Raw genomic sequence first — 230148 nt, 5'->3', positions numbered from 1 at the left:
CCAGATACTTCGGGTAATTGAATATCCATAAGAATAAGGTCTGGTCTATGCTTACGCGCAAGCTCAAGTGCTTCCATACCATTGCGTGTCTGTATGGTCGTGTAACCGGATGCCTCGATCAGATCACGAAAGAGCTTCATGTTTAGCTCGTTGTCTTCAACTATCATGACCTGCTTGGGCATGGCGGCAGTCCTTGTTACGCTTTGAAACCGTCCAGCTGACATATAAGGTGCCGAAGAACCGATTCCATTATCCCCTGCCGAGGGAGGCTAAAGCGATTTGGTTGAAAAATAGGTAACTTCCGGCAATAAATGCGGCGTGAGATGAAATACAGCAAACCCATCGTCAAAGACCCCGAAGAAACCGTTGCCGCCATTCTTGGATGGTTGGCAAACGAGCCGGATATTCTCGCCCGTTTTCTCGCGCTCTCCGGACTGCAGCCCAACATGCTGCGTGCGGCAATACAGGACCCCGGCTTTCTGGCAGGGTTGACGGATTTCGTCATGAACCACGAGCCGGACCTCATGGCGTTTTGTGAAGCCTCCGGGTTCAAGCCGGAAGATGTGCAAGCGGCCTGGCACAAATATTCCGGTCCTGGTCTCGATTCCGGCGTCTACTGAGATGTGGAGCGCCAAGGCGCGCTCTTGAGCAACGTCTGATTCACGACTATGGTCGAGGCCGTTCTCTTTTTGTTTCTTGGCCAAGGCTTCGATGTCGAACGACCATCCCGGTTTCTGTCGTGATTGTCTGGCTGGCCAGCCGGAGGGATTGAAACGTTGCCGTCAATGCGGCAGCCCCCGCCTCCTCTACCATGATGAACTCTACGATCTCAGCATCGCCCATATCGATTGCGATGCCTTTTACGCCTCGGTGGAAAAGCGCGACAATCCGGACCTGATCGACAAGCCGCTGATTATCGGCGGCGGGAAACGCGGGGTCGTCTCGACGGCATGCTACATAGCCCGCATCCATGGCGTTCGCTCCGCCATGCCGATGTTCAAGGCGCTCGAAGCCTGTCCTGACGCCGTGATCATCAAGCCGAATATGGAGAAGTACAGCCAAGTCGGGCGGCAGGTTCGAGCCATGATGCAGGATCTGACGCCATTGGTGCAGCCGATTTCGATCGATGAGGCCTTCCTTGATCTCTCCGGTACCGAGCGACTGCATCACGATCCGCCAGCGCGTGTGCTTGCACAATTCGCTCGTCGGGTGGAAAAGGAAATCGGGATCACTGTGTCTGTCGGGCTCTCCTATTGCAAGTTTCTGGCAAAGGTCGCATCCGACCTGCAAAAGCCGCGGGGCTTCTCTGTAATCGGCGAAAAGGAGGCTACCGGTTTTCTTGCGACGCGTTCTGTCACCACCATCTGGGGTGTCGGCAAGGCCTTTGCGGCCACGCTGGAGGCCGACGGCATCCGCATGATTTCCCAGTTGCAGGAGATGGAGGAAACGGACCTCATGCGCCGTTATGGCACGATGGGGCAGCGTCTCTATCGGCTCGCACGCGGCATTGATGACCGTGAGGTTCACACCAACGATCCGGCAAAAAGCGTTTCCGCCGAGACGACCTTCTTAAACGACATCTCGCACTATGACGAACTCGTGCCGATCTTGCGCTCCCTTTCCGAGAAGGTCGCCTGGAGGCTGAAGAAGAATGCGACCGCGGGGCAGACCGTCGTGCTGAAGATGAAAAGTGCGGATTTCAAGTCGCGCACCCGCAACAAGCGGCTGGAAGATCCAACGCAACTGGCCGACCGAATTTTCAGGACAGGACTTTCGCTTCTGGAGCGAGAAACGGATGGCACGAAATTCCGCCTGATCGGGATTGGCGTCACCGATCTATGCGATCCAGCCCAGGCCGACCCTCCCGATCTTGTGGACAAGACAGCGGGCAGACGAGCTGCGGCGGAAGCTGCCATGGACAAGCTGAGAGAAAAGTTCGGCAAGGGTACGGTGGAAACCGGCTACACATTCGGCGCGAAAAAATGAGCGAGCACACTGCTTCGTGACCGCATTTAAAAACTTCCTTAAATAGCCAAGCCTATGCTTGGCTCTCTGACTGGCGCGGTTTCAAGCGCCGTAAGTCTCCCTTGCCGGATCTTCGGAGGCGGCATGTTGTGTATCGCGTTGGAGCAAACATGATGTTGCGTAGCTTTGTGGGAGCCTGTCTCCTGTCCACCTCCGTTCTTGTGCAAGCGGCAATCGCCGGTGATGCGCGCAGCCTGCAGGTCGTCGTCTCGAAGAACGACCAGTCGCTGTCCCTTTACGAGGACGGAGAGGTCGTCGCCACATCGAGAGTCTCCACCGGCAAGACCGGTCATGAGACGCCAAGCGGCATCTTCTCGATCTTGGATAAGCGCAAATATCATGAGTCCAACATCTATTCTGCGGCTCCTATGCCGTTCATGCAGCGGCTGACATGGTCTGGCATCGCCCTGCATGAGGGCAATGTCCCGAACTACCCTGCCTCGCATGGCTGCATTCGCCTGCCCTCTAAATTTGCAAAGTCGCTCTACGGCATGACCAGCCGTGGCGTTCACGTCATCATCTCCAGTGCGGATGTCTCTCTGCAACGCATCGACCACCCTACTCTTCTCCAGCCGAAGGCAGCCGATAAAGGCCGCCTGCTTTCCGATGTCGAAATGCGGCCCGCCAGCTTCGATGCATCGCTGAAGCTGGTTGAAGTCGCGATCAATGAGAAGACCAGTTCCGTTCCCGCCAAAGCCACATCCAGGGCAACGGGAGCGCCATTGCGAATTCTGATCACGCGGCGTGGCGAACGGGAAAAAATCATGGACGCACAGCGCCTCCTGACCAGCATCGGATTCGATGCAGGTGTCGCCGATGGCTATGCGGGGCAGATGACCATCAACGCCGTGAACGGCTACAAGCGCTGGAAGGGTCTCAAGACCACCGGCCCCCTCATGACCGACGCGTTCCTGGACGCGCTCTATGCATCGACAGGCGCAGACGCGCCGCCCAATGGCCAGCTTATGGTGCGACAGAATTTCAAACCGCTCTTGGAAGCACCGATCCATATCAAAGACCCGCAGGTGGCGCTCGGTACACACTTCTTCGAAGTCATCGACATCGAAGGCGAGAAAGCGGAATGGAATGGCCTGACACTGGAAAACCACCTCCCAGCTGCGGCACGGAAGCGTCTCGGTATCGATGTGGCGGATGCCCCAGGTGGCTACGATCAGTTGCGTGCGGTGCTTGATCGTATCGACATTCCGGCAGAGGTTCGTGGACGACTTGAGGAGCAGCTCGCCGTCGGAAGTTCGATCACGGTCTCCGATCTGAGCCATGGCTTGGAGACCGGTCAAGGTACCGACTTTGTCACCATCACCCGCGACTGAGACTTCGATCTCTCATATCCATGCATCGCGCTTTTCGAAAACCGGTACCGGCTTCAGCCGGTGGTGCCGGAGCAGCCGCACAAGGAACAAGTGCCGCCGCGGTGACGTTTAGAGGTTCATCAAGTTTGTTTGGGGAGCCTGTCTATGAACGTCAAGTATCTTGGAGCCGCCGTCATTGCACTTGCCTGTGTGTCTGCTGCTGAAGCACCGAAAAACTACAGTGTCTATGGCGGCCCGGCCGTCGAGAGCGACCCCGTCATCCTGAACGTGTTCGATCACGCACTTGCAAGATGCAGCGTCGAGGCCAGTGTGCCACCCCGCGGCACCACCTTCACCAGTTCCTATTACTACAACGCTGCTGTGCGCGCGTGCCTCTCACGCCACGGTTTCATTGACAACGGCGCTTACGCTTATCCGGCTAATAGCCTGTTCTGACTGTAGCCCTCACGGCATTCACGCGGGTATTTAAGGCTTGGCTGAGGGGTCGTGATTTGAGCACCCAATCTATTTTCGGGTGAATCGGACTCTCAAATATCCCTTATGATACCCTCGAACGAACAGAGTCGAGAAGCTTTGCCTACACCAGTTCAACATCGATGACACCAGGAGCGGTCCGAAGGGCCGCTGCGATCTCCGGCGAGATGCGATACTTCTCCGTGAGTTCCACTTCAATCTCACGCTGGCCTTCGTCCTTGATAACGACGAAATAGACCGAGCCATCGCCCTTGGCATTCAGGTGTCGCGCAACTGTTTTCAGAGGACCGGAATCGCGGACATAGACGCGCAGCGCCTTCTGCATTTGAACGGATTTCTCCTCGAGCGACTGGGCTGTCTGGATGCGCAGACCAATGCCTTCAGGCCGCTCTTCCGCTTGGACCGTAATCACCAGTGACTTGCCGACTTCCAGTAAGTCGCGATATTGGCCGAGCCCTTCCGAAAACAGCACAGCCTCATACTGACCCGACGCATCCGAGAAGGTCACGATCCCCATCTTGTTACCGGTGCGGGTTTTGCGCTCCTGCTTGCCGGTGACGGTGCCAGCGAGACGCCCAACGGTCGCTCCCTGTTTCACCGCTGCGGAGAAATCAGCAATGTTCTGAACGCGGAGCTTGTCGAGCACGGCGCGATAGGTATCGAGCGGATGGGCGGTGAGATAGAAGCCCAGCACCTGATATTCTCTCAGCAACTTTTCTGAGGCGAGCCAAGGCTGATAGGTGGGCAACACGAGCTTCTCCGGGCCAGTCGCTGCACCCGAACCGAACATGTCGTGCTGGCCGGTGACGCGGCTTTCCTGCGCACGCTGGGAATATCCGATAATGCGGTCGAGGCCGCCGATCAGCTCGGCGCGGTCCCTGCCGAAGCAATCGAAGGCACCGGCATTGATCAGGCTCTCGAGAACGCGGCGGTTGATCTGCTTCGGATCGATCCGCTGGCAGAAATCCTCAAGGCTTGCGAAAGGTTTATCGCCGCGAACCTCAACGATGTGATCGACCGCGCCTTCGCCGACGCCCTTGAGGGCGGCTAGCGAATAATAGATGCGGTTTTCGCCGGTTTCGAAACGGCGGAAGGATGTCTGAACAGAAGGCGCGACGATCTCGATACCGAGGCGTGCCGCATCCTGGCGGAAGTCGTTGACCTTTTCGGTGTTCGCCATATCGAGCGTCATCGACGCGGCGAGGAATTCCACCGGGTAATGCGCCTTCATATAGGCGGTCTGGTAGGAGACGATGGCATAAGCCGCGGCGTGAGACTTGTTGAAGCCGTAATTGGCGAACTTGGCCAGAAGATCGAAGATCGTGTCGGCCTGCGCCTTGGACACGCTGTTGCGGATCGCGCCTTCCACGAAACGCTCGCGCTGCTTGTCCATTTCCTCTTTGATCTTCTTACCCATGGCGCGGCGCAGAAGATCGGCTTCGCCGAGCGAATAGCCGGAGAGGACCTGGGCGATCTGCATCACCTGTTCCTGATAGACGATAACGCCCTGCGTCTCCTTCAGGAGATGGTCGATCGTCGGATGGATCGACTCGATTTCCTCCTCGCCATGCTTTCTGGCGTTATAGACCGGGATGTTCTCCATCGGACCGGGGCGATACAGCGCCACCAGCGCGATAATGTCCTCGATGCAGTCGGGACGCATGCCGATCAGCGCCTTGCGCATGCCGGCACTTTCCACCTGGAAGACGCCGATGGTTTCGCCACGCGATAGCATCTCGTAGGTCTTTTGATCGTCCAGCGGAATGGCCGCAAGATCGACATGGATTCCGCGCTTGGCAACGAAGTCGACAGCGACCTTCAGCACTGTCAGAGTTTTGAGGCCCAGGAAGTCGAACTTGACCAGACCCGCGCTTTCCACCCACTTCATGTTGAACTGGGTCACCGGCATGTCGGAGCGCGGATCGCGATACATCGGGACCAGCTTCGATAGAGGACGGTCGCCGATGACGATGCCGGCGGCGTGTGTCGAGGCGTGGCGGTAAAGACCTTCGATCTTCTGGGCGATATCCAGGAGCCGCGCGACGACAGGCTCCTTATCCGCCTCTTCCTGAAGACGTGGCTCTTCTTCGATCGCCTTGGAGAGCGGCGTCGGATTGGCCGGATTGTTCGGCACCAGCTTACAGATGCGGTCCACCTGGCCGTAGGGCATTTCCAGCACACGACCGACATCGCGCAAGGCGGCACGTGCCTGGAGCGAACCGAAGGTGATGATCTGTGCCACCTGCTCGCGCCCGTACTTGCGCTGCACATAGCGGATCACCTCTTCGCGGCGATCCTGGCAGAAGTCGATATCGAAGTCCGGCATCGACACGCGTTCGGGATTGAGGAAGCGTTCGAAGAGCAACGAGAAGCGAAGCGGATCGACGTCGGTAATGGTGAGCGCATAGGCGACCAGTGATCCTGCACCCGAACCGCGACCGGGGCCGACCGGAATATCATGCTGCTTTGCCCATTTGATGAAGTCGGCAACAATCAGGAAGTAGCCGGGAAACTTCATGCGCTCGATAACGCTGAGTTCGAAGTCCAGCCGATCGCGGTACTCCTGCTCGGTGTAGCCCGGGGCCATCCCGAGAGCGGCAAGGCGCATATCCAAACCTTCGACCGCCTGGCGGCGAAGCTCCAGCGACTCGGCGCGTTCGGCCTCTTCCGGATCGTCGCTGGCACCGGTAAAGCGCGGGAGGATGGGTCCGCGTTTCTTCAAGACGTAAGAGCAGCGCTGGGCGATCTCGACGGTATTCTCAATCGCTTCGGGGATATCCTTGAAGAGCGCCACCATCTCATCCCGGCTCTTCAGATAATGGTCCGGCGTTAAACGGAAGCGGCTGTCATCCGAAACGATGGCGTTATGGGCCACGGCCATCAAAGCGTCATGCGCCTCATAATCCGCCTTCGAAGGGAAGAAGGCTTCGTTGGTAGCGACCAGCGGAATGTCATGCTCGTAAGCAAGCGCAATCATCCGGCGTTCATGCGCACGGTCGTAATTGCCCTGACGTTGCAATTCGATATAGAGCCGGTCGCCAAAAATGTCTTTCAGCGCAAGAAGCCGACTCTTCGCCTGAGCCGCATGTCCCTCTTTTAGCGCCATATCGACAGGGCCACCAGACGCACCGGTCAATGCGATCAATCCCGCATTGCTGGCCTCTTCCAGCCACGACTTGGCAATATTGACCGCGTGACCACTGCCTTCGCCATCGAGATAGGCGCGGCTGATCAGATCGACGAGGCGCTCATAGCCTTCCGCATCTGCGGCAAGCAGAACGATGGACGGAAGCTTGGAAAGGTTGTTGCCGCCTCGCCTGTCTTCGACGGCATCCTGCATGTCGATGGAAAGCTGGCATCCAATAATCGGCTGCAGTCCCTCGTCCCGCGCCTTCTCCGAAAACTCAAGCGCAACGAAGAGATTGTTGGTGTCGGTGATGGCGATGGCAGGCTGTGCATCGCCGACAGCCTTCGCCATGATCTTTTTGAGAGGAAGCGCCCCTTCGAGAAGGGAATAGGCGGAATGAACACGCAAGTGCACAAAGCCGGGAGATTTCAAGAGCACGCCTGAAAGGTTTCGCTCTTCAATATGATCGCCCATCGTGCTGCATTCCCGTCATTCTGAATCGGGCTGATTTTGATCCCTTCGAGCAGCAAAGTCCACTGGCAAAGGGTGACTGTGCACCGCTATCGCCGGGAGACCGAAGGGCCTAAAGTCACATGGATGTGAGGATCACAGAGAAGCTGGCAACGAAGACAGCGATGGAGGTGAAGGCGGCAAGGTCACGGATGAAATCGGTCATTTGTCTCTCCTTACTTGTTATGTTCCAACTTTGTTCTCATTTTGTTTCCATGTCAACAGCTTTTTTGGGCTGGCCTATTGCCAACGTGACACGACTCAATCCGGTTCCTTAGTTTCGCCCCGCTCTCATCAGCGCATAAACAAAAAACCCGCCTGGCGAGCCAGACGGGGTTGATGAGGTAGCGGTACTCAAGCGCAGTGCGTCCTATTGGACGCACAAAGGACGCTTCGCACTTTTGAATCTTCGCATTATGCTTTCCGAAAATCGAGTTCGATTGTCGGGCCGATGCTGTAGACGATCGATCAGAACTCGACGATCTTGCCTTCGGAAAGCGTCACGCGACGATCCATGCGTGCCGCCAGATCATGATTATGGGTCGCGATCAGGGCTGCGAGGCCAGACTGGCGCACCAGCGCTTCCAAGGCATCGAAAACGTAGGATGCGGTCTCGGGGTCGAGATTGCCGGTGGGTTCATCTGCCAGAAGCAGAAGCGGCGCGTTGGCAACGGCTCTTGCAATTGCTACGCGCTGCTGTTCACCGCCGGACAGTTCCGCCGGACGATGATCGCCTCGGTGGCCGATGCGCATATAATCCAGCAACGCCTTGGCACGCACCTGTGCCTCCTTGGGTGCGAGACCGGCGATCATCTGCGGCATCATGATATTCTCAAGCGCCGAGAACTCCGGAAGCAGATGGTGGAACTGATAAACGAAGCCGATATCGCTGCGACGGATCGAGGTGCGCTCCTCATCGGAGAGCGTGCCGCAGGGCTTGCCATTGACAAAGACCTCGCCCGCATCCGGATGTTCCAGAAGACCGGCCAGATGCAGCAGTGTCGATTTGCCCGTGCCGGAGGGTGCGACCAGTGCGACGATCTCACCGCTTCGCAATTCGAAATTCGCGTCCTTCAGAATGGAGAGGCTCGTTTCGCCCTGACCATAGGTCCGTTCCACGCCGGTAAGCTGTAAAGCCATTTTCTTTGCCATGGTGTGAAGCGGGTCCTATTCGTATCTCAGGGCCTGGACGGGATCGAGCTTCGACGCGCGCCAGGCGGGGAAGATCGTCGCCAAGAAGGACAGGGTCAGCGCCATGACGATGACGGTGATGGTTTCGCTCAGATCCATCTCCGCCGGAAGCTGGCTGAGGAAATAGAGCTGCGGATCAAAGAGAACGGTCCCGGTGATCCAGGAGAAGAACTGGCGGATCGACTCCACATTCAGACAGACGAGAACGCCCAGCGCCACGCCTGCGAATGTACCGACGATACCGATCGCAGCTCCCGTCATGAAGAAGATGCGCATGACGGCGCCAGAGGTGGCACCCATGGTGCGCAGAATAGCGATATCGCTGCCCTTGTCCTTCACCAGCATGATGAGGCCGGAAATGATGTTGAGCGCCGCGACCAGAACGATCAGCGTCAGGATCATGAACATGACGTTGCGCTCGACCTGAAGCGCAGAGAAGAAGGTCTGGTTCCGTTGTCGCCAGTCGGTGATATAGACCTGCCTGCCTGCAGCGGTCTCCACCAGCGGGCGAATGCCATCGACATTGTCCGGATGGCTGACGAAGAGCTCGATGGATTGGACGATGCCCTCGGAATTGAAATAAAGCTGCGCTTCCGAAAGAGGCATGTAGATCATCGACGCATCATATTCCGACATGCCGATCTCGAAGACGCCCGAAATCGGGTAGGACTTCACGCGCGGATTGACCCCCATGGGCGTCACGTCACCCTCCGGTGAAATGAGGGTGATCTGGTCTCCCACCGTCACGCCGAGCTGTGCGGCCAGCCTTGAGCCGACAAGAACGCCCTGCCCCGACATGAAGCCAAGGAGATCGCCAGCTTTGACGTTGGTCGATATTTCCTTGATCTTTTCGAGGTCTTCAGGACGCACGCCCCGGACCAGCGCACCACTGCCCGCGCCATTGCGTCCGGATGCGAGCGTCTGACCCTCCACAAGCGGCAAGGCCATCGTCACGCCGGGAATGGCGCCAAACTTCTTGGCCAACTCGTCGTAATTGTTGAAGGGCTGGTCGATCGGCTGAACGATCATGTGACCGTTGATGCCCAGAATGCGGGAGATCAGTTCCGTACGAAACCCGTTCATCACCGCCATAACGATGATGAGCGTCGCCACACCCAGCATGATGCCGACGAATGAGAAGCCTGCAATGACCGATATGAAGGCTTCCTTGCGGCGCGAACGCAGGTAGCGCCAGGCCACCATACGTTCGAAAGCCGAAAATGGCCGCGCCGCCCCATCCTTCACGGATGCAACCGCACCGTTGTCAGCCTCGGCTTTTGCCATGTCTACTCCTTGTCGGCCTTTCAGCCGAGAACCCTGTTCATTGCGGCTTCGACCGTGACGTTCTCACGTACGCCGGTCTTGCGGTCCTTCACCTCGACTTCACCGGCAGCAATGCTGCGCGGGCCGACGATGATCTGCATAGGCACGCCGATCAGATCAGCGGTTGCGAACTTCTGACCTGCGCGGTCATCCGTATCGTCATAGAGAACATCCTTGCCGGCGTTGGACAGCGAGTAATAGAGCTTCTCGCATGCCGCGTCGCAGGCCGCATCGCCAGCCTTCATGTTGATGATGACGACATCGAAAGGAGCAACCGACGCAGGCCAGATGATTCCGTTCTCGTCATGCGAGGCTTCAATGATGGCGGGAACAAGGCGTGTCGGACCGATGCCATAGGATCCCATGTGGACAGGATGTTCCTTACCGTCCGGTCCCTGCACCTTTGCGCCCATCGGCTCGGAATATTTGGTGCCGAAGTAGAAGATGTGGCCGACTTCGATGCCGCGCGCAGAAAGGCGGTCGCCCTCAGGAATCGCGTTGAAGGCCGCTTCATCATGCATTTCAGACGTCGCGGCATAGTCCGCAGTCCATGTATCGAAAATGCCCTGCAGAGCGGCAACGTCGTCGAAATTGGTGTCGTCGCCCGGAATACCCTGCTCCAGGAAGCTCTTGTGGCAGAAGACCTCCGATTCGCCCGTATCGGCCAGAATGATGAATTCATGGCTGTGATTGCCGCCGATCGGGCCGGTATCGGCACGCATCGGAATGGCGCGAAGGCCAAGGCGAGAGAATGTGCGCAGATAGGCGGCGAACATTTTGTTATAGGAATGGATCGCGGCTTCCTTCGTCAGGTCGAAAGAATAGGCATCCTTCATCAGGAACTCGCGCGAGCGCATCGTGCCGAAGCGCGGACGAACCTCATCGCGGAACTTCAGCTGAATGTGATAGAGGTTCAGCGGCAGGTTTTTGTAGGACTTCACGTAGGAGCGGAAGATGTCGGTGATCATCTCCTCATTCGTCGGGCCGTACAGCATCTGACGGTCCTGGCGGTCCTTGATGCGCAGCATCTCCTTGCCGTAATCGTCATAACGGCCGCTTTCCTGCCAAAGCTCGGCCGATTGCAGCGTCGGCATCAGAAGCTCGATTGCGCCGGAACGGTCCTGCTCTTCGCGGATGATGCGGTTCACCTTGTCCATCACGCGCTTGCCAAGCGGCAGCCAGGAGTAGATGCCCTGGCTCTGCTGACGGATCATACCGGCACGCAGCATGAGGCGGTGAGAGACGATTTCAGCCTCCTTGGGATTTTCCTTCAGGATGGGCAAAAAATATCGGCTGAGACGCATGACGACTTCCTGAGTGCGACGACTCCACATCTACCGGGAATCGCCAGAATTAAAGGATATTTTGCCGGTACATAACCGTTTCTCTAACAGAAGGAAACCCGCAGCATCGGCTCTTCCAAAACCCCATTCACGTCCGCGTGAGAATAGGACATGCGTGACTGATCGGTTTCAGTAGAAATAATTTTGCGATGTGCCTGCGACATAATGTTCATGAGAAAATTTTTTGCTGACTGTAACAAAAATGCAAAAAACGTGGTGACAAAGTGGAATCTTTGGGCTAGTTTTAGCTCACAAAAGAGGCAGGAAGTTTAAATTTCTGCCGTCTTCGCGGTCAGTCTTGGGAGGATGAGATCTTAGGCGCGCTCTGTCGCAGCCCCGGAAACGGAAACGGATCACGCGAAACTGAAAAACAAGGCCTAACCGCCTTGTTTTTTTTTGCCCTGAAATTGGTTTTCTTTCAGTGAGTTGGCCGCTGACGCCTGACCAGATCTTTCCCATTCTATTGCTTAGGCGTGAATCGCGACGCACTGAAATGCAACATTCATGTGACAGAAGATGATGTCTTGCTTCGCTTTACGCGGCCCTTCCGCCAGATGAATTCAGTCGTAAACCGGTATGATACGGGGCAGATCGTCGAGGCTGACACCAAAGTACCAAGTGACCCCGTACCAGATTGCGCAGAGCAATATCGAGATCAGCGTGGTGACAATGAGGATTTTCACCCCGTGGAAACGAGCAGGCGCGCTCGCCACGGTTCCCAGCGCAACATCATCGTCATCCATCTGGGTTCTGAGCCCGATCGGCAGGACAACAAAAAGAACCGTCCACCAGACGATGAAAAAAACGGCAACAACCGATAGCCATTGCATGTGGAACCTCCCCGTATAGAACCGGCATTTCCTGCGTTCTGATAATAAGCGCAAAAGAAGATGGACCAGCCAGCCAGCAAGTCCTAAGCGAACATGCGGTCTTTAGAAAGACGGCTTGCGATCAAATCTCTTCCAACTCAACCAGCGTGCCGCAGAAATCCTTCGGATGGAGGAAGAGCACAGGCTTTCCATGGGCACCGATTTTCGGCTCGCCATCGCCCAGAATGCGTGCCCCGGCGGCTTTCAAACTGTCCCGGGCGGAGATGATGTCCTCTACCTCGTAGCAGATATGATGCATGCCGCCGGACGGGTTCTTGTCCAGAAAAGCCGCGATGGGCGAGTCGCTATCCAATGGCTCGAGCAGTTCGACTTTGCTGTTAGGCAAATTGACGAAAACCACCCTCACCCCGTGGTCTGGCAGAGACTGCACTTGCGAGACCGCAGCGCCTAGTACGTCTCTGTACGTAGCAGTGGCCGCTGCAAGGTCAGGCACAGCAATCGCAATGTGATTGATCCGTCCGAGCATGGTCATCCTCCCAAGTTCCTAGCCGAACTCATGCATGCGTCCCTAAAGCATGTCGCGCAAAAGTGTGCAGCGGTTTTGCGATAACGACATGCGACAACAAGGACCTAAAGCGTATGAGCGAATCTGAAAGATCGCAACACGCTTTAGGACAATGCGCCGATGACGCATGTTCGGTGTCGCGCACCGGTTATGATGCGCAACACCGAATCTATCGTCAAATCTTCGTCACGAACACTGTGACGATTGGCTTTTTGCCCCAGGTCTGGTTGGCGGCGGCACGCACGGCGCGGCGCACCGCTTCACGCAGCAGGTCCAGATCCTTGCGGCGCGCCCGCGGAATACTCTCGATGGCACCGAGAACGGCATCATAGAGCGTGTCCTCCATCGCCTCGCCCTCGTCGTCGAATTCCGGCAGGCCGAAAGGCACGACATCCGGATCTCCGTGGAAATCGTAACGGCTGTCCAGCACGACATTGACGGACACGTGACCGGCAAAGGAGAGCTTGCGGCGATCGCCAATGCCCATTTCTTCGAAATCGCCGACCAGACGTCCATCCTTGAAGACGCGACCATGCGGCGCATCGTCGATGACTTCGGCAGGGCCAGGTGCCAGACGCAGGACGTTGCCGTTGCGAACCTTGGGCACTTGCTTGATACCGGCCTGCTCGGCCAGTTCCTTCTGTGCCACGAGATGGGCCGCCTCGCCGTGCACCGGCACGAGAATTTGCGGCTTGGTCCATTCATACATGCGCAGAAGCTCGTTGCGGCGCGGGTGGCCGGAGACGTGAACCAGGGCTTCATTATCGGTGATGATGTGGATACCCTGTTCGATCAGGCCGTTCTTGATATCGAGAATGGCCTTTTCGTTTCCAGGAATGGCGCGCGAGGAAAAGACCACCGTGTCGCCCTTGGCGAGCGCCACATTGCGCATTTCATCGCGTGACAGTTTTGCAAGTGCGGCACGCGGCTCACCCTGCGAGCCGGTGAGGATGACGACCACCTTGTCACGGGGAATGTAGCCATATTCGTCTTCGGCAAGGAATGGCTTGATGCCTTCCATGATGCCGAGATCCTGCGAGACGTTGACGACACGCTTCAGCGACGAGCCGAGCAGCAGCACTTCGCGACCCGCGCGCTCCGCAGCCTGGGCGATGGAGCGGATACGGCCGACATTGGAGGAGAAGGTGGTGATCGCCACACGCCCTTCGGCATTTTCGATGATCTGGCGCAGCCCCTCGGAAACCTGTTCCTCCGACGGAGAAACACCGTCCCTCACGGCATTGGTGCTGTCGCACAGAAGCGCAAGAACGCCTTCTTCGCCAACTGCGCGGAAGCGTGCCTCATCTGTGAGCGGCCCTAAGGACGGCGCGTCATCAATCTTCCAGTCGCCGGTGTGGACGACATTGCCCAGTGGGGTGCGGATGACAAGCGACATGGGCTCGGGGATCGAGTGGTTGACGCCGATGGCTTCGATCTCGAAAGGGCCGAGATTGATACGATCACCCGCCTTGAACGGCGAAATCGGGATCTCGGCACGCGTGCCTTCGTAATTGCGCTTGGCTTCCAGCATGCCGGCGGTGAAACCGGAGGCATAGACCGGGACGTTAAGGCCAGGCCAAAGATCGTTCAGCGCGCCATAATGGTCCTCATGGGCATGGGTGATGATGATGCCTTTGAGGTTCTGCCGCTGGGCTTCGATGAAGCGGATATCGGGCAGCACCAGATCGACACCAGGAAGATCGAGGCCTGCGAAGGTGACGCCGCAATCCACCATGATCCACTGTCGCTTGGCGGCAGGACCATAACCATAAAGCGCCAAATTCATGCCGATTTCGCCGACGCCGCCAAGCGGCAGGAAGACCAGTTCGTCTTGTTGAGACATGTCATTATCCAATCTGCAACAGGCAATGGTCGCGCGCTTGCGCCACGCTCCACCGTTGCCTTCAACCGCGCCGGACTTGATGAAACGCCGAGATGCCGGGCCGACGCGGACCGGATGGACGCCCTGATTCTACGAGCAGCAGGGATGCTCCAAACTCAAAAGCCGACGTCGCGCAGGTGACCCGCGCAAAAACCTTCAGCCGAAGAAAACGTCACCGGCGGCAATCGCCCGTCTCGCGCCATCATCCTCATCCAGCAACAGAAAACCTTGATCGTCTATACCGGCAAAGCGTCCACCGATGGAGCGATCCGGAAAGTTGACGGTGATATGCTCACCGATACCGCAGGCGGATGCACGCCAGTCCCTCATGACCTCGCTAACGCCCCTGCCCTCATTCCAGACAGAGAGGACTTCGGCTGTCTCACGATAAAGATGAGCAAAGAGCTCGTCCGGTCCGCAGGACGCACCGTGCTCTGACAGCATTGTGACGGGATAGAGCGGATTGTCAGGCTTATGAGCGATGTTGATGCCGATGCCAATAACGATCGCGCGGCGCCCATCGGCAAGTTGCTCCGCTTCCATCAGAATGCCGCAGGTCTTCATTCTGCCGATGAGAATGTCATTGGGCCACTTAATTTCCAGCGGAGCTCCGCCGAAAGGCAGGACAGCGCGAATCGCACGGTGGACGGCAAGCGCAAAAGCGAGCGGCAAAGAACCAATGAGGTCCGCTGGAGCAGGATCGATCAGCAAAAGAGAAGCATAGAGATTGCCGGGCTCGGAGACCCACGGTCTGCCGCGGCGGCCCTTGCCGCCAGTCTGGCGGAGTGCGGTCACCCAGAGATTGCCGCTATCGCCCGAGCGCGCCCGGGCGAGGCATTCGACATTGGTGGAGGATGTCTCCCCCAATGCCTCGTGCCGGAAGTCATCGAGAGACATCCGGCGCTTTTTCATGGCGTGTCCGCTCAAAAGAACGTCTTTGCCGCAGCTGTCACGGCGTTGCCGAGCATGCCACCAAAGAAGATGAAGGCAATGACGAAGAGACCGGAGAGTGCGTAAACGATCCGCAACTCGCCAGCGGCCTTTTCAAAGCCATCCTTGGCCTCATCGAACCACATGACCTTGACGATGCGCAGGTAGTAGTAGGCACCAACAACCGATGCGATCACGCCGATAATGGCCAGCGCATAGAGCTTGGCTTCGATGGCTGCCAGGAAGACATAATACTTGGCGAAGAAGCCTGCGAGCGGCGGGATGCCTGCCAGCGAGAACATCAGAGCGGTCAGCACCAGCGCCATGAAGGGATTGGTAGAGGACAGGCCCGCCAGATCGTCGACATTTTCGACATTACCGACTTCCTTGCGACGCATCGCGAGAATGCAGGCAAAGGTGCCGAGCGTCATGCCCATGTAAACGGCCATGTAAATCAGCACGCCAGCCACACCCGCTTCGTTTCCGGCGGCGAGACCGACAAGGGCATAACCCATGTGACCGATCGAGGAATAGGCCATCAGGCGCTTGATGTTCTTCTGTCCGATTGCGGCAAAGGAGCCGAGCAGCATGGATGCGATCGATATGAAAACGACAATCTGCTGCCAGTCGGTGAAGACAGGCTGGAAGGCATCGACGACGATTCGAACGAAGATCGCCATGGCACCAATTTTCGGTGCTGCTGCAAGGAAGGCGGTGACTGGGGTCGGCGCGCCTTCATAGACGTCCGGCGTCCACATGTGGAACGGAACCGCGGAAATCTTGAACGCCAGACCGGCCAGCACGAAGACCAGACCAAAGACGACGCCAAGCGAACGGGTTTCAGCGGACAGCACGGCCGCGATTTCGTGGAAGCCGGTGTTGCCGGTGAAGCCGTAGACCAGCGACATGCCATAGAGCAGCATGCCGGAAGACAGTGCGCCGAGGACGAAATACTTCAGACCGGCTTCGGTCGAACGCAGACTTTCACGGTTGATCGCGCAGATCACATAGAGCGCCAGCGACTGAAGCTCGAGCGCCATGTAAAGCGAGATCAGATTGTTGGCGGAGATCATCAGCAGAATGCCGAGCGTCGCCAGAACAAGAAGCACCGGATATTCGAAACGACCGATCGGCTCGACGCGGCTGTGGCCAACCGCGAGGATCATGGCGACGATGGAACCGATCAGCGCCAGGATCTTCATGAAGTTGCCGAAGGCGTCGGCGACGTAAACGCCACCGAATGCTTCTCCGCTTGCAGGAGCGAAGATGATCCACAGACCGACGACGACCAAAAGCGCGACGGCAAGACCCGTCACGGTGTTGGTCGACTTGTCGCCGGAGAAGACGCCGATCATGAGCAGCGCCAGCGCACCGACCGCAAGGATCAGCTCGGGCGTCGCGATGCGCAGACTGGCAAAAAGAAGTTCAGCGGTCATATCCAACGGGTCCTGTCGTCAGTTCAGCGAGAGCGCAACATTCTGCGCTGCCTGCAATGCGGCTGTATAATTATTGATAACGAGATCCACCGATGCCGCCGTCGCATCGAAGACCGGTGCCGGGTAGACGCCGAAGAAGATCGTCAGCACAACCAGCGGATAAAGGATGACCTTTTCACGGGTGTTGAGATCGAGCATCGACTTGAGGCTTTCCTTCTCAAGCGCACCGAAGATCACGCGGCGGTAAAGCCACAGCGCGTAAGATGCCGAGAGAATGACGCCCGTTGCGGCGAAGAGTGCCACCCAGGTGTTGGCGCGGAACACGCCAATGATGGTCAGGAATTCGCCGACGAAGCCCGAGGTGCCCGGCAAGCCGACATTCGCCATGGTGAAGACCATGAAGGCGACGGCATATTTCGGCATGTTGTTGACCAGACCACCATAGGCCGCGATCTCGCGGGTATGGAGGCGGTCGTAAACGACGCCAACGCAAAGGAAGAGCGCGCTGGACACGATGCCATGCGACAACATCTGGAAGATCGCGCCCTGCAGACCCTGCACGTTGGCCGCAAAGATACCCATCGTCACGTAACCCATATGGGCAACGGAGGAGTAAGCAATCAGCTTCTTGATGTCTTCCTGCATCATCGCCACCAGCGAGGTGTAGATGATGGCAAGCACCGACAGCGTGAAGACGAAGGGAGCGAAATGCTCGGACGCCAGGGGGAACATCGACAGCGAGAAGCGGATAAAACCATATCCACCGAGCTTCAGCATGACGCCGGCCAGGATGACCGACCCCGCGGTCGGTGCCTGAACGTGCGCATCCGGAAGCCAGGTATGAACCGGCCACATCGGCATCTTTACGGCAAAGGCCGCGAAGCAGGCCAGCCAGAGCCAAGTCTGCATGCCAGCCGGGAAGCCGTGCTTCAAAAGCTCCGTCATATCCGTCGTGCCAGCCTGCCAGTACATCGCCATGATGGCGAGCATCGTCAGAACCGAGCCGAGAAGCGTGTAGAGGAAGAACTTGTAGGATGCGTAGACGCGATCCTTGCCGCCCCAGACGCCGATGATGATGAACATCGGGATCAGCGTCGCTTCGAAGAAGACGTAGAAGAGGACGGTGTCAAGCGCGACGAACACGCCGATCATGACGACTTCCAGAAGAAGGAAGGCGATCATGTATTCCTTCAGACGCTTCTGGACGGAATCCCAGCTTGCGAGAACGCAGAAGGGCATGAGGAACGTCGTCAGGATGACGAAGAGCATGGAGATGCCATCGACGCCCATATGATAGGCGGCGATGTTGCCGAACCAGTTGTGCTTCTCGATCATCTGGAAGCCCGGGTTCGAATTGTCGAAGCCGATCCAGATGAAAAGCGAGACGATGAAGGTGAATACCGTCGTCAGAAGAGAGACATTGAGAATGTTGCGGCGCCCGAAGGGGCCGTTCTCATTCGTCAAAAGCAGGAGCACCACGCCGACGAGCGGCAGGAAGGTGACCGTTGAAAGAATGGGCCAATCGGTCATCAGAGGGCACTCCCAAGCATCATCCAGGTGACTAGTGCTGCGATGCCGATCAGCATCGCGAAAGCATAGTGATAAAGGTAACCGGACTGCAGACGGACGACACGGTTGGTCACATCAACCACGCGCGCTGCAATACCGTTGGGGCCATAGGCGTCGATGACAGCCACGTCGCCTTTCTTCCACAGGAAGCGACCGAGCGCCTTCGCGGAACGAACGAAGAGGAAGTCGTAGAGTTCATCGAAGTACCACTTGTTCAAGAGGAACTGGTAGAGGCTGCGATGGGTCGCTGCCAGGCGCTTCGGCGTTTCCGGCGACTTGATGTAGAAGTACCAGGCGGTGACGAAACCCAGAACCATGGCAATGAAGGGGCTCCACTTTACCCAAAGCGGCACATGGTGGAACTCTTCGAGGATTTCGTTGGAGGGAAGCGTAAAGAGAGCGCCCTTCCAGAATTCCGCATATTCATGGCCGAAGAAGTAGCCTTCGAACACGACACCGGCAAAGATCGCACCGATCGACAGAACGAAGAGCGGGATCAGCATCACCATCGGCGATTCATGAACGTGGTGCATGACATCGGCGGAAGCGCGCGGCTTGCCGAAGAAGGTCATGAAGGCCAGACGCCATGAATAGAAGCTGGTGAAGAGCGCTGCGACGACCAGCATGGTGAAAGCAAACCCTGCAAGCGGGCTGTGCGAGGCATAGGATGACTCGATGATCACATCCTTGGAGAAGAAGCCGGCAAAACCAAACATGGTGCCTGGAATACCCACACCCGTCAGCGCCAGATTGCCGATCGTCATCGTCCAGAAAGTGATCGGGATATGCTTGCGCAGACCACCCATGTGACGCATGTCCTGCTCACCATCCACTGCGTGGATAACGGAGCCTGCGGCAAGGAACAGCAGGGCCTTGAAGAAGGCGTGCGTGAAGAGGTGGAATACAGCCGCGCCATAAGCACCGACGCCGAGCGCTGCGAACATGTAACCGAGCTGCGAGCAGGTCGAATAGGCGATAACGCGCTTGATGTCGTTCTGGACCAGACCGACGGTCGCCGCAAAGAAGGCGGTGATGGAACCGATCAGCGTGACGAACATCAAAGCGTTCGGCGACAGTTCGAAGATCGGCGACATGCGCGCGACCAGGAACACGCCAGCCGTCACCATGGTCGCGGCATGGATCAGCGCCGAAACGGGCGTTGGACCTTCCATGGCGTCCGGCAGCCAGGTGTGCAGCAGGAACTGAGCAGACTTACCCATCGAACCCATGAACAGCAGCAGGCAGACCGCCGTCACCGCATGGGCCTTATCAAGCTGCATGCCGAAGAGGTTGATGACCGTCTCGGTAGAAGCAGCGCCATCTGCAGGCAGGTAGGAACCAGCGGCTGCGAAGATCGTTTCGAAATTGATCGAGCCGAACAGCACGAAAAGACCGGCGATGCCAAGGATGAAGCCGAAGTCGCCGACGCGGTTGACAATGAAGGCCTTCATGGCGGCCGCCGATGCGGAGGGCTTCTTGAACCAGAAGCCGATCAGCAGGTAGGATGCCAGACCAACGCCTTCCCAGCCGAAGAACATCTGCAGCAGGTTGTCGGAGGTCACCAGCATCAGCATGGCGAAGGTGAAGAGCGAGAGATAGGCGAAGAAGCGCGGACGATGCGGATCGTGATGCATGTACCCGATGGAGTACATATGCACGAGACAGGACACCGTGTTGACCACGACGAACATGACGGCCGTCAGCGTATCAATGCGGAACGCCCATTCGACGTCGATGCCGCCGGACTGGATCCAGCGCAGCACCGGCACCTTGATGACCTCACCGGCCTCATGGGTCAGAAGCGCGACATCGAAGAACACGATCCACGAGAGGATCGCCACGACGGCCATCAGGCCGGTGGTGACAAATTCCGAGGCCTTGGCACCGATAGATCGGCCAAAGAGACCAGCGATCAGGAAGCCGATCAGTGGAAGAAAGACGATAGCCTTATAGATCATAGCCTTATCAGCCCTTCATCATATTGACGTCTTCCACGGCGATCGATCCGCGGTTGCGGTAGAAGACTACGAGTATTGCAAGACCGATGGCCGCTTCAGCAGCAGCAACCGTCAGAATGAACAGGGCGAAGACCTGACCAACCATGTCGTTCAGCACCCAGGAGAAGGCCACGAGGTTGAGGTTCACCGCCAGAAGGATGAGTTCGATCGACATGAGGATGACGATGACGTTCTTGCGGTTGAGGAAGATACCGAAGATGCCGATCGTGAAGAGGATCGCGCTGACCGTCAGGTAATGGGAAAGACCGATTTCCATATTCTATGTTCCTTGGATCCGTTCGCGCCTCAGAGGCCCTGACCCGGCTTGACCTTGACCGTCGTAACGGCGGTCTTCGGATCGCGGGCGACCTGGGTTGAAATGTCCTGACGCTTGATATCCGTGCGGTGACGCAGCGTCAGCACGATAGCGCCGATCATGGCCACCAGCAGCACGAGACCTGCCAGCTGGAAGAAGTAGACGTAGTTCGTATAAAGCACGTCACCCAAAGCTGCGGTGTTGGTGCGCTCAAGCGGATTGGGGATCGGCATGGTGATCGACTTTGCCGCCTGTGGGTTCAGGACGCTGCCGCCGACAACGATGATCAGCTCTGCCGCCAGGATCACACCGATCAAGGCACCGATCGGCGCATATTGCAGCACGCCGGAACGCAGCTCAGCAAAATCGACGTCCAGCATCATGACGACGAAGAGGAACAACACCGCCACAGCACCGACATAAACGACCAGCAAGATCATGCCGAGGAACTCAGCGCCCGTCAGAAGGAAGAGCGCCGCCGCGTTGAAGAAGGTCAGGATCAGGAACAGGACCGAGTGAACGGGGTTCTTGGATGCAATGACCAGAAACGCAGACGCCACGGCGACGAAAGCGAATATGTAGAAGAATACAGCGTGCAGACCCATGTTGGTGCCTTTTTGTCCTCACCGGACAAAAGCGGCCTTTAGACCGCCCTGCCCGTTTCATTCCCGTCAGCGATCGCCGACGAGCATTTCATCTTTTGCCATCCCCGGAGAGAAGCTCCGAAGACATGGAGTGAGCCTTAACGATAAGGCGCATCCAGAGCGAGGTTCCGCGCGATTTCACGCTCCCAGCGATCGCCATTGTCGAGAAGCTTCTGCTTGTCGAAATAGAGCTCTTCGCGGGTTTCCGTCGCAAACTCGAAATTCGGACCTTCGACAATCGCATCCACCGGGCAGGCTTCCTGGCAGAAGCCGCAATAGATGCACTTCACCATGTCGATGTCGTAACGAACCGTCCGGCGTGTCCCATCGTTGCGGCGCGGGCCGGCTTCAATGGTGATCGCCTGAGCGGGACAGATCGCTTCGCACAGCTTGCAGGCGATGCAGCGTTCTTCACCATTCGGATAGCGACGCAGAGCGTGCTCGCCACGGAAGCGCGGGCTGACCGGACCCTTTTCAAAGGGATAATTGACCGTTGCCTTCTGTTTGAAGAAGTGGCGCATCGTCAAAAAGATCGCGCCAACGAATTCCTTGAGGAACAGCGAATTGACGGCTTGGGAAAGACTGGCCATCTCAACCTCCAAATCTGCAAGCGAGGAGTTCGGACATTATTATGCCCCTGCCGTCAGCTTGAGTACGAATGCAACAATCACGACCATGGCAAGCGACAGCGGAAGGAAGACCTTCCAGCCAAGACGCATCAGCTGGTCATAGCGGTAACGCGGGACGAATGCCTTCACCAGACCGAACATGAAGAACACCATGACGCCCTTCAGTGCGAACCAGACAATGCCCGGCACCCAGTTCAGGAACCACACATCGACTATCGGCAGCCAGCCGCCAAGGAAGAGAATGGTCGTCAGGCAGCACATCAGAACGATGGCGGCATATTCGCCCAGCATGAACATCATGTACGGAGTGGAGCCATACTCCACCATGTGACCGGCCACAAGTTCCGATTCCGCTTCCGGCAAATCGAAGGGTGGACGGTTTGTTTCCGCCAGCGACGAAATGAAGAAGACGATGAACATCGGGAAGAGCGGCAACCAATGCCAGTCCAGGAACGAGGCCGGCAGACCAAGCGATGTACCGATACCGGAATGCTGGGCATTGACGATATCCGTCAGGTTCAGAGAGCCGACGCAAAGCAGAACGGTGACGATGACGAGACCGATCGAGACTTCGTAGGAGACCATCTGCGCTGCGGAACGAAGCGCACCGAGGAACGGATACTTCGAGTTGGACGCCCAGCCACCCATGATGATGCCATACACTTCAAGCGAGGAAATCGCGAAGATGTAGAGAATGCCGACATTGATATTGGCAACCACCCAGCCCTGATTGAACGGGATGACCGCATAGGTGGCAAGAGCCAGCGTCACCGCAACAAGCGGCGCAAGCAGGAAGACACCCTTGTTGGCGCCGGACGGAATGACCGGCTCCTTGAGGATGAACTTCAAAAGATCGGCGAAGGACTGGAAGAGACCGAAAGGACCGACGACGTTCGGGCCACGGCGCAGCTGCACGGCAGCCCAGATCTTGCGGTCAGCCAGAAGCAGGAACGCGATCGCGACCAGAAGTATAACGAGAAGCAGCAGAGACTGGCCGACAATAATCAGCGCTGGCCAGACATAGCTCCAGAAAAACGAGTCCATAATCCCCTACCCTTACTCTGCCGCAGCCTTGAAGTTGTTGCGGGCCAATGCGGAGCATTCGGCCATCACGGCGGACGCTCTCGCAATCGGGTTCGTCAAATAGAAATCCTTAACCGGCGTCGCGAAAGCCGCCTTGTTAAGAGTGCCGGTCTTGCCGGACAGTGCCGTCAGGTCGTGGACGTTGCCCGCAGCAATCTCATCGGTATCGGCAAAATGCGGATGGGCGATGTAGAGCTGTGCGCGCAAACCAGACAGACTGTCGAATGGCAGCTTCTTGCCGAGAACATCGGACAGCGCGCGCAGGATCGCCCAGTCTTCACGCGCTTCGCCAGGAGCAAAGCCCGCGCGGTTGCCGAGCTGAACGCGGCCCTCGGTGTTGACCCATATACCGGACTTTTCGGTATAGGCAGCACCCGGCAAAATAACGTCGGCATTCATCGCGCCATTGTCGCCATGTGATCCGATATAGACGGTAAGCTTTGCCGCCTTGGCCGAAAGATCGATCTCATCCGCGCCGAGCAGAAACAGCACGTCGGAAGAGGCAACGATGGAAGCGGCGTTTGCGGACTTGTCCGCCGGAACGAAGCCAAGATCGAGACCGCCCACGCGCGATGCTGCCGTGTGCAGAACAGAGAAGCCGTTCCAGGCTTCGGAGACCGCACCGATGTTTCCGGCAAGCTTTGCCGCATCGGCCAGAATTGCTGCGCCGTCTTCGCGCGTCAGAGCGCCTTGGCCGACGATGATCATCGGGTTCTTGGCCAATTTCAGCTTCTCGATGAAGCTTCCCGATCCGTTGACCAGATCGGTCAGCGTATCGGTGCCAGCACCGAGATATTCGTATTCGTAACGCATTTCGCCTGCTTCGCCGATCACGCCGATCGGGAAGCCACCACGGCGCCAGCGCTTGCGGATGCGAGCGTTGAGAACCGCCGCTTCAAAGCGGGGGTTGGAGCCGATGATCAGCAGCGCATCAGCCTTTTCGATGCCCTGGATCGTCGTATTGAAGATGTAGCTTGCGCGTCCATGCGAGGGATGAAGCGCTGTGCCATCCTGACGGCAATCGACATTGGTCGAACCGAGCGACGCGAGAAGCGACTTCAGCGCAAACATTTCTTCGACAGACGCGAGATCGCCGGCGATGGCACCGATTTTCTCGCCAGAGGTCGCCGAAACTGCAGCCTTGATCGCACCGAAGGCTTCGCCCCAGGTGGCAGGCTGCAGACGTCCATCCTTGCGGACATAAGGACGATCGAGACGCTGTGTCTTCAAGCCGTCCCAGATGAAGCGGCTCTTGTCGGAAATCCACTCTTCGTTGATGGCTTCGTTGACGCGTGGCATGATGCGCATGACTTCGCGGCCACGCGTGTCCACACGGATTGCCGAACCCAGAGCATCCATCACATCGATGGTTTCGGTCTTCCCGAGTTCCCACGGACGGGCGGTGAAGGCGAAGGGCTTGGACGTGAGGGCACCAACCGGGCAGAGATCAACGACGTTGCCCTGCAGCTCGGAGGTCATAGCCTGCTCGAGATAGGTGGTGATCTCGGCATCCTCGCCGCGACCGATCAGGCCGAGTTCGGAAATGCCGGCAACTTCAGTGGTGAAACGAACGCAGCGCGTGCAGTGAATGCAGCGGTTCATCACCGTCTTGACGAGCGGGCCGATATATTTGTCTTCAACCGCACGCTTGTTTTCGGAGTAGCGCGAACCGGCGATACCGAAGGCCATCGCCTGGTCCTGCAGATCGCATTCGCCGCCCTGGTCGCAGATCGGGCAATCCAGCGGGTGGTTGATGAGGAGAAACTCCATCACGCCTTCGCGGGCCTTCTTGACCATCGGCGTGTTGGTGAACACTTCCGGCAGTTCGCCATTCGGGCCGCCGCGAATATCGCGCACACCCATGGCGCAGGAGGCTGCGGGCTTCGGCGGTCCGCCCTTCACCTCGATCAGACACATGCGGCAGTTACCGGCTACCGACAAACGCTCGTGAAAACAAAAGCGCGGAACTTCGGCGCCAGCCTCCTCACACGCCTGAAGAAGCGTGAAATGATCCGGAACCTCGATCTCTTTACCGTCAACCTTGAGCTTTGTCATGGTTCTACTTACGTCCTGTTGCCTGTCCGTCCCGCCAAACCGCGGTCCACGACAAATCCCGATCGCATCCTGCCGTATCGTCGAGATTCGACCGGATGCTTAAATGATTTTCGGGATCGGTGAAACCCGGTCCCTTGCCTTGTCACGCGCGTTAAGCGTTACTCGGCAGCTTCCAGTACAGCGCCGTCATCCATGGCTCTGTAGGTATATTGATCGATGCGCTTTTCGATTTCCGGACGGAAATTGCGGATCAGCGCCTGAACAGGCCACGCAGCCGCATCGCCAAGCGCGCAGATGGTGTGGCCTTCGATCTGCTTCGTCACTTCGAACAGCATATCGATTTCGCGCTTCTGCGCGTTACCCTTGACCATGCGTTCGAGAACGCGCCACATCCAGCCCGTGCCTTCACGACAAGGGGTGCACTGGCCGCAGCTCTCATGCTTGAAGAAAGCCGCGATGCGGGCAATGGCCTTGATGACGTCGGTGGACTTGTCCATGACGATCATGCCGCCGGTGCCGAAGGACGATTTCACTTCGCGCATGCCGTCGAAGTCCATGATGGCATCCTTCATGTCCTCACCACGAACGATGGGGCACGACGCGCCGCCTGGAATGACGCCGAGAAGATTGTCCCAGCCGCCGCGAATGCCGCCACAGTGATGCTCGATCAGCTCCTTGAAGGAAAGACCCAGCGCATCTTCGAAGGTGCATGGACGTTCGACGTGGCCGGACACCATGAACAGCTTGGTGCCGACATTGTTCGGACGGCCGATCGACGAGAACCATGAGGCACCGCGACGCAGGATGGTCGGCGCAACGGCAATCGATTCGACATTGTTGACCGTGGTCGGGCAGCCATAAAGACCCATATTGGCCGGGAATGGCGGCTTCAGGCGCGGCTGGCCCTTCTTGCCTTCGAGGCTTTCGAGCAGAGCGGTTTCCTCGCCGCAGATATAGGCACCTGCGCCATGGTGAACATAGATGTCGAAATCCCAGCCATTCTTGTTGTTTGCGCCGAGCAGACCAGCGTCATAGCATTCGTCGATGGCAGCCTGAAGCGCTTCGCGCTCACGCATATATTCGCCGCGCACATAGATGTAGGCCGTGTGGGCGCCCATGGCGAAGCCGGCAATCACGCAGCCTTCGATCAGCGTATGCGGATCGTGGCGCAGGATTTCACGGTCCTTACAGGTGCCGGGCTCGGACTCGTCAGCATTGACGACGAGGTAATGCGGACGGCCATCGTTTTCCTTCGGCATGAAGGACCACTTCAGGCCCGTCGGGAAGCCTGCACCGCCGCGCCCGCGAAGGCCGGACGCCTTCATCTCGTTGATGATCCAGTCACGGCCCTTTTCGATGATCTGCTTGGTGCCGTCCCAGTGGCCGCGCGCCAGGTTGCCCTTGAGCGACTTGTCCTTGAGGCCGTAGAGATTGGTAAAGATGCGATCTTGATCTTTCAGCATGGTTCAACCTCTCACTGCGACTTCTTGGCATCGCTGTTGGTGTCGGCAGCCTTGGCATTTTCCGCTGCAGCCTTCGGCTCCGTCGCCGGCGTCTTCAGCTTCGGATCTGTTTCCGGCGCATCCGTCTTTGGCTTTGCGGCGTTGGAAGGCGGCGTCTGCGCAGCGTCTGGCGCGGGCTCCTCCTTCTTGTCGAGGTTGGAGCGATCAGGCTTGGTCTCTTCCGTCAACGTCGTCAGCGGACCGACAGGTGCGGACAGATGGCGATCGATCTGCGGACCTGGCTTGATGCTGTCGCCCTTGCCTGCTTCGAAAGCGTCGATGATCTCTTCCAGGCGCTCAGGCGTCAAATCCTCGTAAGCATCCTTGAAGATGATGACCATCGGCGCGTTGACGCAGGCGCCCTGACATTCCACCTCTTCCCATGACAGCGTGCCGCTCTCATTGGTGTGCAGCGGATCGTGGTGAATCTTGTGGCGGCACACATCCATCAGCGCTTCAGAGCCGCGCAGCATGCAAGGCGTCGTGCCGCATACCTGAATGTGGGCCTTGGTGCCCACCGGCTTGATCTGGAACTGCGTATAGAAGGTCGCCACTTCGAGAACGCGGATATAGGCCATATCCAGCATCTCGGCGATCTTCTCGATGGCGGCGCGGGTCACCCAGCCGTCCTGCTCCTGGGCGCGCATCAGCAGCGGGATGACCGCAGACTGTTGGCGTCCTTCCGGATATTTCTTGATCGTCTTTTCCGCCCACGCCGTATTGTCCGCATTGAATGCGAAGCTTGCGGGCTGGAACTGATCTTCGGCTAGTCGACGAACGGACATACTTCCTCACGCCTCATCAATTTAACGATTCACACCGCGATCTCGCCACCGTGACGAACTCGCAAGCGTAAGCCGCTTTGTCTTTTTGCATAAACACAATGAATTTGCTGCCGTTGGGGAGCGAGGACTTGATCTCGTATCCCAGATCCAGCAGCTGCTTGATGGTGGAACTGCCGCCGCTTGCGCCTGACGAAACCTCATTCGTCGCCGTTTGGGCGAAGAGCGGTCCCGCGGCGGCAAGCAAAGCCGATATGGCGAGCGGCAGACGCACCATCAGCGATCGACCTCCCCGAACACGATGTCGAGCGAGCCAAGAACGGCGGTCACGTCAGCGAGCTGGTGGCCCTTGCAGAGGAAGTCCATCGCCTGCAGGTGGGCATAGCCCGGAGCGCGGATCTTGCAGCGATACGGCTTGTTGGTGCCATCGGCCACAACGTAAACGCCGAACTCACCCTTAGGCGCTTCGACGGCCGCATACACTTCACCAGCCGGAACGTGATAGCCTTCGGTGTAGAGCTTGAAGTGATGGATCAGCGCTTCCATGGACCGCTTCATCTCACCGCGCTTCGGCGGCACGACCTTACCATCGAGCGACGAGACCGCACCGATGCGATGCTTGCCCGACAGAAGCTCGACGCACTGCTTCATGATCTTCACCGATTCGCGCATTTCCTGCATGCGGATCAGATAGCGGTCGTAGCAGTCGCCATTCTTGCCGACCGGAATATCGAAGTCGAGATCGGAGTAGCACTCATAGGGCTGCGCACGGCGCAGATCCCAGGCAGCACCCGAACCACGGACCATGACACCGGTAAAGCCCCAGGCAAAAGCATCTTCCAGCGACACCACGCCGATATCGACGTTACGCTGCTTGTAGATACGGTTGTCGGTGAGCAGACCCTCGATGTTATCGAGAACGGTGATGAAGGGATCGCACCACTTGCCGATGTCATCCACCAGTTCCTGCGGAATGTCCTGATGGACACCGCCGGGGCGGAAATAGGCAGCGTGCATGCGCGCACCGGACGCACGCTCGTAGAACACCATCAGCTTTTCGCGCTCTTCGAAGCCCCAAACCGGCGGCGTCATGGCACCGACGTCCATCGCCTGTGTCGTGACGTTCATGATATGCGAAAGGATGCGGCCGATTTCGGAATAAAGAACACGGATCAACTGCCCGCGCATCGGGATTTCAAGCCCGAGCAGCCGCTCGACGGCAAGCGCAAAGGCGTGTTCCTGGTTCATCGGCGCGACGTAGTCGAGACGGTCGAAATAAGGAACGGCCTGAAGATAGGTCTTGGCTTCGATCAGCTTTTCCGTGCCGCGATGCAGCAGACCGATATGCGGATCGACGCGTTCAACGATTTCGCCATCGAGTTCCAGAACAAGACGCAGCACGCCGTGCGCGGACGGATGTTCCGGACCGAAGTTGATCGTAAAATTGCGAACATTATGTTCAGTCATCAGTGTTGCTCCGCCGACGTGATCATGGCGATAAATTCGGGGCCGGTCATTTTCTTGGTGGCCTCGGCGAACGAATAGCTTGTCGGCTTTTCGTCAATGAAGATCTCGGATGCCAGCGTGAAGCTGGATGGATCGTTGAAGAGCTGAGCGGAAACGGCAAAGTGCGCACCATCCTTGGAGCGCCACATCACCGTGCTGCCACATGTTTTGCAGAAGCAGCGCTCACCCCATTCGGAGGACGAATAGACACCCAGCGCGTCCGCGTTCTCCACTGAAACGGAATCGCATTCGACAGCGAGGAAAACACCGCCGGACCACCGACGGCACATGGAGCAATGGCATGCGCCCATTTCCCGGGCGCCGATCGTCGCGTCAACGCGAACGGCGCCGCAAAGACATTGTCCCTGCTCTGTGGAAATCGCTTCGCTCATTGCTTGGCCTTTTCATCACCCGGGAGAACGTAATCCGTTCCTTCCCAAGGCGAGAGGAAATCGAAGCTGCGGAATTCCTGCTTCAACTCCACGGGCTCGTAAAGAACGCGCTTCTGAACGTCATCGTAGCGCACTTCGACGAAACCGGTGAGCGGAAAATCCTTGCGCAGCGGGTGACCTTCAAAGCCGTAATCGGTGAGGATACGGCGAAGGTCCGAATGGCCTTCAAACGGAATGCCATACATGTCCCAGGCTTCGCGCTCGAACCACTCCGCACCGTAGAAAACGGAGGTCGCAGACGGCACGCCCTCGTCTTCCGCCACCTGAAGCTTGACGCGAACACGCAGGTTCTGGCGCGGCGACAGCAGATGATAGACGACATCGAAACGCTTTTCGCGCTGAGGCCAGTCAACGCCGCAAATATCGATGATGTTGACGAAACCGCACTGCACATCGTCCCGCAGGAAGGTCAGAAGTGCGATGATGTTTTCGGGCGTCGTGTTCAGCGTCAACTCGCCATAGGCAATGGCGTGCGACTCAAGCAGGGCGCCGCGCGCTTCCTGCACATAGGCCGCGAGATCGTTAAGAGCTTCGCTCATTCTTCAGTCCTCTGCCCTTAACGCTCGATCGTGCCGGTGCGGCGGATTTTCTTCTGCAGCAGAAGCACGCCGTAGAGCAGCGCCTCCGCCGTGGGGGGACAGCCCGGCACGTAAATGTCGACTGGCACGACGCGATCACAGCCGCGAACGACGGCGTAGGAATAATGATAGTAGCCACCACCATTGGCACAGGAGCCCATGGAGATGACGTAACGCGGTTCCGGCATCTGGTCATAGACCTTGCGCAGTGCTGGCGCCATCTTGTTGGTCAGCGTACCGGCAACAATCATGACGTCCGACTGGCGCGGCGAAGCGCGCGGGGCAACGCCGAAGCGCTCCATGTCGTAACGCGGGCCGGAAGCCTGCATCAGCCCCTCGACGGCGCAGCAGGCCAGACCGAACTGCATCCACATCAGCGAGCCGGTGCGCGCCCATGTGATGAGCTCGTCGGTCGAGGTAACAAGAAAGCCCTTGTCGGCCAACTCATCATTGATTTCGCTGAAATAGGCGTCATCGCTACCCACCGGCTTACCGGTGGATGGATCGATAATGCCCTTGGGCTTTTGCGCGATAAGCGTCGAGTCGTTTTGAACTACGCCCATTCCAGCGCTCCCTTCTTCCATTCATAAATGAAGCCGATGGTCAGAACGGCCAGAAACACCATCATGGACCAGAAGCCAAACCAGCCGAGTTCACCGAAGGACACAGCCCAGGGGAACAGGAATGCGACTTCCAGGTCGAAGATGATGAAAAGGATCGAAACGAGATAGAATCGAATGTCGAACTTCATGCGAGCGTCGTCAAACGCGTTGAAGCCGCACTCGAATGCGGAAAGCTTCTCAGGATCGGGATTCTTGTAAGCAACCGCGAAAGGCGCGATCAACAGCGCCAGGCCGATGACGAGTGCGATACCGATGAAGATTGCGATCGGAATATAGGAACTGAGGAGTTCAGTCATTGTCTTTTCCCTGCCCGACCGAGCGTCGGACACCCTTTTAGAACTGACGTTCCGCAGGGCCGAATTGTGTTGCAACGCCGCAGTGGTTAGCGCAGCCGCGCCATCTCTGCAAGGGTTTAAGCACCTTTTCGCGCCAATCCCGCCACGGATTAGACACCATAACGTCAAACAGCTGGTGCATAGCCCATTCGACATATAGCTAAATACTTAAAAAATATCGACAAAAATCGCGTAATCCGTTGCTGTAGAAAGTCACATGATTTTGCATCGCCCGGTAACGTTTTATGACACCGCGAAGGCAACAAAACTGGACTTTTCGGAGGAACAATCCGACCGGCGCAAAGAGGCAGAGTCGGCTCTATGCCGCGGTGCAAACCGCACTGAGAAGATCCGACTTGGTTTATTGGAGGTAAAAGAAAATGGCGCGAGTGACGGGGCTCGAACCCGCGACCTCCGGCGTGACAGGCCGGCACTCTAACCGACTGAGCTACACCCGCGCATGACGAACGCGTAGCGTTCGTAGAATTCCGAGGGACAGGATGGCGCGAGTGACGGGGCTCGAACCCGCGACCTCCGGCGTGACAGGCCGGCACTCTAACCGACTGAGCTACACCCGCGCATGACGAACGCTTAGCGTTCGTAGAGTTCCGAGGGACAGGATGGCGCGAGTGACGGGGCTCGAACCCGCGACCTCCGGCGTGACAGGCCGGCACTCTAACCGACTGAGCTACACCCGCATCTCCTGACAGGAGGCTTTCACCTCGCTGTACGAACCGCCTCGGCTGTTCGTTGAGCGGCTAACTAAGGCGTTCGTGTGGGGGTGTCAAGCAGCTTTCACGACAAAAGAATAAGCTTGTGCATTTTGCCTTAGAACCAAGATCGAAAAGCCCGGCTTTCCGGGCAATCGATGATGCATACCAGAATTGGCTTCGCAAACATCTTATCCACAGACCGTGCATTCCCTTTCTCAGCACATCGTTGAGTCGCGCTAGAAGTGCGACGCGTAAGGGGAGTCTCTCCCCTTCCCTTTGGAACGGGCCATTCCCCAATGATGGGGCGCGTCCATTGTCTCCAGACCTGAACCATTGTTCCGTGGAGGAAGGAGAGATGCCCGCACGAAAAGGCCGGGGTTGGCAGTAGCAAGGCGGGCTCACGATGTCATAGCGCCTTCGTGTTCAGATTAATCAAACGCGACTGGTTTGCCGCGTAGGCGGTAACCATCTGAAGCACAAACGGAATTTGAGACGGTGCCTGAACCTTTCTCTCTGTTCCTCGCCATAAAAAATCGGAAAAAACAAAAAAACTTCACAAAGGCTCTTGCGGTTTCCATCCGATCCGAATAGATCACGGCCACCGACGCGGCAGACACGATCTGCAAGACGCGAAGGGCGATTAGCTCAGTTGGTAGAGCGCCTCGTTTACACCGAGGATGTCGGGAGTTCGAGTCTCTCATCGCCCACCATTTCATGTTATTGAAATAATTCAACTATCTGGATTTATTGACGTTTGCGCCACAATCTTGGTACACAAGGGTGGTTCACACACATGGGTCTGTCGATGCCTACTCCGATCAGGATTGGCCCCAACTACTATCTCCGAGTTCGCGTACCTTCCGATCTCAAAGACCGCCTCAAAGGCGTGAAGGTGACCGTCCCGGTAAACAGTAGCCCCCGTGAAGTCCGCATAGGTGAGTTCGTGAAGGTTTCGCTAGAGACCGCGAAATCGGCCACGGCCAAGGCCCGTTTCGCTGAAACCTACGACTTTCTCCAACGCTATTGGGCGATGCAGCGGAAGCCCGTCGAGCGACTCACTCACAAGCAGTTGGTCGCCCTCGCAGGTGCGATCAGGAACGTCTTCGTTGCTGCCCTCGAAGACGAACCAGGAAGCCCTGCCCTGTGGATGAATGTGCTGGACATGAACGCATCCGCGAGGGTCGGAAAGGTGAATCCTCTGGCCATCGGTGGTGAGGCGCAAAAAGCCGCAGGGCTCAGCAAGCGTTTCGGTCCTATGATGGACGCTTTCCTCGCTCACCAATGCGTCCAATTGCGTCCCGAACAGCGGACGCGGCTCCTCGAACTAGTTGTGAATAGTCTCGACGATGCTGCCATGGTCACCCTCAGGCGAGCGGAAGGGGACTACTCACCAGACACCGGGGCGACAAAGTACCCGCCCTTGGAAATCGCTAGGCCAAAAACCAGCAGCCCAGCCGGTGACCAGTCGGCAGATCGACTTACCTTTGACTGCGTCATTGATGCTCAGGTGGCGAACAAGGCCGCAGGGAGAGACGCCGCACCGATGAGGGATGCGACGGTGAGGAAGTTCCGCCTCGCCGCTGCGGAGTTCGTCGCCTTCCGTGGCAGCGATCTGGTCAGCACCGTGACGGCCCACGAAGCCGACCGATGGAAAAGGGAGATGCTGGCTAAGGGAAAGCTGACAAACAACACGATTCGGCAGCGCATCCAGAACCTAAAAACCGTCATCCAGTGGGCACGAGAACAGACCCTTGGTGCGCTCTTCCCGGATGGTCATCCGTTGCAACTCGTCACAACACCTGATGCCGCCCCTGTCGCCAGTGATGACCGGACATTCACTCTGGAGGAAGCCCGCACTACGCTTATCGCAGCAAGGAAAGAGAAAAAGCCGGAACTGCGGTGGCTTCCGTGGATGTGTGCTTATTCAGGTGCACGCATCAATGAGGTTGCCCAACTTCGGCGCGAAGACTTCTTCCAAGTCGGAGACGACTGGTTCTTTCAGGTGACTACCAAAGGCGGGAAGTCGCTGAAGAACAATAACAGCATCCGCAAGGTACCTGTTCATCCGGCGCTGCTCGATGAGGGGCTCATAGACTTCGTCAAATCCTGCCCCGCGAATCACCGAATCTTTCCTTCGCGCTCGCAATCGAACATATCTGAGTGGTTCCGCGGCAAGGTCGGTATCAAACGCGCGGAACTGGCTCCCAACCACGGATGGCGCCACCTCTTTGAAGATCGCTGTGTGGCAGGAGGCGTCCTAGATAAGGCTCGTCTTTATATAACGGGTCGTAGCAGGGGCGGCTCGGATGAAGGCTACGGTCGAAGTCAGGCGCTATTGCCAGGGCTAGTGAGGGAAATGGCGAAAGTGCCAAGGATCGACTTGGGGGGCTGAGCTTCATTACTAGTCTGCGTATTTCTTAGCCGTAGCTCTCAAGCGTTCGGCGAAGTCATAGATCTGGTCGAGACTGTCCACGATCACCCGTTCTTCATTCTCTCCATCGAAGAGACCGATGTATTTGACCGAACGGTTAAACCAAAGGCGAGCGAGAGGCTTTCGATTGTTGTTGTCTACGAGAACGCCACAATACGATTTTTGATCCCGCATTACGACCCGTTTCGGGGCGATGGTGTCCCGAACAATAGCTTTGACAATCATGTAGCCCTCGCGCTCTTCGTCAGTCGTGATGACATCTGGCTCTTCTTCCACGTGGACATCAATCTTCTCGATGACTTCCTCGGTATCAGCCAAGGCGCTGGAGAGACGGCTTTTCACGGTATCCATTATCACCTCGCGAAACGCTGCCCGAACTACGCCGGTGAACATCTCTCTCACCTGCGCAGTCATTCGGCCCTCATATACGCTAGCCGAGACGAGGCGGACGAATTCCTCGGTGGGCTCTTCCACGAGCTTTGAGATGACTTGTTTTACGCCTGAGGTGTATTTGAGCCGCTCGGCTGTCGCCAAGATAGCAGTGACGTCGAACGCAGCCTTTTCAAACTTCTTCAGCTCGCTGAGGATGCCCGTGTTGAAGTCGGCTACGTCGAAGATGAAGAACGGTCGCGCGTCGAGTTTGTTTGGCGCGTCGAGGTCGGTGTAGAAATTGAAGGTGCGCCCGTTGGTCAGTATAGCAAACTTAGCGTTCGTGACACTGAAATAGCGGTAGAGCTGATCGAGGTGCTTCTTCTCCAGCGTCACCGAGATAGGTTTGCACTCGATCAGGATGCGAATCTCACCGTCGATTTTGATCGCGTAGTCGACCTTTTCGCCTTTTTTACCGACAGCGTCCGCTGTGAATTCCGGGACGACTTCTGAAGGGTCGAAAACGTCATATCCGAGCGAGCGCAGAAAAGGGAGCACGACCGCTGTTTTCACGGCCTCTTCCGTAGCCATCGTGCTGGAGTGTGACTTTACTCGTTCCGAAATGGCGCGAAGGTTTTCTTCTAGCGTGCTCATGCATTCCCCCTCTGGATCACAGTAGGTTACCTATGGCTGCAATAAGGTCAACCGTCTCAACCTTCTTCTGGCATCTAGCGCCCCGCAGGTGAGAACTTATTTGCATGTGCAGACCAACCCTGCGGCGCTGGATTTTCGTCAGGTAGACCAGAAGGGCAGCAAAGACGGCAGCGTTCTGAGATGTGAAAGATGAGCCCTGCCGTGCTTCTCATTGCCCATGCAATGGGGATCGGCGAAGGAGAAAGCAAATTTGCTTGCTACTACACCGCCACCGACGGGAAGTTTATACATCGAAAGATGGGTACGGCACTCTCCCTCAAATTTGAGGAAAAGGTCGAGCGCTCTTTCAATGGACGGTCTAGCTGCGACCGAATTTTCAGCCAATGCATTCTTTATGGAACCAAGGAATTCCACCCCCTCCGTCCTCACCATGGCCAGCCGCGAAATCGCAGAGCTGACCGGCAAGCGCCACGACCATGTCACGCGGGACATCAAGGTGATTCTGACTGAACTCTACGGCGAAGAAGATCTCTCCAAATTTGGAAACATCTACCTAGACGCTTACGGTCGCCAACAGAAAGGGTTAAGCTCCCCAAGCGCGAGACCATGATCCTCGTCTCCGGTTACTCGGTCGCCCTCCGCGCTCGTATCGTGGACCGCTGGATGGAACTAGAGGTAGCAGCAGAGAACGCACGGCTCTCTCCATCGAACGATAGTCGTAAGCAGTGGTTGAATTATCGCCACCATGGCGAAAAAGTCCGGCGCAACGCCGCACCTACAATGAGGAAACATGCGGCTCCGGTCCGTGATCTGACCGCCCGTCGATTACCCACCCCCTAAGGTAGAAGATCTGCCGCCCCCTCGGCAATTACCCCTTCTGTCTGGATACGCCCATCGGCCATCCGTCCCCGACATCTGGAAGATGGGTATCTTAACCTTGTTCCTGACAGCCTAGTCCTCGGTCGGTCCTCATCGCTCCAGTTTGCTGGCGCGCGTGGACTGCCGGGGAGTTCTTTATGTTCGTCCAATTTTGGACTGACAATATCCATTACAGCCCGTCAGTGACCGGCAGCGCCCCAAAGCCGCTCTCTCACGACTCGCCCTTCTCGTTCCCTCCAGTCCCTGTCCATCGCTACACCGCCCGCGCCTTCCGTGTTCGTGAAGGTCCGTGGTGGTCGCTGGCGTGTGCGCGTGTGTCCCCTTCACAGGCCCCGGCAGCGGACGGGAGGGGCGGGTTCTGAGAGCGCAGGACGCTCTGCAACGCAACCGATCACGAGACCTTCACATGCATAATCCGATTGAAACCAAACGCCCCATCCGCTTCTCCAAAGACGGCCTGACGGTCTACGTGACCCTCAGCTGCGGTTCCTCGGTCACAATTGACCGGGATGATTTCGACCGCCTCGTAACGGAGGGCTTGTCGATGAACTGGTTCTTGAGCGGCAACGGCAACGGGCGCTACTACGTCTCCGTGCGCCACCCGCACTTCGGAAACACCGTCCCTGTTGCTCGACATATTATGAGCGCAGGAAGAGGACAGGTCGTCCAGTATCGCAGCGGTGACCGCCTCGACCTTCGTAAGTCCAACCTGACGCGCTCCAAGGGCGCGGCCAGGAGGTCGCTCCGTGGCTGACTTCGTAGCGTGGATCGCTGCCCAGCGAGAAGCCGCGATTGCCCGTGGAGGGAAGCCTTTGACCTTCGTCCCCAGCGATGATGGTCGTGGCTTCCCGTACGCAGCCAGACGCAAGCGCGGTGAGATTATCAATCCCCTCACCGGAGAGATCGTTACAGGATGTCTGACCATCTCGAAACTTTCCGACCAACTCGGTCTATCGTCCCAGAAGGTGACCGATGCGCTGGAGAAGATTGAAGCCGTGGTCCGTGTACTGACAGCCAAGGAAGTCCCGATGATCTGCGCCCCTGAGGTGACTAAGCCCCGGTATGAGCGCGTTCCTCAGGCGACCAGTGAGGGGGTGGAGGGTGGCCTTGTCATCCCCATCACCTTCGACCACGGCGGCAAGAAGACCCAATGCGTCCTCATCACACCGGAAGGACAGGCTGCTGTCCGCACTGCCCTGACGGAGCAAATGAAGACCAAGGGTCCGAAGCTCAAGAAGGTTGAAACGAAGACGCAGGTCATCCGTGAACTTCTGGCTGCTGGTCATTCCCAAGCCTCTGTCGTGAGGCAGACGGGATGGCCGAAGCAGACAGTCTCACGGCTGGTGAGGACGATGGAGCCGAGGGCGGGAGGATGACTGTCCCATTTTCTCGTCCATACCCATAGTTAAGATAGCAAACGAGACCTAGAGCCAGACAGAAGGCAGACTTCGAGTAAGGTATGAGGATCGACCATCCATGTTCATTCCCTCCTCAGTCCATCGTCACCTCCAGTCTCTGAGTTCTCTGGTCTTACAACCATCGAACATTCCGACCAGAGCGTTAGGCGTGACAGTAAGCCGAAAAGTCGGCCCAGTGGTCTTCGTCATCATCGGTGGAGGCCACAGTCATCATCACTCAGACGACAGGTGAGAAGACCGGTCATGGTGATGACGTTCATCTGGGCTTCCATCCACCGATGGGCGGCTGAGGCTTCCTGATGGCGGTAGAGAACGTGAAGACCAGAGACCATTGATCGATCCATGGTCTTCCACACGGTGACCATCATGGTCCTCATGATCCTCACGATCTTCATCATCAGCCCGCGTGATGACGGTCCTCACCGGCAATATCAGAGCCTCGGGGTGCATTCCTTAAACCGTGCAAAATGCATACCCATACCCAGAATGTTTGTCGGAAAAATCTGAGACCCCAAGATGATATAAAAGGACTGGCAAGTCCCCCCGTCCCCCCTACCGTCCTGCATATTTGGAAGGGCATGTGGTCTTCCGAACAAACATCATGTGCTCCAGTCCTGCCGCTGCATAGCGCTAGCCTCACAACCGACCGGCTACCCAGTAACGCCCCACGTCATCCCTGACATTGGCCTTCCTTGTTGGTCAAACCTTCGCGGCGACTGAGGCGATTGGTCCAGCAGTCGCAACTGGCTGAAATCTGAGTCGGTCAGTCCATCTTAGGAAGACATCGGGCTGAGAGATTAGCTAAGTGAGCTTGCCACATGAGAACGGGCATCAAGTACCACTAGACCTAGCTTCTGTGGCACCTCGCCAGCAATAGCAGGAAGAGTCTCACAAGAATGGGTATTGATTTTTGGCACACACAGTCTCACAATATCTAAGATTTCATTGGAACTTATGGAGTTCAGACTTATGACTTCGGCACTTGTCGGCTACGCCCGTACCTCTACACTCGAACAGACTGCAGGATTGGAAAGCCAACTCCGGGATCTCACTGTGGCGGGCTGCACAAAGATTTTTCAAGAGCAGGTTTCGTCAGTGGACACAAAGCGCCCGGAACTGGAGCGTGTCCTAGACTACGTTCGCGAAGGCGACACTGTGGTAGTAACCAAGCTCGACCGTCTGGCAAGGTCCATGGGCAATCTGATAGAGATCATGGGCAAGCTGAGATCAAAGGGCGTGGAGTTGAAGATCTTGGCTCTGAACCTCGACACCTCGACCCCCACCGGAAAACTGATGCTGAACATGCTCGGGTCCATCGCGGAATTCGAGCGCGAACTGATGCTAGAACGTCAGCGAGAAGGCATCGCCAAAGCCAAGGCAGAGGGCAAGTATCGAGGCCGCGCACCGACTGCCCGTAACAAGGCTGAGAAAGTTCGCGAGATGCGCTCTCAGGGCAAGACCATCGAAGCAATCATTGGGGAACTGGGAGTGAGTCGTTCCAGTATCTTCCGAGCGCTGAAGGAAGGAAAGGCAGCGGCTTAGTTTCTCTCGGGGAGATAATGTCATTTGGTCGCCCTGCCTTGCTCACGTGAGACCGCGCACAGATGACCGCTTAGCGATAATTACGGATTGCTGCGGGGTCCAAGTCGGCAGCGGGAACGAGTTTGTAATGACGCTCTTCCACGACCTTCACGGCATTATCTTCCACCGTAAGCTCGAACAAGGCGACCTTCTCGCTGCCAATGAACTGTGCAGAGATCGCGCGGGCTCTCATGCCTGGGAAGACCTGAGCGCACCATGCCAGATCCTGTTTTGTCTGCACCACCGAGATCTGATCGGTCCCGCCCTTGGCTTGCACAGGTATTGCATAGTGGCAGCCGTAACGGTCCATTCCCACGTACAACTCATCAATCTCGATCTGCCCGACGCCCTTCACCGTGGTTCGGAGATGGTTCTGGAGGGAGTACGTGGTAAGCCCTAAGAAAATGTCGATAAGTCTGTTGTATCGCACGATTGCCAACAGAGCCTGTTCGTCATCGAGGGCATAGGCGCGGATCATTTCGGGCGTACCGTCAGGCACACCGATGGTGACGAGATCGGTCCGAGGCAGGATGCGGTTCAAAGGAACCAAGACGAAACGATATCTCGCCCTTCCGGCCCCCTCTATAATCCACTCCATCCCTGTGGGCTGTGTATCTAAGATTGCCTGGGGAAACCCCGTTCGATAACGAAGCGAATAAATTACGTCGCCAAGGTTCTTAGGCAGAGCGACACCGAGGACCGCAGCAGTCCTTTCGAGGTCCGACCGCTCAAACTCGAAATTATCCACGCCGCGAGCGTAGCGGTCCTCGAATATCCGCTGGATGATCTCCTGATAGACATTCCCACGAGCGGGATTAGGCATCCGTGGCCGCTCCAAGCGCAGCAAGACGCGCGGCTTCAGTTTCGTGTTGCTTCCGTTTTTTGATGTTGCTGTTTCTATCCCTTTTCGTCTTGGGAGCAGCGACACCTAGCAAGTTCGCAGCCTCGCTGACCGTCGCATATAGAAGCGTCTCGTCCCCAAGCTTCACGACTTCTGTCGGTCTCGTCGGCTCAATACCGAGCGCAGCTATGATCCTCGATGCAACAGCTCTTGCCAGCGGCGGCGGCACAGAGTTTCCGATCTGCCGAGCACCGTGCCACTTGGTGGAGTGCAAGCGGAACCAATCTGGGAAGCCATGCAGCCGTGCCATCTCGCGGACGGTCACGCAGCGAGGGTGCTTGTAGTGAATAGGACGTGGACTTGTGAACGCGCCGCGAGCGCCATCGGTGCCCGCACGGAGGGTGTTTGATACGCCCTGAGCATCGAGCTTGTAAAAGCGGCTTATTGGCTCATTCTGTCCTGAGGGCGTCTCAGCAAAACGGCGCTTAGAGATATCGGTGTGTTCGGTGCGCCAAGATGAGGTGAGAACTGATGGATCCCATTCTCTCCGATATCCGTAGTGCCACGCATCGTTAGTCAGGGCGCGCATTTCGGCAGCGTAGAGGCTTGGAGAGCCAAACTTGACGTCTGGAACTTTGTCAGTCTCAGCAAGTGCCGCAAAAAAATCGGCATCGGGAAGATCGCCGATAGCGTCGGAGACGGTAGGGCCGTGAGGAAGATCCGACGCTCGAGCCTTCGCACCTCTGGTCGTCGGTTCAGGGAAGCTCGGGAGTTGCAGTCCCTTCTTGCATCCCATTAGGACTAAGCGCTCGCGCAGCTGCGGCACACCGAATTCACTTGCATTGAACACCTTCCAAGGAAGACGAACCTCATAACCGGCATTGTGAAACGCCTCGACGATCTCCTCTAAGAACTTCTTCTGTCGCCCGACAGTCAGGCCCTTCACGTTCTCGAAAACGAAGTACTTTGCGTCCAGTTCGGTGACCAGTCTGACGAAATCATAGACAAGCCTATTTCGCGGGTCATCGAGCGACCTCTGGCCGATCATCGAGAAGCCTTGGCAAGGTGGCCCGCCGAACACAACATCGATCTGGGTATCACTCGGAAGGCCAGCAGCCCTTCTGATGTCCGCTCCGCTGAGGACGGAAACGCTTCGAGGGAGTACGGCGCAATCAGGGAAATTGAACTTATGAACTGCGCAGTGGACCGGATCAATTTCCACGGCTGCCCGCACGTCGAAACCAGCTTGCTCGAAGCCCAAGCTCAGCCCGCCCGCTCCAGCAAACAAATCGATACCGACCGGTCTTGTCATTTCAATCCGCACTCCCTTGGTGGCCCGGAGGGCCTAAGAACCGTTCTATGCTGTCGATGGCCTCATCTAGTCGGGCGATTTCGCATTGCCAAAGCACCAACGACTCCCAGCCCGCCTTCTTTAACTCGTTTACGTTCCGTTCGTCTCTAGTTTTGTTGGCCTCTATCTTCGGTTTCCAGTACTCCAGTCGTGACTTGGGCAGTGCGCCCTTGCGGCACTCGTGACCGTGCCAGAAGCACCCATGCACGAATATCACCTTCTTACGCGACGGAAAGACCAGATCTGGACCGCCCCGGTAATGTGCGTACGTGTAGCCGGAAACGATAGCCGAGCGAATGAAGCTTTTTGCGAACGGTAATCTCTGGTCCTGTATCCTTCTGTTTCACCGACTGCATGATGCGGCGGCGCTGGTCGGTGCTCCGTGTATCGGTCATGTCACTTTCCAAAGATACCTGCGACTTTTGGGTTCAAAGTGTATCCGACCATCCTTGTGATCAGGAGTGGCAACTCGTGCGTCCGATCCTGTCTCAGAGCTTCACGCCCCTCTTCTACAGCGATCCGCTCCATTTCGAACATCGCGATCACTGGCGAGGAGCGCACAGTCGCTATGTTCGCTGCTACCGGTATGATGAAGTCGATATCACCAAGGCCGTCGGTGCTTTGGCAACGTCTCGCCATAGCTGCCGCCTGAGCTTTTATCTGATCTGGCAGTATCGGAGCAGTTCGCGCAGCCTCGAACGTAACCAGCGCCTTCTGCAACCTTTCACCTGCATTAAATGTCAGGAGGAAAAGCGCGTCGAGGGAAGGGGTTCCTTTCAACGAACTTTGAAGATGATGGAAATCGACCACTTGTAGCTCAGAGTGGACAGCGAAGTGGGTGTGTAGGATACGCTGCTGAACGCAGATCTGCATTAGCCAAGGATCATCAGGGCGACCGACTTTTCTGGCAACGGCGGGCATCGAGAGCGTCTCGACGGCGTGGACCACTGGTTCTGCGGGGAGCGCGAAATCATCTGGGAATGGAACTGTTTGCCCAGGCTGATATGGAACGAAATCGAAAACACGCCCTTCTCCATACGCTTGGCGGGCTGTGTAGCGGGCATCAGCAATTGGCTCAGGCCATTGCGCATTTCTGTTGATGCCCCGAAGAAAGTCTTTCATGAAGTTTGCAGGATTCCCAGTCGAAAGCGTGTTGCCTTCATCACGCAGCTGACCGATTGCATCTTGGATTTCCTCTTGCGTGACGGTCAGAGGAGTGAACGTCCGGCGGCCCCAGTCGTACCTACGGTCAAAGAGATACTGAAATACCGGGGGCTTCTCGCTTTCTTTAGCCATTTATCACCTTCTCGACTCATCCGAGCCGATTGTGACCGACTTCAACCCAAAGGGAAGTGGGAAACACACGAAAAGCAATCGGCACTAACCTTGACGCAGGAGCACTACGCTGGTACACAATCCGAGAATACGGCGCAGAAAACGTAAGTAAATTCAATATGAAGCGTGAGCCATTGGAGACTTCGAGTCTCTCATCGCCCACCATTTTCTTCCCATGTATTATTTTGGCATAAGCAGATAGTGTCTTGAGGCATCGATGTTCGGCCGTCCTCTTACAGCCGAGTTTGCGATACGGTGTGCCGTTCATTGATCGTTCGCGCGATGTGAGATTCTCGAGCGAGTTCAGTTCGACGACGCTCATATTGTCACATTACCTGTCCCAGAATCGCACGTTCACTCGTGCCTCGATTCAAGAATTATAAATATGTTTCGGATCATAAATATGGTGCCGTCCTCATGATGAAGACGCGACTAATGGGATGAGCCATGTCACTACACACCCTCGCCACTTTGGCACTTATTGCCTTGCCTATTTACTTCTTCTTCCGATGGGTTCAGTACGATTCGGAGAATCAGGACAAGCAGCGATAGAAGCCTCGGCACTCTCTTTCTCAACTTTCCTATAGACGCCCCATCTAGCCGTCATTTGCACCGGTCCGAAGGGCAATGCAGGTTTCCCGTTGATGGGTAAATCCCACAATGAGCAATGCCTGCATCCGCGCCGTTGGATCGCGCGTCTGATGCGTCCCTACCCTCCACTGGCCAACCAAGTTGAAAGAAACCGCAATGGGTATTGATGCATCACGCAGGTGATTGACATTAAGACCGGGCGCGATGCGCCCGGCTTCTTTCTCTGACGCCGTCAAGAGGCGACTGTCGCTTCTCTGCCTGCCTCACGCAGCATCAAGAAAAGCGAGGCGCAGAGGATAAGAAAGGCTCCGAGCCAGAGATAGCGCGCTTGGCGCATAGCCGAAGACGATCCAGCCTGCGAAGACGTTCAGCGGCAGCTTCAGGTCGTCGAACGGCTGGACATAGGCGGCATCGGCCGCGTTGTAGGCAAGTGTCAGTAGATATTGCCCGAGCGCCGTCAGCAGCCCGGCACCAAGTAACAGCCAGAGAGCAAGACCTTCCGGGACCGCGAAGCCCGAGGCTGCGGCCAAGCCCGCATTGACCGGCGTCAGCAGGACGAGCAACCAGACCGTGACCGTTTCCGGTGGCTCGTGATGCGTGAGGTTCTTCATGATCAGCGACGATCCACCCCACAGCAAAGCAGACAGAATAGGCAACAGCGCGGCCATGGTGAAGCTGTCTGACCATGGCTGGAGGATAATCATAGCACCGATGAATCCCGTCAGCGTCGCCAGCCATCTATCGCGGCCGACGGTTTCCCCGAGGAATAGCCGTGCGCCGATGATGATAAAGAAGGGCGAGGTCATCACCAGCGCAATGGCCTGCCAGATCGGCACTGTCACAAGTCCCATCACCCACGCCTGAACGCCGAAAGCGGCAAGAAGGACGCGGAAGATGTGGCGGAAGGGATAGGCGGTTTTCATCGCGCGCAGACCGAGCCGAACAAGCAAAGGCAGCGAGAGGATGAGCGCGAAGCCATATTGCCAGAAGGCTGTGGACGCTGGCGGAAACCCCAGCGTCATGGCGAGCTCCTGGGTGACGACATTCAGTGCGGCAAAGGCGATACCCGCCAGAACCATGAAGCCAGCACCGAGAACTGCCCGGGAACGTAAGAGCGAAACAGCGCTCTGATTCATGTCATGCTTCCTTTTCCAAAGGACCAACACAAATCAGGACAGATGAGGACGACGAAACCGCATCCCGAAAGAAACGGTAAAACGCGCACTGCCCCTCCCCGCCATTAAAGCGCATCGCGATCCTAAGATTCGCACTCAGCGCTTCAATCATCGCATGTGATAGCGCAAAACCGCTTTAGGCATTTACGCCACATGCTTCGGCAGACGAGAACGCAGCCTGACCTCATTCTCTTTCATCCGGACTATCACCGTCGGCTCCGGAGTCACACCGGATCTGCTGACCCTGCTTCTCCTTTGAAAAACAGGCGCTCGCGGGCTTGAGATTTCCCTCTTACCGCCGGTGGGGAGTTACACCCCGCCCTGAGAACGAATGCCGGAAGAACCGACACGACAGAAATATGGCACGTCACGCTCGAGCGCAAGATGGTCAAAAGAAAGCCCGGCGCTAAGGCCGGGCTTACAGAATATCGAATTGTCATCGGCCTCGTGCGAGACGAGGCTCCAGCACCGGCAGGAAAATCGGAATCGATTTTCGGAAAGCAAGATGCATAGACTTGAGGAAGATAGAGCGTCCCTTTTTGCGTCCACACGGATGCACGGCGCTCTAGGACGGATCAGCTGTTGACCGCATCCTTCAGGCCCTTGCCTGCGGAGAACTTCGGGACGTTGCGAGCAGGAATATCGACCTCTTCGCGGGTCGCCGGGTTGCGGCCCTTGGTTGCCTTGCGATGGCTGACGCTGAAGCTACCGAAGCCAGCGAGACGGATGTCGCCACCAGCCTTCAGTTCGTTCTGTACGGTTTCAAATACGGCGTCAACGGCAGAAGCGGCATCAGCCTTAGACAGGCCAGCCTTCTCGGCAACTGCGGTAACGAGCTCGTTCTTGTTCATGTTTCCATCCCTTTCAGTGGTATGAAACGACTCAAAATCAGGTCCGCGCAGAATAGAGTTCTATTCGCGCACCGCCACCCAAAAGCGATGGAATCGCCTGAAAAACAAGAGGTCTCGTTATCTTTTCACAAAAAAGGCCGGCATTTCCGCCGGCCTTCCAGAAGTTCTGTGCTAATTTAGCACCAGACGACTCTCAAGTTTTTAGTGAGCAATGGTCTGGTTGCCGTCATCGACACCTTCGACAGTCGCAATGACCGGCGTTTCGATGCTGCCGTCCCACTCGATCGGCTCGGGTTTGCGGGTCAGAGCATGCTCAAGAACCTCACCCATGCGGGACACTGGGATGATCTCCATGCCGTTCTTCACGTTGTCCGGAATGTCAGCCAAATCCTTGGCGTTCTCTTCCGGGATCAGCACCTTCTTGATGCCACCGCGAAGCGCTGCAAGCAGCTTTTCCTTCAATCCGCCGATCGGCAGGACGCGACCACGAAGGGTGATCTCACCCGTCATCGCCACATCCTTCGAGACTGGAATGCCCGTCATGATGGAGACGATCGCCGTTGCCATGGCGACACCTGCGGACGGACCGTCCTTCGGCGTTGCGCCTTCCGGCACGTGCACGTGGATGTCGCTCTTGTCGAAGCGTGGAGGCTCGATGCCGAAATCGACCGCACGCGAACGGACATAGGACGCCGCCGCAGAGATGGATTCCTTCATCACTTCCTTCAAGTTACCGGTCACGGTCATGCGACCCTTGCCCGGCATCATCACGCCTTCGATGGTGAGCAGCTCGCCACCCACTTCGGTCCAGGCTAGACCCGTTACGACGCCCACCTGATCCTCACGCTCGGCCTCGCCGTGACGGAAGCGCGGCACACCCAGATAGTCGTGGATGTTTTCTGCCGTGACTTCGACCGACTTGGTCTTACCCTTGATGATCTCGGTGACGGCCTTACGGGCAAGCTTCATCAGCTCACGCTCAAAGTTACGAACACCGGCTTCGCGTGTGTACTGCTGGATCACGGCCATCAGGGCACCATCGGTCACGGAAAACTCTTCCGGACGCAGAGCATGTTCCTTGATTGCCTTCGGCAGCAGGTGCCGCTTGGCGATCTCGCGCTTCTCGTCTTCCGTGTAACCGGCAATACGGATCACTTCCATGCGGTCCATCAAGGGGCCTGGAATGTTGAGCGTGTTGGCGGTGGTCACAAACATGACGTCGGACAGGTCGTATTCCACTTCCAGGTAGTGATCCATGAAGGTGGAGTTCTGTTCCGGATCAAGCACCTCGAGCAGAGCCGACGATGGATCGCCACGGAAATCCATGCCCATCTTGTCGATTTCATCGAGCAGGAAGAGCGGGTTCGCCTTCTTGGCCTTCTTCATCGACTGGACGATCTTGCCCGGCATGGAACCGATATAGGTCCGGCGGTGACCGCGGATTTCGGCCTCATCACGAACGCCACCAAGTGCCATGCGAACATACTCGCGACCCGTTGCCTTGGCGATGGACTTCGCAAGCGATGTTTTACCAACACCTGGAGGGCCGACAAGGCACAGGATCGGGCCACGGATCTTCGTCGCACGGGCCTGTACCGCCAGATATTCGACGATACGCTCTTTGACCTTATCCAGACCGAAGTGGTCGAGATCAAGAACCTGTTCGGCAGCATTGAGATCGACCTTGACCTTGGACTTCTTGCCCCATGGCAGACCCAGCAGCCAATCCAGATAGTTCCGCACGACGGTGGCTTCCGCCGACATCGGGCTCATCTGGCGAAGCTTCTTCATCTCCGCTTCGGCCTTTTCCTTGGCTTCCTTGGAGAGCTTGGTCTTGGCGACGCGCTCTTCCAGTTCGGCCATCTCGTCACGGCCATCCTCGCCGTCGCCAAGCTCCTTCTGGATCGCTTTCATCTGTTCGTTCAGGTAGTATTCGCGCTGGGTCTTCTCCATCTGGCGCTTAACGCGCGAGCGAATGCGCTTCTCCACCTGAAGAACGGAGATCTCACCTTCCATGAAGCCGAGAGCTTTTTCCAAGCGCTGCTTCACGCTTACCGTCTCAAGCATTTCCTGCTTTTCGGTAATCTTGATGGAAAGGTGCGAGGCGACAGTATCGGCGAGCTTGGAGTAATCGTCGATTTGCCCAGCGGCACCAACCACTTCGGGAGAAATCTTCTTATTCAGCTTTACGTAGCTTTCGAACTCGGACACGACCGAGCGCGACAGAGCTTCGATTTCGACCGGATCTTCAACCGGCTCATGCAGGATCGTTGCGGTCGCTTCGTAAAAGTCTTCGCGGCCGGTGTAATCTTCGATCTGCGCACGGCCCTTGCCTTCAACAAGAACCTTGACGGTGCCGTCGGGCAGCTTCAGCAACTGAAGAACGTTTGCGACAGTGCCAACTTTATGAATGGCCGATGGATCCGGATCGTCGTCGCTCGCGTTGATCTGCGTGACAAGCATGATCTGCCTATCGGAGCCCATGACCTCCTCGAGTGCACGAATGGACTTTTCTCGTCCGACGAACAGCGGGACGATCATATGCGGGAAAACGACAATGTCGCGCAGAGGAAGTACGGGATAGGTACCGCCAGATGCAGCAGACGTGATGTTCGTCATATCATTTCCTTTCCATGGTCCCTGTAAGGGACGCTTGCCGGACGTCTTGGGAAGTTTCCGGCATATTCTTATTCGTGACTGAAAGTGGAGTTTCGCACTGTCATTTTCAAGTCACGGAAACCAGCAACCCGCTGTCTATCATAGGGCTGCATATCCTTTAAAAAACCGATGGGCTTGAATACGCCTCTACTATCCACCCCTCCCGAGCCCCACGAAGGTGGATTCGATAAGCGACCGTCATAAACGTCACGCCATCACACAAATCACTCGTAAAACTCTATCAGCAAAGCATAATCCTCTCCAACTCAAAATCGGAAGCCGGTCGGGTTATCCGCTCTTTATGGAGCATAGAACAGAAAAAAGGCCCGCCAACGGCGAGCCTTTTCAACTTGATGCGATCAGCGTTGGCGATCACGCCGACACATTCGCCTTTTCGTCCTGACGATCTGCATAGATGTAGAGCGGGCGAGCGAGACCGCTGACGACTTCGTCCGAAATCACCACCTCGCGCACGCCTTCCAGCGTCGGCAGATCGAACATCGTATCGAGCAGGATCTTTTCCATGATCGAACGCAGACCGCGAGCACCCGTCTTACGAGTGATGGCCTTGCGCGCGATTTCACGCAACGCATCCTCGTGGAATGTCAACTCCACATCTTCCATCTCGAACAGGCGTTGATACTGCTTGACCAGAGCGTTCTTCGGCTCGGACAGGATCTGGATCAGCGCATCCTCATCGAGATCCTCAAGCGTTGCCAGAACCGGCAGACGACCGATGAATTCAGGGATGAGACCGAACTTGACCAGGTCTTCCGGCTCAAGTTCACGCAGCACCTCGCCAACGCGGCGGTCGTCTTCTGCCTTAACCGTCGCGCCGAAGCCAATGGATGTCTTCTCGCCACGGGCAGAGATGATCTTGTCTAGACCCGCAAATGCGCCGCCGCAGATGAACAGAATGTTGGTCGTATCCACCTGCAGGAATTCCTGCTGCGGATGCTTGCGACCACCCTGCGGAGGAACGGAGGCGACCGTGCCTTCCATAATCTTCAGCAGCGCCTGCTGAACACCCTCGCCCGATACGTCACGCGTAATGGACGGATTGTCCGACTTGCGGGAAATCTTGTCCACTTCGTCGATGTAGACGATACCGCGCTGGGCGCGCTCGACATTGTAGTCGGCAGCCTGGAGCAGCTTCAGAATGATGTTTTCGACATCTTCACCGACATAACCGGCTTCAGTCAGCGTCGTCGCATCCGCCATGGTGAAGGGAACATCGATAATGCGCGCCAGCGTCTGGGCAAGATAAGTCTTGCCGCAACCGGTCGGGCCAACCAGCATGATGTTCGATTTCGCCAATTCAACGTCGCCGTTCTTGGAGGCGTGCGCGAGGCGCTTGTAATGGTTATGAACGGCAACAGACAGGATTTTCTTCGCCTGCTTCTGGCCGATGACGTATTCGTCGAGGATCTTGATGATGTCCTGAGGGGTGGGAACACCCTCACGCGACTTCACCATCGAGCTCTTGTTCTCCTCGCGGATGATGTCCATGCACAATTCGACGCATTCATCGCAGATGAACACTGTCGGCCCGGCAATCAGTTTCCGGACTTCGTGCTGGCTCTTGCCGCAGAATGAACAATAGAGTGTATTTTTTGAGTCGCCGCCGTTGCTGCCGCTGACTTTGCTCATATCTCTTTCCTTCCAGCACGCCGCAGGTCCGCAAAGCGGAGCGCGGTCAACTTACCGCCTGCAAATGCGACCGCCATGCCTGACCTTCGCATCCGCTTCGTTCCCGGGGTACTAGCCGTATCAGATACATGAACTGACGCACGGCGGCAACGAATTCCCCTTAAAACCCCGGAACACGCGTGCTCCGGTATGTCTTCCGACGCTCTCCCTTAAAGCTTTACGTTGCTCGGGAGAGCTTGGTTCAGACTACGTCATAAAAATTCAACATAGCCTTAATATGTACTATTAGCGCTTTCTCTGCCGGTTTAAAGCCCAGAATTACATCTGCGCCGATAAACCGGCATCAACACGCACTCACCTTAGCTCGCGGAAACGCCTTCGATTTCCTGGCGAGAGGTGAGGATCTTGTCGATCACGCCCCAGTCTTTCGCCTCTTCGGCATCCATAAAATGGTCGCGATCGAGGGTCTTTTCAACGTCTTCCAACGTACGGCCCGTATGCTTTACGTAGACTTCATTGAGGCGACGCTTCATCTTGATGATGTCGCGAGCGTGGCGCTCGATGTCGGAGGCCTGGCCCTGGAAGCCGCCGGACGGCTGGTGAACCATGATGCGGGCGTTCGGAGTTGCAAAGCGCATGCCCTTCTCGCCGGCTGCCAGCAGCAGCGAGCCCATCGAGGCGGCTTGACCAACGCAAAGCGTGGAGACGGCAGGACGGATGAACTGCATCGTGTCATAGATCGCCATGCCGGCGGTCACGACACCGCCTGGAGAATTGATGTAGAGTGCGATTTCCTTCTTCGGGTTTTCCGCCTCGAGGAACAGAAGCTGGGCGCAGACAAGCGAAGCCATGTGGTCTTCGACAGGCCCTGTAAGGAAGATGATGCGCTCTTTGAGAAGACGGGAGTAGATGTCATAGGAGCGCTCACCGCGATTGGTTTGCTCCACGACCATCGGCACCAGAGCCATGGCGGTATCAACTGGATTTGTCATGTCCGTCCTTTATCCAATTCTAGCCCGGAAGCTCCGAGCGCCCGGAATCATTATTCGTCAACTCACTACATAGAGTGTCCTTGGTCGGCACTTCAAGACTGAGGCAGCGGATATCCTTAATAGCGAGGACAATTCTTGCGCTGCATTAAAGATGAAATCCCTTGCAGGCCAGTCTTCCTCGCGCTGCGCCATGCACTCATCAACGACGAACACCGGGACTGGTCAACAAGGGGTTAAGCGGAGCGAGGGGTGACGAATTCTTTACGTTACGTAAGGAAGATACATTGCGTGAGAGTTTTTCGTTGAAAGTCGCCTATCAGGGGAATACACGTCGACGGCGCGTTTTCGGCCCCATTCCTCGATCACACTCGACGATCAGACGAAGCGACCCATTGAAATTCAAGTAGGATTGCGCAGTGTTCGAGGCCCAAACAGGAATGCTTCTCTGGTCGTTGGAAACATCGACCCTTGCTGCATTGCTGGCCGTGCTTTGGCTTCATGCGCCTTCTAAGAAACACCACCTGTTTTTTGCCTGCGGTTTTGCCGCTGTGGGTATCGGTTCTGCGCTGGTGTCACAACGGGGCTATCTCGCCGATTTCTGGACGATCATCGTCGGCAACACGCTTGCGCTTTCGGCCTTCGGCTTTTGGCTGGCCGGCCTGCTTCGCCTCGAGCGGCGGAAAATCGAGGGCTGGATATTCATTCCTCCGCTTTTGTGGCTGGCCTTCATGTTTCTGCCGCCGGTGCGCGACAGCATGCTGGCACGCGTTCTTGTCTATCATCTGTGCGCTGCCATCGGTTACTGCACGATCGCCGGCGTGGTGCTGACCTCCAAAGAGCCGCTCTCGACGACGCGTAAAATCTTCGCCGCGGCCCTCGTGGTCCATGCGCTGATCGGTCCTCTTACCGCCGCCCTGATCATTCCCTACAACATGCTTGTAGGCCAGAGACTGCCGCTGACGGCACCGGTTGCCTATTCAGCCGCGTTCAGTTTCGTGGTGTTGATGATGATCGCCGTAAAGATGTTCATGGAGGACAATGAGCGACGGCTTCACCGCCTGTCCGTCACCGACCATCTCACAGGTGTCCTCAACAGGAGGGGCCTGATGGAAGCCTTTCCGCGGATCAAGAAGGCGCCGGAACATCGCTCATCACAACTCATGCTTGCGCTGTTCGATATAGATCATTTCAAGAAGATCAACGACCGTCACGGTCACCAATGTGGTGACGATGTGCTGGTTCAGTTCTGTGCTCTCGTTGACCGTATCGTCGGGGTTAAGGGTACCTTCGTGCGCATGGGCGGTGAAGAATTCGCTTATCTGCTGACCCATATCGATCTCAACGCTGCGCTCAGGATTGTCGATGGCGTGCGTGTCTACTTCGCGCGGCTGTCCACCGAGGGGATCGGGGGGAGCTTCTCTTCAACGGTCAGTATCGGCATCTACTCCGCACCGGTCGTGGAGGCGGACTTGGATCTGATGTTGAAAATGGCAGACCGGGCGCTCTACGCGGCGAAGTCCGCGGGCCGTAATCGTACGGTCTTCAACGACGGCGTTGCCAACGTCGTCCTGCCGGCAGATGACCGCGGTGAAGATCCGCACGACAATAATGCCGACCGTCAGGTCGCAGCACTCAACCGCATCGCGGCCATCGGCAGCGCTTAAGTCTTTTTCTCAGCCCTGCCTCCCTTCCCCGCCGGCCATGTTTTCGCTAGACATTCGGGCATGAACACCATGCTCGACTTTCTCCACATCGATGCGCAAGAGCGCTCCGTCTCCCTCGACGCCCGTAACCCGGCGTTTTATGGCAATCCCAACGCCACATACGCTCTTCTTCACGCCCATTGTCCAACCTTCTACTGGAAGGAACAGAAGCAGTGGTTCTTCACCGGCTATGATCATGTGAACGCGCTGTTGCGAGACCGTCGCTTCGGGCGGCAGATCCTGCACATCGCCACGCGCGAAGAACTTGGCCTGCCCGAGCCGCTCGAACACACTCAACATTTCGATGCCGCGGAGCGTCACTCTCTGCTGGAAATCGAGCCGCCGGAACACACAAGGCTGCGCACGCTCGTGAACCGCGCCTTCGTCTCCCGCCACGTGGAGAAGATGAAGCCGGAGATCGAGACGCTGGCCCACGGCCTGATCGACCGATTCGAGAAGGACGGTCAAACGGAGCTGCTCTCCTCTTTCGCCGATATCATTCCCGTGACGATGATTGCCAGGATGATCGGGATTCCCGAGAACATGGGACCGCAGCTCCTCAAATGGTCGCATGCGTATGTCGGCATGTATATGTTCAAGCGCAGCCGCGAAGACGAGCTTGCCGCAGATCGCGCTGCCAAGGAATTCGCCGATTATGTGCGCAGCGTGATTGCCGAACGCCGAGCGGAGCCGAAGGATGATCTGCTTAGCCATATGATCCACACGGAACATAAGGGCCAGTTTCTGACCGATGATGAGCTGATTTCCACAACAATCGTGCTTCTCAACGCCGGCCATGAGGCGACCGTCCACCAGATCGGCAATTCGGTGCGCGTCATTCTGGAGAGCGGCCTCGACGTTCAATCACTGTTCAGCGACGAGAAGACGACTGAACGGACTGTCGAAGAGACGCTTCGCATCGGTGCACCCGTTCATATTTTCCAGCGCTGGGCTCTGGAGCCGGTGGAGATCGACGGCGTAAAATTCGAGCGGGGTGACAAGGTCAGCCTCATCCTCGCCGCCGCCAATCTCGATCCGGTGAAATTTAGCGACCCCCTCACCTTCAAGCCGGATCGTGCCGAGGCCCCGAACCTTTCCTTCGGTGCAGGCATCCATTTCTGCATCGGCGCTCCGCTGGCGCGGCTGGAACTGAATATCGTTCTGCCGCTTCTCTTCCAGCGCTTGCCGCACCTCAAGCTGGCAAGCCAACCGAAGGTGAAGGACGTCTATCATTTCCACGGCCTCGAACGGCTCGACCTCACGTGGTGACGTCGTCTGCTCCCTGCGCGTAGCGGCTCATTAGCGTTTCGATCGCGTGACGCATGGACCTTCGCAATTCCGGCGGGTCGATGACCTCGACCTCTGGCCCCAGTTTCAACATTTCATGAACCGCCATGCGCGTCTGCGCTACGGGCAGCCGCACTGTTTGCCACCCGGCCTCGTCGGCCTCCCCTACGAAACTGAAATTGGCGCGGACGTAAGGTGGCGCGGTATGCTCCAGTTCTTTCAATCCATAAGGTGAAATTTTTATCGTCGCCCAGTGCGGATAAAGATCGAGCTCGAGCCTTCTCGTGTTCTCGTTCCAGTAGGCGGCCAGGTCGAAGCCTCTCGGCCAGTCAAAACCTTCGTCGGTAACGATGAGGTCGAGGACGCGAGATATACGATACGTGCGGTTCGTGTTGTCAACACGCGCGACCACGTACCAGGCGCCGCCCTTCATGACGATGCCGAGCGGTTCTGCAACCCGGGTCTTTTCACCTGTCCATGATCGATAACGGATGCGGATGCGTTTGGAATTCCACACCGCACCGGCGATGGCTTGCAAGTAATGCGGCTGCTCTCCTTCGGCGAGCCAAGTCGGCGCGTCCAGATAAAATTTCGTCTGCAAGCGTCGTGCACTTTCGCGCAGATCCTCCGGCAAGGCGGCGGTGAGTTTCTTCTGTGCTCCAGCCATGAGCGCTCCCAAGCCGAGATCAGCGGCAGCGCTCGGAATACCCGACAGAAACATGGCCTCCGCCTCGGAAGGTGTCAGCCCATTGAGGCGCACGCGGTAACCGTCAAGAAGACGATATCCGCCATCCGAGCCTCGTTCGCTGTAGACCGGCACGCCTGAGAGCGAAAGCGCGTCTACATCCCGGTAGATCGTTCTTACAGAGACGCCGTTCTCCCCCGCCAACACCTCAGCCGTTACCAGCCCCTTCGCCTGAAGAGTGGTGAGGATGTTGATCAGCCGGCTCGCACGCATCGAAGAAATTCCTGTTTCTCGATCTATTGCTAAACCAACCTGACATGATCTGACAGGTATGGAAGCGCAATCTCTCGTCATCGCGAAATCGCGAGATTGATCAGCACGGGAGACGACAGATGACGACGAACCACGAAATCACACTCTTCTATTCACCGCAGACACGTGCCACCGGCGCCCGCATCTTGCTGGAAGAGTTGAACGTGCCTTATGAGCTGCACGTCCTGAACATGAAGGCAGGCGAACAAAGACGGCCGGAATATTTGACCATCAACCCGCTCGGCAAGGTGCCGGCGGTGCGCGCCGGCGATACGCTGATCACCGAACAGGGTGCGATTTATCTCTACCTCGCCGACCTTTTCCCGCAGGCCGGTCTTGCCCCGGCCCTGACTGACCCGGATCGTGGCGCCTACGTCCGTTGGCTGTTCATCTATGGTAGCTGCTTTGAGCCAGCCATCTATGACCGCTACATGAAACATGCACCGGGCTCCCTGAATGAAACACCCTATGCCAGTTACGAAGCGCTGATCGACGTGCTGGAAGCGCCGCTCGAGAACGGACCCTACCTGCTTGGCGAACGATTCACGGCTGCTGATCTTCTGTGGGGGATAGCGCTTACCTGGACGACGATGTTTGGCCTTGTGGAAGCCCGCCCAGCTTTTCAGCGCTATATGGATCGCATCGGCGCTCGTCGGAGCGTGCAGACAGTAAACGCGGAGGACGCCACCATGGTCGCAGAGCATGAAGCCGCCGCCGCCGCGCTCAGCAAGTCGATCTTGCAATGAGCAAGGGAGACGACGCTTGTGGCCGTGGCTAATCTATAGCCGGACCACATAATCTTTTCGCGTCGTCTCCACGACTTCCCAAGTGCCTTTGAAGCCAGGACGGATAATCTGCCGATCGCCCGCTTTCAGGTGAATAGGTTGTCCTCCGTCTTCCGTCAGAATGGAGTGACCCTCGAGAATATTGAAGTACTCCCATTCGTCATATTCCACCCGCCACTTGCCGGGTGTCGCCTGCCAGATGCCTGCATAGATGCCACCCTCGGCCTCCTCCAGGTTCCAGCTGGTGAATTTCGGATCACCCGCAATCAGCCGGTCTGGCGCCGGAGCACCCGGCTCCGGCTGAATGGTGGAAAGATCGCCGTCCGGCTGGAAATTGACTATGAGGGCCATCGGCGATCTCATCCTTTCAGATTGTTGCTTCTCAGCTACTTTGACTCGTCAGATTTTTGCCAGCGACTGTTCCAGGTCGGCGATGATGTCCTTCACATCCTCGATGCCGATGGAGAGACGCACCACGTCTGGACCGGCACCTGCGGCAACCTGCTGGTCGGGCGTCAGCTGAGCATGCGTGGTGGATGCAGGATGGATGACGAGAGAGCGGGTGTCGCCGATATTGGCAAGATGCGAGAAGAGCTGCAATCCTTCCACCAGCGATTTGCCCGCTTGGTAGCCACCTTTCACGCCGAAGGTGAAGACGGACCCAGCCCCTCTTGGCGAGTAGCGTTGTTGCAAAGCGTGATTATCGCTCTCTTCCAGCCCGGCATAATGCACCCAACCGATCTTCGAATGTGCCTTCAGCCATTTGGCAACCGCAAGCGCATTGTCCGAATGGCGCTGGACGCGCAGCGGCAGCGTTTCGATGCCGGTGAGGATCAAAAAGGCATTGAAGGGAGAAATCGAAGGGCCAAGATCGCGAAGGCCAAGAACGCGTGTGGCAATGGCAAAGGCGAAGTTGCCGAAGGTCTGGTGCAGAACGACGCCCGAATATTCCGGACGTGGCTGCGACAGGGCCGGAAACTTGTCCGACGCGGACCAGTCGAACGTGCCACCATCGACGATGATGCCACCCATGGAGTTACCATGGCCGCCGAGAAACTTCGTCAGCGAATGAACGACGATATCGGCACCGTGTTCGATCGGCCGGATGAGGTACGGACTCGCCATCGTATTGTCGACGATCAGCGGTAAGCCATGCTTATGCGCTACCTCTGCAATGGCAGCGATATCGACAAACGTGCCGCCCGGATTGGCGAGGCTTTCGATGAAGATTGCCTTCGTCCGCTCGTCGATCTGGGCTTCGAAGTTCGCAGGATCGGCGGCATCCGCCCAGCGCACCTGCCAGCCGAAGTTCTGGAAGGAGTGGCCGAACTGGTTGATCGAGCCGCCATAAAGCTGGCGGGCGGCCACGAAGTTATCCCCGGATTGCAGCAGCGTGTGAAAGACCAGCAACTGTGCTGCGTGACCCGACGCCACGGCGAGCGCCGCGGTTCCGCCCTCAAGGGCGGCAACGCGCTCCTCCAGAACCGCCTGTGTCGGGTTCATGATGCGTGTATAGATGTTGCCGAATTCCTTCAGCCCGAAAAGCGCTGCCGCATGGTCGGAATCACGGAACGCGTAAGCGGTCGTCTGGTAGATCGGCGTGGCGCGCGCACCAGTGGTCGGGTCTGGCTGCGCACCGGCGTGAATAGCAAGGGTGGAAAAGCCCGGCGTATGGTCTGACATGGTGTCCCTCCGACTGTTTTCTTAAACAAGCACAGAGGATCATATCGCTTCGAGGGCGAATGATAAGTGCGACTTATCCTAACTATCGTCCGATATTGAGACGAGGATGCTCAATGGCCGGGCAGCGATCCATGATCACTTCCACGCCGTAATGCTCCCCCTTTGCCGCCGCGTCATGATCTCTCACGCCCAGTTGCGCCCAGACAACCTTCGGGCGCGGCGACATGTGGATCACCTCTTCCATGACGCTGGACAGATATTCCGATGCGCGGAAAACATCGACCATGTCCACCGGCTCAGGAATATCGGCAAGCTTGGCATAGACCTTTTGCCCAAGGATGTCCTTACCCTCCTGGCCCGGATTGACCGGGAAAACCTTGTAACCCTTCGAAAGAAGAAACGACATGACGCCATGGCTGGGGCGTGCGGAATTCGGCGAAGCGCCGACCAGCGCGATGGTTTTCGTATCAGTCAAGATACGACGGATGTCGTCATCGGCGTAATTGTCATAATCCATGATCGTCGTCCTCCTTTTGGTGGCTGATCCAGCCACAACTCGCATGGTAATGGATAAAAGCGTCAATTCCTGGCCGCAAAAAAGGATGCGTAAATTTGCATCACCCAATGCCCTTTTAAGCGGCAACAACGTAAATGCCTGATCGTACCGCCTTTGTTCGAACTTCGTTCACCATCACTTTAGTAACTACTTATAGTTACATTGGCAATTTACGTCGTGTTTATAACAAATCTTAATCTGAAACGTTTGCGCTTCAACAAAAGTAGGATTTTTAGGGGAATCAGCATTTTCTCACGAGGACACCGAGCGCGATAAACATCCACAGATTGCAATTATTGAGGTCTCCTACGCCGGCGGAAAGTGATCAAAATCAGATCACCGCAATTCGTATCGCGCAATACATAAGGACGATGGGGTAGTCCGTCTTTCCCCGCACTTGGCTTCAATCGGCACCACCGGTGCGTGATGATCATAGCGCTATGGACGATACAGCAAGCTGTCCTCCTGACGCATGTCCTGGCCGCCCCCCCTCGACACTTTTGCGTGACATGCCCTTTCCATTCGCATGTCATGATCGCAAAACCGCTGCACACTTTTGCGTGACATGCTTTAGACTTGCATTTTATCCAGCCGCTTTGTGAGTCGCTCGTGTCCCTTAATGTCCTGCTGCTCGTTCTTCTGGGCGCCCTGCTGCATGCCTCGTGGAACGCCCTTGTCAAATCCGGATCGGATAAAGCGCTGGATGCGTCGTTGATTGCTGCGGGTGCAGCCATCTGTTGTGTTCCCTTCCTGCCGTTCCTACCCCTTCCCGGGCTTGTCGCCCTGCCCTTTCTTTTCGCGTCAGCCTTCCTGCAGTTCGCCTATTTCCGGCTGGTCGCAGCAGCCTACACTGTCGGCGATATTGGCCTCGTCTACCCCGTCATGCGCGGCGTTGCACCGTTGATCGTGGCCGCGAGCAGCAGCCTGTTTCTCGATGAAAGGCTGAGTACCGCGGCCTTCGCAGGTATCGCTGTCATTTCAGGGGGAATCCTGACCCTCGCATTCGAAGCACGCCGTGGCGGTCGACAGGCCATCCTGCTGGCGCTCGCCAATGCCGTGGTCATCGCAGGCTATACTTTTGTGGATGGTGTTGGTGCGCGCACGTCTGGCAACGCCATTTCCTATACACTGTGGATGTCCCTCCTCCCGCCCGTCCTCCTCTTCTCCTATGCCTTCTATCAACGCGGTTATCTTCCGGTCGTACAGCATGTGAAGCGCCATTGGTGGCGGGGGCTTGCCGGTGGCGGCGGTTCGATCTTGTCCTACGGCCTTGCGCTGTGGGCCATGACACAGGCGCCGGTGGCGGTCGTCGCTGCACTGCGTGAAACCTCCATTCTCTTTGCCATCCTGATCTCGGTTTTCCTGCTGAAAGAGAAGGCCAGCATCTGGCGCTACGTCGCCGGCGGCATCATCGCAGCGGGCGTTCTCATCATGCGGTTAGGCTGAGACCGGCATGATTTTATGTGGTATTATAAAACCACATTGCTAACTATATGATTTTCTTGTTTTATTTTTGGGGCTTGCGTTTTCGCGCCTGTTGACGGTTTGGAGCGCACCGCTTATAAGCGCGCCAGACTGAATTCTCATGGAATACATGTCGTCCGGCACGCGCAAATGCGGCCAAAATCAAGCAACAAGAAACGCCCGCATCTGATCTGGCAACAGCCGGATGACGGGTCCAAAAGAAAGTGAAAAGAATGTCTACTTTCGTTCAGAAGCCCGCTGAGGTGGAGAAGAAGTGGGTCATCATCGACGCCGAAGGCCTCGTTGTTGGTCGTCTCGCCACCCTCGTTGCTACCCGCCTGCGCGGCAAGCACAAGGCAACCTACACCCCCCACGTCGATGACGGCGACAACGTCATCATCATCAATGCGGAAAAGGTTGTCTTCACCGGCAAGAAGTATTCCGACAAGAAGTACTACTGGCACACCGGTTACCCGGGTGGCATCAAGGAGCGTACGGCTCGCCAGATCATCGAAGGTCGCTTCCCGGAGCGCGTCGTTGAAAAGGCTGTCGAGCGCATGATCCCGCGTGGTCCGCTCGGTCGTCGCCAGATGAAGAACCTTCGCGTTTACGCTGGTTCGAACCACCCGCACGAAGCACAGCAGCCTGTCGCTCTCGACGTTGCATCGCTGAACAAGAAGAACGTAAGGAGCGCCTGATAATGGCCGATCTTTCCTCCCTGAAAGACCTCGCCCCGGCATCGGAAGCTTCGGCTCCCGTACACGTCCGCAAGGTTGACACTCTCGGTCGCTCCTACGCGACCGGCAAGCGCAAGAACGCCGTAGCCCGCGTATGGGTCAAGGCTGGTTCCGGCAAGATCATCATCAACGGCCGTGACTTCACTGCCTATTTCGCACGTCCGGTTCTGCAGATGATCCTGCAGCAGCCGATCGTTGCAGCAGCACGCACGGGTCAGTTCGACATCATTGCAACTGTTGCCGGTGGTGGTCTCTCCGGTCAGGCCGGTGCCGTTCGTCACGGCCTGTCCAAGGCTCTCACCTACTTCGAACCGGGCCTGCGCTCCGTTCTGAAGAAGGGTGGCTTCCTGACCCGCGACAGCCGCGTTGTTGAACGTAAGAAGTACGGTAAGGCCAAGGCTCGCCGTAGCTTCCAGTTCTCCAAGCGCTAATCGCTTCTGGAATACACAATATCGAAAAGGCGGGGCCTCGGCTCCGCCTTTTTCTATTGGGATTGATCCCTCAGCAGTGATGAGACTGCTAACCGAAGTGTCGTATCGCAAAAACGCTCCACAGTTGGCCAGACATGCTCAGTTGAGCGGCAAGGGTATGGATCCCGTTATTCCGTCAGCACCGAAAAGCTCATCCGCAACCGCGGCGGCAATTCGTTCGGCCCCGGCCCGGGTATAGTGCCCGCGATCGGCAATATAGGCAACGCCCTCCAAGCCGAAGTAGCATCCTCCCTTTGAGGTAGGATCGCAGAAAAGTTGCTCCGGCAGCACCTTGCTGACGTCCTCAGGCAGACCTGAATTCAGGACCCGATAGGCGCGACTGGTATTCACCTCAAGATCTGCTTTCGAAAGCTCAAAGCTCGGCGCAGGATCGCCTTGCAGCATACGCAGGGCCATTACGTCCACCAGCGGCTTTTCGAAGCGCGGGCCCGGATAAATGATCACGACTTGTTTGCCGGTCGCCTCCAGCCGCTGAACCGTCTCACGAAGATTGTCCGAAACGGCTTGAAGCGGGATCGCCTCATTTGGGTATTCTACGCCGTCGATCTGCATGTAAGGCGCAGCCAGGAAACTGCTCCAGGAGGCCGACAGAATAACAGTTTCGACATTGCTGGCAGCAAGATAATCCAATGCGCGCCTGTTGAATTCCTCGCAATTGGCAGCACCCTCGTCTCTTGCGACAGAGACCCCAAGGATCGGTGCGCAGAAGCCATGGGTGAGTTGTACCAGACCGATGTTCCGGCGCTTGAATTCCTCCTGCAAGGCCGGAGAAATCGACGCTCCGATGGAATCGCCCCAGACCGCAATCGTCCGGCCGCTGCTAATATTGAACATGCATTCCATACTGGGAAGCGCCGGAAGCCCGTCTTCCTTCTGGAAGAGACAGTTGTCGTTCCATGTGGTGCGCCCGACAAACTCCCTTACATTGCTCGGAAGCCTGGATGGCAGCCCCTCTTTCACGTCGCCCCAAGCGCCAAAACCAACCAGCCCTACAGCAAGTGCGCAAGCCGTCCAAGCAATTTTGGCAAAGCGAACGCGGTGCCCGCGACATGGCTGTTCGACGAAGTACCAGCTCAAAGCCGAGAGCAGCAGAACGAGACCGATTAATCCGCACATGACGATCGTCGATGGCGGTTCGGGGCTGCGAATGCGCCAGAACGCAAAGACGAGTTGATGCCAGAGATAGGCACTGAAACTGATCCTGCCGAGCCACACCAAAGGAGACAGGGCGAGGATGCGCCCGATGATGCTGGTCTGCGAGGCAAACAGCAAAATCAGAGCTGTGCCTCCCGTGGGGAGCAGAGCCACCAGCGAGGGAATATTGAGCGAAGGATCGAACAGAAAGATCGACAGAATGACGAGGGACAGGCCCGCTGCCGCCAGAACATCGCTTATGCGCCGGTCTTTGCCAAAGACCTGGAATGCACAGATCGAGCCGAGAAGAATCTCCCAGACCCGGGTCGGCAACAGGTAGTAATTGGCGACGGGAAAAAAGCGCGAGCCGGCTTCGCTCAAGAGCAGGCTGCTCAAGGCAAGGGCAAGCACAATGGAGAAGATCGTCCTGATCTTCAGCCGGAACAGAAAGAGCAGCGGAAAAAGCAGGTAGAACTGCTCCTCAAGACCGAGGCTCCATGTATGGATCAGCGGGACTTCTGCCGTCTGTGGGGAAAAGTAGCTGGTATTTCGCAGGAAGTAGATGTTGGAAAGTGAAAGCGTTGCCGCCATCAGGCTCTTGGAAAACTGCTCATAGGCGTCCGGCAGCAGCCACATCCAGGCAAAGGGTATAGTACAGAGCAGGACGAAGAAGAGTGCTGGAAGAATGCGGCGCACCCGGCGCGCATAGAAACGACCTATCGAAAAACGCCCTTTCGCATATTCGTGCAGGATTACCTTGGTGATCAGATAGCCGCTGATGACGAAGAAGATATCAACACCGATATAGCCGCCGTCAAAGGCGGCAAATCCGGCATGGGCAAAAATGACGGCCAGTAATCCCAGGGCGCGCAAACCGTCAATTTCGGGTCGATAGTTCATAAAAACCACATGTAACGTTGCTTATAGCTAGGCTTCCAAACCCGGCTGCCACAGAGCCATGTGCAGTTCCGATCATCCCCGGCGCGCCGGGATGATCGGCCAATATGCATGGCTGTACTGGAAATGCCGGAGACGGAAGGACCCGAACACCACGGCCAAGCTGCCAGATATACTTTCCGATTTATTCTTTACGAGGTGTTTACCACGAGGCCACCTTATCCCGAACAGTTTAATGCGATATTGACTATTCTTGAGATTTTCACGGAAAGATGAGCAATGGCTAAAAAGACGATCGATCACGCCTTCACTGCACCGTCTCTTACCTCGGCGGCCAGCGATCCGACACATGCGGGCGTGCTCTCCTTCATGCGTCGTCGATATAGCAAGAACCTGGAAGGCGCTTCGACCGTGGTCTGGGGCATTCCCTTTGATGCGGCCACATCCAATCGCCCTGGCGCTCGTTTCGGGCCGCAGGCGATCCGTCGCGCCTCGGCCATTTTCGACAACGATCCACAGTATCCGTTTGGCCGCGATCTTTTCGAGACTATGCCGACGATCGACTACGGCGATTGCTTGCTCGACTACGGCAATCATTGGCAGACGCCGGAGACCATCGAACAGGAAGCGCGCAAGATCATCGCCGACAGCGACTATCTCCTGACGCTCGGTGGCGATCACTTCATCACTTGGCCGCTTCTGAAAGCGCATGTGGCGAAACACGGTCCTTTGGCGCTGATTCAGTTCGACGCACACCAGGATACCTGGTTCGATGACGGTAAGCGCATCGATCATGGCTCTTTCGTCGTCCGGGCCATGCGTGATGGGCTGATCGATCCGGATCGTTCGATCCAGATCGGCATTCGCACGCATGCGCCGGAAGATTGCGGCATCAAGATCCTGTATGGCTACGAGGTCGAGGAGATGCGCGCTAGCGACATCGCCTCACTGATCGTCAAGCATACGGGCGGTCTCCCGGCCTATCTGACTTTTGACATCGATTGCCTCGATCCGGCCTTTGCGCCCGGTACCGGCACACCGGTTGCGGGTGGACCATCGAGCGCGAAAATTCTTTCTGTCCTGCGCGGCCTTGGCGAGCTCGACATTCGCGGTTCCGATGTGGTGGAGGTGGCGCCCGCCTATGACCACGCGGACATCACCGCCATTGCCGGGGCAACGGTTGCGATGTATATGCTGGGGCTGCGCGCCGAGCGGCTTGCGATATCAACCTGATATGCATCCCGCGGGCTAACAAATCGAGTCTGAAAACTCCGACAACATATTGTAAATGTAAGGTTAAGGACATGGCAGCGAAAATCTTCATCGATGGCGAACACGGCACGACGGGCTTGCAGATCCGCACGCGCTTGGCCGACCGCCGCGATATCGAGCTGCTGTCCATTCCCGAAGCCGAGCGCCGTAACGCGTCTATGCGCGAGGATATGCTCAACAGCGCCGATATCTCGATCCTCTGCCTGCCGGATGATGCGTCCAAGGAAGCTGTTTCCATGGTTTCCGGCAACAAAAAGGTTCGGATCATCGATACCTCGACCGCTTTCCGTATCCACCCGGACTGGGCCTATGGCTTTGCCGAAATGGATAGGGATCAGGCTGAGAAGGTGCGCTCTGCCCGCTTCGTTGCCAATCCCGGCTGCTACCCTACCGGCGCCATCGGCCTCATCCGTCCCTTGCGTGCCGCAGGCATCCTGCCGGACGGCTATCCCGTCAGCGTCAACGCTGTTTCGGGCTATACCGGCGGCGGCAAGCAGATGATCGCGCAGATGGAAGATCAAAGCCGGGAGGATGCGATCAGCGCCAACAACTTCCTCTACGGGCTGACCCTGAAGCACAAGCACGTGCCGGAAATGAAGAACCACGGGCTTCTGGATCGCGCTCCGCTCTTTTCGCCATCGGTCGGTCGCTTCCCGCAGGGCATGATCGTTCAGGTTCCGCTGTTTGCCGCCCAACTCAAGGATGGTACGACTGTGGAAACGGTTCACGCCGCCCTTACCCAGCATTATGCCGGGCAGGACATCGTCAAGGTCGTGCCTCTGCAAGAGAACAAGTCGATCGCGCGTATCGATGCAGAAGAACTCGCCAATCAGGATATTATGAAGCTCTACGTCTTCGGCAATGCAGAGCACATCAACCTCGTCGCGGTTCTCGATAATCTCGGCAAGGGCGCTTCGGGTGCGGCCGTTCAGAACATGGAACTGATGCTGTCTGCATGAGCGAGAGCATCGTCACGTCCGACATTCCGGATGAGATCAAAAGGCGGTGGAGCATTTCCTCCGTCTTTTTTCTTGCCGATACAGCGAGCAGCATTGTCCACCGTGTGACGTTGACGGATGGGTCGTCAGCGATCTTGAAGCGATTGAAGCCGCAGGGAATGGGCGAGCGTCCCGGCATGACCTTCCTGGAGTGGCGGCAGGGCCAAGGTGCTGTGCGCCTCTTGCAGAAGAACGATACGGAATGCCTGCTGGAGGATGCGGGTGATCTGACACTTCGCACTTACCGTCTTGAGCATGGAGAGGACGCCACGAATGCGATCATCCGCAAGGTTCTCCAGAAGCTCCACGCGCCGACGGCAGGATCTCCCGGTGGGCTCACAACGTTGGACCAGCATTTCCGCTCTCTCTTTGCCCGCGCCGAGACGGAAAGCCATGAACGCCTGCGCGAGCCTCTGCGGTATAGTGCCAAAGTAATTCGGGAACTGCTCGCTCGTCAGGAGACTGTAAAACCGCTTCATGGAGACCTGCATCACGACAACATCGTGACGGGCGGACCCCGCGGTTGGCTGGCAATCGATCCCCAGGGGCTTCTCGGTGATCCCGCCTACGAGGTCGCGAATATCTTCGGCAATCCGCTGAATGCGCTACCGGACATCCTCGATCCGCAACGGATAAAAAGGCTCTGTGAGGTTTTTTCAGAAACGCTCAACTGCTCGAAAGAAAAAATCCTGCGCTACGCCATTGCCCATGCGGGAGTATCGATCTGCTGGTCCCTTGAGGATGGTGATGTGCTGGATGAGAATGAGAACGCTTTGGAGCGCCTCGCCTTCCTCACCGTTGCGCGCGGCTTACTGAGCAGCGATCTCAGTCCCTGACTTCTATCGTCACCGGCGTAGGATACTCCCCGATGAAGCCACGCCAGTGGGCGATGGCGAAACCAAGGACGATCAGCGCCATGCCCTGATGGGCGAGCGCCACATGGATATCCACATGGGTGAGAAGCGTGGTGATGCCGAGGCTCGCCTGCACACAGACCAGGACAAAGAACAGCACGGAACGCCTCGCATGTGGTGTGTTCGGCAGCCTGCGGCAGAGGCTCAGCATGTGCCAGAGCGTGGCGGCAAAGAGCGTGTAGGCACCCATTCGGTGGACGAATTGCACCGTCTTCGGGTTCTCAAAGAGGTTGATCCACCAGGGCTGCTGGATGAAAAGATCGCCCGGAATCAGAGAGCCGTCCATCAGCGGCCAGGTGTTGTAGGAGAGGCCGGCATTGAGGCCGGCGACCAGCGCGCCGAGATAGATCTGGAAAAGACAGAGTACCGCCAGGAGGGCAGCAAATCCCCTGCCCTCGCGCTCGTGCGACGCTTCTGGAGAATGAAAGGAAAGGCCGCGCAATATCCACATGCAGCCCGCGAAGATCAGGCAGGCAATCGTCAAGTGGGTCGCGAGCCGGTATTGAGACACATCGGTACGATTGACGAGACCGGATGAGACCATCCACCAACCGACGAAGCCCTGAAAACCGCCGAGCGCAAGAAGACCGACAAGCGGCAGACGCAATCGCTTCTCGATCCGTCCGGTCAGCCAGAAATAGGCAAGCGGCAGGGCAAAAATCAGTCCGATGGTCCGCGCCAACAGACGATGCGCCCATTCCCACCAGAAGATGGTCTTGAACTCGTCCAGCGACATGCCGCGATTGATCTCTTGATATTGCGGGATGCGCTTGTAAAGCTGGAATTCCTCTTCCCACTCGGCGACGGTCAAGGGCGGGATGACGCCGTGGATCGGCTTCCATTCCGTGATCGACAGACCCGATTCGGTCAGACGGGTGGCCCCCCCCACGAGTACCAGACAGAACAGCGTGAAGAGCACGACACGCAGCCAGTTCCGCAAGAGCTTTCGGTTGCTTTCCTGCGCCTGCAAAGCGGTTTTCACCCGTTTTTCGACAGAGGCATCCGCCCTCGCCACCGTATCGGATCGCATTCTTGACACTCCACAATTCCTAACATTGGTTTGCCTTAACCGGATGGGCAAAACAAGGGGTTGGCCTTTGCGGCATCGGGTCGCGGTCATGCAGCTCGTGAAAACGATTCCGTTTTCAAGTAGCGCTGTTATACAGGGGTCTTACGAGTCAGCGACGGACGAGACATCCAGCCATGCATCCCCGCCTCAGATCATTCATCGGCACCATCGTCATCATTATGCTGGTCGTGACATACGCAGTTGTTGCGACGGCCTTCGCTTCCGCAACGCTTGCCAATTCTCCCTGGTGGATTCACCTCGGCTACTTTGTGCTGTCCGGCCTGCTGTGGGTTTTGCCGGCAATGTTGATCATCAAATGGATGGCTGGCCCGAAACGGCAGAAATAGGCGCTTGCGCTGACGAGCAGATCTTTCAGGCCTAAGCTGTGCGACCCGAGACGCTTCTCGCTGCCAATACCATCGGAATGATCTGGCTGTGACCGCTTGCGCGGAACGATGTCTCCGCTTCGCGGAGGACAACCGGGTCACCATCCGGAACAGAAAGAACGATATCCGCATCGATATATTTGAGGATGCGGGAAATCTCGGTTGGATCGGCTGCGCCGAACTCAAGCAGCACGGTGTCGTAACTTCCCGACAATGCCCCAAGCACCATCAAAAGCCGGTCGCGGACACCGCTGACGCGGTGTCCTGAGCCCACGCCCTGCGGGACGATATGCGCGGTAGAGAGCCGGTCGCGATGGATGGTCTCGCCGAAGGCTGCATCGCCCGTTAACAGGTCCATAATACCCGGCAGCGTTTCGTCCGTTACCATCAGCCGCGACGGCGCACCTGTCGCCGTCATGTCCACAAGCACCACGGATCGCGCCAATTCGGCGATCGCTCTTGCCAGCATAACGGTGGCCGTCGATCCATCGGTCCCACTGGGGGACGCGACAACGGCAACGGGCTTGGCACCTGGCATGACGAGAAGGTCAGCGACGTAAGCTATCGGAAGACCCGCCTCGGCAGATGGAGGATTAAGATCATCCTGGGGTTCGGTCACATTGTCGCTCGCGCTCATGGCGTCTTCTTTTCCTCATCGCTGGCAGCTTCAGCAGCGCCGCCACCATTCTTCCTTTCTAACCTTTCTGCGGTAACACAAGCGTTAACCTTAAGCAGCACGCGGGCATCATGATGCGCTTAAGCGAAATTCCTCCAAAGAAAGTTTTCTTTACCGGGAATTAACCATGACGAACGGATAACTGGGGTCAAGAAATGTCCCGGAGCCTGATTGCGAATGAATTTCGCCATCCCACGTTTGATATCGGCTTTTGCCCTTGCTGCCACAATGACGCTTGGTGGTTGCGCTGCGTATCAACCGGCGCCCTCGGCCATCAATGCAGCCGCCTTGCAGCCCTATCGCCTGGATAGCGGCGACAGGTTGCGCGTCACCGTTTTCGACCAAACCGGCCTCACAAACACCTATACTGTCGACCAAGCTGGTTACATCGCCTTTCCTCTCGTTGGACAAATACCCGCACGCGGCAGAACAGCCAAACAAGTCGAAGCAGCGCTCGCAGCGCAGCTTCGCAAAGGCTATCTCCGCAATCCAGACGTCAGCATCGAGGTCGATCGCTATCGCCCGGTCTTCGTCATGGGTGAAGTGGGCAGACCCGGACAGTACTCCTACGTACCGGGCATGACGATACAAAACGCCATAGCCGTTGCGGGTGGCTTCACGTCACGCGCAAATCAGCGCGATGTCGATGTGACGCGCAAGCTCAATGCCGATGTCAAAACCGGACGCGTGCTGATCTCAGCACCCGTCCTGGCCGGCGACACCATCTATGTGCGGGAACGTTTCTTTTGACGACATTGCGTCACAGCGCTCTCTGGCTTCATCATAGCTAAAGCCAGAATTTCAAGTTCAGCGGCAAAAGCAGCGGGCGCCGATCGGGCAGCCTTAAGCTTCTGTCTATAGTTGCGGGTAAACTGGTATTGCGTATCCCGCCCCCATTACTGCTGCAGCAGCCTGACAATTCTTTTGGGCGCTACAGTCAAACCGAGTGCGCAAAGCGATTTTCATATGGAAATCGTCAACGCTTCTTTTAGTATCTGTAGCTTATCCATATCTCATAATGATGGTGGGATAAGTCCATGGGCGATCAAGAAAGAGACGGACGCAACTCCGATCTCGATGTCGTGCGGTTGCAGCTCTCTCAAAAAGCAGCAGGAAACGGTGACGGCGGTAAACCAACCCTCAATCCCTTCGCCCGACAGATCGCCAATCAACTTCGCGATACCAGCCACTCACCGAATATGGTCATCGGTCAGTTGCGGGTCTTCGAGTTCGTCGGCCTTTCGATCATCTCGATTGCTCTCAATGGCATGGAGATCTCCGGCAGCTGGAGCGCTCATTTGGCGCTCGTCGTCGCCTGTCTCTTCAACGCGGGTCTCACCGCCCTTCTGCTTCAGATCACCGATACCTACCAGCTTCCCTCGCTACGTCGCCCTTTGGCGATGGCGGCGCGCATCGTGGGTTCGTTTCTCACCGCATGTGGCGTGACAGCCGGTGCGATGCATATGCTGTTAAACGAGGATGGATACTCCTGGGCTGGCTTTGCTTGGTGGGTTGCGGCGGGGTCAGCCTTTCTTCTTCTGGAAAGATCGATCGTCGGTCTCGTCATTCGTCACTGGGGCCGCAACGGTGTGATGGAGCGCCGAGCGGTCATCGTTGGCGGCGGCCAGGCGGCAAGAGACTTGATACGCTCTCTGGAGCAGCACGATAACGACATCCGGATATGCGGCATCTTCGACGATCGCACAGGTGCCCGCTCACCAGAGATCGTCGCTGGCTATCCGAAGCTTGGCACCTTTGCCGAACTGGTCGAGTTTGCCCGCATGACGAAGCTCGACATGCTGATCATCGCGCTTCCCACTAGCGCGGAAGCGCGCATCATGGAACTTCTTCGAACGCTCTGGGTGCTGCCTGTCGATATCCGCATCGCGGCCCATGCCAACAAATTGCGTTTCCGGCCCCGCTCCTATTCGCGCGACGGCAGCGTGCCGATGCTCGACGTGGTGGACAAGCCCATCCGGGATTGGGACGGCGTGGCGAAACGGGTGTTCGATATCCTGTTCAGTGTCATCGCCCTTCTCCTGCTCTGGCCCGTGATGATCGGAGCCGCTATCGCCGTCAAAGCGACCTCCAAAGGTCCGGTGTTCTTCAAGCAGAAACGCCACGGCTTCAACAACGAGACGATTAATGTCTGGAAGTTTCGCTCGATGTATACGGAGATGAGCGACCCCAGTGCTGTTAAAGCGGTAACCAAGAATGATCCGCGCGTCACGCCGGTCGGCCGTTTCCTACGCAAATCCTCGCTGGACGAACTGCCTCAGCTCTTCAACGTGCTGGCAGGAGATCTGTCTCTCGTCGGTCCCAGACCCCACGCCGTTCATGCCCAGACCGGCGACTTGAAATATACCGAAGTCGTGGAACACTACTTCGCCCGCCACAAGGTTAAGCCGGGCGTTACCGGATGGGCGCAGATCAACGGTTGGCGCGGCGAGATCGACAACAGCGACAAGATCAAGCAACGCACCGCGTTTGATCTCTACTATATTGAAAACTGGTCTCTTTGGCTCGACCTCAAGATTCTCTTCCTGACACCGATCCGTTTGCTAAAATCGGAAAACGCCTATTGATGGACCTGTAGCCGATTACCACCTCCCCGGTGGAACCAGGCAGGATTTTCCGCGTTGACCCGCCGTAAATCTTCATTTTCAGGGGAAATCCGAATGACGCGGTCTAACAATCTCTACTTCATCATTGGCGCGCTGGTCGTACTCGTCGCCGCTCTTGGTATCTATGTGTGGCACGAAGAGTCGAAGCCTAAGGGTATCGAAATGAACATCGGACCAAACGGCGTGTCCGTGCAGGAAAACTGATCGTCTTCGGGAGGGGCGCAGCACACTGTCCTGCTGCGCTACCTCGCGCATATCGGCGCCTCCTCCGCAACGCCATTTTCCGTTTTTGTCCTGCGGACTTTATTTTTAGGGTTGCGTGCGAGACGCCTTCTATATAAACGCGTCTCTTGTGTCGGAGCGTAGCGCAGCCCGGTAGCGCACTTGACTGGGGGTCAAGGGGTCGCAGGTTCAAGTCCTGTCGCTCCGACCATTTTTGAGGTTCTCCCCAAGCCTCGATCATTCTAGAGAAAAGCATTGGCATCAGCCATTTGACCGTCTTCGCATGGAGACATGTTTGGCTCTTTCTCTTCACGCATCCTTCCACTGAAATGCTCATTTTTGGATTTTCTAATGGAACGCTCATGCAGGGCGACGTGTTAGTCCATCGTAACGAGATGAGGCATCGCTGGGGTGCTTTGGAAGAGATGGAGAGAGAGATGAACAGCATTATCTATATAGTCGGTCTAGTCGTTGTCGTTGGCATGATCCTGTCTTTCGTCGGCTTGGCCTGATAGGACAGGCGTCTAATGTACGAGGGGCTGGCGCTTCAGTTTGTTGAAGGGAAATCCAGCCAGCGTCCCGCGCAACCCGGCGGCAATGCTTTGTCGGGTGTTGCCGAAGCTGATGTTTCAGGCGGCGCGCTGACGGGTGGCGCAGGTGTGATGCCGCCCGGACCAACAGATAGGGTGGCGTTCTCGATCTGCCAGCTTACGTTCGGATCGAAACGCACACCGTCAAACGTCACTGAGATCGGATGGGCGGCGTCATAGCCGCGGAGGACCAGCGTCCCTGTCTCGCCCGTTACACTTCGCAGCAGAATGTCACGGTAAACCGGGATGTCAGAGCCATGGGCCTGTTTGTCGTAACGGGTATCAAAGTCGATCGGGTTACGATTTCCGCGCAGGCACACATTCTCATATTGGATGGCGCTGACGAGCCCGCCCCGACTGATATCGCTTTTGATACGCAATCCGGACGTCGCCCCGTCGATGGTGACGTTTTGGACGAGTATGTCGCTCACACCCGATTCGGTCTCACTGCCGATCGAAAGGCCATGACCCCAATAGAGGTGACTGTCGAGAATCGAGACGTAACGGGTCGGAGCGCTTCCGCCCTTGATGGCGATGTTGTCGTCCCCGCCACGGATGAAGCTGTGAGCGATGGTCACGTCCTGCGAACCGGCAGGATCGATACCGTCCGTGTTGCGCGCGTCCGCAGGTGTGTCGATCCGCACGCCCCAGAGTGTGGCGCCCTTCACACCGTTCAGCATGATGTGGAAGTTTGGCGCGTTCCGTAGCGTCACGCGGTAGAAAACGATGTCAGCGCCGTCATCAACCTGGATTAGCCGAGGATTGTTCTGTTTGCCTCCTTGGCTTTGGGCGCGGCGCGCAAGTTGCCACCAAGTCTCGTTGCTGCCGGCCATAAGCGCGCCACCCTGACCGTCGATAAGGCCATCACCGACCAAAGCTGCGCCTTGCGTTTTTTCAAACAGAATGAAGGGGCGACAGCCCTGCCCTTTCGTATCGATCGTTCCGCACGTCCCTTTGCCTCGGTCATAGGCGTGAGGATCAGCGACTGCGGCCAGCACCACGCCTCGGTCGAGCCAGAGGGTGACGCCGGAACGAATGGTCAGCGGGCCGCTGACGAAGCGACCGCCAGCGGTGCCAGCCGACAGCTTGACCACCTGACCTGCGGGGCATGCATCGATTGCCGCCTGAAGCCGCTGCGTGTCCCACGCCTGTTGCGCGGATGCGCTTTGCGCGGCTGGCTGAGGTGAGAGCGTGGCGCAGAGCTGGGTGGGTAAGGTAGGTTCCGATACCGTGCGGCGATCGCCGCTCACCGCCGCATAAGCCGGCGAGGTCACTACAAGGGCCAGCCCAACAGCAAGGCAATAGGCAGTGAAACACAAGGCGGGCATCTGATACTTGGTCATAGGCGAATCCTGTTTGGCAAGCACCCCGGGTTGAGGATCGTTGCGTCACAACACGTCGCATATTTTTATGATCGGATGTCAAACCTGCAAGTCTAACCCGGCATTCCGAGAGGGATTATTTGGTAGAATAGTCCCTCTCGGCTGACATAAGTGCTTCGGCGAAATGCGGGCGCATATCAGCGGCCGAGGCGCCAGATGAAGGCCGATACGGGCTAGAGCGTTTCCTTGTTAAATAGAAACGTTCTGCCGGAGCAGGTTTTCGTCAGGGCAAAGGCGATTGGCGAAGGGCATACCCAAAGGTACGGTCGAGCCGATCGCCTTTGAGCCTGACGGAAAGATGTCCGGCCCTTCGGGTTGGTTGAAACGGGCCACCTGCTTGCCCGGACGGCTTGGCCGTATGCTTTGGCTACGGCACGCGCCCTCCGGACAATCAGTCGATCCCGTTTGAACCAACAGAACTGTTTCTATTTAACAAGGAAACGCTCTAACACCTCTCCAGAACAAAGACGTGAGGTCCCGACCTGAAAATGCGGGAAAGCTGAAAGTGAAAGTTACGTCAGTGACCAGGCGCAGCAACGACACTATTGATTGCCGTGCCTACATCCGCGCTAAACTGTTTTCGATCCGCTCCCAGCTCTCATCCATGGGATAGGCTGCGGAGACAACCGGCACACTCAGGTGACCATAGCGGATGGACAACTGCTTCTCTGCAGTCTCAGGATCGACCCCTGCAATCTTGCCCAGATAGAGGGCGGAGGCGAGGCCTGTACGGTCGGATCCGGATCGACAGTGAATGAGGATCGGTTTTGGTGACGAACGCATGATCTCGACCAGGGCTTCCGCCTTGTCCATCGAGAGCGCTTCACGCGCCGACATGGCGAAATCAATGTGATGGACGCCGAGGGCCTTGGACTCCGAGACCTCATCCTTGTACCAGGTGGATCCATCGTTCTCGCCGCGCAGATTGATGACGGTCTTGATGCTGTGTTGCTTCACATAAAGTGCCAACTGCTCGGCACTCGGCTGGTTCGATCGATAAAGTTCGCCGGCCAGCACCTCATGGAAGTTTCCGGAGAGTTGGAGGAAGCCCAGATAGCCGAAGAAGCTTAGCAGTAGTACCGCCACGGCGCCTATCAGGGTGATCAGTTTTTTGCGCATGATATCCATCTTCCGACTTCTATTGGCGGGAGGGATAGATGCTGAGGCTGACATCAAGATGAACGTTTCTCACCCGACAAACGGGCAAGTCGGCATCATGTCACCGAACGAAGATATAGACGGCATAAAGGGCAATCAAAGCGCTGGCGATGAGTGCCGCGATCATGCCGAGGCGCTTTTCGATGAAGTGCCGGATGCGTTCGCCGTAGCGCTGCAACAGACCCGCGAGGATGAAGAAGCGAGCGCCGCGCGTCACGACCGCCGTGATGATGAAGAGGCCGAGGCTGATATTCGCAGCACCGGATAGGATCGTCACCACCTTGATGGGTGGAAGGTGCGCGAGGCCTGACGTGATCAGCAAAAGCACGATTGTTTCATAATCAACCGAGGCCTTCAGCTGCTCGAACGCATCCAGCTTGCCGTAAAACTCCAGCAGCGGACGGGCAACACTTTCAAAGGCGTAATGGCCAAGATACCATCCGGCAATTCCGCCAAGCACCGATGCGGCGGTCGCAACCGTTGCGTAAAACATCGCTTTGCGGGGCTTTGCCAGAACCATGGGCAGAAACAGGACATCCGCCGGAAGGAAAAAGATCGAGCTTTCGACAAAGGCAATGATCGCTAGCCACCAGACGGCGGTTTTGCGTGCTGCAAGGTTCATCGCCCAGGCATAAAGACCCTTCAGCATTTTTCGTCTCCGTTCAATCCCGCGAGTTTGGTACTGATCAGGCGCAGCCACGTCCCACTCTGACGCATCGGCTGGTTTTCGAAGCCGCCACTTGTGACCTGCCAATACCGACCAAATGCGTGGATGGCAAATGATGCGGCGCAACATTATGACGCTCGATATACAAAAATGCTGCGGCGCGAAAGGTAAAATATCGGCATTTCATGAATACGCGCGCGGCGTTTTGCTGCAACGCAGTCTGAATTGCTTTTATTCTGGCGTTTCAATTGATTCGGCGTAGAATGAAGGCGCGAGGACATACTGAGGAGGAGACAGTTATGGACTACGTTAATTTCTTTACTTCGCTGAACCCGTTTATTCTCGGCATCTTGATGTTTGTTCTTTTATTGGGTGCCTACAGCAAGTGGGTTTCGCACTGACGATTTCGATAGCCCACGCCGTATCCATGCCAGTCACCGCACCTGCTTTGAGCATTTGCGGATAGTCACTTCTGGCCATGAATGATATCACTCCCGGAGTTCTAATTGATTTCGGGAGAAGGCATGACGCAGGACTTCGCGTTCAAGGATACGTCTGAAAATCTCAGTTCCGTTTTGCAAAAACTGATCAATCAGCTTGGCGGAAAGACGATCACTTTACGGGAATTGATGGAGGCTATCGGCGAACAGGGCCTCCTCCTGATGTGCGCCATTGCCTCCCTGCCCTTCCTCATTCCCGTTTCCATTCCAGGCGTCAGCACGGTATTTGGGGCCGCCATCATCATGATCAGCCTCGCCATCATTCTGAACCGGCTGCCGTGGTTGCCCAAACGCATTCTTGATCGGCAGATGGAGACGGCGCGCCTTGTGCCAGCGCTGCAAAAGGGCATCCACATCGTGTCGTGGCTGGACAGGTATATTCGCCCACGCCTACTTTCCCTGACAACCGGTGCGATCATGAACCGGGTGAACGGAATTGCCATTATGGTGTCCGGCCTGTTGCTGATGATGCCACTCGGCTTCATTCCCTTCTCGAATACCCTGCCGGGGATCGCAATCCTTTTATTCTCTGCAGGGATGATCCAGCGCGATGGAGCCACAGTGCTGGGTGGCTATCTGTTTCTTGCGCTCACGACGATTTACTTCGCAGCGTTGGCCTATGCGGCCATGTGGGCGGGCCAGGGCCTCAGCAACTCGCTTACGGGCGCCTGAGGTCCTTTTCTCCTTCGCGGCGCGCCTGACGGGCGCGCTTGCGATATTCCCACCAGATGGCCAGCTGACGCCGTTTGCGGCGAACGATGCGTAAATCCTGAGATAGTACCAAAAGGCCGAGTGGGACCATCCAGAAGCCGAGGATCGGCAAGAAGCCGAGAAAGCCGCCAATAATGAGCAACGTACCGATGACGATGCGCCCAACACGCGAGCGCGGCATCGCTACGCTCCATTTGCCCATGTGAAGCCGCCCCGTTTTGGGGTGAATACCGAAATTCACGCCAGATCACCTCGGCTCAAGAGGGTTGGGGAAACTTTTTTCAACATCGTCATGCCCGGAAACGTGGGGCCTTCAGTGGATAAAACAAGAGGAATGCATTTTTTTTGAAAAAAGCGCTTGGCAAATCGTCAAAGCGTTTGTATTACCCCGCTCACGCCACGCCAAGCGGCGCACGTTCCCTGGTAGCTCAGCGGTAGAGCATTCGACTGTTAATCGACAGGTCGCCGGTTCGAATCCGGCCCGGGGAGCCATTTTTACAATCGACCGCATTGTAAGCAAATATCTCTCCCAACATACCGCTGAAAAATCTCTGACTATCCAACGTCTTGAGCCTACACATCGTTGCGACGAGATCGCATATTCGGTACGACGAATAAGGATCAAGGCAGACGCTTCGGTCACTTGTCGTCATGGAGGCTGCGGATATGTCGATCACCGCTTCGCAATGCAGAGCCGCACGCGCCCTGCTCGACTGGGCACCGGAAAAGCTTGTCGAAGCAGCCGGTGTTGATCATGCTGCTTTAACGTCTTTTGAAAGTCGGGAAAGCGGCTCCGATCCTCAATTGGGCGACAGGTTCCGAGCCGCTTTGGAAAAGGCTGGGATTTCCTTCATCGACGACAATCAGACCTCTGCAGCCGGCGGTCCAGGTTTACGACTTTTGAAGTCACCCGGCGAATTCGATACCGATCAGTCTGAGACCGTCCAATATAAAGAACATCTGGCGCCCGATGCGCCGACCGGAGCTGGAGGCTGATATGGCCAAGAAAGACAAGCTGGAACATTCCGAGTTTTCAGGAGAGTTCGAAGACGACGGCATCACTGTGCTTGTGGATATCTTCCGACCTGCTGGAACGCAGCAGGACTGGCAATTGGAAGTCATCTCCGAAGAGGATGACGTGACGACATGGGACAAGCCCTTCGCCACAGACAAGGACGCCTGGGAGGAGTTTCTTGCTACGTGTGAGCGAGATGGCATCAGGAGCTTTCTTGGCGATGAGGAGCCAGCTGTCCACTAAGCCCCCCTTACCGGCGGGTATCTCATCGCACATGAAAAAGGCGACCGCTGTAGCGATCGCCTTGAACTCTTCTCATATCCGGCTTGTGGAAAAAAACGCTGGGTTTCAACGCTTGCCAGCGCGGCCGGAAACCGCTGTCGATGTAGCGGACACTGGGTCGCTTGCCGGGAAGGTGTCTTCCAGGCCTTCTTCAAGCTCGTCATTGGCCTGACCTTTGTCTTGCGACTGCTCGCGGTTGAGCGAGATCACGGCAGGCGATTCACCGGCGGCAGCCTCATCCTCGACGCCCAGCACAGACGTGTTGCGGGTCGCATCAATTTCCAATTCAGCTTCCTGCCAGTGGCGCTCATGGTCGCCATCACGCCGACCTTCGCTTTCCCACTTTTCATAGGCCTTGTTGCGTATTTCGGATTCGCGATCGACTTCCATGGTGCTTCTCCCGTTTTAGATAGCGGGAAAACAATCGGCACTCTTATTGGTTCCTGCGCTCTTACTCCGATGTTTTGCCTGAGCGGTGACAAAAGGAACGAAGCTGCACCCTGCCCGTTTCCCTATCACGAAACCAAAATAGATGGAGCTTACCATGGCCGACGACAAATCGACGATTCACAAGAACAATCATCTCGACATCAAGGACGAAGACGTCGCGCGCTTCGAGACTGAAGGCGATCTGACCCAGCATCAGCAGGAATTGGATCCCGACGAACTGACAAGCCTCAGAGCGCGCAGACAGGCGGCACGTCAGCACGAGGATGCCTTCATCGTTGCAACGGACTTGGAAGATGACGACCAGCGCGATGCCGCTCCAGGCACCCGCGAACAGCCATAGTCGCCGCACCCGAAGAGAACTTCACGGTGATATCTATCTCGCCCTGGCTTCTCTCTTTAGGCTGTCGTCCTGCTATGGACAGAATGTGTTGACGTGCATTGACTCATTCTGACTGGAAGCTCGGTCAACGACGAACCGAGACGATGGACTTGCGGCTGAAGTTGGAGACCTGTACGCGGCCGGACTGATTACCGCCCAGGATTTGGGCGGTGGCGCCACTCATGCTTTTCAAGATACCTGCATGGTAGTGCTTGCCGCTTCGAACGACCACAACGTCACCGGGTTTGGCAGCGCCGACCGGAACGGCATAACCGAATGATTTCCAGGATTTGGCAAAGCCGGAGGACTTTGGAGGGGTGCGACCCGATTTTTCTGCAACAACGCTGAGGAAGTGGCCGCACCACGGGGTTTTACGAGGATTGACGCCCAAAATTGCTTTCAGCGTCTTGTTGTTCTTGCCTTCATGAAGACCGGCATATTGCTCGGCTTGGTTCAACATTCCCGCCGAAGCGGGGGTCATGGCCACGGCGCAAAGCCCGACAGCCAAAAGAAACGCAGATACTCTCACACTCTTGCCCTTTAAAAGCACAGGACACCTGGCTCCAGCCCGCGCCGAAGTGTCCTTGCGCACATTCAAAGTAGGGCAGCCTGGGAGCGAAGTGGCTCGCTCACGGCGGCTGCTGTTGAGCCGTCTATGCTTCGAATTTAGCGAGAATTTGACCAGACATGGGCGATTATGGGTATGTTATGCCCCGAAATCGCCTTTGGCGTTATCAAAATAGCGAAGCCTGTTCGAGTTTAGGCGTGTTTTTGAAAAGACCTTCCAACTCTAACATTCGCTGCTTTGTCTTCACGCCGCCTTCGGCAGAAAAGCCGCCCAGTTTACCGCCAGCGGCGAGAACCCGATGGCACGGAATAAGAAGCGGTAGGGGATTTTTTGCCATCGCCTGTCCAACGATTTGAGCGGCCTGCGGCGGAGTGTTCAATTCCTTGGCGATTTCTCCGTAGGTTTTTCGATGTTCCCCACGGCATAGCCCTTACGACTTCGTAAACGTTTGAAAAGAAATCACTTTGGGTACCGATATCGAGCTTCGTATCATGAAACTCGACGCGCTGACCGGTGAAGTACGCTCTCACTTTTTCCAGCAGATGTTTTGCTTCCACACCCGGTTCGCAATGTTCGGCGTTGGGCATGCGTCGTAATAGATGCGCCTTGGCGTCATCTTCTAGATCAACGGGCAACTGGAAACGACAGATGCCGCCGTCATGCCATGCGAAGGCGCAAAAACCCATTGCAGTGGAAACGGTGGAGTAGCGGATTTTGCGCACGATCAACCTGCCCCATTTCAGTCCCATTCGCCCAAACGATTGTCGGCGTTAACGTTTCAGCAACCATTTTTTTGAGGTCAAGTCGAGGCCCGGCCCGGATTTTTCGGCAAGAGTGTGTCCTCGGGCGTCCGCCTCAACCCGCCACCGAAGCGATAGAGGCCAGCAAAAAGCCACCCGGCGGGAACGCGACGGGTGGCTGAAAAGGTATTCTTCGCTTGAAGATCAAACGGATCGCTTACGATGCGAGCTTAGGCATCTCCACAAGGCGGTTTGCATCGCGGCTCGCCTCAACGAAAGCGGTCCGGGCAATCTCGCCCGAAACACTACCCAGAAGCGATGCTCTGCAGAGGCGCAACGCCTGCTCATACGCCTTGCCATGACGGCTGGGCCACTCGTGTTGGAGAAAATCAAAGGCTTCATAAGCGCCGTTGAAGGTGCGAGGCGCGCCGTTCTCCAGGGAGATCACGACAGGCGCATCCCATTTTACTTCATTCAGCATCATTGGTGGGTCTTCCATACTCAATTCACGTGCCTCCAACGTCACGTCCAGCATATGGTTCCACCCGTTTTGATTAAAACCTGACAAAATTTACCCTTCAAAAACCATAGGTACCGCGCAACCGTATTACTGTCGTTGCAGGGGAGCGAAACACCCTTATGCGCGTTACAGATGAAAGCGGAAGGAACGCCTATGACGATGCAGGAAAGCCCCATTATTCTTTGGTTTCGCAAGGACTTGCGCCTTTCTGACAATCGCGCCCTTGCAGCCGCGCGGGAGCATGGTGGAGCAATCGTCCCGCTGTATATTCGCGAGGATCGGCAGGGCTCGAACGGCCCCTTGGGCGGCGCGCAGGAGTGGTGGCTGCATCACTCGCTGAAAGCCCTCTCCGACCAGTTGGAGAAGCTTGGAAGTCGCCTGATCCTACGCAGTGGAGACCCCGCTAAAGTCCTCAAGTCACTGATCAGTGATATTGGCGCGAGCACGATCTTTTGGAACCGTCGGTACGACCCCGATGGCATGGAGATCGATAGCCACCTCAAGAAGCAGCTTCGCGATGATGGATGTGAGGTCGAGAGTTTCTCAGGTCACCTTCTGCACGAACCATCCAAGGTAACGACAAAGAGTGGTGGACCCTATCGCGTCTACACGCCTTTCTGGCGTGCCATCGAAGGCGGTGACGAGCCGCCGGAGCCGACGGCGAAGCCGCGCCAGATACCAACGCCATCCAGCTGGCCGAAGTCTGAAAAGCTGGACAGCTGGAAGCTCCTGCCGACAAAACCGGATTGGGCCAAAGATTTCTCGGAGATCTGGACGCCAGGGGAAGCGGGAGCAAAAGAGCGGCTAGACGATTTCATCGATAGCGCGCTGAAGGGGTATGAGAAGGGTCGTGACTTCCCGGCACAGCCTGCAACCTCGATGCTCTCGCCGCATCTCGCCCACGGGGAAATCACACCCGCCCAGCTTTGGCATGCCACCAGAGGCCTTTCGTCCCATATATCCTCGAACGACATCAGCCGTTTTCGCAAGGAAATCGTCTGGCGCGAATTCTGCTACCACCTTCTCTTCCACTTTCCAAAGCTCAACGAGAAGAACTGGAATGAGAGCTTCGATGCGTTCGAATGGAAAACGAACACAGCCAACTTCAACGCCTGGAAGAAGGGGATGACGGGCTATCCGATCGTTGATGCTGGAATGCGACAGCTGTGGAAGCACGGCGTCATGCACAATCGCGTGCGGATGATCACCGCATCCTTCATGATCAAGCATCTCCTCATAGACTGGCGTAAGGGAGAGACGTGGTTTCGCGATACGCTTGTGGATGCCGACCCGGCCTCGAATGCGGGCAACTGGCAGTGGGTGGCGGGATCGGGTGCGGATGCCTCGCCGTTTTTCCGCATCTTCAATCCCATCATTCAGGGAGAAAAATTCGACCCTGACGGCGACTATGTAAAAACCTTCGTGCCGGAGCTTTCGAAGCTCGATGCCAAGTACATTCACAAGCCGTTCGATGCTCCAAAGCAGGTGCTGGAAAAAGCCGGAATCGAATTGGGCAAGACCTATCCGAAGCCAGTCGTCGATCATAATGAGGCACGCCAGCGTGCGCTTAACGCCTACTCTCAGATCAAGAAGAGTGAATAACCGCGGTATCGGTAATATTTTGCGCTGGAACTCTCTTCGTCAGAAGATAATTTCTTGTCACAAGGCTGTTAGATAACGACATAACGGCTTTGAATCGCTGACTGGACAGAAGGCCTGATCATGACCATCCATTCTTCCGTGCTGACCGCAATTGGCAACACGCCGCTCATCCGCCTCAAGGCAGCATCCGAGGCCACGGGCTGCGAAATTCTGGGCAAGGCCGAGTTCATGAATCCGGGCCAGTCGGTCAAGGATCGTGCTGCGCTGTTCATCATTCGCGATGCGGAACGCCGTGGCCTCTTACGTCCCGGCGGCACCATCGTCGAGGGTACAGCTGGCAATACCGGCATTGGGCTTGCGCTGGTTGCCAACGCGCTTGGCTACAAGACGGTCATCGTCATCCCTGAGACCCAAAGCCAGGAGAAGAAGGACGCGCTGAAGCTTCTTGGCGCGCAGCTCGTCGAAGTGCCGGCAGCGCCCTACTCCAACCCCAATAACTACGTGAAAGTCTCCGGGCGTCTGGCAAAGCAGATTGCGGCGACCGATCCGAACGGAGCGATCTGGGCAAACCAGTTCGACAATATTGCCAACCGTCAGGCGCATATCGAAACGACGGCACCGGAAATCTGGGACCAGACGGATGGCAAGGTGGATGGTTTCATCTGCGCCGTCGGCTCCGGTGGAACGCTCGCGGGCGTCGCGGACGGTCTTCGCGATTTCAACCCGGACATCAAGATCGGTCTTGCCGATCCGGAGGGGGCCGCCCTTTACGAGTTCTACAAGAACGGCGTTCTGAAGTCTGAAGGATCCTCCATCACTGAAGGCATCGGCCAGGGTCGCATCACGGCCAATCTCGAAGGCTTTACACCGGATTTTGCCTATCAGATCCCGGATTCCGAGGCCCTGCCGATCATCTTCGAACTGATCACGAAGGACGGCCTGTGCCTTGGCGGTTCCTCCGGCATTAACATTGCCGGTGCAATTCGGCTTGCCCGCGACCTCGGACCGGGGCATACAATCGTCACCATACTTTGTGACTACGGTAACCGTTACCAGTCCAAGCTCTTCAACCCGGACTTCCTGCGATCCAAGGGGCTTCCCCTTCCCGCCTGGCTGACGGAAAAGAAAGAGATTTCGGTTCCGTACGAAACCGTCTGAGGTGAATGCAGCATGCCCGTGAATGCCCTGTTTCGTGATGATTTTTATCTTTCAACTTGCGAAGCGGTGGTCACGGCAGTGCATGACGATGGTGGCATAGAGCTGGATCAGACCTGCTTCTATGCCACATCCGGCGGGCAACCTGGCGATACGGGCTTTCTCGAGCGCGCCGATGGTTCGAAGATCGAACTCGGCGTGACCCGCCACGGCGCAGACAAGAGCGTCATCATCCATGTTCCCCTGGAAGGACAACCCTCTCCAGAGATCGGGGAAAAGCTGACCCTCCACATCGACTGGCAGCGCCGCTACAAGCTGATGCGCATGCACACCGCTTGCCACCTTCTCTCCGTCGTCTGCTCATGGCCGATCACCGGTGCGGCCGTTGGCGAGGAGGAGTCGCGCGTCGATTTCGATATGTCGGAGACCATCGACAAGGATGATGTCACCGCCAAGCTGATGGAACTCGTGGAGCAGAACCACCCCATTTACCTGCAGTGGATCACCGACGAGGAACTGGCCGCCAGTCCGGGCATCGTCAAATCCAAGCATGTTCGTCCGCCCGTCGGGCTTGGCCGTGTCAGCCTTGTCTGTATCGGCGAGAATTCTTCGGTTGACAGCCAGCCCTGCGGCGGCACTCATGTGTCGGAAACGCAGGAAGTCGGCGAGATTTACATCGCCAAGATCGAAAAGAAGGGCAAGGAAAACCGCCGTTTCCGTATCCGCTTCGGCAACCCCGCCGACGCCGCCTGATTTCTGGGAGAAATATCGTGAGCACCGATAAAAGCCGTTTCGTCGTTTCGGCGGATTGGGTCGAGCAGCAGCTCGGAACGCCACATTTCCGCATCGTCGATGCCTCATGGTATCTGCCCGCGCATAAGCGCGACGGGAAGCAGGAGTATGCCAGCGGCCACATTCCGGGCGCCGTCTTCTTCGATCAGGATGCGATTGCCGATCATGACACGGGTCTTCCACATTCGCTGCCCTCGCCGGAGTTCTTCGCAGAGGAAGTCGGCAAGCTCGGCATCTCCGAGATGGACACCATCGTCGTCTATGATGGCCCAGGCTTCTTCTCCGCGCCACGCGTGTGGTGGATGCTGCGCGTTATGGGTGCCGAAAAGGTCTATGTGCTGGATGGTGGCCTCGATGGCTGGAAGGCTGCCGGCAAACCGCTTGAGACCGGAGCCCCGCAGATTGAGACGACAGAGTTTCACGCCGAGTTCAAGGCGAACCGTGTCACCTCATTCTCAGATATGCGCGCTGTCGTCGATAAGGGCGAAAAGCAGGTGGCGGACGCCAGAGGCGCAGGCCGCTTCACCGGCGACGAGGCCGAGCCTCGCGCCGGCATGCGTTCCGGCCATATGCCCGGTGCCCGCAGTCTGCCTGCCACCGCCTTTTCGGAAAACGGCCACTTCAAGGATCTGCCGACGATCCGCAAGATGATTGCCGAAGCTGGCATCGATCTTTCCAAGCCAGTCGTTACCAGCTGTGGCTCGGGCGTCACCGCCGCCGTTGTGACACTGGCATTGGAATCGCTCGGTCATTCGGACAACTCGCTTTATGACGGGTCATGGTCGGAATGGGGATCGAAGCAGGATACGCCGGTCGTTACAGGCCCTGCAGAGCCTCTGCCCACTGTCACCTACGGTCCGCTGAAGGCCCATGTCACACAGTTGGAGATGACATCCGCACCGAAGGTCAGCCTTCCCGTGCCGGTCAATATCCAGACGGCGATCATGCGCACGCACAACATCCCGCTGCATTTCTATCGCTACCTCTACTGGCGGGTCGGCAAGCGCTGGCACTGGCAGAAGCGCATGCGCATGAGCGATGCCGAACTTTCCGCTGTGCTGCATGACCCTAAGAACTGCGTCACGGTTCTCTATCTCAACGGTTCGCCTGCTGGCTTCTTCGAGTTCAACAGAACCAGTGACGAGGTGACCGAACTTTCATACTTCGGTCTCATGGAAGAAGCGATCGGCGCCGGCGTCGGCAAATGGTTCCTGCTCCAGGCGCTCTATTCAATCTGGCAGGATAATCCGAAGAAGGTCACCGTCTCCACCAATACGCTGGACCATCCACGGGCGTTGCAGCTCTATCAGATGATGGGCTTCTCACCTGTCAGTACCTATGAGGCTTGGGTAGAGCCACTGACCGACAGCGAGTATCTGGAGATTTCGCGGCGCGGCTGAGCGCCCGGCTGGCATCCCCCCCTCCTGTATCGAGAGTGGATCCATCCAGCCTGCGATTATCACGTCACTGTAGGCGGTTGAGTGACAGTGCTTAAAGTTCCTGACCGAGTTTGACAGCGGTCGGGATTTCCTTCGCAGGTGCGTCACCGCGATTGCCGTTCGTCGCGAGAAGATGGGCTGCGATCAGCTCGCCGTGGAATTTGGCAAGTTCGTAGCAATAGGTGATTTCGCGGCGTTCTTCAGACCAATAGGCATCGGGCCGGCCGCAGCTTCTGGCTGTCAATTTCACCTCGCCCTTCAGCTTGTAGGCGCTGAAACCGTGGGCGATCAGGTCCAGCACTTTCGACTCCTTCACCATCGTTGCATAGATGTCGAGAAAGGGGTCGCGTGCGGGCTCATAGTTGATCACGAATTTCGTCGTGCCCGGCGGCTTTACATATGGCTTAAGCAAGTCGTTCCAGCGCGCCACGGTCTGCGGATAGGCCACTTCGCAGGCCTTCCACTTATCCTTTGGCAGCCCCATCATTTCCGCGAGATCGCCATAGCCTTCGTTATCCTTGCCAACCATAAGGCACGCCATCTGGTGGTCGCGGGCGACGTTCGGGACGATAATCGTATAGAGCGGCGCATCGTGCTCGGGAAGCTCCCCGGCACCGCGCGCGAGGTACCAGCTATCGGTCGCATTGACGATGGCCGTGTCCAGCCACTCCTGATTGCCTTCCAACATGATGGTCGCGGCAAGCTCGTCGGCGGTGTTCTTACCTTCCCCCGCATCGGGAAGGCCGAAATCGGAGATCAGCATCTTGGCCGCTTCATGATAGAGGCCAAACACCGCGTTGCCGATGACGAAATTGACCGTCTGCTGCAGCTGGTCGTCGGAAAGATCGTCAAGCGTAGGTGCAACCTGCGCCTGTGCAGCCGGCATGGCAGAACATAAAAGAGCGACCGAAAGAACGGTTCGAAACCTGCGCAGCATTGACGTCAACTTTCCAGAACGAGGACGCAGCATAGATCGCTAAAGAGAACGGTCCACGCAATGGGTTGGTTTCGCTTAACGACAAGAAACGGGTGGATAGACGATTGTTTGGCAGCCATAGCGACAAAGAAGCAACTCAGCGAGGATCCGCCATGACCACCATCATATTCACCGCATTGCCCCAGCAGCATGTCGAGGCCATCAGGCTTGGCAAACCGGATTCGAACGGCCAAGTGCCTGAACGGATGATCGCCACCGGAGACCTGCCCTGCCGCGCCTGTCTGGGGCAGATCAGGGAGGGTGATTCGGCTCTGCTTGTCTCCTACCGGCCCTTTCGCCATGTGCAACCTTACGCCGAGACCGGACCGATTTTCATTCATGCCGAGGCGTGTGGGACTTATGATGGCGCGCAGGTTCCGCCGGCAATGCTGTATAGCGCAGACTACATCGTCCGGGGTTACGATGCGGGCGACCGCATCGTTTATGGCACGGGTGCGGTGACGCCGACGGCTGAGATCGCCGCTCGTGCACAGGAACTGCTTGCAAGGCCGGACATCGCCTATGTGCACGTTCGCTCGGCACGCAACAATTGCTTTCAGTGCCGCATCGACAGAGGTGATGACGGCCAAGGCCTTGGTGCAAAAGATTAAATTTTGCTCATTCAGCCATGAGGGTGGCGTGCGTCATACACCTGTCATTTTGCTGGTAGACTCCTCAGCAATTCGTTTTACCTTGTCCCGGCTTAGACAGGTCATCGTATTTTGAGATCAGGAGTTTCCATGTCATCCCTTATCGGCCTTCACCCTATCACGCGCCGTTCTCTCTTAAGCGGCATCGCGGCGTCGTCCGCATTCGTCATGCTGCATCCTTTTGCGGCGCGTGCTGAGGGCAACCAGGCGCATCTGCGCATCATGGAAACCACCGATATCCACGTTCACGTTTTTCCTTATGACTATTACGCCGATAAGCCGAACGACACGTTGGGTCTGGCACGCACGGCATCCTTGATCGATGCCATACGCGCCGAAGCCGGCAACTCGATGCTGGTCGATAACGGCGACTTCCTCCAGGGCAACCCGCTTGGCGATTACATCGCCTATGAGCGGGGCATGAAGGCGGGCGACAAACACCCTGTCATCAATGCCATGAATGTGCTCGGGTATGATTGCGGCACGCTCGGCAATCACGAGTTCAATTACGGCCTCGATTTCATGTTCAACACGTTGGGCGGGGCGAAATTCCCTTATGTCTGCGCCAACTTGACCAAGGGCCAGCTCGCGTCCGATCCGAAGCAGGATGAACTTTACTTCAAGCCCTACGTGATACTGGAAAAGCAGATCCGCGATGGGTCTGGCGCCACAAGCCCGATCAAGGTCGGCATCATCGGCTTCGTTCCGCCGCAGATCATGATGTGGGATGCGAAGAACCTCGAAGGCAAGGCGCAGACGCGCGACATCATCGATGCCGCCAAGGCCTGGGTGCCGGTGATGAAGGAACAGGGCGCGGATATCGTGATTGCGCTCTCCCACTCCGGTATCGATGGCAAGGGCCAAAGCGAGCGCATGGAAAACGCCTCTCTTTATCTCGCAGGCGTTCAAGGGATCGATGCGGTCTTCACTGGTCACCAGCATCTGGTCTTCCCGGGCCCCAAGACCTGGGATGGCATCGAAGGCGCCGATCCCGTCAAGGGCACGCTGATGGGCAAGCCTGCCGTGATGGCGGGCTTCTGGGGCTCGCATATGGGCCTCATCGACCTGCTACTGGAAAAGGACGGCAAAAGCTGGAAGATCGTCGACTTTACCTCCGAGGCTCGGCCGATCTACCACCGCGACGACAACCGCAAGATCGTTGCCGATGTGAAGGACAAGCCGGAAATCATCGAGGCGGTCAAGACCGATCACGAGGGAGCGCTTGCCTATGTGCGCCGCCCGGTCGGCAAGACCTCTGCCCCGCTCTACTCCTACTTCGCGCTGGTGGCCGACGATCCATCCGTGCAGATCGTCTCCAATGCACAGACCTGGTATATCAAGGATATGCTGAAGGAAGGCCAATACAAGGACTTGCCGGTGCTTTCCGCAGCCGCGCCCTTCAAGTCCGGTGGTCGTGGCGGCGCCGACTATTACACGGATGTCCCCGCCGGTGACATTGCAATCAAGAATGTCGCCGACCTCTATCTCTATCCAAACACCGTGCAGGCCGTCCTCATCAACGGCGCGCAGGTCAAGGACTGGCTGGAAATGTCGGCCGGCATGTTCAACACCGTCAAGGCCGGCTCCAAAGACGCGCCTCTGCTGAGCAGCGACTTCCCATCCTACAATTTCGATGTCATCGACGGTGTCACCTATCAGATCGATGTGTCGAAACCCGCGAAGTTCGACAAGGACGGCAAGGCGGTCAATCCGGACAGCAGCCGCATCATCAATCTGCAGTTCCAGGGCAAGCCGATTGACCCGGAACAGAAATTCGTTGTTGCCACGAACAATTACCGCGCCAGCGGTGGCGGCAAGTTCCCGGCAATCGGCAGCGACAAGATCATCTTCGTCGCCCCCGATACCAACCGCGATGTGATCGTGCGCTACATCATGAATCAGGGCACGATCAATCCATCGGCCGATGACAACTGGTCTTTTGCAAAGGTGGCTGACACGACAGCGATCTTCGAGACCGGCCCGAAAGGCCGTCAATATGCCAAGGATGTGAAGGGCGCCAAGATCGAAGACGCCGGCGATGGCGCCGAAGGCTTTGCCAAGTTCCGTCTGATGCTCGGTTAATGGTTGTGGCGGCGGCATTTTTGTCGCCGCCACTTTTCAGCTCTGCTGATGTTCGGTTCCCTGTTGAACGGGGAGAAACCTTTACTCGGCGGCATCTTTCAAGGGCATCGGGCGCACAGCGCTCAGGAAGCTCTTATTGTCCGGGCATTTCGATAGGCGTTTTTCAAAGCCATCGATCAGCCACTGGCTTGCCGGACCGGCAGGCGTATCGGCCTTTCGCAAAGAATACAGCGGATACTCGCCGAGTTCGTAGGCATCGAGGTCGAGCACCTTCAGACTGCCATTCATGATATCGGTCCTGACCAGCGATGCGGGCAGCCCACCCCAACCAAGACCACCCTTGATCAGCTGATATTTCGTCGCAATGTCGCTAACCCGCCATGTCTTGTAGGACAGGACATTGAAGTCGCGACCGTTGGTCAGCCCCGACATGTCCATGACCACCATCTGCACCTCTTCACGGACATCGGCGAGTGTCACCGGGCGGTGCAATCTTGCCAAGGCGTGGTCACTGGCGACAACCGGCACCATGAAGGAGTGACCGATCTTTTCGAGGACCAGACCGTCATCCTGCTGCGAGACTGCCCCGCCAATACCGATCAGCGCCTTTCGGCTTCTGACCATATCCATAACCATACCCAACTCGCCGACATTGAGGGTGAGCGACACGGTTGGGAATTCCTTGCGGAACTCACGCAGAACCTCGACCACCGCTTCCGCAGGCACCATGGTGCTGAGAACGAGCGAGACTTCCGCCTCCAAGCCCTGTTTCAGCCCCTTGGCGCGTGATCGCATTTCCTGCAATCCGGCAACAATCCTTCGCGCATCTTCCAGCATGGCGCGGCCCTCGTCGGTGAGCTTCGACTGGCGGCCACTGCGCTCGAAAAGGCTGACCTCAAGCTGCGCCTCAAGATTGGCGATTGTGTAGCTGACGACCGACTGGGCGCGGTTGAGCACGCGCGAAGCGGCTGAGAAGCTTCCGGTTTCGGCGACGGTCAGGAAAACCTGTAACTGGTCAAGGGTCGGGTTTGCGTCCATGTCCCATCCATTTTATCGATAGCTTAATTTCAGATTATCACAGTTTTCTTGATGGCAAAACTGGCGAATATATCACGCAACAAAGCGGGTTTGTCCCGTTTAACCCTCCCAAGACTGACAATGAGGCGCCAATGTCGAAGATCCTGCTCGTCACCTCCAGCCCACGCGGCGATGAATCGCTTTCCAACAAATTCGCATCCGACCTTGCCAACAAGATCCAGGCGCAGTCGAACGGCTCGATCACACATCTCGATCTGGGTCAGAACCCGATCCCGCATCTCGATTCCGTCACCACGTCGGCCATTCGCAAGCCTGCAGAAGAGCGCACGTCGGAAGAGGCCTCTGCTGCCGACTACTCCGACAAGCGCGTGGCAGAATTGATGGACGCCGACACCGTCATCATCGGCACCGGTCTCATCAACTTCTCGATCTACTCTGGTCTGAAGTCCTGGATCGACAACATCGCGCGCGCGGGCATGACCTTCAAGTACACCGAGTCCGGTCCGATCGGCCTTGCAACCGGCAAGAAGGTCTACATCGTTCTGTCCGCTGCTGGCGTCTACTCCGAAGGTCCAGCTGCGTCGCTTGAGCATGCTGTGCCCTACCTGAAGACGGTTCTCGGCTTCATGGGTATGACCGATGTCGAAGTCATCCGCATCGAAGGTCTGGCGTTCGGTCCGGAAGCTGCCGAAAAGGCTATTGCTGCTGCCAATGCCAAGGTCGAAGAACTGGCCAAGGCCGCATAAAAAAGCGGCCCATCCGGCCGCTTCTTCCGAACCGCTGCACGTTTTTACGCAGCATGCTTGAACGGTCGCGCTTGTCGCGGCCGTTATTTTTTGTCAGCAAACAGATGCGGTCCGTTCTGGTCAATGATCAGTTTGGCCTTGCGTACCGTGCACTCCACCGCATCATCCATGCTGGTGAACACGTCGGCACGAACGAACTCATGCACGAGTACCTCGTCGCCAGCCGTCTTTTCAATACGGCCTGCCAGGCGGTACTGCGCCCCTTCCTTCATCGGCGTCGCATAAATGGTATACTCGCCGTGCTGGTGCGGTTCAGATGTCTCCGCCTTCTTCGGCGCGTCCGACTGCGCGGCACCGAAGCCGGAAAAGAGTTTCGAGAAGAACGAGGCCATGCTTTACCCTTCCTGTTGTCTCTGTGCAGAGCGCGCTTTAGCCCGCCCCACCTGATGATGCATCCGATCAGATAATGAGGTTCGCGAGGATTTCGTTCTCGGTTATATCCTCATAGCCGAGCCCTGCCGCCTCGAAACGCTCGAACAGAGTGGTAAAATTCTCGCGAGAGGTGGTTTCGATACCAATCAGGATCGAACCGAAGTTGCGTGCTGATTTCTTCAGATACTCGAAGCGCGCAACGTCATCATCCGGACCGAGCATATTGAGGAAGTCGCGAAGCGCGCCTGGACGCTGCGGAAGACGCAGGATGAAGTACTTCTTCACCCCCGTGAAACGCATGGCGCGTTCCTTCACATCCGGCAGACGCTCGAAATCGAAATTGCCGCCGGAGACGACGCAGATGACGCGCTTGCCCTCCAGCCTCTCGCGTCCGAGCTTTTCCAATGCTGCAATCGACAATGCGCCCGCGGGCTCCAGCACCACACCTTCGAGATTGAGCATATCGATGATCGTGACGCAGATGGCATTTTCCGGGATCAGTTCGACCTGTTCGGACGGGAAATCCTTAAGCGCCTGGAAGTTGAGATCGCCAATACGGGCGACGGCTGCACCATCGACGAAGTTATCCACCTTGTTCAGCGTGACGGCTTCGCCCGCCTCGAGACTCTTCTTCAGACTCGGCGCACCTTCCGGTTCGCAGAAGACGAAATTGCCCCGGGCGACAATCCCGGCAAAATAGCCGGTGAGACCTGCCGCAAGACCGCCACCGCCAACCGGCATGACCACCAGATCGGGCTTCGCACCATCCGGAAGCTGATCCATCACTTCAGCGGCAACGGTAGCCTGCCCTTCGATGATATCCTGATGGTCGAAGGGTGGAACCATGTAGCCATCATTCTCTTCGACATAGGCACGGGCTGCCGCGTAGCATTGGTCGAAGATATCGCCGATCAGCTTGATGGTGATAAACTCCGCGCCGAAAATGCGGGTCTTGTCGATCTTCTGCTGCGGTGTGGTGACCGGCATGAAGATCACGCCCTTCACGCCGAAATGACGGCAGGCAAAAGCAAAGCCCTGGGCATGATTGCCGGCGGACGCACAGACGAAGATCTTCTCTTTGCCGGCACCGGCAACGGCCTTGCGCAGGAAATTGAACGCGCCTCTAATCTTGTAGGAACGAACCGGCGTGAGGTCTTCACGCTTCAGCCAAATCTCGGCTCCATACCGGCGGCTGAGATGTTCATTCAACTGCAACGGCGTCTCGGGAAAGATTTCCCGAACTTCTCGCCGTGCGGCTTCTACAAGCAGTTTGTCCACGATTTTCAATCCATTGAAATTCACGATGGCACCCGCTATGCCATAGGAACAGGCCCGACACAAAGACTCTTTGCGCCACTTCGGTACGCGGTACTCGATCAAGGTTTGATTTTTTTGAACGCCAATCTCCTGCGCGCAGTCGTCTATATTACGTCGATCTTCGGCCTCTACATGGCAACTTCGATGTTCGTGCCGGCCATGACGGACCTCTATTACGGCAATAATGACTGGATCGTCTTTGCCGCCTCCGGCTTCATGTGCGGCGGCTTTGCGCTGGCATGCGCGCTCGCCACACGCGGACCGATGCCGACCTTCAACAAGCGCTTCGGCTTTCTCCTGGTCAATCTCTTATGGGTGGTCTTCTCGCTCGTCGGCGCTGTGCCTCTTTATCTATCGGAATTGGACCTCACATTCGGCCAAGCCCTGTTCGAGTCCGTGTCGGCCATCACCACCACCGGCGCTACAGCCATTTCCGGTCTCGACCATGCGCCGCAGGGTCTGTTGATCTGGCGATCACTTCTCTGCTGGCTTGGCGGTATCGGTATCGTGGCGCTCGGTCTCTTCATCCTGCCGCTGCTGCGCGTGGGCGGCATGACCTTCTTTCGGATGGAGTCGTCCGACACAGCCAGCGACCGGCCTTTTGCACGGCTGGCGAGCTTTACCAGGGCTTTCGTCGGCATCTATGTGGTCATGACGATTGCCTGCGCGGTCGCCTTCGACTTTGCCGGCATGACCCATTTCGATGCGGTGAATCACGCCATGTCAGCGGTTGCGACGGGCGGCTTCTCCACCCATGACGCCTCCTTCGGATATTTCGGTGACAATGTCGCACTGCTGTGGATCGCGACGTTCTTCCTGATCCTCGGTAGCCTACCCTTTTCCGTGATGATCCTGCTCGCGGTTCGCCGGAGGATGGATATCCTCTACGACCCGCAGATCCGCGTGTTCATCGGCTACCTCTGTGCCATATCGCTTGCGGTCGGCATCTATCACCATATCAACAATGGGGTGGCGCTTCCCATCGCGCTCAGCCATTCTTTTTTCAACATGACGTCGATCCTTTCGACCGGCGGTTTCGCCAGCGATGATTATACGCTCTGGGGTCCATTCGTCGTGGTCGTCGCCTTCTTCGCCACCTTCATGGGCGGCTGCTCCGGCTCAACGGCTGGCGGCATCAAGGCCTACCGCTTCGTCATCGTCTATAATGTGGTGAAAACCGGCTTGCGGAAGCTGATTTATCCGGATGCGGTTTATCCGGTGCGCTATGGCGCGCAGGTCGTCGATGCCGAAACCATCCGCAACGTCTTCCTGTTCCTCGGCTGTTTTATCGCTCTGTGGATCGCCGGCAGCCTGGCGATGAGCGCCATGGGCTATGACTTCCTGACTGCAACATCTGGCGTGGCGACATCGCTCGCCAATGTCGGCCCCGGTGTCGGTCCGATCATTGGACCCGCCGGCAACTTCTCCACTATCAGCGATCCCGCACTTTACCTGCTCTCGCTGATGATGCTGCTCGGCCGTCTGGAAATCCTGACCGTGCTGGTGTTGCTGATGCCGCTATTCTGGAGAAGCTGAAGATTTGGTACGGGCGGCGGGACTCGAACCCGCACGCTTTCGCTCCGGATTTTAAGTCCGGTATGTCTACCATTCCATCACGCCCGCTTGCATTTCCATCTACACAGCGTCACCACATGCGGTCAACTGCATCTCTTCCGGGAATTTAATTAACCGCACCATGATGGGCTTGCGGATCCGGCCCTGCGCGCCAGCCCTTCTCTCACAAGCTGGTCTGCGAAGGACATGCCGGATTTGGAAAGAGCCTTCACCTCGGCGCCTTGCCCTCCAGCTGCGACCTGGAAACTGCCGGAATTGAGCATATCGCGCAGCCGCACCTTGGCGGTGAAGCCGCGGGCGCGTTCTTCCATGCATCGGGCCTGATCCGTCTGTGGCACCTCGATACCAGCAAGCTTCATCTTCACACCCTTCATCCAGAAGGTGTTGCCGTCCATGACGCAATTGTTGAGGCCGGAGCGTCCACAAAAGGCGAATGTGCCGGGCTTTGCGCCAAGCGAGACATTTTCCACCTGCGGCTTTGGCGAAGGCAGCGTTGCGGTCGGCAGCTGACCGGCGCGTGTCGACGAATCCACCACCGCGATCGAGCGTGGTGGAACGGGCGCGCCAGACGCTGGCAAGGCAACGGTTTGCGTCGGCTTCTGCACGAATGCCGGCTTGGCAGCAACCGTGTCACGCGCTGCAGGCGCGCTGGGCTTCGAAGCCGATGCCACGACGCTCTTCATCTTCGGCAACAAGGTGTCGCGATGCTCATAGGCTTGAATCCCGCCGACAGCGACGCCAAACAGGATCAACCAGGACCAGACGCTTCCACCCTTGGATCTGGATGAGGCGCGGCGGCTTGAAGGTTTTCTCTTGCTCACAGGACAACTCCTTTTCAGGCGGGCATTATCCGCTGAAGGAGTTTCCGAAAGGTTGGCATTTGAGATAAATTCGATATGCGATCGCGAGCGATGGCGTTATCCACAACTCTCTCATCGGCTATAGCGTGGGGTGTCTGCAGCAGAGAACCTCGTTCGCAGCGAGGCCTCTCGTCGTTTAACGGACCTGATCGAGCAGGCGCTTGCATTCCAGAAGGTCGAAGAGCGCCTCCTGCAGCAAAGCGCGGTCGTCTTTGCTGATGCTGGATTTGCCGATGGAAATTTCCGGCGTGTCGTCGGATGCTCCACCGCCGAAACCAAAGAAGCGACCGCTGGGCCTCGCCTTTGGGCGTCCGACGACCTCGTCGTCGTCCGATGGCGCCACACGGGGTTCGGCCGTCTGCTTCTCGCCGCTGGCAGCCATGATGGCTTCCATTGTCGCCATGTCGCCCGAAGCGATGGCCGCAACGAAGCGGTTGCCATTGGTCTTGAGGAGCTTCTGCACGCCCTTGATCGTGTATCCATGATCGTAAAGCAGATGCCGGATGCCTTTCAGGAGATCGACATCGTCAGGGCGGTAATAGCGTCGACCGCCACCGCGCTTCATCGGCTTGATCTGGGGAAAGCGGGTTTCCCAGAAACGCAGCACGTGCTGCGGCAGATCGAGATCGTCCGCAACTTCACTGATCGTTCTAAAGGCGTCCGGACTCTTATCCACGCTTAACTCCCACCCGGCGGAATGACAGGTTTGCAAAACACACGACAAGGTATGATGCGAATCGTCTTTATTTCAACGGCTTGACGGTTGAAATTCAAGTATGTTCACAGGAAGAAAAACAGTGAGGTATCAGAATAGGCGTCGATAGCGCCGAAAGAAGCCTCTTAGGGGGCAGGCTTCTGGGTCTTCTGCTTCGCCTTACGCGATGCGTGTGCCTTGAGGATACGCTGTTTCAGAACGTTGGAGGCTTTGAAGGTCATCACCCGGCGCGGAGAAATCGGAACCTCTTCACCCGTCTTGGGATTGCGACCGATACGCTCGTTCTTTTCTCGGATCTGGAAGGTTGCGAAAGAGGAGAGTTTCACCACCTCGCCACGAGTGATGGCATTGCAAATCTCGTCAATGACGGTTTCGACCAGCTCGGCGGACTCAGTTCGGGACAATCCCACCTTGCGAAACACAGACTCGGCCAAATCCGCACGTGTCACAGTTTTACCGGCCATTTTTCCCCGCGCTTTTCTCTGTTGTCTTCTGGAAACCGCCTGAGACTATTGCCGTTGACGGCAGCGGTCAAGGAATGTTTCCAGAATCGTTTAGGGATTTACGGCAATGATGGCAAGGGCTTACGTTAAAGCGCCGTGCGTCCTGTTGGACGCACAAAAGACACTTTACCCTTTTGAATTTACATATCGTGCTTTTCCGAAAATCGAGTCCGATTTTCGGGAAGATGCTTTAAATCGTCACCGACACGTTACCAGCGCAGAAGCACCGAACCCCAGGTGAAGCCGCCGCCCATCGCTTCCAGCATGACGAGATCGCCCTGCTTGATGCGCCCATCGGCTGCAGCGGTTGCGAGCGCCAAGGGGATGGAGGCCGCGGAGGTGTTTCCGTGCAGATCCACGGTGACAACCACCTTCTCAAGCGGAATGCCGAGCTTCTTTGCAGAGCCATCGATGATGCGACGATTCGCCTGATGCGGAACGAGCCAATCCAGATCGTCTGCCGTCGTGCCGGTTGCCTCGAAAGCTGCCTCGATGACGTCGGTAATCATGCCGACGGCATGCTTGAAGACCTCACGGCCCTCCATGCGCAGATGGCCTACGGTACCAGTCGTCGACGGGCCACCATCGACGTAAAGCTTTTCCTTGTGCGAGCCATCCGAACGCAGATTGGAGGTCAGCACGCCGCGGTCGGACGTCTTGCCCTCACCTTCGCCTGCTTCCAGAATAACCGCACCGGCACCATCGCCGAAGAGAACGCAGGTGGTGCGATCCTTCCAGTCGAGAATGCGCGAGAAGGTTTCCGCACCGATGACGAGCACGCGTTTTGCCATACCGCCACGAATGTAGAGATCGGCGGTTGCCATCGCATAGACGAAGCCGGAGCAAACGGCCTGAACGTCAAAAGCAAACCCGCCAGTGATGCCAAGGCGGTTCTGGATGTTCACCGCTGTCGCGGGAAATGTATTGTCGGGTGTCGATGTGGCAACGATGATGAGGTCGATGTCTTCAGGCTTCAGCCCGCCATTTTCCAATGCCGCGCGCGCCGCAGCCTCGCCGAGCGATGCGGATGTCTCGCCCTCGCCTGCAATGTAGCGCTGCTTGATGCCGGTGCGTTGAACGATCCATTCGTCCGAGGTCTCGACGATGCCTTCGATTTCCTGGTTCGTCACAACCCGCTTCGGGAGCGCCGCTCCGAAGCCGCGTACAATAGAGCGGATCATTGGTTATTCCTCATCAACCACGAGAGCTTCTGGCGCCGGAGGCGGAAGTCTTCTTGCGTGGTATGCTTTCAAATCATTTTCGATCTTGGCGGTCAGGCCATTATGCACCATGTCGTAGCCCACATCGATGGCCGATGCGAAGCCGAGTGCATCCGTGCCGCCATGGCTCTTGATGACGATGCCGTTAAGTCCCAGGAACACGCCGCCATTGACCTTGCGGGGGTCCATCTTCTCCCGCAGCACATCGAATGCGCTCTTGGCGAGAAGATAACCGATCTTCGCAATAAAGCTGCGGGAGATCGCTTCGCGCAGCAGCGTGGTGATCTGTCGCGCGGTGCCTTCTGCAGCCTTCAGCGCGATATTGCCGGTAAAGCCTTCGGTGACGACCACATCGACCGTGCCCTTGCCGATATCGTCACCTTCGACGAAGCCGCGGTAATCGATGGTGGCAAGATCGGCCTCACGGATCAGGCGACCGGCTTCGCGCACCTCTTCCTGACCCTTGACCTCTTCGACACCGACATTGAGAAGGCCCACCGTCGGGCGATCGACGTCAAACAGCGCGCGCGCCATGGCGCCGCCCATCAGGGCAAAATCCAAGAGCTGCTGCGAATCCGCACCAATCGTCGCACCGATATCGAGGACGATGCTTTCGCCGCGCAGGGTGGGCCAGATGCCGGCAATCGCCGGACGCTCGATCCGCGCCATGGTGCGCAAACAGAATTTCGCCATGGCCATCAACGCGCCGGTGTTGCCAGCCGAAACGGCCACATCAGCCTCGCCCACCTTAACCGCTTCGATGGCACGCCACATGCTGGACACGTAACGACCGCGGCGAAGCGCCTGGCTCGGCTTTTCATCCATGGCGACCGACACTTCGCAATCGAAGAATTCGGACTTCTCCATCAGACGGGGATATTGCGCCAGAATAGGATCGCACTTGCTCTTCTGCCCGTAGAGCAGGAATGTCACGTCGTTGTGCCGCTCGAGTGCCTTTGCCGCACCGGGTATGACAACATCAGGGCCGTGGTCCCCGCCCATGACGTCAATTGCTATTCTGATCACTCGTCCCTGATCCTTCTGACCGCCGTGCGGTGTTTTTCGGGCGAAAATACCGTTTCCGCCCAGCCTTACAACCGAATTGTTCGCTTCTTACGAAGGCATTCAGTCTTTTTTCCAATCTTTCAACACCGCAAAGGGCGAAGGTTTTTTGTCTTCTGCCGGCGTCTCATCGCCATATCCGTCAAAGTCGATACCGGCTTTTCGCGGATAGGGATCAATCGCAAGCGCCGCGAATTCCGCAACAACCACACCGACGTCGATCGTATCACCGACAAATTGATCGGGAATATCCGGACCGTCCGGATCGAGCACGATCTCACCGTCTTCATTCGTCGTCAGGCGCGCGAGTTTCGAGCCTTCAGGCACGAAAATCTGCTCGACCTTCTCATCGATCACGCTCGGCACGGGCTCAAGCGTGACCACACAAGCCTGCGTGATACCGGCCTGCATCTGACCCTTGATCCTGATCCCGTCCCTTTTCCAACGGGTGACCTGCAATTCGCTCTTGAGATAATCCACCGACAGGACATCCCAGAATTTTGCCAGCGCCTTCAGCTCTTCCGGGCTGGCCTCGAGACCAATCCTGACCGGATTGGCAGAAATATGACCTACCTTGACGGGATAGGAAAAGGGCGCGTCATCATTGGCGACATGGGGCGACTTCATTGAAAACCTCACAAATCCGGTGAAGGCAGCGTGACCGTTCCCGTCGCCACAGCGTCCTCCGGCTGCGCAGACAGCATCTCAGACGCCGACATCATCCATTTCGCAAGAGCGCGCATATCCGGCGCGGTCTCATCTGCCTGGGGATATATATTGCGACGGAGTGCTGCTGCAAGTGCATCGGCATCCGCGCCATCGATTGCGGCGACATAAGATTCCAGCCTGCCATAAAACATGCCTGCAAATTTCTTCATCCGCTTCGGCACACCCTGGTCGCCGATCCCCAGCTCCCGCATCGAATGATCGAGATCCTGGAAGAAGGCGTCGACGATCTCCTGGGCAATTTCCTGACCGCGTGACCGATGCGCTTTTGGTGCGGCGGAAATACAGAATCATGACGACCGCCAGCATTTCGAAACGGCCCATGACCGTGTCCGGAATGCCCATATGCAGATAGAAGCCCGGCTGGCGAGCGGCCTGGGTCAATATCAAATATTGACGGTCAACGATGGCGCGATTGTTGTTTTTCTTTCTGAAAAGCCCAAAAACCATCGAAAAATCCGGATATCGACCGACGAAATCACCTCTCGTCCATCGCACTTGTTGCATGATCGTCAAAGCTGGTTTACCGAAGCATCCGAGAATTGCAATGCCGTGTCAGTCACGTTCATCATCGTGCTGAAACAGTCAAGGAGAGGCGCCAGGAGGCGGTGCCGATTTCTGAAACATGTTGCATTCCATGGTGAAACGGGGAATTTCTGTCCCCGGATTGACATAATCGTGTGTACAGAAGCGGTACGACACGCAATGCCGGAAGGTGCCATTCATGATCGCAGTCGGGGAAACGCAGGTGAACAAGCAGAAGTCGGCGGGCAAGACCAAGTTTCTGAGCAAAGCCGCTATCGCCGTTGTTGTTGCCTCGAGCCTGCTGACAGCCTGCTCCAGCACCACGGATGTCTTCCACAACGGCTATGTGCTGGACGAGCAGTCGCTGCAACTGATCCCTGTCGGCTCCAGCCGCGAACAGGTGCTGCTGACCATGGGCACACCATCGACTACGGCGACCTTCGGCAATGAGGTGTTCTACTACATCTCGCAGAAGCGCGTTCGCAAAGCGGCCTTCATGAAGCCGCAGCTCGTCGAGCAGAACATCCTGGCCATCTACTTCGACAAGAACGGTATCGTTGCGCAGAAGGCAAACTACACGCTTCAGGACGGTAAGGTGTTCGACACAATCTCACGCACGACCCCTACGGGCGGCAGGGACCTCACCTTCCTTCAACAGCTGCTATCGGGTGGCCCCGCCGGTGCCGGTATCGCCAAGAGCATGCTCGGCGGCAACAACAGCGTCTTCTAAGACGGCCAACTGTTTCCAGATCAAAAACCGGGTGCATGGCGCCCGGTTTTTTTATGCCCGCTTTACGGTGCGGGCGCCGCCTGCGTAAGCACAATAAAAAACGGGGCCGTTGCCGACCCCGCTTTTCAATTCATTCAGCGTTGCAGCCGATTAATCAGCCAACGATTTCGGTTTCAGCGAACCAGTAGGCGATTTCCTGGGCAGCGGTTTCCGGAGCGTCGGAACCGTGAACCGAGTTCTCGCCGATGGAGAGAGCGAAGGTCTTGCGGATCGTGCCTTCTGCTGCCTGTGCAGGGTTGGTCGCGCCCATGATTTCGCGGTTCTTGAGGATGGCGTTTTCGCCTTCCAGAACCTGAACGATGGTCGGGCCAGAGGTCATGCCTTCAACCAGTTCGCCGAAGAAAGGGCGTTCCTTGTGAACGGCGTAGAAGCCTTCTGCTTCGCGCTTGCTCATCCAGACGCGCTTGGATGCGATGACGCGCAGGCCGTTTTCTTCAAAAACCTTGGTGATGGCACCAGTGAGGTTACGCTTGGTTGCGTCCGGCTTGATCATCGAGAATGTGCGTTCAATCGCCATTATTGCGGTTCCTTGTCATAGAAAGAAAGTGGGCGGTGTTTACCCGCCCAAAGGCCCGAAAACAAGGGGGCTTTCCGTAATTGGCATGCGCCGAGCGACATTTCACGCCGCTGTCACACTGCGCCCCTTTGCGCCATGCAGATCGAGGCAGCGCTCGAACCAGTCGCGCACCGGATCCTTCGCGCCAAAGAGATCGACGCCGCTGGCGACCCTAGACCACTGAAGCGCACCGAAGACGATATAGTCGGCAAAGAGCGGGCTCTCGCCTCCGAGGAACGGCTGACGGCCGAGCATCTTACGGATCGGCTCCAGACGTGCGGGAAAAGCTGCAATCTCTGCATCACGCTCCGCGATCACCTCTTCCAATGCGGCACCCAGCGCTTTTGTCCGGCTCTCGCGGAAATAGGCCTGATCCTGATCATCCAGCATGTCATGAATATCGAGAAGCGCGATCCTGACGATAGCCGGATGGAGTTGCGTCTGCGACCAGCTTTCGACGAAGCGGGAAAGCGCTTTGCCGCCCTCCCCGTTGAAGAGCGATGGCTGATCAGGATAGGCCTCATCGAGATAAACCGCGATGTCGAAGCTGTCCTTTACCAGCCTGTCGCCATCGCGCAGAACCGGTACGGTTTTCGAAAAGCCGTTTTCGATGCCGGGAATGGCGGTGAAGGCGAGCGGACGCTCCTCGAAATCCAGCCCCTTGTGCGCCAGCGACAGAACCGTCTTCCAGCAATGGGGCGAAAACGGACGGCTGATGTCACGGCCGCAAAGCGTGTAAAGCGTAATCGACATGGTCACTCCTGTTTTTCTCACACCATTGAACAGGCTGATGCGGCGAAAATCAAACCACCAGACTTCATATCTGCCATCACAGAGTTTGAAGTGAGAACTCCGTCGTGGAGACGCGGTTAGAAGCGATACAGAAACAGCTTCGTTTGGCGGGCGTCATCAACCTTCAGGATGTCAAGCGGGGCGACGCCCGGGACCTCGAAACTGTTCGAGACGAGGATCGTTCCAGAACGCATCTCCGACTTCGCTTTTTCATACAGGCCGGGCATCGGCACCGGGGACAGGAAGCAGTAGACGACATCATATTGAGAGAGGTCTGCATCCCACAGGCTTTTGTAACGGATTGCCGCATTGGGCCGCCGGATCAGCGCGACCCAGAGCTTGGAGACCAATGTGAGGAGCGGCGCCGTCTCATAACCATCCACCTGAACGGTGGGATGGTGCTTTGCAAGGAAGGTGACGATGCCGCCGGTACCACTGCCCAGATCGGCCACGCGGCGAGCATTTTGCCGCGCCACAAGATCGCCGATCGCCTTCCAAGTCTGGCGATTGGTCATGTAGAATGGCACCTGCTCCTTCGCACCATTCCAGAAGACCAGCACGCAGGCGATAAAGGCAACGCCATAGGCCCAGGCTGGCACGGCGTCATTGTAAACGACGGCAAAGGGCAGCAGAATTTGCACCGGCACCCAGAACCACCAAAGGCCAATAAGCCGGCCGATCAGCGCCGAGAGCACACCCTGAATCAGCAGGATTTCGAAAAGACCGAGTGGCGGCCGCCAGCCCATGCGCTGCACAAGGACGAAACCACAAAGCACGATCGCCTGAGAAAGGACGAGCCTGACAAGGTTCAAGATGGGTTGGAGAATTCGGCTCATGAATGGGTTCTTCGTGACGGCATGGCAACCTCCTCCATTTAGAAGGCCATGATGGCGCGGGGCTTGCCTCTGTCCCATCTTGCAAGCTCCGGGAAACTCGGCCAAAAGGCTGGCATGATTACGATTACCGACCTTTCCGCCCGTATCGCAGGCCGCCTGCTTCTCGACAATGCCAGTGTCTCACTGCCCGATGGCGTGAAGGCTGGTCTCGTAGGGCGCAATGGCGCGGGAAAATCGACGCTCTTTCGCGTCATCACCGGCGATCTCGGCTCTGAAAGCGGCAGCGTCACCATTCCAAAGCATGCGCGCATCGGCCAGGTGGCGCAGGAGGCGCCAGGCACAGAGGATTCGTTGATCTCCATCGTGCTTGCTGCCGACAAGGAACGGGCTGCGCTGTTGCGGGAAGCGGAAACCGCAACCGATCCGAACAGGATCGCCGAAATCCAGATGCGGCTTGTCGACATCGACGCGCATTCGGCGGAAGCGCGCGCATCGGCCATTCTCGCCGGTCTCGGCTTCGATCAGGAGGCGCAGTTGCGCCCCGCCTCCTCCTTTTCCGGTGGCTGGCGCATGCGTGTGGCGCTCGCCTCGGTTCTCTTCGCCGAGCCAGATCTGCTGCTGCTCGACGAACCGACCAACTATCTCGATCTGGAAGGCACGCTCTGGCTGGAAGACTATATCCGCCGCTATCCGCACACCGTCATCATCATCAGCCATGACCGCGATCTTCTGAACAACGCGGTCAACTCGATCATTCATCTCGATCAGAAGAAGCTGACCTTCTATCGCGGCGGCTATGATTCCTTCGAACGGCAGAAGGCGGAAGCCGACGAGTTGCAGATGAAGGCAAAGGCCAAGAGCGATGCGGCGCGCAAGCATCTGCAGAGCTATATCGACCGCTTCCGCTATAAGGCCTCCAAGGCCAAGCAGGCGCAGAGCCGCATCAAGGCGCTGGAGCGGATGGGAACCGTCGCCGCCGTTATCGAAGATCATGTCCAGCCGATTACCTTTCCGGAACCGGAAAAGCAGCCCGCCTCGCCCATCGTCGCCATTCAGGGCGGTGTCGTCGGTTACGAACCGGGCAAGCCGATTCTCAAAGGTCTGAATCTCCGCATCGACAATGACGATCGCATTGCGCTGCTCGGCTCCAACGGCAACGGCAAGTCCACATTCGCCAAATTCATTTCCGGCCGCCTGCCCGCACAGGCAGGCGATCTGCGTGTCGCGCCGGGCCTCAAGATCGGCTTCTTTGCTCAGCACCAGCTGGATGATCTGGTGCCCAACGAAACGCCGGTGGAGCATGTGCGCAAGCTGATGCCGCAGGCGGCGGAAGCACAGGTGCGTTCACGTGTGGCGCAGATGGGCCTTGCGACGGAAAAGATGTCGACCGCTGCCAAGGATCTGTCCGGTGGAGAAAAGGCGCGTCTGCTGATGGGCCTTGCCGCCTTCCACGCGCCGAACCTGCTAATCCTCGATGAACCGACCAACCATCTGGACATCGACAGCCGTCGCGCGCTGATCGAGGCCCTGAACGATTACGACGGCGCCGTCATCCTGATTTCGCACGACCGGCATCTCATCGAAGCAACCGTTGACCGTCTCTGGCTGGTGAACAATGGCACGGTGACGAGCTTCGAAGGCGATATGGAAGAGTATCGCGACATCGTCATCGCGTCCGGCAAGAAGAAGGACGAGAAGGTGGATGCCGCGAGCGATCAGGCATCCAAGGCCGATCAGCGCAAAGCCAATGCCGAAAAGCGCGCCCAGCTTGCACCGCTGAAGAAAAAGATCAACGAAATCGAATCCTTGACGGCAAAGCTTGAGAAGCAGATTCAAGCGCTCGATACGGAGCTCGCCGATCCGACGCTTTATGAAAAGGCCCCTGCCAAGGCAGCGGAGAAGGTAAAGCAGCGCGGTGAAGCCGCAGCGAAACTGTCTGCCGCGGAAGAGCAGTGGCTCTTGCTGTCCAGTGAATATGAAGACGCCATGGCTGGATAAATGAAACGTTACTTTCCAGGACGCGAAGTAACGCGCCGTTAACCATAATCAGAGAAAGCTCGGCAACAACGTCACCCCTGATTTGCCGAGCTTTTCATGCGCCTCTCCTCACTCTTCGTGTCCGCAGCCCTTGCGCTGTGCCTTTCCAGTTGCGCAGGCAAGCCGCAGGCGGAAGGGTCGCTGAAAAGCTCCTTTGCCGCGACGATGCCGGAGAAGCCAGCGGCAGGCCCACATGATCCGATTGCGCTGTCGCCAGCGGCATGGATGCGTCCACGCAACCCGATGGGGCTTGCTGGCCGGGACATAGAAGTATCGTCGCTGAAAGACATCGCGCTTGCCAATAAGGAAGTCGTGTTGAGCTTCGACGATGGCCCGGTGCCGGGCAAGACAGAGCGGATTCTCGCAACGTTGGACGAGTTCGGCGTGAAGGCCACCTTCCTCATGGTTGGCGAAATGGCACAGACCTATCCAGACATCGCCAAGAAAGTCGTTGCGGAAGGGCATACAATCGGCAGCCACACCTTCAGCCATCCGAACCTGCGCAACCTGACCTTCGACCGGGCGCTGGCGGAAGTGGCAAAGGGTGAAAAGGCCGTCGCTAAGGCAACGGAGACGGATGCGATGTTCTTCCGCTTCCCTTACCTGTCGGACAATCGCAACCTCCGGCACATGGTGTCCGAGCGCGGTCTCGTCATCATGGACGTCCAGGTCGATTCCAAGGATTATTTCTCCGATACACCTGCCGTCGTCGCGTCCCGCACGATTGCCGCCCTCCGACATCGTGGCAGCGGTATCATCCTGATGCATGACATCCACAAGCGAACAGCAACCATGCTACCCGCTCTGCTGACCCAGTTGAAAGCCGAAGGCTACAAGGTGGTGCATCTTGTCTACAAGAAGCCAGCCCACAAGCCGCTGCTCGTCGCATCCACAAGCTGATTTTGCGGTGACGGCACCGAGCAACGGCTTGCCCGCCCGTCTGTTTCTGATACAAGGCATAAAGTATTATTTTTAGAGCATCACACGGGTCTTAAAAGCATGTCAGCCATCAAGCTTGCCATCGTCGGCGTCGGCAAAATCGTTCGCGACCAGCATCTTCCAGCCATTGCCGCCAATGCGGATTTCGAGCTTATCGCGACGGCCAGCCGCCATGGTACCGTCGAAGGCGTCCCGTCCTATCACACGATCGAGGAACTGATCGGAGCCGTGCCGGACGTCACCGCCGTGTCGCTCTGCATGCCGCCGCAATATCGCTACGAGGCTGCCTATACGGCGCTCAACGCTGGTAAGCATGTGTTCCTTGAAAAGCCGCCCGGTGCGACCCTTTCGGAAGTGCAGGATCTCGTTCGCCTGGCGGACTCAAAGGGTCTTTCGCTGTTTGCAAGCTGGCATTCGCGCTACGCTCCGGCTGTCGAAGCAGCAAAGAGCTTTCTGGCATCCACCAAGATCAACAGCGTTCATGTCATCTGGAAGGAAGATGTGCGCCACTGGCACCCGAACCAGGAATGGATCTGGCAGGCTGGCGGTCTCGGTGTCTTCGACCCCGGCATCAATGCGCTGTCGATCATCACCCATATCCTGCCGCGCGCGCTATTTATCACCAAGGCCACGCTGGAATTCCCGGAAAATCGCGACGCACCGATTGCCGCCGATATCCACTTCTCCGACGTGACGAAGATGCCGGTGCATGCCGAGTTCGACTGGCGCCAGACGGGCAAGCAGAGCTGGGATATCGTCGCCGAGACAGAAGCCGGTCAGATGGTTCTGTCCGAAGGCGGCGCGAAGCTTTCGATCAATGGCGAACTGACATTTGCAGAGCCGGAGCGCGAATACCCTGCCCTGTACGAGCGCTTCGCCGAGATCATCAAGGCCAAGACGTCCGATGTCGATCTCGCACCGCTGACCCACGTCGCAGACGCATTCCTGCTCGGTCGCCACAAGTTCGTGGATTCCTTCTACGACTGATAGCGGTCGATGAAGAGTTTACACCGATAAACAAATGGCCGGACAACCCGGCCATTTTCTACTGAGCGCCCTTGCTTAGGGCTTTGCCCAAGCGTCAGCGACCATTCTCCTTTCGCCATGCGGCGAAGGCGGTCTGGTGCTCATCCTTCGTGCAAGGATAAAGGCCGATGATCGTTTCGCCAGCCTTGACCCGTTCCACCACGAAATCTTCGTAAGCCGTCATTTCTACGGCTTCGTTTGCCACTTCGTCGGCAATCCCGGCGGGGATGACGATAACGCAGTCGGCATCGCCGACAATGATGTCGCCCGGGAAGACCGGCGCATCGCCGCAGCCGATCGGACCGTTGATCTCGATCGCTTCGTGCTTGGTGAGGTTCGTGGGGCTCGACGGACGGGTGTGGTAGGCCGGGATATCCAGCTCGGCAATGGTCGCCGCATCGCGGAAGCCGCCATCGGTGACAATGCCGGCACCGCCGCGCACCATCAGGCGGGTGACGAGAATATCGCCAGCAGAGGCAGCACTTGCATCCTTGCGGCTATCCATGACAAGCACGTGACCCGGAGGGCAGGTTTCGATGGCCACGCGCTGCGGATGGGCAGGATTGCGGAATTCGACGAGTTGGTTTCGATCCTCGCGTGCTGGCATGTAGCGCAGCGTGAAAGCCGGACCCACCATGTTCTTGCCCTTGTGGCCAAGCGGCCGCACGCCCTGAATGACCTGATTGCGCAGGCCGCGCTTGTAAAGCGCCGTTGCCAAGGTCGCGACGGAAATCGTCGATAATTTTTCGCGGGTTTCGCTGTTCATTTTATTCTCCTCGTCGTGACGGATGAAGGCTTTTCAAGCCTTGTGAATGGGTTCGTCGATGAAGACGCCGCCCTGATATTTTGCGATGGCCGCATCCGGATCGGGGCGTGGCACAGTCCGTTCGATCTCCTCACGATAGCGCGCAGCATTGTCGCGGCGCTGCCAGCCGAGAAAATCGACATGAGAGTTGTCCCACCAGGCATCGTCATTGGCAGACACGCCCCAGATGACCGGGCAGCCAAGCTCCGGCACTCGGAAGACGGCCTCGATCAGCGAGACGAAATCATCATGGCTGAGCCAGGTGGAGAGCATGCGCCAGTCCATCGGCTTTTCGGTGCAGGAGCCGATCCGGACGATCGCCGTCTCCTGGCCGAACTTGGAGTGGTAAAGGCTCGCCATCGCCTCCCCGAAAATCTTCGACACGCCGTAAAGACCATCCGGCAGGAAGGGCATATCCGGCGTAAGCTTGGTCCCTTGGGGATAGTAGCCGATCGTGTGGTTGGTCGAAGCGAAGAGAATGCGTGGCTTTCCGTTTGCCCGCGCCGCCTCATAGAGATTGTAGACCCCGCGCAGATTGGCGTCCTCAATCGGGTCATATGCTTTCTCGACCGAAATACCGCCCAGATGAACGATGCCATCGCAATCCTTCACCAGATCGTTGACGGCCTCAGCATCCTCCAGCGCGCAGCGAATTACTTCCTCATGCGGTCCGGCGGGCGCGGCAATCTCCACCAGATCCGACAGGCGGACGATTTCGGCGATATGGCCGAGCCGCCCGCGCAGCATTCTGCCCAGTTGGCCGCCAGCACCTGTGATCAGCAAACGCTTCATCATCTGCCCAACCCTTTAGAAGATGTCCGGCTCGCCAGCGCTGCGGCCGAAATCCGTCTGGAGGAAGTCGAAGTCGCAACCCTCATTCGCCTGGGTCACGTGCTTGGAGAAGAGATAGCCATAGCCACGCTCATAACGCGGCGCTGGTGGCTGCCAGGCGGCGCGGCGGCTTTCGATCTCCTCTTCGCTCACCAACATGTCGAGGCGACGTGCGGGCAGATCGAGGCGGACGATATCACCCGTCTTCAGAAGCGCGAGCGGGCCGCCAACAAAGCTTTCCGGCGCGACATGCAGCACGCAGGCGCCGTAGGAGGTGCCAGACATACGGGCGTCAGAAATGCGTACCATATCGCGGTGACCCTTCTTGATCAGCGCTTTGGGGATCGGCAGCATGCCCCATTCGGGAAAGCCCGGGCCGCCCAATGGGCCTGCATTGCGCAGCACCAGAACATGATCGGGGGTGACGTCAAGATTTTCATCATCGATGGCCGCCTTCATTTCGGGATAGCTGTCGAAGACGAGTGCGGGACCTTCATGCACATGAAATTTGGGATCACTGGCCGCAGGCTTGATCACGGCGCCGTCCGGGCAGAGATTGCCGCGCAGCACGGCAAGAGAACCCTCGGCATAGACAGGATTGTCGAGCGAGCGAATGACATCGTCATTATAGACCTTTGCGCCTTCCAGGTTTTCGCCCATGCTCCGGCCCGTCACCGTCAGTACCGAACAATCGAGACGGCTTTCGATCTGCTTCATCAGTGCGCGCAGACCTCCGGCAAAGTAGAAGTCGTCCATCAGATAGTCCTTGCCCGAGGGGCGGACATTGGCAATCAGTGGTGTCACACGACCGAGCGCATCCAGCTCGTCCAGCGTCATCGGCACGCCTGCGCGCCTGGCCATGGCGATCAGATGCACGACGGCGTTGGTGGAGCAGCCGGTGGCCATGGCAACGATCGCCGCATTGCGGAACGCGGCCGCGCTCAAAATCTTGTTCGGCGTCAGGTCCTCGCTCACCATTTCCACGATGCGACGCCCGCAGGCCGCGGACATGCGCAGATGAGCTGAGTCCACGGCAGGGATCGAAGATGCGCCCGGCAGCGTCAGACCCAGCGCATCGGCAATCGCGGTCATGGTGGAAGCCGTGCCCATGGTCATGCAGACACCGGCAGAGCGTGCGATGCCGCCCTGGACGCCGCGCCACTCCTCATCGGTTACGTTCCCTGCACGACGCTCATCCCAATACTTCCAGGCGTCGGAACCTGAGCCGAGCGTCTTGCCGGCATAGTTGCCGCTCAACATCGGGCCAGCGGGCAGATAGATCATCGGCACGCCAGCGGAGATCGCTCCCATGACGAGACCGGGTGTGGTCTTGTCACAACCGCCCATCAGCACTACGCCATCGAGCGGGTGGGATCGGATCATCTCCTCCGTCTCCATCGCCAGCATGTTGCGGTAGAGCATGGAGGTTGGCTTGGTGAAGCTTTCGTCGACGGAGAGCGACGGCATTTCGACCGGAAAGCCGCCTGCCTGAAGCACGCCGCGCTTCACGTCCTTCACGCGTTCGGGAAAATGCGAGTGACAGGTGTTTAGCTCCGACCACGTATTGAGAATGCCGATCACCGGCTTGCCGGCAAAATCCTCTTCGGAATAGCCGAGCTGCATCATGCGGGAGCGGTGGCCAAAGCTGCGGAGATCGTCTGGAGCGAACCAGCGGGCGGAGCGGAGCTTTTTCTCGGTCATGTCAAACGTCCTGCTTGAGCGTCACGCCGCTCGTCGTATCGAAAAGATGAATGTGCTCGAGCGGCGCGGACATGCGGATCACCTCGCCGGCAGCGGTCGACGTCTGCCCGGACAGATGCAGCGTCACCGGGATACCATTGCCCAGATTGCCGTAGAGGTAGGACTCGCCACCCAGCTGTTCTGCCGTGCGCACCGACATGGTGAGCGGTCCCTCACTGCCATGCTTCACATGATTGGGACGAATGCCGAGCGTCACCTTCTGGCCGGGCGCATAGGTGAAGCCGGTCTGCGGCAGCGGTATGAGCTCTCCCGTCGCGATCTTCAGCAGAGGCGTCGGTCCGGAAATCACCTCCCCGGCAAAGAAGTTCATCTTCGGCGAACCGATAAAGCCTGCTACGAAGATGTTGGCCGGGCGATTGTAGAGATCGAGCGGGACGCCGAACTGCTCCAGCTTACCCGCGCGCAACACGGCGATCTTGTCGGCCATGGTCATGGCCTCCACCTGATCGTGGGTCACGTAGATCATCGTGTTGCCGAGCCGCTTGTGCAGAGCGGAGATTTCGCCGCGCATATCGACGCGAAGCTCCGCGTCGAGGTTGGACAGTGGCTCATCGAAGAGGAAGACGCGCGGTTCACGCACGACGGCGCGACCGATTGCGACGCGCTGACGCTGCCCGCCCGACAGGTCCTTCGGACGACGCTCCAGAAGCTGATCGATCTGCAGCATTTTGGAGACCTGGGCGATCTTCTCGGCGATCTCCTTTTTCGGCGTGCCGATATTTTCAAGACCGAAGGAAAGGTTCTCGCGCACGGTCATATGCGGATAAAGGGCATAAGACTGGAACACCATGGCAAGACCGCGGTCTGCTGCCGGCACGGTGTTGACGACATCGCCGCCGATGACGATATCGCCGCCGCTCAAGGCCTCCAGGCCGGAAATCATACGCAGAAGCGTCGACTTGCCACAGCCGGACGGTCCGACGAACACGCAGAATTCGCCATGCTTGATATCGAGATCGATACCCTTGATCACATCGAGGGCGCCATATGTCTTTTTGACCTGACGAAGCTCAATACTTGCCATTGTCGTGTCTCCTCCCGAAGGATTATTTGCCGCCCGTCGAAGCGATGCCGGTGGCGATGTATTTTTGCAGGAACATGAAGACCAGCGCGATGGGCGCGAGCGTCAGCACGGTCATGGCAAGCAGGTTGCTCCACTCCGTCGACATCTCTCCCTGGAAGGAATTCAGTGCCAGTTGCAGGGTGAAATTGTCGTTGCGGGTCAGAACGATCAGCGGCCAGAGGAAGTCGTTCCAGCGCCACATGACCGCAAGGATCGCCAGCACGGCCAGTGCCGGTGCGGAGAGCGGCAGGATGATGCGCCAATAGATCTTCCACTCGCTGGCCTTATCCATGCGTGCCGCGTCGAGGATCTCATCGGGAATCGTCAGCATATATTGACGCAGCAGGAATACGCCGGTCGGTGTGGCGGCACCGGGAATGATCACACCCCAGAGACTGTTGATCATGCCAAGCTGGCTGGTGATGAGAAAGAGCGGCACCAGCACGACCGTCTGCGGGATCATCAAGGTGCCGACGACCATGGCCAGAACCGCACCCCTGCCCTTGAACTGGTATTTCGACAGGGCAAAGGCCGCCATGGAATTGACGATCAGCATGATGACGGTGGACGTCACCGTGATGAAGACCGAGTTCCAGAAGTAAAGCGGGAAGTTGAAGCGCTGGAAAAGCTCTGTGTAGTTTTCTGTCGCCAGCGACACGCGCTCTGCGGGCTTCAACTCGTTGAACGGCATCTTCTGGATTTCGGTCGGCTTGGCGGGATCGATGACCTGCGCGACAAGGCCGATGCGACGAACCATGCCGACCGTCTGGCCGTCCTTGGTGGTATAGGCGGGAAGCGGTGCTTGCTGTCCATCCACCACGACAGTCTCCTGCGAATAGGGCAAGAAACGCGGGGGAAAGCGCTGCAGGTCGGCTTCGGTCTTGAAGGACGATAGCACGAGCCAGACGACCGGCCCGAACATCATCACGACGGCCAAGCCAAGATAGGCATAGGACAGCCAGTCGGTCCAATGCAGCTTGCCATTGCGGCCGCGCGTGCGGGTCAGAAATGCACCGATCCTAGCCATCGACCTTGCTCCTGTTTGCCCGGAATTGCAGAGCGGTCAGCACCACGAGAACGGCGGCGAGAAGCAGCGAGGCTGCGGCCGCGAGGCCGAAATTGCGGGGCGTTCCGGCAAAACCGGTCTGATAGATGTATTGAATGATAAAGGTCGTCGCCGAGCCTGGACCGCCGCCGGTGAAGGCAAAAATTTCATCGAAGGTCTGAACGCCCTTGATCAGCGACAGGACCAGCACGACGAGCATGGTCGGCGCCAGGAGCGGCATGGTGATGCGGCGGAAGATGCGCCAAGGGTTCGCCTTATCGAGTTCGGCGGCCTCGTAGACATCACGCGGGATCGCCTGCAGACCGGCAAGCAGGATGAGCGTGTAGAAGCCCATATGCGCCCAAACCGACAGAAAGACCGACCAACCGAAGGCCAGGTTTGCTTCCAGCATCCAATCGACAGAGCTCAAGCCCATACCTTCCATCGCGGCATTGAGAACGCCGAAGCGCTGCAAGATCCACTTCCAGATCAGCGCCACGACGACGGGTGACAGCAACACCGGGAAGAAGAACACGGCGCGGAAGAAACCACGGGCGCGGATATCGCGATTGAGGATGATGGCGGTGATCAGCGAGAAGCCAACCATGAAGCCCACCTGAAGCACGACGAAGAGGAGCGTGTTCCACACCGAGCGCCAGAAGAGGTCCTGCTGACAGGAATTCGGATCGAGATAATTGCCGCAGGACATCAGGGCCTGAAAATTCCCGCCGCCGACGAAGGGGCGATCGGCAAGCATGATCTGCTCGGTGCCCGTCACCGAATAGGCAACGTTCAGCAGGATCGGCAGAAATGCGAAGACAGCAAAGAGAATGAGGTTTGGGGTGAGAAACACCCAGGCAATCCGTCGATGCCCGAGAACCTTCTGCAGGAAGGCGAATGGCAGTTCGACGATGCCCATCACTGGCGCAATCAATTTATACATGGGGCTCCTCCTTCGATCCGGCGCGGCACGGGATGCGTCGCGCCGGAAGGCGATGGATCATTTCGCCTGCTTCAACATTTCCTCAACGTCCGTCTTGGCGCGTGCCATCGCTTCATCGACTGTCAATTCGCCGACGATGGCCTGGGTGATGCGCTGAACAGAGATGTTGAACATGGCGCGATTGTTCTTGTAGCCCTGGTAGGCGTAAGCAATCGGGCTAATGCCGGGGATCTGGTCGAGCCAGGCATTCATGGCCTTCTGCGTCGCAGGGGTCGCACCGGTATAGGTCACGCCTTTTTCCGCGACCGACTTCTTGGCCGGAACGTTGCGGGTGCGGACCGTGAAGTCGAGATAGTTCTCGTCTTCGGCAAGGAAGTTCAGGATATCGGCCACGATCTTCGGGTTCTTGGTCTGCTTGAAGCCGACAATGCCGGTACCACCCGGCATGCCGGTGCAGGCAGCACCGCCGCAAGGCTGCGGCACGACTTCCCAGTCGAAGGCATCGCCTACCTGGCTATCGAAGCGCGCCGTCTGCCAGCTACCGGAATAGTAGTAAGCGAGTTGGCCGTTGATGAATTCCTGCGCGGCGTCACGATAGGTATTACCGCCCTGCCCGGCCCAGACGTCACGCGCCATGGTGCCGTCCTTGTTCCACTCGACGAACTTCTTCACGAAGGTCGTGAAACCTTCATCGACCAGGATCGGCTTACCTTCCGCGTCGAAAATCTTGGCGCCATAGGAGATGGCGGGGCCGGCAATACGGTGACCTGAACGGTCGATTGCCATCGGATAAGGTGTTCCGGTTGCCTTCGCGACGGCGGTCGCCGCTTTTGCCCAATCGTCCATCGTCGCGTCCTTGCCGGGTACGGCGACATTGGCCTGATCGAACAGCGTGCGATTGATGAAGGCGCCGGTGATGGTCAGCTGCGTATGCATGCCGTAAATGCCCTTGTCGTCAGGGCCGCTGCGGTACCATTTCAGCACGTTGGAGAAATTGTCTTCCCAGTTCTTCGCATCCACATAGGGCGTGAGATCGAGGTAATAACGGTTAAGGCCGCCAAGATCGGTGACGGTGGCGAAATCCGGACCGCTGCCGCCCGCGAGCTGAACGGGCAGACCTTCCAACAGCGCCTTATAAGGCACCACGTCGGTAACGATCTTCACATCCGGATGCTGCTTTTCATAGCGTGCGAGAATGTCCTTCAGGATTTCGCAGCCATTGCCGTCATAGGCGCAGGTGAAGCGAACTTCCTGGGCAGCCTGAGCGCCACCGGCGAAAGACGCCGCGCCCAAAGCGAGCGCCAATGCCATGCTGTATTGTCTGATCATCTGGTTTCCTCCCATTCGATGATTATGCTTTGGCGATGATTATGCTCTAGAGCGCCGTGCGTCCTTTCGGACGCACAAAGGACGCTCTAACTCTTCCAAATCACGCATCGTGCCTCTCTGAAAATCGATCCCGATCTTCAGGCCGATGCTGCGGTGGGTGCAGGCTGCGGAGCCCAACCCTTGATCCACTGACCTTCCGCCGCCTCTGCCAGCCGTACCGGCTTGCCTTCCCGCGCCGAGCGATAGATGGCCGTGACGAGCTCGATCGATTGCAGACCGTCCGTTACCGTGACCTCCTTGCCGCCGCGCCCCTCCATGGCGTCGGCAATCGCCTCGACAAAACCGGTGAAGCCGTTCTCGCCTTCGCCAACCGTTGCAAGAACCGCATCGATCTGAGCTTGCGTCGTCGGTGCTCGCGCAATGAAGCGCCACTTGTCTTCCGCCGGGCGATAGGGCAGCGAGCCGCTCTCGGCGGTGAAACCTTCGAAGCAGAAGCGCAGACGCGATGTGTCTTCGGCCGCTCCGAGCGTGACCGAGCTTGTCGCCAGCGCGCCGTTCTTCATGCGGAAGCTGAGTGCCGCGCAGTCTTCGGTTTCGATCGCGTTGACGCGGGTATCGGCCATGGTGAAGACTTCTTCGACCGGGCCGAGCACGTAGCAGATCAGATCATGTGCATGGATCGCATGGCCGAGGATCGCGCCACCGCACTCGCCTTTCCAGGTTCCGCGCCAGGGAATGTCGTAATAGCCCTTGCCGCGATTCCAATGGACTTCCGAGCTTGCAACATAGGCCTTGCCGGCAAGCCCGGCATCGATCAGCGCGCGAAGCTGGCGCATGGCCGGACCAAAGCGATACTGGAAGACGGGGAAGATGCTGCGGCCCGTCGTCTTGACGGATTCGAGAAGCGCATTCGCCTCTTCCAGCGAACGCACGAGCGGCTTTTCGCAGACCACATCCTTGCCAGCAGCGTGCGCCTTCAGCGTGATTGGGAAATGTAAGTGCGGCGGCAGGCAGACGTCGATGAGCTGGATGCTCGGATCCGCCAGAACCTCATCCAGATCGGCGGTAACATGGATGGACGTGCCATTGGCAACGCCACGCGCACGCTCCACGTCGAGATCGCATATCGCCTTAACGGAGAAGCGTTCCGGCAGAGCGAGATAACCCTTCAGATGCTCGGCACCGATACCGGCGCCAACGATGGCGACTCCGATCATGCCTTTGCTCCTTCGGCCTTGGCCTGCGCCTGAAGCGACAGTTCGCAAACCTTGAACACATGCTCATGCGTCATTGCCGTTTCGGTGCGGTTGCGAATGTCGTCGCATACGCGTCCGAAGTACGGGAGGCCGGCATCGGAGGCATCGATATATTCGCAGCGATCGCCATTCACGAGGATCAGGCGGTCAGTGCCTTCGCTGTTGCCGACATCGACATATTTGCGCAGCTCGATGTAGCCTTCGGTACCGAGAATGGTCAGACGACCGTCGCCCCAGGTGGGCAGCGCATCCGGCGTGTACCAATCGACGCGGATATAGCCATGGCCCTTGTCGCCACGCAGAAGCACTTCACCGAAATCCTGCAGGCCCGGATCGCCTGGGTTGGCGTAATTGGCAACCGTCGCGGACACGATTTCCACGTCGGTGGAGCCGGTGAAGAACATGAACTGGTCGATCTGGTGGCTGGCAATATCGGTGATGATGCCGCCATAGGCTTCACGCTCGAAGAACCACTTCGGGCGGATCTGGCGGTTCAGACGATGCGGGCCCATACCGATCGTCTGCACGACGCGGCCGATGGCGCCCGCGGCGACCAACTCGGCAGCCTTGGTGACGCTCGGCACCTCAAAGCGCTCGGAGAAATCGATGGTCCAAATGCGGTTGGTCTTCTTGACCGTCTGGCGAATACGCTCAAGCTGTTCGAGTGTGGTGCAGCCTGGCTTGTCGGTCATGACATCCTTGCCGGCTTCCATCGAAGCGACTGCGAGGTCGGCGCGCTTGGACGGAATATCGGCAATGACGACGAGATCAATGCTGTCATCTGCAAGAAGCGCTTCCTTGGTGGCCGAGCGCGGCACGTCGGGAAAACGCTTGACGAAACCTTCGACCACATCGGGCTCGCCTTCCGTCCACCAGCCGACGAATTCCGCACCGACGTCCATCAGGTTCTGTGCCATGCCAAAAATGTGGCGGTGCTCTATGCCCAGAGCGACGAACTTAATTGCTTTAGTCATTTTTGCAGTTCCACTTCCTTGCCGGTTTCGGCCGAGTTAATGATCGCGTCGATCAATCTGTGAGACAAAAGAGCCGCTTCACCCGTGACAACCGGCGGGCGTTCTGCGGTGATGCTGTCTGCGAAATCCTCGAAGACGCCCTGATGCCATTCATGGGTAAAGGCCATCGGATCGGCACCGCCACCGGTGCCGGAGGCTGCCCCACCGAAGACCTCCTGGCGTCCGTCGCGCCAATCGACATGCAGCAGACCGGAAGCGAGCCGGAGGCTAGCTTTGTCGAAATGCAGGAGGATCGATTCCGCCGAGCCTGGAAAACTTGCCGTGCTGGCAACCAGCGAACCGACCGCGCCGCTTGCAAAGCGCAGGCCTGCGGCAACGTAATCCTCCGTTTCCATGCGGTGGAAACGGGTTGTTGCCGCCATGGCTTGAACGCGAGACACGGGGCCTGTGAGGCTCAGGGCAAGATCGATGGTGTGAATGGCCTGGGAAATCAGAACGCCGCCGCCGTCACGCGCCAAAGTGCCACGACCGGGCTCGTCGTAATAGGATTGAGCACGCCACCACGGCACGGAAATCTCGCAGAGACCCAGTTCTCCAAGCGTTCCACCGTCAACAAGCTCGCGCGCCTTTTGTGAAGCTGCGCGCATGCGATGCTGGAAGATGATACCGAGCGTGACGCCAGCGTCCCGACACAGAGTAACCAGACGCTCGGCCTCATCGGTATTCCGGGCAACCGGCTTTTCCATGAGAATGTGCTTGCCGGCACGGGCGAAGGCTTCGACGATATCGAGGCGGGCGTTCGGCGGCGTGGCGATAATGGCGAAATCAACATCCTTGTCCTGCGCCGCCTCAGCCACCGAGGAATAAACTGTCACGTCATATCCCGCGTGCTTCGACGCTTCCTCGGCCAATGCCTTGGCGCGACCGGAACCGCTGTCAACGATACCCTTCAGCCGAGTTTTGTCAGGACTTGCTGCACAGGCGAGCACATGGGTCTTCGCCACCATTCCAGCGCCAATGATGACGCAGGTTTTGATCTTCTGCATTTAGGGAGCCTCCCTTCCCAATGCGGCGTAATTTGCATACCGGTATGCCGGTTGTCAACTGACTTGTGTTCCGGTATACCGGTTAAAAATCGCTGGAGTGAAAATGCCCAAAATCCCGATGACAGGCGGCTCTGTCCCGACCATGGAGAGGCTGGACCTGAACCGTCCCGTGGTGGATCAGATTTACTCGGCGCTAAAGTCCGCCATTCTGTCGCGGGAGCTTTTTCCCGGGCAGGCGGTATCCGAAAATGAGATCGGGCTATCATTCAATTCCAGTCGTACGCCGGTGCGGGAGGCATTGAGCCGTTTACGAGACGACGGCTTGATCGTAACCCTTCCCAGCCGCGGCACATACGTCTCCAAGCTTTCTGAAAAGAGTATCCGCAGTTCGCAATTCATCCGTGAAGCGCTTGAGGTCGCAGCGGTCGAGAAGCTATGCGAGATCGGCCTGTCGGCGGAAGCGGAGCAGGAAATCGAGCATGCGCTGAACGGTCAGCGCAAGGCGATGCAGCGCGGGGACCGCAAGGCCTTCCGGATGCATGACGACCAGTTTCACAGCGCCCTTGCGGCGGCCACCGGCATGGACAGGCTGGAAACGCTGCTTATCCGCGAAAAGGCAGGCCTTGACCGCCTGCGGGCACTCGCCATTACCGATGAGGCGCATATGGCTGGGCTGCTTGCCGAACACGAGGCGGTCTATGCCGCGATAAAGGACGGCAACGAGACGCTTGCGGCGGACGAGTTGCGCAAGCACCTAAGGCGGGTCTTGGGCATTCTGGCGCAGGTCTTTGCCAACCATCAGGACTATTTCGAGTAAATCTGCGGTACCATCGACAACGGATCCCACCATGACCACTGCACACTACGGGCTGCTGCCTGCCGAAACGCTCGGCATGTCAGAGGCAACACTCCTCTGCGACACAATCAGCACGCTGGCGGAATCACCCGTTTGGGACGAAAAGCGCCAAGTGCTGTTCTGGTGCGATATTCTCGGCAAGACGGTGCGCTCTGCTGCTCTCACGCCCGGTCAGTATCGTGAATGGTCTTTCCCAAGCACAGTGTCCAGCCTTGGACTTTGTGACAGTGGCGACCTCATCGTCGCCTGTGGCATGGATATCGTTGTCCTCGATCCGGAGAGTGGCGCCACCCACACGCTCTGCAGCATTCCTGCGCCAGAGGGTGGTCCTTTCCGGCTGAATGATGGACGCATCGGGCCCGATGGTGCCTTCTGGGTCGGCACGATGCATAACGTTCCATTGCCGCAGATGGAACCGCGCGGCGAGCTGTGGCGCGTCACGGCGAGTGGCGCCGAACGGATGCAGACCGGCCTCACCTGCCCCAATGGGCTTGCCTTCTCGCAAGATGGTTCGGTCATGTGGCAGAGCGATTCCGTCCAAAGATGGATCCGTCGCCGCACCTTCGACAAGAGTCGCGGGGCCTTCGATGAAGGCATTCTGGTTGCGCAGATGACAGAGGAAACGGGCAGGCCCGATGGCGGCTGCGTCGATCGTTCCGGCGTTTATTGGAGCGCTGGCGTTTCGGCCGGACTGATCAACGCGTTTTCGCCCGACGGCAAGCATCTCGGCGCGGTCGCAGCACCTGTCCCGCACCCCACCATGGGCTGCTTCGGTGGGCCTGACTTCAGCACGCTTTTCCTGACGTCCCACCGTCACAACATGTCGGAGGAGCGGTTACATAAGGCGCCATTATCGGGCGGTGTTTGGGCGATCCCGACGAAAACGACCGGTTTTCCAGGTTTTCGCTTCCGTCGTTGATGCGCTTAAGGGATCACGCCTTTTTCTGCCAGCGGCCTTCAGGCGATTGCTGCCAATAGGTAAGCGCATGGCCCTCGCCTTTCAGCTTCTTCCACTGGGCCCGCGCCGCCTCCAATTGCCCGGCGTCATAGCCATCGAACATGAAGACGATACGCTCGTATGGCTCAAGAGCCGGCGGTTCGGCGCCATCGACCAGAAAGCGCACCGTCGCCTGATTGGCATTGCCATCGCCAGAGGTGAGCAGCACAGGCTGTTCGGCAGAACTTGCGACGGCGTCGGTGGCGTGCGGCAGAAAGCTGTCGTCGCGGAACGTCCAGAGAAGCACGTCGAGCGCATCGCGTTTCTCATCACTTCCTGTCTGGACCGCGACCTTCCAGCCGCGCTCCAGCGATTTCTCCAAAAGCGGCGGTAAGGCATCCTCCAGCTTGGATTCCGTTAGATGATAAAACAGGACTTCCGTCATCGGGAGATTGCCGCCTTCTTGCTTCTACCTCAATCCTCGTAGTGCGCGCGAACCAGTTCGTCCAGAAGGCGAACGCCATAGCCGGAGCCCCAGGACTGGTTGATCTCGGTCAGCGGCGAACCCATGGCCGTGCCTGCAATATCCAAATGCGCCCATGGCGTCTCACCGACGAAGCGCTTAAGGAACTGGGCCGCTGTGACCGAGCCCGCCAAGCGGCCAGCGCTGTTCTTCATGTCGGCAAACTTCGAATCAATGATCTTGTCGTAATCCTTGCCGAGCGGCATGCGCCACAGCTTCTCCTGTGTCGTGTGGCCCGCCGCGATCAACTGCCCGGCCAGCTCATCGTCATTGCAGAAGAGGCCCGCCTGAAGATTGCCGAGCGCCACGGTGATGGCACCGGTCAAGGTGGCGAGATTGATCATGAATTTCGGCTTGAAGCGATCGTTCGTGTACCAGAGCGCGTCCGCCAGAACGAGGCGGCCTTCGGCATCGGTATTGATGATCTCGATGGTCTGGCCGGACATGGAGGTAACGATATCGCCGGGGCGCTGCGCATTGCCGTCCGGCATGTTTTCGACAAGCCCGATAACGCCGATGACATTGGCCTTTGCCTTGCGGGCGGCAAGCGCGTGCATAAGGCCGGTCACGGCAGCAGCGCCGCCCATGTCGCCCTTCATGTCTTCCATGCCGGCACCTGGCTTCAGAGAAATACCGCCGGTGTCGAACACCACGCCCTTGCCGATGAAGGCGATCGGCTCGTCTTTCTTGGAGCCGCCATTCCATTGCATGATGGCAAGCCGTGGCGGGCGAACAGAGCCTTGGGCCACGCCGAGAAGTGCGCCCATGCCGAGCTTCTTCATTTCCTTTTCGCCAAGGATTTCAACCTCAACGCCGAGTTTCTTCAAGCCTTCGGCCTTTTCGGCGAACTCGACAGGACCAAGCACGTTCGGTGGCAGGTTGACGAGGTCGCGCGCCAGGATGACGCCATCGGCGACGGCTTGGGCAGCATCAAACGCTCTCTTTGCTTCTTCATGGGCAACCGTCACGATCGTCACATCGACGTGCTTCGGTTTCTTCTCCTCGTCGGACGGTTTCTTGGTCTTGTAAGCATCGAAGCTATAGGCGCGCAGCAGAAGTCCGAGGGCGAAATCGGCAGCATTCTTGCCATTCACATCGACACCTGGGACATCGAGATAGATGACGACCTTTTCCGCTTTCTTGAAATTGGCAGCAGCGGTACCGCCCGCTCTCAGCCAATCATGCGCGGTCAGCTTCGTCGCCTTGCCAAGGCCGATGACCGTGATGCGATCTGCCTCGGAGCCTTGGGGCGCCAGAACATCGAGAACGCTCATCGACTTTGCCGAAAAGCCTGCGACCTTGGCGGCCTTTTCCAGCACGCCAGCCGGATCGACATGCGCCTGCCCCGCCGCACCGTCATCTCCGGAAGCGCGCAGAAGAATGGCTGTGGCATTCACACATGAGGCGGAGGCGGCAAAGGAAATATCGAAACTAGCGGACATCTTGATGCTCATCTTGCTGTTTTTTTAAGGGTGTGCGGATCATGGGCCTTTCCGCCCACGACGCAACCCCGGCATGGCGACTTGCGGTGTCAAATTTGTGGATGGTGCGCCGCAACGTCTCAAGCAGCGGAAAGTTTTTTCTTCACCTCTCCACAAAAAGCCACAGCCGCAGGAAAAATGACTGCGCGAAAGAAATTTGTGGCCCGTCGAGAGTCGCCAAGCGGGAGCGATGCGATTACATAGGGCCGGTTCCCTGCACGGGGAAAAAACAATGAAAAACGTTATCAGGGACTAAATGGCGCTTCTCGAACGGTACATATTGCGACGCACGACGCAGATGGTTCTCGTCGCGCTGATGCCCGTGCTGGCAATCATCTGGACGATCCAGGTTCTGCAAAGAATCAACCTCGTCACGGATAGCGGCCAGTCCATGGGCTCGTTCATGACGCTCGCGACCATGCTGTTGCCGACGCTCATTCCCGTCGTTCTTCCCTTCGCGCTTGTTATCGGCGTGACGCAGACATTGACGGCGATGAACACCGACTCGGAGTTGGCGATCATCGATGCGTCGGGCGCGCGTCGCACGATCATCTACAAGCCAGTCCTCATTCTCGGCGCGGTGCTGAGCCTTGTCTCCTTCGGCATCACCAATTTTGCCGAGCCGCCAGCACGTGCCGCTGCGCGCCAGATGGTTGCTGCGGCCTATGCCGATCTGCTCTCTTCCGTCATTGAGGAGAAGACCTTCCGCACCATTCAGGATGGGCTTTACGTGCAGATCGCCCAGCGCCAAGGCCGAATCCTGCGCGGTCTATTCGTAGCCGACCGTCGCGATCCGAATTACGACCTTATCTATTATGCCAAGGAAGGGATGATCGACGAAGGTGGCACCTCGCTCACCATGCGTGACGGTGAGGTTCAGCAGAAGACGCCAGACGGCAAGGTCTCAGTCGTCAAGTTCCTGTCCTACGCCTTCGATCTCTCGACCATGTCGGAGAAGTCCGACAATGAACCGTCACTGTCCGCCAGCGATGCGAGCCTCGCCTTCCTGCTCTCTCCTGACGAGGACCTGGATAGCTACAAGAAAAACCCTGGCAGCTTCCGTTCGGAACTGAACCGGCGCCTGGTCGACTGGATGTTCCCGTTCGTCTTTGCCTTGATCTCGCTGGTCGTTGCAGGTGATGCACGCTCCCATCGAGAGGCACGGCTTCATCCCATGGTGGTTGCGCTGGTCACGGCCTTCATGCTGCGCTGGCTGGGCTTCTATTTCACCAATCAGGTGAAGCAGAGCGCTGCCTTCATTCCCTTCGTCTACGCCGTTCCGGTGGTCAGCGGCCTCATTGCCGCCTATCTGCTGGCGACAGGCCGCAAGCTGCATATGCCGTCTTTTATACAACACGCGGCGCAGGCGCTTCAGCGCCGTTTCAGCCCACCAAAGGCTAATGGCAATGGAGGACAGAGCGCATGATGTTCGGCACACTCGCCCGTTATTTCCTTCGCCGTTACGCCATGACTACGTTCTGGTTTCTGCTGGGCGTGTCTTCCATTATCTTTCTGGCCGATTTTAGTGAAACCGCGCGGCGCATGTCCGGCCTTCCAGGCTATTCCGTGCCAGCCGCGCTCGGCCTGACAGCGCTTCGGCTGCCGCTCATCCTGCAGCAGACCGTTCCTTTCGTCGCCCTCTTCGTCGGCATGACGACGTTGATTTCGCTCAACCGCCGCTACGAGCTGGTGGTGACGCGTGCTGCGGGCATTTCCGTATGGCAGTTCATGCTGCCCTTCATCACCGGCGCGATCCTTCTTGGCATCCTCTGCGTCACCGCGCTTAATCCACTCGCCGCCTGGGGCGAAAGCAAGTCGCTTTCCGTCGAAGCGGGATGGCGCAATGACGGCAGCGGTCCTCGCCAGCAACAGGTGATTCCGTGGCTGCGTCAGAGCAGCGGTGGAGAGGACACGATCATCGGAGCCAAGAGCTTCGAGGACAATGGCGCGCTGCTGAAAGACGTGGTGCTGATTCACCTCGACAAGAACGGCAACATCCTTTTCCGACAGGACGCCGCGTCGGCGAAGTTGGAAGATGGTTACTGGCTTCTTAACAACGTTTCAGAGATTCGACCGGGTCACGTCCCCACCCATCAGGCGACGGCAAGAATCAGTACCAATTTGAGACAGGAATTTGTTCAGGAGCGTCTGACTCAGCCGGAAACCGTTGCTTTCTTTGATCTTTCTCGAAAGATAGAGGTGGCGAGATCCTTCGGCCTGTCATCCAAGGCGCTCGAAACGCAGTATCACTTCCTACTGTCGATGCCGTTTCTGCTGGTGGCGATGACGTTCATTGCAGCGACTGTTTCTCTAAAGTTCAGCCGTTTTGCACAGTCCCGTTCAGTGATTCTGGGTGGAATCCTTTCCGGCTTCGTGCTTTATGTGGTAACCGTGCTCGTAAGGGCATTCGGGAGTAGCGGCGTTGTTCCGCCCTTCGTTGCGGTCTGGATTCCAGTCGTCGTAGCGTTGGCATTGGGGGCAACCATTCTGCTTCATCAGGAGGACGGCTAGTGGCGGTATTTGACCGCGGGAATATCAGACGGCTTGCGGCAGCCCTTCTGACAGGGGCTTCTGTGTGCGCATACATGGCGACCGCATCCAGCGCTTTTGCTGATGACGGCGTGATTGTGGGCGACGCTCAAGACCAATCAAAACTCCTGCTTACAGCAAATGAACTCACCTATAATCGTGACGCTGAACAAGTGATCGCGACGGGTGGCGTGCGCATGAAATATTCGGGCTACCGTATGGTGGCCCAGCGTGTGGAATATAATCAAGGCACGGGCCGCGTTATCGCCCGTGGAAACATTGAACTCATCGAGCCTTCCGGCAGTCGTATCTACGCCGATGAGCTGGACGTAACCGACAATTTCTCGCAGGGCTTCGTCAACTCGTTGCGTGTGGAAACAACCGACAACACACGCATTGCCGGCGAAAGTGCTGAACGCGTCAATGAGGATGTTATGATCCTCAACAACGGCGTTTATACGGCCTGCCTTCCCTGCGCCGAGCGCCCGGACAAGCCGCCGCTTTGGCAGGTCAAGGCTGAGCGTGTTATCCAGGACGGCAAGAGCCAGACCGTTAGATTGGAGAAGGCTCGCTTCGAGCTGTTCGGCAAGCCGATCGCCTATCTTCCGTTCATCACCGTTCCCGACAACCGGGTAAAGCGTAAATCCGGCTTTTTGTTCCCGCAGATGAGCATGACCGACAAGCTCGGTTTCGGTATCGGCGTGCCCTATTATCAGGTGCTCGGCGATAGCGCGGATCTGACGGTTACGCCGACCTTCTACACGGCCCAGGGTCTTCTGCTTCAGGGCGAGCTGCGCAACCGTTTCGAGATGGGAACGCATACGCTGACATTTGCCGGCATCGACCAGCGCGACCCGGAACGTTTCGACCCCGGCACCAGCGACGCAATGAACGACCGTCGCGGCATGGTTGCCAGCCGCGGCGAATTCAAGATCAATCCCCGCTGGTCATTCGGCTGGGACGTCATGGTGCAGTCGGACAACAACTTCGCCCGCACCTATGACCTCAAGGGTTATAAGAGCGAAACGCAGACCAACAAGCTTTACCTCTCTGGCCTCGGTGATCGGAACAGCTTCGATGCCAACGCCTACTACTTCAACGTCCAGGACAAGGACGACTTTGAGCTGGAAGAGCGCAGACAGGCGATTGTCCATCCAGCCGTCGACTACCGCTACTTCCTTCCCGATCCCGTCTATGGCGGCGAGCTTTCGCTGACGACGAACCTGACGAGCCTGACGCGCCGCAACCAGGACGCCTATGCGCTTGGAACGTCCAACCGCTTCCCGGGTCTCGAGGGCACCTATACCCGCCTGACGACAGAGGCCGAGTGGAAGAGAACCTACACTTTCGATAGCGGCGTTCAGTTGACACCGCTCGGCGCACTTCGTGGAGACATCTTCTCCACCGATATGGCAACGCAGGGTCTGACCTATAATAGCTCGATCGATGATGACGCGGCGTTCCGCGGTATGGCGACCTTCGGTCTCGAAGCGCGCTACCCGATTTTGTTCACGGCACAAAACAGCAACCACGTGATCGAACCGATCGCTCAGTTGTTCGTGCGTCCGGACGAGCAATTTGCAGGCCGTCTTCCGAACGAAGATTCGCAGGCCTTCGTCTTCGATGCCACCAACCTCTTCGAACGGGACAAGTTCAGTGGTTTCGACCGTATCGAAGGCGGCACGCGTGCCAATCTCGGTTTCCGCTATAACGGTACCTTCGACAATGGCTATGGTGTCCGTGCCATCGCAGGACAGTCCTTCCATCTTGCTGGCGAAAATTCTTTCGCGTCGCCGGATCTCGTCAATGCCGGTGCCGATTCCGGCCTGGAATCGGACCGCTCCGACTACGTGACGATGGCGGCGATCGATGCGCCGATCGGTTTGTCCTTCTCAAACAGCTTGCGTCTCGACAAGGATAACTTCGAGATCAACCGTATGGAGAACAGCGTCCACTACACGGATAACCGCTTCACCGGTAAGGTCAGCTATACGCAGGTCAAGGCACAGCCGAATTACGGCTATGATCGTGACCGCGATATCATCCAGACCTCCGGCAAGCTGCGTCTCGACGACAACTGGGCGCTATTCGGTGCGATCAACTACGACCTGAACAACAAGTTCTCCAGCGAGCGCCGTATCGGCATTCTCTATCAGGACGAGTGCACCATCTTTACTGTCAGCTACTCGGATGAGGGTAACCTCAGCACCGTGCGTGAAGCGGCGAATGACTGGTCGATCAACGCCCGCCTCGCCTTCCGTACACTTGGTGACATCAGTGTCGGTTCGGCTGCGGAAGACTGGGATAAGGCCGATATCGGCTGGCAGCCGAATAACTATTGATAGCCTCTATCTCTTGGAACGACGGCGGGATCTTCCCGCCGTTTTCATGTCAAGCGACACCTGCAGTGCCTATGACGTTCGACATCATGTGATCGACCCACCACTGTAAAGGTCACGTTTTTGCCGCAGATATCGACGATCTGGTTGTGGCGGACGATTGCGGTGGTAATCATTCCAGTGATATACACGGGCGCGTTCATATTTAGGATCGCTGCAGAGGGCTAAGTATCACCGTGAGGTGAGCACGTAAGCTTCGTGCCGCGAGAGTTTCAAAAGCAATGCTGTGGCACCGGTCCACTGGCTTGCCGAGAGGGAGAGACCAGGATGAACTTCGGAAAGAAGGCGATGCGCAGCGTCGCGTTTGCCTTTGCGATCTTCGCAGTTCCCATGATCGTTGCGCCGCAGGCGAATGTCGCTTTTGCCGACAGCGCGGTGAAGATCGTCGTCAACAAGACCCCGATTACCTCCGATGATATTGCACGCCGGGTGGCCTTCCTGAAGCTGCAGCGCCAGTCTGGCAATCTCAACGAGAAAGCCCGCGAGCAGTTGATCGAAGAGGCCTTGAAGCGCGAGGAAATCGCCCGCGTCAAGGCGTCGGTCAGCACTGCAGATGTGGATGCCGCTTTTGGCCGCTTTGCTGCCAGCAACAAATTGACGAAAGAACAGCTGACCAAGGTTCTGACGCAGGCTGGCGTGGGTGCAGACCATTTCAAATCCTTTATCGCCGTGCAGATGAGCTGGCCACGTCTGGTCAATGCGCGCTATGGCGGCAAGAACCGCATGTCGACACAGGACTTCATCACGCGTCTCAAGGAGCGTGGCCAGAAGCCGGTGACATCGGAATATTTCCTGCAGCAGATCATTTTCGTTGTACCGGAGTCGAAGAAGGCCACGCTCGGCAAGCGCAAGAGCGAAGCCGAGGCGTCTCGCAAACGCTATCCCGGCTGTGAGCAGGCAAAGACCTTTGCAGCGACGATGCTGGATGTTTCGATCAAGGACCTCGGCCGAATTCTTGAGCCGGAACTGCCCCCAGAGTGGAAAGATCTGGTTACCAAGACACCTGAAGGCGGCACCACCGGTACGCGCGTCACAGAAAAGGGTGTCGAATATCTCGCTGTCTGCAAGAAGCAGCAGGTCTCCGATGATTACGCAGCGGAAGTTGTGTTCCGCGCCGAAGATCTGAACAAGGCCGAGAAGGGTGAAAACCCGAACGAGAAGAAGTATCTGGACGAGCTTCGCAGCAAGGCGCAGATCACCCAGACCTGATGCGCAGTGCGGCACCGTATCACGGTGCCGCGATGGTCTTGATAACATAGCAGAACGCCGTTGATCGGAGGGTCTTCCCTTTCGAGACTGGCGCAACAGGTGAAAGCTCCGAACGCCGTGACGCCGCTTCAATTGCCACTCGCTTTGACACAGGGCGATCCAGCCGGGATCGGTCCCGATATCGCACTTGCGGCCTGGGCAAGGCGTGATGAGCTGGGCGTCCCACCATTTCTCTTCATCGGTGATCCAGACGTCCTGACGAGCCGTGCAAATATTCTCGGCATGGCGGTCAATGTCGTCACCTGCGAGGCTGAAGAGGCCCTCTCTGCCTTCGCCTCTGCGCTACCTGTCCTGCCCATCCCTGTCGGCTTCGAGGTACAGGCGGGCCAACCCCATGTGGGTGCTGCCCATTCCACCATTAAGGCCATTGAAACCGCTGTCTCGTTGACGGTGGCGAGGAAGGCAGCTGCCGTCGTCACCAATCCGATTGCAAAGTCCGTGCTCTACGAAGCAGGCTTCGGCTTTCCGGGCCATACGGAGTTTCTCGCGGACCTCGCGCTCAAGCACACAGGCCAGGCAGCGCGACCAGTGATGATGATCGCCGGGCCGAAGCTGCGTGTCGTGCCTGTGACGATCCACATTCCCATCAAGGATGTGGCATCTGCTCTAACCGAAGAGCTTATCATCGATACCTGCCGGATCGTTGCCAACGACCTGAAGAGCAAGTTCGGCATGGATGCGCCAAGACTGGCAGTCGCTGGGCTAAACCCCCATGCGGGCGAAGACGGCGCCATCGGTGCGGAAGATCGGGATATCATCCATCCAGCGACCATGCAGCTGCGAAAAGATGGTATTGATGCATTTGGGCCGTTGCCGGCCGACACCATGTTCCATGATGCCGCACGCCAGCGCTACGACGTTGCGATCTGCATGTATCACGACCAGGGCCTGATCCCGGCGAAGGCACTCGGCTTCGATGACTCGGTCAATGTGACGCTCGGCCTACCCTTCATCCGGACGTCGCCCGATCATGGCACCGCCTTCGGCATCGCCGGACAGGACATTGCCAACCCTTCGAGCCTTGTTGCGGCATTGAAGATGGCAGCCGACATCGCTGTCCGGCAGGTCTCCTGATGGCCGCAATCGATGGTCTTCCGCCACTGCGCGACGTCATCCAGCGCCATGGCCTGGATGCGAAGAAGTCGCTTGGTCAAAACTTCCTCTTCGACCTCAATCTGACGCAGAAGATTGCGCGTACCGCCGGTCCTCTGGATGGTGTTACGGTCTTCGAGGTCGGGCCTGGTCCAGGCGGTTTGACCCGCGCCATTCTCTCGCTCGGCGCAAAGAAGGTGATCGCCGTAGAGCGCGACAGCCGTTGCCTTCCTGCCCTTGCGGAAATTGCCGATCATTATCCCGGACGGCTTGAGGTGATCGAAGGCGACGCGCTGAAGACCGATTTCGAAGCGCTGGTTCCCAAGGGCGAGCCAGTACGCATCATCGCCAACCTCCCCTATAATGTCGGAACCCAGCTTCTGGTGAACTGGCTTCTGCCGAAGCAATGGCCGCCATTCTGGCTTTCCATGACACTGATGTTCCAGAAAGAAGTCGGCCAGCGGATCGTCGCCGAGGAAGGCGATAATCACTATGGTCGCCTTGGCGTGCTTGCCGGATGGCGCACGGTGCCGGAGATGGCTTTCGACGTGCCGCCGCAAGCTTTCAGCCCGCCACCGAAAGTCACCTCGACAGTCGTGCATCTCCTGCCAAAAGGAAAAGCCACTGCCCTGCGATGTGGACAAGCTTGAGAAGGTCACGGAAGCCGCCTTCGGCCAGCGCCGCAAGATGCTGCGCCAGAGCGTGAAGAGCATCGGCGGAGAAGCCCTGCTGGAGAAGGCCGGCATTGATCCGACGAGACGAGCGGAAACGCTTTCGGTCGAAGAATTCGTACGGTTAGCGAACAGCTTATAATTCTGGCTGCAGGCGTGACCAAGCCGACATTGATCTCGGACTGAGCCGATAGGGATACGATGAACGAGGCCGGTTTCGAATACAGGCTTGAGCGCCCATCAGGAGCAGCAGACTGCGTTGTGGTGCTTCTCCATGGGTCAGGACGGGATGAGCACGACCTTCTCGGCTTCGGCCGTGCCGTGTTCCCCAACGCCCTTCTTTATGCCCTGCGCGGCGCCATCCCATGGTAAAGTGGTTTTGCATTTTTCCGCAGGAAGCCCGATCGGCAACTCGACGTGGATGATCTGAAAGCGCAGGCTGCGCGGCTCTGCACGTTCATGGATTTTGTCACGCAGCAGACAGGCCAAACGCCATTCCTCGTCGGCTATTCAAACGGTGCGATCATGGCGGCTGAGATGATTTGTCAGGATTGCAGCCGGGCGCAGGGAGCGATCCTGTTGCGTCCGCTCTCACCCAGAAGAAATGAAGAGCTTCCAAGCCTATCCGGCTTTCCTGTCCTGCTGCTTGCTGCCAGCCATGACGAACGACGCGAGCCGAATGATGCGCAGGATCTGGCCGCCCAACTCGTTACCGCCGGCGCGGATGTTCGTCTCGAAGTGCTGGATGGGGGGCACGGCTGGGCAGAGGACGCGGCAGATGAAAAACTCTCGCGTCAGTGGCTGGCGACCAAAAAACCGGGCTGATTAAAGCTGCGGCTCTTCCTCCAACAATCCTCTGATGAAATCAAACATTCCGTGGCGACGGTCGCGGCGCACACGTTCAGCCTTGACGATAGCTTCGACGGCCGAAAATGCGGCCTGAAGGTCGTCATTGAGGATCACATAGTCATAGTCGCGCCAGTGCTCGATCTCAGCGCGGGAATTGGCAAGGCGTGTGCGAATAACCTCTTCGGTGTCTTCGGCGCGGCGATGCAGGCGCGACTGCAGTTCGGTCATCGTTGGCGGTAGAATGAAGATCGACACGACATCAGCCTTCATCTTGTCCTGAAGCTGCTCTGCGCCCTGCCAGTCGATATCGAACAGCATGTCGCGGCCCTCAGCCATGGCCTGCTCGACGGGCGCGCGCGGCGTTCCGTAGAAATTCCCGTGAACCTCCGCCCATTCCAACAACTGATCGCTGTCGCGCATCACCTCGAATTCACGCTTGGTGATGAAGTGGTAATGGATGCCCTCGATCTCGCTCTGCCGGCGCTGACGCGTCGTGACACTAACCGAGAGACTGATGTTCTTGTCCCGGTCCAGCAGGTTTCTGGCAATGGTCGACTTACCCGCACCGGATGGCGAGGACATGACCAGCATAAGCCCTCTGCGGGCAATATGAACGGGAGAGCTATTTGCTGCTACCATGGAGCCTACTCCAGATTTTGAACCTGTTCGCGGAATTGGTCGATCACGACTTTCAATTCTATACCAGCAGCGGTTACAGCACTGGCATTGGATTTGGAACAGATCGTATTCGACTCCCGGTTAAATTCCTGTGCAAGAAAATCGAGCTTGCGCCCGACAGGACCGCCGACAGCGAGAAGCTCGCGCGCGGCGGAGACATGCGAGGTCAACCGGTCAATCTCTTCCCGCAGATCCGCCTTGGTGGCGAGAAGCGCAGCCTCGGCATAGAGGCGCTCGCGATCGAGGCTTCCATTGCCATCACCGATCAAGGCGATCTGAGCTTCCAGCCGTGCCCGGATTTGCTCCGGCTGGCGAGAAGGATCTGCTTCGATGACAGATGTCAGTTGCTCGATACGATCGATATGGGTCGAAAGCAGCGTGTAGAGCGACGCGCCTTCCCTCTCGCGCATGGACTTCAACGAAGCGACGGCAAGGGAAAAGCCCTCGACGATATCGGTGTTGCGCGCGCTCTGCGCATCTTCCGTCTCTTCCGGCTCGCGAAACTCCACGAGACCACGCACGGACAGCAAGGTATCGAAGCTGAGCGGTGCGTCGCTTACCGCGTTGCCGAGTTCCTTCTTCAAGGCAAGCACTGCGTCCAAGGCATCGCGATTGACGACGGCCTCAAGCTTGGTTTCTGCGGCAGATACAGAGAGCCCGGCCTGAATATTCCCGCGCGACAGGCTTTTGGAGGCGATGTCACGCAACTCCGTCTCCAGTGCCTCCATGCCGGATGGCAGGCGCAGCCGCAGATCAAGCCCCTTGCCGTTGACGGAGCGCAGTTCCCAGGCCCAGCGATATCGACCGGAAGAGCCTTCGCTGCGTGCGAAGCCCGTCATGGATTGCAATGTCATTCGAATATCCCCCAGAAGCTCAACCGCGCTTATGCAACCGCAGCCAGCCTATCTATCAGTTCGCCGGTTTCTCCGCCTGGTTGCCACCCGGCTGACCGTCGACAACGGTTTCGGATGCGCCACCGGCAGCAGCTTTTTCGGCTTCGATCTTACGCCAGCGACGGACATTGGCGTTGTGCTCATCCAGCGTCTTGGCAAAGACGTGGCCACCGGTGCCATCGGCCACAAAGTAGAGATCGTCCGTCCGCCACGGATTGGCTGTCGCCTCGAGCGCCGCACGGCCCGGATTGGCGATCGGATGCGGTGGCAGGCCACGAATGATGTAGGTGTTGAAGGGCGTCTCTTTTTGCAGATCCGATTGATAGATCGGCCGGTCGGACGGCTTGCCCTCACCGCCGAACAGTCCGTAAATGATGGTCGGGTCGGATTGCAGACGCATGTTCTTTTTCATGCGGTTATAGAAAACCGATGCCACGTGACCGCGCTCATCATCCTTGCCGGTTTCCTTCTCAACGATGGAGGCGAGTGTGACGAACTCCTCGACCGTCTTCAGCGGCAGGTTCGGATCGCGGCGCTCCCAGAGCATTTCGACCAGCTTCGTCTGCGCCGCACGCATCTGCCGCACGATTTCCTCGCGCTTGGTGCCGCGGGTAAAGGGATAGGTATCCGGACGAAGGCTGCCTTCGGGGGGCACTTCGGTTGGAAGATCACCTTCAAGCACCGGGTCTGCTGCGAGGCGTGCGAACATCTGCTTGACGGTCAGGCCTTCCGGGAAGGCAACCGTGTAGAGGATCGACTTGCCCGATTCCAGCAAGGACAGAATATCCTTCATCGATGCATGGGCTTTGATCTCATATTCACCCGGCTTCGGTGTCTGGCCGGCGGACATGTAGCGATCCGCCATCAGGCGGAAGATGCGGCCGTTGGAAATGGCGTCGCTACGCTCCAGCGTGTTCGCGATCTCTGCCAGACCCGCGCCATTGCGCACGGTGATGGTCGTGTTGGTCGCAAGGGGGCCAGGCTCATGAAACGCGTGGATCATGTAGTAGAAGCCGGCGATACCCACCACCGTCACGGCGACGATCAGCGTCATGAGAAAATTCAGGAAGATCACTGTCTGGCTGTGGGCCTTGCGCGAGCGCTTCGGCGGCTCAGGCACTTTTTCAGGTCTCAGAGCCTCGGTCGGCGATTTTGGAATGATCGGTCCACCCTTGCTCTCATAGGAGCTGTCACGGTCGTAGGGGGGCTGATTGTTCTCTCTGTTATCGCTCACCGGCGGTCCTTTTCAGTTCGGCATTACAACGGCTTATTTGAGCAGGCAATGCGGCAAAAACAGGTTCGGCAGGCTATTCTGCACTCTCTACAAGTAAAGGGATCAAACACATCTTCGTTGACGAAGAGAGGTTCCTCCACCGTTCCAGTTCATCGAAAACCAATGCGCTGGCATCCCTAGTTTCGAACAACTGGCAGATCAGGCGATCCCGGCATCATACCGGGAAAGCCGAAAACGTTCTGATCGATTCTCGGAAGGGCGGCAAGTAGCCGCCCCTGCTGACAGGCTTAGCAGGTCAGTCCGATCTTCAGCCTTCGTAACGACGCAGCACGAGTGATGCGTTGGTGCCGCCGAAGCCGAAGGAGTTCGACAGCGCCACATTAACGTCGCGCTTGCGCGCCTTGTGCGGCACAAGATCGATCGCGGTCTCGACATCGGGATTGTCGAGATTGAGCGTCGGCGGGACGATGTTGTCGCGGATCGCGAGTGTCGCGAAAATCGCTTCGATTGCGCCCGCTGCGCCAAGAAGATGGCCTGTTGCCGATTTGGTGGAAGACATCGAAATCTTCGAGGCCGAGTCACCCACCAGCCGCTCGACCGCGCCAAGCTCGATCGTATCGGCCATGGTCGAGGTGCCGTGAGCGTTGATGTAGTCGATATCGGCAGGCGTGAGGCCAGCGCGCTTCAGCGCCATCGACATGCAGCGATACGCACCTTCGCCATCCTCGGAAGGAGCGGTGATGTGGAAAGCGTCACCCGACAAACCATAGCCGACGACTTCGGCATAGATCTTCGCGCCACGTGCCTTGGCATGTTCCAGTTCTTCGAGAACGACAATGCCGGCGCCCTCGCCCATGACAAAACCGTCACGGTCGCGGTCATAGGGGCGCGATGCCTTCTGCGGATCGTCATTATGCTGGGTAGACAACGCTTTGCAGGCGGCAAAGCCGGCGAGCGAAATGCGGCAGACGGGCGATTCGGCACCACCTGCAACCATCACATCGGCGTCGCCGAGCCCGATCAGACGGGCAGCATCGCCAATGGCATGCGCACCGGTGGAGCATGCCGTCACGACCGAATGGTTCGGACCGCGAAGCTTATGCCGGATGGACACCTGGCCGGAGACGAGGTTGATCAGACGCCCTGGAATGAAGAAAGGGGATACGCGGCGCGGTCCCTTGTCGCGTAGCGTATAGCCCGCCTCAACGATGCCTTCCAGGCCACCAATGCCGGAGCCGATCAGCACGCCAGTCATGATCTGGTCTTCGTCGGTTTCCGGGTGCCAGTTGGCGTCGTTCAACGCCATCTCGGCGGCCGCCATGCCGTAGATGATGAAGGGATCGACCTTGCGCTGCTCCTTCGGCTCCATCCAGTCATCGGCATTGAAGGTGCCATCGGTGCCGTCACCGACAGGAATGCGGCAGGCAATTTTCGCGGGCAGATCGTCGACTTCGAATTCCGTGACGAGACGGGCGCCATTCTGACCGGCCAGCAGCCGCTCCCAGGTCACTTCCGTTCCACAACCAAGGGGAGATACCATGCCGGTACCTGTGATAACGACACGTCTCAAAGTCAATTGTGCGCCCTCATAATCCAATCATAGGTGTGGTATATGTCATTTAGCGTGCGACACGCTTCACCCGGCCAAGAAGAGACCGCATGATAAAATATTGGCCCGGACAGGCCGGGCCACAGCGGGAAGGCTTTGCGGCCTTCCCTTGATCCATTCAAAGATTAGGCCTGAGCCTTTTCGATGAACTTGACAGCGTCGCCAACAGTCAGGATCGAGTCAGCTGCGTCGTCTGGAATTTCAACGCCGAATTCTTCTTCGAACGCCATAACCAGTTCAACGGTGTCGAGCGAGTCAGCGCCCAGGTCGTCGATGAAGCTTGCGCCTTCAACGACTTTGTCGGCGTCAACGCCAAGATGATCAACTACAATTTTCTTTACGCGTTCTGCGATATCGCTCATGTCGGTTTCCTCGACCTTTACTTTGAAAGGAATGCCCCTTCAGGCACCCTGCCCTGTTAAAACCCCCAAGCACCTTTCAAGGCAGGCACCGTGGGCAAACCCGTTCAACCCGGTCAAGCTAACATCGTCGCAAGAAATCGCAACGGCCGCCTGTCACTCCGGGACGACTGTTCACAGTCTTCGCCCGCTTAACATGCTTTCCTGCGGGAAAAAAGCCTTAAAATAACGCTAACACACGCGCTCTACAGGCAATTTTCTAGCCGACACATGCCAGAGGTCGAAGTGTGCAAGCGCCACCACAGCAAGATGCAAAGCGCTTTCACCTGTTTTATCTTCCAATCACGCCTGACGAAAATCACAGTGGATTTTCAGGCATGATAGATCAGATCATTGCCATGCCGCCGTTGACGTGCAGCGTCTGGCCGGTCACGTAACCGGCTTCGTTGGAAGCAAGGTAGAGCACGGCAGAAGCGATTTCAGCGCCTGTTCCCATGCGCTTCATCGGGATAGCTCCCATGATGCCTTCCTTCTGCTTGTCGTTCAGCTTGCCGGTCATGGCGCTTTCGATGAAGCCAGGTGCAACGCAGTTCACGGTCACGTTGCGAACTGCAATTTCCTGAGCAAGCGACTTGGAAAAGCCGATCATGCCAGCCTTCGAGGCGCAGTAATTCGTCTGGCCAGCATTGCCGGTGACACCGACGATGGAGGTGATATTGATGATGCGGCCGAAACGGCGGCGCATCATCGGGTGTGTCAGCTCGCGTGTCAGGCGGAACATGGATGTCAAATTGACCTCCAGAACATTGTCCCAGTCCTCGTCACTCATACGAACGAAGAGGCCGTCCTTGGTGATGCCTGCGTTGTTGACGAGAATGTCAACGCCTTCAAGCTCGGCTTCCGCCTTCTCGCCAAGTGCCTTGACCTCTGCGCGATCAGCCAGGTTGGCCGGGAAAATCTTGACGCGCTCGCCAAGCTCGGAGGCCAGCGCCTCCAGCTTTTCCACGCGGGTGCCGTGAAGGCCCACGGTGGCGCCCTGGGCATGAAGCGTACGGGCGATTTCTTCGCCGATACCGCCGGTCGCGCCGGTAATGAGAGCCTTGCGGCCAGTCAGATCAAACATGCTGTTAGTCCTTTATTGTATCTTTTGAACTCAGCCGAGAAGCGTCTGAAGCGCGGCTTCGATATCCGCAGGGGAATTAACGGCAACGCCGTTGACAGTCTTGTCGATGCGGCGGGCGAGGCCCGTTAGAACCTTGCCGGAGCCGATCTCGTAAAGCGTGGTCACGTCATTTGCGGCAAACCACTCGACCGTTTCGCGCCAGCGAACCTGGCCCGTCACCTGCTCAACCAACAAAGAGGCGATCTCATCGGCATCCGATACGGGTGCTGCGCGCACATTGGCGACAACCGGAACGACCGGATTGTTCTTCTTGACCGAAGCCAACGCCTCGCGCATCGCCTCCGCGGCAGGCGCCATCAGCGCCGAATGGAAGGGTGCGGAGACCGGCAGCATGATGGCGCGCTTGGCGCCCTTTTCCGAAGCAAGCGCTGCCGCCTTTTCGACGGGTGCCTTCGCACCGGAAATCACCAACTGACCGCCACCATTATCATTGGCGATCTGGCAAACACCACCGGTCGCGGCTTCTGCGCAAATGGCCTCCACATCGCCATGCTCAAGGCCGATAATCGCCGCCATGGCGCCCTCGCCTACGGGGACCGCAGCCTGCATCGCATTGCCGCGGATGCGCAAAAGACGAGCCGTATCGGCCAGTGAGAAGGCACCCCCTGCACAAAGCGCCGAATATTCGCCAAGCGAATGGCCGGCAACATAGGACACTTTTTCAGCGAGCTTCAGACCACGCGCTTCCAGGACGCGCATCACGGCAACGGACACCGCCATCAGTGCCGGCTGCGCATTGGAGGTCAGCGTCAGCGTCTCTTCCGGACCATTCCACATGATGTCGGACAGTTTCTGTCCCAATGCTTCATCGACTTCCTCGAAAACGGCGCGGGCTTCTGCAAAATTCTCTGCCAGATCCTTGCCCATGCCGACAGCCTGGCTGCCCTGGCCGGGAAATGTGAATGCGATAGCCATGGAATGCGGTCCTTCTTTTTTGGCCTGTTCTTGGGCCTTCACTTCCATTGTTGGGGCTCTCCATTCACATTCCGACCCGCAAAGTCAAGGCTTTGCGCCGCTGACGACGCCTTTGCTATCCGTTTCGCCAGCCTCTTCCACAGAGATTGAGATAGAATGTTTTTTCTTGCGCTGCGGCAATTCCGCATTACTTTCTGCCCACCTTCCAAGCAAAACGAGACATTTCCATGAAACAGAACACGTTGGGACGCACGGGCATTTCCGTGTCGGAAATCTGCCTTGGCACGATGACATGGGGTACGCAGAACACTGAGGCCGAAGCCCATGAGCAGATGGACTACGCGCTCGAACAGGGCGTGAACTTCTTCGATACCGCCGAGCTTTACCCGACCACGCCAGTCTCTGCAGAAACGCAAGGGCGCACGGAAGACTATATCGGAACGTGGTTTGAGAAGAGCGGCAAGCGCAGCGAGGTGGTTCTGGCCACCAAGGTCGCAGGTTCCGGGCGCGATTACATTCGAGGCGGTCGCGATATCGATGCGGCAGCCATTCGCGAAGCCGTCGACACCAGCCTGAAGCGCCTGAAGACCGACTATATCGACCTGTACCAGATCCACTGGCCGAACCGAGGCACTTATCATTTCCGTGGCGCCTGGAGCTTCGATGCTTCCAAACAAAACAAAGCAAAAACCCTCGAAGAGTTCAACGAGAAGCTCGAGACGCTGAGCGAGCTGGTGAAAGCTGGCAAGATCCGCGCCATCGGCCTCTCAAATGAAAGCGCCTGGGGTACGCAGAAATATATCGATATTGCCGAGGCCAAGGGCCTTCCGCGCGTCGCCTCCATTCAGAACGAGTATAATCTTCTCTATCGCAGCTTCGACCTCGATCTTGCGGAAGTGGCTCATCATGAAGATGTCGGCCTGCTTGCCTATTCTCCGCTGGCAGGTGGCATCCTCACCGGCAAGTACCAGAACGGTGCGCGCCCGGAAGGATCGCGCGGCTCGATCAATCACGATATTGGCGGACGCCTTCAGCCTCTCCAGGAAGCACCAGTGAAGGCCTATCTGGAACTGGCCTATGAGGCTGGGATCGATCCGGCGCAGCTCGCCATTGCGTTTTGCCTCACCCGTCCTTTCATGGCGTCCGTCATCATCGGCGCAACCACGATGGAGCAGTTGAAGACGGACATTGCCGCAGCCGATGTCACACTCTCCGACGATGTACTGAAGGGCATCGCCGATATCCATCGCCAGTATCCGATGCCGATCTGATCAAAGCTGGCCGCACAGGCTTTTTCGGGCAGCGCGCTTGCATTCCGGACAAAAATCCGTATAAGCGCGCTGTTCACAACACCCGGTCTTATGGCTGGTGGCTGAACGGAGGGCTGGTTTCGATTTCGAAACAGCAGGAACCATAAGGTTTTTCCGGCCTCCCGTGTCTCCGCTCTCGACCGTCTCGAACAACGCTTTTCTTGCCTCCGGTTTTCCGATCAAGAGCAGTCGTTGAGGCTTAGCGCCGTTGCCGGGTGATGAATGAAACGCAAGAAAGGCAAAGCTTAAATGGCTCTTTACGAACACATCTTCCTTGCCCGGCAGGATATCACTGCCCAGCAGGTCGACGCACTTGTCGAACAGTACAAGGGCGTTATCGAATCGTTTGGCGGTAAAGTCGGACGCATCGAGAACTGGGGTCTGAAGTCCCTCACCTACCGCATCAAGAAGAACCGTAAGGCTCACTACGCTCTGATGGACATCGACGCTCCGGCGGCGGCTATCCACGAAATCGAGCGTCAGATGCGCATCAACGAAGACGTTCTTCGTTACATGACCATCGCTGTGGAAGCTCACGAAGAAGGCCCGTCTGCCATGTTGCAGAAGCGCGACCGTGACGACCGCCCACGCCGCGACGGCGACCGTCCTGACCGTGGCGACCGCGGTCCCCGTGATGGCGCACCGCGCGAAGACCGTCCGCGCCGTCCGCGCGAAGACCGTGCATAAGGAGAAACAATAATGGCTGACGCATCCTCTTCCCAGGCACGCCGCCCGTTCCACCGCCGTCGCAAGACGTGCCCCTTCTCCGGCGCTAACGCTCCGAAGATCGACTACAAGGACGTTCGTCTCCTGCAGCGCTACATTTCCGAGCGCGGCAAGATCGTTCCTTCGCGCATCACCGCCGTTTCCCAGAAGAAGCAGCGCGAACTCGCTCAGGCGATCAAGCGTGCACGCTTCCTCGGCCTGCTGCCTTACGTCGTAGCGTAATTTACGCTTCGAGGTCGCGTTTTGGCGCGACCTCGTTCTTCCTCTTGGAGCAACTGACTCTTAATCAGCGTTTTCGAGAGTTCCAAACTCCTTCCGCGTTGGGCGCGGATCGACTGATACCAAACCCCATGTTGGGGACGACGTTCGGATGAACGGTCCTCTAACTGCTAAGACAAGCAGGACAGCGACGTTGAGACAATTGAACCAGACAGTGCTGATCACCGGCATTCTTGCCGGCATATGCGCCGCGTTTCTGACGCTTGGCGCAACGGCACAGTCGTCGATGTCTTTCCTGCTTTATGCCGCTTCCGCCATGCCGGTTCTCGTTGCCGGTCTCGGCTGGGGCAATGCCGCGGCCATCGTTGCCGTTCTCTCCGCAGGCTTCCTTGGCGCACTTGCGGTCTCCCCGCTTTTTGCCGTGACGATCGCGATCTTTACGCTGATCCCGGCTGGCTGGCTCTCTCATCTCGCAAACCTTGCGCGGCCTGCGGCTGAAATCGGCGGCCCCGAAGACCTGATGGCCTGGTATCCGCTTTCCGGCATCATCTTGCATCTGTGTGCGCTGATCACCGTCTCGGTCATCATTCTCGGCACGATGATCGGCTATGGTCCGGAACTTGTTTCGCAGATGGTCGATCTGATGATGGCGTCGGTGCAGGCAAGCGAATCGACCTTCAAGCCAGACCCCGCAGCACTTGCGCAAACCAAGTCGCTTCTTGTTCTGATGCTGCCGATGATCCAGGGCGGGCTCTGGGTCATGCTCTTGTTCGCGGCCTACTATTTCGCAAGCCGCATGGTGCGATCCTTCGGCAAGGGCCTGCGCCCACGCGAAGATATCGCAGCAGCACTTCGCATGCATCGCAACGCGATCTTCATTTTTCTTGCGGGCATCGTCCTGACCTTTTTTGGCGGTGTTCCCGCCATGGTCGGTGCGGTCCTTTGCGGCACATTCGGCGCGGGATTCATCATGGCGGGTTACGCCTCGCTGCATCACCGTTCCAAGGGAAAGGACTGGCGCTTGCCGGTTCTCGTCCTCGCATACCTTTCAGCGGTCTTCATGTTTCCGCTGTTCTTCATCCTCCTCTTAGGCCTCAGCGACGTGCGCAGCACGATCTCTCTGACGCCTGCGCGGAACTCCGATCAATCGAACGAAACCAACTCTAAATAAGAAAGGATCAAGAAGATGGAAGTCATTCTTCTCGAGCGTATCGCAAAGCTTGGCCAGATGGGCGAAACCGTAAAGGTTCGCGACGGCTATGCGCGTAACTTCCTGCTGCCGCAGGGCAAGGCGCTGCGCGCCAACTCTGCCAACAAGGCACGTTTCGAAAACGAGCGCGCAACGCTCGAAGCCCGTAACCTCGAGCGCAAGTCCGAAGCCCAGAAGGTTGCCGACGCACTCGAAGGCAAGAGCTTCATCGTCGTTCGTTCCGCTGGCGAAACCGGCCAGCTCTACGGTTCTGTTGCTGCTCGCGACGTCGTCGAGATCCTCGGTGCTGAAGGCTTCAACGTTGGTCGTAACCAGGTTGAACTCAACACCCCGATCAAGACCATCGGTCTCCACAACGTCACGCTTCACCTGCACTCGGAAGTCGAGCTTCAGGTTGAGCTGAACGTTGCCCGTTCGGCTGAAGAAGCTGAGCGTCAGGCAAAGGGTGAAAACCTCACCTCCGCTGACGCCATCTACGGCGTTGACGAAGATGCCCTGCGTCCGGAAGACTTCTTCGACCCGGAAGCTGACCGCGACGGCGACGACGACTAATCTCTTCGGGCCTTTGGCTCAAAGACAAAACCCCGGATGGCGACATCCGGGGTTTTTGTTTGGGCGTTGCGAAAACTATTCGCCGATGGCTTTCGCCGCTGTCGTCACTCTGGTCGGCATGCGTGACGGCAACGTCATAGCGATGACGCCAGCCAGAATACACACAAGCCCGATCATCGTGCTTGCATGCAATTGCTCACCCAAAAACACCACGCCGATAGCCACACCGACAGGCACGCGCACATAGGCCTGCGCCGTTGTTCCTAGAGATCCCAACGTGCGGACGAGGCGGAAATAGATGGTGAAGGCGAGCGCGGTGGAGAATATCGAGAGCCCGATCAGGGCCGAAATCGAACGCGTTGAGGGTGCAAGCTCCCAAGGGCGGTCTACAACCATACTGACAGGGATGAGAATGATGGCCCCGCAAATCAGCGAGGCAGCAGCAGGGATCATCGAATCAATGCCTTTGAAATTTTTCCCGAAGATTGCCGCACCCGCATAGAAGGCGGTGGCGAGAACAACGGCCATTTGCGCCAGCACCACATCGCCGAGACCATTCAGCGCCTGAACGCCAATCATCACCACGGTTCCGACAAGGCCGAGCGTCACGCCGAACAGCTTGCGGCCATTCACCACCTCATGGCGGGTGATGATCGCTGTCAGCAGAAAGGTGAAGACCGGCGTCAGCGAGTTGAGAATGACGGCAAGCCCGGCATCGATGTAATGCTCCGCCCAGGCGATCAGCGTGAAGGGAAGGACGCTGTTCAGCACCGCCTGGATGGCAAACATCTTCCAAAGTGCTGGATCCTTTGGGAGCCTCAAGCCCCGCCAGAGGATGATAAGCGTCAGGATGCTGCCGGCAATGGCCGTTCGCGCTGCAATCAGCGTCAGCGGCGGAATCGTCTCGATGCCGATCTTGATGAAAGTGTAGGAACCGCCCCACAGGCACCCCAGCAACACGAGCAGGGCAAGTTCGGGCAGCAGTTTTTTATCGGCCATTCTGTCAGTCTCTCTGTCAAAGCGATCCTTCTTTATAGCGTTGCGCTGCAATGGAAAGCTTCGGTACCGGCCGAACAATGCGCCGCTGACGCGCGTATGCTCAGATGATACTGTTGCCGCATGACCGGTATCGCCTCCCCCAACACCATTGCCGCCGTCGCCAGTCTGATTGGCGATACGACGCGCGCAAACATGCTCTGCGCTCTCATGGGCGGCCAGGCGCTGACAGCAGGTGAGTTGTCGCGAGATGCGGGTGTGACGCCGCAGACAGGCAGCGAGCATCTGGCGAAAATGGTGGACGCCAATCTGCTGAAGACAGTGAAACAGGGCCGACACCGCTACTACCGGCTTGCGTCTGCGCAGGTTGCCCACGGGATCGATGCACTAATGTCGATTGCCGCGGCAGGGCCGAAACGGCATCATCCCATTGGGCCGAAAGAGATAGACATGCGGCTCGCCCGCAGTTGCTACGACCACATCGCAGGCCGGCTTGCGGTGGCGATGGCTGACAGTCTCAGCGGCAGAGGACACATTCTGCTTTCCGATGAGGGTGCGCTTGTGACGGAACAGGGCAAAGTCTTTTTTGGAAAGTTCGGGATCGAGCTCAATGATGGCCCTCGGTCGAAGCGACCGCTTTGCCGCACATGCCTGGACTGGAGCGAGAGACGGCACCACATTGCCGGACGCCTTGGTACCGCGCTGTTCCAGCGCGCACTCGAACTTGGCTGGGTGACACGCCGCGCCGATAGCCGCGCGTTGAAGATCACCGGCGCGGGGGACAAAGGGTTTCGAGAAATCTTCTGCCTGCCTGCGGATTGGCGGGAGGGCTGAGTGGAGACCTGCACCTGAAAAAAGCAAAGCCTTTCAGCCTGTGATAATGGCTGAAAGGCTTGACCGTGGAAGACAGGCGAAATGGCTACTTGGCCGCCGTCTCGTCCGTCACCGGCGCCTTGCTCTTATCGACACGCACCACCACCGACATGCCTGGCGACAGTTCTAAAGCGGCCGGCTGGTCCGGGTCGATCGACACGCGCACGCCGATTCTCTGCGCGATCTTGACGAAATTGCCCGTGGCATTATCCGGCTTGATCACCGCAAATTCCGAACCCGCAGCAGGCGAGAAGCGCTCGACCTTGCCCTTCAATTTGCGATGATGCAGCGCATCGACTGAGATCGAGACAGGCTGCCCAACTTCCATGCCCGCAAGCTGGGTTTCCTTGAAGTTGGCAACAACCCAGACCTCATGCGGAACGACCGCCATCAACTGGCTGCCTGCAGCGACATATTGCCCGACACGCGCGCCGACCTCACCCAGTTCGCCATCGCGCGGAGCCTTGATCTCGGTGTTCTGCAGATCGATCCTGGCAAGCTCCACCGCGGCCTGCGCATTGGCAACGGCGGCCTGAAGCGAGCTGCGATTGACAATGATGGTCTGTAAATCCTGGCGGGCAACTTCCAGAGCTGCCTTGGCCTGCGACAGCCCAGCACGGGACTTTTCGAGATTGGCTTGCGCTTCTTCCTGAAGACTTGAGGTGCCGACGCCGCTGCGGATCAGGTTGTCCTGACGATCGGCAGCAAGCTGCGCCTGTTTCAAGGACGCTTCGGCACTATCCACCGCGGCCTGGCTGGACGCGATATTGGCGCGGGCAGCATTCTCCTGCTGGCGGGAATTATCCGAGGCTGCCGTCTGTCCGGCGAGTGTGGCTTCGGCCTGGGCCAATCTTTGGCGGAAGATGCGGTCATCGATCTTGACCAAAAGGTCGCCTTGCTTGACCTCCTGATAATCCTTGACGGGTACATCCACGACGTAGCCGCTGACCTGCGGGCTCATTGTGGTGACGTAGCCGCGCACATAGGCATTATCGGTCATCTCGACATGGCTGGAAAAGGGCGGCAGGCGCCAGGCGTAAAGAACCAGCGCGACACCGGCGATGCCACCGAGAAGAACGATAAGGGTAACGGGTGTGAAAATCTTCTTTAGCATTTTATGTCTCTGAAGGATCAGGATTGGGAAACGGCGGCGGCACTATCACCGCCCGTCATCAATGGTTTGATGCGCAGCCAAGCCAAGTGAAGAAGCAGCATCAAGAGAGCTGCGGCAGCGCAGACGGCGATCAGCAGGAAGGTATCGTTATAGGCAAGAATATAAGCCTCTCTCGACACTTGCTGTGCCAGCAGTGTCACGCCTTCTGCCCGTAGAAGCGTCGGGTCGGTCAGCACATGGCTATAGGCACCGGAAAGCTGGCTGATACGCTGCGCGACCTGCGGATTTTGCAGAAGGATGCTTTCCACGAGAATATTGGAGTGGAATTTTTCCCTCAGCGTCACGAAGGAGCCCAATAGCCCCGTGGTCAGCATCGATCCGGTAATCTGCGTGAACAGGAAAATAGTGATGAAGTTGACGAGATAGGGCGGGCCTTTTGCCAGTGCGGCACCAAAGCCCTTCGCCATCACCGGCGGCAGGAACATTGCAGCGCCAAACGCGATCATCGCCTGGCTCAGATACATCTGTTCGGGCCTCGTCAGGTTCGTCGATGTACTGTCCATAAAGGCGCCAAGCGCGATGCAGGACAGCGCGATGACATGGGCGGTCTCGACATATTTTGTTAGCATCAGCAAGGCACAGGTGGCTCCGCCAAGTATCGTCGCCAGAATGATCAGCCCGTAAAGGCCCATCGTCTGGTCATTAAGGATGCCAAGCTGCTGGTAGAGGCTGACGGCGGTGGAGGATTGCTCCGACGAGACGGCGCGATAGACCAGCAGGACTGCGATAAGATGCAGATTTGTGCGCGAAAAAATCCAGCGCAGATCGAGCATCGGGTTCTTTCGTGGCAGTTCGATCATCGTCATCACGGTCAAGAGGCCGATCGAGGTCGCGAGAAGAACGCCGAGCCACCAGGTCTCGAACCACCAGTAGAAGCGGCCGAGCGTCAGGAAGACGGCGAGACAACCAAGCCCGCCGGCGAAAAGCAGGTAGCTCAAAATATCGATGCGTTCGATGACCTTGACCCGCGGCGGCGGCGTCAGAGGCAACAGATAGATGATCGGCAAAACAGCAAGCGCCAAGCCCACTTCCATGCTGTAGAGCGCCTGCCAGCCGTCGATCTGCAACAGAGCTGGTGAGACGATACGGGCGAGAGGAGCAGCCAGAAGCGTCCCGGTCAACGCGATGCTGAGGCCGAGAGTCAGCTTGCGCTGCACTGGGAAAGCTTCGAGAATGTAGAGGAACCCGAGCGACGACAAAGGCGCTGCTGCCATACCGCTGACGAAGCGCACGACGATGGCCGAATGCAGATCGGTGACGAAAAGGTTGAGGCAGGAGGCCAGCACGAAAGCGATGATGCTGATTTCCGCGAAGGGGCGCAGGCCATATTGCTGGCGCACCTTGAACAACGCGATCGAAAATGTCGCGTAAGGCGCCATATAGGCGGCCGAAAGCCACGCGACCTCTGCCACCGTGCCGGAAAATTCGCCCTGCAACTGGTAGATATTGGCCATGACGATGTTCATGCCCATGCCTTGCGTGATAAAGAAGGCAAGGCCGGAAGCGATATACATCAGTTTTTGGCTGAAGGACTTTTCGGCAGGCTGTGCCGGCGGTACTGCTGCAGCCTGCTGCGGCGCAGAGGCATTGCCGGCCGACAGTGCAGCCTCGTCCTCGACTTCGTCTAAAGGCGCATCGCGCGTGCTCGTTATGGCATTGCTCACGACGCCACCCCTCCTTCCGAGAGTTTCTGCAGATTGCCGGTAAGGCGTCTCACCACGTTCAGCGCCACGCGGATCTCATCTGTTGAGATATCCAGCGCGACCTCAGCTCGCATGGCTTTCGCCTGCGCATCCACATCTTCGAATGTCTGCAGTCCGGCGGGTGTCATGTGAATTTGCTTCGCCCTCCGATCGATCTCATCAGAACGCCGTTCGATGAGCTTTTGTTTCTCCATGGCATCCAACAGCCGCACGAGCGTCGGCGTTTCTATTTCCAGCTCCTCGGCGAGTTCCTTCTGCGTCAGCGAGCCTCTCCTCGAAAGTGCGAACAATGTGCGCGCTCGCGCCAAAGTCAGCCCTTTTTCGGCAACGCGGGCATCGAAGAACGAGCGGAGCTTGCGGTTGAAGGCCGCCATCTCATCGAAAAGCTGTTCTTTCTCGGTAATCCGGGACAACGTACTTAGACCTTATAATTAGGTAGCTACTTATTTTGCCCCTATCTATTTTGATCTTTGCTAAAATTCAAGTGTGTTTGGCGGATTGGAGCCATGCTTTAAAATCATGACAGAGAGTGCGTGATTCGCGCGGCCTGCCCAGCATCGTGCGAATCGTCCTGTGGATTGATGGGGACAACCCACTATGTTGGGGGTCGTGCCTCTCTTTAGGTAAGGTGGGAGGCCAGTGTTGCCTCAAGGTCATTGACGACGACGACGCCAAGCTTCAAACCGACAGGCTTGCAGCAGACAGAAGGCTATCGCGCCAAGCTGGAAATCGAAGTGAATTTCCGCAAAGCTGCATGCCGAGATGAAAAAGTTAGAGCGTGCCCTGTGCATTCGCAAGGATGCGTAGAGCTCTAAAGGGAGATCGCGAGACCATGAACGACGCCGTGAGAAAGATCACCCCAGCGCCCACCGCCGAACCGCTCTATCGCGAGGCGCCGAACAACATTGAAGCCGAGCAGGCGCTGCTGGGCGCGATCCTCGTCAACAACGACGCCTATTATCGCGTGTCTGACTTTTTGAAGCCGGTGCATCTTTACGAGCCGCTGCACCGCAAGATTTTCGAGGTCGCAGGCGATATCATCCGCATGGGCAAGACGGCCAACCCCGTCACCATCAAGACCTTCCTTCCGGCAGACGATAAGGTCGGCGACCTGACCGTTGCCCAATATCTCGCGCGCCTTGCCGCCGAGGCGGTTTCGATCATCAACGCCGAGGATTACGGCCGGGCGATCTATGATCTGGCGCTTCGCCGTGCGCTGATTCAAATCGGCGAGGATGTCGTCAACATCGCTTATGACGCGCCGCTCGACATGCCACCGCAGGCGCAAATCGAAGACACCGAACGCCGTCTTTTCGAACTTGCCGAAACCGGCCGCTATGATGGCGGCTTCCAGTCGTTCAACGACGCGGTGGCACTGGCGATCGACATGGCCGGCGCGGCCTTCGAGCGTGACGGCAATCTCTCCGGTATTTCCACAGGCATTCATTCTCTCGATGCCCGCATGGGCGGTCTGCAGCGATCGGACTTGATCGTCCTTGCCGGACGTCCTGGTATGGGTAAGACGTCGCTTGCCACCAACATCGCCTATAACATCGCGGCCGCCTATGAGCAGGAAGTGCAGCCGGACGGCACGTATAAGGCCAAAAATGGCGGCGTGGTCGGGTTCTACTCTCTCGAAATGTCGTCCGAACAGCTCGCAACCCGTATCATCTCGGAGCAGACGGAGGTCTCGTCCTCGAAAATTCGCCGTGGTGATATCACCGAAGCCGATTTCGAAAAGCTCGTTGCCTGCAGCCAGATGATGCAGAAGGTGCCGCTTTACATCGACCAGACCGGTGGTATCTCGATTGCCCAGCTTGCCGCTCGTGCGCGCCGCCTGAAGCGCCAGCGCGGTCTCGACGTTCTGGTGGTCGACTACGTTCAGCTGATGACCGGGTCCGGCAAGGGCGGCGAAAACCGCGTGCAGGAAATCACCCAGATCACCACCGGCCTCAAGGCACTCGGAAAGGAACTCAACGTTCCGATCATTGCGCTCTCACAGCTCTCCCGTGCGGTGGAAAGCCGCGAGGACAAGCGCCCGCAGCTCTCCGATCTTCGTGAATCGGGCTCCATCGAGCAGGACGCCGACGTGGTGCTCTTCGTGTTCCGTGAGGAATATTACGTGAAGAACATGGAGCCCCGCGATCCCGCAGACCCGAAATATGCCGAATGGGAATCGCTGTTCGACAAGGTGAAGGGCACGGCCGACGTCATCATCGCCAAGCAGCGTCACGGACCGACCGGCACCGTCAAGCTCGCCTTCCAGGCAGAGTTCACACGCTTTGCCGATCTCGCCGATCCATCCTTCAGCCAGTACGAAGAACACTGATGCCGTTTCTGCCTGATGTTGACTGAACGTCAGGCAGAATCTTTTCAAGGTGATAGCGGAGGCGGTTCAGAAACCGATTCCGCGCAAAACCGCCACGGTTATCACACCCGCGGCTGCGGCAGGCAGAAGTGAAAGGCGGGTCGCAACAAGGGTGGTGACGACGCAGCCGATGGTTTCGGCAAGGCCGCTCGTCAAGGCGGTTGGCGTGACGACGGCCATCAGCACCGCGGGCGGTACGGCGTTGAGCGCGCGTTTAGCCCGATCCGTCATTTGGACATGGCGGATGAGAACAAGACCGCCGAAGCGTGTCGCGAGAGTCGCGACGGCCATGGCGAGGATGGTCAGCACCGTGTTGGCGTCAAGGCTCATCGGGGCATCTCCCGCTCGTCCTTGGCAAAACCGGCGACGGCCAGTCCTGCGAGGGCACCGGCGGCTATGTACCATGCGCCGGGCACGTATCGATGGGTGACGAAGGCGGCGGTCGCACTCGCGAGAAGAACGAAACCCGTTTGCCTGCCTTTCCAGAACCCCATCAGAAGCACGATAAAGACCGCCGGAAATGCGAAGTCGAGGCCGATAACGGTTGTATCGCCCATGACGGAGCCGAGCAGAGCGCCCGCCAGCGTTGACAGGTTCCAGACGACATAGATCGAGAGAGCAGCGGCGGCGAAAAATGCTGGACGGAGCGTGCTCGTCATGCTGCGAAATTCCGCCAACGCCCAGGATTCATCCGTCAGGACAGGCATGGCGAGCCAGCGCTGCCAGGGCTTGAAACTTTCCATCTTCGCGGCGATGGAGGCGCTCATCAATATGTGCCTGAGATTGACGAGGAGTGCTGCAAAACCGAGCGCCGCCCAGCTTGCAGGATGCGTCCACAAGTCCATGGCTACGAATTGCGCACCACCGGCGAAAACGAAAAGCGACATCAGGCAGGCTTCCAAGGGCGACAGCCCCTTGCTCACCGCAATCGCGCCGAAGACCATGCCGATTGGCACCATGGCCACGAGCAGCGGCGAAGCGGCTTTCAATCCGGCGATCAGTTCCTGTGGTTTTTCAGGCGGGGTCTTGCTCAACATGTCATTCTCCTATTCAGGAGAAGCATCTAGGAGGTCGTCAGTGAAGCGTATTGAACGAAAGTGATGCCGCGATTTAGGCAGCGCGAAACTGGCCCGGCGTCACACCGGTACGCGCCTTGAAGTGGCGGGTGAAATGCGCCTGATCGGCGAAGCCGCATTCAAGCGCCACGGATGCGGGGCTTTCTCCCCTGCGCAACAAATGTCTCGCCCGGCGGATGCGGATATCGGTCAGATAGGCATGCGGCGTGATGTGGAATTCACGGCGGAAGGCGCGGATCAGATGGGCGCGGCTGAGACCGGCCATACTCGCCAGTTCTTCCAGTCCCACATCCGTATCGAAGTTGTCGTTGAGATAATCCCGTGCCTGATAGACCGCGGTTTTCTCGCGTGTCTCAACAGGCAGGATGATGGCGCTGCCGTGACGGGAGAAGAGTTCGGCGAGAACCGAGAACATACCCTCATCCGCTTCAAGTGCGCCTGCCCCGCTTTCCAGCCTGCGATGAGCGATTTGAAAGGCCTGCGCCATCTTCGGGTCATGCGGCAGGAAGCTTGGAAAGGACGGCGTGCCATGAAAGGCGCGCCCGGTCACGTCTTCGATCACGTCGAACAGAAGCGCCACATCCGGATAGATCATGCGATATCTGTAGCCATCGCCGCCGGGTGCGCCATCGTGAATCTGGCCGGGATCGATGAGATAAAGATGGCCGGGGCCGGTCCGCTCGGTCGTGCCTTTGATGGTGGAAATCTGAGAGCCGTTTTCGATGGCGCCGATGGAAAAGGTGTCATGCGCGTGTGGCGAGAATTCATGCGTGAGGAACGTCGCCGTCATGCACTCCATGCCTTTGAAACGCTTATCACGCCAAAACCGAGTGGTTTCTGCGCGTGAAAGCGGCATGTGATCGGTGGCCTGTTCCTGCGAAACATTGTGCATAGGCAAGGTTTAGCCCAATCCGTCATGACCGTCTTGAACAAAAGTGATAGACCACGGCGACAGTGAAAGGGTGCATGGCCATGACAGACGACCTCGATGACAGCTTTTCCGAAATGGATGCAGACGCATTCGAAACCGCGCCACTTCGGCTGACCATCGATCTCGCGGCGCTTGCCGATAACTGGCGCGACATGCAGCGACGCTCTAGCAAGGCGCGGGCGGCAGCTGTGGTGAAAGCGGATGCCTATGGTATGGGGATCGAGGATTGCGGCTCGACGCTCTATCACGCCGGTGCGCGAGATTTCTTCGTGGCCAGCGTCGCGGAAGGTGTCACCCTTCGCCCTCATGCGCCGGAGGCGCGCATCTTCGTGCTGTCTGGAATTTGGCCGGGCCAGGAACGCGATGTCTTCGCCCATGATCTCGTGCCGGTGATAGCTTCGGAGGAACAGCTCTCCTTCTGGACGAGCGCTCTGGCCGAGCGCGGCGACCATCCGTTTGCGCTGCATGTGGATACCGGTTTCAACCGCCTTGGGCTTCCAGTCGAAGACGCGCTTTATCTGGCCGATGACCCGACACGGCCGGCAAGCTTCGATCCCGTACTGGTCATGTCCCACCTTGCGAGCGCCGATACCCCCTCTTCGCCGATGAACAAGGCGCAGCTTGAATCATTTCGAAGGGTTAGTGCCGCTTTCGAAGGTATCGAATCAAGCCTTTCAGCCTCTGCCGGAATCTTCCTCGGCCCGGAATACCACTTCGACCTGACGCGTCCGGGCATCTCACTTTACGGCGGCGAAGCCGTCAGCGACATGCAGAACCCCATGCGCCCCGTCGCCAAGGCAGAGGCGCGGATCATCCAGATTCGCGAAGCCGGTGAAGGGCAAACGGTAAGCTATGGCGGCACCTATCAGTTGAAGCGTGCGAGCCGTCTGGCAATCGCGGCTGTAGGCTATGCCGATGGCTATTCGCGATCACTCTCCGGCTCCGGCATTCCGTTGCGCGAGATGGGCCGTGGCGGCGCGGAAGGCTTCATCAATGGCTACCGTGTTCCAGTCGCCGGTCGCATCACCATGGATCTCACCATTTTCGACGTCACCGACGTGCCGGAACGTGCCATTCGTGCGGGCGACTATATCGAGCTCTTCGGGCCGAACGTGCCTGTCGATGAGGTGGCGCGGGCTGCCGGCACGATTGGCTACGAGATGTTGACCAGCCTTGGTCTTCGTTATGAGCGGCAATATCTGATCGGCGACGAGTAAGTTTTTAGCCTCTTGGAAAGTTGGGGCGACCTGTGTTAACGAGAACAAAACAGGATCAAAATCCGCCATACCCCTTATTGCTCTCAAAAGAAAAAGACCGACTTCATGGCCAAAGCCAAGACACAATTCATTTGCCAGAACTGCGGTACCGTCCACACCCGTTGGGCCGGCAAATGCGAGGGCTGCGGCGAGTGGAACACGATCGTCGAAGAAGACCCGATGGGTGGAATCGGCGGCGGGCCCGGCAAAACGCCGAAGAAAGGCCGCCCCGTCACCCTCACCTCGCTTTCCGGTGAAATCGAGGAGGCACCGCGTATTCCGACCGGCATGAGCGAGCTGGATCGCGCGACAGGCGGGGGCTTCGTGCGCGGATCGGCGGTTCTGATCGGTGGCGATCCGGGCATCGGAAAATCGACGCTGCTCATGCAGGCCGCGGCGGCACTCTCGCGCCAAGGCCATCGCGTTATCTATGTGTCTGGCGAAGAGGCCGTGGCGCAGGTGCGGCTACGTGCGCAGCGCTTAGGCGCAGCGGAAACCGACGTGCTTCTGGCGGCGGAAACCAATGTCGAGGACATTCTCGCGACGATTTCCGAGGGGAAGCGGCCCGATCTCGTTATCATCGATTCCATCCAGACGCTGTGGAGCGATACCGCCGATTCCGCCCCCGGGACGGTTACGCAGGTGCGCACCGGTGTTCAAGCGATGATACGCTTTGCCAAGCAAACCGGCGCCACCATGGTGCTGGTCGGCCATGTAACGAAGGAAGGCCAGATCGCCGGTCCGCGAGTGGTAGAGCACATGGTGGATGCTGTTCTCTATTTTGAGGGCGATCGCGGGCATCATTATCGCATCCTGCGGACCGTCAAGAACCGTTTCGGCCCGACCGATGAAATCGGTGTGTTCGAAATGTCGGACCGGGGTCTGCGCGAGGTCTCCAATCCTTCGGAGCTTTTCCTGGGAGAGCGCAACGAAAAATCCCCGGGCGCCGCTGTTTTCGCCGGTATGGAAGGCACGCGCCCCGTGCTAGTGGAGGTTCAGGCCCTGGTGGCGGCAACCTCGCTTGGCACACCGCGTCGTGCGGTGGTGGGGTGGGATTCGTCGCGGCTTGCGATGATTCTTGCCGTACTCGAGGCCCATTGCGGCGTGAAGCTTGGTCAGCACGATGTCTATCTCAACATAGCCGGTGGCTACCGTATCTCGGAGCCCGCAGCAGACATGGCGATTGCTTCTGCACTGGTTTCCTCGCTTGCCGGTCTTGCCCTGCCTGCCGATTGCGTCTATTTCGGCGAAATCAGCCTGTCGGGCGCAGTGCGGCCGGTGTCCCAAACGGCGCAGCGGTTGAAGGAAGCCGAGAAGCTTGGATTTTCCACCGCCTTTCTCCCCTCCGCGTCGGCGGAATTGCCGAAGGGCTCAAAGGGGCGCTGGACGGAGATTGAAAGCCTCCCCGACCTCGTGGCGCGCATTGCAGGTTCGGGTAACCGCTTCAGACAGGCTGAGGAAGACGAATAATGATCCTTTCGCTGCTTACCCGGCTAGTGTAAGAGGATCGCAAATTGGCACAGCGGCTTCCTTTCGGGTGCCGCGACCTCCGGAGTTGGTAAATGCCCATTACGATTTTCGACGGTATCGTTCTTGCCGTTGTGCTTTTCTCCGCCGTTCTCGCCATGGTGCGTGGGTTCTCGCGTGAAATTCTGTCCATCGCAAGTTGGGTCGGCTCTGTTGCAGCTGCTTACTATCTCTATCCACTGCTGCTTCCCTATGCGCGCAACTATACCGATGACGACAAGATCGCGATTGCCGGTTCGGCCGGTCTGGTCTTCCTCGTTGCGCTGATCATCATTTCCTTCATCACCTCGCGCATTGCCGATTTCATCATCGACAGCCGCATCGGCGCGCTGGACCGCACACTCGGTTTCCTCTTCGGCGCTGCGCGCGGCCTGCTTCTGCTCGTCGTCGCCGTCGCTTTCTGGAACTGGCTGGTCGATGTGAGAACGCAGCCCGATTGGGTAACGCAGGCCAAGTCCAAGCCGTTCCTCGATGGTCTGGTCGGCAAGCTGGAAGCCGTTTTGCCGGACGATATCGAGCCGCAAATCCGCGCTCGCATCCTTGGGAAGAAGACTGAGACGACACCTGAGCAGGCGCCTGCGGAAGACGCGCCGGCAACAACGGCGCCGGTCCCGGCGAATTGATCCGATAGCGCGCCTTGCAATAGATGCAAGGCGCGCTATTTGTGCTAAATACTTCGACATAGGCAGCAAACAGGCCAAACCGGCAGAGTCAATCGCCGGGGCGGTTTTTGTTTTTGGCAGTAAGCAAAGGCAAGCCAGATGAATGAGCCGCTTTCGCATTCCACCTTCAATGACATTATCGATGGCGATACGCTGCATGAGGAATGCGGTGTGTTCGGCATTCTCGGTCACACGGATGCGGCGGCCCTGACGGCACTCGGCCTGCATGCTCTCCAGCATCGCGGCCAGGAAGCGGCTGGTATCGTTTCCTTCGATGGCAAGCGCTTCCATCAGGAGCGGCACATGGGTCTGGTGGGCGATCATTACACCAACCCGGCCACATTGGCCCGCCTTCCCGGCACGATCTCGATGGGTCATACGCGCTACTCGACCACCGGTGAAGTCGCGATGCGCAACGTACAGCCGCTGTTCGCTGAGTTGGAAGAAGGCGGCATCGCCATTGCCCATAACGGCAACTTCACCAATGGCCTGACGCTTCGCCGCCAGATCATCGCGACCGGCGCGATCTGCCAGTCCACGTCCGATACAGAGGTCGTACTGCATCTGATTGCACGCTCCCGCCACTCCTCCACGGCTGACCGCTTCATCGATGCGATCCGCCAGATGGAAGGCGGTTATTCGATGCTGGCCATGACCCGCACGAAGCTGATTGCAGCTCGCGATCCCACGGGCATCCGTCCCCTCGTCATGGGCGACCTCGACGGCAAGCCGATCTTCTGTTCCGAGACATGTGCGCTCGATATCATTGGCGCAAAATTCGTCCGCGACGTTGAAAATGGTGAAGTCATCATCTGCGAGATCCAGCCGGATGGTTCGATCAGCATCGATGCGCGCAAGCCGAACAAGCCGCAGCCGGAGCGCCTCTGCCTGTTCGAATATGTCTATTTCGCCCGCCCCGACTCCGTTGTCGGCGGTCGTAACGTTTATACGACCCGCAAGAACATGGGCATGAACCTTGCCAAGGAAGCGCCGCTCGAGGCCGATGTCGTCGTGCCGGTGCCGGATGGCGGCACGCCTGCAGCGCTTGGCTTTGCGCAGGAAAGCGGTATTCCCTTCGAATACGGCATCATCCGCAACCACTATGTCGGTCGTACCTTCATCGAGCCGACGCAGCAGATACGCGCTTTCGGCGTGAAGCTGAAACATTCCGCCAACCGGGCAATGATCGAAGGCAAGCGCGTCGTTCTGGTGGATGATTCCATCGTTCGTGGCACCACGTCGGTCAAGATCGTGCAGATGATCCGTGAAGCTGGCGCCAAGGAAGTCCACATCCGCGTCGCGAGCCCGATGATTTTCCATCCGGATTTCTACGGTATCGACACGCCGGATGCCGATAAGCTTCTCGCCAACCAGTATGCCGACGTGAATGCGATGGCGAAATATATCGGCGCGGATTCGCTCGCCTTCCTATCGATCAACGGACTTTACCGCGCCGTCGGCGGAGAGGATCGCAACCCTGCCCGTCCGCAGTTCACCGATCATTACTTTACCGGTGAATATCCGACACGCCTTCTCGACAAGAATGGTGAGTCGATGGGCAGTAAGATCTCCATGCTCGCCAGCAACGGCTGATCTTTTTAAAGCCCGCACCGCAAATGCGGGCTTTTCTCTGCGGCCTTCTCAGACCTCGAAGCCGCTTGCCGGACATGTCCTCCCTCAGTAAGACATGGCGGACTGTCGAACGATATTCAGGGGGGACCATGACCATCGACCTTAAAGGCCGGATCGCACTCGTGACCGGAGCCTCTCGCGGCATCGGCTACTTCACCGCGGTCGAACTGGCCAAAGCCGGCGCCCATGTGATTGCCTGCGCGCGCACGGTTGGTGGGCTCGAAGATCTGGACGACGCTATCAAGGCCGTTGGTGGTACGGCCACGCTCGTTCCATTCGATCTCGCAGACATGAAGGCGATCGATGCACTCGGCGCCTCTATCCACGAACGTTGGGGCAAGCTCGACATTCTGGTCGCCAATGCCGGGATGCTTGGCGTCATTTCGCCTGTCGGACACATCGAGGCCAAGGTGTTTGAAAAGGTGATGAACATCAACGTCACCGCAACCTGGCGTCTCATTCGCTCAGTCGAACCGCTTCTGTTGAAGTCCGATGCCGGGCGCGCGCTGATCCTGTCCTCTGGCGCTGCCCATTCCTGTCGGCCGTTCTGGGGCGTCTATTCCACCTCAAAGGCTGCCGTTGAAGCGCTGGCACGCACTTGGGCGGCGGAGACCGAGCAGACACATTTGCGCATCAACAGCATCAATCCGGGCGCGACGCGTACGGCGATGCGTGCCCAGGCGATGCCCGGCGAAGATCCCGACACCCTGCCCCATCCTTCGGAAGTGGCACAGGCTATCGTCCCGCTTGCCTCGCCTGACCTCTCCGAGACCGGTAAGATCTATGTCGTCCGCGACCGGAAATTCGTCAGCTACCGCGCGCCGGAATGACTTGCGAACCAGCGTGAATCTCAAAGCGATGCTCTTGACCGACAACGGGCGTCGCTTCATAAAGCAAGCCATGAAAATAACGATCTGCCGTTGCTGCTGAGTTGAATTTTGCTGGTCTAACCCCCGGCCAGATCGTTTTCGTCTCCTGAAAGGTCAAAGCAGACAAACGCTCCGGTGGGGTCAATCTCCGATACCCGAAGGAAATACGCATGTCCTTGCGCTTGAAGCTTTACAACACGCTGACCCGCGAAAAAGCCGAATTTCAGCCGATCGATGCGAAGAATGTCCGCATGTATGTTTGCGGCCCGACGGTCTATGATTATGCCCATATCGGCAATGCCCGCCCGGTGATCGTCTTCGACGTGCTCTATCGCCTGCTGCGGCATGTCTATGGCGAGAATGGCGTCACCTATGCGCGTAACATCACCGACGTGGACGACAAGATCAACGCGCGGGCGCTTCGCGATTATCCCAACCTGCCGCTGAACGACGCGATCCATGCGGTAACGGAAAAGACCGCCAATCAGTTTCATCAGGATGTCGCGGCCCTCGGTTGCCTTGAGCCGACAGTGGAACCCCGCGCGACAGATAACATCACCCAGATGATCGAGATCATCGAGAAGCTGATTGCACGCGGCCACGCATATGTGGCGTCAGGCGAGGTGCTGTTCGACACCAAATCCATGAGCGACTACGGCCAACTGTCCAAGCGTCCGCTGGACGAGCAACAGGCTGGCGCGCGCATCGCGGTCGACGCGCACAAAAAGAACCCTGGCGACTTCGTGTTGTGGAAGCTTTCAAGCCATAACGAGCCCGGCTGGGAAAGCCCTTGGGGGCGTGGTCGCCCCGGCTGGCATATCGAGTGCTCCGCCATGTCCGGTCGATATCTCGGTGAAGTCTTCGATATTCACGGCGGTGGTCTCGACCTCATCTTCCCGCATCACGAAAACGAAATCGCCCAGTCCCGCTGCGCCCATGGCACCCATGTGATGGCCAATGTCTGGATGCATAATGGCTTCGTGCAGGTCGAAGGCCGCAAGATGTCCAAGTCCGACGGCAACTTCGTGACGATCTACGATCTGCTGCACACCGAAACTTTTGGCGGCCGCAAATGGCCAGGAGAAGTGTTGCGACTGGCGATGTTGATGACGCATTACCGTGAACCGATCGATTTCTCCGTCAAGCGTCTCGAAGAAGCGGAGCGGCTGCTCGCGAAGTGGCCTGCCGCAGAAGCGAGCGATGCCGATGTCGATCAAGGCGTGCTCGATGCGCTTGCTGACGATCTCAATACCGTTGCGGCCGTACAGGCACTGCATGCTCTGGCCCAGGCTGCCAATGCCGATCCGGAAAAACTTCCCGTGTTTGCGGCGAGTGCCGCACTTCTTGGCGTGCTGCCGAAGAAGGCGGAAGTGGATGAGGCGATTGCCGCCGCAGTGGATTCGCTCGTTGCCATGCGGCTGGAGATGCTGAAGGCGAAGAATTTTGCCGAGGCGGATCGGATTCGCGATGAGCTGTCTACCAAGGGGATTCAGTTGAAAGATGGTAAGGACAAGGAAACGGGTGAACGGGTGACGACTTGGGAGTTGAAGCGGTAGGGTTTGCTGCAAACGCCCGCTTTCTACGTCTAGATTCGTCGCTTACCCCCCTCTGCCCTGCCGGGCATCTCCCCCTCAAGGGGGGAGATCGGCAAGACGGACCCTTGCCATTTCACCTTTGACCTCAATGAGAGGCGAAGCTGGACCGTCATCCGCTTCTGGAACGATGACGTCCTCCAACAGATAGACGATGTCGGCCTACATTTCCTGCGATCAATACCGAGGGAGCAATCATGACCATCCACACCGGCGGATGCCAATGCGGGGCCATACGGTTTCGAGCGGAAGGAGACTTGAACGATAGCTCTATCTGCCATTGCCGCATGTGCCAGAAGGCCTTCGGGGCCTATTATGCGCCACTCGTCTCCGTGCGAGGTGCGAAATTTGAATGGACCCGCGGTGAGCCGAAGCGGTTTCAATCTTCCAACCACGTAAAGCGGGGCTTTTGTGGCGAGTGCGGCACGCCGCTGACCTATGAGGCGCCGGATGGAATGGCCATTGCGGCAGGTGCCTTCGATGATCCTGCCAGCCTGCCCCCCGTTATCCAATGGGGCGTCGAAAACAAGATCGGCTTTGTCGATCATCTTCACGCTCTACCGCAAGAGGAGACGCTGGCCGATGTGACGTCGGCTAGTTTCATCGCCGATCTTGTTTCCTATCAGCATCCGGACCACGATACGGAGACATGGCCAGAGGAGAAGCGTTGATGAGCGAGGCAGGATATTCAGGTGGGTGCCAGTGCGGTGCGGTCCGATTTCACGCTGGCAAGCTTGGCCGGCCGTCGATTTGCCATTGCCGGATGTGCCAGAAGCATTTCGGCAATTTCTTTGGGGCGCTTGTGGGTGCAGATCAGGCCCATCTCACATGGACACGGGGGCAGCCTAGCCTCTTCCGGTCATCCTCCAAGATTCACCGGGGCTTCTGCAACAAGTGCGGAACGCCGCTGACCTATCACTATCCGGGCGGGGTCGAGATCGCCATCGGCGCCTTCGATCATCCGGATCAGATCGAGCCGCAGGTGCAGGTCAACGCACATATGCAGATGCCGTGGATCAAAGCGCTGTTCGACAAGCCGTCTGTTCAGCAAGGTATCGATGAAAGCACGATTATTTCCTATCAGCATCCGGACCACGACACCATGGTCTGGCCGCCCGAAGACGAAGCAAACAAGGCATAGCATCAAGGACTGTTTTCATGACTGAAATACTACGCGGCCTCTATCCAGAGATCGAACCCTACGAGACCGGCTTTCTGGATGTGGGCGATGGCCACACGATCTACTGGGAGCGCGTCGGCACCAAGGGCGGCAAGCCTGCGGTCTTCCTGCACGGGGGCCCCGGTGGTGGGGTCAACCCGACACACCGCCGCGTCTTCGATCCGGCGCTCTATGACGTGGTGCTGTTCGACCAGCGCGGCTGCGGACGCTCGACGCCGCATGCGAGCCTCGACGCCAATACAACCTGGCATCTGGTGGCGGATATCGAGAAGTTACGCCAGATGTTTGGCTATGAGAAATGGCAAGTCTTTGGCGGCTCCTGGGGCTCGACGCTGGCGCTCGCCTATGCCGAGACCCATCCTGAACATGTCAGCGAGTTGATCGTGCGCGGCATCTATTTGCTGACCAAGCGGGAACTAGACTGGTATTACCAGTTCGGCGTCTCGGAAATGTATCCCGAGCGCTGGGAAACGTTTATTGCGCCCATTCCCGAGGCGGAGCGCGGGCAGATGATGGCAAACTATTATCGCTATCTGACCGGTACCGACGAAAAGAAAAAGCTGGAATGCGCCAAGGCCTGGAGCCAATGGGAAGGTGCGACGATTGCGCTCGTTACCGATCCGGCACGCGTGGATGAATTCGGTGAAGATCGCTACGCCATCGCCTTTGCGCGCATCGAAACGCATTTCTTCGTCAATGCCGGCTGGCTCGAAGAAGTACAATTGTTACGCGACGCCTACAAACTGAAAGACATTCCAGGCGTCATCGTGCATGGCCGCTATGACATGCCGTGCCCGGCTAAGACAGCGTGGGATTTGTCCAAGGCGTGGCCAAAGGCGGATCTGCACATAATCGAGGCTGCCGGCCACGCAATGACCGAGCCCGGCATTCTTGACCAGTTGATCCGGGCAACGGATCGCTTCGCTGGAAAGTGAACCCAGCTTTGGCCATCGCTTGATGTTCAGCCTTGAGCATCAAGCCACGGCAATGGAATTGAGCGAAATCCGGAATCGTTTCAGTTTCTTACGGCCATCAGCTCGCACACCGATTCATCTCGCATAGGCTTCTTGTTTGAGCAAATGCAGCTTTTCTAACCAAAGCTTCACGGAAATGAATTGGTACATCACACCAAAGGGGAATACTGCGGAGAGATCCCGATCATATTGGCAGTATTCCCATGGCAATGAACCCCACCATTCAGGCTCCCCAATCGGGCGATAGCGTCCGTGGCTTCGCCTACGCGCTGACCGCCTATCTTCTGTGGGGTTTCCTGCCATTCTATATGAAGGCCGTCGCGCATATCTCGCCCTTGGAAGTCATCGTTCACCGCGTGGTGTGGTCGGTACCGATTGCTGCGATCGTGCTGATCGCGCTTGGCCGAACTGCCGAAATCCGCCAAGCGCTGACGACGCCTCGCATGCTCGCCATGGCCTGCCTCACCGCATCGCTGATCAGCGTCAATTGGGGCATCTACATCTGGGCCATCGGCTCGGGTCACGCGCTGGATGCCGCACTCGGCTACTTCATCAATCCACTCTTCAGCATTCTTCTCGGCGCCTTGATCCTGAAGGAAAAGCTTAGCCGCGTGCAGATGGCTGCTATTTCGCTGGTGGCGATTGCCGTAGCACTGCTGACGTGGAATGCCGGTGGTCTGCCTTGGGTCGCGCTCGCACTGACCGTCTCCTGGGGCTTTTACGCCTTCTTCCGCAAGACGCTGCCGATCGGGCCAACGCAGGGCTTCCTGTTGGAGGTGCTGCTGTTGACGCCGCCTGCTCTTGCCTTCATCGTCTATCTGACCTTCACCGGGCAAGGGCATTTTTTCGCGGGCACGCTGCAGGATAGCTGGCTTCTGGCGGCGAGCGGACTCATCACCGCCGTTCCTCTGATCTTCTATGGCAATGGCGCCAAGCTTTTGAAGCTCTCCACCATCGGCATCATGCAGTATATCGCGCCATCGATGATCTTCGTCATCGCGGTTTTCGTCTTCAAGGAACCGTTCGACATGGTGCGAATGATCGCCTTCATGATGATCTGGGCAGCACTTGCGGTCTACACCCTGCCGAGCCTGAGGAAGGGCAGAGCTGCCGGTTGACCGGCAGCTTCAGGCTTTAAAGCTGCGCAATGACCGAAGGGTCGCCTTCCGGATTTTCCTGGGCTGCTGCGCGCTCGATAATCGCGGGTACGATGTCATCGATCTGATCGATGACCAGTGGATTCAGCAGATGGGCGCGATGAATGAAGCCCTGGTCGCGCATATGGCGGACCAGTTCCAGCATCGGGTCCCAGAAGCCGTTGATATTGGCAAAGACCATGGGCTTGGCGTGACGACCGAGCTGCGCCCAGGTCATGATTTCAACGATCTCTTCAACCGTGCCGATACCGCCCGGCAAAGTGACGAAGGCGTCCGAGCGCTGGAACATCATGTGCTTGCGCTCATGCATGTCCTTGGTGATCACAAGTTCGTTCAATTGGCCGAGAGAATGGCGTGTCGCTTCCATATCCACGAGAAACTCGGGTATGATCCCCGTAACTTCGCCGCCGTTTGAAAGAACACCGCTTGCGACCGCGCCCATGATGCCCTTGGTGCCACCGCCATAGACAAGGCGAATGCCGTTTTCGGCCAGGGATTTTCCGAGGTTGCGGCCAGCTTCCATGTAGGCGGGATCGCGCCCGGGCTGAGAGCCGCAATAGACGCAGATGGATCGAATCGAATGGTTTTCATGTGTCATGGCCTGCACCGAACTACGCAGGGTCAATTCCGTCAAGAAATTTTGGGGGAAGACGCGACAAACGCGGCGCTTGGCGCCCGGGGCCGCTTGTATGAAAAGCGCTAAAACGCTAGCAATCCTCGATAATATTGCGAAGAATGACGTGGAGACACATGATGAAAAATAAAAGAGCCGGATTGTTGGCGCTTGTCGTGCTCGGCATTGCCACGCTGCTCATGGTCTTCTTCGTTCTTCCTCGCATGTCTGGCGATAACAAGCCGATCGGTGACGCCATTAACGAAGCCAGCAACGCCGTCAAGAACAGCGTCGAAATGGGCAGTGAAAAGGCTGGCGATCTTCTCTCGGATGCGGCCAAGGACACCACCAATATTGCCGAGAAGGTTGGCCGGCTGGCGGAATCCGCCAACAAGTCCATCAAGGACATGAGCAACCTGTTTGCCGATAACAAGGTGCCCTCCAATGAGGAGTTTGCGGCCGCCCGCAAGCAGGTCGAAGATTCGCTTCGCGAGTTGGAAAACATCGACATTCCGGAATCGCTCGATGAGACAACCTCGCGTCTGATCACCACCGCGCGCACAGCAGCGGAGCGCACGACAGCCTATCTTCGCGGCTTGCCGACAGATGCCGCCGCGGCCGCAGCACAGGTCCGCCGTCTGGCGGGCGTGTTTGCCGGCACGGATGATGGTGCGCCAAAGCCGGTAGCGCCAGCCACAGCCCCTCATCCAGCTCCAACGCCTGCACAGCCCACAACGCCTTCCGCACCCGCCGCCACGGGAGACGCCGCTCAGCTTCCGACATTCGACGTTTTGCGCGTCGAGCCGGACGGTTCGGCTGTGATTGCCGGCAAGGCGCAGCCGGGTTCGCAGCTTGAAATCGTCAACAAGGGCCAGGTTATCGCCAAGACCCCGGTTGAAGGCAGCGGCGATTTTGCAGCCGTTCTCGACAATCCCCTTCCGCCCGGCAACCATGAGCTGGTGCTGCGCGCAACCGGCAAGGACGGCAAGGTCTCCGAGTCGAAGGAAGTGGCGACCGTGTCCGTCCCTGCCCAGAAAGGTGGCGATCTGCTTGCCATGGTCACCACACCTGGCAAGGCTAGCCGCGTTCTGACCATGCCGGAAGCAGCTCCACCTGCTCTTCAGGCGCAGGCCGCATCAAATGCCGCAGCGAACACGCAAGCGCCTGCGGCGGCCTCCTCGACTGGCAATGCAGCGTCAACCGACACCACCTCCGAGACAGCATCCGTGCGTGTTACCGCGGTCGAATTCGATGGCTCGAAGATTTACATTGCTGGCTCCGCGCCTGCCGGCACGACGATCCGCGCACTCGTAGACGATACGCGCGTCGGCGAAAGCAAGGCGGAAGCCTCCGGCAGCTTCGTCGTCGAAGGTGACATCCAGCTTTCGGTCGGCAGTCACATCATCACGGCGGAAGCGCTTGATGCATCCGGTAAGGTAACGGTGCGTGTCCGCGTGCCGTTCTCTCGCCCGGAGGCGGATCAGAGCACGGTTGCCATGCAGCCATCCGGCGTAGCTGGGGGGCAGCCGAACGCGACGGTATCGGGACAGGCTCCGGCAGCGGTCACCGATCAGGCTGCGTTCGAAGCGCTGCGCACGGAAGTGTCCAAGGCCTTCGGTATTCTGTCCGGTCTCTTTAAGGACGGCAAGACACCGACGCTGGACGAGGTCGCGGCAGCGAAGTCAGCGACGGTTATCGCGCTTCGTTCACTTTCGGAGTTCCGCACAGCCGCTTCTGCGGATCCGGCCTTTACCGCGTTCGTTGCCGACATTTCCCACAAAGCGCGATCCTTGCTCTCACTCGTGGAAGCACTGCCGAACGATGTGGTCGCGGTCGGGAAAGCAATTGCTGGCCTGACGAACCGCTTCGAAGAGTTGAATACAGCGGCTCCCGCAACGTCTGTGCCAACAAATGCAGCGGCTCCGGTAACCGATGCATCCGGTACGAAGACATTCGAACAGGCGCCGCTTGCGCATAGCGAGAGCGCGGTGATCATTCGTCGCGGCGATACGCTGTGGCAGATTTCGCGCCGCGTCTATGGCCAGGGCGTGCGTTACACCACCATCTATCTTGCCAATCAGCAGCAAATCCAGAACCCGGACCTGATCGAGCCAGGCCAGATTTTCGATGTGCCGGAAAAGGCGTTGCCGAATGCGGAAGAAATCCACCGCAACCGGTTGAAGACGCGGTAAGAAGACGGCCCCAAGCATTGCAAATGCCCGGTCGGAATATTATCTAATTTAGACGGCGGCGGCTCATCAGGGCCGCCGTCTTGCTGTCTGCATCCCGGCAGACGCCGGAGCAGAGAATGGCCGACAAGAAGAAGACGATTTCAGCGGATTCCAGCAATCCGATGCAGACCCTTATCAACCTTTGGCCCTATATGTGGCCCGAGGGCAGACCCGATCTCAAGATGCGGGTGGTATGGGCCACCTTCTTTCTGATCGTTGCCAAGCTGGTGCTGATCTCGGTGCCCTATTTCTTCAAATGGGCAACCGATGCACTGAATGGCAAAGTCGATATGGCGGGGCTGCTTCCCGTCTTCCTGCTGGGTGCCGTGGCGCTGGTCATCGCCTATAACATCACCCGCATCATTCAGATCGGCTTCAACCAGCTTCGGGATTCGCTGTTCGCCAGCGTCGGTCAGCACGCGGTGCGCCAACTTGCCTACAAGACCTTTGTTCATATGCACCAACTGTCGCTGCGCTTCCATCTGGAGCGCAAGACCGGTGGCCTGTCGCGCATCATCGAGCGCGGCACGAAGGGCATCGAAACCATCGTCCGTTTCACCATTCTCAATACCGCTCCGACATTCATCGAATTCCTGCTGACGGCGGCGATCTTCTGGGTGTCCTACGGTTTCTGGTATGTCTTCGTCACCGTCGTGACCGTTTGGGCCTATATCTGGTTCACCGTCAAAGCCAGCAACTGGCGCATCTCCATTCGCCGGTCGATGAACGATAGCGACACCGACGCCAACACCAAGGCGATCGACTCGCTCCTGAACTTCGAAACGGTGAAATATTTCGGCAATGAAGACATGGAGGCCCGTCGTTTCGATGCCTCTATGGCGCGTTACGAGAAGTCTGCCGTCGCCATCTGGACGTCGCTCGGCTGGCTGAACTTCGGCCAGGGCGTGATCTTCGGCCTCGGTTCGCTGGTCATGATGGTGATGTCGGCGCTGGCGGTTCAACGCGGCGAGCAGACCATCGGCGACTTCGTCTTCATCAACGCGCTGCTTCTCCAGCTTTCCGTACCGCTCAACTTCATCGGCTTCGTCTATCGCGAAATCCGCCAGGGTCTGACGGACATCGAGCAGATGTTCGATCTCCTGGAAGTCGAGGCGGAAGTGGTGGATGCACCGGATGCCAAACCGCTCCAAATCGGCGCTGGCGCTGTCAGCTTCCGCGACGTGCAGTTTTCCTATGATCCCGAGCGCCCGATCCTCAAAGGTATCTCCTTCGATGTCCCGGCGGGAAAGACCATTGCCATTGTCGGACCGTCCGGTGCTGGTAAATCAACGATCTCCCGCCTGCTCTATCGTTTCTACGATATCCAAGGCGGTTCGATCACCATCGATGGTCAGGACATTCGCGAGGTGACGCAGAAGAGCCTGCGTGCGGTGGTCGGCATGGTTCCTCAGGACACGGTGCTGTTCAACGATACGCTCGCCTACAACATCCGCTATGGTCGTCCGGACGCGCCGGATGCCGATGTCACGGCTGCCGCCAACGCGGCGCAGATCAGCGGCTTTATCAGTAAGTTGCCGGACGGGTTTCAGACCATGGTCGGCGAGCGAGGCCTAAAACTTTCTGGCGGTGAAAAGCAGCGCGTCGCGATTGCCCGTACCATTCTGAAAGCCCCACCGATCCTCATCCTCGACGAGGCGACATCGGCGCTCGATACGCATACGGAACAGGAAATCCAGAGCGCCTTGGATGTTGTCTCGCAAAACCGCACCACGCTGGTGATTGCCCACCGCCTGTCGACCGTCATTGGCGCAGATGAGATCATTGTGCTGAAGGATGGCAACATCGCCGAGCGCGGCACCCATTCCTCGCTGATGTTGGCGGGCGGTCTCTACGCTTCGATGTGGAGCCGTCAGCGCGAAGCGATCCAGGCGGAAGAACGGCTAAGGGAAGTGCGTGAGAAGGATGACCTAGGCGTGGTGGATCGTGGTGAACCCGCGCATTGACCTCGGTATAAAGCGGCCCAGCCGCTGCGCACCATTGCCCGTGACGCGGTTTGCCTGTAGTCACCTATGCGTGTTTTGTCGCCTTGAGACGTGAATATTGTCGGGAAACGACTATATGGTGCATGTCTTGCGGAACGAGCCAAGTTTTCGCCTTCGGGCGCGCAGGCAAATCGAGGTCCAAGCGGGAGCGCCCTTCATGGCGCATATCGCAAAGGCCGATAACGAAACTTCGGAGAAGAAAGACCCATGAACCTGTTCGATACCATTCGTAACACCCTCGTTCCGATCCACAAGGAAGGCTACATTTTCATCGCAGCCTTCTTCGTGGCATCGCTGGTGCTCGGCTGGATCGCCGAACCGCTGTTCTGGATCGGCATGGTTCTGACCGCCTGGTGCGCCTACTTCTTCCGCGATCCCGAGCGCGTGACGCCGCAGGATGACGATCTGATCATAAGCCCCGCGGATGGCACCGTTTCCGCTATCCAGACCGTGGTTCCGCCACTGGAACTGGAACTCGGCAAGGAGCCAATGGTGCGCGTTTCTGTGTTCATGAACGTGTTCAACTGCCACGTGAACCGCTCGCCGGTGCGTGGACGCGTCGTCAATGTCGCCTACCGCCCAGGCCTCTTCCTCAATGCCGATCTCGACAAGGCATCCGAAGACAATGAGCGCAACGGTCTCGTGATCGAAACCGCGCATGGCCGGGTCGGCGTCGTACAGATTGCCGGCATGGTGGCGCGTCGCATCGTCTGCTGGGTCAAGCCGAACGAACCCGTCGATGCTGGCGAGCGCTTTGGCCTGATCCGCTTCGGTTCTCGCCTCGATATCTTCCTGCCGGAAGGCTTCTCGCCGCGTGTTTCCGTCGGTCAGACGGCGATTGCCGGTGAAACGGTTCTGGCCGAATTCGGCTCTACCAAGGGAGCCGTCATCAGCCGCCGCGGCTGATGACACGTCAGGGAGACGCGTTTCATGGACGAGCAAGCGCCGCAGCCAAGCATAAATGGCACGCACGAGATCAGTCAGGATAGCGGACGAGGCCCAAGGCTTCGGGAAATTCCGCTTCGTCTTGTCATCCCCAATCTCGTGACCGTGCTCGCCATCTGCGCTGGCTTGAGCGGTGTTCGGCTTGCCTTTGAAGGCCGCTTTGAGCTTGCGGTAGCCATGGTGCTGCTGGCAGCCTTCCTCGACGGCATCGACGGACGCCTGGCCCGCATGATGAAGGCGACGTCCAAGTTCGGCGCGCAGATGGATTCGCTCGCCGATATTGTCAATTTCGGTGTCGCCCCTGCCCTCGTCGTCTACGCCTATCTCCTCGATCAGGCCCGCTCGCTTGGCTGGATTGCCGCCCTCATCTACGTCATCGCTGCCGGACTGCGCCTAGCGCGCTTCAATGTGATGATCGAACGTGAGGTGAAAGCGCCCTGGCAGAACGAGTTCTTCGTCGGTGTGCCTGCACCGATGGGTGCGATGCTGGTGCTGCTTCCCGTCTATATAGGTTTCATCGGCGTCGAACCGAGCAGGACATTCGCCCATATCGCTGCCGCCTACACCGTGTTGATCGGTTATCTGCTGATCAGCCGCCTGCCCGTCTGGTCGGGCAAATCGGAAAGCCGTATCCGTCGCGATCTCGTGCTTCCAGCCATTCTGATCGTGGTGCTCTATGTGGCGCTCTTGATGAGCTTCACCTGGGAAGTGCTGATCCTCACCGTGCTCGCCTATCTGACCTTCCTGCCCTTCAGCGCGCGCATCTGGCACAAGCGCTATGGAACGTTGACGATTGAAGAGCATGATCACGGCGATAGCGGCGACGGACTCGACCGCGGCATCTGATTCCTGACGAGACTAGATCATTCCTGCCGTGACAACGGCTGGTTTAACATGCGTCTTTTTTCAGGCGATGCCGAACACGAAATGTCGCAGTCTGCAATTTTCAATTGATTGAATCCGCCTCGAATTCGTCACGATTGCCCCCGAGAGAGCTAGTCAGAAAGGCCAACGAATCATAGGCCTGATAAGCGATCTGCGGAGGGTGGAATGACCGAAACGAAGAAAATCGAGATGCCGGCAAAACCGGATTTGAAGGCGCATTACCAGCCGCTTGGCCTCAAGGCCGTTGCAGCTGCCGCCATGATGGTGGCGCGTAAGCCAAAGCAGGCAAAGACTGCCTGATCTCTTTTATGTTCAGCAGGCAGTGTGGTGCCTGTCGACGTTGCAAGTGGCGCTTTTGAGCGCCATTTTCATTTTCGACGTCAGGGCACGGCCTGCGAGAAGCGGGTCCGTCGTTTAAAATAACGACAGTTGTCCGCCCTTTTCCTTTATCGGAGCAAGAGGTGCCGCTTCCGACACCGGTTCTATGAGATCAGGCCCGACATTAGCGACCTTGTTCACCTTGTCCGACACCGGGATCATTTCGAAAAAATCCTCATCCGCTGCCCGCATCAGGCTCGAAACCTCACGTGGCTCCTGCGTCTTGCAATCCAGCCAACGGGCGAAATCCTCTGGTGCGATCACCACCGGCATCCGGTCATGGACACGCGACATGGACCTGTTGGCGGCGGTAGTGAGGATGGCGCCCGTATCGACTTCCGATCCATCGGCGGAGGACCATGTTTCCATTAGTCCGGCGAAGGCGACAATGCCGCCGCGCTTTGGTCTGATGTAATAGGCCTGAGGCTTCCCGCCCTCCTCCTTGGAAGGTCTCTTCCACTCGTAAAATCCGCTGGCCGGGATCAGGATGCGGCGATGACGCATGGCAGCGCGGAACGACGCCTTGCCGATGGCGGTTTCGGAGCGAGCATTGATCAAAAGCGGGAACGTCTTGGGATCTTTCACCCAACCCGGCATGAAGCCCCAGCGCACGAGCATGGCTTTACGGTTCGGCAGATTGCTTCCCACCTCCTGCCGTTCACCCTCGACAATGATGAGGATAGGCTGCGTCGGTGCGATATTGAATCGCGGCGGAAAATCCTCCAGCCCTATCAGGTCGAGATAGTCGGCAATTTCTTCCGGCGTTGCCTTTAAAACGAAGCGACCGCACATGGCCTATCCTCTCGGGGCAAACAGAATGAGCGAGGCGCCAGCCAGGCAGACCGCACCACCCGCCAGATCCCAACGATCAGGCGCATGACGCTCCACGATCCAAAGCCATAGCAAAGACGCGACGATATAGATCCCGCCATAGGCGGCATAGGCCCGGCCGGCGGCTTCCGTCGGCACAAGCGTCAAAAGCCAGGCGAAGGCCGCAAGCGACATCATCCCAGGTCCCAACCACGCCGCCGACTTGTCCATGCGCAGCCACGCCCAGAAGGCGAAGCAGCCGGCAATTTCAGCAAGCGCTGCCATCGCGTAGACGAGGGTAAGTTTCATGCCTGTTTCCTGCACTCGCTTTGCGCAACGTGAATGTGGATTGTTCGAATCCATCGACGCATCATAGCGAAAACCACGTCCTTGGTGCACTCTCCTTGGACCTCCACAGCATCCAGCCACAGTTTCGTTTACCTCATGGAGAGGTTGCACGACCCTGAAGCTCAATACGCATCCTCTGGTCTTTCTGCCATAATGTGCTTGTGGCACTTTATGAAAACGGCAGGTCTTTTGAGTCGGTTATCGACGATTTCTCCAATTCTGATTCAAGGGCGGCATTCTTCGAGACATCGCCGATGGGGACGATGCCGCTGTCGCGTGATATGGAATCCAACGTAACGATGCCCGAAAGCGGGATCATCAAGGAGCATATCAATATACATTAACCCGGTCATTCCGACCTCTGCCACAAGAGGCGGAAGAACAGCTCCAGGTGAGGCTCCGGGATTGGTTTTTCGACCTCTCCATCCACCAGCCGATGCAGCGCATTGTCGCGGAATGCTTACGTCCCCAAGGCTCTTTCGACCCGCATGGCGTGTCCGAAGCACATGCGCCCATCGACAAGGCCTACGGCGTTCTTGAGCAACACCTTACAGGCCGCCAATGGGTTGCGAGCACAAAGTTTTCAACGGCGGATTGCGCGGCCGTCCCTGCGCTCTTCTATGGCGCAATCGTTCACCCGTTTGACGATGACCTTAGAAACATCCGCGACTACTTCGAACGACTGGTTTCGCAGCCCTCCGTCAAGCGGGCAATCGAGGAGGCGCTCCCCTATTTTCAGTATTTTCCCTACAGGGAAAGAATGCCGCCACGTTTCCTGCAAGGTTGACTGCATAATAAGAGGCAGATTCTCGAAGGAAACCGCATGCCTCTTCCTCAGCCAGCATCTTCTGCCATCGTCCGGCGTGGCGACCGTCTGCTGCTGGTGCGTCGTATCAACCCGCCGTCGAAGGACATGTTCGCCTTCCCGGGCGGGCGGGGAGAGCCCGGTGAGACGCCAGCGCAGACAGCGCTTCGCGAATTGCTGGAGGAGACAGGCATCAGGGCAAGTCATCCACAGCTTTTCGCCACCTATGATCTGCCATCCCACGACGCCGAAGGACGGCTGACGAGCCACTTTCTGCTGTCTGTCTTTCTGGTGGAGGCAGATGAGCAGGCTGCTGTCCTTGCGGCCGATGATGCCGCAGATGCGGGTTGGTACACGCTGGAGGAAATACGTGCCCTTCCGGCGCCTGAAAGCGTGGTGGAATGCGCCGAGCGCCTTCTAGGCCAGTTGCATGAACACTAGAATCACAGCTATCTGGACGAAGATTGTCGAAAGCCGATATTGGGTTGTGCGTAGCGTCATGGGTCGACGAGTTTGTATTCTGTTAGCGGTGTTGGTGAGCATGGGCATGCCCGTTGCTTCGCATGCTGCCAACCAGAAACCGCCTCAGCCTCCCGCGCCGCCGCCTCAGGAAAGCAAGCCAGCCCCTTATGATGACAAGCTGGCACGGTTGTCGGAAATTCTGGGTGCTGTCCAATATCTGCGTACGCTTTGTCCGGCGACGGGGCCGCAGGAATGGCGCAAGGCGATGAGCGATATTCTGGCGGCGGATACCGCGAACGAACCTCAACGGAAGCAGCGGATGACCGCAGCCTTTAACCGCGGTTACCGTACTTTTGCAGCCGTTCACACCAGCTGCACCCCCGCCGCGATCCTGGCGGAGCAGAAATACCGTAACGAAGGCGCAACACTCGCACAAGAAATCACGTCCAGGTTCGGAAATTAGAGGATTGTTAACCTCTTTTCGCCGCGGGGCGTGCCGTTTTGATAAAAGACTGTTAGAGTTGTTAACAGGGTGGTAACGACTTGAACGCCCTGTCGAGGATGAAAGATGCAAACGAGCCGTAACGAAATCCACGATATGATCGCGCATGAAAAGATGCAGGTCGCTCTGGAACATCAAAACGAGGCCTGGGCCGATGGTATGGCCGACGGCATCGAGCCGGAGATCATCGCAGATGCCGCTATTGCCTTGGCCATGCGCGAAACCATCCGCATGCATGGCGAAGCCGGCGCAGAGGCCATGCTCGAATCACTGCGTCAGCGCATGCTCGCTGGCGAATTTTCCCCGCAGCGGATCATCCAGTAAGCGGGAGTTTATCAATGCTGTACTTCCGTCATGACGTCACGCGGTCTTCCGCCGCGCTTGTCGCTGTTTTTTCGCTGGTCGTCTCCGCAACGGCGCTGCCACATGCAGCTTACGCTCTATCGGCGCTGAAGCCGGGTCCGAGCGGGCAGACCGAACAGGCCCAGGCCTCCGATGCCCCCAAGTCTTCCGAACCGGCGCAGGTCGAAAAGGGTTCTGATGGCATTCCGATGCCTGATCCGCTGGTGAACCGCCAAGGCGGACAAGAGCAGGCAGCGCCTGAGCAGGACGATGCGCCGCATATTTCCGCCCAGATCGAGCATGATATCAGCAAAGCGCCGGAGCCGGTCCGTCGTCTGCGTCAGCTGATCATCGATGCAGCCTCCACCGGTGACATCGAAAAGCTGCGACCACTGATCAATGCGGGTCCAAACCAGACGCGCGTCGATGGCGAAGGAAACGATCCGATCGCCGCGCTGAAAAGCTTTTCCGGCGATCCGGAAGGCTTGGAAGTGCTGGCCATTATCCTCGATCTTCTCTCCACGGGCTATGCACGCATAGATGCAGGAACGCCGGATGAGATGTATGTCTTCCCTTATTTTGCCGGGAAGTCGCTCAACACGCTGACCAAGCCGGAAAAAGTGGACCTGCTGCGCATCATCACCGCCGGGGATCTCGCCGACATGCAGGAATACGGCAATTACAGCTTCTACCGCATCGGCATTTCGCCCGATGGCCAGTGGAAGTTCTTCGGTGCGGGCGACTGATCGAGCGCCGGACGATTTCGGGCGCTTGCCCTTGCCTTACAAAAATCCTAACTCTAAAGCGCCGTTCGCCCTTTTGGATGCCCGGCGCTTTCAGTTTTGAATCGACGCATCGCGCCTTTCCGAAAATCGGCTAAGATTTTCAGGCCGATGCCCTCAGGTGAATCCAGTCGAACGGTAGTGCCATGTCTTCCGCTTTTTTACCGACCCGTCGTTTTATCCGCATAGGCGGCGAAGCTGCCTCCGATTTCCTGCAAAATCTGATCACGACGGATCTGGAATCACTTGGAGAGAACGAAGCTCGCGCAGGCGCATTGTTGACGCCGCAAGGCAAAATTCTATTCGACTTTCTCGTTTCGCGCGAGGGCACAGCGTATCGCTTGGAGACGAGCGCGGAGCAACAGGAAGCATTGCTACGCCGTCTCACAATGTACAAGCTGCGGGCTGCTGTTGATCTCAAAGCTGAAGATCTCGAAGGCGTCAGCGTCTATTGGAACGAGGCTGCACCGGACGGCGGTGTCACGGACGGTCGCTTCGCCAAGGCTGGCGTAACGCTCTATCGCGTCCCCGGCAAATCCGCCGAGGGCGACGTTTCCGCTTACGATGCCCTGCGCATCGCCAACGGAATTGCCGAGTCGGGCAGCGATTATGCCCTTCAGGATGCATTTCCTCATGATGTTCTGATGGATGTGAATGATGGCGTGTCCTTCAAGAAGGGCTGCTTCGTCGGCCAGGAGGTCGTTTCGCGCATGAAGCACCGCGGCACGGCGCGCCGACGCGTCGTCATCGTCTCCGCGGCAAGCGCTCTGCCGCCTTCCGGCACCGAGATCATGGCAGGCGGCAAATCGATGGGCGCACTTGGCACCGTTATCGGGGACAACGGCCTGGCCATCATCCGCATCGACCGAGCTGCCGAGGCTATGGGATCTGGCAAGGTCATGACTGCAGGAGATGTGGAGGTCAGCGTTGCTCTGCCCGGCTGGAGCGGCATCAGCTTTCCTGCCGTCGATTCGCTTGCGGGCGCCGAGGATTAAGCGGTGGCACCTTCCAAGTCTCCGCGTGCATGGCAACGCATGCTCTCCGGCAGGCGTCTCGACCTTCTCGATCCCTCTCCCCTAGACGTGGAACTGGCCGATATCGCTCATGGTCTGGCGCGCGTGGCGCGGTGGAACGGGCAAACGCGCGGCGACCATGCGTTCTCTGTGGCGCAGCATAGCCTCATCGTCGAAGCGATTTTCTGTCATCTGAACGCCTCTGCCTCGCCGGATGATATGCTGATGGCACTGCTGCATGATGCGCCGGAATATGTGATCGGTGACATGATCTCCCCTTTCAAATCCGTCGTCGGTGGTGGCTACAAGAGCGTAGAGGCCCGGCTGGAGGCCGCCGTTCACCTGCGTTTTTCGCTTCCACCCCATCCCACGCGAGAGCTGAAAGACCGCATCAAGAAGGCGGACACGGTCGCGGCTTTCTTCGAAGCCACGGAGCTTGCGGGCTTTTCACTTGCAGAGGCTCAGAAATTCTTCGGCCTGCCGCGCGGAATCAGCCGCGACATGATCGCAATCGATCCGGTTCCAGCACTTGAGGCGCAACGCCGTTTCATCGAACGCTTCGAAGCCATCGAAGCACTGCGCAAGGCTCTACCATGACTGCCATCGTCGTCTCGCCCCTCTCCCGCATCGGAGAAATGGCCGTGCGCCACAAGGCGCGCGAAATGATTACCTTGATTGCCAAAGAGCAGACGTTTCATCGCCCGGCCGTGATTGCTGCCGAGCGACATCTGACGCTGCAGATGAACGATATCGCCTTCAAGGGGACCGATACGCTGATCGCGCCGGATGATGCCCATGTTCTGCAGCTGATCGAATTTGCGCGCGAGTGGGATCAGTCGGCCCCGCTTCTGGTCCATTGCTGGATGGGCGTGTCTCGGTCGCCTGCAGCGGCCGTCGTCGCCGCACTGGCTCTCTACCCGGATCAGGATGAAACGGCGCTCGCACGCCGGCTTAGAACCGTATCGCCCTATTCTACACCCAATGCCCGCATCATCGAAATCGGTGACAGGCTACTCGATCGCAGAGGCCGATTGGTGAAAGCGATCAAGGCGATCGGGCGTGGCGCCGATACCGACGGCAATGTTCCCTTCGTGCTGCCGCTGACCGATATGGAGCGGATATAGCGGGAACCCGAGCCAAGACCCATCGTTACCAATTCTGACACCAAAGATCATCAAGGGACGATTCATGGAACAACAGGCAACGGATATCATCGTGGCATCACAGGCCGCGCTCAGGCAGGCGAGCGCATTGGCGGTGCAATATTCCTTCTCCGTCATTGGCGCACTTCTGCTTCTCATCATTGGCTGGCTGGCCGCGGCATTTCTTCAGCGCTGGGCGTTCCAAGGCCTTTCCCGCATTCGCGGCTTCGACGCAACGCTTGCCGGGTTCTTTGCCGGTGCCATCCGCTACGTGGTGCTCATTCTGGTCATGGTCATGGTGCTTGGCCAATTCGGAGTACAGACCGCTTCCATTCTCGCAGCACTCGGTGCCGCGGGTCTAGCCATCGGTCTGGCGCTGCAGGGCACGTTGCAGAATATCGCGGCGGGCATCATGCTGCTCGTCCTTCGTCCTTTTCGCGTCGGTGAATATATCGAAACGAGTGCTGTCTCCGGCACCATCATCGAAATCGGCCTTTTTGCGACTGAGTTGAAGACCAGCGATGGTCTCTACCGCCTGGCGCCGAATTCCACGCTGTGGAACGTGCCGATCACCAATCACAGCCGCTTCCCATCCCGTCGCCATGAACTGAGCGTGACCGTGCCAAAGGGTGAGAGCATTGCAGAGACGCAGGATATGCTGATGCAGATCGCGCGCAATGACAGCCGCGTGCTTCTCGATCCGGCGCCAACCACCTTCGTCGATTCAGCCAGCGCCGATAGCGCGACCGTCAAATTGCGTTATTGGACGCACAGCGCCAACTGGTTTGCGACAACACGCGATATGACGAAGGCCTTGAAGCTCGCTTTCGATGAGCGTGCGGCGAAGGTCGAGGCGGAAGAGCCATCTGCCCCCACGCCCTGATCCTTGACATCAGGCAGACACTCAGAATAAGGTTGCATATTGCAACTAATGTTGGGTTTCTGTCATGGTGCCATCCGAACCGATTGTCGACGAAATCCGTGTCCACTCCCGCAAGTTGGTGCGGGAGCTTGGTTTTACCGGTCGGGGCTTTGCGGGCACCGACCTTTCACCGTCTTCCGTTCACGCCCTTCTAGAGATCGAAAAAGGTGACGTGGCAGCGCGTGATATTGGCGACGCGCTGCATATGGACAAATCCAGTGTCAGCAGAATGCTTCGCAAGCTGATCGATGCGGGCTGGGTGTCGGAAGAGTCCGGAGATGCAGACAATCGGGTCAAGCATCTCTCGCTGACATCCGCCGGAAAAAGTCAGGTTGGCCGGATCAATCATTTTGCCCGGCAACAGGTGCAAGCGGCGATCGAGCGATTGACACCGGAGCAGCTTCACATCGTTTCAAACGGCCTGCGCCTTTACGGCGAAGCGCTGGCCCGAACGCCAACGCCTGCCACCATTTCCATTCAGTCGGGCTACATGCCAGGAATCATGGCGCGGATCACAGAATTGCACGCGCTTTTCTACGCCAGGACAGTGGGCTTCGGACAGGCATTCGAGTCCGTCGTCGCCAGCGGTCTGGCCGAGTTCGGATATCGTCTGGGCAACCCGAAGAACGCCATCTGGACTGCCATCCGAGACGACCAGATCATCGGTTCTATCGCGATCGATGGTGAAGATATCGGGCCGGGAAAAGCGCATTTGCGCTGGTTCATCGTCGACGATTCAGCCAGAGGAAGCGGCGTTGGAAAACTGCTTCTCGACACCGCTCTCGCCTTCGTGGACGCTGAAAGATTCATAGAGACGCACCTTTGGACTTTTTCCGGTCTTCAGGCCGCCCGCCATCTCTATGAGAGCCGCAGCTTCAATCTTGCCGAGGAGCGCCCTGGATCGCGATGGGGCAGCGAGGTTTTGGAGCAGCGTTTCGTCAGACCGGCGAAACCTGACGAGGGTTAAACTTACACCGCCCGCGCACGCCTGTTCTCTTCCTGCTTCACTGCCCCATGGTCGAGCGATGTGCCCATCCGGTCATGCGTTTTTCCACCCAGGCCATGATGGCATACATGACGATGCCTTCGACCGCGAGCATGAGCAGGCCAGCAAACACCAGTGGCACATTGAACTGGCTCTGGGCCGAACTCATCATATTGCCGAGGCCGTAATTGGATGCCACAGTCTCGGACACGACCGAGCCGACGAAGGCAAGCGTAATGGCAATTTTCAGCGAGCCAAAGAAATAGGGCATACAGCGCGGAATACCGACCTTCAGCATGATGTCCATCTTCTTGGCGCCGAGCGCACGCAGCACGTCTTCGGTTTCCGGTTCGATGGTAGCAAGGCCGGTCGCGACGTTGACGACGATCGGAAAGAAGGAAATCAGAAAGGCCGTGAGTACCGCAGGTACCGTACCGATACCGAACCAGATAACGAGAACGGGGACAAGGGCCACTTTCGGGATGGCGTTGAAGCCGATCATCAATGGATAAAGCCCGGCATAAATCGTTTTCGACCAGCCGATGAAGAGTCCGATGCCAAGGCCCGCAATAACCGCAATCGCAAAGCCGAGCGTTGTCGTATAGAGTGTCTGCAGTGAGTTTTTCCAGATCGGCGACCAGTATTGCAAGACGGCCTGGCCCACCCGGGTCGGCGACGGCAGCACGGTCTGCGGCATCTTCAGCGCATAGACGAGCAACTCCCACGCCGCAAAGAGCGCAAGCGTATAGAGCCATGGTGCGGCCTTGACCCAATTGACGCGGGCAATCAACGGCTTTGGTGGCGTCGCGACGACCTGACCTTCGACAACCGCGCTCATGCCGCTACCCTCGCCTGGGCGATTTCGCCATGAAGTTCCTGAACCATGTCGTTGAAGCCCTTTTCATACATGATGGACAGTTGGCGTGGCCGCTCAAACGGTACGCGATGTTCCGCCAACACCCTGCCCGGCCTTGCGCTCATCACGAAAATCTTGTCGGCGAGGAAGACCGCCTCGCGCAGGTCATGGGTGACGAGAATGATCGTCACGCGCTGGACCGCATGAAGATCGCGGATCACACACCACAACTCTTCACGCGTGAAGGCATCAAGCGCGCCGAAAGGCTCGTCCAACATCAAAAGTTCCGGCTCATGGATGAGCGCGCGGCAAAGATTGGCGCGCTGCTGCATGCCCCCGGAAAGCTGCCAAGGGTACCTCGACCCGAAACCTTTCAACCCGACGATCTCCAGCAGCCGTTCGGCTTTGGCGACATACTCGGCCTTGTTGGCACGCAGTCGACGACGGTGCTTCTCGACGATCTCAAGCGGCAGGAGAATGTTTTCAAGCGTAGTACGCCATGGCAGCATGGTGGGATTCTGGAACGCCATTCCGACAATAGAGACGGGTTCTGTCACCTGCTTGCCGCCGACAATGACATTGCCGCGCTGTGGAATGTGCAACCCGGTTACCAGTTTCATCAGCGTGGACTTACCGCAGCCCGAAGGACCGACAACGGCGGCAAACTCTCCTCGATCTACCTTGAGCTTGAGGTTCGAAACGGCGAGCGTTCCCGAAGCGCCGCCATAGCGCATGTCGACGCCGTCGATTTCAACCAGATGAGACATGTCCCCAGTTCCTATTTTCTTTCAAAATACCCGATGGCCGCCCATCCGAGGGACCGACCTCCATGGGGCGACAGGGTCAATGGACAAATGCTCGGGTGGAGCCCGAGCATCACCAACTGTCGTCGTCTTATTCTATAGCGCGTCGCGACTTTTCAGATTCGCTCCTTGCGCTTTACGTCCTTGCTTTGTCGCATATCGTCATCGCAAAACCGCTGCGCACTTTTGCGCTGACCATGCTCTATGTCGCCGTTACGGCAGCATCCGCTCTTCCTTGGGCGGCAGGTAGCTTGCATCGAAAACCTGCTCAGCCTTGACATTTCCTTTGAGGCCAATGGAAATCTTCAGCGTTTCCATGGATGCAGCAAGGCGTGCCGGATCGACCCCGCCCATGCCATTTTCGATCACATAAGGCGTCTTGATGTTCATCGAATTTGCCATATTGAGGCGCTGCAATTCGATGTCAGGATTGAGCGTTTCGTTGCGCTTCAGCACGGCAGCAACGCCCTCTTCCGGGTTCTTGACGGCATCGGCAAAGCCCTTGGCAAGCGCCTTGAGGAAGCCTTTCACCGCTTGCGGGTTTTCTTTAGCAAAATCAGTGTTTACCAGCACAGAATTGCCATACAGATTCAAGCCATGCTCTGCCATCAGGATCGTGGCGATATCGTCGTCGGAGATGCCTTGTGCCTTCAGGTTCAGGATTACCGAGAAGGCGAAGCCAAAAACGGCATCGACATCGCCCTTTGCCAGCATCGGCTCGCGCACGGGGAAGCCGATGGACTGAATGGTGATCTTGCTGTCATCGATCTTGGCGACTTCTTTGAACGCCTTCCACTGGGCGAAGGCGCCATCCGGCGGTGGCGCGCCAAGCTTCTTGCCTTCCAGCGACTTCGGGTCTTCCGTGACACCCAAGGACTTTCGACCAACGACGGCAAATGTCGGGCGCTCATAGACCATGTAGACGGCCTTCACCTTCTGCGACGGGTCTTCATCGAGAAACTTCATGACGGAGTTGATATCGCCGAAGCCCATCTGGTAAGCGCCGGTGGCAACCCGTGGAATGGCTTCGACGGAGCCGTTTCCGCTATCGATGGTGACGTCCAGGCCCTCCGCCTTGAAATATCCTTTGTCGAGCGCGAGAAGAAAGCCTGCGGAAGGTCCCTCGAATTTCCAATCGAGCGTGAATTTGATCGGTGTATCTGCAAGGGCTGAAAGGGGCGCGGCAGAGATACCCGCGAACATGGAAATTGCGGCCAAAGCCGCTGTTTTTGAAAACAGCCTTCGCGTGAACATTCAGATATTTCCCTCTGGAGGTTTTTTATGTTGTTGCCGTCATACAAAACAATTTCCTCCCATATGGCAAGAACTAATAGCTCATAAATTACGCAAATTTTACTTTGCATTTTTTTTGATCTTTTTCGCAACGCTGACTAGGCATCGCGCCGATTGAATAGGCGAAACACGAATGTCGCACGTTCAGTGATAGGGATATGAACACATCGTTCTGACGCTCATGGATTGCGAAATCCGCCAGGACGATGAAGATGGCAGCATCGACCACAGCTGGAGACACGCATGACATCGGCCCTCGGCATCCACCACATCACCATGATTACGCGGAAGGTTCAGGCGAATGTGGATTTCTATGCGGGTTTCCTTGGACTGCGCCTGGTGAAGCGGACCGCGGGCTTCGAAGACGCAATGCAGCTTCATCTGCTCTACGGCGATTACGCCGCCTCCCCCGGCTCTCTCATGACCTTCCTTGTCTGGGAGGATGGCGGAAAGGGGCGCGTCGGTTACGGCCAGACACTGGAAGTATCTCTGGCAATCGATCCGGCGAGCATTGGCTTCTGGCTGACGCGTGCCTTGCAGGCGGGGGTTCATGCCGAGGGACCGATGGAAGAGTTCGGTGAGCCTGTCATCCGGCTGAAAGATCCGGACGGCATTATCATTAAGCTTGTCGGCACCAGTGTCTTCCCCGAAGCCCAGCCGCATGATGCGCGTGGCATTCCTCTGGAACACGCCATCCGTCGCATCCGCGGCGCTACCGTTCTGAGCGAGGTGCCGGAAGAAACTGAAGGCTTCCTTTCCAACTATTTCGGCTATGTTCGCCGGGACAAACAAGGCGCGATCCGGCGCATGTCTTCGAATTCCGGCGACATTATCGATGTCCGCGACGCAACAGGCTTCTGGTCCAGCGCGCCTGGGACCGGCACCGTGGACCATATCGCCTTTCGCGCAAGCGACATGGATGCGTTGGGGGAGACACTCAAGCGGCTGAAGTCTCTGAACTCTTCCACCACCAATGCGCATGACCGGAAATATTTTCACTCGCTCTATGTCCGCGAACCGGGAGGCGTGCTGATCGAGATGGCGACCGACGCGCCGGGCATGACGATCGATGAGCCGCTGGAAAGGCTCGGCGAGGACTTATTCATTCCGCCGCTCTTCATGCGCGATGAGGAAGATGTCCGCGTAGCCCTGCCGCAATTTTCCATGCCCGGAGAGGAGCGCGTCATCTACCGCGACCTGCCCTTCGTCCATCGTTTTCACACCCCTGCCGAGCCGGACGGCAGCACCATCGTTCTGCTCCACGGTTCCGGCGGCAGCGAGACCAGCCTCATGGCACTGGCCCATCGAGCCAATCCCAACGCCACGCTGCTGGGCGTTCGCGGACGAAGCACTGAGGAGGATGTGGCGCGCTGGTTCCGGCGCTTTGGCGATCTCAACTTCGACCAGAAGGATATCGCTTCTGAAGCGGAAGCTTTTGCCGCCTTCCTGGAAGGCGCGGTCCAGTCTTATGGCATCGCCCGCGCCACGCTGAGCTTCATAGGCCACTCCAACGGCGCCAACTTTCTCGCCGCCTTCTTTGCCCTCCACCCTTATTGGGCAGCCGATGCCTTGCTGCTTAGACCGATGCCGGTTCTGGAGCATTGGCCTGCCGTCGATTTCGGCTCGAAACGTTTCCTGCTGGCTGCGGGAGAGACTGATCGCCATCGCGACAAGGCCCATGCGCTTGCCGGCATTCTGAAAGGCAGCGGTGCCGAGGTGGAGGTCAGAATTCTGCCGAACAATCACGACCTTGGATTTGAGGATGTCGAACTGGCCAAGGAATGGGTTACGGCTCGCAACATCCAGTGAGGAGGACCTGAAGAGAGGACGCGCCGGGAGCCGAAAGACGCCAAAACGCTTGCAGATACCGCAATAAAAGGCTTTAAAAAACAGAGCTATACGCGGAGTGCTTATGACGTCTTTCCTGCTGCTTCTTATCGTCGGCTATGTCGTTGCGTTTTTCTACACGCTGAGCGCCAGCATCAAGAACTCCAGGCGCCTTGCAGAGCTTGAAAAGGAAGTCTCGGGCCTCAAGGCCCAGATGGCAGGTGCCGTGCCAGCTTCCGTGTCTGCCGAAGCACAAGACCAGACTGAAGAGGCAGCAAACGCAATTGTTGAAGGCGTGACGTTGCCAGCCCTGCAAGCTGACGCTAATGCGGATCAAAGCGGCACCCCGCCACCGCTGCCCCTTCAGTCGAAGACAGAGGATTTAAAGCAGGACGAAACCGTCCCTACCGCAGCTGTAACGACTCAAGCCGCCCCCAAAGAAAGCTTCGAAAGCAGGCTTGGCGCGCGTTGGGCCGTCTGGCTGGGCGGCATCACGCTTGGCCTTGGCGGCATATTGCTGGTCAAGTACTCCATCGAAAACGGCCTGCTGAGCCCCGCCGTGCGGCTCGCCATGGCCGCCCTCTTCGGCCTTCTGCTTGCCGCTGCAGGCGAAGCCATACGACGCCGTGCCGTGCCCGGCATTGCGGCTGCCTATTCCAACGCCATGATCCCCGGCGTGCTCACAGCCGCCGCCTCATTGACGCTCTTCGGCGTGGTCTTCGCAGCCTATGGCATTTACGACTATATCGGACCGACGACGGCTTTCATCCTGCTTGCACTCGTCGCTTTCGCCACACTGGCTCTGTCTCTTCTTCACGGCCAGGCGCTTGCCGGGCTGGGGCTCTTCGGTTCCATGGTCACGCCTGCTCTTATCGTCACCGAAACGCCGAGCATCTGGGCGCTCTTCGGCTTCCTCACCGTCTCCTGGGTAGCGACGGCGCTTGCGGCGCGGTACCAAAGATGGAAGGTCGTGCCCGCCCTCGCCAATATCGGACTTGGATCGTGGGCTATCGGCTACATCATGGCGTCGAACACGGTTCTTGCAGAGCCTGTCATGTTCGCGCTTCTTGCCATGATCGCAGGCTCCATCTGGATCTGGCCCGGCAAAGCCTTCGATCACGTCGCAGAGGAACATCCGCCTGCAACCGAGAGCGATGCTGCAAAACCCGCGAACCGTCTTCTCGCATTCTTGGGAAGAGCACCGCTTGCGATCAACCTCACCGCCTCGCTTGCGGTCGTTCTCACCGCACTTGCCTTACTTGCCACAGGATCCGGCATCAGCATGCACCCGGCTTTTGTGGTGGCCGTGCTGATTATCGGCCTTGCTGCCTTTGGTGCAGGGCGCCTTCATGCGGTATGGCCCGCCATCTTCGCCTCGCTCGCCGCACTCGGTTGCGCCAATATCCTGGCACAGAACAACCTTGAATTCCTATCGACCTTCGGCAGCGTTGCAGCCACTGCTTCCGTCGCCGTGGATCACAGCCTTCAGGCGTCGATCACCCGCATCATGGGCATCGTCTTCCTGCTATTTGCAGTGGAGGCCATCCGGCGGAGAACATCGAAGGATGAGGCCTTTGGCACGCTCTGGGCATCGATCGGCTCCATCGTTCCCGTCGGTCTCGGCGTGATCAGCTTCGTCGAATACGGCAATCTGACGCGGGACTGGCTGCACGCAGCCTATGGCCTGGCGATCGGTCTTGTTCTCTTCGGCGCGGCCTATCGTTTCGACAGAACCTCGGAACCCGCCTTCCGGCGGCCAGTCAACATGTTGGTGATCGGCTCATTCCTCGGCTTCCTGCTGACGATCCATGCGCTGACGAACGGACTTGCGACCACCATCCTTATCCCTCTGCTCGGCTTCATCTACGTTCTTGGAACGAGGCGCCGTGCCTGGCCAGCCCTCGCCTGGGTCATGGCGCTTGCACTCGTCATCGTGCTTGGCCGGATTGCATGGGAGCCCACGATTGTCGGTCCGCAGAACCTCGGCACCACGCCGGTCTTCAATGCGCTTCTGGCGGGCTACGGCATTCCTACCCTGCTTGCCGTCCTGTCGGCATGGCTTTTGCGCCACTCACCTGATCTCCGTATCCGGAACTTCCTGCAAGCTCTTGCAAGTCTGATGGTGTTGATGACGCTGGCGATTCTCGTGCGGCACGCGATGAATGGCGGCGTGTTGAACGATGCGGTGCCGACACTTGGCGAACAATCCATCTACACGCTGCTGACGATCGGCATGTCCGGCGTGTTGATGACGCTCGATATGAAGAGCCCAAGCCCGATCTTCCGCTACGGTTCAATGCTCGCCGGCTGCGTGGCCATGGTCAATGTACTGATTGCGCATTTCTTTGTCCTCAACCCCTATTTCACCGGCGAAAACACCGGACGCTGGCCGTTCTTCAACCTCCTCCTCATCGGCTACCTGCTTCCCGGCGCAGCCTATGCGGGACTGGCCTATTATGCACGGGGCAAACGCCCTCAGCCTTATGTTGCGTTACTCGCGCTTTGGGGAGCAGCCCTCGGCTTTGCCTGGGCGACGCTATCGGTGCGCCGTTTCTGGCAGGGCGAGAACATCGCGGACTGGAAGGGCTTTCTACAGGGAGAAACCTACAGCTATTCCGTCGTCTGGCTTGCCATCGGCGTGCTTCTCCTGGCACTCGGCTCGCGCTTTGATGCCAAGAGCCTGCGCCTCGCCTCCGCCGCTCTGGTTCTGCTTGCCGTCGCCAAGGCCTTCCTGATCGATATGAGCAATCTGGAAGGCGTGTTGCGCGCGCTCTCCTTCATTGGGCTCGGCGTCGTGCTGATCGGCATCGGCCTCTTCTACCAGAAGATCCTGACGTCCAAGCCGAAGGATGCCACAGTGCAGCAGTGATTGCGCCGCTGCCTCACCGGCTCTAAAACGCGATCTCACGAGATTGGGGAATCGCGAATGCATGCTGCATCTTTTGCGCCATATGAAGCGCTTGCCGAAAAGCTGATTCCGCATGCCGCGGAGGGCGATGACGGCTCGCATGATCTCGCGCATATTCACCGCGTCTTCCGCAACGCCATGCGTATCCATGCGCAGGAGGGCGGGAACGGGACGGTGCTGGCGGCAAGCGTTCTGCTGCATGATTGCGTGGCGGTGGAGAAGAACTCACCACTGCGTGCGCAGGCGTCGCGTATCGCCGCGGAAAAGGCGAGTGGCATTTTGGCTGATCTCGACTGGGCGACGGCGGATATCGAAGCGGTCGCCCATGCCATTCTCACGCACAGCTTCTCCGCCAACCTGCCGCCTGAAACGCGTGAGGCTAAAATCCTGCAGGATGCGGACAGGCTCGATGCGATCGGCATGGCAGGTGCTGCCCGTTGCTTCTACATTGCAGGGCGCTTGGGTTCGGCGCTCTACGATCCGGAGGATCCTCTCGCGAAGAACCGCCCGCTCGACGATCGCCGTTTTGCCATCGACCATTTTGAAAACAAGCTGTTCAAACTGGCGGATGGCTTTCAGACCGAGGCTGGTCGACAGCTTGCAAGAGAACGACATGAGCGCCTTCAACAGGTGCTCGATATGTTTCTGGACGAAATCTGAGGAGAGTGGCGATGCAAATCACGCAGTTGAATGTTTACCCCGTTAAGAGTGCCAGAGGCCTTACTCTTTCCGAGACCGCTATCTCCGCTGAAGGCTTGCCAGGCGACCGTCGCGCGATGCTGGTCGATCCCTCCGGCCAATTCATCACGCAGCGCGAACTTCCTGCAATTGCTACCTTGAACGTTGCCCCGGAGGCCGGCGGATATCGCCTGTCTATCGAGGGCAAGGGGGACGTTCTCGCCCTGCCGTCATCCTCGAGGCTCGATGTCACCGTCTGGAAATCCACCGTCGACGCTGCTCTTGCAAGCGATGAAGCCAATCGTACGCTCTCGCAGTGGCTGGGACAGGAGATGAAGCTTGCCTTCTTCGACGATCAATCGAAGCGCCTCGCCAACGCGGAGTGGACTGGCAATGAGACACCCGTCACCTTTGCCGATGGCTACCAGATCCTGGTCGCGACCACCGCCTCGCTTGACGCTCTCAACGCGGACATGACGGCCCACGGCGAAGACAGCGTCGGCATGGAGCGTTTCCGCCCCAACATCGTGCTGGAGACGGATGATGCATGGGCGGAAGATCGTTGGGCGGCGATCGACATCAACGGCATTCGCTTCGATCTTGTCAAACCCTGCACCCGCTGCATCATGACCACCCAGGACCAGAAGACTGGTTCGCGTGACGTGCCCTCCCCGATGAAGGCCATGGGCCGCATCCGCATGTCCGCCGATCGCCGCGTTCCCGGCGTGCTGTTCGGCTGGAATCTGACACCGCGTGGCGAAGGTACGATCAAGCTCGGGGATGTCGCCAAGGTCGTGGAGTGGCGCGACGAGGCATGGCCGCTGAAGCGGCGGGGATAGAGCTTGTGAATGACGGGCGTGTCGCATCAACCCCGCTGATGCACCTGTCAAGAAAAGTCGCTGGTGTGTCTACGCACGGATGAATAATGTTCTTCCCTTATCCGGAGGAAAATCATGGCTACATTATCCAGCGCGTCCACCAGCCGGCCCATGCCGTGGCTGATCATTCTGGCTGGATCGCTGATCGCCGTGATGACCTTTGGGCCGCGCTCGGCCATGGGCTTCTTCCAGCTGCCGATGCTGGCGGATACGAGTTGGGACCGGTCCACCTTCGGGCTCGCCATGGCACTGCAGAACCTCTTCTGGGGCTTGGGGCAACCCTTCTTTGGCGCACTGGCCGATAAGTTCGGCACGGGACGGGTGCTTATTCTCTCAGGCGTCCTCTACGCTTTGGGGCTCCTGTGCATGTCGTTCGGCACCTCGCCCTTCTGGCTGCATTTCGGCGGCGGTGTATTGGTCGGGCTTGGCATTGCAGCGGGCTCCTTCAGCGTCATCCTTTCGGCCTTTGCCAGGCATGTGACGCCGGAACAGCGTTCCATGGCATTTGGCATCGGTACGGCTGCTGGATCTGCTGGAATGTTCATCTTCGCGCCGATCAGCCAGGGATTGATTTCCAATTATGGCTGGTCGGACAGCCTCGTCTTCCTCAGCGTCATGATGCTTTTGGTGCCGCTCCTGGCATGGCCGCTCCGCGGCAATTCATCATCCGGTTCACAGTCGCAGGCGCAATTTCAACAAACCGTTGGTGCAGCTTTGAAAGAGGCGCTTGGACATAAGAGCTATCTGTTGCTGACCACCGGCTTCTTCGTCTGCGGCTTTCAAGTGGCCTTCATCACGGCGCATTTTCCAGCTTATCTCGGCGATATCGGTATCGAGCCGCGCTATGCGGTTATCGCAATGGCGCTGATCGGCTTCTTCAATATTGGCGGATCGCTTGCCGCCGGCGTCATCGGGCAGCGCTATTCTAAGCCGCATTTCCTCGCCTATATCTATATCGGCCGTTCGATAGCGGTAACCGCCTTTTTGCTGCTGCCGCAAACGCCTGTCTCCGTCGTTATCTTCGCAGCGGTCATGGGGGTCCTATGGCTCTCCACCGTGCCCCCGACAAACGGGCTCGTCGCCATCATGTTCGGCACGCGCCATCTCGGCATGCTGGGCGGCGTGGTGTTCCTGTCGCACCAAGTCGGCTCGTTTCTCGGTGTGTGGCTCGGCGGTTTCCTCTACGACAAACTCGGCTCTTACGATCTCGTCTGGTGGCTGGGTGTTGCGATGGGCATATTTGCCGCCATCGTACATTGGCCGATCGAAGAGAGGCCCGTCATCCGCCCTGCCATGGCATGAAGTCGAGAAAACCGAACTGATCAGCCGGTTTCACCGAGTGTCTCCGGGTGAGCGGCTACCTCGTCCAGTTTCCGCGCCAAGGCCTTCAACGCCGCCTGAACGAAACCGTCGCGGGCGGCATTTTCTTTAATCCCTCTCGGCTCATAGACGTGTCTGCTCAGAAAATGATTCGTCAGGCGGAAAGCCGCAGACAGGCTCTGGCAATCCGCAGAGGGTGCATGTGCTTCGCCAAGAAATGGAGGCAGCGCCAGCATCCTATCGGCATAGGGTGCGCCAGCCGCACGGCTGACGGCCCTCCCGGTTTTCGGCGAAACATAGACCAAATCGCTACGAATTCCGGTTGCCGCGCACTCCGTAAGGTCGAGACCGAAGCCAAGATCGTTCAATACCGCCAGCTCGAAACGCACGAACAATTCGCCAGCATCCGCCGGATCGGACAGATTGTCGAGAATGACATCGAGCGCGCGATAGAGATGCGGGTGCGGATCGCGCTCCGGCAATAGCCGCAGCAGCGCGCCCATGGCCTGGACGCCATAAACAGCCGTCGCCGTCTCCATCAACTGCGCGGCGCGCAATTGAAGCGGCTCGATCCGGTATTCTCCCAAATGATCATCGAGGCGCGCGCGCCACGTGACGTCGACACGATTACCGGCCTGAAGCACCGGCTGCATGGATCTGGACCGGCCACCCCGCACCATGCCGAGATGGCGCCCTCGAGCGCTCGTCATCACCTCGGCAATGACACTCGTCTCGCCATGGCGCTTGACGCCGAGAATGATTGCCTCGTCCTGCCACTGCATGAAGATATCGCCCAGAGCTCCAACGCCACGACAGACAATCGTAGCGTTAATAAACGTGTCGCGATCTTTCAGACTCGCGCCTTACGCTTTAGATCATTGTTCAATCGCATATCGATATCGCAAAACTGCTCAGCACTTTTGCTTGGACCGTGCTTAAAGCACTATAGCCCGCGCAAGCGGTTCGGGTCCAATAATTACGCCATCAGGCGTGAGACGAATGACTTGAGTTCTGGCTCGGCGAAAGGCTTGTCGAGAAGCGGCGTTTCGGCAAAATCCTCGGGGAACCCGCTGGTATCCCCATATCCGCTGACAAAACCGAACGGAATGGCGTGATCTTTCAACCGTCTCGCCAGTTCATAGCTCATGCCGTCCGAGAGATTAACATCCAGCAGGACGCAGTCCGGACGCGCGCGCTCCAGCGCTTCCTGGGCTTGAGCCAAAGTCGTTACGATTTCGACAGTCCCGACTCCCATCGACTGAAGGCACGCTTCGGCGTCCATTGCAACCAGATACTCGTCCTCGATGATGAGAACCCGTTGAGGCACCATATTTATTATATTCTCCCGGCCGGGCCTCAATTGGAAGGCCGATTTCATTCAATAACTTTACGAATTCCTGACATCGCAGATCACTTCCGCTACGTCATTTAAAAAAGACATATCAGGATACCGGGGGAAGCCCTAGAAATCATGATTCAAAATTCAGATGAGGCAGGCTGGTCGCACTGTGAAAGATCCCCTCGGCTGCACCGCTTCCCCTAAAGCGTGAGCGCGATCTTTCACAGTCGCTCATACGCTTTAGGCCCGTGTTTTATCGCAAACCGCTGCACATTTTTGCGTGGACGATGCTCTAAATAAATGGCCGCTTGCTGCGCGAATCGAGATCCCATCCCGCAAGGTTCGCCAGCCCTTCCTCATCCAGCACGAGACAGCCCTTGTCGATCCAGCGAATGAAGTTTCGTTCCGCGAGCTTCTTCAGCGTCTTGTTCGTGTGCACGATGGAAAGTCCAAGCGTATCTGCCACATGTTGCTGTGTGACGGGAATGGGCATGCCTTTTTGCAACAGCCCGACACGCGTCGCCCTTTGGTGCAGGAATGCCAGAAGATAGGCCGCGCGTTCGATGGCCGTTCGTCGGCCGACACTCAACAGATGGCTATCCAGCATGCGCTCTTCGCTTGCCGCGATCCACGTCAGGTCGAAGGCAAGCGAGGGGTGATCGGTGAAAAGGCTGGGAAGCCGCCCGCGCTCGAAGACGCAAAGTGTGACAGGCGACAAAGCCTCGACAGAGTGCTGCATCTCTCCCATCACAGTGCCCTGGAGTCCGACGAGGTCTCCCGGCATCAGATAGTTCAAGATTTGCCGGCGCCCGTCCTCCAGTGTCTTGTAACGAAAGCCCCAACCTTCCAGAACCGTGAAAAGATGGGCGCTGTGCGACCCCTCCATCAGGATCAATGCGCCGCTTTCGACGCTCAGTTCACCCGTCTTGAAGTGCGAAACGAAATCAAGCTCCGGCGGGGTGAAATCACGGAAATGCGGCATGTCGCGAAGCGGGCACTCTTCACATGGCGTGGTGGAAACGCCGCTCGGCTTTTTGGGAGACATGACAATCCGTTGGAGGCAAGAAATGGGGTCGAGGTATCAGTCGTATCATGAGACCTCTTTCCGCATTCTTGCGACGAGTCTCATGACGGCATGAAATGGTGGCGGGCATTCGCGATTTGATCCATCGCCGACCCACCTTGTTTTATGCATGTCTCATTCGAAAAGCGGTTATCCGCTTCGCGGTCGTTACGCTCAATTGCGCGGGAATTCCAGGCCCATCTCGCGGAAACGCTCCGGATCGTCGCCCCAGTTCTCTCTCACCTTGACGAAGAGGAAAAGGTGAACCGGCTGTTCGAGGATTTCCGAAAGCTCTTTGCGCGATGCGGATGAGATGGCCTTGATCGCCTCCCCTCCCTTGCCAAGCGCAATCTTCTTTTGGCTGTCGCGCTCGACATAGATCACCTGTTCGATACGGACCGAGCCGTCCTTGCGCTCTTCCCATTTCTCCGTCTCCACATGGGAGGCGTAGGGCAGTTCCTGATGCAGACGCAGGAAAAGCTTTTCACGGGTGATTTCCGCTGCGAGCTGGCGCATCGGCAGATCGGAAATCTGATCTTCCGGATAATACCAAGGCCCCTGCGGCAATTCGCTTGCCAGATAGTTCATCAGGTCGTCACAGCCGGAGCCGTTGGTGGCGGAAATCATGAAGGTGCGATCGAAGGCAACGATGTCGTTTGCGGCAGCCGCAAGCTTCAGAAGGTCTTCGCGCTTCACCTGGTCGATCTTGTTGAGACAGAGGATCTTCTTCTGGCGAACGTCCTTCAGGCCTTCCAAAATGGTTTCTGCGTCACCTTTCAGACCGCGCTCACTATCGATCAGCAGTAAAATGACGTCCGCATCCTTGGCGCCACCCCAGGCAGAGGTGACCATGGCCCGGTCCAACCTGCGGCGTGGCTTGAAGATGCCGGGCGTATCCATGAAGACAATCTGGGCATTGTCATGAATGGCGATGCCGCGCATCACGGCACGCGTCGTCTGCACCTTGTGGCTGACGATCGACACCTTGGCGCCCACCAACCGGTTGACGAGCGTCGACTTTCCGGCGTTGGTCGGCCCGATCAGCGCTACGAAGCCCGAACGTGTCGGGGCAGCTGCCTTGGCATTATCGTCATTGCCCTCACCGGGCGCTGCGGTGAAATCATTCTCGGTCATGAGTGTCCAATCAGTTTGCGGCAGATGGTTTCTGCCAGACGCCTTCGCGTTCCAATAGTTTTGTCGCAGCGACCTGTTCTGCCGCACGCTTCGAGCGATCGACACCCGTCTCCGGCGCAACGCCTGGAATTTCCACCGTCACCGTAAAACGCGGATCGTGATCCGGTCCGGAGCGATCGTCAACCCGGTAGTTGGGGGTTGCTGCGAACTTCGCATGCGCCCATTCCTGCAACTCGGTCTTTGCATCGCGACGCCCGGCATCGGCGCCGTTGGCGCGGCCTTGCCAGTATTTCAGGATGAAGCTGCGCGCAGCCTCCAATCCGCCGTCCAGATAAATGGTGGCGATCAGGCTTTCCACTACATCGGCACGCACGTTCAGCATGGCCTTACCAGTCAATTTCTTGACGTCGGAGCCCGTACGGATGAAGAGATGCAGTCCCATTTCATCGGCAATCGCAGCGCAGGAATCGGCACTGACAAGCTGGTTCAAGCGAACCGAAAGCTCGCCTTCCGTCGCGTTGCGGAAGGTGGAGAACAGCAATTCGGCAACGCAGAGCCCGAGAACACGGTCTCCGAGAAACTCCAGACGCTCGTAGTTGCCGGCCTTCGCGGAGCGGGCACTTGCATGTGTCAAGGCCCGGTCAAGCCGGGCCTTTTCCTTGAATTCATATCCGATCAACGCTTCCAGACGGGCGATCTCGTCCATCTGGAGCGGCTTGGCCTTACTCATTGAACAACCTTGAAGATGCGATCCCAGCGCATGTTTGCGGGCCATTCCCAGATATGGCTGAACGGTGTGTCGTTGCCGAGCGAGAAGAAGATGACGCTTGCGCGGCCAATCAGGTTTTCAGCGGGCACGTAACCGACGTCGAAACGGCTGTCGAGCGAGTTGTCACGGTTGTCGCCCATCATGAAGTAGTGACCTTCAGGAACGATGAACTCGCGCGTGTTATCGCCACGGCTGTCCGGCGACTGATCAAGCGTATCATAGCTCACGCCATTGGGCAGCGTTTCGCGGAAGACTGGGACATTAGTGCCTGGATCCGCACGGTAATCCGAGGTGAAGAAACCATCTGGCTCCTTCGGAACCGGGTTGCCGTTGATGTAGAGCACACCATTCGTCACCTGGATGCGGTCCCCAGGCAGACCAACGAGGCGCTTGATATAATCCACCTCAGGATTTGGCGGCAGACGGAAGACGACAACGTCACCCCGCTTCGGCTCGCTGAACTCGAGAATGCGGCCCGAGAAGAGGTTCGGCGAGAACGGCAGGGAATATTTGGAATAGCCGTAGGAGAACTTGTTGACGAACAAATAATCCCCCACCAAGAGCGTCGGCATCATCGAGCCCGATGGGATGGTGAAGGGCTGAAACAACACGGTGCGAATAACCATCGCCAGCAGAAGAGCCTGAACGATGACCTTGACGTTTTCCCAGAGGGCGTTCTGCTTCTTTTCTGCTTTTTCGGACACTTAGAGACCTGTCTGCTCGTTCTTCGTCGTTGTCATAGACCGCTGCACGGTCTTTTGAGATGCTTTAGTGCCTTTCCGGACCAAAGGGAAGCTTTTCTATTGAGATGCAGCCCCAGCGACGTTGCCGCTGTGACATCATCCGGAAACAGGAAGCGCCTCGATAATGACGAAGGCTTGCGCATAGGGAAAGTCATCCGTGATCGTCAGGTGGATCACCGCCTCATGACCGGCCGGCAGCATGGCCTTCAGGCGCTCTTCCGCCCCATTGGTGAGATGCATCGTCGGCTTGCCACTTGGCAGGTTGATGACGCCCATGTCCTTCCAGAACACACCTTGCGCCAGCCCCGTGCCCAACGCCTTCGAGCAGGCTTCCTTGGCCGCGAAGCGTTTCGCATAGGATGCGGCACGGTTCTTGCGGCGGTCGGATTTCTCTCGCTCGATGTCGGTGAAACAGCGATGCGTGAACCTGTCACCGAAACGTTCGATGGACGCCTCGACCCGGCGGATATCTATGAGATCGCTTCCGAGACCAATAATCATTCAACCAAATCCATCATGGCATTACGATTTGCGGCACGCGCAGAAATTTTTTGATGCTTGCGCTGGCGAAAACCACTGATGATCGCATAGACTACCGCATAGGTGACGACGGCCGAGATCGCGGCCGGAATCAGTGAGCCAATCGTCATCGGCTCTAGAACCGGCTTCCATAATTGCAGGAAGTTCATGTGGGCGAATATTTCCACAAAATCCACGCGCCCCGCCACCTCGCCGCCATTACGACCAAGGATGAAATGACCGAGCTCCCAAGTGGACGCCCATATCAGCGGGAATGTCAGTGGGTTCGCAAATGTCGTTCCGAGTGCCGCAGCAACGAGATTTGCGCGCAGAACAAAGCCGATCATCATGGCGATAAGAATATGGACGCCGAGAAACGGTGTCCAGGAAACGGCCACGCCCGTTGCCGCACCGGCGGCCACCGCGTAGGGCGATGCCGAAAGGCGAACCAGCTTCAACTTCATATAGCGAAGCGAACGACGCAGCCCCATACGAGGCCAGAGCGAGGCGATGAGTCTTTCGGAGAGTTTTGCAGGACGGCGGCGGCGAAATGGCATGAGCGGACTTTATGTCATCGCCCGCATTCCGCCAAGTGGCGAAAACGGCACCGCACTCGAGCGTGTCACGATAGCGGGCATCCGCCGTTCACGCTTTCATTCTTTGGTTCGTCAAATTCCCGATCCGCAGATCGGTCAGCACTTTTACGGGACATGATCTTGGCGGAGCCCAACGGCTCCGCGCCAAGCGTGGCGGCATGGCCGCCATGCATTTTTGTCTTATCTACGGAACATGCCGCGATCAACTTCGCGCTGGCGAAGTTCGAGATCGACATTCGATACCGAGCCGCTGAGGTAATCGAATTCGCGTTCCTGAACCGACTTGCCACGAACAGCGCGGGCGATCTTACGAAGCGGTGCAAACATTTGCATATCCTTTCCAGATTTGAGGCTCTGTCTTCAACGGCAGGAATGCCGGAGGAAACCTCTGTTGCTCTTGATTTCTGGAGTGAAAATAGCTGCGATACCGCCTGATGACTACGGATAAGACAAGGCCGCTGCCATGCAAGAATCGCATAGCAGCGGCCTTAAAGTCACTTTATTGAGCACTTGATGCATCAATCGAAGGCACGTTTGACCGTTGAAACGCAATCAAGGTCTTTCAACTGCGAGAGAAGCTGGTTCAGTTGGCGTAGATCCCAGACTTCCACGTCGAGCGACAGCTCCGAAAAGTCCGTGCCGATACGCACCATGTTGAGCGCCCGAATATTCACATCCAGCGTCGCGATGGATTGTGCAACGGAGGCCAGCGTCCCAGGCTCATTCAGCGCGTTGATCAACAGCCGCGCCATAAAGCGGGACTTGTTTGCCTCATCGAGATCCCAGCGCACATCGATCCAGCGTTCCGGCTCATCGTCAAACCGTTGGAGTGCAGGCGACTGGATCGGGTAGATGGTGATCCCCTTCCCCTTCTCCATGATGCCGACGATACGATCGCCGGGGACGGCCCCGGTCGCGCCGAAATGGACTTCGACATTATCGGACAGACCGCGGATCGGCATGGGATCCGGGCCATCCAGCACTTCGGTGGCGCCATCATCCTCCATTGCTGAGCGCGACTTTCCGGGAATCTTGAAGATCATGCCGGAAGCGCTTCGCATATTGAACCAGCCGTCGTCGCCGGTCATCTTCACGGTCACGCGCTCATCCTGGTAATCTGGGAAGACTGCACGAAGGACATCCAGAGAGGACACCTCACCGCGACCGACGGCCGCAATAGCATCCTCTACGTCTTTATGCGCCAAGCGGTGCAGGACCGGCTTTAGCGCTTCGCGCGAGAAGGTCTTGCCAGCGCGCTCGAATGTGCGCTCCAAGATGCGATAGCCCAGACCTGCATATTGCTTGCGGATGGCCATGCGTGTCGCACGACGGATCGCCGAACGCGCTTTACCGGTGACGACGACCTCTTCCCAAGCGGCAGGCGGCACCTGCACGCCGGAGCGAATGATTTCCACCTCATCACCGTTGTTAAGGCGCGTGACGAGCGGCATGATGCGGCCATTGATCTTCGCGCCGACTGTGGTGTCGCCGATATTGGTGTGGACGGCGTAAGCAAAGTCGATGGGGGTCGCGCCGCGCGGGAGCGCAATGAGCTTGCCCTTTGGCGTAAAGCAGAAGACCTGGTCCTGGAACAGTTCGAGCTTGGTGTGCTCGAGGAACTCTTCCGGGTTATCGCCTTCGGCAAGCGATTCGATCGTGTGACGCAGCCAGGAATAGGCGTTGGTTTCGGTCGAAAGCTGTTCCGTGTCGCCCGTTTCGCCATCCTTGTAGAGCGAATGCGCGGCGATACCGAATTCGGCAATCTCGTGCATGCGTCGCGTGCGGATTTGCAGTTCAATACGCTGGCGTGACGGACCGACGATGGTGGTATGGATCGAACGATAATCGTTCTGCTTGGGCGTCGAGATATAGTCCTTGAAGCGGCCAGGTACCACGCGCCAGCGCGTGTGGACAATGCCAAGCGCACGGTAACAGGAAGGGATATCCTGCACGAGTATGCGAAAGCCGTAGACATCGGACAATTGCTCGAAGGACAGCGACTTGGACTGCATCTTGCGAAAAACAGAATAGGGCTTCTTCTGTCGCCCCTTGACCATAGCGCCTTCGACGCCATTCGCCAGCAGCAGTTCACGCAGTTCGTCCTCGATCTTCTTGATCAGTCCCTCATTGCGCTCTTCCAGTTCCTGCAGTCGCTTGGTCACGGTCTCGAAAGCATCGGGATTGAGATAGCGGAACGAGAGGTTCTCAAGCTCGTCGCGCATGTCCTGCATACCCATGCGGCCTGCGAGGGGCGCATAGATTTCCATCGTCTCTTCGGAGATGCGGCTGCGCTTGTCGGCCGGCATATGCTCCATGGTGCGCATATTGTGCAGGCGGTCGGCAAGCTTGACCAAGAGCACGCGCACGTCGTCTGAAATTGCCAGCAGCAGCTTGCGCAAGTTCTCGGCCTGTTTGGCCTTTTTACTGACGAGATCGAGCTTCTTGAGCTTCGTCAGGCCTTCGACCAGCCGTCCGATATCTTCTCCGAACATCTCGTCGATTTCAGCGCGTGTCGCGCTGGTATCCTCGATCGTGTCATGCAGGAGAGCAACCGCAATGGTGGACTCATCCAGATGCATTTCGGTGAGAATCGCCGCCACTTCCAGCGGATGGGAGATATAGGGGTCACCATTGGCCCGCTTCTGCTGGCCATGCTTCTGCATCGCGTAAACATAGGCCTTGTTCAGCAAGGCCTCATTCACATCAGGCTTGTATGTCTGAACCCGCTCCACGAGTTCGTATTGTCGCATCATGAATGGGATGCCCCGAAAAAAGAAAGCGCGCCAATTGACGGGGACGGCCCCGCCGGATTGGCGCACGATGATACATAATCCAGGATAAGATTATGACGACAATCATTTACAGAGCGTAACCGGACGAAAACCGGCACAGCGCCCGGTTTTAGTAGTCGTCGTTCTTTTCCGGCGGCACAAGACCTTCGATGCCAGCCAGAAGCTCTTCTTCCGACATCTGGTCGAAGGTGATGGTTTCAGGAGCGTCGTCGTCTTCGCTCTCACTGGTCGCATTGGCTGCAAGCGTCACCGGATCGGGCTCAGGCTCGTCCACTTCCACATGCTTCTGCAGCGAATGAATCAGATCTTCCTTCAGGTCATCGGGCGAAAGCGTCTCATCGGCAATCTCGCGAAGGGCAACGACAGGGTTCTTGTCGTTGTCGCGGTCAACCGTGATCTGAGAGCCCTGCGAAATCTGGCGTGCGCGGTGGCTTGCCAGGAGAACGAGCTCGAAACGGTTGTCTACTTTGTCAATGCAATCTTCTACTGTGACACGGGCCATTGCCTGTCCTTTGCGGGTCGTGATGTCGCTGATTAATGGTCCCGATATAGACATTGTCCGCGAATTTCAAGTTTTTCCTCATTTCACGTGCTTTGTCTTCTACAGGACGCAACCACACGCACCGTTCAGAAGTTAGTGCAAATTGTAGCGGTGGGTCTGGACTGCGAGGCAAACGAGCTTATATGAAAGCTTAATAATGTATCACAGACCAAGATGTTAGCTGGTATTCGATACTCTTATTATATTCGCGGCTGGGAGCCGCTTTGGAGGAACCCTTTTTTATGTTCGACCCACGTGAGAAAATTGCGCTCTTTATTGACGGGGCAAACCTCTACGCTGCATCGAAAAGCCTCGGTTTCGATATTGATTACCGAAAGCTACTGAAGGCTTTTCAGAAGCGCGGATATCTCTTACGCGCCTATTATTACACTGCCCTCATCGAAGACCAGGAATATTCCTCCATTCGTCCGCTGATCGATTGGCTGGACTATAACGGCTACAAGGTCGTGACAAAGCCTGCCAAGGAATTTACCGACGCCATGGGCCGCCGCAAGATCAAGGGCAACATGGATATCGAGCTTGCCGTCGATGCCATGGAACAGTCCGAGACCGTGGACCATCTGGTTCTCTTTTCCGGTGACGGTGACTTCACGACGCTGGTGGACGCGCTGCAACGCAAGGGGCGCAAGGTGTCCGTGATCTCTACGATGTCAACGCAGCCGCCGATGATCGCCGACGATCTTCGCCGACAGGCCGACCACTTCATCGATCTTCTGTCCCTCAAGGCGGAAATTGGTCGTGATCCTAGCGAACGCGCTTCCCGCCCACCGGTCGAGACCGCTGAAACGGTCGAGTGAAGACTTAAGCAGTTCTTTTGATTGCGACAGGCGCTAAGGTTCGATCCTTAGCGCCTGTCCACCACCTATCAAAGGTTGATTTACTGTTTTAGCAAATATTTAAGCATAGTTGTGTTTTCCTGCCCCGATCGATTTTTTGCGTGCAGTTGGGGAACGTGCACGAATAGTAGGGGCTGTTTTACTATGACGGGGCTGCACAACAATTCTCAATTGACCGAGCGACTTGATTTCCTCGGTCTGGATTCGGAGCAGAGGCAGGATCTTGCCGCTCTGAAAACAACGATCACCGACACGCTCAGCAGCTCGCTCGACGCTTTCTACAAGAAGGCAAGAGCCGTTCCAGAAACCGCGAAGTTCTTCTCCAGCGAAGCGCACATCCAGCATGCCAAAAACATGCAGGTCAGCCACTGGACACGTATCGCATCTGGCGTCTTCGACGCGGATTACACCAAGGCGGTGAGTGCTATCGGACGCACCCATGCGCGATTGGGGCTTGAGCCGCGCTGGTACATCGGCGGCTACGCCCTTGTGCTGGAAGGTATCATCAAGGCCATCGTCGAATCGGAAATGAAAGGCTTTCTGGTCGAGAAGAAGGGTAAGAAGGTTACCAAGGGCATCAGTGCAACGGTCAAGGCTGCGATGCTGGACATGGATTACTCGATTTCCGTTTATCTCGATGTGCTTGCCGACGAGCGTGCGAAGGTTGAGACGGAACAGAAACGCATGAAGGAAGAGCAGGACCACGTTCTGGCGCTGCTGAACAGTGCGCTGGACCGGATGGCGCAAGGTGATCTCACTGCGCGTATCGACGGCCCCCTGCCCACAGAATTTAACGGCCTCAAGGAAAACTTCAATGCGGCCATCAGCCGTTTGTCCGGAGCCTTTTCCGAGATCGTTGAAGAGTCCCACAAGATCGCCAACAATACGCGGGAATTGACATCCGCGACCGACGATATGGCGCGGCGCACCGAGCAGCAGGCTGCCTCGCTCGAAGAAACAGCCGCGGCGATTGATCAGATCACCACGATCTCGAAGCAGTCCGCCTCAAGGACGGAAGAGGCCCAAGCGATCGTCAAAAGCTCGGCCGAAGAAGCGGCGCGCTCCCGTCACATCGTCAGCGAAGCCGTTGAGGCCATGAGCGCGATCGAGAGCTCATCACAGAAGATCACGCAGATCATCAGCGTCATCGACGAGATCTCCTTCCAGACGAACCTTCTGGCGCTGAATGCCGGCGTCGAAGCAGCACGTGCCGGTGAAGCCGGCAAAGGCTTTGCTGTCGTCGCACAGGAAGTTCGCGAATTGGCCCAGCGCTCGGCTTCCGCCGCCAAGGAAATCCGCACGCTGATCGACAAGTCGTCGCAGGACGTCGCCCACGGTGTCTCGCTCGTCAACCGCACCGATGAAGCGCTGAACTCCATCGGCGGCAAGGTCGACGATATTCATGAGCATATCGGCGCGATCACCCAAGCCGTGCGCGAACAGGCCGTCGGAATCCAGGAAATCAATATGGCCATCAACAGCATGGATCAGCTGACGCAGCAGAATGCGGCGATGGTGGAAGAGACCAATGCCTCTACCCACGGCTTGAGCGATATCAGCAGCAACCTTGCGTCGCTGATTTCACGCTTCCACGTCGAAAAATCGATGACCTATCAGCAGCGCCGCGCAGCCTAAAAGCACGTCGCGCAAAAAGTGTGCAGCGGTTTTGCGATAACAACAGTTAAAACGTGGGAGCGAATCTGAAAGGTCGCCCCCACGCTTTAGATCGAAAATGAGAAGGCCGAATGGTCTTCTCATCAGTCCACGTCAGGATCATATTCCCGCGGTCCATCATCCTTGGCAAAGAGGACGCAAGGGCCTCGAGATCCCCGAGGATCATAGGCAAAACCTTTTTCCGCCAGCGCCTGGGTAATGTCGCGAACCCCCGAAAGACCATAGAGATGATCGTGGAGTTCGACGAAAATCCGCTCCACGCCCTTTAGCGTCGCATCGCGCAGCAGATCACGCTCCGCCCCTTCGATGTCCATTACCAGTACGTTGATGTCATGACGCTGGATGAAGGCGTCGATGTTCTCCGACCCAATCTCAATACTGCTTTCATAGGGACCCTGCTGCTCATCCATGGATGACATCCACAAATCGCGCCGAACATAGAAGACATGCGTATCAGGATCCCCGGCGGTCAAAAGCCCCTGGGAGAAACGCACATTGCTGGCGTCGTTTGCCGCCAGAATTCGCTCGGCAAGACGCGCAGTAGAGGGGTTGGCCTCGAAAGCGAAGACTGAAACGTCCGGAATGCGTGCAATCACCGACGTGATGACCCCGATGCCTGAACCAAGCTCCAGGACCCGGTCGCCGGGTCTGACAGCGCGCGCCACGCTCCGGGCTTCCTTCGCTTCGTAGCTGCCATCCTTCAACGCCTGCCATATCACCGGTGAGACCTCGTCTGATGACAGTCGCAAGAGGACACCGTGTATCTCAAACGCTTCCATCATGCGTCCTTTCAAATTCTTATTAGGGGAGCGAAGCTCGTTGGGTTGAAATGGCAGGCGATCAAGAACCTTCACGCATAGATGCCATAAGCGGTAAGTTCGCTTGCGGGAACAGGTTTGCCTATGAGGTAGCCTTGGATCTGGTCGCAGCCAAGCTGACGCATATAAGCGAACTGTTCTTCCGTCTCCACACCTTCGGCGATCATCGTCATGCGCAGCTTGCGGCCGAGCCCCACCACAAACTCAACGATGGCTAACGCATCCTGGCTGCTGGTAATATCCGTTAGGAAAGACTGGTCGATCTTGAGCTTATCGAATGGAACGCGGCGCAGATTGCCAAGCGATGAGTAACCCGTGCCGAAATCGTCCATCGCCATGTTGATGCCGACCGCCTTTAGGTTCCCAAGAATAGCAAGCGTCTGGTCGCTGTTGCCGAGAAGCACGGATTCGGTGATCTCCATTTCGAGACGCGCGGGATCGAGACTGCTCTTTTCCAGCGCGTCGACGACGTTTTGAATGAGATTGCTACTGTGAAGCTGAACAGGCGAGAGGTTGATGGCGATCTTGATATCCGGCTTCCAAAGCGCGGCCTCCTTGCAGGCCGTCTCCATCACCCATTTTCCAAGCGCGTTTATAAAGCCGGTTCTTTCTGCGACAGGAATGAACTCCGCCGGAGGAACGCGCCCACGGACAGGATGAGTCCAGCGCAAGAGCGCTTCAAAACCACAAATATCGCGGGTCTCCGTTGATACTTGCGGCTGATAGTAGACCTCCATCTCATTGTTCTGGAGAGCGGCCTGCAGATCCGCTTCAAAAGATCGCTTCTCTGCCAATTGGCTCTGCATATAGGGTCTGTAAACACTGAGACTTCCCGCCCCTGCCCGCTTGGCCTCGTAGAGCGCAAGATCCGCGTGTTTCAGCAATTCATCGGCATGGGACTGCCTGTTGGAGATGGCAATGCCGACACAGGTGCCGATCTTAATCTCCATATCACCGATATGGTATGGGCTGGCGATCCTTTCGACCAGGGAGCGGGCAAGACCGAGTGCTTTTTCCTCGTCGAGATTGTCCGCGACCAGCGCGAACTCATCGCCTCCCAGCCGACAGATCAGCTCGTGATTCTTCCTCATCGGCAGAATGCGCGCAGCCACGGCCTGAAGAAGGCTATCGCCAACATCGTGACCCAGCGTGTCGTTGATCTCCTTGAAACCGTCGAGATCCAAAAGCAGAAGTGCAACCTTATCGATGCCGGTAGGAGGATCGAGCCTGCGTACGAGCTCACGCCGAAAAAGCGCGCGGTTGGGAAGGTTTGTCAGTGCGTCATGATAGGCATCATACTCGAGCCTTAGATTATTAGACTGCAACTCTAACGTTGCAGTCCGTAATTCTTCAGCCAAAAGTGTAAGCTTTGTCTGGGCGCGGTCGAGCAGTTGGTTGTGCCGCAAGAGGAGAAAGATCAACGCCATGCCGCACAGGATCAACCCTCCTGCGAGCCCGGTGTAGATAATGTGAAGCTTTCGGACTTCCGCATGGGCGGCGTCGATCATCTCGACGTCATTGGCAACGGATGCAGCAGCAACAGACGTCAATTGCGGAACGAGACCGCTTATCGTCGGAAGCAATGCCCTTGCTTCAGCGGGGCTTAAGCCTTCGAGCCTATTGTCGATATCCTCAAGGACCTGATTGACGTCTCCAATGACCCGGCGCATCTCTGGCTTGGCGTCGATGAAGGCCGCCAGGCTCCCTTCCTTGAGAGAGCTCATTCTGCCAAGCACGATATCGAGGCGGAGGCGCAGCTCGTCCTTATCGATCCCTTCTATGCCGAGAGCATATTCCGCGAGCAGGCTTTCGAAACGGATATATTCACTCACAGTCTGGCTGACAGCCCATGAGTCATTATAGCGAGCGAATTTTTGAAGCGCGTTCTGCCGCTCAGCTATCACATAAGCGATATAGCCGGTGGCGAGTATGAAGCAGCAAACAACGACTGCCAGCGCCTTTCGCAAATGTCACCTTTATTCAACTATGAGTTTGGCAACTTGCCAAGCGGAGCGCGTGTAGTAGGTCTGCGATTGAAGTTCTGGCATGCTATCATAAGGATATATGATGAAGAGCGGCCCTTTATCCCTCACCTGCATATATTCGCCGTCACGCTTCATAGCAAGAATGACATTGTATTGGGTAAAATCCTTCACAGGAATTGTGCTGACGTAATCGTTCAGCGCCACGGCCCTGACGGTTTCTCCCTTAGCGCCGACGAACTCCATCAGCTTGGCCATGGAAACGCCTTCGAAATGAACACGCGTCTCGTACCACGGCGTCTGCGTTTCGATCGTCACGAGCCCCATCTTTTCCAGCATGGCGCGATCGAATTGCGCCGTACCATTGACGTTGGTCTTGGAAATGTTGCCCGAAATGGTGAGGATCGGCTTCCCTGTCGGTGCGGGAAAGCTCTGTGAAAATGACGTTCCTGAAGAAAAACAGAGTAGTAGGAGACAGAGTGTGAAGCGAACGATAGTCATGGGAGCAAGCCCTTCGAGCCGAAATGATACGGAGGCGAGACCGCTCCACAGCCTCCGATTTAAGGTTGTATTAAATTAGAATATATCGAACTAACTTCGCACGGTTTAGATCCATGGAGACAAGGCGAAGATTCAATCGACTCATGATACGCGTCTTCACGTTACTTAAAAACCGGGAAAAGAATCATCTTATGCGAGAAGCCCAGAAGCACTCTCTCCTAAGCGTTTCCTTTTCCAATGGTAAGAATGGATCTGATCATCTGCCCTTGACCCGTCGGCGATGGATAACAGCATATCAATCAATTCGTACTGGGGAAGCGCTGCCGTCATTCGACTAGCGCGGCTTTCACACCAGCCGCACTTTTCTCAACCGCCTGTCTTGAGCAGCCTTGACTTCTGCCGGTTCCAGTCGCGCTCCCTTTCCGTCTCACGCTTATCGTGGAGCTTCTTGCCTTTTGCCAAGGCCAGTTCAAGCTTCGCGCGGCCCTTTTCGTTGAAGTAGATCTTCAACGGCACCAAGGTCATGCCATCACGGTTGATCCCCGCGCGCAAACGATTGATCTCTCGCTTGTTGAGCAGCAATTTACGGCGACGGCGGGGCTCGTGATTGAACCGGTTCGCCTGAAGATACTCTGGAAGATGGGAGTTGATCAGCCAGATTTCGTCGCCTTCATCAGACGCGTAGGATTCGGCGATATTGGCCTTTCCTTCACGCAGCGACTTCACCTCGGTGCCTGTCAGTACAAGCCCCGCCTCGTATGTGTCGAGTATCTCGTAATTGAAGCGCGCCTTGCGGTTTTCCGCGACGACCTTGTTCACGATGCGCTGGCTGCCTTTGGGGGCCATGTCCTGTTCCATTTCTCTGCCCGCACGCCGAATGACGTGCGACTTTCGGCGCTTATGTAATCAAAGCAGCGCTGAAAGTGAAGATGCGCGACTTGCGCGCATCTGTCTTATCCTATCATGCACGCACTTTGCAGCGCTTAGCTCATCAGGCCTGCATGCTTGAGAGCAGCGTCGATTGCCGCCTCTGTCGATGGTTCCAGCGTGTCCATCAGTGGCGAGCGAACTTTGCGGCTTCCATTGCGCGTTCGGGAGATCGCATATTTGGTGCCGCAGACGCCGGGCTCCATGAAAATGGCCTTGTGGAGCGGCATCAGACGATCCTGATAATCGAGCGCCAGCGCGTAGTCTCCGGCAGCCATCGCCGCCTGGAACTCGGCACAGAGCCGCGGCGCGACGTTGGCAGTGACAGAGATACAGCCTACGCCGCCATGGGCATTGAAGCCGAGTGCCGTGCCGTCTTCTCCCGACAGCTGCACAAAGTCCTTGCCGCAATGAATGCGCTGCTCGGAAACCCGATCCAGCTTGCCGGTGGCGTCCTTAACGCCAACGATATTTTTATGCGCCTTGACGAGTGCACCCATCGTCTCCGGCGTCATATCAATCACCGATCGCGGCGGGATGTTATAGATGATGATGGGAAGATCGACCGCTTCCGCTATAGCGGAAAAGTGAGCGAAAAGCCCCTTCTGCGTCGGCTTGTTGTAGTAGGGCGTGACGACGAGAAGCGCATCCGCGCCGACTTCCTGGGCGTGAAGCGCAAGTTCGATCGCCTCACTGGTGTTGTTGGAACCGGCGCCGGCAATCACCGGGACCCGTTTGCCCGCAGCCTCAACGCACAGCTCGATCACCCGTTTATGCTCGTCATGCGACAGGGTCGGTGACTCCCCCGTGGTGCCGACGGGCACGAGGCCGCTGCTGCCTTCGGCGATCTGCCATTCCACATGGGCGGCGAAAGCCGTTTCGTCCACAGCACCTTCAGCTGTAAACGGCGTAATCAGGGCGGGAATAGATCCCTTGAACATGCAAAACTCCTTGCGGTGAGCCAGTTCATGCTTCAGCCGCATTCCGTGGTTAAAACGGTTGTCACATTAGTTGGGAGCCAGTCGGCCCACAAGCTTTTAACCGCGGCTTTCAGCCAGGAAACGTAAATTGTTTCGCGGCCAAGTCCCGTCTCCAGCCTCATCACAAAAGTGACTGGTTTGAAGCGTGTTGTCGGCGCAATGTTACCGAAATTTGATCGAATGGGAGGCATTCGCTTAGGGTTTCGTTAAGGCTACGAGCAGCTAATGGATGCAGGAGCGACGTGCCGTGGACATTCACCCGCAAAGGGTGATGTGAAACGCAGATGTCGCGAAGGCGCAGCCTCTCGTCTTTTTTAGAGGGAGCTGTCGGTCGTGTTCGGTATTGTCCGCTGGTGAGTAAGGGATGAAGAAAACAGCAGCTTTTGGTTTGATCATCGCGGGTGTCGTCGCAACCGTTTGGAGTGCGTGGGCGGGGCCGGCGTCGGAGAACGTTGTTCCCCTGCCATTCGCGCGCCCCAATGCGCCTGCCGTTCCGGCTTTTTTGCCTGCCTCACCGGAAGTAACAGGCTCGATCATCCGCCCGGCAAACCCGGTTGACGTCACACAACTTAAAGCAGGGCTCGATGCGCTGTCCAATAGGGATGCCAGCGGGGCGATTGCGATTCGCAACAGCCTCCCCTCAACGAGTCTCGACCGTCATATCCTCACCTGGGCAATTGCCATTTCGGGCCAAAAAGACGTTTCCTCCGCGGAAATTGCGGCAGCGCAACGGGAACTGGACGGTTGGCCAGGCCTCTCTACGCTAAGAGCCAATTCGGAACGCGCGATGCTGCGGGAAAATCCTTCTGCTGCACAGGTGCTTAGCGCACTCGGCTCCTCCAGACCTGAAACGCCTGAAGGCACCATTGCGCTGGCGCATGCCCTCACCTCATCCGGCAACGCGGCTCGTGCCCAGCAACTGATTCGCCAGTTGTGGGTGAGCGAAGGCATGGATACCGATCTCGAAGATCGCGTCATTGCTGAATTCAGCGGCAGTCTGTCTCAAGCCGATCACAAGGCCCGGATGGACTATCTCATGTATCGCAGCCGTGTCAGCCAGGCCAAGCGGTTCGGAGATCTCGGCAAGGCACAGTCGCTCTACAAGGCTTGGGCCGCTGTTCTGCAACGCGCCAACAATGCGCCAGCCTTATTGAATGCCGTCGAGACTTCCTGGCGAAACGATCCGGTCTACCTCTTCGCTCAGATCGAAAACCTCCGTCATCAGCAAAAATATGAAGACGCTGCAAAACTTCTGGCGCGCGCGCCGAAGGAGAGCGAGAAACTTGTCAATCCTGGGGAGTGGTGGAACGAGCGTCGGATCGTTGCCCGCGGGCTTGCAGATCTCGGGGATTTCCAGGGCGCTTATCGCGTCGTGGCTAACCATTCGGCAACCTCGCCGGTAGACGTGGCCGATGCTGAATTTCATGCGGGCTGGTACGCTCTGCGCGCGCTGCGGGACCCGGCGCTTGCCGCGCGGCATTTCAACGCACTTCTTGCAGCATCAAACCGGCCACTTTCCGCCTCGCGCGCCTATTACTGGCTTGGACGTGCAGCAGAGGCCGGAGGCCCGGGCAACGCGCGCGACTATTTCTCCAAGGCAGCGTCTCATCCCGGCACATTTTACGGCCAGCTTGCCGCCGCGCGCATCGGTGTCACGACCCTCAACGTCACATACCCATCGCCAAGTGCTGACGATCGTAGCCGATTTGCTGGTCGCGAAGCGGTGCGTGCTATAGAGCGGCTCGAGGCGGCAGGCTATAGCTGGCGGGCAGACGGGATCTACCGCGCGCTCGCGGACCAGATCGACAGCCCCGGTGAATTGGCAATCCTCGCAGCGCGCGCCGAGCGCAACAACAATCATCAGGTCTCGCTCCAGATCGGCAAAACGGCGTTCAGCCGCGGTATCGATGCCGCTGCCCTCGCCTACCCCATTGGCGTCATCCCGGTGAGCGCCAATATCTCCGGTTCGGGCAAGGCACTCGCCTATGCAATTGCCCGGCAGGAAAGCGCTTTCAATCCGGCTGCCGTCTCGCCCGCCAATGCGCGCGGCCTGCTGCAACTTCTGCCTGGAACTGCCAAGGGTGTCGCCAGCCGCCATGGCATGGCTTACACGCAAGCGAAGCTAACAACCGACGCCGGATATAATGCCACTCTCGGCGCTCACTATCTCGGTGAGCAGATCGATAGCTTCGGCGGATCCTACATCCTGACCTTCATCGCGTATAACGCCGGACCAAAGCGCGTGCCAGAATGGATCGCCCGCTACGGGGATCCGCGCGGAAAACCGATCGATGAGGTTGTGGACTGGATCGAACGTATTCCGTTCCCTGAGACACGCAACTACGTTCAGCGCGTGATGGAAAACTATCAGGTCTACAAAACGCGGCTTGGTCAGCAAGCGGACATCGTCAACGATCTACGAAACGGTCGTGCAGGTTGACGCTTGAGCGACTGTATCGATTGGTCTTTGGTCGCTCTCGATCATGTTGCGCAAGAACCAAGGCGTGCTGCGAGCTTTCAGATTCGCTCGCTACGCTTTCGATCTTTAGCCAACGCATGTCGCTATCGCTAAACCTGTGACCACTTTCGCGCTGCATGCTTCGAAAGCGAAGAAGGTTTTACAAGCAACTTTCACACTTCAGACCTGTTCTCCGGCGTTCATGCTCACCGCAAGGTAACGCGCGCTTCTAGCTATAAGCCCTCGCCCACGTTGCTATCACGGGCCCATCAGCCAATCCTCCCAAACAAAAAAGCCCGGCGCGGAGCCGGGCTTTTGTCATGCTTTATAAAGGCGCTTAGAAATCGCGCTGCAAGCGAACGAAGCCCGTCCAGAACTCCGGACGGTTGTCTTCGTCATAATAATTTGCCGTCACCTTGGTCGTGAAACCTTGCACAACCTTGTAATCGACGGTGAGGCCCGCGGTCCAAGCATCATTGTTTGACCAGCCGGTATTGACGATGTCGAAAGCGGCGTCCTTGGTCGCCACATTTCCAAGCCACTGAACGCCGGGCGTGATAGTCAGTTTGTCGGTAACCTTATAAGCGTATTCAGCAACGACAGCCCATTCGGATAGCGCGTAATAGGCATTGACGCCGGATGCGTAGACGCCAGCGAAGCTGAAGGCACCGGGGCCGACATCGAAGGAGCCGATCAAGCGGACGGCACCGTCTTCACGATCGGTATCGTAACCGCCGATAAGCGACAGGCTGCCACCACCGAACTTGCCAGCCAAGCTTCCAGCAATACCGACGTTGTTATCCACCGTGGTGTCACCCACGAAGGTGATGCCTTCCAACTCGTCCACCGAAATCCCGGCAGAAAAAGCACCGGCGTCGTAGGAGTAACGAATGGAGTTAAACAGGGTGTTGGAAGAGAGAAGATCCGTCTCGCCGGAGAGATCGTCATCCCACCAGCTGTAGAACTTACCGACCTTCAGCCCTCCGAGTTCGATGAAAGCCTGGTCTACGAAAAGGCCGGAACCGGTATCACTGGTGTTTGTGGTCGATGCAGCGGCGGAGCCACTATCGGCGTTGCCACGGAAGCCGATGAAGCCGCGCAAGGCGCCAAGTTCGGTATCCGAGCGGACATCCATTTCGAACTGAGCACGTGTGAAGCTATCCCAATCGGACGTGCCGGACTCGTTGCGACCAAAATCTGTTTCAAAACGAATGTAACCGCCGAACTTCAGGCAGGTCTCGGTGCCCGGAATGTAGAAGAAACCAGTGCCGAATGCGTCGCAAACGCGAACATATTCCAGTGGCTCAGGCTCAGCGGCGACGATGGCGTCGGCTGCATGTGCGCTAGGCACGGTTGCAAGTGCTGCAGCGGCACCAAACAAAAAGCTCTTGATGTGCATATCGATCTCCAAGCGAATCAGGAGAAGCAGCGGCCAAATCGCAAACATGCGTTGCTTCTTACATTCGAGTAGATGCAAAGACGCACCGCAACGCAACAAGCATCGAGTTAATTCGGGGACCTTACGATCTTCTTCTTTCAGGACTGTGGCGGAACCACAACAAAATGTGATCGGAAGCCAATTTGATGACCGCGACCATCCCCTCCAAAACAAAAACCCGGCTCGAAGGCCGGGTTTCCGTCACTGACTAGGTCAGATCAGATTAGAACGAACGCTGAAGGCGAACGAAACCAGTCCACTGCTTCGGTGTATTGTCGATGTCGAGGTAGTTGACAGCGACCTTCGTCGTCAAACCTTCGACGATCTTGTAGTCAACCGTCAGACCGCCCTTCCAACCGTCGTTGTTGGAGAACGTGTCCTGAGAGACCAAGCCGTAGCCGTTGTAGTACTGAACGCCGGGGGTGATGGTCAGCTTGTCAGTCGCATTGTAAGCGTACTGAGCAGCAACTGCCCATTCGGACACTGCGAAGTAAGCATTTGCGCCGGAAGCCCAAACACCAGCCAAACCAAGTGTGCCAGGACCAAGGTCAGCCGTAGCGATGATGCGAGCTGCACCGTTGCTGCGGTCAACGTCGTAGCCACCGATAACTTCAACAGCTGCGCCGCCGAACTTGCCGCCGAGAGCGCCAGAGAAGCCTACGTTGTTCGGCTGGTCGCCGGTAACAGCGTAGGTTACGCCTTCCAGTTCGTCAACAGACAGACCAGCGTAGAAGGAGCCAGCGTCATAGGTGTAACGAATGGAGTTGAACAGCGTGTTGGAGGAAAGCTCATCCGTTTCGCCGGAGAGATCGTTATCCCACCAGTTGTAGAACTTACCGACCTTCAGGCCGCCGAGTTCGATGAAAGCCTGCTCAACGAAAACAGCGTCGTTAGGAAGGGTCGAGCCAGCAGCATCAGCGTTGCCCTGCAGACCGATGTAGCCACGCAGAACGCCGAGTTCGGTGTCCGAACGTGCGTCGATGTTGAACTGGCCGCGCGAAACAGCGTCCCAGTCAGACGTGCCAGACTGGTCGCGGCCGTAGTTAACCTGGAAACGAACAAAGCCGTCGAACTTCAGGCAGGTTTCGGAACCAGGAATGTAGAAGAAGCCAGCGCCGAAAGCGTCGCAAACGCGAACGTATTCCAGTGGCTCAGGCTCAGCAGCGACGATCGCGTCAGCGGCCTTTGCGCCAGATACTGCTGCAAGAGCTGCAGCGGAGCCAATGAGAAGGCTCTTGATGTTCATGTTGACCTCCAGTCAAGATTGATGAAGCAGCCCGTCGATCCAAAACGTGTAAGTGCTGCTCTGAAAGTGATTAGACCGGAATGGTGAGAGTCGCGCAATCAAAGAGGCTATAAATTTGTCACAATGCTAGGGCCTTCAATCTTTACTGTTGCAATTCAGTTACAAAATTAAGGCGAGCATATAGATTCATTAATAGAGGCTTAAAGTCCATATTTTTATCCAATAAATTACTAATTTAGAACCTTTTAACGTTATAATGTGACGCACCACTCCTTGCGATATAGTACTAAATAGCCCCACGTTGCGAAAAATTAGATAGCAAAATAATACATAATATTAGAATTTTATTATTTAGAACTTCAATTGACCAGCCGACGCTATGTCAAACCATCCACGAAGGCCAAGTCGACCACACAGCACTCCTACTCTGATAGATGGCAACGAACTTGCTACCGGCCTCTCCAGATTTGGATCGCCATCGAGTATTCAAAACATCTCGCAACAGGCAAGTTCATCCGAATTTCGAAAGACCGGGATCGAGATACAGGTGGGGATAGCTTTCGTTGCTAAGAGTCGAGGATAAGCCCGCACTTCGCTATGCCAGCAGAGTTGAACATCAGGCAAAAAAAACCCGGCTCGAAAGCCGGGTTTCCGTCACTGACGAGGTCAGATCAGATTAGAACGAACGCTGAAGGCGAACGAAACCAGTCCAAGTCTTAGGAGTGTTGTCGATGTCAAGGTAGTTGACAGCAAGCTTTGTGGTGAGGCCATCGGTGATCTTGTAGTCAACCGTCAGACCGCCCTTCCAACCGTCGTTGTTGGAGAACGTGTCCTGAGAGACCAAGCCGTAGCCGCTGTAGTACTGAACGCCGGGGGTGATGGTCAGCTTGTCAGTCGCCTTGTAAGCGTACTGAGCAGCAACTGCCCATTCGGACACTGCGAAGTAAGCATTTGCGCCGGAAGCCCAAGCGGCACCAACGCCGAGCGAGCCAGGACCAAGGTCAGCCGTAGCGATGACGCGAGCTGCACCGTTGCTGCGGTCAACGTCGTAGCCACCAAGAACTTCAACAGCTGCGCCGCCGAACTTGCCGCCAAGAGCGCCAGAGAAGCCAACGTTGTTCGGCTGATCGCCGGTAACAGCGTAGGTTACGCCTTCCAGTTCGTCGACAGACAGACCAGCATAGAAGGAGCCAGCGTCGTAGGTGTAACGAATGGAGTTGAACAGCGTGTTGGAAGAGAGGTTGTCGGTTTCGCCGGAGAGACCGTTATCCCACCAGTTGTAGAACTTACCGACCTTCAGACCGCCGAGTTCGATGAAAGCCTGCTCAACGAAAACAGCGTCCGTAGCAACTGTCGTGCCAGCGGCATCAGCGTTGCCCTGCAGACCGATGTAGCCACGCAGAACGCCGAGTTCGGTGTCCGAACGGGTGTCGATGTTGAACTGGCCGCGCGAAACAGCATCCCAGTCAGACGTGCCAGACTGGTCGCGGCCGAAGTTAACCTGGAAACGAACGAAGCCGTCGAACTTCAGGCAGGTTTCGGAACCAGGAATGTAGAAGAAGCCAGCGCCGAAAGCGTCGCAAACGCGAACGTATTCCAGTGGCTCAGGCTCAGCAGCAACGATCGCGTCAGCGGCCTTTGCGCCAGATACTGCTGCAAGAGCTGCAGCGGAGCCAATGAGAAGGCTCTTGATGTTCATGTTGACCTCCAGTCAAGTTTCATAAGGGTCTGGGTTCTTAAGCTGAAGGACAGCATTCCCTGCCCCATTCCCGTTTTTTTTGAAAACGAGCGATCCACCGCCGCGCTTCCGTTGCTGAAAATACAAAAGCTTTCGCCGGGCGCAATCGGCAAAGAGATTTATGACAGGTATGATTAGGTGCTTCACATAACCATGTTGCTGAAAAAACACATTTTAGGATGCGTCGGGATAAGGAGATTTAACAAATGATTAATAGAAACAATGGGAAAGCTTGAGCATTAGAGACATGAAATTGAGTAAGTCGAATGTTGCACCATCTTCCAACGTTGCGCTGACTGACACTTAGAAGAGCACCTAACTCTCTTTTGATGCACCGTCAGAGAGAGGCGGGAGCCTCACCTAAGTTAGGCGGTCACACGAATCGCAGTTTCCCAAAGCGGGAATCATCTGGATGAAGTGACTCGATTCGTCGAAGGCATGGCCCCTCCGATTATTGCGCAGCTTCGTGAAGGGCGAAAAGCGGTCTTTAGATAGGTCTTTTTCCACTCTCTCATTAAAAGCGCTTGCATTCGTTTTTCTTCCGCAATAATCAGGCGGCACCGGAGAGGTGGCCGAGTGGTCGAAGGCGCTCCCCTGCTAAGGGAGTATACGTCAAAAGCGTATCGAGGGTTCGAATCCCTTCCTCTCCGCCATTCCAACATATGTCATATATAATTGCACTTCTGGAACAAGCTCACCGCTACACTGCGATGTGCTGCTTGAACCTGTACGCACGAATGGTTTTGACGACACTATCCGTCACTGGCTTGAACAGAATCAGCGATTATCCCTGCGGGAAAAAGAGTCCTTATTGTTTCCTGGCTCGACGGGGTGTTCGGCTCCATAGGCGCCGACGAGCGCTCATAAGTCGTCGAACTCAACTGCGCCTCATTCATTGGCGATGAAGCCAATGGCAAATGCGGTCTTTTATGCAGTCGCTTTTAAGCGCACAGACGGTCGGTATCGACATTTAAGGAGCGCATACGATCAAGCTCCATCGAGAACTCTGAGTTTAAGGCACACAAATCGAACCACTCTGCGTGCTTTAGCCCGTAGAGGATGTCTTTCGAGTGCACCTAACCTAGCAGCCCCGCTGGCCACCAACTCAGAGCAAACGCTCATTTCACCTCTATCCGTTTTGGAACATTATCGAGTTTGGTCGCGTTATCGACTCGGAAACAACATGAGGTGATTTCAAATGGCACAGACCAAATTGAACGTCGTTGAAGATTCTGTCGAAAACCAGATCGCTGAGCTCCGCTCCCAGATCGCATCTCTTTCCAAGTCTGTATCGGCGCGCGCTGGCTCGATCTCGGAAGACGCGTCTGACTTTGTGGACGAAGCAAAAGGCCGCGTTCAGCGCGTGGCGCAGAGTGCGGCAGAGACCGTGAGGGCGCAGAGCCATAACGTGGTAGAAGCAGTGAAGGAAAACCCTGCGACTGCGACGTCTGTTTTGACCGTCGTCGGCGCATTGGGCTTCGCCCTCGGCTATTTCGTGGCAAACGCCTCGACGCAGCACAACAGCAGCAGCCTGTATCGCTGGCGCTAACTGCGTTAACATCAAGGGCAGGAAGGCAACGCCTCCCTGCCCTCTTTTCTTTTGGAATGGAGGAGCGACGTGCAACTCTCTCAGGAAATCGAAACCGCCCTATCCGCTTTCGCGCATGACAACCGCATGAGTGAAGACGAAGCCATCGCGCGTATTCTCCGAGAAAGGCTTATTGCGGAAGGCCACCTCTCTTCCGGCCAGGAAGGCATACCGCCGGAAAAATTGAATGCGACCAATGACGATTGATCGTCAATAACCAGAGGCCTTCGGCCCTGTCGCGCCGCCCTTGTAGCGAGCTGCGAGCTGGCGGAGCACATTCGAGAACTCGAAGACATCGGCTCCCACCGCCACGAATGAAGCTCCCAATTCAAGATAGCGCTTATTGTATGCCTCATTGAAGGTCAGAATGCCTGCAGCCTTGCCAGCGGCGACGATCTTGCGAATCGCGGCCTCGATGACGCTTTGAACTTCTGGCTCATCAATTTTTCCGAGATATCCCATATCCGCCGCCAAGTCGGCTGGGCCGATGAAAACTCCATCAACGCCTTCGACCTGAAGAATGTTATCGAGATCGGCTATCGCGGCACGTGTTTCCGCCTGGATCAAAAGGCAGACATTGTCCGACGCCTTTTGATTATAATCACTGACACTGCCGAAGCCAGACGCGCGGGCAACAACGGCACCCATGCCGCGAATGCCGCGCGGCGGATAATGCATGGCAGATACGAGCGCGCGGGCCTGCTCGTCCGAATCGACCATCGGCACCAGAAGCGTTCGCGCACCGGCGTCCAGCATCTGCTTGATAATCCAGGTTTCTCCTGTCGGCACCCGCACGACGGGTTCCGAAGGCGATGTCGAGAGCGCGCGCAACTGTTCGATGATGCTGCGAAGATCGTTCGGGCCATGCTCGCCATCGATGACGAGCCAATCGAAACCAGCCGTTCCGGCAATCTCCGCGGCGATCGCCTCCCCCATGTCGAGCCAGAGTCCGATCTGCGGTTCACCGCGATGGATGGCGTTCTTGAAGCGATTCTCAGAGGTGGGCATAGTCGTCCTCATGTCAAAAGCAGTTTCAAATCGGCAGCGTGATCAGCAAGCACAGCGCGGTTCGGCTGCACGCCGGAGTCGAGCAGCTTCTTACCGGTGACATAGGCCTTGGCATCGTTGATGGCATCCACAGCGATGAAGCGGCCTTGACTGAAGTACCAAATGGAATGGCTGCCCTCTCGCTGACCTGGACGTAGCACTGTCTCGTCGTAGCCCGCGTTGAACCCGGCGATCTGCAATTTCACATCATACTGATCCGACCAAAACCATGGCTTCGGTCTATAAGGCTGTTCTTGGCCTGAAAGCACCAGCGCTGCCGCTTCGGCCTGATCAACGGCGTTCTGCACCGATTCAAGACGAACGGAAGCGCCTTCCATCGGCAGAAGCGTGCAATCTCCCATCGCGTGGATGTCCGGATCGGATGTGCGGGTAAATTCATCCACCAGAATGCCGTTGCCGACCTGGAGGCCCGACTCACGGGCAAGCCGATCATTCGGCGTCACCCCTATGCCGGCAATGACGAAATCTACCTCCAGCGTCGAGCCGTCCGAAAGCTCCGCCTTTGCAACGCGCCCATCCTTGCCGTCCAACCGAACGAGGCCCGTTTTTTCACGAATGGAAACACCCTTCGCGAGGTGAATATCGCGCATGATCGTTGCCGTTTCCGCTGAGGCGACACGCTGGAGAATGCGGTCTGCCATTTCGATGAGCGTCACTTCAAGCCCAAGTTGGCGCGCCACGGCTGCGGCCTCAAGACCGATGTAACCGCCACCGATGACCAACAAGCGGCGGCCCGGCTGCATTTCTTCCATCAGGCGATCTGCATCGCGCTTATCGCGCACGGTCAGAACGCCTTCGAGGTCCCCCCCGACACCTGCAGGAAGCTCGCGCGGCGCAGCCCCCGTCGTCAGTGCAAGCTTGTGGTAATCCAGCAGGGAGCCGTCCTGCATCCTGACGGTCTTGGCGTTGCGATCAATCTCTTCGACCCACGTGGAAAGGCGGATGTCGACATTGTTCTCGACAAACCATTCGGCAGGACGAAACTCGAGTCGATCAAAGGTCATCTCGCCCATCAAATATTTTTTTGAGAGCGGCGGGCGCTGATAGGGAAGCACGTCTTCCGACCCTATGATGGTTATCGGGCGATCGTCCTTTAGCGCACGAAGCTTGGCAGCAAGGGCGAAGGCTGCCTGCCCAGCGCCAACGATGACCAATCTGCCTGACATATAAGATGCTCCACCCGAACCATCGCCTCAGTTACAGCGAAGGCGTAACGACAAGTACGCCCCACGTCAAGCATCTGCCCATCGCTTCGCACGACCGTTCAACAAGCCCGGCGCAACCTTATGGGGGCAATAGTGTTTTAGCGATGAACAGGCTTAGCCGGGACTGAGGTCTCAAGCGTCCGAAACGAAACAAACGCATCGACTCTTAGCGATTTCATTCAGGATTAGGCAAGGTAGCAGGCGTATCATTCAAGAACGAGAAGAGGCAATCGGGAGGTTGTCATGACACTCAATATTGATATCAAGTCAAAGGATACCATTCCGCAAGACGAAATGTACGAGAAGTACGTGATCGACCGTCCTGGAAAGATCACCTTCATCGGCCATCATCTCAGCACCAGCAACACCATGCGGTGCCTTATCCGCAAGATTTCGCTTTTCGGGGCGGATATCGAAGTCAGTCCGTATCTTGATCTTCCCAATAATTTCTACCTTGAGATCATCGGCATTCGAGATGAGATCGGCTGCACCCTGATCCGGCGAGAAGATGAAAATGCCGCTGTTGGCTTCAACATGCTGATCGATCCAGAGTTTCTGCACCATATACGTCGCTTGAGCTTCGAAACATCGCTCTGATAACTGCGGGCTTCGGCCGGCGCGAAAAACTCGCCTAAAACCATCGCATTCATCTCGGCCTGCCTTGCGCAGGCCGATTTTGTTTCTATTGTGAGCCCGTCCGCCTCAAAAACCACGGAACGTACTGAAATGTCCGCCTTTTCGCGCTTTACACCGCTCGCCGCTTCGCTTCCTTCCACCGTTCCATTCGTTGGCCCGGAGGCCATCGAACGCAATCGCAAACTGGCAGTGAAAGCGCGTATCGGCGCCAATGAGAGCGGCTTCGGTCCCGCCCCGTCCGTCTTGGAGGCGATGCGGGACGCCACCCAAGAAACCTGGATGTACGCCGACCCGGAAAATTACGAGTTGCGTGAAGCGCTTGCCATCCATCATGGCATTTCCCGCGGCAATATCGCCATTGGCAGCGGCGTGGATGGGCTTCTCGGCGAAATTGTCCGGTTGATAGTGGAGCCGGGCACGCCGGTTGTGACTTCCTTCGGCGGATATCCGACATTCAATTACCACGTGAACGGCTACGGTGGCCGGCTGGTGACGACGCCTTATCTCGACGACCATGAAAATCTCGATGGGTTGCTGGATCTCGTCATCAAGGAAAATGCGCCGCTGGTTTATTTCGCAAATCCTGACAATCCGATGGGAAGCTGGTGGGATGCAAATGAGGTTCTGACATTTGCCAAGGCCCTGCCGGAAACCTGTCTGTTGATTCTGGACGAGGCCTATTGCGAAACGGCGCCCGAGAGCGCCGTTCCCAGCGTTCGCGCCATGATCGGCATGCCGAATGTGCTGCGCATGCGCACCTTCTCCAAGGCCTATGGCCTTGCAGGCGCACGCGTGGGCTACGCGATCGGTACGCTGGGCAATGCTGAAGCCTTCGACAAAATCCGCAATCACTTCGGCATGTCACGGGTTTCGGTCGCGGCCGCTCTTGCAGCCTTGAAAGATCAGGCTTATCTGCGCGACGTGGTCAAGCGCATCGCCAATGCACGTGAGCGCATCTCCACCATCGCCCGCCAGAACGGCCTGTCGCCCCTGCCCTCCGCCACGAACTTCGTTACGATCGATTGCCACAAGGACGGCGCCTACGCGAAGTCGATTGTGGATGGCCTGATGGAGTATGGCGTCTTCATCCGCATGCCGGGCGTTGAGCCACTCAACCGTTGCATCCGTGTCAGCGCGGGCCCCGATGACAAGCTCGATCTTTTCGCCGAGGCACTGCCGAAAGTTCTTCAGGCGCTCGGCTGATATCAAGACAAGAAAAAACCGCGCCGGCCTTGTTTCTGCCGGTCACGGTTTTGATCTCTCGTTGCAAGCGTGCGGCTTTGCCATCTTCGTTTGCGGCTATGATGGGTGTTCCGACCGGGACTGGAGGGACCAGTCGAAACGATTGGCGATCTTTTGATCGCTCCGTCTTTTTGAATCGTCTTGGAATTTAGTGCGTGGTCATCCAATCGCGGGCAGCGCGAAGGGCTGCTGCGAGGTCTGCCTTGGTCATGTTCCGGGCAAGATCGGCGCGCAGCGATGCTGCTCTTTCCGAACCCTTAATGGCTGCAATGTTCAGCCACTTGTGGGCAGCAATGAGGTCCACCGGGCATCCACGGCCTGTCGCGTAGATCAGGCCGAGATTGCAGAAGACATCCGCGCGGCTTTGTCCACCGGCAACTGCCAACTCGATATCGCGCATTTCAAATCTTGCCATTTTTCTAGTCCCTGTTTGCCCGTATTCTTCCTGTTTTGGTGCTTCTCTGCGGAAGCTTTCAGCTTTGGAGCAGTGCCGTCTTCTGCGGCTTTTTCGTCTCCGGCTGTCGTCAGGTTTTCCCTGCTCTTTGTTGACCTCACTATGCCAAACGGCTTTCAACGGGCGCTTAAAATCCATGATTAACGGGTGCCAAACAAAGTCCAAACGATTGGTAAAATTGGATTTTTGTTAAATATGGGAAAGCCTGCAAATTAAGGATTTTCCGCGCAATTTTACGAAAAGTTTACGGATGGATTTAAACGCTCTGCTAACCACGGCAGAAGCTTGCAGTTTTCGAATGCCGCAATCATCGGCTTCGGGGAGCCTGAAAAAATTCGTGGCGAGGCCCCGCCCCATGTTTCCTTTTACGTGAACGTAAACTATAAAGGTTGGCATTCGCATGGGAGTTGCGAAGGCCGATGGTGGCAAGGCACTGTCGTGCCTGGTTTGGATTGGGAGGTCCATATGAAGAAATTGACGATTCTCGCAGGTCTTGCATTTCTGATCAGCAGCAGTGCGTTTGCTGCCGAAGCCATCGAAGGCAACTGGAAGACGGCCAGTGGCGAGACCGCAGCGATTGCCAAATGCGGCTCTGCCTTCTGCGTGACGCTGAAGACCGGGAAACATGCGGGTAGGCAGATCGGCAAGCTATCGGGCAGCGGCAACAGCTACTCGGGAGAAATTACCGACCCCGCCGCTGACAAAACCTATAGCGGCTCCGGCACCGTGTCCGGCGATTCCCTTAGTATGAAGGGTTGCGTGTTGAAGGTGCTGTGCAAGTCACAGACCTGGACCAGACTTTAAAAACATGTGGGGCGGCCAGGCGCGGCCCCTTCTTCACCCAATAAGGTGAGCGGTTTCCCTTTCCCCATTAGGGATGAGGCATGGGAACCAGCCGAAGAGCAAATCCAATCAATAAGCGGCGAAAGCCGTGGATTCTTGCTGCGTTGCAGCGGGATGCGCGCCTGACCAATGTCGAGTTGACCGAAGAGGTTGGATTGTCACCATCTCCCCGTCTGCGGCGGGTTCCTGCCCTGGGGAAGCCGTGCGCCATTCGGGGTTATCATGCGAGCCTCGACCGGACTGTCCTCAGTCTTGGCTTAATGGTGTTCGTCAGCGTCAAAATAGAGCGCCACCAGGACGCCTCTGCGGTCGCCTTCAGAGAGACGGTCGCAATGCTGCCGTATGTCATTTCGTGCCATCTGGTCTCCGGGGAGGCTGACTTATTTTTGCAAGTTGTCGTGCCGGACCTCGCGGCTTAGAAAGGTTGCTTGTAGGCCGCGTGCAGAAACTTCCAAGTGTCAGTGACATTCGCAGCAATTTCGCCATCCAGACAGGCAAATCTGAAGGGCCTCTCCCGCTCAGTCACCTGCCAGGGACATAAGCGTGAATTGTGCGACCGCCGCAACCTTAAGACGTTTCAGCCGGGTCATTCCGTCATATCGATGTAATAAACCCGCTTTAGTTGCCTTCTCTAGAATTGTTCAAAACGACGAGAATGGAGAGCGCCATGACCAACATCGACACAAGCAAGCTAAGCTGGGACGAGTGGGACGAGCTGCAAAATCCGCCCCCAGCGGTGACCGATTTCGACCGCGTCGTCGAATCCGCTATCTCACGCCGCGGTTTCCTTGGCGGCGTGCTCGCCTTTGGTTCTGCCGCCGCGGCTCTCGGTACGCTGGGCAACCTCTCCACCTCCGCTCAGGCGCAGGAAGCAACCTCCCGCTTCCCGTTCAAGCCGGTGCCTGCGGCGACTGATCACACCGTTCATGTGCCAGAAGGGTACAGCTGGGAACCGCTCGCCAAATGGGGGCAGCCACTCTTTTCGAACGTGCCGGATATCGATCCCGAGAAGGGCGTCAGCCTGGAGAACTCCGATAAGGTGTTCGGCGAGAATACCGACGGCATGGAGCTCTTCGTGGTCGGTAGCCATCAGTTGATTGCCGTGAACCACGAATATGTGAACAACGAGACCAACCTCCCCCACCGCGAAAAAGGCATGCCCGCCAATCTGGATGAGGTGAAGATCCTTCAGCACATGCAGGGCGTGACGGTCATGGAAGTGGCGGAAGGCAAGGATGGCTGGGAGATTGTCGTCGACAGCCCGTTCAACCGCCGCATTCACCACAACACGCCGATGAAGCTTTCGGGACCGGCTGCCGGCTCTGATCTGGTCAAGACCGCAGCCGACCCGAAGGGTGTCGACTGTCTTGGCACCTTCAACAATTGCGGCGCCGGTCGCACGCCTTGGGGCACCTATCTGACCTGCGAAGAAAACTTCAACGGCTACTTCGGCTCCACCGATGCCAACTTCAAAATGCCGGATGACTACAAACGCTACGGCATCGCTGCCGAGACACGCTACGGTTACGAGAAGTTCGACGAGCGCTTCGATGTGTCGAAGAATCCGAACGAGCCGCGTCGTGCTGGCTATGTCGTGGAGATCGATCCGTCCAACGCTTCTTCCACGCCGATCAAGCGCACCGCACTTGGCCGCATCAAGCATGAAAATGCTGCCGTGGTCGTAGCGCGCGATGGCCGTGTCGTGGTTTACATGGGCGACGATGAGCGCGGCGAGTTCCTCTACAAGTTTGTCTCCAATGGCATCTACGTGCCAGGCGGTGACACCTCGAAACTTTTGGACGAAGGCACGCTTTACGTGGCGAAGTTTACCGATGACGGCAATGGCGAGTGGGTGGCTCTGACGCCGGAATCGACCGGCATGAAGCCGGATGAAATCTCTGTCTTTACGCGCCAGGCGGCCTCGAAGGTCGGCGCCACGACCATGGATCGCCCGGAATGGGTCGCAATCAATCCCGTCGCCATCGAAGCCTATTGCGCGCTGACCAACAACAGCCGCCGCGGCGAAGTAAAGGACGGCAAGATGCGCACCAATGCCGGTGGCGATGTGATGGCCGTCAACGCCGCCAACCCGCGCGAGAAGAATGAATATGGCCAGATCGTTCGCTGGTACCCTGCCAACGACGATCACGCCGATGGCAAGTTCAAGTGGGATCTCTTCTGCATGGCCGGCAATCCGGATGTGCACAAGGACGCCTATGCCGGCTCCTCCAACATCAACTCCGGCAACATGTTCAACTCGCCGGACGGCATGATGTTCGACTCCACCGGCCTTCTGTGGATCCAGACCGATGGCGAAGACAGCAATGAAGGCCAGTTTGCCGGTCAGGGCAACAACCAGATGCTGGCGGGCGACCCGGTTACCGGCCGCATCGAGCGTTTCCTGACGGCGCCAAAGGGTTCGGAAGTCACCGGCCAGACATGGTCGGCCGACAAGCGCACCCACTTCGTCGGTATCCAGCATCCGGATGCACCTTTCCCGGATGGCGAAGGCAAGCTGCCGCGTTCAACCGTTATCGCGATCAAGCGAAACGACAATGCGATGATTGGCTAAGGCTTACGAAGACGACATAAAACGGGGCGCCGTCCATTGCGGCGCCTCTTTGAATTTATTTAGACAACTCAATGTTCATTGCCAATGCGTTTTCTCTTGCGTTCTCGGAGGACGCCGGGCCTCCAAGGAGCGTCTTTTAAGACGGTCGACGCCATGTTGCCGCAGCGCTCACGTAAATCAGAATCTTCTAACACATTGAACTCTTGAGGTTCATCTGCCAGTCTCCATCCGGGGGTATTTGAACTGGAGGAGCCTGAGTTGCGTTTATTTCTGCCCTATATTCTTGTTGCCACTTGCATCATGAGCGGACCTGCCATGGCAATCGATCCACCTGCGGCACCACCTGCCAGCCGTCCATTGAATGAATTCGTCACCGCAGTCGAACAGGATGGGTCCATCACCTTCCGCCTGTTTGCGCCGTCGGCGAAAACAGTGTCTGTCGTGCTCGGCTCTCGCGCCCCGATGGAATTGACGAAGGCCGAGAACGGTCTGTGGAGCGTGAAGACCGAGGCGCTAAAGCCTAACCTCTATGAGTACTACTTCAACATCGATGGCTTCCGCAGCATCGACACCGGCACGAATATGCCCAAGCCGCAGCGGCAGGTGAACACCAGCCTCGTTCTCGTGCCGGGGAGCATTCTCGATATCCGCAATGTGCCGCATGGCGAGTTGCGGCGGGTGACGATCCCATCAAAGGCATTGAAGTCACAGCGCCAGACCTATGTCTACACCCCGCCCGGCTATAGCGATGCGAGCGAGCCTCTGCCTGTCCTCTATCTCTATCATGGCTTTGGCGACACGGTGGACTCGTGGGTGACACAGGGTCGCGCGCCGCAAATTCTCGACAATCTGTTGGCAGAGAAAAAGATCGAGCCGATGGTCGTCGTCATCCCAGATACCGAGGCCGATATCCCGGAGGCGATCGCGGAAAACTTCCCGGCCGCCGACCGGCGTAAGAGCTTCTACCCCATCAATGCGGATGCCATCGACCGGGAACTGGTGGGAGACCTCATTCCTTATATGAAGGCGCATTACCGCGTGCGAGACGATGCGGACGGGCGCGCCATCGTCGGCCTCTCGCAAGGTGGTTATCAAGCGCTCGTTTCCGGTTTAACCCACCTCGGCACATTTGGCTGGATCGCGGACTTCAGTGGAGTCTCCACCACCACGGTGCCCAACAAGGCAGTTGAAGCTGCGCTCAACACGCCGGAGAAGATCAACGAGAGCCTGCGCAACTTCACCGTCACCGTTGGCACGGAAGATCAGGTGACGGGCAAGGACATAGCCGGGCTGAAAACGATCCTCGACGACAAGAAGATCAAACACGAATATGTGGAATATAAGGGCCTTGGCCACGAGATGGATGTCTGGCGTCCGTCGTTCGAGGCTTTCCTGCAGAAGGTTTTCAAGCAGTAGAGTGGCGTAACATCACCAGCCGTCCCGACGTTTATTTTGCCGGGCGGCTGGGGCAGACATCGCGGCGTGCGAATTGCCATGCAAAAAGGGTGAGAGACGGTTTCTCGCGCTAATTTCCATTCCGTCCTTGCAAAACCGAAAATTGAGCCTATATTGAACTTATCGACCATTGCTTGTGACGTCGGTCCAGAGCCTAGCTCCCGTCGGATTTCCTCTCAAAACATCGATCTAATCCCGCAAGGTATTTCGGGACAAACAACGATTGCTACGAAAGGAAATCGTTATGAACACTGGTACTGTAAAGTGGTTCAACGCCACCAAGGGCTTCGGCTTCATTCAGCCTGACAACGGCAGCACGGACGTTTTCGTTCACATCTCCGCTGTTGAACGTGCGGGCATGCGCTCGCTCGTCGACGGTCAGAAGATCAGCTTCGACATTGTCCAGGACCGCAAGTCCGGCAAGAACTCCGCTGACAATCTTCAGGCGGCATAAATTGTCTCTCGCTGACGCTGACCACGGATGTACTGGCAGCAGACGCTGAGTGACTGAAGAAAGGTCGGGCCTATCGCTCGGCCTTTTGTCTTTGTGGCTTGGGAGAATCCTGATGCCAAAAATGTCATACAAGACCGGCAATGTTATCGTCTTGAAGTCCAGAACGAATGGCGATCCTACGTCTCAGCAGAGCGCCCGGATTATCGCGGCAATGCCGGAAACAACACAGGGAAGCAGACGTTACCGTATCCGACTCGACGGCGAAAACTTTGATCGCACGGTCAGTCAGGACGATATCGATCTTGCGGCAACGGCGAAGCAAAAGCCGGATACCGCAGCGACCAAAGTCTCCAAACCGGGCGGCTGGATCAACCACGATCTGGTACGAACAAGAAAATAGCGGCGTCACGCCGAGTCAGGAAAAAGCCTTTGCAAGTCCTCGTCAGAGATAACAATGTCGAACAAGCGCTTCGCGTGCTGAAGAAGAAGATGCAGCGCGAAGGCCTGCTACGCGAGATGCGTGCGCGCCAGTCTTACGAGAAGCCTTCGGAAAAACGCGTTCGCGAACAGGCCGAAGCCGTGCGTCGCCACCGAAAGCTTGCGAAGAAGAAGATGCAGCGTGAAGGCCTTCTGCCTGCGCCTAAGAAAGCCGTCCGCACCCGCTGACAGCAAAGCATCGATCCGAAAGTCGATCTCGATTTTCAGAAAACCACGATGCGCAGATTGAACAGTTGGAGCGTCTTTTGTGCGTCTAGAGAGACGCACGACGCTCTACGAAATGAAAGGGTTTCAACATGACCGCTACGAAAGATGAATTCTTCAAACCCGGCAAACTGACCCCTCAGCAAAAAGCCTCCGCAACCAACGATGCTGTTTCTCAAATCCTGGCTGCGGAGACCGCACAACGCCTGAAAAAGACAGAGCGCCTGCGTGAAGCCCGTCTGGCGCGCGAAGCCGAGACCGTGATCGTACCGCCACCTGCGCCGGCGAAGAAGAAAGTCAAAGCTCGGGCGTGAGATCCGAAATGACAGGATCGAGAGACGGCTTACGCCGACACTTGTTCGTCATGCAGTAGGCGCCATCATCTGGCGCCTTTTTTGTCGCCGCGAGGAGCTCATAACTCGGCCCATGGCGACAGCCTTGACGTTGGATTATTGCGTCCTCCCCGCCACACCTTGCATCTGCGTTCCGCTGCTGCCGTTCGGCAAGTGGACGCCTTGATCTCGTGACATTCAGCCTCGTCCCAAGGCCACCTCAATTAACGCTCGTAACCCCCGAAGCCGTAGCGGGCGTGAAATCCATGCGTATGCTGGTTCGGTGAAAGTACGCCCTTGGCAATGGTAGGCGTGCCTTGTCCGCCAGTTACAAATGCTCGGCGCGCTGCCCAGCTCGTCGTTACAACCAATCCTGTTAACGTCCCTGAACCCCACATGAACCCACCTCTCAGGGTTGGTTCAGTCCAACTGTGGCAGTGTCGTGTCCAGAGTAAGGGACATGGCAACAACACGGGGAATGGACATGGCAATCTTGATACGTCGCTTCAGCATCATCGTTCTTCTGATGGCTATTTTCGCCATGTCGTTTGCCGCTCTGGTGGTCAGCCCCAACCGCAGCTTTCAGCGCATCAGCGTCGGCGCTGCCTACACCTGCCAGCATGGCTTTTCGCCCAGCTGCCACGTTACGTTGTGAGGTTGACAATGAACAGAAACATCTCGAACGCGCTGCTCTCCGGACTTCGGATGTTCACCATGGCATCGGTCTTTCTGGGTCCATTCGCCGGACTCGCCATTTACAAAGCCGATCCAAGGCCAGTTTCCAAAGGTGCTGGCTTCGTGCTCCTGATGAGCTTGCAGCGCGGCGCCATCGGTTGAGCGGTTTTGACGGCTTTTTCAAAACACACATATTTCTGTCGCTTGCCTGTCGAACTAGGCTCCCTATAATGGGCCATGACAATAGCAAAGCACACGATTCCGCCCCTCGCCTTCATAACGCCAGAGCCTTTCGCGCCGCAGACTTTCGATGATCCGAAACAGGCCGTGGAAGCGCTGACAGCGCTCTATGAGCGCAACACCGACTTTCTTATCAAATCCTTTACCGATCTCGCCAAGGGCGCACCCATCGAGGGTCGCTACCGGGCGTGCTATCCGCAGGTCAGCATCGAGACGTCAACATTCGGACATGTCGATTCCCGCCTCTCCTATGGCCATGTGACCTCGCCCGGCGTCTATACGACCACGATTACCCGGCCACAGCTTTTCCGCCATTACCTCAAGGAACAGCTTGGACTTCTGATCAAGAATCATGGCGTTCACGTCACTGTCTCCGAATCGGCGACGCCCATTCCGTTGCACTTCGCCTTTGGCGAAGGCGCCTATGTGGAAGCGTCTGCCGCCTCATCGCTTTCGGATGTGCCGCTTCGCGATCTCTTCGATACGCCGGATCTGAACAACACCGACGATCTAATCGCCAACGGCGAATACGATCAGGTACCGGGTGAGCCGGCGCCGCTTGCGCCCTTCACTGCCCAACGCATCGATTACTCGCTGGCGCGGTTAAGCCACTATACGGCGACAAGCCCCAACCACTTCCAGAACTTCGTGCTCTTCACCAACTACCAGTTCTATATCGATGAGTTTGCCGCATGGGCGCGCAAGCTGATGGCAGACGGCGGCGATGGCTACACCGCCTTCGTAGAGCCCGGCAATATCATCACCCATGCAGGATCGGATCGGCCTGAGACGGATACGACGCTTGGACGTCTGCCGCAGATGCCCGCTTACCATCTGAAGAAGAAGGGGCATGCGGGTATAACGCTCGTCAATATTGGCGTCGGCCCTTCCAATGCCAAGACGATCACCGATCACATCGCCGTGCTGCGTCCGCATGCGTGGCTGATGGTCGGCCATTGTGCGGGTCTTCGAAACAGCCAGCGTCTCGGCGACTATGTGCTGGCCCATGCTTACGTGCGTGAAGACCATGTTCTCGATGACGATCTGCCAGTGTGGGTGCCCATCCCCGCGCTCGCCGAAGTGCAGCTTGCGCTGGAAGGCGCGGTGGCGGAAGTCACCGGCTATGAAGGCTTCGAGCTGAAGCGCATCATGCGCACCGGCACGGTCGCCACCATCGACAATCGAAACTGGGAACTGCGCGACCAGGCGGGCCCGGTGAAGCGTCTATCGCAATCGCGCGCCATCGCGCTCGATATGGAGTCGGCGACCATCGCCGCGAACGGCTTCCGCTTCCGTGTGCCCTACGGCACTCTCCTCTGCGTCTCCGACAAGCCTTTGCATGGCGAGTTGAAGCTTCCGGGCATGGCGACGGAATTCTATCGCACCCAGGTGGCGCAGCATCTTCAGATTGGTATTCGCGCCGTCCAGAAGCTTGCGGCCATGCCCACTGAGACACTGCATTCGCGCAAGCTCAGAAGCTTCTACGAGACCGCGTTCCAGTAAGTCTCTCTTCTGGCGCTACTTTTGTGTTGGCACGAAAAGCGCCAGAGCCGTCCCAATCAACGATGACAGGATGACCAGCAGGTGAAGGTTGACGGCTGCCTGGCCGAGTGCCGATAGCGCCCGCTCTCCCGCCGATGCGCCGAAGCCGACCGCTCCTGCCATAATGCCTGCCGGATAGGTGCCAACGCCGCCTGGTGCGTGAACCGGGAGCACGGATGAGAGTTCACCACCGAGCGCTCCACCGAAGCCTGCTGGAAGACTGATTCCTCCCATCAGCGTCAATATCCAGGCCAGCACGGCGATCTTGACGAACCAGTTGATCAGAGTTGCGCCCCAGGCTCGCATAAATGCGTTGCCGTCTACCGGCAGCCCTGCCCTCACCTCTTCGATTATTCGAGCGAGTTTGGTGGACGACCGTCGCCTCACGAGCCCGAAGACCAAGTCGCGCGCTACAAACCCCAAGGCTGGCAGAAGCAGAAATATGAGCCAGCCGACCCAGACCCATAGGCTCTCTTCTTCCAGCGCCAAACCCACCCCGGCTGCCGCCAGAAGTGCGTGCAAATCGAAGAGTCGCATGACAAGAAGAGCCGAGGTACCGCGGAGAAGATTGACGCCGAATTCTCGTTTCATCAGAAGCGGAAAGCTGGTCTCCCCACTTCGAAACGGCAGCATGATGTTGAGAATGTTATGCAGTTGGACCACGCGAAAAAGCGTGGCGAAGCGGCCTGTCGTTTCGCGTGGGAAGTAGTCGTAAATGCGCCAGGTGCGCAGTACGTAGGTGGCGACGAGAAGCGACAGTGCAAGGACAATCGTTCCCCAGCCGGCATGGGACCAAAGGTTGATGACCGTGCCCCAACCCCAGACCCATTGGATGAAGGCGGCGTAGGCGATGGCGACAACCACCATGCCGAGCGTCAATGCGTTGCTTGCAAGCAACGCCCCCGGTTTCATCCTGTGTGAATTGTCTTTCAAGTGATGGCCTAACTGGACAATTGGCGGAACGACGCCTATCCCGCAAAAGAGCATATTAAGAATGTCTTAACCGGGGAAGCCTTCGTGCCCACAACGACAGCCCTTCGAAGCGAGATCCCGACAAACACTGCGCCGGAACTATCGCTTGTCGTGCCGATTTTCAATGAACAAGAAAGCGTCTGTCCTCTGATAGAGCGCGTTATCGACGCGATGACAAGCTTTCCTGGCACTTGGGAATTGATTCTGGTGGATGACGGAAGCACGGATGCGACGATCGTCAATGCCAGATCCTATCTTGGTCGCGATGGGCTCGATCTCAAGATTGTCGCGCTTCAGCGCAATTTCGGCCAGACGGCAGCGATGCAAGCGGGCATCGACACGGCCAGGGGGCGCTTGATCGCCACCCTCGACGGCGATCTGCAGAACGATCCCAAAGACATTCCGATGCTGGTGGCGGAACTCGAGAGACGCGAGCTCGATCTTCTTGTCGGATGGCGCAAGAACCGCCAGGATGGTTTGATGCTGCGCAAAATTCCGTCGTGGATTGCCAATCGGCTCATCGGTCGCATCACCGGTGTCCGTCTGCATGATTATGGCTGCAGCCTGAAAATCTATCGCACCTCGGTCATCAAACAGGTCAAGCTGATGGGCGAGATGCATCGCTTCATCCCGGCCTGGGTGGCGGGCGTGGTCCCGAGCAGCCGGATTGGTGAAATGGAGGTGACGCATCATGCGCGCCAGTTCGGCACGTCCAAATACGGCATCTCGCGCACTTTCCGCGTGATCCTCGATCTGCTGTCGGTCATGTTCTTCATGCGCTACAAAGCGCGGCCCGGGCATTTCTTTGGGTCCCTCGGCCTTGGGCTCGGTGCGCTCGCCACCGTCATCATGGCCTATCTCTTCGTCGATAAGTTCATCCTTGGGAATGATATCGGCACACGTCCGATGCTGATGGTAGCGGTGGTTCTGTCGCTCTCTTCCTTGCAGTTCATCACCACGGGGATCCTGGCGGAAATGATCGCCCGTCTCTATTACCGAGACGACCGGACGCCGAACTACATCGTCAGCAAAACCTTCACCTCCGACGAGACATGACACGATGCGCAAGGGTTTCTCCCGCAATCTCGATTTAACGCTGATCCTGATTGCAGGATATTTCCTCCTCGCATTCGTCGTTCGCATTGTCCGCTCGTCAGCGCTCGAAATCGATGAAACCCAACAGGCCCTTCTGTCTCAGCATCTGTTGCTCGGATACGGCTCCCAACCCTTCCTTTACACGTGGCTGCAGCATGGCGTGAATGTGCTCGTCGGTCCATCGATCGCCTCGCTGAGCCTGCTCAAGAATGGACTGCTTTTCCTCTGTTGTCTTTTTGTCTGGCTCACGGCCAGGCTGATGCTTCGCGACAAAACGCTCGCCAATATTGCGACGCTCGGCGTACTGACGATGCCGACCGTTTTCGTTATGGCACAGCGGGATTTGACCCACACGGTTCTGGCGCTGTCTTCCGTCGCCTTGTTTGCCTACGCGCTTTTCATGACACTTAAGACGCCCAGCGTTGCCGGATATTTACTCACCGGGATCGCCATCGGCATCGGGGCAATTGCCAAATACAACTTTGTTCTCGTTCCCCTGGCTGCTGTCTTTGCTATTGCTCTGGACAAGGATCTGCGTCAGCGTCTCATCGACTGGCGCATGGTTTTAACCATCGGCGCAGCCATTGCGCTTGCCCTACCGCACTGTCTCTGGGTGGTGAATCATTTCGATCTCGCCACCACACAGACAGCACGAGAAATGCGGGACGTCACTGATAGCACGACGCTCTATGCTCTCGATGGATCGCTCGATCTCCTGGTTGCATTCCTGAAGGCCATCGCTTTGCCGACGGCGATCTGTTCCGCTCTCTTTTTCCGCGACATCAAGGTCATCATGCGGGCGAGCGACCAGTCTACACGCCTCGTCGGGCGCATCATTCTTTTCTCAATGGTCTTTGTGCTGCTGCTCGTCTTCGCAATGGGCATCACCCATATGCGGCAGAAATGGCTTGCTGTTTACGTGCTGCTCTGGCCGCTTTATCTCTGTCTGAAAGTGCAGGCTGCAGGCTTGTCGGGCGAACGGAAGCTCAACCCGATGCTGACCTCCACCTTCACGCTCGCCATCGGCTTCCTGGGGGTTCTCCTTACACGCGGGCTGATCTCGCCCCATTTCGAGCGATACTCGCTCGTCCACATTCCCTATAAGGGCTTTGCTGAGACACTTCGTCATAATGGCCCGTTCAAACCGGACTACGTCATTGCTTTTGGTGGGCTCGCGGGTGGAAACCTGAAAATCCAGTTTCCCGATGCGATGGTCGTGACGACGGACACCGATATCGAGACGATCCCGGCACTCTGGCCGGCCGGCGCGGTTATCCTACTGGTGGATACGAAGGACGACGGGGAGTCGCCTGAGGATTTTCAGGACGCGATCGCCTCGCTTGCTCAGCGAGTCTCACTTCCCGCACCGACGGATGTCCGTCACGTCAACGTACCCTATGGCGCCTCGGGTCGTAGCCATAGATTTTATTATTCACTCGCGACTGCCCAGGCGAATTAAAGCGTTTTGATCGTTGGCTCCACCCGGATCGGGAAATTCACCGAGTTAGCGATGAAACATTTTTCATGTGCGTCGTCGTGGAGTTCTCGTGCGGTCTGCGGATCTCCCTTTGCGAGGGTGATCAAAGGCTTCAGGATAACCTCGGTGAAATGACCCGCACCGTCGCGCTTCAACACCATGGTGCCTTCCGGCTCATCCACATAGTCGCTGACCACTACGCCTGAGACCGCACAGAAATGCAGGTACCAGAGCTTGTGACATGCAGAGATGGAGGCAAGCAGCAACTCCTCCGGATTCCAGCGTGCCGGATCGCCGCGGAAGGCCGGATCGGACGAGCCGGCAATCTCCGGCTTGTCATCTGCCGAGATGACATGATCGCGGTCATATTCCCTATAACCGGATGTGCCGGTGCCGCGATTGCCCGTCCATGTGACCTTGAGGGTGTAATGATGCTCGTGATCGGCCATCGTCAAACTTTCATGGTGTCGCGCAGGTGGTCCAATCCCTTGCGCAGTGTTTCAATAATCTGATCCACCTCGCCGTGGGTGATGGTTAGAGCGGGAGACGCCAGCATGCGATCGCCCGTGGCGCGCATCACCAGTCCATTTTCCAGGCAATGATTGCGGACGATGACACCAACGTCGTCCGGCTTGTCGAAACGTTTGCGCGTTGCCTTGTTCGCTGTCAGTTGCAAGCCGCCCATCAGGCCGACATTGGCCGCCTCGCCCACGACCTCGTGGTCCAGCAGGCTCTGCCAACCTCCCGTGAAATATGGGCCTATATCATCCCGCACCCGTTCGACCAGTCCTTCCGCCTCGATAATGCGGAGATTTTCGAGAGCCGCCGCAGCGCAGACCGGATGACCGGAATAGGTGAAGCCATGGTTGAAATCGCCAACCTGCGTCAGCATCACCTCGGCCACGCGGTCCGATACCAGCACGCCGCCAATCGGCAGATAGCCGGATGACAGGCCCTTGGCGATCGGTGCCAGATCAGGCTCGTAACCGAAATGCTGGTAGCCGAACCAGGAGCCCAGTCGCCCGAAGCCGCAGATCACCTCATCGGAGACCAGCAGAATATTGCGTGCCTTACAGATGCGGGCGATTTCCGGCCAATAGGTTTCCGGTGGGACGATAACGCCACCTGCGCCCTGTATGGGCTCGGCAACGAAGGCAGCCACATTCTCCTCGCCCAGTTCGTCGATCTTGGCGTCCAGCTCACGCGCAACCTTGAGGCCGAATTCTGCAGGTGAGAGATCGCCGCCTTCTGCGTACCAATAGGGCTGGCCGATATGGGCGACGCCTTCGATCGGCAGATTGCCCTGTTCGTGCATCCACGTCATACCGCCAAGCGAAGCACCTGCCACAGTAGAGCCATGATAGCCGTTGCGCCGCGCAATCACCTTGGTCTTTGTTGTGTGGCCGAGCGCCTTCCAATAGACCCGCGCCATCCGAAACCACGTGTCTGTGGCTTCTG

General features: G+C 57.5%; 224 protein-coding genes, 8 tRNA genes, 6 pseudogenes and 1 riboswitch (2 of these 239 only partly in view). Of the genes and pseudogenes, 109 read left to right on the top strand and 129 right to left on the bottom strand.

Annotated features, from left to right (window positions below; genetic code table 11):
- Positions 1-182, bottom strand: the start of a protein-coding gene (locus QE435_RS19695) for a response regulator (RefSeq protein ID WP_034854043.1). 190 nt of this gene lie to the left of the window's left edge; only the first 182 of its 372 coding nucleotides appear in the window; it begins with the start codon at positions 180-182; its stop codon lies beyond the left edge, outside the window.
- 141 nt (positions 183-323) lie between these two features.
- On the opposite strand from QE435_RS19695, the gene QE435_RS19690 reads away from it, so the two are divergent.
- The 4 genes from QE435_RS19690 (at position 324) to QE435_RS19675 (ending at position 3791) form a co-directional block, all read left to right on the top strand.
- Positions 324-620: a DUF3572 domain-containing protein gene (locus tag QE435_RS19690; RefSeq protein WP_349042402.1), complete on the top strand. Its 297-nt coding sequence runs from the start codon at positions 324-326 to the stop codon at positions 618-620.
- A 91-nt stretch (positions 621-711) separates the two neighbouring features.
- Positions 712-1986 (top strand): DNA polymerase IV, encoded by a 1275-nt coding sequence (locus tag QE435_RS19685; RefSeq protein ID WP_349042401.1) that lies wholly within the window; start codon positions 712-714, stop codon positions 1984-1986.
- Positions 1987-2138: 152 nt separating this feature from the next.
- Positions 2139-3356 carry a L,D-transpeptidase family protein gene (locus QE435_RS19680; protein WP_349042915.1) on the top strand — a complete coding sequence of 406 codons (1218 nt, stop codon included), beginning with the start codon at positions 2139-2141 and terminating at the stop codon, positions 3354-3356.
- 144 nt (positions 3357-3500) lie between these two features.
- On the top strand, positions 3501-3791 hold the full coding sequence (locus tag QE435_RS19675) for a hypothetical protein (RefSeq protein WP_309770898.1): 291 nt from the start codon (positions 3501-3503) through the stop codon (positions 3789-3791).
- A gap of 142 nt (positions 3792-3933) precedes the next feature.
- On the opposite strand, the gene dnaE is transcribed toward QE435_RS19675, so the two are convergent.
- The 27 genes and pseudogenes from dnaE to QE435_RS19540 form a co-directional block, all read right to left on the bottom strand.
- Entirely contained in the window at positions 3934-7431 is a 3498-nt protein-coding gene (gene dnaE, locus QE435_RS19670; RefSeq protein ID WP_349042400.1) for a DNA polymerase III subunit alpha, read from the bottom strand.
- Between the two features lie 504 nt (positions 7432-7935).
- On the bottom strand, positions 7936-8619 hold the full coding sequence (locus QE435_RS19665; protein WP_306932229.1) for an ABC transporter ATP-binding protein: 684 nt from the start codon (positions 8617-8619) through the stop codon (positions 7936-7938).
- 15 nt (positions 8620-8634) lie between these two features.
- Positions 8635-9942: a lipoprotein-releasing ABC transporter permease subunit gene (locus QE435_RS19660; protein WP_349042399.1), complete on the bottom strand. Its 1308-nt coding sequence runs from the start codon at positions 9940-9942 to the stop codon at positions 8635-8637.
- A gap of 20 nt (positions 9943-9962) precedes the next feature.
- Entirely contained in the window at positions 9963-11285 is a 1323-nt protein-coding gene (gene proS / locus QE435_RS19655) for a proline--tRNA ligase (RefSeq protein WP_349042398.1), read from the bottom strand.
- Between the two features lie 599 nt (positions 11286-11884).
- A complete protein-coding gene (locus QE435_RS19650; protein ID WP_349042397.1) occupies positions 11885-12154 on the bottom strand; it encodes a DUF1467 family protein in 270 nt (89 codons plus the stop codon).
- Between the two features lie 121 nt (positions 12155-12275).
- The gene (gene mce, locus QE435_RS19645) at positions 12276-12680 is read right to left on the bottom strand and encodes a methylmalonyl-CoA epimerase (RefSeq protein WP_349042914.1); all 405 of its coding nucleotides are present in this window, start codon (positions 12678-12680) and stop codon (positions 12276-12278) included.
- A 214-nt stretch (positions 12681-12894) separates the two neighbouring features.
- Positions 12895-14562, bottom strand: a complete 1668-nt coding sequence (locus QE435_RS19640; RefSeq protein WP_062425529.1) for a ribonuclease J — start codon at positions 14560-14562, stop codon at positions 12895-12897.
- Positions 14563-14757: 195 nt separating this feature from the next.
- A complete protein-coding gene (locus tag QE435_RS19635; protein ID WP_349042913.1) occupies positions 14758-15498 on the bottom strand; it encodes a biotin--[acetyl-CoA-carboxylase] ligase in 741 nt (246 codons plus the stop codon).
- A 26-nt stretch (positions 15499-15524) separates the two neighbouring features.
- Positions 15525-16967 (bottom strand): NADH-quinone oxidoreductase subunit NuoN, encoded by a 1443-nt coding sequence (nuoN, locus tag QE435_RS19630; RefSeq protein WP_349042396.1) that lies wholly within the window; start codon positions 16965-16967, stop codon positions 15525-15527.
- An 18-nt stretch (positions 16968-16985) separates the two neighbouring features.
- On the bottom strand, positions 16986-18497 hold the full coding sequence (locus tag QE435_RS19625) for an NADH-quinone oxidoreductase subunit M (protein WP_306932217.1): 1512 nt from the start codon (positions 18495-18497) through the stop codon (positions 16986-16988).
- A complete protein-coding gene (gene nuoL / locus QE435_RS19620) occupies positions 18497-20494 on the bottom strand; it encodes an NADH-quinone oxidoreductase subunit L (protein WP_349042395.1) in 1998 nt (665 codons plus the stop codon). Before nuoL ends, QE435_RS19625 begins: the two co-directional genes overlap by 1 nt.
- Positions 20495-20501: 7 nt before the next feature.
- Complete coding sequence (gene nuoK / locus QE435_RS19615; protein WP_062425532.1) at positions 20502-20810, bottom strand: NADH-quinone oxidoreductase subunit NuoK; 309 nt, start codon at positions 20808-20810, stop codon at positions 20502-20504.
- Between the two features lie 29 nt (positions 20811-20839).
- Entirely contained in the window at positions 20840-21454 is a 615-nt protein-coding gene (locus tag QE435_RS19610) for an NADH-quinone oxidoreductase subunit J (protein WP_306932212.1), read from the bottom strand.
- A 137-nt stretch (positions 21455-21591) separates the two neighbouring features.
- Positions 21592-22083: an NADH-quinone oxidoreductase subunit NuoI gene (gene nuoI, locus QE435_RS19605; protein WP_003502385.1), complete on the bottom strand. Its 492-nt coding sequence runs from the start codon at positions 22081-22083 to the stop codon at positions 21592-21594.
- A gap of 39 nt (positions 22084-22122) precedes the next feature.
- Positions 22123-23166, bottom strand: coding sequence for an NADH-quinone oxidoreductase subunit NuoH (gene nuoH / locus QE435_RS19600; protein ID WP_306932192.1), 1044 nt, complete (start codon positions 23164-23166; stop codon positions 22123-22125).
- Between the two features lie 12 nt (positions 23167-23178).
- Complete coding sequence (gene nuoG, locus QE435_RS19595) at positions 23179-25260, bottom strand: NADH-quinone oxidoreductase subunit NuoG (protein WP_306932191.1); 2082 nt, start codon at positions 25258-25260, stop codon at positions 23179-23181.
- Between the two features lie 158 nt (positions 25261-25418).
- Positions 25419-26723 carry an NADH-quinone oxidoreductase subunit NuoF gene (gene nuoF / locus QE435_RS19590; RefSeq protein WP_309770890.1) on the bottom strand — a complete coding sequence of 435 codons (1305 nt, stop codon included), beginning with the start codon at positions 26721-26723 and terminating at the stop codon, positions 25419-25421.
- 41 nt (positions 26724-26764) lie between these two features.
- Positions 26765-27547, bottom strand: a pseudogene (nuoE, locus tag QE435_RS19585) (NADH-quinone oxidoreductase subunit NuoE); the annotation flags it as partial.
- A gap of 16 nt (positions 27548-27563) precedes the next feature.
- A complete protein-coding gene (locus tag QE435_RS19580; protein WP_349042912.1) occupies positions 27564-27818 on the bottom strand; it encodes a hypothetical protein in 255 nt (84 codons plus the stop codon).
- A 2-nt stretch (positions 27819-27820) separates the two neighbouring features.
- A complete protein-coding gene (locus QE435_RS19575; protein ID WP_062425538.1) occupies positions 27821-29011 on the bottom strand; it encodes an NADH-quinone oxidoreductase subunit D in 1191 nt (396 codons plus the stop codon).
- Positions 29011-29442, bottom strand: a complete 432-nt coding sequence (locus tag QE435_RS19570) for a GFA family protein (protein WP_349042394.1) — start codon at positions 29440-29442, stop codon at positions 29011-29013. Before QE435_RS19570 ends, QE435_RS19575 begins: the two co-directional genes overlap by 1 nt.
- A complete protein-coding gene (locus QE435_RS19565) occupies positions 29439-30041 on the bottom strand; it encodes an NADH-quinone oxidoreductase subunit C (protein ID WP_306932183.1) in 603 nt (200 codons plus the stop codon). The genes QE435_RS19570 and QE435_RS19565 overlap by 4 nt, the downstream gene beginning before the upstream one ends.
- A gap of 17 nt (positions 30042-30058) precedes the next feature.
- A complete protein-coding gene (locus tag QE435_RS19560; RefSeq protein ID WP_274103711.1) occupies positions 30059-30643 on the bottom strand; it encodes an NADH-quinone oxidoreductase subunit B in 585 nt (194 codons plus the stop codon).
- Positions 30634-30999 carry an NADH-quinone oxidoreductase subunit A gene (locus QE435_RS19555; RefSeq protein WP_027672972.1) on the bottom strand — a complete coding sequence of 122 codons (366 nt, stop codon included), beginning with the start codon at positions 30997-30999 and terminating at the stop codon, positions 30634-30636. Before QE435_RS19555 ends, QE435_RS19560 begins: the two co-directional genes overlap by 10 nt.
- A gap of 420 nt (positions 31000-31419) precedes the next feature.
- Positions 31420-31496 (bottom strand) — tRNA-Asp (locus tag QE435_RS19550).
- A gap of 43 nt (positions 31497-31539) precedes the next feature.
- Positions 31540-31616 (bottom strand) — tRNA-Asp (locus QE435_RS19545).
- A 43-nt stretch (positions 31617-31659) separates the two neighbouring features.
- Positions 31660-31736, bottom strand: a tRNA-Asp gene (locus QE435_RS19540).
- 649 nt (positions 31737-32385) lie between these two features.
- Between QE435_RS19540 and QE435_RS19535 the strand changes: the two genes are divergently transcribed.
- Positions 32386-32461 (top strand) — tRNA-Val (locus QE435_RS19535).
- 95 nt (positions 32462-32556) lie between these two features.
- The gene (locus QE435_RS19530) at positions 32557-34143 is read left to right on the top strand and encodes a site-specific integrase (protein ID WP_349042393.1); all 1587 of its coding nucleotides are present in this window, start codon (positions 32557-32559) and stop codon (positions 34141-34143) included.
- Positions 34144-34152: 9 nt separating this feature from the next.
- Here the strand turns inward: QE435_RS19530 and QE435_RS19525 are convergent, their stop codons facing one another.
- Positions 34153-35205 (bottom strand): type I restriction endonuclease, encoded by a 1053-nt coding sequence (locus QE435_RS19525; RefSeq protein ID WP_349042392.1) that lies wholly within the window; start codon positions 35203-35205, stop codon positions 34153-34155.
- Positions 35206-35599: 394 nt separating this feature from the next.
- Here QE435_RS19525 and QE435_RS19520 point away from each other — a divergent pair.
- The 3 genes and pseudogenes from QE435_RS19520 to QE435_RS19510 all read left to right on the top strand — a co-directional run.
- Positions 35600-35880: pseudogene (locus tag QE435_RS19520) on the top strand (Rha family transcriptional regulator); the annotation flags it as partial.
- A gap of 610 nt (positions 35881-36490) precedes the next feature.
- Complete coding sequence (locus tag QE435_RS19515) at positions 36491-36838, top strand: hypothetical protein (RefSeq protein ID WP_349042391.1); 348 nt, start codon at positions 36491-36493, stop codon at positions 36836-36838.
- Positions 36831-37460, top strand: a complete 630-nt coding sequence (locus QE435_RS19510; protein ID WP_349042390.1) for a hypothetical protein — start codon at positions 36831-36833, stop codon at positions 37458-37460. Before QE435_RS19515 ends, QE435_RS19510 begins: the two co-directional genes overlap by 8 nt.
- A 230-nt stretch (positions 37461-37690) precedes the next feature.
- Here the strand turns inward: QE435_RS19510 and QE435_RS19505 are convergent, their stop codons facing one another.
- On the bottom strand, positions 37691-37870 hold the full coding sequence (locus QE435_RS19505) for a hypothetical protein (protein WP_349042389.1): 180 nt from the start codon (positions 37868-37870) through the stop codon (positions 37691-37693).
- Positions 37871-38471: 601 nt separating this feature from the next.
- Here QE435_RS19505 and QE435_RS19500 point away from each other — a divergent pair.
- A complete protein-coding gene (locus QE435_RS19500; RefSeq protein WP_349042388.1) occupies positions 38472-39044 on the top strand; it encodes a recombinase family protein in 573 nt (190 codons plus the stop codon).
- Between the two features lie 70 nt (positions 39045-39114).
- On the opposite strand, the gene QE435_RS19495 is transcribed toward QE435_RS19500, so the two are convergent.
- From QE435_RS19495 to clpP, 10 genes and pseudogenes are all read right to left on the bottom strand, one after another.
- Entirely contained in the window at positions 39115-39906 is a 792-nt protein-coding gene (locus QE435_RS19495; RefSeq protein WP_349042387.1) for an endonuclease, read from the bottom strand.
- On the bottom strand, positions 39899-41248 hold the full coding sequence (locus tag QE435_RS19490) for a DNA cytosine methyltransferase (RefSeq protein ID WP_349042386.1): 1350 nt from the start codon (positions 41246-41248) through the stop codon (positions 39899-39901). The genes QE435_RS19495 and QE435_RS19490 overlap by 8 nt, the downstream gene beginning before the upstream one ends.
- Entirely contained in the window at positions 41238-41516 is a 279-nt protein-coding gene (locus QE435_RS19485; protein WP_349042911.1) for a hypothetical protein, read from the bottom strand. Before QE435_RS19485 ends, QE435_RS19490 begins: the two co-directional genes overlap by 11 nt.
- Positions 41497-41670: a hypothetical protein gene (locus QE435_RS19480; RefSeq protein WP_349042385.1), complete on the bottom strand. Its 174-nt coding sequence runs from the start codon at positions 41668-41670 to the stop codon at positions 41497-41499. Before QE435_RS19480 ends, QE435_RS19485 begins: the two co-directional genes overlap by 20 nt.
- A 1-nt stretch (position 41671) precedes the next feature.
- Positions 41672-42571 (bottom strand): hypothetical protein, encoded by a 900-nt coding sequence (locus tag QE435_RS19475; RefSeq protein WP_349042384.1) that lies wholly within the window; start codon positions 42569-42571, stop codon positions 41672-41674.
- 862 nt (positions 42572-43433) lie between these two features.
- Positions 43434-44337 (bottom strand): annotated as a pseudogene (locus tag QE435_RS19470) (DMT family transporter).
- Between the two features lie 221 nt (positions 44338-44558).
- A riboswitch (FMN riboswitch) is annotated at positions 44559-44709 on the bottom strand.
- Positions 44710-44951: 242 nt separating this feature from the next.
- Positions 44952-45227 (bottom strand): DNA-binding protein HupB, encoded by a 276-nt coding sequence (gene hupB, locus QE435_RS19465; protein ID WP_306932173.1) that lies wholly within the window; start codon positions 45225-45227, stop codon positions 44952-44954.
- A gap of 201 nt (positions 45228-45428) precedes the next feature.
- Positions 45429-47846 carry an endopeptidase La gene (lon, locus tag QE435_RS19460; protein ID WP_349042383.1) on the bottom strand — a complete coding sequence of 806 codons (2418 nt, stop codon included), beginning with the start codon at positions 47844-47846 and terminating at the stop codon, positions 45429-45431.
- A gap of 411 nt (positions 47847-48257) precedes the next feature.
- Complete coding sequence (gene clpX, locus QE435_RS19455; protein WP_296038183.1) at positions 48258-49535, bottom strand: ATP-dependent Clp protease ATP-binding subunit ClpX; 1278 nt, start codon at positions 49533-49535, stop codon at positions 48258-48260.
- Positions 49536-49894: 359 nt separating this feature from the next.
- Entirely contained in the window at positions 49895-50527 is a 633-nt protein-coding gene (clpP, locus tag QE435_RS19450; protein WP_306932169.1) for an ATP-dependent Clp endopeptidase proteolytic subunit ClpP, read from the bottom strand.
- Positions 50528-50943: 416 nt separating this feature from the next.
- Between clpP and QE435_RS19445 the strand changes: the two genes are divergently transcribed.
- On the top strand, positions 50944-52191 hold the full coding sequence (locus QE435_RS19445; protein WP_349042382.1) for a GGDEF domain-containing protein: 1248 nt from the start codon (positions 50944-50946) through the stop codon (positions 52189-52191).
- Between the two features lie 60 nt (positions 52192-52251).
- Positions 52252-53499, top strand: a complete 1248-nt coding sequence (locus QE435_RS19440) for a cytochrome P450 (protein WP_349042381.1) — start codon at positions 52252-52254, stop codon at positions 53497-53499.
- Here QE435_RS19440 and QE435_RS19435 read toward each other — a convergent pair.
- Positions 53489-54475, bottom strand: a complete 987-nt coding sequence (locus tag QE435_RS19435) for a YafY family protein (RefSeq protein WP_349042380.1) — start codon at positions 54473-54475, stop codon at positions 53489-53491. The genes QE435_RS19440 and QE435_RS19435 overlap by 11 nt on opposite strands.
- A 119-nt stretch (positions 54476-54594) precedes the next feature.
- On the opposite strand from QE435_RS19435, the gene QE435_RS19430 reads away from it, so the two are divergent.
- Positions 54595-55260: a glutathione S-transferase family protein gene (locus QE435_RS19430; RefSeq protein ID WP_349042379.1), complete on the top strand. Its 666-nt coding sequence runs from the start codon at positions 54595-54597 to the stop codon at positions 55258-55260.
- A 33-nt stretch (positions 55261-55293) separates the two neighbouring features.
- On the opposite strand, the gene QE435_RS19425 is transcribed toward QE435_RS19430, so the two are convergent.
- The 3 genes from QE435_RS19425 to QE435_RS19415 form a co-directional block, all read right to left on the bottom strand.
- Positions 55294-55650: a cupin domain-containing protein gene (locus tag QE435_RS19425; protein ID WP_349042378.1), complete on the bottom strand. Its 357-nt coding sequence runs from the start codon at positions 55648-55650 to the stop codon at positions 55294-55296.
- 48 nt (positions 55651-55698) lie between these two features.
- A complete protein-coding gene (locus QE435_RS19420; protein WP_349042377.1) occupies positions 55699-56982 on the bottom strand; it encodes an O-acetylhomoserine aminocarboxypropyltransferase in 1284 nt (427 codons plus the stop codon).
- Positions 56983-57064: 82 nt separating this feature from the next.
- The gene (locus QE435_RS19415; RefSeq protein WP_349042376.1) at positions 57065-57499 is read right to left on the bottom strand and encodes a CoA-binding protein; all 435 of its coding nucleotides are present in this window, start codon (positions 57497-57499) and stop codon (positions 57065-57067) included.
- Positions 57500-58147: 648 nt separating this feature from the next.
- On the opposite strand from QE435_RS19415, the gene QE435_RS19410 reads away from it, so the two are divergent.
- From QE435_RS19410 to rpsI, 3 genes are all read left to right on the top strand, one after another.
- Entirely contained in the window at positions 58148-58984 is an 837-nt protein-coding gene (locus tag QE435_RS19410; protein WP_306932152.1) for a DMT family transporter, read from the top strand.
- Between the two features lie 251 nt (positions 58985-59235).
- Positions 59236-59700, top strand: coding sequence for a 50S ribosomal protein L13 (gene rplM, locus QE435_RS19405; RefSeq protein WP_062425555.1), 465 nt, complete (start codon positions 59236-59238; stop codon positions 59698-59700).
- Positions 59701-59702: 2 nt separating this feature from the next.
- Positions 59703-60170, top strand: coding sequence for a 30S ribosomal protein S9 (gene rpsI, locus QE435_RS19400; RefSeq protein ID WP_051795849.1), 468 nt, complete (start codon positions 59703-59705; stop codon positions 60168-60170).
- A gap of 138 nt (positions 60171-60308) precedes the next feature.
- Here the strand turns inward: rpsI and QE435_RS19395 are convergent, their stop codons facing one another.
- On the bottom strand, positions 60309-62264 hold the full coding sequence (locus tag QE435_RS19395) for an acyltransferase family protein (protein ID WP_349042375.1): 1956 nt from the start codon (positions 62262-62264) through the stop codon (positions 60309-60311).
- Positions 62265-62540: 276 nt separating this feature from the next.
- Here QE435_RS19395 and speB point away from each other — a divergent pair, with 276 nt between their 5' ends.
- The 3 genes from speB (at position 62541) to QE435_RS19380 (ending at position 65367) form a co-directional block, all read left to right on the top strand.
- Positions 62541-63494: an agmatinase gene (gene speB / locus QE435_RS19390; protein WP_349042374.1), complete on the top strand. Its 954-nt coding sequence runs from the start codon at positions 62541-62543 to the stop codon at positions 63492-63494.
- 71 nt (positions 63495-63565) lie between these two features.
- Positions 63566-64492 (top strand): N-acetyl-gamma-glutamyl-phosphate reductase, encoded by a 927-nt coding sequence (argC, locus tag QE435_RS19385; protein WP_349042373.1) that lies wholly within the window; start codon positions 63566-63568, stop codon positions 64490-64492.
- A complete protein-coding gene (locus tag QE435_RS19380; RefSeq protein WP_349042372.1) occupies positions 64489-65367 on the top strand; it encodes an aminoglycoside phosphotransferase family protein in 879 nt (292 codons plus the stop codon). The genes argC and QE435_RS19380 overlap by 4 nt, the downstream gene beginning before the upstream one ends.
- On the opposite strand, the gene QE435_RS19375 is transcribed toward QE435_RS19380, so the two are convergent.
- A complete protein-coding gene (locus QE435_RS19375; RefSeq protein WP_349042371.1) occupies positions 65357-66475 on the bottom strand; it encodes a COX15/CtaA family protein in 1119 nt (372 codons plus the stop codon). The genes QE435_RS19380 and QE435_RS19375 overlap by 11 nt on opposite strands.
- Before the next feature lie 173 nt (positions 66476-66648).
- On the opposite strand from QE435_RS19375, the gene QE435_RS19370 reads away from it, so the two are divergent.
- A complete protein-coding gene (locus QE435_RS19370) occupies positions 66649-66861 on the top strand; it encodes a DUF2842 domain-containing protein (RefSeq protein ID WP_306932138.1) in 213 nt (70 codons plus the stop codon).
- A 31-nt stretch (positions 66862-66892) separates the two neighbouring features.
- Here the strand turns inward: QE435_RS19370 and QE435_RS19365 are convergent, their stop codons facing one another.
- Positions 66893-67537: a hypothetical protein gene (locus QE435_RS19365; protein WP_349042370.1), complete on the bottom strand. Its 645-nt coding sequence runs from the start codon at positions 67535-67537 to the stop codon at positions 66893-66895.
- A 216-nt stretch (positions 67538-67753) separates the two neighbouring features.
- Here QE435_RS19365 and QE435_RS19360 point away from each other — a divergent pair, with 216 nt between their 5' ends.
- From QE435_RS19360 to QE435_RS19345, 4 genes are all read left to right on the top strand, one after another.
- The gene (locus QE435_RS19360) at positions 67754-68326 is read left to right on the top strand and encodes a polysaccharide biosynthesis/export family protein (RefSeq protein WP_349042369.1); all 573 of its coding nucleotides are present in this window, start codon (positions 67754-67756) and stop codon (positions 68324-68326) included.
- Positions 68327-68613: 287 nt separating this feature from the next.
- Positions 68614-70161, top strand: coding sequence for an undecaprenyl-phosphate glucose phosphotransferase (locus QE435_RS19355; protein ID WP_349042368.1), 1548 nt, complete (start codon positions 68614-68616; stop codon positions 70159-70161).
- Between the two features lie 93 nt (positions 70162-70254).
- On the top strand, positions 70255-70404 hold the full coding sequence (locus QE435_RS19350) for a hypothetical protein (RefSeq protein ID WP_111847855.1): 150 nt from the start codon (positions 70255-70257) through the stop codon (positions 70402-70404).
- 152 nt (positions 70405-70556) lie between these two features.
- A tRNA-Pro gene (locus tag QE435_RS19345) sits at positions 70557-70633 on the top strand.
- Between the two features lie 336 nt (positions 70634-70969).
- Here QE435_RS19345 and QE435_RS19340 read toward each other — a convergent pair.
- The 3 genes from QE435_RS19340 to QE435_RS19330 all read right to left on the bottom strand — a co-directional run bounded on the left by QE435_RS19340 (position 70970) and on the right by QE435_RS19330 (position 74201).
- Positions 70970-72355, bottom strand: coding sequence for a glycosyl hydrolase family 28 protein (locus QE435_RS19340; protein WP_349042367.1), 1386 nt, complete (start codon positions 72353-72355; stop codon positions 70970-70972).
- A gap of 597 nt (positions 72356-72952) precedes the next feature.
- Positions 72953-73480: a dual specificity protein phosphatase family protein gene (locus QE435_RS19335; protein ID WP_349042910.1), complete on the bottom strand. Its 528-nt coding sequence runs from the start codon at positions 73478-73480 to the stop codon at positions 72953-72955.
- Positions 73481-73613: 133 nt separating this feature from the next.
- Positions 73614-74201, bottom strand: a complete 588-nt coding sequence (locus QE435_RS19330) for a YqaA family protein (protein WP_349042366.1) — start codon at positions 74199-74201, stop codon at positions 73614-73616.
- Positions 74202-74743: 542 nt separating this feature from the next.
- Here QE435_RS19330 and QE435_RS19325 point away from each other — a divergent pair.
- Positions 74744-75391 carry an exopolysaccharide biosynthesis protein gene (locus QE435_RS19325; RefSeq protein WP_349042365.1) on the top strand — a complete coding sequence of 216 codons (648 nt, stop codon included), beginning with the start codon at positions 74744-74746 and terminating at the stop codon, positions 75389-75391.
- On the opposite strand, the gene QE435_RS19320 is transcribed toward QE435_RS19325, so the two are convergent.
- Entirely contained in the window at positions 75378-75671 is a 294-nt protein-coding gene (locus QE435_RS19320; RefSeq protein ID WP_349042364.1) for a hypothetical protein, read from the bottom strand. The two genes, QE435_RS19325 and QE435_RS19320, sit on opposite strands and share 14 nt — an antisense overlap.
- 176 nt (positions 75672-75847) lie before the next feature.
- Between QE435_RS19320 and QE435_RS19315 the strand changes: the two genes are divergently transcribed.
- The 3 genes from QE435_RS19315 (at position 75848) to QE435_RS19305 (ending at position 76688) form a co-directional block, all read left to right on the top strand.
- Positions 75848-75922, top strand: a tRNA-Asn gene (locus QE435_RS19315).
- A gap of 174 nt (positions 75923-76096) precedes the next feature.
- On the top strand, positions 76097-76426 hold the full coding sequence (locus QE435_RS19310) for an XRE family transcriptional regulator (RefSeq protein WP_309770870.1): 330 nt from the start codon (positions 76097-76099) through the stop codon (positions 76424-76426).
- Between the two features lies 1 nt (position 76427).
- Positions 76428-76688, top strand: coding sequence for a hypothetical protein (locus QE435_RS19305; RefSeq protein WP_349042363.1), 261 nt, complete (start codon positions 76428-76430; stop codon positions 76686-76688).
- Positions 76689-76793: 105 nt separating this feature from the next.
- Here the strand turns inward: QE435_RS19305 and QE435_RS19300 are convergent, their stop codons facing one another.
- Positions 76794-77117, bottom strand: a complete 324-nt coding sequence (locus QE435_RS19300) for a DUF2934 domain-containing protein (RefSeq protein ID WP_349042362.1) — start codon at positions 77115-77117, stop codon at positions 76794-76796.
- A gap of 154 nt (positions 77118-77271) precedes the next feature.
- Here QE435_RS19300 and QE435_RS19295 point away from each other — a divergent pair, with 154 nt between their 5' ends.
- Positions 77272-77517 (top strand): hypothetical protein, encoded by a 246-nt coding sequence (locus QE435_RS19295; RefSeq protein ID WP_306932117.1) that lies wholly within the window; start codon positions 77272-77274, stop codon positions 77515-77517.
- Positions 77518-77641: 124 nt separating this feature from the next.
- Here the strand turns inward: QE435_RS19295 and QE435_RS19290 are convergent, their stop codons facing one another.
- From QE435_RS19290 to QE435_RS19280, 3 genes and pseudogenes are all read right to left on the bottom strand, one after another.
- Complete coding sequence (locus QE435_RS19290; protein WP_306934806.1) at positions 77642-78016, bottom strand: TIGR02594 family protein; 375 nt, start codon at positions 78014-78016, stop codon at positions 77642-77644.
- Positions 78017-78290: 274 nt separating this feature from the next.
- A pseudogene (locus tag QE435_RS19285) lies at positions 78291-78873 on the bottom strand (methylated-DNA--[protein]-cysteine S-methyltransferase).
- Between the two features lie 208 nt (positions 78874-79081).
- The gene (locus QE435_RS19280; RefSeq protein WP_296022258.1) at positions 79082-79348 is read right to left on the bottom strand and encodes a DUF982 domain-containing protein; all 267 of its coding nucleotides are present in this window, start codon (positions 79346-79348) and stop codon (positions 79082-79084) included.
- 189 nt (positions 79349-79537) lie between these two features.
- Here QE435_RS19280 and QE435_RS19275 point away from each other — a divergent pair, with 189 nt between their 5' ends.
- The 4 genes from QE435_RS19275 (at position 79538) to sseA (ending at position 84333) form a co-directional block, all read left to right on the top strand.
- Entirely contained in the window at positions 79538-80986 is a 1449-nt protein-coding gene (locus tag QE435_RS19275; protein ID WP_349042361.1) for a deoxyribodipyrimidine photo-lyase, read from the top strand.
- A gap of 120 nt (positions 80987-81106) precedes the next feature.
- Positions 81107-82144, top strand: coding sequence for a cysteine synthase A (locus tag QE435_RS19270; RefSeq protein WP_309770865.1), 1038 nt, complete (start codon positions 81107-81109; stop codon positions 82142-82144).
- Positions 82145-82156: 12 nt separating this feature from the next.
- Positions 82157-82894 (top strand): alanyl-tRNA editing protein, encoded by a 738-nt coding sequence (locus tag QE435_RS19265; protein WP_349042360.1) that lies wholly within the window; start codon positions 82157-82159, stop codon positions 82892-82894.
- Between the two features lie 17 nt (positions 82895-82911).
- Positions 82912-84333, top strand: a complete 1422-nt coding sequence (gene sseA, locus QE435_RS19260) for a 3-mercaptopyruvate sulfurtransferase (protein WP_349042359.1) — start codon at positions 82912-82914, stop codon at positions 84331-84333.
- Positions 84334-84424: 91 nt separating this feature from the next.
- Here sseA and QE435_RS19255 read toward each other — a convergent pair whose 3' ends face one another.
- On the bottom strand, positions 84425-85309 hold the full coding sequence (locus QE435_RS19255) for a DUF4344 domain-containing metallopeptidase (protein WP_349042358.1): 885 nt from the start codon (positions 85307-85309) through the stop codon (positions 84425-84427).
- Between the two features lie 152 nt (positions 85310-85461).
- Here QE435_RS19255 and QE435_RS19250 point away from each other — a divergent pair, with 152 nt between their 5' ends.
- Positions 85462-85959, top strand: a complete 498-nt coding sequence (locus QE435_RS19250) for a DUF1203 domain-containing protein (protein ID WP_306932106.1) — start codon at positions 85462-85464, stop codon at positions 85957-85959.
- 129 nt (positions 85960-86088) lie between these two features.
- Complete coding sequence (locus QE435_RS19245; RefSeq protein ID WP_349042357.1) at positions 86089-88080, top strand: bifunctional 2',3'-cyclic-nucleotide 2'-phosphodiesterase/3'-nucleotidase; 1992 nt, start codon at positions 86089-86091, stop codon at positions 88078-88080.
- An 81-nt stretch (positions 88081-88161) separates the two neighbouring features.
- Here the strand turns inward: QE435_RS19245 and QE435_RS19240 are convergent, their stop codons facing one another.
- Positions 88162-89118, bottom strand: coding sequence for a LysR family transcriptional regulator (locus QE435_RS19240; RefSeq protein WP_306932101.1), 957 nt, complete (start codon positions 89116-89118; stop codon positions 88162-88164).
- Positions 89119-89249: 131 nt separating this feature from the next.
- On the opposite strand from QE435_RS19240, the gene QE435_RS19235 reads away from it, so the two are divergent.
- Complete coding sequence (locus tag QE435_RS19235) at positions 89250-89864, top strand: FMN-dependent NADH-azoreductase (RefSeq protein WP_349042356.1); 615 nt, start codon at positions 89250-89252, stop codon at positions 89862-89864.
- 83 nt (positions 89865-89947) lie between these two features.
- On the opposite strand, the gene QE435_RS19230 is transcribed toward QE435_RS19235, so the two are convergent.
- Both QE435_RS19230 and ilvA read right to left on the bottom strand, forming a co-directional pair.
- Complete coding sequence (locus QE435_RS19230; RefSeq protein WP_306932097.1) at positions 89948-90256, bottom strand: HlyU family transcriptional regulator; 309 nt, start codon at positions 90254-90256, stop codon at positions 89948-89950.
- 67 nt (positions 90257-90323) lie between these two features.
- On the bottom strand, positions 90324-91574 hold the full coding sequence (ilvA, locus tag QE435_RS19225) for a threonine ammonia-lyase (RefSeq protein WP_349042355.1): 1251 nt from the start codon (positions 91572-91574) through the stop codon (positions 90324-90326).
- 114 nt (positions 91575-91688) lie between these two features.
- Here ilvA and QE435_RS19220 point away from each other — a divergent pair, with 114 nt between their 5' ends.
- Positions 91689-93149, top strand: a complete 1461-nt coding sequence (locus QE435_RS19220) for a TrkH family potassium uptake protein (RefSeq protein ID WP_306932094.1) — start codon at positions 91689-91691, stop codon at positions 93147-93149.
- Positions 93150-93154: 5 nt separating this feature from the next.
- Here QE435_RS19220 and QE435_RS19215 read toward each other — a convergent pair.
- The 8 genes and pseudogenes from QE435_RS19215 to QE435_RS19180 form a co-directional block, all read right to left on the bottom strand.
- Positions 93155-93236, bottom strand: a tRNA-Leu gene (locus QE435_RS19215).
- A gap of 62 nt (positions 93237-93298) precedes the next feature.
- Positions 93299-94009: a nuclease gene (locus QE435_RS19210; protein ID WP_349042354.1), complete on the bottom strand. Its 711-nt coding sequence runs from the start codon at positions 94007-94009 to the stop codon at positions 93299-93301.
- Between the two features lie 175 nt (positions 94010-94184).
- Complete coding sequence (locus QE435_RS19205; RefSeq protein ID WP_309770854.1) at positions 94185-94724, bottom strand: MerR family transcriptional regulator; 540 nt, start codon at positions 94722-94724, stop codon at positions 94185-94187.
- A 164-nt stretch (positions 94725-94888) separates the two neighbouring features.
- The gene (locus tag QE435_RS19200; RefSeq protein ID WP_309770853.1) at positions 94889-95227 is read right to left on the bottom strand and encodes an integration host factor subunit alpha; all 339 of its coding nucleotides are present in this window, start codon (positions 95225-95227) and stop codon (positions 94889-94891) included.
- A 248-nt stretch (positions 95228-95475) separates the two neighbouring features.
- Complete coding sequence (locus QE435_RS19195; protein WP_349042353.1) at positions 95476-96447, bottom strand: beta-ketoacyl-ACP synthase III; 972 nt, start codon at positions 96445-96447, stop codon at positions 95476-95478.
- A 3-nt stretch (positions 96448-96450) separates the two neighbouring features.
- Positions 96451-97512 (bottom strand): phosphate acyltransferase PlsX, encoded by a 1062-nt coding sequence (gene plsX / locus QE435_RS19190; RefSeq protein ID WP_062425588.1) that lies wholly within the window; start codon positions 97510-97512, stop codon positions 96451-96453.
- A 99-nt stretch (positions 97513-97611) separates the two neighbouring features.
- Positions 97612-98175, bottom strand: coding sequence for a DUF177 domain-containing protein (locus tag QE435_RS19185; RefSeq protein WP_349042352.1), 564 nt, complete (start codon positions 98173-98175; stop codon positions 97612-97614).
- Positions 98176-98183: 8 nt separating this feature from the next.
- Positions 98184-98724 (bottom strand): annotated as a pseudogene (locus QE435_RS19180) (ubiquinol-cytochrome C chaperone family protein).
- 274 nt (positions 98725-98998) lie between these two features.
- Here QE435_RS19180 and QE435_RS19175 point away from each other — a divergent pair.
- Positions 98999-99529 carry an outer membrane protein assembly factor BamE gene (locus QE435_RS19175; protein ID WP_349042351.1) on the top strand — a complete coding sequence of 177 codons (531 nt, stop codon included), beginning with the start codon at positions 98999-99001 and terminating at the stop codon, positions 99527-99529.
- Between the two features lie 154 nt (positions 99530-99683).
- Here the strand turns inward: QE435_RS19175 and ndk are convergent, their stop codons facing one another.
- The 3 genes from ndk to QE435_RS19160 form a co-directional block, all read right to left on the bottom strand.
- Positions 99684-100106 (bottom strand): nucleoside-diphosphate kinase, encoded by a 423-nt coding sequence (gene ndk, locus QE435_RS19170; protein ID WP_062425595.1) that lies wholly within the window; start codon positions 100104-100106, stop codon positions 99684-99686.
- A 102-nt stretch (positions 100107-100208) separates the two neighbouring features.
- On the bottom strand, positions 100209-100898 hold the full coding sequence (locus tag QE435_RS19165; protein WP_306932085.1) for a glutathione S-transferase family protein: 690 nt from the start codon (positions 100896-100898) through the stop codon (positions 100209-100211).
- A gap of 116 nt (positions 100899-101014) precedes the next feature.
- Entirely contained in the window at positions 101015-101773 is a 759-nt protein-coding gene (locus tag QE435_RS19160) for a hypothetical protein (protein ID WP_349042350.1), read from the bottom strand.
- A 114-nt stretch (positions 101774-101887) separates the two neighbouring features.
- On the opposite strand from QE435_RS19160, the gene QE435_RS19155 reads away from it, so the two are divergent.
- The 3 genes from QE435_RS19155 (at position 101888) to QE435_RS19145 (ending at position 105736) form a co-directional block, all read left to right on the top strand.
- A complete protein-coding gene (locus QE435_RS19155; protein ID WP_349042349.1) occupies positions 101888-103771 on the top strand; it encodes an ABC-F family ATP-binding cassette domain-containing protein in 1884 nt (627 codons plus the stop codon).
- 96 nt (positions 103772-103867) lie between these two features.
- Positions 103868-104710 carry a polysaccharide deacetylase family protein gene (locus QE435_RS19150; RefSeq protein ID WP_349042348.1) on the top strand — a complete coding sequence of 281 codons (843 nt, stop codon included), beginning with the start codon at positions 103868-103870 and terminating at the stop codon, positions 104708-104710.
- Between the two features lie 99 nt (positions 104711-104809).
- Positions 104810-105736 (top strand): Gfo/Idh/MocA family oxidoreductase, encoded by a 927-nt coding sequence (locus tag QE435_RS19145; protein WP_349042347.1) that lies wholly within the window; start codon positions 104810-104812, stop codon positions 105734-105736.
- A 94-nt stretch (positions 105737-105830) separates the two neighbouring features.
- On the opposite strand, the gene QE435_RS19140 is transcribed toward QE435_RS19145, so the two are convergent.
- From QE435_RS19140 to QE435_RS19095, 10 genes are all read right to left on the bottom strand, one after another.
- Positions 105831-106541: a ribonuclease activity regulator RraA gene (locus QE435_RS19140; protein WP_349042346.1), complete on the bottom strand. Its 711-nt coding sequence runs from the start codon at positions 106539-106541 to the stop codon at positions 105831-105833.
- Between the two features lie 33 nt (positions 106542-106574).
- Complete coding sequence (locus QE435_RS19135) at positions 106575-107375, bottom strand: NAD(P)-dependent oxidoreductase (RefSeq protein WP_349042345.1); 801 nt, start codon at positions 107373-107375, stop codon at positions 106575-106577.
- A gap of 12 nt (positions 107376-107387) precedes the next feature.
- Positions 107388-109112 (bottom strand): L-arabinonate dehydratase, encoded by a 1725-nt coding sequence (araD, locus tag QE435_RS19130; protein ID WP_349042344.1) that lies wholly within the window; start codon positions 109110-109112, stop codon positions 107388-107390.
- Position 109113: 1 nt separating this feature from the next.
- On the bottom strand, positions 109114-110196 hold the full coding sequence (gene ugpC, locus QE435_RS19125) for a sn-glycerol-3-phosphate ABC transporter ATP-binding protein UgpC (RefSeq protein ID WP_349042343.1): 1083 nt from the start codon (positions 110194-110196) through the stop codon (positions 109114-109116).
- A gap of 22 nt (positions 110197-110218) precedes the next feature.
- Positions 110219-111262 carry a carbohydrate ABC transporter permease gene (locus QE435_RS19120; protein WP_306932070.1) on the bottom strand — a complete coding sequence of 348 codons (1044 nt, stop codon included), beginning with the start codon at positions 111260-111262 and terminating at the stop codon, positions 110219-110221.
- On the bottom strand, positions 111255-112223 hold the full coding sequence (locus QE435_RS19115) for a sugar ABC transporter permease (protein WP_349042342.1): 969 nt from the start codon (positions 112221-112223) through the stop codon (positions 111255-111257). The genes QE435_RS19120 and QE435_RS19115 overlap by 8 nt, the downstream gene beginning before the upstream one ends.
- Before the next feature lie 57 nt (positions 112224-112280).
- A complete protein-coding gene (locus QE435_RS19110) occupies positions 112281-113552 on the bottom strand; it encodes an ABC transporter substrate-binding protein (RefSeq protein ID WP_349042341.1) in 1272 nt (423 codons plus the stop codon).
- Positions 113553-113689: 137 nt separating this feature from the next.
- Complete coding sequence (locus tag QE435_RS19105; protein ID WP_349042340.1) at positions 113690-114769, bottom strand: Gfo/Idh/MocA family oxidoreductase; 1080 nt, start codon at positions 114767-114769, stop codon at positions 113690-113692.
- Positions 114766-115782: a Gfo/Idh/MocA family oxidoreductase gene (locus tag QE435_RS19100; protein WP_349042339.1), complete on the bottom strand. Its 1017-nt coding sequence runs from the start codon at positions 115780-115782 to the stop codon at positions 114766-114768. The genes QE435_RS19105 and QE435_RS19100 overlap by 4 nt, the downstream gene beginning before the upstream one ends.
- Complete coding sequence (locus tag QE435_RS19095) at positions 115779-116828, bottom strand: Gfo/Idh/MocA family oxidoreductase (RefSeq protein WP_349042338.1); 1050 nt, start codon at positions 116826-116828, stop codon at positions 115779-115781. Before QE435_RS19095 ends, QE435_RS19100 begins: the two co-directional genes overlap by 4 nt.
- A 103-nt stretch (positions 116829-116931) precedes the next feature.
- On the opposite strand from QE435_RS19095, the gene QE435_RS19090 reads away from it, so the two are divergent.
- Together QE435_RS19090 and QE435_RS19085 are read left to right on the top strand one after the other, a co-directional pair.
- Positions 116932-117645, top strand: a complete 714-nt coding sequence (locus QE435_RS19090; RefSeq protein WP_349042337.1) for a GntR family transcriptional regulator — start codon at positions 116932-116934, stop codon at positions 117643-117645.
- Positions 117646-117676: 31 nt separating this feature from the next.
- Complete coding sequence (locus QE435_RS19085) at positions 117677-118603, top strand: SMP-30/gluconolactonase/LRE family protein (protein WP_349042336.1); 927 nt, start codon at positions 117677-117679, stop codon at positions 118601-118603.
- A 13-nt stretch (positions 118604-118616) separates the two neighbouring features.
- Here the strand turns inward: QE435_RS19085 and QE435_RS19080 are convergent, their stop codons facing one another.
- Both QE435_RS19080 and QE435_RS19075 read right to left on the bottom strand, forming a co-directional pair.
- Positions 118617-119066, bottom strand: a complete 450-nt coding sequence (locus tag QE435_RS19080; protein WP_349042335.1) for a DNA polymerase III subunit chi — start codon at positions 119064-119066, stop codon at positions 118617-118619.
- Positions 119067-119095: 29 nt separating this feature from the next.
- Positions 119096-120586 carry a leucyl aminopeptidase gene (locus QE435_RS19075; protein WP_349042334.1) on the bottom strand — a complete coding sequence of 497 codons (1491 nt, stop codon included), beginning with the start codon at positions 120584-120586 and terminating at the stop codon, positions 119096-119098.
- A 295-nt stretch (positions 120587-120881) separates the two neighbouring features.
- Between QE435_RS19075 and QE435_RS19070 the strand changes: the two genes are divergently transcribed.
- From QE435_RS19070 to rsmA, 6 genes and pseudogenes are all read left to right on the top strand, one after another.
- The gene (locus QE435_RS19070) at positions 120882-122051 is read left to right on the top strand and encodes an LptF/LptG family permease (RefSeq protein WP_306932057.1); all 1170 of its coding nucleotides are present in this window, start codon (positions 120882-120884) and stop codon (positions 122049-122051) included.
- Complete coding sequence (lptG, locus tag QE435_RS19065) at positions 122048-123136, top strand: LPS export ABC transporter permease LptG (protein ID WP_306932055.1); 1089 nt, start codon at positions 122048-122050, stop codon at positions 123134-123136. The genes QE435_RS19070 and lptG overlap by 4 nt, the downstream gene beginning before the upstream one ends.
- The gene (locus tag QE435_RS19060) at positions 123136-125496 is read left to right on the top strand and encodes an LPS-assembly protein LptD (protein ID WP_349042333.1); all 2361 of its coding nucleotides are present in this window, start codon (positions 123136-123138) and stop codon (positions 125494-125496) included. Before lptG ends, QE435_RS19060 begins: the two co-directional genes overlap by 1 nt.
- Positions 125497-125820: 324 nt before the next feature.
- Positions 125821-126762 (top strand): peptidylprolyl isomerase, encoded by a 942-nt coding sequence (locus QE435_RS19055; RefSeq protein ID WP_309770835.1) that lies wholly within the window; start codon positions 125821-125823, stop codon positions 126760-126762.
- Between the two features lie 117 nt (positions 126763-126879).
- Positions 126880-127896 carry a 4-hydroxythreonine-4-phosphate dehydrogenase PdxA gene (gene pdxA / locus QE435_RS19050; RefSeq protein WP_349042909.1) on the top strand — a complete coding sequence of 339 codons (1017 nt, stop codon included), beginning with the start codon at positions 126880-126882 and terminating at the stop codon, positions 127894-127896.
- A pseudogene (gene rsmA / locus QE435_RS19045) lies at positions 127896-128727 on the top strand (16S rRNA (adenine(1518)-N(6)/adenine(1519)-N(6))-dimethyltransferase RsmA). The gene pdxA and the pseudogene rsmA overlap by 1 nt, the downstream one beginning before the upstream one ends.
- 137 nt (positions 128728-128864) lie before the next feature.
- Here rsmA and QE435_RS19040 read toward each other — a convergent pair.
- Positions 128865-129074 (bottom strand): hypothetical protein, encoded by a 210-nt coding sequence (locus tag QE435_RS19040; RefSeq protein ID WP_349042332.1) that lies wholly within the window; start codon positions 129072-129074, stop codon positions 128865-128867.
- Positions 129075-129110: 36 nt separating this feature from the next.
- Here QE435_RS19040 and QE435_RS19035 point away from each other — a divergent pair, with 36 nt between their 5' ends.
- On the top strand, positions 129111-129410 hold the full coding sequence (locus QE435_RS19035; RefSeq protein WP_349042331.1) for a hypothetical protein: 300 nt from the start codon (positions 129111-129113) through the stop codon (positions 129408-129410).
- Here QE435_RS19035 and gmk read toward each other — a convergent pair whose 3' ends face one another.
- The 7 genes from gmk to fabD all read right to left on the bottom strand — a co-directional run bounded on the left by gmk (position 129411) and on the right by fabD (position 136305).
- The gene (gene gmk / locus QE435_RS19030; protein WP_349042330.1) at positions 129411-130073 is read right to left on the bottom strand and encodes a guanylate kinase; all 663 of its coding nucleotides are present in this window, start codon (positions 130071-130073) and stop codon (positions 129411-129413) included.
- Positions 130074-130078: 5 nt separating this feature from the next.
- Positions 130079-130966: a YicC/YloC family endoribonuclease gene (locus QE435_RS19025; RefSeq protein ID WP_349042329.1), complete on the bottom strand. Its 888-nt coding sequence runs from the start codon at positions 130964-130966 to the stop codon at positions 130079-130081.
- Positions 130967-131021: 55 nt separating this feature from the next.
- The gene (mltG, locus tag QE435_RS19020; RefSeq protein ID WP_306932042.1) at positions 131022-132239 is read right to left on the bottom strand and encodes an endolytic transglycosylase MltG; all 1218 of its coding nucleotides are present in this window, start codon (positions 132237-132239) and stop codon (positions 131022-131024) included.
- A gap of 307 nt (positions 132240-132546) precedes the next feature.
- On the bottom strand, positions 132547-133809 hold the full coding sequence (gene fabF, locus QE435_RS19015) for a beta-ketoacyl-ACP synthase II (protein WP_306934804.1): 1263 nt from the start codon (positions 133807-133809) through the stop codon (positions 132547-132549).
- 164 nt (positions 133810-133973) lie between these two features.
- A complete protein-coding gene (locus QE435_RS19010; protein WP_027675866.1) occupies positions 133974-134210 on the bottom strand; it encodes an acyl carrier protein in 237 nt (78 codons plus the stop codon).
- A gap of 382 nt (positions 134211-134592) precedes the next feature.
- Positions 134593-135330, bottom strand: a complete 738-nt coding sequence (gene fabG, locus QE435_RS19005; protein ID WP_349042328.1) for a 3-oxoacyl-[acyl-carrier-protein] reductase — start codon at positions 135328-135330, stop codon at positions 134593-134595.
- A 30-nt stretch (positions 135331-135360) separates the two neighbouring features.
- A complete protein-coding gene (gene fabD, locus QE435_RS19000; protein ID WP_349042327.1) occupies positions 135361-136305 on the bottom strand; it encodes an ACP S-malonyltransferase in 945 nt (314 codons plus the stop codon).
- Positions 136306-136532: 227 nt separating this feature from the next.
- Between fabD and QE435_RS18995 the strand changes: the two genes are divergently transcribed.
- The 5 genes from QE435_RS18995 to rplI all read left to right on the top strand — a co-directional run bounded on the left by QE435_RS18995 (position 136533) and on the right by rplI (position 140322).
- Positions 136533-137576, top strand: a complete 1044-nt coding sequence (locus QE435_RS18995) for an aldo/keto reductase (protein ID WP_306932034.1) — start codon at positions 136533-136535, stop codon at positions 137574-137576.
- A gap of 288 nt (positions 137577-137864) precedes the next feature.
- A complete protein-coding gene (rpsF, locus tag QE435_RS18990; protein WP_062425625.1) occupies positions 137865-138302 on the top strand; it encodes a 30S ribosomal protein S6 in 438 nt (145 codons plus the stop codon).
- 12 nt (positions 138303-138314) lie between these two features.
- Positions 138315-138563 carry a 30S ribosomal protein S18 gene (gene rpsR, locus QE435_RS18985; protein WP_003502063.1) on the top strand — a complete coding sequence of 83 codons (249 nt, stop codon included), beginning with the start codon at positions 138315-138317 and terminating at the stop codon, positions 138561-138563.
- A gap of 190 nt (positions 138564-138753) precedes the next feature.
- Positions 138754-139731: a DUF2232 domain-containing protein gene (locus QE435_RS18980; RefSeq protein ID WP_349042326.1), complete on the top strand. Its 978-nt coding sequence runs from the start codon at positions 138754-138756 to the stop codon at positions 139729-139731.
- A 15-nt stretch (positions 139732-139746) separates the two neighbouring features.
- A complete protein-coding gene (gene rplI / locus QE435_RS18975; protein WP_306932004.1) occupies positions 139747-140322 on the top strand; it encodes a 50S ribosomal protein L9 in 576 nt (191 codons plus the stop codon).
- Positions 140323-140397: 75 nt separating this feature from the next.
- Here the strand turns inward: rplI and QE435_RS18970 are convergent, their stop codons facing one another.
- A complete protein-coding gene (locus QE435_RS18970; RefSeq protein ID WP_349042325.1) occupies positions 140398-141321 on the bottom strand; it encodes an EamA family transporter in 924 nt (307 codons plus the stop codon).
- Between the two features lie 120 nt (positions 141322-141441).
- On the opposite strand from QE435_RS18970, the gene QE435_RS18965 reads away from it, so the two are divergent.
- Positions 141442-142152 (top strand): winged helix-turn-helix domain-containing protein, encoded by a 711-nt coding sequence (locus tag QE435_RS18965; RefSeq protein ID WP_349042324.1) that lies wholly within the window; start codon positions 141442-141444, stop codon positions 142150-142152.
- An 85-nt stretch (positions 142153-142237) separates the two neighbouring features.
- On the opposite strand, the gene QE435_RS18960 is transcribed toward QE435_RS18965, so the two are convergent.
- The 3 genes from QE435_RS18960 to QE435_RS18950 form a co-directional block, all read right to left on the bottom strand.
- Positions 142238-143305 carry an HlyD family secretion protein gene (locus tag QE435_RS18960; RefSeq protein ID WP_349042323.1) on the bottom strand — a complete coding sequence of 356 codons (1068 nt, stop codon included), beginning with the start codon at positions 143303-143305 and terminating at the stop codon, positions 142238-142240.
- Between the two features lie 17 nt (positions 143306-143322).
- Complete coding sequence (locus QE435_RS18955; protein WP_349042908.1) at positions 143323-144879, bottom strand: MFS transporter; 1557 nt, start codon at positions 144877-144879, stop codon at positions 143323-143325.
- A gap of 146 nt (positions 144880-145025) precedes the next feature.
- A complete protein-coding gene (locus tag QE435_RS18950; RefSeq protein ID WP_306931997.1) occupies positions 145026-145481 on the bottom strand; it encodes a MarR family transcriptional regulator in 456 nt (151 codons plus the stop codon).
- Between the two features lie 419 nt (positions 145482-145900).
- Between QE435_RS18950 and QE435_RS18945 the strand changes: the two genes are divergently transcribed.
- Positions 145901-147397 (top strand): replicative DNA helicase, encoded by a 1497-nt coding sequence (locus QE435_RS18945; RefSeq protein ID WP_349042322.1) that lies wholly within the window; start codon positions 145901-145903, stop codon positions 147395-147397.
- A gap of 66 nt (positions 147398-147463) precedes the next feature.
- Here the strand turns inward: QE435_RS18945 and QE435_RS18940 are convergent, their stop codons facing one another.
- The 3 genes from QE435_RS18940 to QE435_RS18930 form a co-directional block, all read right to left on the bottom strand.
- Positions 147464-147766 (bottom strand): AzlD family protein, encoded by a 303-nt coding sequence (locus tag QE435_RS18940; protein WP_349042321.1) that lies wholly within the window; start codon positions 147764-147766, stop codon positions 147464-147466.
- Positions 147763-148473: an AzlC family ABC transporter permease gene (locus QE435_RS18935; protein WP_349042320.1), complete on the bottom strand. Its 711-nt coding sequence runs from the start codon at positions 148471-148473 to the stop codon at positions 147763-147765. The genes QE435_RS18940 and QE435_RS18935 overlap by 4 nt, the downstream gene beginning before the upstream one ends.
- Positions 148474-148546: 73 nt before the next feature.
- A complete protein-coding gene (locus tag QE435_RS18930) occupies positions 148547-149404 on the bottom strand; it encodes an AraC family transcriptional regulator (protein ID WP_349042907.1) in 858 nt (285 codons plus the stop codon).
- 80 nt (positions 149405-149484) lie between these two features.
- Between QE435_RS18930 and alr the strand changes: the two genes are divergently transcribed.
- From alr to QE435_RS18905, 5 genes are all read left to right on the top strand, one after another.
- A complete protein-coding gene (alr, locus tag QE435_RS18925; RefSeq protein ID WP_349042319.1) occupies positions 149485-150660 on the top strand; it encodes an alanine racemase in 1176 nt (391 codons plus the stop codon).
- Between the two features lie 105 nt (positions 150661-150765).
- Positions 150766-152169: a DNA repair protein RadA gene (gene radA, locus QE435_RS18920; protein ID WP_306931986.1), complete on the top strand. Its 1404-nt coding sequence runs from the start codon at positions 150766-150768 to the stop codon at positions 152167-152169.
- A gap of 92 nt (positions 152170-152261) precedes the next feature.
- Entirely contained in the window at positions 152262-152849 is a 588-nt protein-coding gene (locus tag QE435_RS18915; protein ID WP_309770818.1) for a CvpA family protein, read from the top strand.
- Between the two features lie 138 nt (positions 152850-152987).
- Positions 152988-154481, top strand: a complete 1494-nt coding sequence (gene purF / locus QE435_RS18910) for an amidophosphoribosyltransferase (protein ID WP_349042318.1) — start codon at positions 152988-152990, stop codon at positions 154479-154481.
- Positions 154482-154609: 128 nt separating this feature from the next.
- A complete protein-coding gene (locus tag QE435_RS18905) occupies positions 154610-155350 on the top strand; it encodes an SDR family NAD(P)-dependent oxidoreductase (protein WP_349042317.1) in 741 nt (246 codons plus the stop codon).
- Here the strand turns inward: QE435_RS18905 and QE435_RS18900 are convergent.
- Positions 155328-155561: a hypothetical protein gene (locus tag QE435_RS18900; protein ID WP_309770815.1), complete on the bottom strand. Its 234-nt coding sequence runs from the start codon at positions 155559-155561 to the stop codon at positions 155328-155330. The genes QE435_RS18905 and QE435_RS18900 overlap by 23 nt on opposite strands.
- Here QE435_RS18900 and cysS point away from each other — a divergent pair.
- The 5 genes from cysS (at position 155560) to rarD (ending at position 160253) form a co-directional block, all read left to right on the top strand.
- The gene (gene cysS / locus QE435_RS18895; protein ID WP_349042316.1) at positions 155560-156945 is read left to right on the top strand and encodes a cysteine--tRNA ligase; all 1386 of its coding nucleotides are present in this window, start codon (positions 155560-155562) and stop codon (positions 156943-156945) included. The genes QE435_RS18900 and cysS overlap by 2 nt on opposite strands.
- A 233-nt stretch (positions 156946-157178) precedes the next feature.
- A complete protein-coding gene (locus tag QE435_RS18890; protein WP_306931978.1) occupies positions 157179-157652 on the top strand; it encodes a GFA family protein in 474 nt (157 codons plus the stop codon).
- On the top strand, positions 157652-158122 hold the full coding sequence (locus tag QE435_RS18885) for a GFA family protein (protein WP_306931977.1): 471 nt from the start codon (positions 157652-157654) through the stop codon (positions 158120-158122). Before QE435_RS18890 ends, QE435_RS18885 begins: the two co-directional genes overlap by 1 nt.
- Positions 158123-158139: 17 nt before the next feature.
- Positions 158140-159096 (top strand): prolyl aminopeptidase, encoded by a 957-nt coding sequence (gene pip, locus QE435_RS18880; protein ID WP_349042315.1) that lies wholly within the window; start codon positions 158140-158142, stop codon positions 159094-159096.
- A gap of 242 nt (positions 159097-159338) precedes the next feature.
- Positions 159339-160253 (top strand): EamA family transporter RarD, encoded by a 915-nt coding sequence (rarD, locus tag QE435_RS18875; RefSeq protein ID WP_349042314.1) that lies wholly within the window; start codon positions 159339-159341, stop codon positions 160251-160253.
- A 16-nt stretch (positions 160254-160269) separates the two neighbouring features.
- Here the strand turns inward: rarD and QE435_RS18870 are convergent, their stop codons facing one another.
- Complete coding sequence (locus QE435_RS18870) at positions 160270-160890, bottom strand: TIGR00730 family Rossman fold protein (RefSeq protein ID WP_309770809.1); 621 nt, start codon at positions 160888-160890, stop codon at positions 160270-160272.
- A gap of 155 nt (positions 160891-161045) precedes the next feature.
- Here QE435_RS18870 and QE435_RS18865 point away from each other — a divergent pair, with 155 nt between their 5' ends.
- The 5 genes from QE435_RS18865 to QE435_RS18845 all read left to right on the top strand — a co-directional run bounded on the left by QE435_RS18865 (position 161046) and on the right by QE435_RS18845 (position 167269).
- Complete coding sequence (locus tag QE435_RS18865; protein WP_349042313.1) at positions 161046-163097, top strand: LysM peptidoglycan-binding domain-containing protein; 2052 nt, start codon at positions 161046-161048, stop codon at positions 163095-163097.
- 116 nt (positions 163098-163213) lie between these two features.
- Positions 163214-165100, top strand: a complete 1887-nt coding sequence (locus QE435_RS18860; protein ID WP_306931968.1) for an ABC transporter ATP-binding protein/permease — start codon at positions 163214-163216, stop codon at positions 165098-165100.
- Positions 165101-165346: 246 nt separating this feature from the next.
- Positions 165347-166045: a phosphatidylserine decarboxylase gene (locus tag QE435_RS18855; RefSeq protein ID WP_309770804.1), complete on the top strand. Its 699-nt coding sequence runs from the start codon at positions 165347-165349 to the stop codon at positions 166043-166045.
- A gap of 24 nt (positions 166046-166069) precedes the next feature.
- Positions 166070-166930, top strand: coding sequence for a CDP-diacylglycerol--serine O-phosphatidyltransferase (gene pssA, locus QE435_RS18850; RefSeq protein WP_349042312.1), 861 nt, complete (start codon positions 166070-166072; stop codon positions 166928-166930).
- A 204-nt stretch (positions 166931-167134) separates the two neighbouring features.
- Positions 167135-167269, top strand: coding sequence for a hypothetical protein (locus QE435_RS18845; RefSeq protein WP_272865808.1), 135 nt, complete (start codon positions 167135-167137; stop codon positions 167267-167269).
- 114 nt (positions 167270-167383) lie between these two features.
- Here QE435_RS18845 and QE435_RS18840 read toward each other — a convergent pair whose 3' ends face one another.
- Positions 167384-168139: an SOS response-associated peptidase gene (locus tag QE435_RS18840; protein WP_349042311.1), complete on the bottom strand. Its 756-nt coding sequence runs from the start codon at positions 168137-168139 to the stop codon at positions 167384-167386.
- Between the two features lie 3 nt (positions 168140-168142).
- Positions 168143-168466: a YnfA family protein gene (locus QE435_RS18835; RefSeq protein WP_349042310.1), complete on the bottom strand. Its 324-nt coding sequence runs from the start codon at positions 168464-168466 to the stop codon at positions 168143-168145.
- Between the two features lie 430 nt (positions 168467-168896).
- Between QE435_RS18835 and QE435_RS18830 the strand changes: the two genes are divergently transcribed.
- From QE435_RS18830 to QE435_RS18785, 10 genes are all read left to right on the top strand, one after another.
- Positions 168897-169292 (top strand): glutathione S-transferase family protein, encoded by a 396-nt coding sequence (locus tag QE435_RS18830; protein WP_349042309.1) that lies wholly within the window; start codon positions 168897-168899, stop codon positions 169290-169292.
- Positions 169293-169328: 36 nt separating this feature from the next.
- The gene (locus QE435_RS18825; protein WP_349042308.1) at positions 169329-169751 is read left to right on the top strand and encodes an NUDIX domain-containing protein; all 423 of its coding nucleotides are present in this window, start codon (positions 169329-169331) and stop codon (positions 169749-169751) included.
- A gap of 106 nt (positions 169752-169857) precedes the next feature.
- On the top strand, positions 169858-170235 hold the full coding sequence (locus QE435_RS18820) for a TIGR02301 family protein (protein ID WP_349042307.1): 378 nt from the start codon (positions 169858-169860) through the stop codon (positions 170233-170235).
- Positions 170236-170340: 105 nt separating this feature from the next.
- A complete protein-coding gene (locus tag QE435_RS18815; protein WP_062425653.1) occupies positions 170341-170598 on the top strand; it encodes a hypothetical protein in 258 nt (85 codons plus the stop codon).
- A 14-nt stretch (positions 170599-170612) separates the two neighbouring features.
- A complete protein-coding gene (locus QE435_RS18810) occupies positions 170613-171362 on the top strand; it encodes a hypothetical protein (RefSeq protein WP_349042306.1) in 750 nt (249 codons plus the stop codon).
- A gap of 182 nt (positions 171363-171544) precedes the next feature.
- Entirely contained in the window at positions 171545-172393 is an 849-nt protein-coding gene (locus tag QE435_RS18805) for a folate-binding protein YgfZ (RefSeq protein WP_349042305.1), read from the top strand.
- Positions 172394-172396: 3 nt separating this feature from the next.
- A complete protein-coding gene (locus tag QE435_RS18800) occupies positions 172397-173008 on the top strand; it encodes an HD family hydrolase (protein WP_309770794.1) in 612 nt (203 codons plus the stop codon).
- Positions 173005-173535, top strand: a complete 531-nt coding sequence (locus QE435_RS18795) for a tyrosine phosphatase family protein (protein ID WP_349042304.1) — start codon at positions 173005-173007, stop codon at positions 173533-173535. Before QE435_RS18800 ends, QE435_RS18795 begins: the two co-directional genes overlap by 4 nt.
- Before the next feature lie 64 nt (positions 173536-173599).
- Complete coding sequence (locus tag QE435_RS18790; protein WP_309770792.1) at positions 173600-174436, top strand: mechanosensitive ion channel family protein; 837 nt, start codon at positions 173600-173602, stop codon at positions 174434-174436.
- 64 nt (positions 174437-174500) lie between these two features.
- Positions 174501-175442 carry a bifunctional helix-turn-helix transcriptional regulator/GNAT family N-acetyltransferase gene (locus QE435_RS18785; protein WP_349042303.1) on the top strand — a complete coding sequence of 314 codons (942 nt, stop codon included), beginning with the start codon at positions 174501-174503 and terminating at the stop codon, positions 175440-175442.
- A 37-nt stretch (positions 175443-175479) separates the two neighbouring features.
- On the opposite strand, the gene QE435_RS18780 is transcribed toward QE435_RS18785, so the two are convergent.
- From QE435_RS18780 to QE435_RS18770, 3 genes are all read right to left on the bottom strand, one after another.
- Positions 175480-176298 (bottom strand): ABC transporter permease, encoded by an 819-nt coding sequence (locus tag QE435_RS18780; RefSeq protein WP_349042302.1) that lies wholly within the window; start codon positions 176296-176298, stop codon positions 175480-175482.
- The gene (locus tag QE435_RS18775; RefSeq protein WP_349042301.1) at positions 176295-177083 is read right to left on the bottom strand and encodes an ABC transporter ATP-binding protein; all 789 of its coding nucleotides are present in this window, start codon (positions 177081-177083) and stop codon (positions 176295-176297) included. Before QE435_RS18775 ends, QE435_RS18780 begins: the two co-directional genes overlap by 4 nt.
- A gap of 249 nt (positions 177084-177332) precedes the next feature.
- Positions 177333-178373: an ABC transporter substrate-binding protein gene (locus QE435_RS18770; protein WP_349042300.1), complete on the bottom strand. Its 1041-nt coding sequence runs from the start codon at positions 178371-178373 to the stop codon at positions 177333-177335.
- Positions 178374-178655: 282 nt separating this feature from the next.
- Here QE435_RS18770 and QE435_RS18765 point away from each other — a divergent pair, with 282 nt between their 5' ends.
- From QE435_RS18765 to QE435_RS18745, 5 genes are all read left to right on the top strand, one after another.
- Positions 178656-180221: a VOC family protein gene (locus QE435_RS18765; RefSeq protein WP_349042299.1), complete on the top strand. Its 1566-nt coding sequence runs from the start codon at positions 178656-178658 to the stop codon at positions 180219-180221.
- 103 nt (positions 180222-180324) lie between these two features.
- Positions 180325-183108, top strand: a complete 2784-nt coding sequence (locus QE435_RS18760; RefSeq protein WP_349042298.1) for a DUF2339 domain-containing protein — start codon at positions 180325-180327, stop codon at positions 183106-183108.
- A 57-nt stretch (positions 183109-183165) separates the two neighbouring features.
- On the top strand, positions 183166-183807 hold the full coding sequence (locus QE435_RS18755; protein WP_349042297.1) for an HD domain-containing protein: 642 nt from the start codon (positions 183166-183168) through the stop codon (positions 183805-183807).
- 11 nt (positions 183808-183818) lie between these two features.
- Complete coding sequence (locus QE435_RS18750) at positions 183819-184664, top strand: MOSC domain-containing protein (RefSeq protein WP_349042296.1); 846 nt, start codon at positions 183819-183821, stop codon at positions 184662-184664.
- Between the two features lie 114 nt (positions 184665-184778).
- A complete protein-coding gene (locus QE435_RS18745; protein ID WP_349042295.1) occupies positions 184779-186005 on the top strand; it encodes an MFS transporter in 1227 nt (408 codons plus the stop codon).
- A 20-nt stretch (positions 186006-186025) separates the two neighbouring features.
- On the opposite strand, the gene recO is transcribed toward QE435_RS18745, so the two are convergent.
- The 8 genes from recO to QE435_RS18705 all read right to left on the bottom strand — a co-directional run bounded on the left by recO (position 186026) and on the right by QE435_RS18705 (position 192147).
- Positions 186026-186805, bottom strand: coding sequence for a DNA repair protein RecO (gene recO, locus QE435_RS18740; protein ID WP_349042294.1), 780 nt, complete (start codon positions 186803-186805; stop codon positions 186026-186028).
- A gap of 194 nt (positions 186806-186999) precedes the next feature.
- Positions 187000-187353 carry a response regulator gene (locus QE435_RS18735; RefSeq protein WP_306931919.1) on the bottom strand — a complete coding sequence of 118 codons (354 nt, stop codon included), beginning with the start codon at positions 187351-187353 and terminating at the stop codon, positions 187000-187002.
- A gap of 301 nt (positions 187354-187654) precedes the next feature.
- Positions 187655-188407 (bottom strand): Crp/Fnr family transcriptional regulator, encoded by a 753-nt coding sequence (locus tag QE435_RS18730; RefSeq protein WP_349042293.1) that lies wholly within the window; start codon positions 188405-188407, stop codon positions 187655-187657.
- Between the two features lie 192 nt (positions 188408-188599).
- The gene (gene era / locus QE435_RS18725) at positions 188600-189559 is read right to left on the bottom strand and encodes a GTPase Era (protein ID WP_349042292.1); all 960 of its coding nucleotides are present in this window, start codon (positions 189557-189559) and stop codon (positions 188600-188602) included.
- A 10-nt stretch (positions 189560-189569) separates the two neighbouring features.
- Positions 189570-190289 (bottom strand): ribonuclease III, encoded by a 720-nt coding sequence (gene rnc / locus QE435_RS18720; RefSeq protein WP_309772961.1) that lies wholly within the window; start codon positions 190287-190289, stop codon positions 189570-189572.
- On the bottom strand, positions 190286-191032 hold the full coding sequence (lepB, locus tag QE435_RS18715; protein WP_306931911.1) for a signal peptidase I: 747 nt from the start codon (positions 191030-191032) through the stop codon (positions 190286-190288). Before lepB ends, rnc begins: the two co-directional genes overlap by 4 nt.
- Before the next feature lie 135 nt (positions 191033-191167).
- On the bottom strand, positions 191168-191572 hold the full coding sequence (acpS, locus tag QE435_RS18710; RefSeq protein ID WP_349042291.1) for a holo-ACP synthase: 405 nt from the start codon (positions 191570-191572) through the stop codon (positions 191168-191170).
- Positions 191569-192147, bottom strand: a complete 579-nt coding sequence (locus QE435_RS18705) for a DUF2062 domain-containing protein (RefSeq protein WP_349042290.1) — start codon at positions 192145-192147, stop codon at positions 191569-191571. Before QE435_RS18705 ends, acpS begins: the two co-directional genes overlap by 4 nt.
- On the opposite strand from QE435_RS18705, the gene QE435_RS18700 reads away from it, so the two are divergent.
- The gene (locus QE435_RS18700; RefSeq protein ID WP_349042289.1) at positions 192146-192304 is read left to right on the top strand and encodes a hypothetical protein; all 159 of its coding nucleotides are present in this window, start codon (positions 192146-192148) and stop codon (positions 192302-192304) included. The genes QE435_RS18705 and QE435_RS18700 overlap by 2 nt on opposite strands.
- 62 nt (positions 192305-192366) lie before the next feature.
- Here the strand turns inward: QE435_RS18700 and QE435_RS18695 are convergent, their stop codons facing one another.
- The 3 genes from QE435_RS18695 to rpoZ form a co-directional block, all read right to left on the bottom strand.
- Positions 192367-192513 (bottom strand): DUF3563 domain-containing protein, encoded by a 147-nt coding sequence (locus QE435_RS18695; RefSeq protein WP_296019594.1) that lies wholly within the window; start codon positions 192511-192513, stop codon positions 192367-192369.
- Between the two features lie 191 nt (positions 192514-192704).
- The gene (locus QE435_RS18690) at positions 192705-194939 is read right to left on the bottom strand and encodes a bifunctional (p)ppGpp synthetase/guanosine-3',5'-bis(diphosphate) 3'-pyrophosphohydrolase (RefSeq protein ID WP_349042288.1); all 2235 of its coding nucleotides are present in this window, start codon (positions 194937-194939) and stop codon (positions 192705-192707) included.
- Between the two features lie 148 nt (positions 194940-195087).
- A complete protein-coding gene (gene rpoZ / locus QE435_RS18685; protein WP_306931904.1) occupies positions 195088-195480 on the bottom strand; it encodes a DNA-directed RNA polymerase subunit omega in 393 nt (130 codons plus the stop codon).
- A gap of 281 nt (positions 195481-195761) precedes the next feature.
- Here rpoZ and QE435_RS18680 point away from each other — a divergent pair, with 281 nt between their 5' ends.
- Both QE435_RS18680 and QE435_RS18675 read left to right on the top strand, forming a co-directional pair.
- Complete coding sequence (locus QE435_RS18680; protein WP_306931902.1) at positions 195762-196337, top strand: NYN domain-containing protein; 576 nt, start codon at positions 195762-195764, stop codon at positions 196335-196337.
- Positions 196338-196520: 183 nt separating this feature from the next.
- Positions 196521-198011, top strand: a complete 1491-nt coding sequence (locus QE435_RS18675) for a methyl-accepting chemotaxis protein (RefSeq protein ID WP_349042287.1) — start codon at positions 196521-196523, stop codon at positions 198009-198011.
- A 122-nt stretch (positions 198012-198133) separates the two neighbouring features.
- Here QE435_RS18675 and QE435_RS18670 read toward each other — a convergent pair whose 3' ends face one another.
- The 5 genes from QE435_RS18670 to dapA all read right to left on the bottom strand — a co-directional run bounded on the left by QE435_RS18670 (position 198134) and on the right by dapA (position 203219).
- Positions 198134-198829: an FkbM family methyltransferase gene (locus QE435_RS18670; protein ID WP_306934800.1), complete on the bottom strand. Its 696-nt coding sequence runs from the start codon at positions 198827-198829 to the stop codon at positions 198134-198136.
- Between the two features lie 71 nt (positions 198830-198900).
- Positions 198901-200835: an EAL domain-containing protein gene (locus tag QE435_RS18665; protein ID WP_349042286.1), complete on the bottom strand. Its 1935-nt coding sequence runs from the start codon at positions 200833-200835 to the stop codon at positions 198901-198903.
- A gap of 9 nt (positions 200836-200844) precedes the next feature.
- Complete coding sequence (locus tag QE435_RS18660) at positions 200845-201351, bottom strand: oxidoreductase (RefSeq protein ID WP_306931898.1); 507 nt, start codon at positions 201349-201351, stop codon at positions 200845-200847.
- Positions 201352-201717: 366 nt separating this feature from the next.
- Positions 201718-202197: an SsrA-binding protein SmpB gene (gene smpB / locus QE435_RS18655; protein WP_306931897.1), complete on the bottom strand. Its 480-nt coding sequence runs from the start codon at positions 202195-202197 to the stop codon at positions 201718-201720.
- A 137-nt stretch (positions 202198-202334) separates the two neighbouring features.
- Positions 202335-203219: a 4-hydroxy-tetrahydrodipicolinate synthase gene (dapA, locus tag QE435_RS18650; RefSeq protein ID WP_349042285.1), complete on the bottom strand. Its 885-nt coding sequence runs from the start codon at positions 203217-203219 to the stop codon at positions 202335-202337.
- 403 nt (positions 203220-203622) lie between these two features.
- Between dapA and QE435_RS18645 the strand changes: the two genes are divergently transcribed.
- Positions 203623-205698: a lytic transglycosylase domain-containing protein gene (locus tag QE435_RS18645; RefSeq protein ID WP_349042284.1), complete on the top strand. Its 2076-nt coding sequence runs from the start codon at positions 203623-203625 to the stop codon at positions 205696-205698.
- Between the two features lie 355 nt (positions 205699-206053).
- On the opposite strand, the gene QE435_RS18640 is transcribed toward QE435_RS18645, so the two are convergent.
- The 3 genes from QE435_RS18640 to QE435_RS18630 all read right to left on the bottom strand — a co-directional run bounded on the left by QE435_RS18640 (position 206054) and on the right by QE435_RS18630 (position 210099).
- A complete protein-coding gene (locus QE435_RS18640; RefSeq protein WP_309773186.1) occupies positions 206054-207115 on the bottom strand; it encodes a porin in 1062 nt (353 codons plus the stop codon).
- Between the two features lie 262 nt (positions 207116-207377).
- Positions 207378-208400, bottom strand: coding sequence for a porin (locus QE435_RS18635; protein WP_349042283.1), 1023 nt, complete (start codon positions 208398-208400; stop codon positions 207378-207380).
- Positions 208401-209076: 676 nt separating this feature from the next.
- Complete coding sequence (locus tag QE435_RS18630) at positions 209077-210099, bottom strand: porin (RefSeq protein WP_349042282.1); 1023 nt, start codon at positions 210097-210099, stop codon at positions 209077-209079.
- A gap of 601 nt (positions 210100-210700) precedes the next feature.
- On the opposite strand from QE435_RS18630, the gene QE435_RS18625 reads away from it, so the two are divergent.
- The 3 genes from QE435_RS18625 (at position 210701) to QE435_RS18615 (ending at position 211933) form a co-directional block, all read left to right on the top strand.
- Positions 210701-210791, top strand: a tRNA-Ser gene (locus QE435_RS18625).
- 545 nt (positions 210792-211336) lie between these two features.
- Positions 211337-211687, top strand: coding sequence for a hypothetical protein (locus tag QE435_RS18620; protein WP_349042281.1), 351 nt, complete (start codon positions 211337-211339; stop codon positions 211685-211687).
- A gap of 69 nt (positions 211688-211756) precedes the next feature.
- Entirely contained in the window at positions 211757-211933 is a 177-nt protein-coding gene (locus QE435_RS18615) for a hypothetical protein (protein WP_349042280.1), read from the top strand.
- Positions 211934-211936: 3 nt separating this feature from the next.
- Here QE435_RS18615 and QE435_RS18610 read toward each other — a convergent pair whose 3' ends face one another.
- Positions 211937-212734 carry an HpcH/HpaI aldolase/citrate lyase family protein gene (locus QE435_RS18610; RefSeq protein ID WP_349042279.1) on the bottom strand — a complete coding sequence of 266 codons (798 nt, stop codon included), beginning with the start codon at positions 212732-212734 and terminating at the stop codon, positions 211937-211939.
- Positions 212735-212742: 8 nt separating this feature from the next.
- Positions 212743-213960 (bottom strand): FAD-dependent oxidoreductase, encoded by a 1218-nt coding sequence (locus QE435_RS18605; protein WP_349042278.1) that lies wholly within the window; start codon positions 213958-213960, stop codon positions 212743-212745.
- Positions 213961-214242: 282 nt separating this feature from the next.
- Here QE435_RS18605 and QE435_RS18600 point away from each other — a divergent pair, with 282 nt between their 5' ends.
- Both QE435_RS18600 and QE435_RS18595 read left to right on the top strand, forming a co-directional pair.
- On the top strand, positions 214243-214596 hold the full coding sequence (locus tag QE435_RS18600) for a hypothetical protein (protein ID WP_349042277.1): 354 nt from the start codon (positions 214243-214245) through the stop codon (positions 214594-214596).
- A 129-nt stretch (positions 214597-214725) separates the two neighbouring features.
- Positions 214726-215838: a pyridoxal phosphate-dependent aminotransferase gene (locus QE435_RS18595; RefSeq protein ID WP_349042276.1), complete on the top strand. Its 1113-nt coding sequence runs from the start codon at positions 214726-214728 to the stop codon at positions 215836-215838.
- A 187-nt stretch (positions 215839-216025) separates the two neighbouring features.
- On the opposite strand, the gene QE435_RS18590 is transcribed toward QE435_RS18595, so the two are convergent.
- Positions 216026-216292 carry a sel1 repeat family protein gene (locus tag QE435_RS18590; protein WP_296017900.1) on the bottom strand — a complete coding sequence of 89 codons (267 nt, stop codon included), beginning with the start codon at positions 216290-216292 and terminating at the stop codon, positions 216026-216028.
- A gap of 504 nt (positions 216293-216796) precedes the next feature.
- On the opposite strand from QE435_RS18590, the gene QE435_RS18585 reads away from it, so the two are divergent.
- The 11 genes from QE435_RS18585 (at position 216797) to amn (ending at position 225107) form a co-directional block, all read left to right on the top strand.
- The gene (locus tag QE435_RS18585) at positions 216797-217135 is read left to right on the top strand and encodes a DUF2147 domain-containing protein (protein ID WP_306931875.1); all 339 of its coding nucleotides are present in this window, start codon (positions 216797-216799) and stop codon (positions 217133-217135) included.
- Between the two features lie 80 nt (positions 217136-217215).
- Positions 217216-217593 carry an Lrp/AsnC family transcriptional regulator gene (locus QE435_RS18580; protein WP_349042275.1) on the top strand — a complete coding sequence of 126 codons (378 nt, stop codon included), beginning with the start codon at positions 217216-217218 and terminating at the stop codon, positions 217591-217593.
- A 248-nt stretch (positions 217594-217841) separates the two neighbouring features.
- Positions 217842-219746, top strand: coding sequence for a PhoX family phosphatase (locus QE435_RS18575; RefSeq protein ID WP_349042274.1), 1905 nt, complete (start codon positions 217842-217844; stop codon positions 219744-219746).
- Positions 219747-220004: 258 nt separating this feature from the next.
- On the top strand, positions 220005-221162 hold the full coding sequence (locus tag QE435_RS18570; RefSeq protein ID WP_349042273.1) for an alpha/beta hydrolase-fold protein: 1158 nt from the start codon (positions 220005-220007) through the stop codon (positions 221160-221162).
- 283 nt (positions 221163-221445) lie between these two features.
- The gene (locus QE435_RS18565; RefSeq protein WP_062425694.1) at positions 221446-221655 is read left to right on the top strand and encodes a cold-shock protein; all 210 of its coding nucleotides are present in this window, start codon (positions 221446-221448) and stop codon (positions 221653-221655) included.
- A 112-nt stretch (positions 221656-221767) separates the two neighbouring features.
- On the top strand, positions 221768-222055 hold the full coding sequence (locus QE435_RS18560) for a hypothetical protein (protein WP_306931865.1): 288 nt from the start codon (positions 221768-221770) through the stop codon (positions 222053-222055).
- A gap of 29 nt (positions 222056-222084) precedes the next feature.
- Entirely contained in the window at positions 222085-222321 is a 237-nt protein-coding gene (rpsU, locus tag QE435_RS18555) for a 30S ribosomal protein S21 (RefSeq protein ID WP_306931863.1), read from the top strand.
- A gap of 128 nt (positions 222322-222449) precedes the next feature.
- The gene (locus QE435_RS18550; protein ID WP_306931862.1) at positions 222450-222671 is read left to right on the top strand and encodes a hypothetical protein; all 222 of its coding nucleotides are present in this window, start codon (positions 222450-222452) and stop codon (positions 222669-222671) included.
- Positions 222672-223173: 502 nt separating this feature from the next.
- Positions 223174-223344 (top strand): hypothetical protein, encoded by a 171-nt coding sequence (locus QE435_RS18545; RefSeq protein WP_306931861.1) that lies wholly within the window; start codon positions 223174-223176, stop codon positions 223342-223344.
- A gap of 8 nt (positions 223345-223352) precedes the next feature.
- Complete coding sequence (locus tag QE435_RS18540; RefSeq protein ID WP_349042272.1) at positions 223353-223526, top strand: hypothetical protein; 174 nt, start codon at positions 223353-223355, stop codon at positions 223524-223526.
- Between the two features lie 75 nt (positions 223527-223601).
- Positions 223602-225107 carry an AMP nucleosidase gene (gene amn, locus QE435_RS18535; protein ID WP_306931858.1) on the top strand — a complete coding sequence of 502 codons (1506 nt, stop codon included), beginning with the start codon at positions 223602-223604 and terminating at the stop codon, positions 225105-225107.
- A gap of 15 nt (positions 225108-225122) precedes the next feature.
- Here amn and QE435_RS18530 read toward each other — a convergent pair whose 3' ends face one another.
- On the bottom strand, positions 225123-226013 hold the full coding sequence (locus tag QE435_RS18530; RefSeq protein WP_349042906.1) for a lysylphosphatidylglycerol synthase domain-containing protein: 891 nt from the start codon (positions 226011-226013) through the stop codon (positions 225123-225125).
- 150 nt (positions 226014-226163) lie between these two features.
- Between QE435_RS18530 and QE435_RS18525 the strand changes: the two genes are divergently transcribed.
- Both QE435_RS18525 and QE435_RS18520 read left to right on the top strand, forming a co-directional pair.
- On the top strand, positions 226164-227174 hold the full coding sequence (locus tag QE435_RS18525; RefSeq protein ID WP_306931857.1) for a glycosyltransferase family 2 protein: 1011 nt from the start codon (positions 226164-226166) through the stop codon (positions 227172-227174).
- Positions 227175-227178: 4 nt separating this feature from the next.
- Entirely contained in the window at positions 227179-228672 is a 1494-nt protein-coding gene (locus tag QE435_RS18520; RefSeq protein WP_349042271.1) for a glycosyltransferase family 39 protein, read from the top strand.
- Here the strand turns inward: QE435_RS18520 and QE435_RS18515 are convergent.
- The gene (locus QE435_RS18515; RefSeq protein WP_349042270.1) at positions 228669-229139 is read right to left on the bottom strand and encodes an OsmC family protein; all 471 of its coding nucleotides are present in this window, start codon (positions 229137-229139) and stop codon (positions 228669-228671) included. The two genes, QE435_RS18520 and QE435_RS18515, sit on opposite strands and share 4 nt — an antisense overlap.
- 2 nt (positions 229140-229141) lie before the next feature.
- Positions 229142-230148, bottom strand: partial view of an aspartate aminotransferase family protein gene (locus tag QE435_RS18510; RefSeq protein ID WP_349042269.1) — the 3' portion only. It continues 364 nt past the right edge of the window; 1007 of the gene's 1371 nt are visible here — the last part of the coding sequence; its start codon lies beyond the right edge, outside the window; it ends in the stop codon at positions 229142-229144.

The organism is Agrobacterium sp. SORGH_AS 787, assembly GCF_030819035.1.
Classification (GTDB): Bacteria; Pseudomonadota; Alphaproteobacteria; order Rhizobiales; family Rhizobiaceae; genus Agrobacterium; species Agrobacterium larrymoorei_B.
The sequence above is the reverse complement of the archived record's forward strand: the minus strand, read 5'-3'. Positions and strand labels throughout refer to the sequence as shown.

Bases quoted from the DNA above. Each gene is read 5' to 3' on its own strand.
- QE435_RS19080 (WP_349042335.1), bottom strand. From the start codon at position 119,066: ATGACGGAAGTCCTGTTTTATCATCTAACGGAATCCAAGCTGGAGGAT.
- QE435_RS19120 (WP_306932070.1), bottom strand. From the start codon at position 111,262: ATGGCTAGGATCGGTGCATTTCTGACCCGCACGCGCGGCCGCAATGGC.
- QE435_RS19250 (WP_306932106.1), top strand. From the start codon at position 85,462: ATGACCACCATCATATTCACCGCATTGCCCCAGCAGCATGTCGAGGCC.
- QE435_RS19530 (WP_349042393.1), top strand. From the start codon at position 32,557: ATGCCTACTCCGATCAGGATTGGCCCCAACTACTATCTCCGAGTTCGC.
- QE435_RS19135 (WP_349042345.1), bottom strand. From the start codon at position 107,375: ATGATGAAGCGTTTGCTGATCACAGGTGCTGGCGGCCAACTGGGCAGA.
- QE435_RS19675 (WP_309770898.1), top strand. From the start codon at position 3,501: ATGAACGTCAAGTATCTTGGAGCCGCCGTCATTGCACTTGCCTGTGTG.
- QE435_RS18935 (WP_349042320.1), bottom strand. From the start codon at position 148,473: ATGTTGAGCAAGACCCCGCCTGAAAAACCACAGGAACTGATCGCCGGA.
- nuoL (WP_349042395.1), bottom strand. From the start codon at position 20,494: ATGATCTATAAGGCTATCGTCTTTCTTCCACTGATCGGCTTCCTGATC.
- QE435_RS18855 (WP_309770804.1), top strand. From the start codon at position 165,347: ATGAACCTGTTCGATACCATTCGTAACACCCTCGTTCCGATCCACAAG.
- QE435_RS19565 (WP_306932183.1), bottom strand. From the start codon at position 30,041: ATGAGCGAAGCTCTTAACGATCTCGCGGCCTATGTGCAGGAAGCGCGC.
- QE435_RS19185 (WP_349042352.1), bottom strand. From the start codon at position 98,175: ATGAAGTCGCCCCATGTCGCCAATGATGACGCGCCCTTTTCCTATCCC.
- QE435_RS19165 (WP_306932085.1), bottom strand. From the start codon at position 100,898: ATGTCGATTACGCTTTACACGCTTTGCGGCCGTGACATCAGCCGTCCG.
- QE435_RS18805 (WP_349042305.1), top strand. From the start codon at position 171,545: ATGTCTTCCGCTTTTTTACCGACCCGTCGTTTTATCCGCATAGGCGGC.
- cysS (WP_349042316.1), top strand. From the start codon at position 155,560: ATGTCCTTGCGCTTGAAGCTTTACAACACGCTGACCCGCGAAAAAGCC.
- dapA (WP_349042285.1), bottom strand. From the start codon at position 203,219: ATGTTCAAGGGATCTATTCCCGCCCTGATTACGCCGTTTACAGCTGAA.
- QE435_RS18960 (WP_349042323.1), bottom strand. From the start codon at position 143,305: ATGCTAAAGAAGATTTTCACACCCGTTACCCTTATCGTTCTTCTCGGT.
- QE435_RS19055 (WP_309770835.1), top strand. From the start codon at position 125,821: ATGAACTTCGGAAAGAAGGCGATGCGCAGCGTCGCGTTTGCCTTTGCG.
- QE435_RS19140 (WP_349042346.1), bottom strand. From the start codon at position 106,541: ATGAACAGCGAAACCCGCGAAAAATTATCGACGATTTCCGTCGCGACC.
- argC (WP_349042373.1), top strand. From the start codon at position 63,566: ATGGCAGCGAAAATCTTCATCGATGGCGAACACGGCACGACGGGCTTG.
- QE435_RS18700 (WP_349042289.1), top strand. From the start codon at position 192,146: ATGAGCGGACTTTATGTCATCGCCCGCATTCCGCCAAGTGGCGAAAAC.
- QE435_RS18560 (WP_306931865.1), top strand. From the start codon at position 221,768: ATGCCAAAAATGTCATACAAGACCGGCAATGTTATCGTCTTGAAGTCC.
- QE435_RS19010 (WP_027675866.1), bottom strand. From the start codon at position 134,210: ATGAGCGATATCGCAGAACGCGTAAAGAAAATTGTAGTTGATCATCTT.
- speB (WP_349042374.1), top strand. From the start codon at position 62,541: ATGGCTAAAAAGACGATCGATCACGCCTTCACTGCACCGTCTCTTACC.
- QE435_RS18860 (WP_306931968.1), top strand. From the start codon at position 163,214: ATGGCCGACAAGAAGAAGACGATTTCAGCGGATTCCAGCAATCCGATG.
- QE435_RS19245 (WP_349042357.1), top strand. From the start codon at position 86,089: ATGTCATCCCTTATCGGCCTTCACCCTATCACGCGCCGTTCTCTCTTA.
- acpS (WP_349042291.1), bottom strand. From the start codon at position 191,572: ATGATTATTGGTCTCGGAAGCGATCTCATAGATATCCGCCGGGTCGAG.
- QE435_RS19115 (WP_349042342.1), bottom strand. From the start codon at position 112,223: ATGTATAAATTGATTGCGCCAGTGATGGGCATCGTCGAACTGCCATTC.
- QE435_RS19195 (WP_349042353.1), bottom strand. From the start codon at position 96,447: ATGATCCGCTCTATTGTACGCGGCTTCGGAGCGGCGCTCCCGAAGCGG.
- QE435_RS18780 (WP_349042302.1), bottom strand. From the start codon at position 176,298: ATGAGCGCGGTTGTCGAAGGTCAGGTCGTCGCGACGCCACCAAAGCCG.
- QE435_RS19555 (WP_027672972.1), bottom strand. From the start codon at position 30,999: ATGACTGAACTCCTCAGTTCCTATATTCCGATCGCAATCTTCATCGGT.
- QE435_RS19440 (WP_349042381.1), top strand. From the start codon at position 52,252: ATGAACACCATGCTCGACTTTCTCCACATCGATGCGCAAGAGCGCTCC.
- QE435_RS19350 (WP_111847855.1), top strand. From the start codon at position 70,255: ATGACGCGGTCTAACAATCTCTACTTCATCATTGGCGCGCTGGTCGTA.
- QE435_RS18575 (WP_349042274.1), top strand. From the start codon at position 217,842: ATGACCAACATCGACACAAGCAAGCTAAGCTGGGACGAGTGGGACGAG.
- QE435_RS19435 (WP_349042380.1), bottom strand. From the start codon at position 54,475: ATGCGTGCGAGCCGGCTGATCAACATCCTCACCACTCTTCAGGCGAAG.
- QE435_RS19505 (WP_349042389.1), bottom strand. From the start codon at position 37,870: ATGATGGTCACCGTGTGGAAGACCATGGATCGATCAATGGTCTCTGGT.
- alr (WP_349042319.1), top strand. From the start codon at position 149,485: ATGACAGACGACCTCGATGACAGCTTTTCCGAAATGGATGCAGACGCA.
- radA (WP_306931986.1), top strand. From the start codon at position 150,766: ATGGCCAAAGCCAAGACACAATTCATTTGCCAGAACTGCGGTACCGTC.
- QE435_RS18765 (WP_349042299.1), top strand. From the start codon at position 178,656: ATGACATCGGCCCTCGGCATCCACCACATCACCATGATTACGCGGAAG.
- mce (WP_349042914.1), bottom strand. From the start codon at position 12,680: ATGCTCGGACGGATCAATCACATTGCGATTGCTGTGCCTGACCTTGCA.
- QE435_RS18945 (WP_349042322.1), top strand. From the start codon at position 145,901: ATGAACGACGCCGTGAGAAAGATCACCCCAGCGCCCACCGCCGAACCG.
- QE435_RS19330 (WP_349042366.1), bottom strand. From the start codon at position 74,201: ATGCTGAAGGGTCTTTATGCCTGGGCGATGAACCTTGCAGCACGCAAA.
- smpB (WP_306931897.1), bottom strand. From the start codon at position 202,197: ATGGCCCCCAAAGGCAGCCAGCGCATCGTGAACAAGGTCGTCGCGGAA.
- QE435_RS19025 (WP_349042329.1), bottom strand. From the start codon at position 130,966: ATGACATTGCAATCCATGACGGGCTTCGCACGCAGCGAAGGCTCTTCC.
- QE435_RS19075 (WP_349042334.1), bottom strand. From the start codon at position 120,586: ATGTCCGCTAGTTTCGATATTTCCTTTGCCGCCTCCGCCTCATGTGTG.
- QE435_RS18540 (WP_349042272.1), top strand. From the start codon at position 223,353: ATGAACAGAAACATCTCGAACGCGCTGCTCTCCGGACTTCGGATGTTC.
- QE435_RS19625 (WP_306932217.1), bottom strand. From the start codon at position 18,497: ATGACCGATTGGCCCATTCTTTCAACGGTCACCTTCCTGCCGCTCGTC.
- ugpC (WP_349042343.1), bottom strand. From the start codon at position 110,196: ATGGCAAGTATTGAGCTTCGTCAGGTCAAAAAGACATATGGCGCCCTC.
- QE435_RS18930 (WP_349042907.1), bottom strand. From the start codon at position 149,404: ATGCACAATGTTTCGCAGGAACAGGCCACCGATCACATGCCGCTTTCA.
- QE435_RS18530 (WP_349042906.1), bottom strand. From the start codon at position 226,013: ATGGTGGTTGTCGCCATCGCCTACGCCGCCTTCATCCAATGGGTCTGG.
- QE435_RS18965 (WP_349042324.1), top strand. From the start codon at position 141,442: ATGACCGGTATCGCCTCCCCCAACACCATTGCCGCCGTCGCCAGTCTG.
- QE435_RS19365 (WP_349042370.1), bottom strand. From the start codon at position 67,537: ATGAGCGCGAGCGACAATGTGACCGAACCCCAGGATGATCTTAATCCT.
- QE435_RS18775 (WP_349042301.1), bottom strand. From the start codon at position 177,083: ATGTCTCATCTGGTTGAAATCGACGGCGTCGACATGCGCTATGGCGGC.
- QE435_RS19685 (WP_349042401.1), top strand. From the start codon at position 712: ATGTCGAACGACCATCCCGGTTTCTGTCGTGATTGTCTGGCTGGCCAG.
- QE435_RS18605 (WP_349042278.1), bottom strand. From the start codon at position 213,960: ATGTCAGGCAGATTGGTCATCGTTGGCGCTGGGCAGGCAGCCTTCGCC.
- QE435_RS19160 (WP_349042350.1), bottom strand. From the start codon at position 101,773: ATGAGCCGAATTCTCCAACCCATCTTGAACCTTGTCAGGCTCGTCCTT.
- QE435_RS19240 (WP_306932101.1), bottom strand. From the start codon at position 89,118: ATGGACGCAAACCCGACCCTTGACCAGTTACAGGTTTTCCTGACCGTC.
- QE435_RS19415 (WP_349042376.1), bottom strand. From the start codon at position 57,499: ATGGATTATGACAATTACGCCGATGACGACATCCGTCGTATCTTGACT.
- QE435_RS18690 (WP_349042288.1), bottom strand. From the start codon at position 194,939: ATGATGCGACAATACGAACTCGTGGAGCGGGTTCAGACATACAAGCCT.
- QE435_RS18600 (WP_349042277.1), top strand. From the start codon at position 214,243: ATGACACTCAATATTGATATCAAGTCAAAGGATACCATTCCGCAAGAC.
- QE435_RS18745 (WP_349042295.1), top strand. From the start codon at position 184,779: ATGGCTACATTATCCAGCGCGTCCACCAGCCGGCCCATGCCGTGGCTG.
- QE435_RS18900 (WP_309770815.1), bottom strand. From the start codon at position 155,561: ATGCGTATTTCCTTCGGGTATCGGAGATTGACCCCACCGGAGCGTTTG.
- araD (WP_349042344.1), bottom strand. From the start codon at position 109,112: ATGACCGAGAAAAAGCTCCGCTCCGCCCGCTGGTTCGCTCCAGACGAT.
- QE435_RS19380 (WP_349042372.1), top strand. From the start codon at position 64,489: ATGAGCGAGAGCATCGTCACGTCCGACATTCCGGATGAGATCAAAAGG.
- QE435_RS19090 (WP_349042337.1), top strand. From the start codon at position 116,932: ATGCCCAAAATCCCGATGACAGGCGGCTCTGTCCCGACCATGGAGAGG.
- QE435_RS18565 (WP_062425694.1), top strand. From the start codon at position 221,446: ATGAACACTGGTACTGTAAAGTGGTTCAACGCCACCAAGGGCTTCGGC.
- fabD (WP_349042327.1), bottom strand. From the start codon at position 136,305: ATGGCTATCGCATTCACATTTCCCGGCCAGGGCAGCCAGGCTGTCGGC.
- QE435_RS19495 (WP_349042387.1), bottom strand. From the start codon at position 39,906: ATGCCTAATCCCGCTCGTGGGAATGTCTATCAGGAGATCATCCAGCGG.
- QE435_RS19525 (WP_349042392.1), bottom strand. From the start codon at position 35,205: ATGAGCACGCTAGAAGAAAACCTTCGCGCCATTTCGGAACGAGTAAAG.
- QE435_RS19665 (WP_306932229.1), bottom strand. From the start codon at position 8,619: ATGGCAAAGAAAATGGCTTTACAGCTTACCGGCGTGGAACGGACCTAT.
- QE435_RS18750 (WP_349042296.1), top strand. From the start codon at position 183,819: ATGCAAATCACGCAGTTGAATGTTTACCCCGTTAAGAGTGCCAGAGGC.
- rplI (WP_306932004.1), top strand. From the start codon at position 139,747: ATGGAAGTCATTCTTCTCGAGCGTATCGCAAAGCTTGGCCAGATGGGC.
- nuoG (WP_306932191.1), bottom strand. From the start codon at position 25,260: ATGACAAAGCTCAAGGTTGACGGTAAAGAGATCGAGGTTCCGGATCAT.
- QE435_RS18845 (WP_272865808.1), top strand. From the start codon at position 167,135: ATGACCGAAACGAAGAAAATCGAGATGCCGGCAAAACCGGATTTGAAG.
- QE435_RS18770 (WP_349042300.1), bottom strand. From the start codon at position 178,373: ATGTTCACGCGAAGGCTGTTTTCAAAAACAGCGGCTTTGGCCGCAATT.
- rnc (WP_309772961.1), bottom strand. From the start codon at position 190,289: ATGAGTAAGGCCAAGCCGCTCCAGATGGACGAGATCGCCCGTCTGGAA.
- nuoH (WP_306932192.1), bottom strand. From the start codon at position 23,166: ATGGACTCGTTTTTCTGGAGCTATGTCTGGCCAGCGCTGATTATTGTC.
- QE435_RS18595 (WP_349042276.1), top strand. From the start codon at position 214,726: ATGTCCGCCTTTTCGCGCTTTACACCGCTCGCCGCTTCGCTTCCTTCC.
- QE435_RS18610 (WP_349042279.1), bottom strand. From the start codon at position 212,734: ATGCCCACCTCTGAGAATCGCTTCAAGAACGCCATCCATCGCGGTGAA.
- QE435_RS19500 (WP_349042388.1), top strand. From the start codon at position 38,472: ATGACTTCGGCACTTGTCGGCTACGCCCGTACCTCTACACTCGAACAG.
- QE435_RS18545 (WP_306931861.1), top strand. From the start codon at position 223,174: ATGGCAATCTTGATACGTCGCTTCAGCATCATCGTTCTTCTGATGGCT.
- QE435_RS19355 (WP_349042368.1), top strand. From the start codon at position 68,614: ATGGGCGATCAAGAAAGAGACGGACGCAACTCCGATCTCGATGTCGTG.
- QE435_RS19275 (WP_349042361.1), top strand. From the start codon at position 79,538: ATGACGATGCAGGAAAGCCCCATTATTCTTTGGTTTCGCAAGGACTTG.
- QE435_RS19300 (WP_349042362.1), bottom strand. From the start codon at position 77,117: ATGGAAGTCGATCGCGAATCCGAAATACGCAACAAGGCCTATGAAAAG.
- clpP (WP_306932169.1), bottom strand. From the start codon at position 50,527: ATGACAAATCCAGTTGATACCGCCATGGCTCTGGTGCCGATGGTCGTG.
- QE435_RS19110 (WP_349042341.1), bottom strand. From the start codon at position 113,552: ATGATCAGACAATACAGCATGGCATTGGCGCTCGCTTTGGGCGCGGCG.
- QE435_RS18590 (WP_296017900.1), bottom strand. From the start codon at position 216,292: ATGGCAAGATTTGAAATGCGCGATATCGAGTTGGCAGTTGCCGGTGGA.
- purF (WP_349042318.1), top strand. From the start codon at position 152,988: ATGAATGAGCCGCTTTCGCATTCCACCTTCAATGACATTATCGATGGC.
- QE435_RS18785 (WP_349042303.1), top strand. From the start codon at position 174,501: ATGGTGCCATCCGAACCGATTGTCGACGAAATCCGTGTCCACTCCCGC.
- nuoK (WP_062425532.1), bottom strand. From the start codon at position 20,810: ATGGAAATCGGTCTTTCCCATTACCTGACGGTCAGCGCGATCCTCTTC.
- nuoF (WP_309770890.1), bottom strand. From the start codon at position 26,723: ATGCTGAAAGATCAAGATCGCATCTTTACCAATCTCTACGGCCTCAAG.
- recO (WP_349042294.1), bottom strand. From the start codon at position 186,805: ATGCAGTGGCAGGACGAGGCAATCATTCTCGGCGTCAAGCGCCATGGC.
- QE435_RS19640 (WP_062425529.1), bottom strand. From the start codon at position 14,562: ATGTCTCAACAAGACGAACTGGTCTTCCTGCCGCTTGGCGGCGTCGGC.
- QE435_RS19145 (WP_349042347.1), top strand. From the start codon at position 104,810: ATGTCAGCCATCAAGCTTGCCATCGTCGGCGTCGGCAAAATCGTTCGC.
- QE435_RS18660 (WP_306931898.1), bottom strand. From the start codon at position 201,351: ATGACTATCGTTCGCTTCACACTCTGTCTCCTACTACTCTGTTTTTCT.
- rpsR (WP_003502063.1), top strand. From the start codon at position 138,315: ATGGCTGACGCATCCTCTTCCCAGGCACGCCGCCCGTTCCACCGCCGT.
- QE435_RS19100 (WP_349042339.1), bottom strand. From the start codon at position 115,782: ATGACTAAAGCAATTAAGTTCGTCGCTCTGGGCATAGAGCACCGCCAC.
- QE435_RS18585 (WP_306931875.1), top strand. From the start codon at position 216,797: ATGAAGAAATTGACGATTCTCGCAGGTCTTGCATTTCTGATCAGCAGC.
- QE435_RS19690 (WP_349042402.1), top strand. From the start codon at position 324: ATGAAATACAGCAAACCCATCGTCAAAGACCCCGAAGAAACCGTTGCC.
- QE435_RS19560 (WP_274103711.1), bottom strand. From the start codon at position 30,643: ATGGGCGTAGTTCAAAACGACTCGACGCTTATCGCGCAAAAGCCCAAG.
- QE435_RS18635 (WP_349042283.1), bottom strand. From the start codon at position 208,400: ATGAACATCAAGAGCCTTCTCATTGGCTCCGCTGCAGCTCTTGCAGCA.
- rarD (WP_349042314.1), top strand. From the start codon at position 159,339: ATGGCAATGAACCCCACCATTCAGGCTCCCCAATCGGGCGATAGCGTC.
- QE435_RS19280 (WP_296022258.1), bottom strand. From the start codon at position 79,348: ATGATGCTGAATGAAGTAAAATGGGATGCGCCTGTCGTGATCTCCCTG.
- QE435_RS18760 (WP_349042298.1), top strand. From the start codon at position 180,325: ATGACGTCTTTCCTGCTGCTTCTTATCGTCGGCTATGTCGTTGCGTTT.
- QE435_RS18695 (WP_296019594.1), bottom strand. From the start codon at position 192,513: ATGTTTGCACCGCTTCGTAAGATCGCCCGCGCTGTTCGTGGCAAGTCG.
- QE435_RS19155 (WP_349042349.1), top strand. From the start codon at position 101,888: ATGATTACGATTACCGACCTTTCCGCCCGTATCGCAGGCCGCCTGCTT.
- QE435_RS18735 (WP_306931919.1), bottom strand. From the start codon at position 187,353: ATGGTGCCTCAACGGGTTCTCATCATCGAGGACGAGTATCTGGTTGCA.
- QE435_RS19480 (WP_349042385.1), bottom strand. From the start codon at position 41,670: ATGACCGATACACGGAGCACCGACCAGCGCCGCCGCATCATGCAGTCG.
- rpoZ (WP_306931904.1), bottom strand. From the start codon at position 195,480: ATGGCCCGTGTCACAGTAGAAGATTGCATTGACAAAGTAGACAACCGT.
- QE435_RS19360 (WP_349042369.1), top strand. From the start codon at position 67,754: ATGAATTTCGCCATCCCACGTTTGATATCGGCTTTTGCCCTTGCTGCC.
- rpsI (WP_051795849.1), top strand. From the start codon at position 59,703: ATGGCCGATCTTTCCTCCCTGAAAGACCTCGCCCCGGCATCGGAAGCT.
- QE435_RS18670 (WP_306934800.1), bottom strand. From the start codon at position 198,829: ATGGAAGCGTTTGAGATACACGGTGTCCTCTTGCGACTGTCATCAGAC.
- QE435_RS19475 (WP_349042384.1), bottom strand. From the start codon at position 42,571: ATGGCTAAAGAAAGCGAGAAGCCCCCGGTATTTCAGTATCTCTTTGAC.
- QE435_RS18705 (WP_349042290.1), bottom strand. From the start codon at position 192,147: ATGCCATTTCGCCGCCGCCGTCCTGCAAAACTCTCCGAAAGACTCATC.
- QE435_RS19265 (WP_349042360.1), top strand. From the start codon at position 82,157: ATGCCCGTGAATGCCCTGTTTCGTGATGATTTTTATCTTTCAACTTGC.
- QE435_RS18865 (WP_349042313.1), top strand. From the start codon at position 161,046: ATGAAAAATAAAAGAGCCGGATTGTTGGCGCTTGTCGTGCTCGGCATT.
- nuoN (WP_349042396.1), bottom strand. From the start codon at position 16,967: ATGACCGCTGAACTTCTTTTTGCCAGTCTGCGCATCGCGACGCCCGAG.
- QE435_RS19575 (WP_062425538.1), bottom strand. From the start codon at position 29,011: ATGACTGAACATAATGTTCGCAATTTTACGATCAACTTCGGTCCGGAA.
- QE435_RS19310 (WP_309770870.1), top strand. From the start codon at position 76,097: ATGTCGATCACCGCTTCGCAATGCAGAGCCGCACGCGCCCTGCTCGAC.
- clpX (WP_296038183.1), bottom strand. From the start codon at position 49,535: ATGAGCAAAGTCAGCGGCAGCAACGGCGGCGACTCAAAAAATACACTC.
- QE435_RS19325 (WP_349042365.1), top strand. From the start codon at position 74,744: ATGACGCAGGACTTCGCGTTCAAGGATACGTCTGAAAATCTCAGTTCC.
- gmk (WP_349042330.1), bottom strand. From the start codon at position 130,073: ATGGTAGCAGCAAATAGCTCTCCCGTTCATATTGCCCGCAGAGGGCTT.
- QE435_RS18795 (WP_349042304.1), top strand. From the start codon at position 173,005: ATGACTGCCATCGTCGTCTCGCCCCTCTCCCGCATCGGAGAAATGGCC.
- QE435_RS18840 (WP_349042311.1), bottom strand. From the start codon at position 168,139: ATGTGCGGTCGCTTCGTTTTAAAGGCAACGCCGGAAGAAATTGCCGAC.
- era (WP_349042292.1), bottom strand. From the start codon at position 189,559: ATGACCGAGAATGATTTCACCGCAGCGCCCGGTGAGGGCAATGACGAT.
- QE435_RS18940 (WP_349042321.1), bottom strand. From the start codon at position 147,766: ATGAGCCTTGACGCCAACACGGTGCTGACCATCCTCGCCATGGCCGTC.
- lon (WP_349042383.1), bottom strand. From the start codon at position 47,846: ATGACGAACATCACGTCTGCTGCATCTGGCGGTACCTATCCCGTACTT.
- hupB (WP_306932173.1), bottom strand. From the start codon at position 45,227: ATGAACAAGAACGAGCTCGTTACCGCAGTTGCCGAGAAGGCTGGCCTG.
- QE435_RS18870 (WP_309770809.1), bottom strand. From the start codon at position 160,890: ATGACACATGAAAACCATTCGATTCGATCCATCTGCGTCTATTGCGGC.
- QE435_RS18550 (WP_306931862.1), top strand. From the start codon at position 222,450: ATGACCGCTACGAAAGATGAATTCTTCAAACCCGGCAAACTGACCCCT.
- QE435_RS19515 (WP_349042391.1), top strand. From the start codon at position 36,491: ATGCATAATCCGATTGAAACCAAACGCCCCATCCGCTTCTCCAAAGAC.
- QE435_RS19290 (WP_306934806.1), bottom strand. From the start codon at position 78,016: ATGTTGAACCAAGCCGAGCAATATGCCGGTCTTCATGAAGGCAAGAAC.
- QE435_RS18885 (WP_306931977.1), top strand. From the start codon at position 157,652: ATGAGCGAGGCAGGATATTCAGGTGGGTGCCAGTGCGGTGCGGTCCGA.
- QE435_RS19295 (WP_306932117.1), top strand. From the start codon at position 77,272: ATGGCCGACGACAAATCGACGATTCACAAGAACAATCATCTCGACATC.
- QE435_RS18815 (WP_062425653.1), top strand. From the start codon at position 170,341: ATGCAAACGAGCCGTAACGAAATCCACGATATGATCGCGCATGAAAAG.
- QE435_RS19610 (WP_306932212.1), bottom strand. From the start codon at position 21,454: ATGGGTCTGCACGCTGTATTCTTCTACATATTCGCTTTCGTCGCCGTG.
- QE435_RS18730 (WP_349042293.1), bottom strand. From the start codon at position 188,407: ATGTCTCCCAAAAAGCCGAGCGGCGTTTCCACCACGCCATGTGAAGAG.
- proS (WP_349042398.1), bottom strand. From the start codon at position 11,285: ATGCGTCTCAGCCGATATTTTTTGCCCATCCTGAAGGAAAATCCCAAG.
- rpsF (WP_062425625.1), top strand. From the start codon at position 137,865: ATGGCTCTTTACGAACACATCTTCCTTGCCCGGCAGGATATCACTGCC.
- QE435_RS19105 (WP_349042340.1), bottom strand. From the start codon at position 114,769: ATGATCGGAGTCGCCATCGTTGGCGCCGGTATCGGTGCCGAGCATCTG.
- QE435_RS18820 (WP_349042307.1), top strand. From the start codon at position 169,858: ATGCCCGTTGCTTCGCATGCTGCCAACCAGAAACCGCCTCAGCCTCCC.
- QE435_RS19230 (WP_306932097.1), bottom strand. From the start codon at position 90,256: ATGGCCTCGTTCTTCTCGAAACTCTTTTCCGGCTTCGGTGCCGCGCAG.
- QE435_RS18515 (WP_349042270.1), bottom strand. From the start codon at position 229,139: ATGGCCGATCACGAGCATCATTACACCCTCAAGGTCACATGGACGGGC.
- QE435_RS19660 (WP_349042399.1), bottom strand. From the start codon at position 9,942: ATGGCAAAAGCCGAGGCTGACAACGGTGCGGTTGCATCCGTGAAGGAT.
- QE435_RS18680 (WP_306931902.1), top strand. From the start codon at position 195,762: ATGTTCGACCCACGTGAGAAAATTGCGCTCTTTATTGACGGGGCAAAC.
- QE435_RS18825 (WP_349042308.1), top strand. From the start codon at position 169,329: ATGCCTCTTCCTCAGCCAGCATCTTCTGCCATCGTCCGGCGTGGCGAC.
- QE435_RS19375 (WP_349042371.1), bottom strand. From the start codon at position 66,475: ATGCGATCCGATACGGTGGCGAGGGCGGATGCCTCTGTCGAAAAACGG.
- QE435_RS19070 (WP_306932057.1), top strand. From the start codon at position 120,882: ATGGCGCTTCTCGAACGGTACATATTGCGACGCACGACGCAGATGGTT.
- QE435_RS18995 (WP_306932034.1), top strand. From the start codon at position 136,533: ATGAAACAGAACACGTTGGGACGCACGGGCATTTCCGTGTCGGAAATC.
- QE435_RS18955 (WP_349042908.1), bottom strand. From the start codon at position 144,879: ATGTATATCGCTTCCGGCCTTGCCTTCTTTATCACGCAAGGCATGGGC.
- QE435_RS19635 (WP_349042913.1), bottom strand. From the start codon at position 15,498: ATGTCTCTCGATGACTTCCGGCACGAGGCATTGGGGGAGACATCCTCC.
- QE435_RS19370 (WP_306932138.1), top strand. From the start codon at position 66,649: ATGCATCCCCGCCTCAGATCATTCATCGGCACCATCGTCATCATTATG.
- dnaE (WP_349042400.1), bottom strand. From the start codon at position 7,431: ATGGGCGATCATATTGAAGAGCGAAACCTTTCAGGCGTGCTCTTGAAA.
- QE435_RS19395 (WP_349042375.1), bottom strand. From the start codon at position 62,264: ATGAACTATCGACCCGAAATTGACGGTTTGCGCGCCCTGGGATTACTG.
- ndk (WP_062425595.1), bottom strand. From the start codon at position 100,106: ATGGCGATTGAACGCACATTCTCGATGATCAAGCCGGACGCAACCAAG.
- rplM (WP_062425555.1), top strand. From the start codon at position 59,236: ATGTCTACTTTCGTTCAGAAGCCCGCTGAGGTGGAGAAGAAGTGGGTC.
- QE435_RS18970 (WP_349042325.1), bottom strand. From the start codon at position 141,321: ATGGCCGATAAAAAACTGCTGCCCGAACTTGCCCTGCTCGTGTTGCTG.
- QE435_RS19425 (WP_349042378.1), bottom strand. From the start codon at position 55,650: ATGGCCCTCATAGTCAATTTCCAGCCGGACGGCGATCTTTCCACCATT.
- amn (WP_306931858.1), top strand. From the start codon at position 223,602: ATGACAATAGCAAAGCACACGATTCCGCCCCTCGCCTTCATAACGCCA.
- QE435_RS18675 (WP_349042287.1), top strand. From the start codon at position 196,521: ATGACGGGGCTGCACAACAATTCTCAATTGACCGAGCGACTTGATTTC.
- QE435_RS19095 (WP_349042338.1), bottom strand. From the start codon at position 116,828: ATGCAGAAGATCAAAACCTGCGTCATCATTGGCGCTGGAATGGTGGCG.
- QE435_RS18905 (WP_349042317.1), top strand. From the start codon at position 154,610: ATGACCATCGACCTTAAAGGCCGGATCGCACTCGTGACCGGAGCCTCT.
- QE435_RS19085 (WP_349042336.1), top strand. From the start codon at position 117,677: ATGACCACTGCACACTACGGGCTGCTGCCTGCCGAAACGCTCGGCATG.
- nuoI (WP_003502385.1), bottom strand. From the start codon at position 22,083: ATGGCCAGTCTTTCCCAAGCCGTCAATTCGCTGTTCCTCAAGGAATTC.
- lptG (WP_306932055.1), top strand. From the start codon at position 122,048: ATGATGTTCGGCACACTCGCCCGTTATTTCCTTCGCCGTTACGCCATG.
- QE435_RS18890 (WP_306931978.1), top strand. From the start codon at position 157,179: ATGACCATCCACACCGGCGGATGCCAATGCGGGGCCATACGGTTTCGA.
- QE435_RS18755 (WP_349042297.1), top strand. From the start codon at position 183,166: ATGCATGCTGCATCTTTTGCGCCATATGAAGCGCTTGCCGAAAAGCTG.
- QE435_RS19650 (WP_349042397.1), bottom strand. From the start codon at position 12,154: ATGCAATGGCTATCGGTTGTTGCCGTTTTTTTCATCGTCTGGTGGACG.
- fabG (WP_349042328.1), bottom strand. From the start codon at position 135,330: ATGTTTGATCTGACTGGCCGCAAGGCTCTCATTACCGGCGCGACCGGC.
- QE435_RS18620 (WP_349042281.1), top strand. From the start codon at position 211,337: ATGGCACAGACCAAATTGAACGTCGTTGAAGATTCTGTCGAAAACCAG.
- QE435_RS18520 (WP_349042271.1), top strand. From the start codon at position 227,179: ATGCGCAAGGGTTTCTCCCGCAATCTCGATTTAACGCTGATCCTGATT.
- QE435_RS18640 (WP_309773186.1), bottom strand. From the start codon at position 207,115: ATGCACATCAAGAGCTTTTTGTTTGGTGCCGCTGCAGCACTTGCAACC.
- QE435_RS19420 (WP_349042377.1), bottom strand. From the start codon at position 56,982: ATGTCAGACCATACGCCGGGCTTTTCCACCCTTGCTATTCACGCCGGT.
- QE435_RS18645 (WP_349042284.1), top strand. From the start codon at position 203,623: ATGAAGAAAACAGCAGCTTTTGGTTTGATCATCGCGGGTGTCGTCGCA.
- QE435_RS18790 (WP_309770792.1), top strand. From the start codon at position 173,600: ATGGAACAACAGGCAACGGATATCATCGTGGCATCACAGGCCGCGCTC.
- QE435_RS19570 (WP_349042394.1), bottom strand. From the start codon at position 29,442: ATGAGCGAAGCGATTTCCACAGAGCAGGGACAATGTCTTTGCGGCGCC.
- QE435_RS18810 (WP_349042306.1), top strand. From the start codon at position 170,613: ATGCTGTACTTCCGTCATGACGTCACGCGGTCTTCCGCCGCGCTTGTC.
- QE435_RS19270 (WP_309770865.1), top strand. From the start codon at position 81,107: ATGACCATCCATTCTTCCGTGCTGACCGCAATTGGCAACACGCCGCTC.
- QE435_RS19255 (WP_349042358.1), bottom strand. From the start codon at position 85,309: ATGCTGCGCAGGTTTCGAACCGTTCTTTCGGTCGCTCTTTTATGTTCT.
- QE435_RS19035 (WP_349042331.1), top strand. From the start codon at position 129,111: ATGGCGGCTGAGATGATTTGTCAGGATTGCAGCCGGGCGCAGGGAGCG.
- QE435_RS19340 (WP_349042367.1), bottom strand. From the start codon at position 72,355: ATGACCAAGTATCAGATGCCCGCCTTGTGTTTCACTGCCTATTGCCTT.
- QE435_RS19150 (WP_349042348.1), top strand. From the start codon at position 103,868: ATGCGCCTCTCCTCACTCTTCGTGTCCGCAGCCCTTGCGCTGTGCCTT.
- QE435_RS19305 (WP_349042363.1), top strand. From the start codon at position 76,428: ATGGCCAAGAAAGACAAGCTGGAACATTCCGAGTTTTCAGGAGAGTTC.
- pip (WP_349042315.1), top strand. From the start codon at position 158,140: ATGACTGAAATACTACGCGGCCTCTATCCAGAGATCGAACCCTACGAG.
- QE435_RS18835 (WP_349042310.1), bottom strand. From the start codon at position 168,466: ATGAAACTTACCCTCGTCTACGCGATGGCAGCGCTTGCTGAAATTGCC.
- QE435_RS18580 (WP_349042275.1), top strand. From the start codon at position 217,216: ATGGGAACCAGCCGAAGAGCAAATCCAATCAATAAGCGGCGAAAGCCG.
- QE435_RS19235 (WP_349042356.1), top strand. From the start codon at position 89,250: ATGTCGAAGATCCTGCTCGTCACCTCCAGCCCACGCGGCGATGAATCG.
- pssA (WP_349042312.1), top strand. From the start codon at position 166,070: ATGGACGAGCAAGCGCCGCAGCCAAGCATAAATGGCACGCACGAGATC.
- QE435_RS18915 (WP_309770818.1), top strand. From the start codon at position 152,262: ATGCCCATTACGATTTTCGACGGTATCGTTCTTGCCGTTGTGCTTTTC.
- QE435_RS19430 (WP_349042379.1), top strand. From the start codon at position 54,595: ATGACGACGAACCACGAAATCACACTCTTCTATTCACCGCAGACACGT.
- QE435_RS19175 (WP_349042351.1), top strand. From the start codon at position 98,999: ATGATCGCAGTCGGGGAAACGCAGGTGAACAAGCAGAAGTCGGCGGGC.
- QE435_RS18630 (WP_349042282.1), bottom strand. From the start codon at position 210,099: ATGAACATCAAGAGCCTTCTCATTGGCTCCGCTGCAGCTCTTGCAGCA.
- QE435_RS19200 (WP_309770853.1), bottom strand. From the start codon at position 95,227: ATGGCCGGTAAAACTGTGACACGTGCGGATTTGGCCGAGTCTGTGTTT.
- QE435_RS19680 (WP_349042915.1), top strand. From the start codon at position 2,139: ATGTTGCGTAGCTTTGTGGGAGCCTGTCTCCTGTCCACCTCCGTTCTT.